General features: G+C 63.4%; 209 protein-coding genes, 1 other RNA gene and 8 pseudogenes (1 of these 218 running past the window's edge). 94 read left to right on the top strand and 124 right to left on the bottom strand.

From position 1 onward, the window contains the following. Positions 1-377 carry the 5' portion of a PilN domain-containing protein gene (locus DN387_RS15130; protein ID WP_054915547.1) on the bottom strand. 154 nt of this gene lie to the left of the window's left edge, so 377 of the gene's 531 nt are visible here — the first part of the coding sequence; its start codon is at positions 375-377; its stop codon lies beyond the left edge, outside the window. Next, the gene (gene pilM, locus DN387_RS15125) at positions 374-1,225 is read right to left on the bottom strand and encodes a type IV pilus biogenesis protein PilM (RefSeq protein WP_054915546.1); all 852 of its coding nucleotides are present in this window, start codon (positions 1,223-1,225) and stop codon (positions 374-376) included. The genes DN387_RS15130 and pilM overlap by 4 nt, the downstream gene beginning before the upstream one ends. Positions 1,226-1,399: 174 nt before the next feature. Here pilM and DN387_RS15120 point away from each other — a divergent pair, with 174 nt between their 5' ends. Continuing rightward, entirely contained in the window at positions 1,400-3,832 is a 2,433-nt protein-coding gene (locus DN387_RS15120; RefSeq protein WP_173925097.1) for a penicillin-binding protein 1A, read from the top strand. Between the two features lie 112 nt (positions 3,833-3,944). On the opposite strand, the gene DN387_RS15115 is transcribed toward DN387_RS15120, so the two are convergent. The 3 genes from DN387_RS15115 to rpmE form a co-directional block, all read right to left on the bottom strand. Further along, positions 3,945-5,213 carry a malic enzyme-like NAD(P)-binding protein gene (locus tag DN387_RS15115; RefSeq protein WP_043860148.1) on the bottom strand — a complete coding sequence of 423 codons (1,269 nt, stop codon included), beginning with the start codon at positions 5,211-5,213 and terminating at the stop codon, positions 3,945-3,947. A 183-nt stretch (positions 5,214-5,396) separates the two neighbouring features. Beyond that, the gene (locus DN387_RS15110; RefSeq protein WP_236171997.1) at positions 5,397-6,194 is read right to left on the bottom strand and encodes a thermonuclease family protein; all 798 of its coding nucleotides are present in this window, start codon (positions 6,192-6,194) and stop codon (positions 5,397-5,399) included. Between the two features lie 32 nt (positions 6,195-6,226). After that, positions 6,227-6,442, bottom strand: coding sequence for a 50S ribosomal protein L31 (gene rpmE / locus DN387_RS15105; RefSeq protein ID WP_043860144.1), 216 nt, complete (start codon positions 6,440-6,442; stop codon positions 6,227-6,229). 166 nt (positions 6,443-6,608) lie between these two features. On the opposite strand from rpmE, the gene DN387_RS15100 reads away from it, so the two are divergent. The 3 genes from DN387_RS15100 to DN387_RS15090 all read left to right on the top strand — a co-directional run bounded on the left by DN387_RS15100 (position 6,609) and on the right by DN387_RS15090 (position 11,436). Next, complete coding sequence (locus DN387_RS15100; protein WP_043860143.1) at positions 6,609-8,828, top strand: primosomal protein N'; 2,220 nt, start codon at positions 6,609-6,611, stop codon at positions 8,826-8,828. 177 nt (positions 8,829-9,005) lie between these two features. Continuing rightward, positions 9,006-10,742: an arginine--tRNA ligase gene (gene argS / locus DN387_RS15095; protein ID WP_054915544.1), complete on the top strand. Its 1,737-nt coding sequence runs from the start codon at positions 9,006-9,008 to the stop codon at positions 10,740-10,742. Position 10,743: 1 nt separating this feature from the next. After that, a complete protein-coding gene (locus DN387_RS15090; RefSeq protein WP_043860141.1) occupies positions 10,744-11,436 on the top strand; it encodes an SPOR domain-containing protein in 693 nt (230 codons plus the stop codon). 40 nt (positions 11,437-11,476) lie between these two features. Here the strand turns inward: DN387_RS15090 and DN387_RS15085 are convergent, their stop codons facing one another. After that, the gene (locus DN387_RS15085) at positions 11,477-11,899 is read right to left on the bottom strand and encodes a TM2 domain-containing protein (protein WP_043860140.1); all 423 of its coding nucleotides are present in this window, start codon (positions 11,897-11,899) and stop codon (positions 11,477-11,479) included. Between the two features lie 156 nt (positions 11,900-12,055). Between DN387_RS15085 and DN387_RS15080 the strand changes: the two genes are divergently transcribed. Further along, positions 12,056-12,694 carry a C40 family peptidase gene (locus tag DN387_RS15080; protein WP_043860139.1) on the top strand — a complete coding sequence of 213 codons (639 nt, stop codon included), beginning with the start codon at positions 12,056-12,058 and terminating at the stop codon, positions 12,692-12,694. Here DN387_RS15080 and DN387_RS15075 read toward each other — a convergent pair. Further along, the gene (locus DN387_RS15075) at positions 12,691-13,725 is read right to left on the bottom strand and encodes a type IV pilus twitching motility protein PilT (protein ID WP_043860138.1); all 1,035 of its coding nucleotides are present in this window, start codon (positions 13,723-13,725) and stop codon (positions 12,691-12,693) included. The genes DN387_RS15080 and DN387_RS15075 overlap by 4 nt on opposite strands. A gap of 66 nt (positions 13,726-13,791) precedes the next feature. Between DN387_RS15075 and DN387_RS15070 the strand changes: the two genes are divergently transcribed. From DN387_RS15070 to DN387_RS15030, 9 genes are all read left to right on the top strand, one after another. Then, positions 13,792-14,478, top strand: coding sequence for a YggS family pyridoxal phosphate-dependent enzyme (locus DN387_RS15070; protein WP_054915543.1), 687 nt, complete (start codon positions 13,792-13,794; stop codon positions 14,476-14,478). A 38-nt stretch (positions 14,479-14,516) separates the two neighbouring features. Beyond that, entirely contained in the window at positions 14,517-15,335 is an 819-nt protein-coding gene (gene proC / locus DN387_RS15065; RefSeq protein WP_043860136.1) for a pyrroline-5-carboxylate reductase, read from the top strand. A 10-nt stretch (positions 15,336-15,345) separates the two neighbouring features. Then, positions 15,346-15,936: a YggT family protein gene (locus tag DN387_RS15060; RefSeq protein WP_054915542.1), complete on the top strand. Its 591-nt coding sequence runs from the start codon at positions 15,346-15,348 to the stop codon at positions 15,934-15,936. A 95-nt stretch (positions 15,937-16,031) separates the two neighbouring features. Further along, positions 16,032-17,171, top strand: coding sequence for a homoserine O-acetyltransferase (locus DN387_RS15055; protein ID WP_043860134.1), 1,140 nt, complete (start codon positions 16,032-16,034; stop codon positions 17,169-17,171). A 7-nt stretch (positions 17,172-17,178) separates the two neighbouring features. Further along, on the top strand, positions 17,179-17,799 hold the full coding sequence (gene metW / locus DN387_RS15050) for a methionine biosynthesis protein MetW (RefSeq protein ID WP_043860133.1): 621 nt from the start codon (positions 17,179-17,181) through the stop codon (positions 17,797-17,799). 26 nt (positions 17,800-17,825) lie between these two features. Beyond that, positions 17,826-18,260 (top strand): DUF4426 domain-containing protein, encoded by a 435-nt coding sequence (locus DN387_RS15045; protein WP_054915541.1) that lies wholly within the window; start codon positions 17,826-17,828, stop codon positions 18,258-18,260. After that, positions 18,257-18,853, top strand: coding sequence for an RdgB/HAM1 family non-canonical purine NTP pyrophosphatase (rdgB, locus tag DN387_RS15040; protein WP_043860131.1), 597 nt, complete (start codon positions 18,257-18,259; stop codon positions 18,851-18,853). The genes DN387_RS15045 and rdgB overlap by 4 nt, the downstream gene beginning before the upstream one ends. Continuing rightward, positions 18,850-20,064, top strand: a complete 1,215-nt coding sequence (gene hemW, locus DN387_RS15035) for a radical SAM family heme chaperone HemW (RefSeq protein WP_043860130.1) — start codon at positions 18,850-18,852, stop codon at positions 20,062-20,064. The genes rdgB and hemW overlap by 4 nt, the downstream gene beginning before the upstream one ends. A 9-nt stretch (positions 20,065-20,073) precedes the next feature. Continuing rightward, entirely contained in the window at positions 20,074-20,397 is a 324-nt protein-coding gene (locus DN387_RS15030) for a DUF3392 family protein (RefSeq protein WP_043860129.1), read from the top strand. A 113-nt stretch (positions 20,398-20,510) separates the two neighbouring features. Here DN387_RS15030 and trmB read toward each other — a convergent pair whose 3' ends face one another. From trmB to DN387_RS15010, 4 genes are all read right to left on the bottom strand, one after another. Beyond that, positions 20,511-21,233, bottom strand: coding sequence for a tRNA (guanosine(46)-N7)-methyltransferase TrmB (gene trmB / locus DN387_RS15025; protein WP_043860128.1), 723 nt, complete (start codon positions 21,231-21,233; stop codon positions 20,511-20,513). 9 nt (positions 21,234-21,242) lie between these two features. Then, complete coding sequence (locus tag DN387_RS15020; RefSeq protein ID WP_043860127.1) at positions 21,243-22,037, bottom strand: thiazole synthase; 795 nt, start codon at positions 22,035-22,037, stop codon at positions 21,243-21,245. Positions 22,038-22,085: 48 nt separating this feature from the next. Further along, on the bottom strand, positions 22,086-22,286 hold the full coding sequence (gene thiS, locus DN387_RS15015) for a sulfur carrier protein ThiS (protein WP_043860147.1): 201 nt from the start codon (positions 22,284-22,286) through the stop codon (positions 22,086-22,088). A 101-nt stretch (positions 22,287-22,387) separates the two neighbouring features. Next, entirely contained in the window at positions 22,388-22,759 is a 372-nt protein-coding gene (locus tag DN387_RS15010; protein WP_043860126.1) for a DUF423 domain-containing protein, read from the bottom strand. A 34-nt stretch (positions 22,760-22,793) separates the two neighbouring features. Here DN387_RS15010 and mtgA point away from each other — a divergent pair. Next, positions 22,794-23,551: pseudogene (mtgA, locus tag DN387_RS15005) on the top strand (monofunctional biosynthetic peptidoglycan transglycosylase). 95 nt (positions 23,552-23,646) lie between these two features. Here the strand turns inward: mtgA and rpoH are convergent. From rpoH to ftsY, 4 genes are all read right to left on the bottom strand, one after another. Next, positions 23,647-24,501: an RNA polymerase sigma factor RpoH gene (rpoH, locus tag DN387_RS15000; protein WP_043860124.1), complete on the bottom strand. Its 855-nt coding sequence runs from the start codon at positions 24,499-24,501 to the stop codon at positions 23,647-23,649. Between the two features lie 111 nt (positions 24,502-24,612). Then, positions 24,613-25,644, bottom strand: a complete 1,032-nt coding sequence (ftsX, locus tag DN387_RS14995; protein ID WP_043860123.1) for a permease-like cell division protein FtsX — start codon at positions 25,642-25,644, stop codon at positions 24,613-24,615. Further along, complete coding sequence (ftsE, locus tag DN387_RS14990) at positions 25,641-26,312, bottom strand: cell division ATP-binding protein FtsE (protein ID WP_043860122.1); 672 nt, start codon at positions 26,310-26,312, stop codon at positions 25,641-25,643. Before ftsE ends, ftsX begins: the two co-directional genes overlap by 4 nt. Continuing rightward, positions 26,309-27,808 carry a signal recognition particle-docking protein FtsY gene (gene ftsY, locus DN387_RS14985; protein ID WP_054915539.1) on the bottom strand — a complete coding sequence of 500 codons (1,500 nt, stop codon included), beginning with the start codon at positions 27,806-27,808 and terminating at the stop codon, positions 26,309-26,311. The genes ftsE and ftsY overlap by 4 nt, the downstream gene beginning before the upstream one ends. A gap of 229 nt (positions 27,809-28,037) precedes the next feature. Between ftsY and DN387_RS14980 the strand changes: the two genes are divergently transcribed. The 4 genes from DN387_RS14980 (at position 28,038) to DN387_RS14965 (ending at position 32,748) form a co-directional block, all read left to right on the top strand. Beyond that, the gene (locus tag DN387_RS14980; RefSeq protein WP_254506106.1) at positions 28,038-29,393 is read left to right on the top strand and encodes a pitrilysin family protein; all 1,356 of its coding nucleotides are present in this window, start codon (positions 28,038-28,040) and stop codon (positions 29,391-29,393) included. A gap of 64 nt (positions 29,394-29,457) precedes the next feature. Beyond that, positions 29,458-30,864, top strand: coding sequence for a pitrilysin family protein (locus tag DN387_RS14975; RefSeq protein ID WP_306303111.1), 1,407 nt, complete (start codon positions 29,458-29,460; stop codon positions 30,862-30,864). Beyond that, positions 30,864-31,460, top strand: a complete 597-nt coding sequence (gene rsmD / locus DN387_RS14970) for a 16S rRNA (guanine(966)-N(2))-methyltransferase RsmD (protein WP_054915536.1) — start codon at positions 30,864-30,866, stop codon at positions 31,458-31,460. Before DN387_RS14975 ends, rsmD begins: the two co-directional genes overlap by 1 nt. A 292-nt stretch (positions 31,461-31,752) precedes the next feature. Further along, entirely contained in the window at positions 31,753-32,748 is a 996-nt protein-coding gene (locus DN387_RS14965; protein ID WP_054915535.1) for a hydrolase, read from the top strand. Here the strand turns inward: DN387_RS14965 and DN387_RS14960 are convergent, their stop codons facing one another. Next, positions 32,749-33,603: a sulfurtransferase gene (locus tag DN387_RS14960; protein WP_054915562.1), complete on the bottom strand. Its 855-nt coding sequence runs from the start codon at positions 33,601-33,603 to the stop codon at positions 32,749-32,751. Between the two features lie 36 nt (positions 33,604-33,639). Further along, positions 33,640-34,305, bottom strand: a complete 666-nt coding sequence (locus tag DN387_RS14955; RefSeq protein WP_043859994.1) for a TetR/AcrR family transcriptional regulator — start codon at positions 34,303-34,305, stop codon at positions 33,640-33,642. Positions 34,306-34,429: 124 nt separating this feature from the next. Between DN387_RS14955 and DN387_RS14950 the strand changes: the two genes are divergently transcribed. The 3 genes from DN387_RS14950 to DN387_RS14940 all read left to right on the top strand — a co-directional run bounded on the left by DN387_RS14950 (position 34,430) and on the right by DN387_RS14940 (position 36,901). Further along, the gene (locus DN387_RS14950; protein WP_054915534.1) at positions 34,430-35,821 is read left to right on the top strand and encodes a coniferyl aldehyde dehydrogenase; all 1,392 of its coding nucleotides are present in this window, start codon (positions 34,430-34,432) and stop codon (positions 35,819-35,821) included. Between the two features lie 239 nt (positions 35,822-36,060). Next, positions 36,061-36,540, top strand: coding sequence for a pantetheine-phosphate adenylyltransferase (gene coaD, locus DN387_RS14945; RefSeq protein ID WP_043859996.1), 480 nt, complete (start codon positions 36,061-36,063; stop codon positions 36,538-36,540). A 109-nt stretch (positions 36,541-36,649) separates the two neighbouring features. After that, the gene (locus DN387_RS14940; RefSeq protein WP_011531711.1) at positions 36,650-36,901 is read left to right on the top strand and encodes a YfhL family 4Fe-4S dicluster ferredoxin; all 252 of its coding nucleotides are present in this window, start codon (positions 36,650-36,652) and stop codon (positions 36,899-36,901) included. A gap of 9 nt (positions 36,902-36,910) precedes the next feature. On the opposite strand, the gene mutM is transcribed toward DN387_RS14940, so the two are convergent. Together mutM and DN387_RS14930 are read right to left on the bottom strand one after the other, a co-directional pair. Further along, the gene (gene mutM, locus DN387_RS14935) at positions 36,911-37,723 is read right to left on the bottom strand and encodes a bifunctional DNA-formamidopyrimidine glycosylase/DNA-(apurinic or apyrimidinic site) lyase (protein WP_043859997.1); all 813 of its coding nucleotides are present in this window, start codon (positions 37,721-37,723) and stop codon (positions 36,911-36,913) included. Between the two features lie 3 nt (positions 37,724-37,726). Next, positions 37,727-38,593, bottom strand: coding sequence for an HDOD domain-containing protein (locus DN387_RS14930; RefSeq protein ID WP_043859998.1), 867 nt, complete (start codon positions 38,591-38,593; stop codon positions 37,727-37,729). 137 nt (positions 38,594-38,730) lie between these two features. Here DN387_RS14930 and DN387_RS14925 point away from each other — a divergent pair, with 137 nt between their 5' ends. Beyond that, complete coding sequence (locus tag DN387_RS14925; RefSeq protein ID WP_043859999.1) at positions 38,731-39,270, top strand: type 1 glutamine amidotransferase domain-containing protein; 540 nt, start codon at positions 38,731-38,733, stop codon at positions 39,268-39,270. 76 nt (positions 39,271-39,346) lie between these two features. Continuing rightward, positions 39,347-40,543, top strand: a complete 1,197-nt coding sequence (locus DN387_RS14920; protein ID WP_043860000.1) for a class I SAM-dependent rRNA methyltransferase — start codon at positions 39,347-39,349, stop codon at positions 40,541-40,543. Positions 40,544-40,637: 94 nt separating this feature from the next. Here the strand turns inward: DN387_RS14920 and DN387_RS14915 are convergent, their stop codons facing one another. Continuing rightward, positions 40,638-42,311: a DUF4153 domain-containing protein gene (locus DN387_RS14915; protein WP_054915533.1), complete on the bottom strand. Its 1,674-nt coding sequence runs from the start codon at positions 42,309-42,311 to the stop codon at positions 40,638-40,640. A 235-nt stretch (positions 42,312-42,546) separates the two neighbouring features. Here DN387_RS14915 and DN387_RS14910 point away from each other — a divergent pair, with 235 nt between their 5' ends. From DN387_RS14910 to DN387_RS14900, 3 genes are all read left to right on the top strand, one after another. Continuing rightward, complete coding sequence (locus tag DN387_RS14910; RefSeq protein WP_043860002.1) at positions 42,547-43,911, top strand: APC family permease; 1,365 nt, start codon at positions 42,547-42,549, stop codon at positions 43,909-43,911. 259 nt (positions 43,912-44,170) lie between these two features. Next, positions 44,171-46,012: a dihydroxy-acid dehydratase gene (ilvD, locus tag DN387_RS14905; RefSeq protein WP_043860003.1), complete on the top strand. Its 1,842-nt coding sequence runs from the start codon at positions 44,171-44,173 to the stop codon at positions 46,010-46,012. A 333-nt stretch (positions 46,013-46,345) separates the two neighbouring features. After that, entirely contained in the window at positions 46,346-47,737 is a 1,392-nt protein-coding gene (locus tag DN387_RS14900) for an L-cystine transporter (RefSeq protein WP_054915531.1), read from the top strand. Positions 47,738-47,805: 68 nt separating this feature from the next. Here the strand turns inward: DN387_RS14900 and DN387_RS14895 are convergent, their stop codons facing one another. Then, entirely contained in the window at positions 47,806-48,324 is a 519-nt protein-coding gene (locus DN387_RS14895) for a dihydrofolate reductase (protein WP_054915530.1), read from the bottom strand. 75 nt (positions 48,325-48,399) lie between these two features. On the opposite strand from DN387_RS14895, the gene DN387_RS14890 reads away from it, so the two are divergent. After that, on the top strand, positions 48,400-49,779 hold the full coding sequence (locus tag DN387_RS14890; protein ID WP_054915529.1) for a DUF2868 domain-containing protein: 1,380 nt from the start codon (positions 48,400-48,402) through the stop codon (positions 49,777-49,779). Then, positions 49,772-51,136 (top strand): DUF3482 domain-containing protein, encoded by a 1,365-nt coding sequence (locus DN387_RS14885; RefSeq protein WP_054915528.1) that lies wholly within the window; start codon positions 49,772-49,774, stop codon positions 51,134-51,136. The genes DN387_RS14890 and DN387_RS14885 overlap by 8 nt, the downstream gene beginning before the upstream one ends. Before the next feature lie 78 nt (positions 51,137-51,214). Here the strand turns inward: DN387_RS14885 and DN387_RS14880 are convergent, their stop codons facing one another. From DN387_RS14880 to DN387_RS14855, 6 genes are all read right to left on the bottom strand, one after another. Further along, complete coding sequence (locus DN387_RS14880) at positions 51,215-52,330, bottom strand: TIGR03364 family FAD-dependent oxidoreductase (protein ID WP_054915527.1); 1,116 nt, start codon at positions 52,328-52,330, stop codon at positions 51,215-51,217. 112 nt (positions 52,331-52,442) lie between these two features. Beyond that, positions 52,443-53,468, bottom strand: coding sequence for a putative 2-aminoethylphosphonate ABC transporter substrate-binding protein (locus tag DN387_RS14875; protein ID WP_054915526.1), 1,026 nt, complete (start codon positions 53,466-53,468; stop codon positions 52,443-52,445). Between the two features lie 39 nt (positions 53,469-53,507). Beyond that, the gene (locus DN387_RS14870; RefSeq protein WP_054915525.1) at positions 53,508-55,226 is read right to left on the bottom strand and encodes a putative 2-aminoethylphosphonate ABC transporter permease subunit; all 1,719 of its coding nucleotides are present in this window, start codon (positions 55,224-55,226) and stop codon (positions 53,508-53,510) included. A 1-nt stretch (position 55,227) separates the two neighbouring features. Then, a complete protein-coding gene (locus tag DN387_RS14865) occupies positions 55,228-56,292 on the bottom strand; it encodes a putative 2-aminoethylphosphonate ABC transporter ATP-binding protein (RefSeq protein ID WP_054915524.1) in 1,065 nt (354 codons plus the stop codon). Positions 56,293-56,472: 180 nt separating this feature from the next. Continuing rightward, positions 56,473-57,342 carry a LysR family transcriptional regulator gene (locus tag DN387_RS14860; RefSeq protein WP_043863456.1) on the bottom strand — a complete coding sequence of 290 codons (870 nt, stop codon included), beginning with the start codon at positions 57,340-57,342 and terminating at the stop codon, positions 56,473-56,475. A gap of 8 nt (positions 57,343-57,350) precedes the next feature. Next, positions 57,351-59,642 (bottom strand): heavy metal translocating P-type ATPase, encoded by a 2,292-nt coding sequence (locus tag DN387_RS14855; RefSeq protein ID WP_054915561.1) that lies wholly within the window; start codon positions 59,640-59,642, stop codon positions 57,351-57,353. Between the two features lie 84 nt (positions 59,643-59,726). Between DN387_RS14855 and cadR the strand changes: the two genes are divergently transcribed. Beyond that, positions 59,727-60,170: a Cd(II)/Pb(II)-responsive transcriptional regulator gene (gene cadR / locus DN387_RS14850; protein ID WP_043863455.1), complete on the top strand. Its 444-nt coding sequence runs from the start codon at positions 59,727-59,729 to the stop codon at positions 60,168-60,170. A 93-nt stretch (positions 60,171-60,263) separates the two neighbouring features. Here the strand turns inward: cadR and DN387_RS14845 are convergent, their stop codons facing one another. The 3 genes from DN387_RS14845 to DN387_RS14835 are packed head-to-tail and all read right to left on the bottom strand — an operon-like array spanning position 60,264 to position 62,893. After that, positions 60,264-61,235, bottom strand: a complete 972-nt coding sequence (locus tag DN387_RS14845) for a thymidylate synthase (protein ID WP_054915523.1) — start codon at positions 61,233-61,235, stop codon at positions 60,264-60,266. Positions 61,236-61,283: 48 nt separating this feature from the next. Continuing rightward, complete coding sequence (gene lgt / locus DN387_RS14840; protein ID WP_054915522.1) at positions 61,284-62,096, bottom strand: prolipoprotein diacylglyceryl transferase; 813 nt, start codon at positions 62,094-62,096, stop codon at positions 61,284-61,286. 14 nt (positions 62,097-62,110) lie between these two features. Then, positions 62,111-62,893 carry a sulfite exporter TauE/SafE family protein gene (locus tag DN387_RS14835; protein ID WP_043863452.1) on the bottom strand — a complete coding sequence of 261 codons (783 nt, stop codon included), beginning with the start codon at positions 62,891-62,893 and terminating at the stop codon, positions 62,111-62,113. Between the two features lie 129 nt (positions 62,894-63,022). Here DN387_RS14835 and DN387_RS14830 point away from each other — a divergent pair, with 129 nt between their 5' ends. Beyond that, positions 63,023-63,769 (top strand): NRDE family protein, encoded by a 747-nt coding sequence (locus DN387_RS14830; RefSeq protein WP_054915521.1) that lies wholly within the window; start codon positions 63,023-63,025, stop codon positions 63,767-63,769. A 110-nt stretch (positions 63,770-63,879) separates the two neighbouring features. On the opposite strand, the gene ptsP is transcribed toward DN387_RS14830, so the two are convergent. Together ptsP and DN387_RS14820 are read right to left on the bottom strand one after the other, a co-directional pair. After that, positions 63,880-66,159 carry a phosphoenolpyruvate--protein phosphotransferase gene (gene ptsP / locus DN387_RS14825; protein ID WP_043863450.1) on the bottom strand — a complete coding sequence of 760 codons (2,280 nt, stop codon included), beginning with the start codon at positions 66,157-66,159 and terminating at the stop codon, positions 63,880-63,882. 22 nt (positions 66,160-66,181) lie between these two features. After that, positions 66,182-66,661, bottom strand: coding sequence for an RNA pyrophosphohydrolase (locus DN387_RS14820; RefSeq protein ID WP_043863449.1), 480 nt, complete (start codon positions 66,659-66,661; stop codon positions 66,182-66,184). Between the two features lie 140 nt (positions 66,662-66,801). Here DN387_RS14820 and DN387_RS14815 point away from each other — a divergent pair, with 140 nt between their 5' ends. Continuing rightward, positions 66,802-67,458 (top strand): HAD family phosphatase, encoded by a 657-nt coding sequence (locus DN387_RS14815; protein ID WP_043863448.1) that lies wholly within the window; start codon positions 66,802-66,804, stop codon positions 67,456-67,458. 74 nt (positions 67,459-67,532) lie between these two features. Here the strand turns inward: DN387_RS14815 and DN387_RS14810 are convergent, their stop codons facing one another. Both DN387_RS14810 and ilvA read right to left on the bottom strand, forming a co-directional pair. Further along, complete coding sequence (locus DN387_RS14810; RefSeq protein WP_043863447.1) at positions 67,533-67,961, bottom strand: DUF2269 family protein; 429 nt, start codon at positions 67,959-67,961, stop codon at positions 67,533-67,535. 40 nt (positions 67,962-68,001) lie between these two features. Then, entirely contained in the window at positions 68,002-69,516 is a 1,515-nt protein-coding gene (ilvA, locus tag DN387_RS14805) for a threonine ammonia-lyase, biosynthetic (RefSeq protein WP_054915520.1), read from the bottom strand. 136 nt (positions 69,517-69,652) lie between these two features. Here ilvA and rpiA point away from each other — a divergent pair, with 136 nt between their 5' ends. Next, complete coding sequence (gene rpiA, locus DN387_RS14800; protein WP_043863445.1) at positions 69,653-70,324, top strand: ribose-5-phosphate isomerase RpiA; 672 nt, start codon at positions 69,653-69,655, stop codon at positions 70,322-70,324. 87 nt (positions 70,325-70,411) lie between these two features. Here rpiA and DN387_RS14795 read toward each other — a convergent pair whose 3' ends face one another. From DN387_RS14795 to DN387_RS14780, 4 genes are all read right to left on the bottom strand, one after another. Then, a complete protein-coding gene (locus DN387_RS14795) occupies positions 70,412-71,314 on the bottom strand; it encodes an SdiA-regulated domain-containing protein (protein ID WP_043863444.1) in 903 nt (300 codons plus the stop codon). A 77-nt stretch (positions 71,315-71,391) separates the two neighbouring features. Next, positions 71,392-72,324, bottom strand: coding sequence for an SdiA-regulated domain-containing protein (locus DN387_RS14790; RefSeq protein ID WP_054915519.1), 933 nt, complete (start codon positions 72,322-72,324; stop codon positions 71,392-71,394). A 162-nt stretch (positions 72,325-72,486) separates the two neighbouring features. After that, positions 72,487-73,152 carry a fumarylacetoacetate hydrolase family protein gene (locus tag DN387_RS14785; RefSeq protein WP_054915518.1) on the bottom strand — a complete coding sequence of 222 codons (666 nt, stop codon included), beginning with the start codon at positions 73,150-73,152 and terminating at the stop codon, positions 72,487-72,489. Between the two features lie 38 nt (positions 73,153-73,190). Further along, positions 73,191-74,588, bottom strand: coding sequence for an FAD-binding oxidoreductase (locus DN387_RS14780; RefSeq protein WP_043863441.1), 1,398 nt, complete (start codon positions 74,586-74,588; stop codon positions 73,191-73,193). 172 nt (positions 74,589-74,760) lie between these two features. Here DN387_RS14780 and serA point away from each other — a divergent pair, with 172 nt between their 5' ends. Further along, a complete protein-coding gene (serA, locus tag DN387_RS14775; protein WP_043863440.1) occupies positions 74,761-75,990 on the top strand; it encodes a phosphoglycerate dehydrogenase in 1,230 nt (409 codons plus the stop codon). Between the two features lie 70 nt (positions 75,991-76,060). Here the strand turns inward: serA and DN387_RS14770 are convergent, their stop codons facing one another. Next, positions 76,061-76,534: a DUF4399 domain-containing protein gene (locus tag DN387_RS14770; protein WP_043863439.1), complete on the bottom strand. Its 474-nt coding sequence runs from the start codon at positions 76,532-76,534 to the stop codon at positions 76,061-76,063. 228 nt (positions 76,535-76,762) lie between these two features. Between DN387_RS14770 and DN387_RS14765 the strand changes: the two genes are divergently transcribed. Then, entirely contained in the window at positions 76,763-77,302 is a 540-nt protein-coding gene (locus DN387_RS14765) for a transporter substrate-binding domain-containing protein (RefSeq protein WP_043863438.1), read from the top strand. Here the strand turns inward: DN387_RS14765 and DN387_RS14760 are convergent. Further along, on the bottom strand, positions 77,299-77,787 hold the full coding sequence (locus tag DN387_RS14760; RefSeq protein ID WP_054915517.1) for a DUF523 domain-containing protein: 489 nt from the start codon (positions 77,785-77,787) through the stop codon (positions 77,299-77,301). The genes DN387_RS14765 and DN387_RS14760 overlap by 4 nt on opposite strands. Position 77,788: 1 nt before the next feature. Next, positions 77,789-78,421: a 2OG-Fe(II) oxygenase gene (locus DN387_RS14755; protein WP_043863436.1), complete on the bottom strand. Its 633-nt coding sequence runs from the start codon at positions 78,419-78,421 to the stop codon at positions 77,789-77,791. Between the two features lie 114 nt (positions 78,422-78,535). On the opposite strand from DN387_RS14755, the gene DN387_RS14750 reads away from it, so the two are divergent. Beyond that, positions 78,536-79,285: a DUF2059 domain-containing protein gene (locus DN387_RS14750; protein ID WP_054915516.1), complete on the top strand. Its 750-nt coding sequence runs from the start codon at positions 78,536-78,538 to the stop codon at positions 79,283-79,285. Here the strand turns inward: DN387_RS14750 and DN387_RS14745 are convergent, their stop codons facing one another. Next, entirely contained in the window at positions 79,286-80,215 is a 930-nt protein-coding gene (locus tag DN387_RS14745) for an alpha/beta hydrolase (protein WP_054915515.1), read from the bottom strand. Between the two features lie 163 nt (positions 80,216-80,378). On the opposite strand from DN387_RS14745, the gene DN387_RS14740 reads away from it, so the two are divergent. Continuing rightward, the gene (locus DN387_RS14740) at positions 80,379-80,936 is read left to right on the top strand and encodes a DUF6436 domain-containing protein (RefSeq protein ID WP_043863433.1); all 558 of its coding nucleotides are present in this window, start codon (positions 80,379-80,381) and stop codon (positions 80,934-80,936) included. Here DN387_RS14740 and DN387_RS14735 read toward each other — a convergent pair. Next, the gene (locus DN387_RS14735) at positions 80,933-81,481 is read right to left on the bottom strand and encodes a sugar O-acetyltransferase (RefSeq protein ID WP_054915514.1); all 549 of its coding nucleotides are present in this window, start codon (positions 81,479-81,481) and stop codon (positions 80,933-80,935) included. The genes DN387_RS14740 and DN387_RS14735 overlap by 4 nt on opposite strands. Before the next feature lie 100 nt (positions 81,482-81,581). Between DN387_RS14735 and DN387_RS14730 the strand changes: the two genes are divergently transcribed. Then, positions 81,582-83,954 (top strand): penicillin acylase family protein, encoded by a 2,373-nt coding sequence (locus tag DN387_RS14730; protein ID WP_254506104.1) that lies wholly within the window; start codon positions 81,582-81,584, stop codon positions 83,952-83,954. Between the two features lie 102 nt (positions 83,955-84,056). Here DN387_RS14730 and DN387_RS14725 read toward each other — a convergent pair whose 3' ends face one another. The 7 genes from DN387_RS14725 to DN387_RS14695 all read right to left on the bottom strand — a co-directional run bounded on the left by DN387_RS14725 (position 84,057) and on the right by DN387_RS14695 (position 92,356). Beyond that, positions 84,057-84,950 (bottom strand): ABC transporter permease subunit, encoded by an 894-nt coding sequence (locus tag DN387_RS14725; RefSeq protein WP_043863430.1) that lies wholly within the window; start codon positions 84,948-84,950, stop codon positions 84,057-84,059. Continuing rightward, positions 84,947-85,828 (bottom strand): ABC transporter permease subunit, encoded by an 882-nt coding sequence (locus DN387_RS14720; RefSeq protein ID WP_173925095.1) that lies wholly within the window; start codon positions 85,826-85,828, stop codon positions 84,947-84,949. Before DN387_RS14720 ends, DN387_RS14725 begins: the two co-directional genes overlap by 4 nt. A gap of 35 nt (positions 85,829-85,863) precedes the next feature. Then, positions 85,864-87,006 (bottom strand): ABC transporter ATP-binding protein, encoded by a 1,143-nt coding sequence (potA, locus tag DN387_RS14715; protein WP_043863428.1) that lies wholly within the window; start codon positions 87,004-87,006, stop codon positions 85,864-85,866. A gap of 58 nt (positions 87,007-87,064) precedes the next feature. Next, positions 87,065-88,159 (bottom strand): polyamine ABC transporter substrate-binding protein, encoded by a 1,095-nt coding sequence (locus DN387_RS14710; RefSeq protein ID WP_054915512.1) that lies wholly within the window; start codon positions 88,157-88,159, stop codon positions 87,065-87,067. Between the two features lie 164 nt (positions 88,160-88,323). Beyond that, complete coding sequence (locus tag DN387_RS14705) at positions 88,324-89,421, bottom strand: polyamine ABC transporter substrate-binding protein (RefSeq protein WP_054915511.1); 1,098 nt, start codon at positions 89,419-89,421, stop codon at positions 88,324-88,326. 169 nt (positions 89,422-89,590) lie between these two features. Further along, a complete protein-coding gene (locus DN387_RS14700; RefSeq protein WP_043863425.1) occupies positions 89,591-90,949 on the bottom strand; it encodes an aspartate aminotransferase family protein in 1,359 nt (452 codons plus the stop codon). Positions 90,950-90,997: 48 nt separating this feature from the next. Next, entirely contained in the window at positions 90,998-92,356 is a 1,359-nt protein-coding gene (locus DN387_RS14695; RefSeq protein ID WP_043863424.1) for a glutamine synthetase family protein, read from the bottom strand. Positions 92,357-92,959: 603 nt separating this feature from the next. Here DN387_RS14695 and DN387_RS14690 point away from each other — a divergent pair. Beyond that, positions 92,960-94,336, top strand: coding sequence for a glutamine synthetase family protein (locus DN387_RS14690; protein ID WP_043863423.1), 1,377 nt, complete (start codon positions 92,960-92,962; stop codon positions 94,334-94,336). A gap of 75 nt (positions 94,337-94,411) precedes the next feature. On the opposite strand, the gene argA is transcribed toward DN387_RS14690, so the two are convergent. Next, complete coding sequence (gene argA, locus DN387_RS14685; RefSeq protein WP_043863422.1) at positions 94,412-95,710, bottom strand: amino-acid N-acetyltransferase; 1,299 nt, start codon at positions 95,708-95,710, stop codon at positions 94,412-94,414. A gap of 123 nt (positions 95,711-95,833) precedes the next feature. Beyond that, positions 95,834-96,991, bottom strand: coding sequence for an acetylornithine deacetylase (argE, locus tag DN387_RS14680; protein ID WP_043863421.1), 1,158 nt, complete (start codon positions 96,989-96,991; stop codon positions 95,834-95,836). Positions 96,992-97,111: 120 nt separating this feature from the next. Here argE and DN387_RS14675 point away from each other — a divergent pair, with 120 nt between their 5' ends. Further along, entirely contained in the window at positions 97,112-98,479 is a 1,368-nt protein-coding gene (locus tag DN387_RS14675; protein WP_054915510.1) for an inorganic triphosphatase, read from the top strand. A 3-nt stretch (positions 98,480-98,482) separates the two neighbouring features. On the opposite strand, the gene DN387_RS14670 is transcribed toward DN387_RS14675, so the two are convergent. After that, positions 98,483-98,947 (bottom strand): Lrp/AsnC family transcriptional regulator, encoded by a 465-nt coding sequence (locus DN387_RS14670; RefSeq protein WP_043863419.1) that lies wholly within the window; start codon positions 98,945-98,947, stop codon positions 98,483-98,485. A 126-nt stretch (positions 98,948-99,073) separates the two neighbouring features. Here DN387_RS14670 and DN387_RS14665 point away from each other — a divergent pair, with 126 nt between their 5' ends. From DN387_RS14665 to DN387_RS14645, 5 genes are all read left to right on the top strand, one after another. Then, on the top strand, positions 99,074-99,415 hold the full coding sequence (locus DN387_RS14665; protein ID WP_054915509.1) for a hypothetical protein: 342 nt from the start codon (positions 99,074-99,076) through the stop codon (positions 99,413-99,415). An 89-nt stretch (positions 99,416-99,504) separates the two neighbouring features. Further along, entirely contained in the window at positions 99,505-101,247 is a 1,743-nt protein-coding gene (locus DN387_RS14660) for a GspE/PulE family protein (protein ID WP_054915508.1), read from the top strand. 83 nt (positions 101,248-101,330) lie between these two features. After that, entirely contained in the window at positions 101,331-102,251 is a 921-nt protein-coding gene (locus DN387_RS14655) for an SPFH domain-containing protein (RefSeq protein ID WP_043863416.1), read from the top strand. Positions 102,252-102,253: 2 nt separating this feature from the next. Then, entirely contained in the window at positions 102,254-102,703 is a 450-nt protein-coding gene (locus tag DN387_RS14650) for an NfeD family protein (protein ID WP_054915507.1), read from the top strand. Positions 102,704-102,774: 71 nt separating this feature from the next. After that, entirely contained in the window at positions 102,775-103,089 is a 315-nt protein-coding gene (locus DN387_RS14645; RefSeq protein WP_043863414.1) for a DUF2388 domain-containing protein, read from the top strand. Between the two features lie 62 nt (positions 103,090-103,151). On the opposite strand, the gene gcvP is transcribed toward DN387_RS14645, so the two are convergent. From gcvP to DN387_RS14600, 9 genes are all read right to left on the bottom strand, one after another. After that, positions 103,152-106,025 (bottom strand): aminomethyl-transferring glycine dehydrogenase, encoded by a 2,874-nt coding sequence (gene gcvP, locus DN387_RS14640; protein ID WP_054915506.1) that lies wholly within the window; start codon positions 106,023-106,025, stop codon positions 103,152-103,154. Between the two features lie 83 nt (positions 106,026-106,108). Then, complete coding sequence (gcvH, locus tag DN387_RS14635; RefSeq protein ID WP_043863412.1) at positions 106,109-106,492, bottom strand: glycine cleavage system protein GcvH; 384 nt, start codon at positions 106,490-106,492, stop codon at positions 106,109-106,111. Positions 106,493-106,537: 45 nt separating this feature from the next. Continuing rightward, on the bottom strand, positions 106,538-107,620 hold the full coding sequence (gcvT, locus tag DN387_RS14630) for a glycine cleavage system aminomethyltransferase GcvT (RefSeq protein WP_043863411.1): 1,083 nt from the start codon (positions 107,618-107,620) through the stop codon (positions 106,538-106,540). Positions 107,621-107,738: 118 nt separating this feature from the next. Beyond that, positions 107,739-109,361: an iron ABC transporter permease gene (locus DN387_RS14625; protein WP_054915505.1), complete on the bottom strand. Its 1,623-nt coding sequence runs from the start codon at positions 109,359-109,361 to the stop codon at positions 107,739-107,741. Positions 109,362-109,512: 151 nt separating this feature from the next. After that, positions 109,513-110,514 (bottom strand): extracellular solute-binding protein, encoded by a 1,002-nt coding sequence (locus DN387_RS14620; RefSeq protein WP_043863409.1) that lies wholly within the window; start codon positions 110,512-110,514, stop codon positions 109,513-109,515. A gap of 105 nt (positions 110,515-110,619) precedes the next feature. Next, a complete protein-coding gene (locus DN387_RS14615; RefSeq protein WP_236171758.1) occupies positions 110,620-111,837 on the bottom strand; it encodes a 2-octaprenyl-3-methyl-6-methoxy-1,4-benzoquinol hydroxylase in 1,218 nt (405 codons plus the stop codon). Positions 111,838-111,873: 36 nt separating this feature from the next. Next, positions 111,874-113,070, bottom strand: a complete 1,197-nt coding sequence (gene ubiH, locus DN387_RS14610; protein WP_043863407.1) for a 2-octaprenyl-6-methoxyphenyl hydroxylase — start codon at positions 113,068-113,070, stop codon at positions 111,874-111,876. Next, positions 113,067-114,401: a Xaa-Pro aminopeptidase gene (gene pepP / locus DN387_RS14605; protein ID WP_043863469.1), complete on the bottom strand. Its 1,335-nt coding sequence runs from the start codon at positions 114,399-114,401 to the stop codon at positions 113,067-113,069. Before pepP ends, ubiH begins: the two co-directional genes overlap by 4 nt. A gap of 26 nt (positions 114,402-114,427) precedes the next feature. Then, positions 114,428-114,982 carry a YecA family protein gene (locus DN387_RS14600; protein ID WP_043863406.1) on the bottom strand — a complete coding sequence of 185 codons (555 nt, stop codon included), beginning with the start codon at positions 114,980-114,982 and terminating at the stop codon, positions 114,428-114,430. 153 nt (positions 114,983-115,135) lie between these two features. On the opposite strand from DN387_RS14600, the gene DN387_RS14595 reads away from it, so the two are divergent. The 4 genes from DN387_RS14595 to DN387_RS14580 all read left to right on the top strand — a co-directional run bounded on the left by DN387_RS14595 (position 115,136) and on the right by DN387_RS14580 (position 116,548). Further along, a complete protein-coding gene (locus DN387_RS14595) occupies positions 115,136-115,345 on the top strand; it encodes a TIGR02449 family protein (RefSeq protein ID WP_043863405.1) in 210 nt (69 codons plus the stop codon). Continuing rightward, positions 115,342-115,659 (top strand): cell division protein ZapA, encoded by a 318-nt coding sequence (locus DN387_RS14590; RefSeq protein WP_043863404.1) that lies wholly within the window; start codon positions 115,342-115,344, stop codon positions 115,657-115,659. The genes DN387_RS14595 and DN387_RS14590 overlap by 4 nt, the downstream gene beginning before the upstream one ends. Positions 115,660-115,678: 19 nt before the next feature. Continuing rightward, a non-coding RNA gene (gene ssrS / locus DN387_RS14585) (6S RNA) lies at positions 115,679-115,856 on the top strand. Between the two features lie 86 nt (positions 115,857-115,942). Beyond that, complete coding sequence (locus DN387_RS14580) at positions 115,943-116,548, top strand: 5-formyltetrahydrofolate cyclo-ligase (protein ID WP_054915503.1); 606 nt, start codon at positions 115,943-115,945, stop codon at positions 116,546-116,548. A 16-nt stretch (positions 116,549-116,564) separates the two neighbouring features. Here the strand turns inward: DN387_RS14580 and DN387_RS26070 are convergent, their stop codons facing one another. Beyond that, positions 116,565-116,687, bottom strand: a complete 123-nt coding sequence (locus DN387_RS26070) for a hypothetical protein (protein WP_255001640.1) — start codon at positions 116,685-116,687, stop codon at positions 116,565-116,567. Positions 116,688-116,897: 210 nt separating this feature from the next. Between DN387_RS26070 and DN387_RS14575 the strand changes: the two genes are divergently transcribed. The 4 genes from DN387_RS14575 (at position 116,898) to DN387_RS14560 (ending at position 122,249) form a co-directional block, all read left to right on the top strand. Further along, entirely contained in the window at positions 116,898-117,347 is a 450-nt protein-coding gene (locus DN387_RS14575; RefSeq protein ID WP_054915502.1) for an EVE domain-containing protein, read from the top strand. Between the two features lie 101 nt (positions 117,348-117,448). Continuing rightward, on the top strand, positions 117,449-118,408 hold the full coding sequence (locus DN387_RS14570; RefSeq protein WP_080922916.1) for an HlyD family secretion protein: 960 nt from the start codon (positions 117,449-117,451) through the stop codon (positions 118,406-118,408). Beyond that, positions 118,405-121,140 carry a ribosome-associated ATPase/putative transporter RbbA gene (gene rbbA / locus DN387_RS14565; protein ID WP_054915501.1) on the top strand — a complete coding sequence of 912 codons (2,736 nt, stop codon included), beginning with the start codon at positions 118,405-118,407 and terminating at the stop codon, positions 121,138-121,140. The genes DN387_RS14570 and rbbA overlap by 4 nt, the downstream gene beginning before the upstream one ends. Further along, positions 121,140-122,249 carry an ABC transporter permease gene (locus DN387_RS14560; protein WP_043863399.1) on the top strand — a complete coding sequence of 370 codons (1,110 nt, stop codon included), beginning with the start codon at positions 121,140-121,142 and terminating at the stop codon, positions 122,247-122,249. Before rbbA ends, DN387_RS14560 begins: the two co-directional genes overlap by 1 nt. Here DN387_RS14560 and DN387_RS14555 read toward each other — a convergent pair whose 3' ends face one another. Then, positions 122,250-122,660 (bottom strand): flagellar basal body-associated protein FliL, encoded by a 411-nt coding sequence (locus DN387_RS14555; RefSeq protein WP_054915500.1) that lies wholly within the window; start codon positions 122,658-122,660, stop codon positions 122,250-122,252. 156 nt (positions 122,661-122,816) lie between these two features. On the opposite strand from DN387_RS14555, the gene DN387_RS14550 reads away from it, so the two are divergent. Beyond that, complete coding sequence (locus DN387_RS14550) at positions 122,817-123,794, top strand: NADPH:quinone oxidoreductase family protein (RefSeq protein WP_054915499.1); 978 nt, start codon at positions 122,817-122,819, stop codon at positions 123,792-123,794. Between the two features lie 61 nt (positions 123,795-123,855). Here DN387_RS14550 and DN387_RS14545 read toward each other — a convergent pair whose 3' ends face one another. The 7 genes from DN387_RS14545 to trxA all read right to left on the bottom strand — a co-directional run bounded on the left by DN387_RS14545 (position 123,856) and on the right by trxA (position 130,397). Then, entirely contained in the window at positions 123,856-124,386 is a 531-nt protein-coding gene (locus DN387_RS14545; protein WP_054915498.1) for a CbrC family protein, read from the bottom strand. Between the two features lie 11 nt (positions 124,387-124,397). Next, the gene (locus DN387_RS14540) at positions 124,398-125,039 is read right to left on the bottom strand and encodes an energy transducer TonB (RefSeq protein ID WP_082405753.1); all 642 of its coding nucleotides are present in this window, start codon (positions 125,037-125,039) and stop codon (positions 124,398-124,400) included. A gap of 51 nt (positions 125,040-125,090) precedes the next feature. After that, on the bottom strand, positions 125,091-125,741 hold the full coding sequence (locus DN387_RS14535) for a gamma-glutamylcyclotransferase (protein ID WP_043863394.1): 651 nt from the start codon (positions 125,739-125,741) through the stop codon (positions 125,091-125,093). A gap of 276 nt (positions 125,742-126,017) precedes the next feature. Next, the gene (locus tag DN387_RS14530) at positions 126,018-126,986 is read right to left on the bottom strand and encodes a CDP-6-deoxy-delta-3,4-glucoseen reductase (protein ID WP_043863393.1); all 969 of its coding nucleotides are present in this window, start codon (positions 126,984-126,986) and stop codon (positions 126,018-126,020) included. Beyond that, on the bottom strand, positions 126,986-128,452 hold the full coding sequence (gene ubiD, locus DN387_RS14525) for a 4-hydroxy-3-polyprenylbenzoate decarboxylase (RefSeq protein WP_054915496.1): 1,467 nt from the start codon (positions 128,450-128,452) through the stop codon (positions 126,986-126,988). The genes DN387_RS14530 and ubiD overlap by 1 nt, the downstream gene beginning before the upstream one ends. 125 nt (positions 128,453-128,577) lie before the next feature. Then, on the bottom strand, positions 128,578-129,837 hold the full coding sequence (rho, locus tag DN387_RS14520) for a transcription termination factor Rho (protein WP_043863391.1): 1,260 nt from the start codon (positions 129,835-129,837) through the stop codon (positions 128,578-128,580). Between the two features lie 230 nt (positions 129,838-130,067). Beyond that, a complete protein-coding gene (gene trxA / locus DN387_RS14515) occupies positions 130,068-130,397 on the bottom strand; it encodes a thioredoxin TrxA (protein WP_043863390.1) in 330 nt (109 codons plus the stop codon). A gap of 240 nt (positions 130,398-130,637) precedes the next feature. Between trxA and ppx the strand changes: the two genes are divergently transcribed. Further along, positions 130,638-132,140 (top strand): exopolyphosphatase, encoded by a 1,503-nt coding sequence (gene ppx, locus DN387_RS14510; RefSeq protein WP_043863389.1) that lies wholly within the window; start codon positions 130,638-130,640, stop codon positions 132,138-132,140. Here the strand turns inward: ppx and ppk1 are convergent. Together ppk1 and hemB are read right to left on the bottom strand one after the other, a co-directional pair. Beyond that, complete coding sequence (ppk1, locus tag DN387_RS14505; protein WP_043863388.1) at positions 132,127-134,361, bottom strand: polyphosphate kinase 1; 2,235 nt, start codon at positions 134,359-134,361, stop codon at positions 132,127-132,129. The two genes, ppx and ppk1, sit on opposite strands and share 14 nt — an antisense overlap. 19 nt (positions 134,362-134,380) lie before the next feature. Next, on the bottom strand, positions 134,381-135,391 hold the full coding sequence (hemB, locus tag DN387_RS14500) for a porphobilinogen synthase (protein WP_043863387.1): 1,011 nt from the start codon (positions 135,389-135,391) through the stop codon (positions 134,381-134,383). 207 nt (positions 135,392-135,598) lie between these two features. On the opposite strand from hemB, the gene DN387_RS14495 reads away from it, so the two are divergent. Then, positions 135,599-136,234 (top strand): DedA family protein, encoded by a 636-nt coding sequence (locus DN387_RS14495; protein ID WP_054915495.1) that lies wholly within the window; start codon positions 135,599-135,601, stop codon positions 136,232-136,234. Between the two features lie 116 nt (positions 136,235-136,350). Further along, a pseudogene (gene elbB, locus DN387_RS14490) lies at positions 136,351-137,015 on the top strand (isoprenoid biosynthesis glyoxalase ElbB). A gap of 4 nt (positions 137,016-137,019) precedes the next feature. Here the strand turns inward: elbB and DN387_RS14485 are convergent. After that, a complete protein-coding gene (locus DN387_RS14485) occupies positions 137,020-137,481 on the bottom strand; it encodes a YaiI/YqxD family protein (protein WP_043863384.1) in 462 nt (153 codons plus the stop codon). 98 nt (positions 137,482-137,579) lie between these two features. Beyond that, positions 137,580-139,103, bottom strand: a pseudogene (locus DN387_RS14480) (FTR1 family protein); the annotation flags it as partial. Between the two features lie 428 nt (positions 139,104-139,531). On the opposite strand from DN387_RS14480, the gene DN387_RS14475 reads away from it, so the two are divergent. The 4 genes from DN387_RS14475 to DN387_RS14460 are packed head-to-tail and all read left to right on the top strand — an operon-like array spanning position 139,532 to position 142,673. After that, complete coding sequence (locus DN387_RS14475) at positions 139,532-140,923, top strand: COG3014 family protein (RefSeq protein ID WP_054915494.1); 1,392 nt, start codon at positions 139,532-139,534, stop codon at positions 140,921-140,923. Between the two features lie 14 nt (positions 140,924-140,937). Beyond that, positions 140,938-141,312, top strand: a complete 375-nt coding sequence (locus tag DN387_RS14470; protein WP_043863382.1) for a YcfL family protein — start codon at positions 140,938-140,940, stop codon at positions 141,310-141,312. 29 nt (positions 141,313-141,341) lie between these two features. Continuing rightward, positions 141,342-141,929, top strand: a complete 588-nt coding sequence (gene lpoB, locus DN387_RS14465; protein ID WP_043863467.1) for a penicillin-binding protein activator LpoB — start codon at positions 141,342-141,344, stop codon at positions 141,927-141,929. Positions 141,930-141,932: 3 nt separating this feature from the next. Next, complete coding sequence (locus DN387_RS14460) at positions 141,933-142,673, top strand: hypothetical protein (RefSeq protein ID WP_054915493.1); 741 nt, start codon at positions 141,933-141,935, stop codon at positions 142,671-142,673. A 123-nt stretch (positions 142,674-142,796) separates the two neighbouring features. On the opposite strand, the gene DN387_RS14455 is transcribed toward DN387_RS14460, so the two are convergent. From DN387_RS14455 to DN387_RS14445, 3 genes are all read right to left on the bottom strand, one after another. Further along, a complete protein-coding gene (locus tag DN387_RS14455) occupies positions 142,797-143,429 on the bottom strand; it encodes a LysE family transporter (protein WP_043863380.1) in 633 nt (210 codons plus the stop codon). 85 nt (positions 143,430-143,514) lie between these two features. Then, positions 143,515-144,102 carry a mechanosensitive ion channel family protein gene (locus DN387_RS14450; RefSeq protein ID WP_043863379.1) on the bottom strand — a complete coding sequence of 196 codons (588 nt, stop codon included), beginning with the start codon at positions 144,100-144,102 and terminating at the stop codon, positions 143,515-143,517. Continuing rightward, entirely contained in the window at positions 144,102-146,012 is a 1,911-nt protein-coding gene (locus DN387_RS14445; protein ID WP_043863378.1) for an ATP-binding cassette domain-containing protein, read from the bottom strand. The genes DN387_RS14450 and DN387_RS14445 overlap by 1 nt, the downstream gene beginning before the upstream one ends. 50 nt (positions 146,013-146,062) lie before the next feature. Between DN387_RS14445 and DN387_RS14440 the strand changes: the two genes are divergently transcribed. Continuing rightward, complete coding sequence (locus tag DN387_RS14440; RefSeq protein ID WP_054915492.1) at positions 146,063-146,539, top strand: TIGR02444 family protein; 477 nt, start codon at positions 146,063-146,065, stop codon at positions 146,537-146,539. Here the strand turns inward: DN387_RS14440 and DN387_RS14435 are convergent. Next, complete coding sequence (locus DN387_RS14435) at positions 146,515-147,474, bottom strand: AlgP family protein (protein WP_054915491.1); 960 nt, start codon at positions 147,472-147,474, stop codon at positions 146,515-146,517. The genes DN387_RS14440 and DN387_RS14435 overlap by 25 nt on opposite strands. A gap of 227 nt (positions 147,475-147,701) precedes the next feature. On the opposite strand from DN387_RS14435, the gene DN387_RS14430 reads away from it, so the two are divergent. After that, positions 147,702-148,367 (top strand): FKBP-type peptidyl-prolyl cis-trans isomerase, encoded by a 666-nt coding sequence (locus DN387_RS14430; protein WP_054915490.1) that lies wholly within the window; start codon positions 147,702-147,704, stop codon positions 148,365-148,367. A gap of 25 nt (positions 148,368-148,392) precedes the next feature. On the opposite strand, the gene DN387_RS14425 is transcribed toward DN387_RS14430, so the two are convergent. The 8 genes and pseudogenes from DN387_RS14425 to DN387_RS14390 all read right to left on the bottom strand — a co-directional run. Next, positions 148,393-148,863, bottom strand: coding sequence for an Rsd/AlgQ family anti-sigma factor (locus DN387_RS14425; RefSeq protein ID WP_043863375.1), 471 nt, complete (start codon positions 148,861-148,863; stop codon positions 148,393-148,395). 232 nt (positions 148,864-149,095) lie between these two features. Beyond that, positions 149,096-149,617, bottom strand: a complete 522-nt coding sequence (locus DN387_RS14420) for a disulfide bond formation protein B (protein WP_043863374.1) — start codon at positions 149,615-149,617, stop codon at positions 149,096-149,098. A gap of 210 nt (positions 149,618-149,827) precedes the next feature. Further along, the gene (locus tag DN387_RS14415) at positions 149,828-151,066 is read right to left on the bottom strand and encodes a heme biosynthesis HemY N-terminal domain-containing protein (protein ID WP_054915489.1); all 1,239 of its coding nucleotides are present in this window, start codon (positions 151,064-151,066) and stop codon (positions 149,828-149,830) included. Continuing rightward, on the bottom strand, positions 151,063-152,196 hold the full coding sequence (locus DN387_RS14410) for a uroporphyrinogen-III C-methyltransferase (RefSeq protein ID WP_043863372.1): 1,134 nt from the start codon (positions 152,194-152,196) through the stop codon (positions 151,063-151,065). The genes DN387_RS14415 and DN387_RS14410 overlap by 4 nt, the downstream gene beginning before the upstream one ends. Before the next feature lie 46 nt (positions 152,197-152,242). Continuing rightward, a complete protein-coding gene (locus DN387_RS14405; protein WP_054915488.1) occupies positions 152,243-153,010 on the bottom strand; it encodes a uroporphyrinogen-III synthase in 768 nt (255 codons plus the stop codon). Beyond that, positions 153,007-153,948, bottom strand: a complete 942-nt coding sequence (gene hemC / locus DN387_RS14400; RefSeq protein WP_043863370.1) for a hydroxymethylbilane synthase — start codon at positions 153,946-153,948, stop codon at positions 153,007-153,009. Before hemC ends, DN387_RS14405 begins: the two co-directional genes overlap by 4 nt. A 117-nt stretch (positions 153,949-154,065) precedes the next feature. Then, a complete protein-coding gene (locus DN387_RS14395; protein WP_043863369.1) occupies positions 154,066-154,812 on the bottom strand; it encodes a LytTR family DNA-binding domain-containing protein in 747 nt (248 codons plus the stop codon). After that, positions 154,809-154,916: pseudogene (locus DN387_RS14390) on the bottom strand (sensor histidine kinase); the annotation flags it as partial. The pseudogene DN387_RS14390 and the gene DN387_RS14395, both read right to left, overlap by 4 nt. Before the next feature lie 218 nt (positions 154,917-155,134). Here DN387_RS14390 and argH point away from each other — a divergent pair. After that, positions 155,135-156,529 carry an argininosuccinate lyase gene (gene argH, locus DN387_RS14385; RefSeq protein ID WP_054915487.1) on the top strand — a complete coding sequence of 465 codons (1,395 nt, stop codon included), beginning with the start codon at positions 155,135-155,137 and terminating at the stop codon, positions 156,527-156,529. Positions 156,530-156,571: 42 nt separating this feature from the next. Here the strand turns inward: argH and DN387_RS14380 are convergent, their stop codons facing one another. Continuing rightward, positions 156,572-157,234 (bottom strand): glutathione S-transferase, encoded by a 663-nt coding sequence (locus DN387_RS14380; RefSeq protein WP_043863367.1) that lies wholly within the window; start codon positions 157,232-157,234, stop codon positions 156,572-156,574. A gap of 145 nt (positions 157,235-157,379) precedes the next feature. On the opposite strand from DN387_RS14380, the gene DN387_RS14375 reads away from it, so the two are divergent. The 3 genes from DN387_RS14375 to DN387_RS14365 all read left to right on the top strand — a co-directional run bounded on the left by DN387_RS14375 (position 157,380) and on the right by DN387_RS14365 (position 161,048). Next, positions 157,380-157,664 (top strand): hypothetical protein, encoded by a 285-nt coding sequence (locus tag DN387_RS14375; protein ID WP_043863366.1) that lies wholly within the window; start codon positions 157,380-157,382, stop codon positions 157,662-157,664. An 88-nt stretch (positions 157,665-157,752) separates the two neighbouring features. Continuing rightward, the gene (locus DN387_RS14370; RefSeq protein WP_043863365.1) at positions 157,753-158,001 is read left to right on the top strand and encodes a TIGR02647 family protein; all 249 of its coding nucleotides are present in this window, start codon (positions 157,753-157,755) and stop codon (positions 157,999-158,001) included. A gap of 197 nt (positions 158,002-158,198) precedes the next feature. Beyond that, positions 158,199-161,048 carry a class I adenylate cyclase gene (locus DN387_RS14365; protein WP_054915486.1) on the top strand — a complete coding sequence of 950 codons (2,850 nt, stop codon included), beginning with the start codon at positions 158,199-158,201 and terminating at the stop codon, positions 161,046-161,048. Here DN387_RS14365 and rnk read toward each other — a convergent pair whose 3' ends face one another. The 3 genes from rnk to cyaY form a co-directional block, all read right to left on the bottom strand. Next, complete coding sequence (gene rnk, locus DN387_RS14360) at positions 161,049-161,468, bottom strand: nucleoside diphosphate kinase regulator (RefSeq protein ID WP_043863363.1); 420 nt, start codon at positions 161,466-161,468, stop codon at positions 161,049-161,051. A gap of 153 nt (positions 161,469-161,621) precedes the next feature. Then, positions 161,622-161,837, bottom strand: a complete 216-nt coding sequence (locus DN387_RS14355; protein WP_054915485.1) for a DUF1289 domain-containing protein — start codon at positions 161,835-161,837, stop codon at positions 161,622-161,624. 1 nt (position 161,838) lies between these two features. Then, positions 161,839-162,171 carry an iron donor protein CyaY gene (cyaY, locus tag DN387_RS14350; RefSeq protein ID WP_043863361.1) on the bottom strand — a complete coding sequence of 111 codons (333 nt, stop codon included), beginning with the start codon at positions 162,169-162,171 and terminating at the stop codon, positions 161,839-161,841. Between the two features lie 195 nt (positions 162,172-162,366). Here cyaY and DN387_RS14345 point away from each other — a divergent pair. The 6 genes and pseudogenes from DN387_RS14345 to DN387_RS14320 form a co-directional block, all read left to right on the top strand. After that, a pseudogene (locus tag DN387_RS14345) lies at positions 162,367-162,498 on the top strand (lipoprotein); the annotation flags it as partial. Between the two features lie 16 nt (positions 162,499-162,514). Beyond that, entirely contained in the window at positions 162,515-163,762 is a 1,248-nt protein-coding gene (gene lysA / locus DN387_RS14340) for a diaminopimelate decarboxylase (protein ID WP_054915484.1), read from the top strand. 4 nt (positions 163,763-163,766) lie between these two features. Beyond that, positions 163,767-164,597 (top strand): diaminopimelate epimerase, encoded by an 831-nt coding sequence (gene dapF / locus DN387_RS14335; RefSeq protein WP_054915483.1) that lies wholly within the window; start codon positions 163,767-163,769, stop codon positions 164,595-164,597. Between the two features lie 13 nt (positions 164,598-164,610). After that, positions 164,611-165,348, top strand: coding sequence for a DUF484 family protein (locus DN387_RS14330; protein WP_043863357.1), 738 nt, complete (start codon positions 164,611-164,613; stop codon positions 165,346-165,348). Continuing rightward, positions 165,348-166,247, top strand: coding sequence for a tyrosine recombinase XerC (gene xerC / locus DN387_RS14325; protein WP_054915482.1), 900 nt, complete (start codon positions 165,348-165,350; stop codon positions 166,245-166,247). Before DN387_RS14330 ends, xerC begins: the two co-directional genes overlap by 1 nt. Beyond that, complete coding sequence (locus DN387_RS14320) at positions 166,244-166,939, top strand: HAD family hydrolase (RefSeq protein WP_043863355.1); 696 nt, start codon at positions 166,244-166,246, stop codon at positions 166,937-166,939. The genes xerC and DN387_RS14320 overlap by 4 nt, the downstream gene beginning before the upstream one ends. A 160-nt stretch (positions 166,940-167,099) precedes the next feature. Here DN387_RS14320 and sutA read toward each other — a convergent pair whose 3' ends face one another. From sutA to glnK, 3 genes are all read right to left on the bottom strand, one after another. Continuing rightward, positions 167,100-167,423 carry a transcriptional regulator SutA gene (gene sutA, locus DN387_RS14315; protein ID WP_043863351.1) on the bottom strand — a complete coding sequence of 108 codons (324 nt, stop codon included), beginning with the start codon at positions 167,421-167,423 and terminating at the stop codon, positions 167,100-167,102. A 465-nt stretch (positions 167,424-167,888) separates the two neighbouring features. Continuing rightward, entirely contained in the window at positions 167,889-169,214 is a 1,326-nt protein-coding gene (locus DN387_RS14310; protein WP_043863350.1) for an ammonium transporter, read from the bottom strand. Between the two features lie 41 nt (positions 169,215-169,255). After that, a complete protein-coding gene (gene glnK, locus DN387_RS14305) occupies positions 169,256-169,594 on the bottom strand; it encodes a P-II family nitrogen regulator (RefSeq protein ID WP_002555808.1) in 339 nt (112 codons plus the stop codon). Between the two features lie 341 nt (positions 169,595-169,935). Between glnK and DN387_RS14300 the strand changes: the two genes are divergently transcribed. From DN387_RS14300 to DN387_RS14275, 6 genes and pseudogenes are all read left to right on the top strand, one after another. Beyond that, the gene (locus DN387_RS14300; RefSeq protein ID WP_043863349.1) at positions 169,936-170,199 is read left to right on the top strand and encodes an accessory factor UbiK family protein; all 264 of its coding nucleotides are present in this window, start codon (positions 169,936-169,938) and stop codon (positions 170,197-170,199) included. A gap of 313 nt (positions 170,200-170,512) precedes the next feature. Further along, positions 170,513-171,418 (top strand): annotated as a pseudogene (locus DN387_RS14295) (YifB family Mg chelatase-like AAA ATPase); the annotation flags it as partial. Between the two features lie 91 nt (positions 171,419-171,509). Continuing rightward, positions 171,510-173,768 carry a hypothetical protein gene (locus DN387_RS14290; RefSeq protein ID WP_254506103.1) on the top strand — a complete coding sequence of 753 codons (2,259 nt, stop codon included), beginning with the start codon at positions 171,510-171,512 and terminating at the stop codon, positions 173,766-173,768. Further along, positions 173,761-175,869, top strand: a complete 2,109-nt coding sequence (locus DN387_RS14285; protein ID WP_236171725.1) for a hypothetical protein — start codon at positions 173,761-173,763, stop codon at positions 175,867-175,869. Before DN387_RS14290 ends, DN387_RS14285 begins: the two co-directional genes overlap by 8 nt. Positions 175,870-175,898: 29 nt before the next feature. After that, positions 175,899-176,408, top strand: a complete 510-nt coding sequence (locus tag DN387_RS14280) for a hypothetical protein (RefSeq protein WP_236171727.1) — start codon at positions 175,899-175,901, stop codon at positions 176,406-176,408. Then, complete coding sequence (locus DN387_RS14275) at positions 176,392-177,753, top strand: tyrosine-type recombinase/integrase (RefSeq protein WP_254506101.1); 1,362 nt, start codon at positions 176,392-176,394, stop codon at positions 177,751-177,753. Before DN387_RS14280 ends, DN387_RS14275 begins: the two co-directional genes overlap by 17 nt. A 30-nt stretch (positions 177,754-177,783) precedes the next feature. On the opposite strand, the gene DN387_RS14270 is transcribed toward DN387_RS14275, so the two are convergent. The 6 genes from DN387_RS14270 to DN387_RS14245 all read right to left on the bottom strand — a co-directional run bounded on the left by DN387_RS14270 (position 177,784) and on the right by DN387_RS14245 (position 188,137). Then, complete coding sequence (locus tag DN387_RS14270; RefSeq protein WP_236171731.1) at positions 177,784-179,778, bottom strand: hypothetical protein; 1,995 nt, start codon at positions 179,776-179,778, stop codon at positions 177,784-177,786. 3 nt (positions 179,779-179,781) lie between these two features. After that, positions 179,782-182,121 (bottom strand): ATP-binding protein, encoded by a 2,340-nt coding sequence (locus DN387_RS14265; protein WP_236171734.1) that lies wholly within the window; start codon positions 182,119-182,121, stop codon positions 179,782-179,784. Positions 182,122-182,515: 394 nt separating this feature from the next. Then, the gene (locus DN387_RS14260) at positions 182,516-183,355 is read right to left on the bottom strand and encodes a hypothetical protein (RefSeq protein ID WP_236171736.1); all 840 of its coding nucleotides are present in this window, start codon (positions 183,353-183,355) and stop codon (positions 182,516-182,518) included. After that, positions 183,348-186,656, bottom strand: coding sequence for an ATP-binding protein (locus tag DN387_RS14255; RefSeq protein ID WP_236171738.1), 3,309 nt, complete (start codon positions 186,654-186,656; stop codon positions 183,348-183,350). The genes DN387_RS14260 and DN387_RS14255 overlap by 8 nt, the downstream gene beginning before the upstream one ends. After that, entirely contained in the window at positions 186,646-187,572 is a 927-nt protein-coding gene (locus DN387_RS14250) for a DUF4007 family protein (protein WP_236171740.1), read from the bottom strand. The genes DN387_RS14255 and DN387_RS14250 overlap by 11 nt, the downstream gene beginning before the upstream one ends. 316 nt (positions 187,573-187,888) lie before the next feature. Next, a complete protein-coding gene (locus DN387_RS14245) occupies positions 187,889-188,137 on the bottom strand; it encodes a helix-turn-helix domain-containing protein (protein WP_236171741.1) in 249 nt (82 codons plus the stop codon). Between the two features lie 96 nt (positions 188,138-188,233). Here DN387_RS14245 and DN387_RS14240 point away from each other — a divergent pair, with 96 nt between their 5' ends. Beyond that, entirely contained in the window at positions 188,234-188,710 is a 477-nt protein-coding gene (locus tag DN387_RS14240) for a hypothetical protein (protein ID WP_236171743.1), read from the top strand. A 32-nt stretch (positions 188,711-188,742) separates the two neighbouring features. On the opposite strand, the gene DN387_RS14235 is transcribed toward DN387_RS14240, so the two are convergent. After that, positions 188,743-189,333, bottom strand: a complete 591-nt coding sequence (locus DN387_RS14235) for a hypothetical protein (RefSeq protein ID WP_236171745.1) — start codon at positions 189,331-189,333, stop codon at positions 188,743-188,745. A 302-nt stretch (positions 189,334-189,635) separates the two neighbouring features. Next, complete coding sequence (locus tag DN387_RS14230) at positions 189,636-189,872, bottom strand: hypothetical protein (protein WP_236171746.1); 237 nt, start codon at positions 189,870-189,872, stop codon at positions 189,636-189,638. 182 nt (positions 189,873-190,054) lie between these two features. Between DN387_RS14230 and DN387_RS14225 the strand changes: the two genes are divergently transcribed. From DN387_RS14225 to DN387_RS14210, 4 genes and pseudogenes are all read left to right on the top strand, one after another. Then, positions 190,055-191,122: a hypothetical protein gene (locus tag DN387_RS14225; protein WP_236171748.1), complete on the top strand. Its 1,068-nt coding sequence runs from the start codon at positions 190,055-190,057 to the stop codon at positions 191,120-191,122. Positions 191,123-191,426: 304 nt separating this feature from the next. Beyond that, positions 191,427-191,615, top strand: a complete 189-nt coding sequence (locus DN387_RS14220; RefSeq protein WP_236171750.1) for an antitoxin Xre/MbcA/ParS toxin-binding domain-containing protein — start codon at positions 191,427-191,429, stop codon at positions 191,613-191,615. A gap of 290 nt (positions 191,616-191,905) precedes the next feature. Continuing rightward, positions 191,906-192,493 (top strand): annotated as a pseudogene (locus DN387_RS14215) (ATP-binding protein); the annotation flags it as partial. Positions 192,494-192,660: 167 nt separating this feature from the next. After that, positions 192,661-193,446 carry a hypothetical protein gene (locus DN387_RS14210; RefSeq protein WP_156326230.1) on the top strand — a complete coding sequence of 262 codons (786 nt, stop codon included), beginning with the start codon at positions 192,661-192,663 and terminating at the stop codon, positions 193,444-193,446. Between the two features lie 484 nt (positions 193,447-193,930). On the opposite strand, the gene DN387_RS14205 is transcribed toward DN387_RS14210, so the two are convergent. From DN387_RS14205 to DN387_RS14190, 4 genes are all read right to left on the bottom strand, one after another. Next, positions 193,931-195,745 (bottom strand): M48 family metalloprotease, encoded by a 1,815-nt coding sequence (locus DN387_RS14205; protein ID WP_054915478.1) that lies wholly within the window; start codon positions 195,743-195,745, stop codon positions 193,931-193,933. A 5-nt stretch (positions 195,746-195,750) separates the two neighbouring features. Then, entirely contained in the window at positions 195,751-197,751 is a 2,001-nt protein-coding gene (locus tag DN387_RS14200; RefSeq protein WP_043863345.1) for a DUF4034 domain-containing protein, read from the bottom strand. A gap of 245 nt (positions 197,752-197,996) precedes the next feature. Next, positions 197,997-199,283 carry an FAD-binding oxidoreductase gene (locus tag DN387_RS14195; protein ID WP_043863344.1) on the bottom strand — a complete coding sequence of 429 codons (1,287 nt, stop codon included), beginning with the start codon at positions 199,281-199,283 and terminating at the stop codon, positions 197,997-197,999. A gap of 112 nt (positions 199,284-199,395) precedes the next feature. Next, positions 199,396-200,886: an aldehyde dehydrogenase family protein gene (locus DN387_RS14190; RefSeq protein WP_054915477.1), complete on the bottom strand. Its 1,491-nt coding sequence runs from the start codon at positions 200,884-200,886 to the stop codon at positions 199,396-199,398. Between the two features lie 139 nt (positions 200,887-201,025). Here DN387_RS14190 and DN387_RS14185 point away from each other — a divergent pair, with 139 nt between their 5' ends. Next, entirely contained in the window at positions 201,026-201,925 is a 900-nt protein-coding gene (locus DN387_RS14185) for a LysR family transcriptional regulator (RefSeq protein ID WP_043863342.1), read from the top strand. Positions 201,926-202,020: 95 nt separating this feature from the next. Continuing rightward, a complete protein-coding gene (locus DN387_RS14180) occupies positions 202,021-203,421 on the top strand; it encodes a VOC family protein (RefSeq protein WP_054915476.1) in 1,401 nt (466 codons plus the stop codon). Between the two features lie 62 nt (positions 203,422-203,483). On the opposite strand, the gene DN387_RS14175 is transcribed toward DN387_RS14180, so the two are convergent. Both DN387_RS14175 and DN387_RS14170 read right to left on the bottom strand, forming a co-directional pair. Beyond that, on the bottom strand, positions 203,484-205,469 hold the full coding sequence (locus DN387_RS14175; RefSeq protein WP_054915475.1) for a methyl-accepting chemotaxis protein: 1,986 nt from the start codon (positions 205,467-205,469) through the stop codon (positions 203,484-203,486). Positions 205,470-205,622: 153 nt separating this feature from the next. Next, entirely contained in the window at positions 205,623-206,567 is a 945-nt protein-coding gene (locus DN387_RS14170) for a LysR substrate-binding domain-containing protein (RefSeq protein ID WP_043863339.1), read from the bottom strand. Positions 206,568-206,717: 150 nt separating this feature from the next. Between DN387_RS14170 and DN387_RS14165 the strand changes: the two genes are divergently transcribed. Then, positions 206,718-208,103, top strand: a complete 1,386-nt coding sequence (locus tag DN387_RS14165) for a NorM family multidrug efflux MATE transporter (RefSeq protein WP_054915474.1) — start codon at positions 206,718-206,720, stop codon at positions 208,101-208,103. Between the two features lie 59 nt (positions 208,104-208,162). Here DN387_RS14165 and DN387_RS14160 read toward each other — a convergent pair whose 3' ends face one another. Next, the gene (locus tag DN387_RS14160) at positions 208,163-209,827 is read right to left on the bottom strand and encodes a bifunctional diguanylate cyclase/phosphodiesterase (protein ID WP_043863337.1); all 1,665 of its coding nucleotides are present in this window, start codon (positions 209,825-209,827) and stop codon (positions 208,163-208,165) included. A 265-nt stretch (positions 209,828-210,092) separates the two neighbouring features. Here DN387_RS14160 and rep point away from each other — a divergent pair, with 265 nt between their 5' ends. Further along, positions 210,093-212,102: a DNA helicase Rep gene (gene rep / locus DN387_RS14155; protein WP_043863336.1), complete on the top strand. Its 2,010-nt coding sequence runs from the start codon at positions 210,093-210,095 to the stop codon at positions 212,100-212,102. Positions 212,103-212,164: 62 nt separating this feature from the next. After that, a complete protein-coding gene (locus DN387_RS14150) occupies positions 212,165-212,737 on the top strand; it encodes a xanthine phosphoribosyltransferase (protein ID WP_043863335.1) in 573 nt (190 codons plus the stop codon). Positions 212,738-212,821: 84 nt separating this feature from the next. Here DN387_RS14150 and DN387_RS14145 read toward each other — a convergent pair whose 3' ends face one another. From DN387_RS14145 to dadA, 6 genes are all read right to left on the bottom strand, one after another. Next, complete coding sequence (locus tag DN387_RS14145; protein WP_054915473.1) at positions 212,822-214,681, bottom strand: acetyl-CoA hydrolase/transferase C-terminal domain-containing protein; 1,860 nt, start codon at positions 214,679-214,681, stop codon at positions 212,822-212,824. A 123-nt stretch (positions 214,682-214,804) separates the two neighbouring features. Continuing rightward, positions 214,805-215,212, bottom strand: a complete 408-nt coding sequence (locus tag DN387_RS14140) for a cytochrome c5 family protein (protein ID WP_043863333.1) — start codon at positions 215,210-215,212, stop codon at positions 214,805-214,807. Positions 215,213-215,380: 168 nt separating this feature from the next. Next, positions 215,381-215,929 (bottom strand): cupin domain-containing protein, encoded by a 549-nt coding sequence (locus DN387_RS14135; protein ID WP_043863332.1) that lies wholly within the window; start codon positions 215,927-215,929, stop codon positions 215,381-215,383. A 108-nt stretch (positions 215,930-216,037) separates the two neighbouring features. Beyond that, complete coding sequence (alr, locus tag DN387_RS14130) at positions 216,038-217,111, bottom strand: alanine racemase (protein WP_054915472.1); 1,074 nt, start codon at positions 217,109-217,111, stop codon at positions 216,038-216,040. 40 nt (positions 217,112-217,151) lie between these two features. Continuing rightward, positions 217,152-217,505 carry a RidA family protein gene (locus DN387_RS14125; RefSeq protein WP_043863330.1) on the bottom strand — a complete coding sequence of 118 codons (354 nt, stop codon included), beginning with the start codon at positions 217,503-217,505 and terminating at the stop codon, positions 217,152-217,154. Next, positions 217,477-218,778 carry a D-amino acid dehydrogenase gene (dadA, locus tag DN387_RS14120; protein WP_043863329.1) on the bottom strand — a complete coding sequence of 434 codons (1,302 nt, stop codon included), beginning with the start codon at positions 218,776-218,778 and terminating at the stop codon, positions 217,477-217,479. Before dadA ends, DN387_RS14125 begins: the two co-directional genes overlap by 29 nt. 156 nt (positions 218,779-218,934) lie before the next feature. Between dadA and dadR the strand changes: the two genes are divergently transcribed. Next, the gene (dadR, locus tag DN387_RS14115) at positions 218,935-219,423 is read left to right on the top strand and encodes a transcriptional regulator DadR (protein WP_042121505.1); all 489 of its coding nucleotides are present in this window, start codon (positions 218,935-218,937) and stop codon (positions 219,421-219,423) included. Positions 219,424-219,426: 3 nt separating this feature from the next. Here the strand turns inward: dadR and DN387_RS14110 are convergent, their stop codons facing one another. Continuing rightward, entirely contained in the window at positions 219,427-219,780 is a 354-nt protein-coding gene (locus DN387_RS14110; protein WP_043863328.1) for a YkgJ family cysteine cluster protein, read from the bottom strand. Positions 219,781-219,898: 118 nt separating this feature from the next. Between DN387_RS14110 and DN387_RS14105 the strand changes: the two genes are divergently transcribed. Then, positions 219,899-221,176 (top strand): FAD-binding oxidoreductase, encoded by a 1,278-nt coding sequence (locus tag DN387_RS14105; protein ID WP_043863327.1) that lies wholly within the window; start codon positions 219,899-219,901, stop codon positions 221,174-221,176. Here the strand turns inward: DN387_RS14105 and DN387_RS14100 are convergent. Beyond that, positions 221,173-221,388 carry a DUF1127 domain-containing protein gene (locus tag DN387_RS14100; protein ID WP_043863326.1) on the bottom strand — a complete coding sequence of 72 codons (216 nt, stop codon included), beginning with the start codon at positions 221,386-221,388 and terminating at the stop codon, positions 221,173-221,175. The two genes, DN387_RS14105 and DN387_RS14100, sit on opposite strands and share 4 nt — an antisense overlap. A 177-nt stretch (positions 221,389-221,565) precedes the next feature. Here DN387_RS14100 and DN387_RS14095 point away from each other — a divergent pair, with 177 nt between their 5' ends. Further along, positions 221,566-222,996, top strand: coding sequence for a PLP-dependent aminotransferase family protein (locus DN387_RS14095; protein WP_054915471.1), 1,431 nt, complete (start codon positions 221,566-221,568; stop codon positions 222,994-222,996). A gap of 93 nt (positions 222,997-223,089) precedes the next feature. Next, positions 223,090-224,613, top strand: a complete 1,524-nt coding sequence (locus DN387_RS14090) for a phospholipase D family protein (protein WP_054915560.1) — start codon at positions 223,090-223,092, stop codon at positions 224,611-224,613. A 67-nt stretch (positions 224,614-224,680) separates the two neighbouring features. On the opposite strand, the gene DN387_RS14085 is transcribed toward DN387_RS14090, so the two are convergent. After that, the gene (locus DN387_RS14085) at positions 224,681-225,073 is read right to left on the bottom strand and encodes an immunity 50 family protein (RefSeq protein WP_078480634.1); all 393 of its coding nucleotides are present in this window, start codon (positions 225,071-225,073) and stop codon (positions 224,681-224,683) included. 116 nt (positions 225,074-225,189) lie between these two features. Further along, positions 225,190-225,591 carry a hypothetical protein gene (locus tag DN387_RS14080; protein WP_156326229.1) on the bottom strand — a complete coding sequence of 134 codons (402 nt, stop codon included), beginning with the start codon at positions 225,589-225,591 and terminating at the stop codon, positions 225,190-225,192. Positions 225,592-225,692: 101 nt separating this feature from the next. On the opposite strand from DN387_RS14080, the gene DN387_RS26155 reads away from it, so the two are divergent. Continuing rightward, on the top strand, positions 225,693-225,992 hold the full coding sequence (locus DN387_RS26155) for an RHS domain-containing protein (protein WP_054915470.1): 300 nt from the start codon (positions 225,693-225,695) through the stop codon (positions 225,990-225,992). An 18-nt stretch (positions 225,993-226,010) separates the two neighbouring features. Here the strand turns inward: DN387_RS26155 and DN387_RS14075 are convergent, their stop codons facing one another. The 5 genes and pseudogenes from DN387_RS14075 to DN387_RS26145 all read right to left on the bottom strand — a co-directional run bounded on the left by DN387_RS14075 (position 226,011) and on the right by DN387_RS26145 (position 228,589). Then, positions 226,011-226,232 (bottom strand): hypothetical protein, encoded by a 222-nt coding sequence (locus tag DN387_RS14075; RefSeq protein ID WP_043863462.1) that lies wholly within the window; start codon positions 226,230-226,232, stop codon positions 226,011-226,013. A 96-nt stretch (positions 226,233-226,328) separates the two neighbouring features. After that, positions 226,329-226,805, bottom strand: a complete 477-nt coding sequence (locus tag DN387_RS14070; protein ID WP_218186782.1) for a hypothetical protein — start codon at positions 226,803-226,805, stop codon at positions 226,329-226,331. A 283-nt stretch (positions 226,806-227,088) separates the two neighbouring features. Beyond that, positions 227,089-227,286: pseudogene (locus tag DN387_RS26150) on the bottom strand (RHS repeat-associated core domain-containing protein); the annotation flags it as partial. A gap of 167 nt (positions 227,287-227,453) precedes the next feature. Continuing rightward, the gene (locus DN387_RS14055) at positions 227,454-228,071 is read right to left on the bottom strand and encodes a hypothetical protein (protein ID WP_156326228.1); all 618 of its coding nucleotides are present in this window, start codon (positions 228,069-228,071) and stop codon (positions 227,454-227,456) included. A 5-nt stretch (positions 228,072-228,076) separates the two neighbouring features. Continuing rightward, entirely contained in the window at positions 228,077-228,589 is a 513-nt protein-coding gene (locus tag DN387_RS26145; RefSeq protein ID WP_082405754.1) for an RHS repeat-associated core domain-containing protein, read from the bottom strand. Between the last annotated feature and the right edge of the window lie 5 nt (positions 228,590-228,594).

Raw genomic sequence — 228,594 nt, 5'->3', positions numbered from 1 at the left:
AGCGCGCTGCCCTCGAGCGCCAGTGCAGTCAGTTGCAGCCCTTGCGGTACCCGCGTGGCCAGCGGTGCAAGTACCTGCCCACCTGGGGACGCGGCGCGCAGCACGGCATCCAGCCCCTGGATGCGCTCCTGCAGCGCATCGCCCCGGGCGGTCAGGTCGGCCAGTTCTGCCAGCGGGCCCTCAAGCCGGGCGATGGCATCGCGCAGGGCCGCATTGGCCTGCCCCTGGTGCGCCAGGCGATAGGCGCCATGCCGGTCCAGCAGCACCACGATGGCGAGCCCCAGCAGCAGAGCCACCAGCATCAACCCCTGCAACTGCCGCACACTGCGCTGGCGTTGCCAGGCCCGCCACGGCAGCAGGTTGATATCGCGCCTCACGGGGCACGCCTCATCGCCAGCCCATAGGCCAGCGCCAGGGCGGGTTCGGCGGCATCGAACACCGTGGTTTCGATACCCAGCCGACGCTGCACTTCCAGCGCCCGGGCCGAATCGGCAGCCGCCCCGGTCACCACCAGCCGCGCCGGTGCAGGGCCCTCCAGGGCCTGCAACCAGCGTTCGATGCAGGCAGCCAACGCCTGCGGCACATCGGCCGCTGCACCCGCGTCGGCACGCCATGCCTGGTGCTGTGCATGCAGCGCCCAGTGCCCTGGCTCGACCCGCACCACGGCGACCGCGTCATCGTCCGCCCCGACCGCGCGCAACAACGCCAGGCTGTCGGTCTCGACCACCCGCGCACGCAGGCCTGCCAGCTCCAGTGCCGCCTCCAGCCCGTCGAGCCAGCCCTGATGACAGGCATACACCCCCACCGCCTCGTAGCACGGGTCGTGCGCCACCGAGCCGCGGCACTCGAAATCGAAGGCCGCCTCGTCCAGGGCAAAGGGTATGAAAGGTTCGGCCTCATGGCACAGGCGGGCAAACAGGGCATCCTCTGCCAGCCCCGCCGGCACCTGCACGGTCTTGCTCAGCACGGCCGCGGCCGGAATCGCCAGCGCCGCCTCGCGCAAGGTGGCACCGCTGCGGGCCAGGGCATCGCCCAGCACCTGCGCCAGCTGTGCCGGGTCGGCCACCCGGCCGTCCTGCAGCACGCCCGCCGCCAGCGTCTGCACGGCCTGCGCACGCACCTCGAAGGCCCCTGCCACCTGCCGCAGCTGCAGCAATCGCACCGCGCAACATGAAATATCGATACCCAGCAGTGAACCGGCATCCTTGCCGAAACGTCCAAACATTGGCTTTCCCTGGCATCCGCCTGCTTCGACCGGCCCCCAGACAGGGCACCGGTCAGCCCGTGCACCGCGCAACCCACGCGGCACAGTGAAAATTGCTTATAATGCCCAGCGTTTTTTCTCGTCGATCAGCCCTGCGCTCAATCCATATTTCAAACTGGACACCCCAAAGCCTTGATACGCCTGCTGAAGTTCTTCTGGTGGTCTTTCGTCGCAGTCATCTGTGCCGTCGTGCTCGGTCTGAGCGGCGCGTTTCTGTATCTTAGCCCCAGCCTGCCCTCGGTAGAGGCCCTGAGAAGCATCCAGTTGCAGATCCCTTTGCGGGTATACAGCAGCGATGGAAAGCTGATTGCCGAGTTCGGCGAGATGCGGCGTTCTCCCATCCGTTTCGCCGACATTCCCCCGCATTTCATCCAGGCTTTGCTATCCGCCGAAGACGACAACTTCGCCAATCACTATGGGGTCGACCCCAGCAGCCTGATGCGCGCTGCAACACAATTGCTCAAGTCCGGACACATCCAGACCGGCGGCAGCACCATCACCATGCAGGTGGCGAAGAACTTCTTCCTCAGCAGCGAACGCAGCTTCTCGCGCAAGACCAACGAGATCCTGCTGGCCCTGCAGATCGAGCGCGAGCTGACCAAGGACGAGATCCTCGAGCTGTACGTGAACAAGATCTACCTGGGCAACCGTGCCTACGGCATCGAAGCCGCAGCGCAGGTGTACTACGGCAAGTCGATCCGTGACGTGAGCCTGGCGCAGATGGCGATGATCGCCGGCCTGCCCAAGGCACCGTCGCGCTTCAACCCGCTGGCCAACCCGACGCGCGCCAAGGAACGCCGCGACTGGATCCTGGGGCGCATGTACAAGCTGGGCAAGATCGACGAAGCCAGCTACCAGGCTGCCCTGGCCGAACCGATCAACGCCAGCTACCACGTGCCGACGCCCGAGGTGAATGCCCCGTACATCGCCGAGATGGCCCGCGCCGAGATGGTCGGCCGCTACGGCAGCGACGCCTACACCGAAGGTTTCCGCGTGACCACCACGGTGCCGAGCGACCTGCAGGAAATGGCCAACAGCGCCGTGCTCGATGGCCTCAGTGCCTACGACCACCGCCACGGCTACCGCGGCCCCGAGTCGCGCCTGCCGGGCAAGACCCAGGCCGCCTGGCTGCAGGAACTGACCAAGCTGCGCCCACTGGGCGGGCTGGAACCGGCCATCGTCACCCAGGTCGACAAGACCGGCCTGCAGGTGCTGACCAAGTCGGGCCAGACCGAGACCGTGGCCTGGGACACCATGAAATGGGCCCGCCCATTCCTCAACACCAACAGCCAGGGCCGCGCCCCGCAGCAGCCGGGCGATGTGGCCCAGGTCGGCGACGTGATCCGCGTGCAACGCACCGGCGAAGGCGAACTGAAGTTCAGCCAGGTGCCGGGCGCCCAGAGCGCACTGGTGACCCTGGACCCGAACAACGGCGCCATCCGCGCTCTGGTGGGCGGCTTCTCGTTCGAGCAGAGCAACTACAACCGCGCCATGCAGGCCAAGCGCCAGCCGGGCTCGAGCTTCAAGCCGTTCGTCTACAGCGCAGCGCTGGACAACGGCTACACCGCCGCCAGCCTGGTCAACGACGCCCCTATCGTGTTCGTCGACGAGTACCTGGACAAGGTGTGGCGACCCAAGAACGACACCAACACCTTCCTTGGCCCGATCCGCATGCGCGAGGCGCTGTACAAGTCGCGCAACCTGGTATCGATCCGCCTGCTGCAGGCCATGGGCGTGGACAAGACCATCGACTACATCGCCCGTTTCGGCTTCAACAAGCAGGACCTGCCGCGCAACCTGTCGCTGGCGCTGGGCACCGCGACCCTCACGCCGATGGAGATCGCCACCGGCTGGAGCGCGTTTGCCAACGGCGGCTACAAGATCACCCCGTACCTGATCGACCGCATCGAAAGCCGCAATGGCGAGACGCTGTTCACCGCCAACCCGCCCAGCGTGCCCCGGGGGCATCAGGACGAGGCCGGGATTGGCGCCGCCGAAACGCCGATCGTCACCGATGCGGCACTGGGCGCCGACGTGAGTGCGGTGGCGCCGCAGGTGCCGGCGGTGGCCGAGCAGATCATCGACGGACGTACCAGCTACATCCTCACCAGCATGCTGCAGGACGTGATCAAGCGTGGCACCGGGCGACGTGCCCTGGCGCTGGGGCGCACCGACCTGGCGGGCAAGACCGGTACCACCAACGAGTCCAAGGATGCGTGGTTCTCCGGCTACAACGCCGACTACGTGACCACCGTATGGAGCGGCTTCGACCAGCCCGAGACCCTGGGCCGTCGCGAGTATGGCGGTACCGTGGCGCTGCCGATCTGGATGAGCTTCATGGGCGCCGCGCTCAAGGACAAGCCGATGCACACGCTGCCGCAGCCTGAAGGCATCCTCAGCCTGCGGGTGGACCCGGTGAGCGGCCGTGCGGCCACGCCGAGCACGCCTGATGCGTACTTCGAGCTGTTCAAGGCCGAAGACACCCCGCCGTCGGTCAACGAGCTGGGTGGCAGTGCGCCAGGCAGCCCGCTGCCGGCGGACGAGTCGGCGCCGATCGATCTGTTCTGATGGGGTAACCCGGGGGCTGCCCTGCAGCCCATTGGCCAGCACAATTACCAGCCCCAAACAAAAAGCCCCGACTCTCGCGAGCCGGGGCTTTTTGCTGCAACGCTACAACGGCTCAGCCGTTGAACACGTCATCCACGCTCTTGAGCGGGTAGTTCTTCGGATACGGCAGGGTCGCCACACCGCTTTCGATCGCAGCCTTGGCCACGGCATCGGAAACCACGGTGATCAGGCGTGCGTCCATCGGCTTCGGAATGATGTACTCACGACCGAATTCCAGCGCGTCGACGCCGTAGGCAGCGCAGACTTCCTTGGGCACCGGCAGCTTGGCCAGGTCTTTCAGGGCGTTGGCGGCAGCGATCTTCATCTCTTCGTTGATGCGCTTGGCGCGAACGTCCAGGGCACCACGGAAGATGAACGGGAAGCCCAGTACGTTGTTGACCTGGTTCGGGTAGTCGGAACGACCGGTGGCCATGATCACGTCGCTGCGGGTGGCGTGGGCCAGCTCCGGCGAGATTTCCGGGTCCGGGTTCGAGCAGGCGAACACGATCGGGTTCGGTGCCATCGACTTGAGGCCTTCAGGGCTCAGCAGGTTCGGACCGGACAGGCCGACGAACACGTCAGCGCCTTCCAGGGCATCGGCCAGGCTGCGCTTGTCGGTAGCGTGGGCGAACACCGCCTTGTACTGGTTCAGGTCGTCACGGCCAGCGTGGATCACGCCGGTACGGTCGACCATGAAGATGTTTTCGATCTTCGCGCCCATGCTCACCAGCAGCTTCATGCAGGAGATGGCCGCAGCACCGGCGCCCAGGCAGACGATCTTGGCATCGGCGAGGGTCTTGCCCGCGATTTCCAGGGCGTTGATCATGCCGGCCGCGGTCACGATCGCGGTGCCGTGCTGGTCATCGTGGAACACCGGGATGTCGCACTGCTCGATCAGCGCGCGCTCGATCTCGAAGCACTCGGGTGCCTTGATGTCTTCCAGGTTGATGCCACCGAAGGTGATCGAGATGCGCTTGACGGTGTCGATGAAGGCCTGCGGGCTTTCGGCATCGACTTCGATGTCGAACACGTCGATACCGGCGAAACGCTTGAACAGAACACCCTTGCCTTCCATCACCGGCTTGGACGCCAGTGGGCCCAGGTTGCCCAGGCCGAGGATGGCGGTGCCGTCGGAAATGACTGCTACCAGGTTGCCCTTGCCGGTGTACTGGTAGGCCAGCTCCGGGTCACGGGCGATTTCACGTACTGGCTCGGCAACACCCGGGCTGTAGGCCAGCGCCAGGTCGCGAGCAGTCGCGGTCGGTTTGGTGAGCTCTACGCTCAGTTTCCCCGGACGAGGCTGAGCATGGTATTCGAGAGCGGCAGTTTTCAAATCTGACATGATGGGCATTCCGCTTTTACTGTTCTGACGGACCGCCGAGGATACGCAAAGAGCAATGGGCCGACAAGACTGCCCGGTCACTTGTGTCAAGGCCTTTAGCCTACGACTTTAAGCCAAGAGCCGCAGCCCGCAAGGCTTTCAGTGTGTACAATCCATTTTTAAAATGTTCACAATTTATTATCTTTATTGTCTTTCCAGCATCGTCGGGTCGGTGAGTGGCAGCATCCAGCGCGCCTGACCCGGCTTGAGCCCGCCCTTGCGGGAACGATCCAGCACCCAACCGCGGGCTTCGACGTGTCGGCCTTCGAGGCCGTCGGTGAAATCAGGCGCAAAGTTGCGCGACAACCTGGCTGGCACCTGAAGCACCAGCGAATGGCCCAACTCGATCCAGATGGCGCCACCGCTGTGCTCGACCGACTGAACCTGGCCAGCGACCAGCGCAAAGCCGGCCTGGCGCAGGTGCCCCGGCGCGATCACCGGCGGCTGGCCCCACAGCCCCGCGCGGGCGCTGCGGGCGGCCTGTTCAGCCTGTTGATGGCAGTCGCGCAGGGCGATGTTGGGCGCTACCGCGATGCGATAACCCAGACCCTCGCCCAGCAGTTGTTCTTCCAGATTGTGACCAGAGCGGTCGAACACATGGGCCAGGGTGCGCTTGTATTTGTCGCGCGGCTCTTTACCCGGCAGCAGCTCGACCCGCCCGCCACTGGCCTTGACCAGGGCCTGCAAACGCTGGCGCGCGGCCACCGCATAGGGCTCGCTGGGCCGCCCCTTGCGCCCGATCTCGGGAGCATTGATGCCGATCAGGCGCACATTGCGCCCATCATTCAGACGCAAGGTATCGCCGTCGATCACCTGGCGTACCGCAACGCTCTGCACCTCGCGCTGCGCGTCGGCCGGCAGCGTACACAGCGCCTGCGCCGGCAACTGCCAGATCGCGGCCACAAAAAAGGCGCCCACCAGGGACGCCTTCTTCAACAGCATTGCCAAGCCCATGGGGCCAGCTTCGCGCCGTCTTACTTCTTGGCACCGAACATGCCGAAACGGTCGGCGAACTTCTGTACGCGGCCGCCGGTGTCCAGCACTTTCTGCTTACCGGTGTAGAACGGGTGGCACTCGTTGCAGACGTCGGTGGCCAGTGGGGCGCACAGGGTCGAACGGGTCTGGAACACATTGCCGCAGCTGCAGGTGACTGCGACTGCTTCATAATTCGGATGAATTTCTGGTTTCATGGTCACTTCCTCGACTGCGTGCCGCCACCCAACACCATTGTTGAATACCGCACGTAATTAGGCGGCGAATAATACCAGAGCATGCCATCAGCGCAAGTTGTCGCTTGTACCGACTGTCGTCTGCTAGGCTCGGCGGCTACCGAATTGCCCTTCAGAGACCCTGCGCGTGTCCGACGTCATCCTTCGCCTTGCCTTGCCCTCGCCCCTGCGGCGGTTGTTCGACTACAGGGCCCCGGCAAGCATGGCGCACACCGCATTCACCCCCGGCATGCGCCTGCGCGTGCCGTTCGGGCGCCGCGAGATGATCGGCATCCTGGTGGAGGTGTGCGAGCACAGCGAGGTGCCCGCAGACAAACTCAAGCCCGCCATCGCCCTGCTTGACCCGGTATCGCCGATACCGCCAGCCCTGTTCAAGCTGTGCGTGTGGACCGCGCAGTACTATCAGCACAGCCTGGGTGACACCCTGAGCTGGGCGCTGCCGGTGCTGCTGCGCCAGGGCGAGCCGGCCGAAGCGCACCAGGAACGCTTCTGGCAGGTGGCCCCGGGGGCGCGCCACGACGACCCGCGCATCGCCCGCGCACCGCGCCAGCGCGATGCCCTGGCCACCCTGGCGCAGCATCCGCACGGCGTGGCCCACGGCCTGCTGAGCAAGCTCAAACTGAGCAAGGACAGCCTCGACCTGCTGCTGGCCAAGGAGCTGGTGCAGGTGGAGGTACGCCGGCATGCCCCGCCGGCGCGCCACGAACACTGGCTGGCACAGCCCGAACTGCCGCTCAACGATGAACAGAAGTCGGCGTTTCATGCGGTGCAGGCCGGGTTCGGCAGCTTCCATGCCTTTCTGTTGGCCGGGGTCACCGGCAGCGGCAAGACCGAGGTCTACCTGCAACTGATCCGCGAGACCCTGGAGGCCGGCAAGCAGGCGCTGATCCTGATTCCGGAGATCAACCTCGGGCCGCAGACCCTGGCGCGCTTCGAGCAGCGCTTCAATGCGCGCATTGCCCTGCTGCATTCGGCAGTCAACGACCGCGAACGCCTCAAAGCCTGGCTGGCGGCCCGTGATGGCGAGGCCGACATCATCATCGGTACCCGCTCGGCGCTGTTCACGCCCATGAAGAACCCGGGCCTGATCATCATCGACGAGGAGCACGACGGCTCCTACAAGCAGCAGGAAGGCCTGCGCTATCACGCCCGCGACCTGGCCCTGGTGCGCGCGCACCAGGAGCACATCCCGATCCTGCTAGGCTCGGCCACGCCATCGCTGGAAAGCCTGCACAACGCCTACTCCGGTCGTTACGGCCTGCTGCGCATGAACCACCGCGCCGGTGGCGCCAAGGCGCCGCGCTTCCTGCGCCTGGACGTCAAGAGCCGGCCGCTGGACAGCGGCATCAGCGGGCCGATGCAACAGGCCATCGGCCAGACCCTGGCCGCCGGCCAGCAGGTGCTGGTGTTCCTCAACCGTCGCGGCTTTGCCCCCACGCTGCTGTGCCACGACTGCGGCTGGCTGTCGGAATGCCCGCGCTGCGATGCGCGCATGACCGTGCATCAGCGCTCCGGCGAACTGCGCTGCCACCACTGCGGCTATGACGAGCGCGTACCGCGCCAGTGCCCGCAGTGCAACCATGTGGACCTGCGCCCGGTAGGTGCAGGCACCGAGCGCGCCGAAGAGCGCCTGAGCATCCTGTTTCCGGATGTACCGGTACTGCGCGTGGACCGCGACAGCACCTCGCGCAAGGACGCGATGAACCAGCTGTTCGCCACAGTGCAGCGCGGCGAGCCGTGCATCCTGGTCGGCACCCAGATGCTGGCCAAGGGGCACCACTTTCCGCGGGTCACCCTGGTGGCGATCCTGGATGCCGACGGCGGGCTGTTCTCCGGGGATTTTCGCGCCAGCGAGCGCATGGCCCAACTGATCGTGCAGGTGGCAGGGCGTGCCGGGCGTGCAGAGGAGCCGGGCAAGGTGATCATCCAGACGCACCTGGCCGACCATCCTCTACTGGTACAGCTTACCGAGCAGGGCTATTTCGCGTTTGCCGAACAGGCCCTGAGCGAGCGCCGCGCCGCCGGCCTGCCGCCCTTCGCGCACCTGGCGCTGCTGCGCGCCGAGGCGCACAAGCCGGGGCAGGCCGAGAGCTTTCTCGACGAGGCCTGCAGCGCCGCCGAGCAGTTGCTGGCAGAGCACGACCTGCACGGCATCGAGCTGCTGGGCCCGGTGCCGGCGCCGATGGAGCGACGGGCGGGACGTTTTCGTGCGCAATTGTTGTTGCAGGCCAATGCAAGGGCATCCTTGCATCGTCTGATGAGCGCCTGGCTGTTAGTGTTGGAGCAGATGCCGAGCGGGCGACAGGTGCGCTGGTCGCTGGATGTGGACCCGGTCGACCTGTACTGACCGCTTCGCCGGCAACGCCGGCTCCTACAGGTTTGATGAGCCCTGGCCCTCTGCAGAGCCTGCATTGTCGGCCAAAGGGCCCTAAAGGTTGGCAACCTCGCCCCGGCAACGGATAATACCCAGTTTTTCCACCTGCGCATCCAGGCGCCGCCGCGCTTGCGGTCGAAAGAGAAGCCCATGAAAGACACCATTCGCCAGCTGATCCAGCAAGCCCTCACCCAACTCGTCAACGACGGTGTGCTGCCTGACGGGCTGACGCCGGCGATCCAGGTGGAAAACGCCCGGGACAAGACCCACGGCGATTTCGCCAGCAACATCGCGATGATGCTGGCCAAGCCCGCCGGCCTCAAGCCGCGCGACCTGGCCGAGAAACTCATCGCCGCCCTGCCCGCCGACCCGCAGGTCAGCAAGGTGGAGATCGCAGGCCCGGGCTTCCTCAACTTCTTCCAGAACACCCAGGCCCTGGCCTCGCGCCTGGATGCCGCACTGGCCGACGCCAGGCTCGGCGTGCACAAGGCCGGCGCCACGCAGAAGGTCGTGATCGACATGTCGGCGCCCAACCTGGCCAAGGAAATGCACGTCGGCCACCTGCGCTCGACCATCATCGGCGACGCCGTGGCCCGTGTGCTGGAGTTTCTCGGTGACGATGTGGTACGCCAGAACCACGTGGGCGACTGGGGCACCCAGTTCGGCATGCTGATGGCGTACCTGGAAGAGAACCCGATCACCAGCGAAGAGCTGTCGGACCTGGAGAACTTCTACCGCGCCGCCAAGAAGCGGTTCGACGAGTCCAGCGAGTTCGCCGACCGCGCCCGTGGCCTGGTGGTCAAGCTGCAGGCCGGCGACCCCGAGTGCCTGAAGCTGTGGACCCGCTTCAAGGACATCTCGCTGTCGCACTGCCAGAAGACCTACGAGCTGCTCAACGTCAAGCTGACCATGGCCGACGTGATGGGCGAAAGCGCCTACAACGACGACCTGACCAATGTGGTCGAGGACCTCAAGGCCAAGGGCATGCTGGTGGAAAGCAACGGCGCCCAGTGCGTGTTCCTCGACGAGTTCAAGAACGCCGAGGGCGAGCCGCTGCCGGTGATCATCGTCAAGGCCGACGGCGGCTACCTGTACGCCACCACCGACCTGGCCGCCGTGCGCTACCGCAGCGGCGTGCTCAAGGCCGACCGCGCCCTGTACTTCGTCGATCAGCGCCAGGCCCTGCACTTCCAGCAGGTGTTCGCGGTGGCCCGCAAGGCCGGCTTCGTGACCCACCCGATGGACATGGAGCACATGGGCTTCGGCACCATGAACGGCGCCGACGGCCGCCCGTTCAAGACCCGCGACGGCGGCACCGTGAAGCTGATCGACCTGCTCAACGAAGCCAAGGAGCGTGCCTACGCCCTGGTCAAGGAGAAAAACCCGCAGTTGCCAGAAGAAGAACTTCGCGCCATCGCCAAGGTGGTGGGCATCGGCGCGGTCAAGTACGCCGACCTGTCCAAGCACCGTACCAGCGACTACAGCTTCAACTTCGAGCTGATGCTCAACTTCGAAGGCAACACCGCGCCGTACCTGCTGTACGCCTACACCCGCGTGGCCGGCGTGTTCCGCAAGCTGGGCAAGGGCTTCGACCAGGTCGAAGGCGAGATCCGCTTGCAGGCACCGCAGGAACAGGACCTGGCCGCGCGCCTGGCGCAGTTCGGCGAAATCCTGAACAACGTCGCCGAAAAAGGTACCCCGCACGTACTGTGCAGCTACCTCTACGACGTGGCCGGCCTGTTCTCCAGCTTCTACGAGAACTGCCCGATCCTCGCCGCAGAAACACCCGAACAGCAGCAGAGCCGCCTGCGCCTGGCCGCCCTGACCGGTCGCACCCTCAAGCAGGGCCTGGAACTGCTTGGCCTGGAAACCCTGGAGCGCATGTAAGTTGGCTGCCAAGAAAAAACCTGCTCCCAAGCGCGGCGCAAGCCGCTACCAGGCACCGGCCAAGCAACCGATACCGGGCTGGATGTGGCTGGCCATCGGCCTCACGGTCGGTGCGTTCATCGTGTTCCTGATGAAACTCGAGCCCAGCCGCGACGAGGTCAAGCGCACCAAGCCTGAAGCCCAGCAGAAGGCCGAGAAGATCGCCGAGGCGAACAAGACCGCGCCGAGCCCGCAGCAGCCGGTCAAGCCCAAGTACGACTTCTACACACTGCTGCCCGAGTCGGAAGTGATCGTGCCGCCCGAAGCCGTGCCGGAGAAAACCCCGCCGGTTCCGGCGCAGCCACCGGTGACCCCGGCCGAGGCGGCCAAGATCGACACCGCCCGCGCCCAGGCCGCGCTGCTGGGGCAGACCCCGCCACCGGCACCGCCGGTGATCAAGCCGGCCGCCACCACGCAGTTCTACCTGCAGGCGGGCTCGTTCCGCAAAGAGGCCGATGCCGACAAGGTGCGTGCGCAGATCATCCTGCTCGGCCAGGCGGTGAAGGTGGAGTCCGGTACGGTGAAGGAAGAGACCTGGTACCGCGTGCTGGTCGGCCCGTTCAGCAATCGCGAACAGCTGACCGTGGCGCAGAAGCAACTGGCCGGCAGCGGCTTCAACAACCTGCTGCTGCAACAGCGCCAGATACGCCAGTAACCCCGATGTTCGGCGGCCCGCAGCAGCGGGCCGCCTGCTTTCAGGCCCGCGCCTGCACGTTCTTGAGCGATACCTGGGTGTTCAGCGTCCAGAAGTCGTACAGCACCCCCAGCAGAAACAGCCCGCCGGTAAAGGCATAGATCACGCCGCTGATCCACTTGCCCTGGTACATGCGGTGCACGCCGAATATCCCCAGGAAGGTCAGCAGGATCCAGGCCAGGCTGTAGTCCAGCGGGCCGGCGTGAAAGCGCAGGTCGGCCTCGCTGTCCATCTTCGGGATCAGGAACAGGTCGATCAGCCAGCCGATACCGAGCAGGCCCAGGGTGCAGAACCAGATGGTGCCGGTCACCGGCCTGCCGTAGTAGAAACGGTGCGACCCGGTAAAACCGAAGATCCACAGCAGGTAGCCGAGGACCTTGCTGTGGGTGTCCTGGGGCTGCGCCTGTTGCTGATAACTGTTCATTCATAGCCTCCACGGTTTAGAGAGAAATTTTCTAAGAAAAAATGTGACTTTTACGTGCTCAGCCGACGTATGGCGCCTCTGCAATCGACCAACGGACCAGAATTCGATCAAAAAGCTGTTATAAAGTTGCGCGCTTAACCAACAAGAGCCCTGCCCATGCGACCTTTTTTCAAGACATGGCTGACTGTTTGCCTTTTATTGCCACTGGCCGCCCACGCCACCAACCGTGAGCAACGTCTTCCCAACGGCTTCAACGTGCACACCACCAGCACCGCAGCCGTACGCTCGACCAAGGGCGCCCACGCCAAGGTCACCTCGTCCGCCGCCTCTTCCAAGGTCGCCAAGACCACCCGCCAGGTCGCCTCGATGCCGGCCAAGCAGAGCAGCGATGTGCTCAGCCGCGCGGTGAACGTGCTGGGCACTCCGTACCGCTGGGGCGGCAGCAGCCCGAGCAAGGGCTTCGACTGCAGCGGGCTGGTCAAGTACGCCTTCAACGACATCGACGAGGTCGACCTGCCGCGTACCTCCAACGCCATGGCCAGCGGCCACGGCGTGAAAGTCGACCGCAAGGATCTCAAGCCCGGCGACCTGCTGTTCTTCAACATCAAGAGTCGCCGCGTCAACCACGTGGCCATCTACCTGGGCAACGACCGCTTCATCCACGCGCCACGGCGCGGCAAGCGGGTCAGCATCGATACCCTGAACAAGCCCTACTGGCAGAGCCACTACGTGGTCGCCAAGCGCGTACTGCCCAAGGAGCAGCCGCAAACCCAGCTGCGCCTGGCCAAACGCTAGACCTGATCGGGCGAACGCGCGTTCGCCCTGGCCGTTTCCAGGCTGACGACTCCCCGCCTCACCAGGCCCTGCAGGCTGCTGTCCAGGGTCTGCATGCCTAACGCCGCGCCGGTCTGCATGGCCGAATACAGCTGCGCCACCTTCCCCTCGCGAATCAGGTTGCGCACCGCCGGCGTGGCCAGCAGGACCTCGTGCGCGGCCACTCGCCCGCCTTGCACCCTGGGCACCAGCACCTGGGCCACCACCGCCTGCAAGGCGTCGGCGAGCATCGTGCGCACCAGGGCCTTCTCCTGCGCGGCAAACACGTCCACCAGCCGGTCGATGGCCTTGGCCGCCGAGGCGGTGTGCAGGGTCGCCAGCACCAGGTGGCCGGTTTCGGCGGCGGTCAGGGCCAGGCGGATCGTCTCCAGGTCGCGCAGCTCGCCAAGCATGATCACGTCCGGGTCCTGGCGCAGCGCAGCCCGCAGCGCCTGGGCGAACCCCTGGCTGTGACGCCCCATCTCACGCTGGCTGAGCTGGCTGCGCAGCGGGCTGTGGATAAATTCGAGCGGGTCTTCCAGGGTCAGAATGTGCACGGCGCGCTCGCGGTTGAGGTGATCGACCAGCGCCGCCAGGGTGGACGACTTGCCTGAGCCGGTAGGGCCGGTCACCAGCACCAGCCCGGCCGGCGACTCGGCAATGCGACGAAACACCTCCGGCAGCTGCAGGCTCGCCAGCGTCGGCACCTGGTCGGGTATCAGGCGCAGCACCGCCGCCGGCCCGCGCACCTGCACGAAGGCGTTGACCCGAAAGCGCCCCAGCCCGGGCACGGCCACGGCAAAGTCCAGGTCCTGCAGCCTGGCGAAGTCCTCCTGCTGCTGTGGGCTCATGAGCTGCGCCAGCAGGGCATGCAGGTTGTCGCTGCTCAACGCCGCCGGCCCCAGCGGCTGCATCTGCCCGTCACGGCGGATCATCGGCGCACTGCCGGCCGCCAGGTGCAGATCGGAGGCGCCTTCCCTGAGCGCCAGGGCCATCAGCCCGGTCATGTCCATAACACTCCCCAAACATCGCCAAGCAGGTAGAATGCCGCAGACCCGAACAGCCGCTGGCGTTGATCCATGTCCACCATAGCAGACAACCTTTCCACGCTTGCCGACCGCATCCGCAGCGCTGCACAGGCCGCCGGGCGTGACCCCGGGCAGGTCCGCCTGCTGGCCGTGAGCAAGACCAAGCCGGCTGCCGCGATACGCGAAGTGTATGCGGCCGGCGTGCGCGACGTGGGCGAAAACTACTTGCAGGAAGCCCTGGCCAAGCAGCTCGAATTGACCGACCTGCCCTTGACCTGGCACTTCATCGGCCCCATTCAATCGAACAAGACGCGAGCAATCGCCGAGCACTTCGACTGGGTACATTCGGTGGACCGACTGAAAATCGCACAACGCCTCAGCGAACAACGCCCTGCCGGGCTGCCCGCACTGAATGTGTGCGTGCAGGTCAACGTCAGCGGCGAGGCCAGCAAATCGGGCTGCAACCCCGACGAGCTGCCGGCGCTGGCCCAGGCCATCGCGGCGCTGCCGCACCTGAAGCTGCGCGGCCTGATGGCGATTCCCGAACCCACCGACGACCCGGCCGCCCAGGCGGCGGCATTCGCCCGTGTACGCCAATTGCAGGACAGCCTGAACCTGGGCCTGGACACCCTGTCGATGGGCATGAGCCACGACCTGGAAGCAGCGATTGCCCAGGGCGCGACCTGGGTGCGCATCGGCACCGCCCTGTTCGGTGCCCGCGACTACGGCCAGGCCTGACCCATGCATCGTTCACCTTCTTCAACCAAGGACCTGACATGAGCAAGACCCGAATTGCCTTCATCGGCGCCGGCAACATGGCCGCCAGCCTGATCGGCGGCTTGCGCGCCCAGGGTGTGGACGCCGCGCAGATCCGCGCCAGCGACCCGGGTGCCGAGACGCGCGCCAGGGTGCACGCCGAACACGGCATCCAGCTGTTCGAAGACAACGCCCAGGCCGTCGATGGCGCCGACGTGGTGCTGATCGCGGTCAAGCCGCAAGCCATGAAGGCGGTGTGCCAGGCGCTCAAGCCAAGCCTCAAGCCCAACCAGCTGGTGGTGTCGATTGCTGCCGGCATCACCTGCGCCAGCCTGCGCAACTGGCTGGGCGAGCAACCGCTGGTACGCTGCATGCCCAACACCCCGGCGCTGCTGCGCCAGGGCGTCAGCGGTCTGTACGCCACCGAGCAGGTATCGGCCGAACAACGCGCCGAAGCCGAGCAACTGCTCTCGGCAGTGGGCGTGGCCCTGTGGGTCGACAGCGAACAGCAACTGGATGCAGTGACCGCGGTCTCCGGTAGCGGCCCGGCGTATTTCTTCCTGCTGATCGAGGCGATGACCGCAGCCGGCGAAAAACTCGGCCTGCCCCGCGACGTCGCCTCCCGGCTGACCCTGCAAACCGCCCTGGGCGCGGCGCACATGGCCGTGGCCAGCGATGTCGAGGCCAGCGAACTGCGCCGGCGCGTCACCTCCCCCAATGGCACCACCGAGGCGGCGATCAAGTCGTTCCAGGCCAACGGGTTCGAGGCGCTGGTAGAAAAAGCACTGGGCGCCGCGGCGCACCGCTCGGCCGAAATGGCCGAACAACTGGGCAACTAAGGAGCTCTGCATGAATGCACTTTCGGGCGCCGCGATCTTCGTGGTGCAAACACTGGTCAGCCTGTACCTGGTCATCGTGCTGCTGCGCTTCGTGCTGCAGCTGGTCAAGGCCAACTTCTACAACCCGCTCAGCCAGTTCGCGGTGCGCGCCACCCAGCCGCTGCTCAAGCCGATCCGGCGCGTCATCCCCAGCGTGTTCGGGCTGGACACCTCATCGCTGATCCTGTCGATCGTGATCCAGGCGCTGCTGATGGCGTTCGTGCTGATGGTCACCTACGGCACCTTCGGCGACATCCCGCACCTGCTGATGTGGGCCGTCATCGGCGTCACCTCGCTGTTCCTGAAGATCTTCTGGGTCGCGATGATCGTGATGGTGATCGTGTCGTGGATCGCCCCCGGCAGCCACAACCCCGCCGCCGAGCTGGCCTACCAGATCAGCGAGCCGGTGCTGGCACCGTTTCGCAAGCTGGTGCCCAACCTCGGAGGCCTGGATATTTCGCCGATCTTCGCCTTCCTGGCGATCCAGGTGATCCAGTCGTTCGTGATGCCGCCGCTGGCCGCCTACGCCGGAATGCCGCAGGAACTGTTCCGCATGATCTGACCCGCACCACCCCCGGCCGCAAGCCGCGCCATGTTGCTTGCCGCTGGGGGTGGCGGTCTTTAGACTTACGCCTCATTCAAGCGTGAGCAGGGTCGATGTCCACTGTCTTTCCCGAAGATTCGGTCGGTCTGGTAGTACCGCAACTGGCGCGATTCGATGAGCCCCTGGCCCTGGCCTGCGGTCGCTCGCTGGCCAGCTACGAGCTGGTCTTTGAAACCTACGGTACCCTCAACAGCGCGGCCAGCAATGCCGTGCTGATCTGCCATGCCCTGTCCGGGCATCACCATGCCGCCGGCTACCACAGCCCCGACGACCGCAAGCCGGGCTGGTGGGACAGCTGCATCGGGCCGGGCAAGCCGATCGATACCAACCGCTTCTTCGTGGTCAGCCTGAACAATCTCGGCGGCTGCAACGGCAGCACCGGCCCCAGCAGCGTCAACCCGGCCACCGGCCAGCCCTACGGCGCCGACTTCCCGGTACTCACCGTGGAAGACTGGGTGCACAGCCAGGCGCGCCTGGCCGATCGCCTGGGCATCGGCCAGTGGGCCGCCGTGGTGGGCGGCAGCCTGGGCGGCATGCAGGCGCTGCAATGGACCATCACCTACCCCGACCGCGTGCGCCACTGCCTGGACATCGCCTCGGCACCCAAGCTGTCGGCGCAGAACATCGCCTTCAACGAAGTGGCGCGCCAGGCCATCCTCACCGACCCCGAGTTCCACGGCGGCTCGTTCCAGGCCGAAGGCGTGATCCCCAAGCGCGGGCTGATGCTGGCGCGCATGGTCGGGCACATCACCTACCTGTCGGATGACTCGATGGGCGAGAAATTCGGCCGCGAGCTCAAGAGCGACAAGCTCAACTACGACTTTCACAGCGTCGAGTTCCAGGTCGAAAGCTACCTGCGCTACCAGGGCGAGGAGTTCTCCGGGCGTTTCGATGCCAACACCTACCTGCTGATGACCAAGGCGCTGGACTACTTCGACCCCGCCGCCAGCCACGGCGGCGACCTGGCCGCGACCCTGGCCCACGTCACCGCCGACTACTGCGTGATGTCGTTCACCACCGACTGGCGTTTCTCGCCGGCGCGCTCGCGGGAGATCGTCGATGCGCTGATCGCCGCGCGCAAGAACGTGTGCTACCTGGATATCGACTCGCCGTATGGCCACGATGCCTTCCTGATCCCGACCCCGCGCTACATCACGGGATTCACGAACTACATGAACCGCATCGTCTGCTGAGGACCCCATGAGAGCCGACCTGGAAATCATCCAAGACTGGATCCCCGCCGGCAGCCGGGTACTCGACCTCGGTTGCGGTACTGGCGAGCTGCTCGCCTCGCTGCGTGACACCAAGCAGGTGGCTGGCTACGGCCTGGAAATCGACCCCGACAACATCGCCCAGTGCGTGGCCAAGGGCGTCAACGTCATCGAGCAGGACCTGGACAAGGGCCTGGGCAACTTCGCCAGCAACAGCTTCGACGTGGTGGTCATGACCCAGGCCCTGCAGGCCGTGGAGTACCCCGACCGGATCCTCGACGAAATGCTGCGCGTGGGCCGCCAGTGCATCATCACCTTCCCCAACTTCGGCCACTGGCGCTGCCGCTGGTACCTGGCGACCAAGGGTCGCATGCCAGTGTCGGACTTCATGCCGTATACCTGGTACAACACGCCGAACATCCACTTCTGCACCTTCGAGGATTTCGAGGCGCTGTGCAGCGAACGTCGCGCCCAGGTGCTCGACCGCTTGGCGGTCGACCATATGCACCGGCATGGGTGGGCGAGCAAGCTATGGCCTAATCTTCTAGGGGAGATCGGCATTTACCGTGTCAGCAGCCCGGGCCTGCAGGAACACAAGGTCGCGGTTTGAACAACCCACACTGGAGGAGACAGATCATGGGTCGCTTGTCGAGCTTTTTACTGGTTGCCTGCCTGAGCACCACGGCGCTTGCTGCCGATGCGATCAAGGGCGAGCGCAAGGAAGTCTTCGGTGACACCACGGTGCACTACAGCACCTTCATCTCCACCTTCCTGCAGCCGGACATCGCCAAGGCGGCGCAACTGGTGCGCAGCAAGAACCAGGGCGTGATCAACGTGTCGGTGATCAAGGCCGGCAAGCCGCAGGTGACCCAGGTCAGCGGCAGCGTCAAGGACCTGAGCAGCCGCACGGTGCCGCTCAGCTTCAAGCAGATCACCGAACAGGGCGCGATCTACTACATCGCCCAGTTCCCGGTGGAGCAGCAGGAAACCCGCACCTTCACGATCAATGTTGCAATTGGTGGCAAGACCGAGACCATCAGTTTCAACCAAGAGCTCTTCCCAGGCGAATGATGAACATCCAGCAACTCGTATTGGCCAGCCACAACGCCGGCAAACTCAAGGAACTGCAGGCCATGCTCGGTGACACCGTGCAACTGCGTTCGATTGGCGAATTCAGCAGCGTCGAGCCGGAGGAAACCGGCCTGTCGTTCGTCGAGAACGCCATCCTCAAGGCGCGCAATGCCGCACGTATCTCCGGGCTGCCGGCCCTGGCCGACGACTCGGGCCTGGCGGTGGACTTTCTCGGTGGTGCGCCGGGCATCTACTCGGCGCGCTACGCCGATGGCCAGGGCGACGCGGCGAACAACGCCAAGTTGCTCGAGGTACTCAAGGACGTGCCGGACGCCGAGCGCGGCGCGCAGTTCGTGTGCGTGCTGGCGCTGGTACGCCATGCCGACGACCCGCTGCCGATCCTGTGCGAGGGCCTGTGGCATGGACGCATCCTGCACCAGGCCAGCGGTGCCCACGGCTTTGGCTACGACCCGCTGTTCTGGGTACCGGAGCGCGACTGCTCCAGCGCCGAGCTGAGCCCCGCCGACAAGAACCAGATCAGCCACCGCGCCCGCGCCATGAGCCTGCTGCGTCAGCGCCTGGGCCTGCAATGACCGACCGCACGCCGGCACAGCCACTGCATCTGGGCGAGGCTGGCTTCAGCTCCAACGCACCACGGGCGGCACTCGCGCAGCTGCCGCCGCTGTCGCTGTACATCCATATCCCGTGGTGCGTGCGCAAATGCCCGTACTGCGACTTCAACTCCCATGCCGCCACCCCGCAGCTGCCGGAAGAGGCCTACGTCGACGCCCTGCTCGCCGACCTCGACCAGGAGCTGGGCGCGGTGTACGGGCGACCGATCAGCTCGATCTTCTTTGGCGGCGGTACCCCGAGCCTGTTCAGTGCCCGTGCGCTGGGCCGCCTGCTGGCGGGCGTGGAGCAACGCATCCCGTTCGCCGCCGACATCGAGATCACCCTGGAGGCCAACCCCGGGACCTTCGAGCAGGAGAAGTTCAAGGCCTACCGGCAACTGGGCATCAATCGCCTGTCGATCGGCGTGCAGAGCTTCCAGCAGGCCAAGCTCCAGGCGCTGGGGCGCATCCACAACGGTGACGAGGCGGTTCGTGCGGCCGGCATGGCGCGTGCGGCGGGGTTCGACAACTTCAACCTGGACCTGATGCACGGCCTGCCCGACCAGTCGCTGGACGATGCGCTGGGCGACCTGCGCCAGGCCATCGCGCTCAACCCTACCCACCTGTCGTGGTACCAGTTGACCCTGGAGCCGAACACGGTGTTCTGGAACCAGCCGCCGCTGCTGCCCGAGGACGACATCCTGTGGGATATCCAGGAGGCCGGGCAGGCGCTGATGGCCGAGCACGGCTACCGCCAGTACGAAGTGTCGGCCTACGCCCAGCCAGGGCGCCCGGCGCGGCACAACCTCAACTACTGGAGCTTTGGCGACTTCATCGGCATCGGCGCCGGTGCCCACGGCAAGCTCAGCCACCCGGACGGGCGCATCGTGCGCACCTGGAAGACCCGGCTGCCCAAGGACTACCTGAACCCGGCCAAGGCGTTCAAGGCGGGCGACAAGCTGCTGGCGGTGGACGAACTGCCGTTCGAGTTCCTGATGAACGCCCTGCGCCTGACCGAGGGCGTGGAGGCTGCGCTGTTCGCGCAGCGTACCGGCCTGCCGCTGGAACAACTGGCGGCGGCGCGCCGTGAAGCCGAACAAAAGGGCCTTTTGCAGGTCGAACCGACGCGGCTGGTGGCGACACCGCGGGGCCAGCTGTTTCTCAACGACCTGCTGCAGTATTTCTTGACCTAAGGATAGCGAATGGACCTGGTACTCGACCTGCTCTCGACCGTCTCCCGCTGGAGCCGCAGTAACCTGTCGGAGATCTCTCTGGCGCTTGTAGGCTGTCTGCTGGTGTTGTTCGGCACCGACATCAAGGGCTGGGTCGAACAGCGCCTGGGCGGGCTGGCAGGTGCGTTGCGCGTGCCGTTCATGGCCCTGCTGGTGCTGATCGGCAGTGGTGCGGCGTTGATCTATGCCACGCCGTGGGTGGTACGCGGGCTGAGCCAGTTCAACAACTATGCACTGGCGCCGGTGCTGCTGGTGGTGCTGGTGTTGCTTGGCGTGGTCGCAGACCGCCGCTAGAAGCATCGCGGGTCAAGCCCGCTCCCACAGGTACTACGCTGATTTCGAGGTCAGCGCTGTACCTGTGGGAGCGGGCTTGACCCGCGATTCGAGCGCGCAGCGCTCACCGGCAATCAGGCCAGTTTTTCGAACTTCAGATCCCACACCCCATGCCCCAGGCGCTCGCCACGGCGTTCGAACTTGGTGATCGGACGCTCGGCAGGGCGAGGTACGCACTTGCCGTCTTCGGCCAGGTTCCTGTACCCCGGCGCGACATTCATCACTTCCAGCATGTACTCGGCGTACGGTTCCCAGTCGGTCGCCATGTGGAACACGCCGCCCACCTTCAGCTTGCTGCGCACCAGCTCGGCAAATTCCGGCTGTACGATGCGACGCTTGTGGTGACGGCTCTTGTGCCACGGGTCCGGGAAGAACAGCATCAGGCGGTCCAGGCTGTTGTCGGCCACGCACTTGTTCAGCACTTCGATGGCATCGCAGTCATACACCCGCAGGTTCTGCAGGCCCTGGGTCAGCACGCCATTGAGCAGCGCGCCCACGCCCGGGCGGTGCACTTCGACACCGATGAAGTCCTGCTCGGGCGCGGCGGCAGCCATCTCCAGCAGGGAATGGCCCATGCCGAAGCCGATCTCCAGGGTGCGCGGCGCCGAACGGCCGAACACCTGGTCGTAATCCACCGGGCTGTCGGCCAGTGGCAGCACGAACAGCGGCGCGCCCTGGTCCAGGCCGCGCTGCTGGCCTTCGGTCATGCGCCCGGCACGCATCACGAAACTCTTGATGCGGCGGTGTTGGCGTTCTTCGCCTTCGGCGGTGATCGGCGATTCTTGCGATTCAGTCATCAGGGGCTCTTACTTGATCAGACCATCCAGCGGCGACGAGGCGCTGGCATAGAGTTTTTTCGGCATGCGGCCGGCCAGGTAGGCCAGGCGGCCTGCCACGATGGCGTGCTTCATGGCTTCGGCCATCATCACCGGTTGTTCGGCATGGGCGATGGCTGAATTCATCAGCACTGCCTCGCAGCCCATTTCCATGGCAATGGTGGCGTCCGACGCGGTACCCACACCGGCATCGACCAGCACCGGCACTTTCGATTCCTCGAGAATGATGCGCAGGTTGTACGGGTTGCAGATGCCCAGGCCCGTACCGATCAGGCCTGCCAGCGGCATGACCGCGATGCAGCCGATTTCGGCCAGCTGACGCGCGATGATCGGGTCGTCGCTGGTGTAGACCATCACGTCGAAACCGTCCTTGACCAGCACTTCGGCGGCCTTGATGGTTTCGATCACGTTGGGGAACAGCGTCTTCTGGTCGGCCAGCACTTCGAGCTTGACCAGGTTGTGCCCGTCGAGCAGTTCGCGGGCCAGGCGGCAGGTGCGCACGGCCTCGACCGCGTCGTAGCAGCCGGCGGTGTTCGGCAAGATGGTGTAGCGGTCCGGTGGCAGCACGTCGAGCAGGTTCGGCTCGCCCGGGTTCTGGCCCAGGTTGGTACGGCGCACGGCGACGGTGACGATCTCGGCACCCGAGGCCTCGATGGCCAGGCGGGTTTCTTCCATGTCGCGGTACTTGCCGGTACCGACCAGCAGGCGCGACTGGAAGGTACGACCGGCCAGCGTGAAGGGCTTGTCGCTACGAACATTGCTCATCGGTAATCCTCTTGAAGGTTGAGGGACTTGCAGGTGAAGCGCGTGGGCCTAGCCGCCGCCGATGGCGTGAACCACCTCGACCTGGTCGCCTTCGCGCAGGGCGGTGGCGTCGTGCTGGCTGCGCGGCACGATGTCCAGGTTCAGCTCCACCGCCACCCGGCGACCTGCGAGGTCGAGCCGGGTCAGCAGGGCCGCGACGCTTTCGCCGTCGGGCAATTCGAAAGGTTCACCGTTCAGTTGAATGCGCATGCGCACGGCCGCCATTGTTTTTAGGGGCCCGCATTCTAGCCCCTATCCGGGGCTGAACCCAAGGCCAAGCGGCGCCATTCGTCTCGATCCGGACCCGCGGGTCAACCCAGGCGCCAGGCCGCCAGGCCCAGGCACAGCCAGCCGCCGAGGAAGGCCAGGCCGCCAAAAGGGGTGATGATGCCGAGCTTGCCGATGCCACTCAGGGTCAACAGGTACAGGCTACCGGAAAACAGCACGATGCCCAGGCAGAACAGACCACCGGCCCAGGCCGTGAGTCGCCCAGGCAGGTGCGCCCAGAGCACTGCCACGCCCAGCAGGGCCAGGGCGTGCACCAGCTGGTAGGTGACGCCGGTATGGAAGATCGCCAGGTACTCCTGGCTCAGGCGGCCCTTGAGGCCATGGGCGGCGAAGGCACCGAGGGCCACGCCGGTAAAGCCGAAAAAGGCGGCGAGCAACAGAAAGCTGCGAAGCATGCGCAAGACTCCTTGGGGGCACAGGGTCTGTATAATGGCCCGCTCATTCGGTTCGGCCAAGCCATCTCTATGCTTTCATCCCTGATCCGCCGCCTCACCCGCGCCCTGCTCTGGTTCGCCGTTGCCAGCGTGTTGCTGGTGCTGCTGTTTCGCTGGGTACCGCCGCCGGGCACCATGCTGATGGTCGAGCGCAAGGTGGAATCGTGGGTCGACGGCCAGCCCATCGACCTGCAACGCGACTGGCGCCCATGGGGCGAGATTTCCGATGAACTGAAGGTGGCGGTGATTGCCGGCGAGGACCAGAAGTTCGCCGGGCACTGGGGTTTCGACTTCAATGCCATCCAGGCCGCACTGGCACACAACGAGCGTGGCGGCACGCTTCGCGGCGCCAGCACGCTGAGTCAGCAGGTGGCCAAGAACCAGTTCCTGTGGGCCGGCCGCAGTTGGCTGCGCAAAGGGCTGGAGGCATGGTTTACCGCACTGATCGAGCTGCTGTGGTCCAAGGAGCGCATTCTGGAGGTGTACCTCAACAGCGCCGAGTGGGATGACGGCGTGTTCGGCGCCCAGGCCGCGGCGCGCCATCACTTCGGTACCGATGCGAGCAAGCTGACGCGCCAGCAGGCCAGCCTGCTGGCGGCGGTGCTGCCCAGCCCGCGCAACTGGAGCGCAAGCCGGCCCAGCAGCTATGTGGCGCGACGGGCGGCGTGGATTCGTCAGCAGATGAGCCAGCTGGGCGGCAGCGGCTACCTGGTGCAACTGGATGAGCCGCGCAAGGCGCCCTGGGCCAACTGAAACAAAGAGGGCCCCTTCGCCGGCAAGGCCGGCTCCTACAGGGATTGTTGTAGGAGCCGGCCTTGCCGGTGAAGGGGCCCTCAGGGTCCCGCAGATCAGGCAGCGATCAGGGCTTTCACCTTGTTCATCGCATTCTTCTCCAACTGCCGGATACGCTCGGCCGACACGCTGTACTTGGCCGCCAGGTCATGCAGCGTGGCCTTCTCTTCGGCCAGCCAGCGCTGGTACAGGATGTCGCGGCTACGGTCGTCCAGGCCTTGCAGCGCCTCGTGCAGGTTGTTCGAGGAGCTGTCGCTCCAGTCCGCATCCTCCAGCTGACGCGCCGGGTCGTAACGGTGGTCTTCGAGGTAGTTGGCCGGCGACTGGAACGCGCTGTCGTCGTCCGCCTCGCTGGCCGGGTCGAAGGCCATGTCCTGACCGGTCAGGCGGCTTTCCATCTCGCGCACTTCACGCGGCTCCACACCCAGGCTTTCGGCCACACGATGCACTTCATCGTTGTTCAGCCAGGCCAGGCGCTTCTTCTGGCTGCGCAGGTTGAAGAACAGCTTGCGCTGCGCCTTGGTGGTCGCGACCTTGACGATGCGCCAGTTGCGCAGGATGAATTCGTGAATTTCGGCCTTGATCCAGTGCACGGCAAAGGACACCAGGCGCACACCCATCTCGGGGTTGAAACGCTTGACCGCTTTCATCAGGCCAACGTTGCCTTCCTGAATCAGGTCGGCCTGGGCCAGCCCGTAGCCCGAATAGCTACGCGCGATATGTACGACAAAACGCAGGTGGGCGAGCACCATCTGCCGAGCCGCCCCCAGATCCTGCTCATAGTAGAGACTCTCGGCCAGTTCACGCTCCTGCTCGGGCGTCAGCAATGGAATGCTGTTGACCGTGTGCACATAGGCCTCCAGGTTCGCACCCGGGACCAAGGCATAGGCAGGTTGCAACGAAGTGGTCATACGAAAAAACCTCCGACTCACTGAATTGTGCCATCAGGCACTGCCATCATTGACCGGGAACCGCGAAACAAGTTCCCGAAATACACGATAGTCAATGACGGCTGGAAGACACTATCGCGGTGCAAGCTCACGCAGATGCCGAGCGACCGCAATCCAAGCACCGATATACCCTAACAGCACCGCCCCAAGCAAGAGCGACAGACCATCGGCAGGCGGCACCCCGGCCAGCGAGAAATCGCTGCCGTATAGACCCGACAGGCCGACGACCGCGTCATCCAGCCAGTTGAGGCCGAACGCCAGTACCCCCCAGGACAGTACGCCTGCCCCCAGGCCATACAGCGCGCCCATGTACAGGAACGGCCGGCGCACGTAGGCATCGGTACCGCCCACCAGCTTGATGACCTCGATTTCGGTACGGCGGTTCTCGATATGCAGGCGAATGGTGTTGCCAATGACCAGCAGCAGCGCCGACACCAGCAGCACGGTCAGGCCGAAGACAAAGCGATCACCCAGCTTGAGGATCGCCGCCAGCCGCTCCACCCACACCAGGTCGAGCTGGGCCAGTTCCACCTTGGGCAGTTCGGCCAGGCGTTGGCGCAGGGCCTCCAGCGCTGGCTTGTCGACTTCGGCCGGGGTCACCACGACCACGCCAGGCAAGGGGTTCTCCGGCAGCTCGCGCAAGGCCTCGCCCAGCCCGGACTGCTGCTGGAACTCGTCGAGGGCCTGTTCACGGCTGACATACTCGGCATCGGCCACCCCCGGCATGCCCTTGATCTGGGTACGCAGGGCTTCGCCTTCGCTCACGCTGGCGTCAAGTTTGAGGTACAGCGAAATCTGCGCTGCACGCTGCCACGAGCCGCCCAGGCGCTCGACATTGCTCAGCAGCAGCGACAACCCCATCGGCAGGCTCAGGGCCACGGCCATCACCAGGCAGGTGAAGAAACTGCCGATCGGCTGCTTGCCCAGGCGACGCAGGCTGTCGAGCAGGCTGGAGCGATGGCTTTCCAGCCAGGCGTGCAGCAGCGTGCTGAAATCCGGGCCGTCATCGTCATCATCACGGCGCTTTTTCTGTTTCTGAGGGCTTGGCTCGGCTGCCGCAGGGGCCACCCGCTCGGACACCTTGGGACTACGTGTTGCACTCATTGCCCGGCCTCCCCATCGCCGATCAAGCGGCCGCGCTGCAGGGTCAGCATGCGATGGCGCATGCGCGCGATCAGCGCCAGGTCGTGGCTGGCGATCAGCACGCTGGTGCCCAGGCGGTTGATATCTTCGAAAACACCCATGATCTCGGCCGCCAGGCGCGGGTCGAGGTTGCCGGTGGGTTCATCCGCCAGCAACAGGGCCGGACGGTGCACGATGGCTCGCGCAATGCCCACCCGTTGCTGCTGGCCGGTGGACAGGTCGCCGGGGAACAGTTGGGCCTTGTCCGACAGGGCCACACGCTCCAGCGCCGCGTCCACACGCTTGGCCACCTCGACCTTGGACAGGCCCAGGATCTGCAGCGGCAGGGCGACGTTGTTGAACACGGTACGGTCGAACAGCAGCTGGTGGTTCTGGAACACCACGCCGATCTGGCGACGCAGGAACGGGATCTGCGCGTTGCTGATCTGACCAAGGTCCTGGCCGGCCAGCAGCAGCTTGCCGCTGGTCGGGCGCTCCATGGCCAGCAGCAGGCGCAGCAAGGTGCTCTTGCCCGCGCCGGAATGGCCGGTGACGAACAGGAACTCGCCCCGACGCACCCGAAAACTCAATTCATGCAGGCCAACGTGACCGTTAGGGTAACGCTTGGCGACCTGTTCGAATCGGATCATGAAGGCTCCCGCTCGGCAAACAAGGCTTGTACGAAGGGCTCGGCTTCGAAGGTGCGCAGGTCATCGATGCCTTCGCCCACACCAATGTAGCGGATCGGCAGGCCGAACTGCTTGGCCAGGGCGAAGATCACCCCGCCCTTGGCGGTGCCGTCGAGCTTGGTCAGCGCCAGGCCGGTGAGCTCCACGCTCTGGTTGAAGTGCTTGGCCTGGTTGATGGCGTTCTGCCCGGTGCCGGCGTCCAGCACCAGCAGCACCTCGTGCGGCGCGTCGGCGTCCAGCTTGCCGATCACGCGGCGAACCTTCTTCAGCTCTTCCATCAGGTTGTCTTTGGTGTGCAGGCGACCGGCGGTGTCGGCGATCAGCACGTCGATGTTGCGCGCCTTGGCCGCCTGCACCGCGTCGAAGATCACCGAAGCGGAGTCGGCGCCGGTGTGCTGGGCGATGACCGGGATCTGGTTGCGCTCGCCCCATACCTGCAGCTGCTCCACCGCGGCAGCACGGAAGGTGTCGCCGGCGGCCAGCATGACCTTCTTGCCTTCGAGCTGGAGCTTTTTCGCCAGCTTGCCGATGGTGGTGGTCTTGCCGGCGCCGTTGACGCCGACCACCAGGATCACGAACGGCTTGTTCGCGGCATGCACCTTCAGCGGCTGTTCGACCGGCTTGAGCAGGTCGGTCAGCTCGCCCTGCAGCGACTTGTACAGGGCATCGGCATCGGCCAGCTGCTTGCGTGCGACCTTCTGGGTGAGGCTCTGCACGATCACCGAGGTGGCCTCGACGCCGACGTCGGCGGTCAGCAGGCGGGTCTCGATCTCTTCGAGCAGGTCGTCGTCGATGACCTTCTTGCCCAGGAACAGGCTGGCCATGCCCTCGCCGATACTGGCGCTGGTCTTGGACAGGCCCTGCTTGAGGCGGGCGAAGAAGCCGGCCTTGGTGGTGGTTTCAGGCGCCGACGGGGCGGCCTCGGGAACAGGCAGGGCGACCTCGGTGGCCGCAACAGGTGCGGGCGGCACCACTGCAGGCGGCTCGACCACCGGCTCGGGTGCGCTGTACTGCGGGGCAGGCTCGATCACCGGCTCGGGTGCGCTGTACTGCGGTACAGGCTCGATCACCGGCTCGGGCGCGGCGTACTGCGGCGCAGGCACTTCCATAGGCTCGGGCGCAGCGTACTGCGGGGCAGGCTCGGGGGCTGGGCGCTCGGGAATCGGCGGGGGGACGTGGGGCTCGAGGTCGGCCACCAGCGCCACCGGCTCTTCGGGCACCGGCAGCACCAGGCTGCTGGGGTGATCCTCGACGGCGACGGGCGCGCTCGCGACCGGGGCGGGCTCGACGGCTACCGGCTCAGGCAAAGTCGGGGCGATAGGCTCCAGCGCCTCTGGCACTGGGGTTTCGGGCTGTTCGACAACAGGTTGCTGGGGCTTTTTGCGCAGCCAGCCGAACAGGCCTTTCTTTTCACCGGCCGCGGCCGGGGTCTTTTTGTCGTCGTTGGAACCAAACATGGAAGACGGCTATCTCAGGGTAGCGATGCGCCAGTGTGGCGCCTCAAAATTCTTCTAACGCAGAACAGACTATGGTCAAGCCGACTGGTTCATGCGCAACATTTTGTCGGGACGCCTGCAACGCTTGATCTCGACAGGCATGGTCGTCAGGCAACCGGATCAGTATCCTAGCACCTCCTAGCCCGCCGACGCTAAGGCCATGCGGGCAGCCCTACAGGTTGAATCATCAATGAATGCTCTAGCCCGCCGCGCCGCCGGCCTGCTGCTCAGCACAATTGTCATGTCCCTGGTGGCGGTTGCCGCCGACGTCCAGCCCACCCATGAATTCACCCTCGACAACGGCCTCAAGGTCATCGTGCGTGAAGACCATCGCGCCCCGGTGGTGGTATCGCAGGTCTGGTACAAGGTCGGCTCCAGCTACGAGACCCCGGGTCAGACCGGCTTATCCCATGCCCTGGAACACATGATGTTCAAGGGCAGCAACAAGCTGGGGCCTGGCGAAGCCTCACGCATCCTGCGTGACCTGGGCGCCGAAGAGAACGCCTTCACCAGCGACGACTACACCGCCTACTACCAGGTGCTGGCCCGCGACCGCCTGGGCGTGGCCCTGGAACTGGAGGCCGATCGCATGGGCAGCCTGCGCCTGCCGCCCGAAGAGTTCAGCCGCGAAATCGAGGTCATCAAGGAAGAGCGCCGCCTGCGCGTCGACGATCAGCCCAATTCCAAGGCCATGGAGCTGTTCAGCGCCATGGCCCACCCGGCCAGCGGCTACCACACCCCGACCATCGGCTGGATGGCCGACCTCGAACGCATGAAGGTCGAAGAGCTGCGCCACTGGTACGAAGCCTGGTACGTGCCCAACAACGCCACCCTGGTAGTGGTCGGCGACGTCACCGCCGACGAGGTCAAGGGCCTGGCCCAGCGTTACTTCGGTGCCATCCCCAAGCGCGCCACACCCCCTGCCAAACTGCCGCTGGAACTGGCCGAGCCGGGCCTGCGCCAGCTCACCGTGCATGTGCGCACCCAACTGCCGAGCCTGATCTACGGCTTCAACGTGCCGGGCCTGGCCACCGCCAAGGACCCGCGCAGCGTGCACGCCCTGCGCCTGATCGCGGCCCTGCTCGACGGCGGCTACAGCGCGCGCATGGCCACCCGCCTGGAACGCGGTCAGGAACTGGTGGCCGGCGCGTCGGCCAGTTACAACCCGTTCACCCGTGGCGACAGCCTGTTCGTGCTCTCCGCGGTGCCCAACACGCAGAAGAAAAAGACCCTGGCCGAGGTCGAAAGCGGCGTCTGGAAGCTGCTCGACGAGCTGAAAACCACCCCGCCAACCGCTGAAGAGCTGGAGCGCGTGCGCGCCCAGGTGATCGCCGGGCTGGTCTACGACCGCGACTCGATCAGCAGCCAGGCCACCACCATCGGCCAACTGGAGACCGTCGGGTTGTCGTGGAAGCTCATCGACAAGGAGCTGGACGAGCTCAAGAGCGTGACCCCGGCCGACATCCAGAATGCCGCCCGCACCTATTTCACCCGCGAACGCCTGAGCGTTGCGCATGTATTGCCCGAGGAGCAGGCGCATGACTGAGCACACCACCCCACGCCACACCCCGAAGGGCCGCGGCGTATTCGGCGCGTTGCTGCTGAGCGCCGTGTGCCTGGCTGGCCCCGCCCATGCCGACACCGCGGCCGCCAAGCCCGGCGCCAACCTGCAATCGCTGGCCGAGCTGGATGGCAAGGCACCGAGCCGACGCAACCTCGACATCAAGACCTGGAACACCGCCGAAGGCGCCAAGGTGCTGTTCGTCGAAGCCCACGAACTGCCGATGTTCGACCTGCGCCTGACCTTCGCCGCCGGCAGCAGCCAGGACGGTAACCTGCCGGGCCTGGCCACCCTGACCAACGCCATGCTCAACGAAGGCGTGGCGGGCAAGGACGTCGGCGCCATCGCCGCCGGCTTCGAAGGCCTGGGCGCGGACTTCGGCAACGGTGCCTACCGCGACATGGCGGTGGCCTCGCTGCGCAGCCTGAGCGCCATGGACAAGCGCGAGCCGGCCCTGAAGCTGTTCGCCGAAGTGGTGGGCAAGCCGACCTTCCCTGAAGACGCGCTCAAGCGCATCAAGAACCAGATGCTCGCCGGCTTCGAGTACCAGAAGCAGAACCCCGGCAAGCTGGCCAGCATCGAGCTGTTCGAGAAGCTCTACGGCAAGCATCCCTACGGGCACCCCAGCGATGGCGACGCCAGGAGCATCCCGCCGATCACCCTGGACCAGCTGCGCGCTTTCCATGCCAAGGCCTATGCCGCCGGCAACGTGGTGATCGCACTGGTCGGCGACCTCAGCCGCACTGAAGCCGAGGCGATTGCCGCGCAGGTCTCCGCCACGCTGCCCAAGGGCCCGGCGTTGCCCAAGCTGGCACAACCGAGCGAGCCCAAGCCCGGCGTCAACCACATCGACTTCCCGTCCAAGCAGACCCACCTGATGCTGGCCCAGCTGGGCATCGACCGCGCCGACCCGGACTACGCGGCCCTGTCGCTGGGCAACTCGATCCTCGGCGGCGGCGCCTTCGGCACCCGCCTGATGAGCGAAGTGCGCGAAAAGCGCGGCCTGACCTACGGCGTGTACTCGGTATTCAGCCCGATGCAGGTGCGTGGCCCGTTCATGATCAACCTGCAGACCCGTGCCGAACTCAGCGAAGGCACGCTCAAGCTGGTACAGGACATCCTGCGCGACTACCTCAAGACCGGCCCCACCCAGCAGGAGCTGGACGATGCCAAGCGCGAACTGGCCGGCAGCTTCCCGCTGTCCACCGCCAGCAATGCGAGCATCGTCGGCCAACTGGGGGCCATCGGCTTCTATGACCTGCCGCTGAATTTCCTCGAGGACTTCATGCAGAAGTCCCAGAGCCTCACCGTCGAGCAGGTGCGTGCTGCCCTCAACAAGCACCTGGCCGCCGACAAGATGGTCATCGTGACCGCCGGGCCGAAGGTGGCGCAACAGCCGCTGCCACCGCCCACTGACAAACCCGCCGAGCAGCCGCTTGGCGTACCGGAGCATTAATGGCCAGTCCATCCGCCAAATCCAAGGCCGCCGCCCACGGCGGCCAGGGCCAGTTGCGCATCATCGCCGGCGAGTGGCGCAGCCGCCGCCTGAGCTTTCCTGACGCACCGGGCCTGCGCCCTACCCCCGACCGGGTGCGCGAAACCCTGTTCAACTGGCTGACCGCGCACATCGAGGGCGCCCTCGTGCTGGATGCCTTTGCCGGCAGCGGCGCGCTGTTTCTCGAAGCGCTGTCGCGCGGCGCGGCCTCGGCCGTGGCGCTGGACAGCAACCGCGCCGCCATCGAGAACCTCAAGGACAACCTGGAGCTGCTGCGCTGCCCCACCGGGCAGGTGATCCAGACCGACGTGGTGCGCTACCTGCAAGGCGAGCCCAAGGCCCCGTTCGACGTGGTGTTCCTCGACCCGCCCTTCCACCAGGACCTGCTGCCGGCCACCTGTGCACTGCTCGAAGAGCGCCACTGGCTGGCCGAGCACGCGTGGATCTACACCGAAAGCGAAACCGCGCCGTCGACCCTGCAACTGCCGGGCAACTGGCGCCTGCACCGGGAAAAGAAGGCCGGTCAGGTGCACTATGCCTTGTGGGAGCGCGGCTGAACGTCGCCCGCCTCCAGCAAACTGCAGCCGCCGCCTGAGGTGCTTTGCCTGATCGTGCTCCGGCGCTCCCCAGGCACGGCGCCGATCACCAACCGGCTTGTGCGTGCCGCCTGCACCACCACAGGGCTGCTGACCCTCAGCAGCCCAGCACACCCTTCCACGACCTCAGCCTCGCCAACCGACAGCCCTTGCCCGAAGTGACACCTGCTGAATATGCTTTGGCGGCAGCAGACCTGCGCTTGCGCACATACACTGATCACAGGGTCTGCCGCCCGCTCAAGAGACCTCGACGATGTCCAGCGCCACCCCACCCCCGTTCAAGCCAGCAACCGGCCTGCGCAACCCCCATGTGCAGACGCTCTGGGGCCCGCTCTGGCGCAAGTCGCCACCGCTGGCACATCGGCGCGAGCGCCTGTGGCTGGCCGACGGCGATTTCCTCGACCTGGACTGGCACGGCCCGCTTGCCACCACCACGCCACTGGTGGTGGTACTGCACGGCCTGACCGGCTCGTCGACCTCCCATTACGTCATCGGCCTGCAGCGCGCCCTGGCGGTGCAGGGCTGGGCCAGCGTGGCGGTCAACTGGCGCGGATGCTCGGGCGAGCCGAACCTGTTGCCGCGCAGCTACCACTCCGGCGCCAGCGAAGACCTGGCCGAAGTCATCGCCCACCTGCGCACCCAGCGCCCGCAGGCACCGCTGTACGCGGTGGGTTATTCGCTGGGTGGCAACGTGCTGCTCAAGCACCTGGGGGAAGCGGGTACGGCCAGCCAGCTGCAGGCGGCCGTGGCGGTGTCGGTGCCGTTTCGCCTGGACCAGTGCGCCGATCGCATCGGCCTGGGGTTTTCACGGGTGTACCAGGCGCACTTCATGCGCGCCATGCTGGGCTACGTGAAGGACAAGCAGCGCCACTTCCAGCACCACGGTCACCATGAGGGCCTGGCAACCCTGGACCGCCTCGGCCCGCTGGAAAACCTGCGCACCTTCTGGGATTTCGACGGCCGCGTGACCGCGCCGCTGAACGGCTTCAGCGACGCCCACGACTACTACCAGCGCTCGTCGAGCCGCTACTACCTGGGTGAAAACCGTACGCCCACGCTGATCATCCATGCCCAGGACGATCCGTTCGTGTTCAGCCACAGCCTGCCAGGGGCCGCCGAACTGGCCAGCCAGACCACCCTGGAGCTACACCGACATGGCGGTCACGTGGGCTTTGTCGACGGCAGCCTGCGCCAACCCGGCTACTACCTGGAGCGGCGCATTCCACAGTGGCTGGCCAGCGGGGCCTGATCAGTCGCCCTTGGCCACCGGACGCTGCGGGTCGGTGATCCACTCGCTCCACGAACCGGCGTACAGCCGTGCCAGCGGATAACCGGCCAAGGCCAGGGCGAACAGGTTATGGCAGGCCGTCACCCCCGAGCCGCAATAGGCCACCAGCGCCTGCGGCTGGCGCGTACCGAGCAAGGCGGCAAAGCGCTGCTTGAGCTGCTGGGGCGACAGAAAACGACCATCGGGCCCCAGGTTGTCGGTGAAGGCCGCGCAATGCGCACCGGGGATATGCCCGGCCACCGGGTCGATGGGCTCCACCTCGCCGCGAAAACGCGGCAGCGCACGGGCGTCGAGCAGGGTCAGGTCGGGCGTGCCCAGGCCATTGGCCAACTCGGCGGCGTCCAGCACCAGGCTCGCATCGGGCTGCCCGCTGAAGTTGCCTTCACGCTTGTCACAGGCATCCAGGCTCAGCGGCAACCCGGCCGCGTGCCAGGCCTTGAGCCCGCCATCGAGGATCGCCACCCCGTCGCGCTTGCCCAGCCATGCCAGCAACCACCAGGCCCGCGCGGCAAAGGCTCCGGGGCCATCGTCGTAGAGCACCACGTCGCTATCGTTGTCGATGCCCCAGCTGCGCAGCCGTTGGATCAGTTGCTGCGGGTCGGGCAAGGGGTGGCGACCGGTCACGCCCTTGACCACCGGCCCGCTCAGGTCACGCTCCAGGTCGGCGAAGTGCGCGCCGGCGATATGCCCTTCGGCATAGCTGCGCTGGCCATAGTCGACGTCTTCCAGGGCAAAGCGACAATCGAGAATCACCAGCTTCGGAGCGCCCAGGCGCTCTGCCAGTTGCTGGGGTGCGATCAGTTGCGCGAGTGGCATGTCGGTCTCCATATCGATTCAAAGGGGGTGGGCGGCCTACTGTTCCAGTGCCTGGTCCAGCGGCACGTAGAATTCCTTGCACAGCGCATCCACTGCAGGGCGCGCGCTGGCGGTGACGAAACCGAGCTCCAGCACCAGCACCTGGTACACGCCGCGCTTGATCGCCTCTTCGCTCAGGTGCGCGGAGTGCTCGCGGGTGGTGCACAGAAAGCGCACCCAGGAGGTCAGCACGATCCAGGCATTGAGGGTCAGCGATTCGATCTGCACGGTGTCCATGGCCACGATGTCGGCCTCGACGAAACCTCGGTAGATGGCCTGGCCCTGCAGCAGGCAGCGCTGCGAAAAACGTCGGTAGCGCGCAGCCAGGGTCGGGTCGTGGCCGAGCAGGTGTTCGAGGTCGCGGTGCAGGAAGCGGTAGTTCCACATCGCCGACAGCAGCGCCTCGAGGTAGAAGCGCTTGTCCTCGACGGTGGCGGCGCGCCCCTGGGGCGGGCGCAGAAAGCCTTCCACCAGCGCCTCGTACTGGGTGAACAGCACGGCGATGATCGCCTGCTTGTTGGCGAAGTGGTAATAGAGGTTGCCCGGCGAGATTTCCATGTGCGCAGCAATGTGGTTGGTGCTGACACTGCGTTCACCCTGCTGGTTGAACAGCTCGAGGCTGTTCTGCACGATGAGCTCGCGGGTCTTGATGCGCGGTGCCATGGTCAGCTCCAAAGGCATGAGCTTGAAGGAATAGGCTTATCTTACGGCGTATCCGCCACGGGATGTACCACCTGCACAACCGGCGTATATGCTCCAGGCACACTTGCCCTGCCACGGAGCCCGCATGCCCCTCCAGACCCTGTTCGAACAGCAGCGCCGGGCCTTTGCCGGGCTGCCCATGGCGCCGGCGGCGCAGCGCCTGCAGTGGCTTGCCAGCCTGCGCCGGCTGCTGCTGGCGAACCAGTCGGCCCTGGTCGCGGCGATCGACCGCGACTTTGCCGGGCGCAGCGCCGACGAGACCCTGCTGGCCGAACTGATGCCCAGCGTGCAGGGCATTCGCCACGCCGAGCGCCACCTCAAGGGCTGGATGAAGCCGGTGCGGCGCACGGTGGGCCTGGCGTTCCAGCCGGCCAGCGCGCGGGTGCTGTACCAGCCGCTGGGCGTGGTGGGCATCATCGTGCCATGGAACTACCCGCTGTTTCTGGCCATCGGCCCGCTCACCGCGGCGCTGGCAGCGGGCAACCGGGTGATGCTCAAGCTCAGCGAAGCCACCCCGGCCACCGCGGCGCTGCTTCAGCGCCTGCTGGGCGAAGTGTTTCCCGACGACCTGGTCAGCGTGGTGCTGGGCGATGCTGGCGTGGGCGAGGCCTTCTCGCGCCTGCCGTTCGATCACCTGCTGTTCACCGGCGCCACCAGCATCGGCCGCCAGGTGATGGCGGCGGCAGCCACCAACCTGACCCCGGTGACCCTGGAGCTGGGCGGCAAGTCGCCGGCCATCGTGTCGGCCAGTGTACCGCTGGCCCAGGCGGCCGAGCGCATCGCCTTCGGCAAGACCCTCAACGCCGGGCAGACCTGCGTTGCCCCGGACTACGCGCTGGTCCCGCGCGAGCGCCTGCAGGGCTTCGTGCAGGCCTATCGCGAGGCAGTGCTGCGGTTTTATCCACAGGTGCGAAACAACCCGGACTACAGCGCGATCATCAATGTGCGTCACCTGGCGCGCCTGGAAGGCTATTTGCGCGATGCCCGCGACAAGGGCGCCAGCGTGCTCGACCTGTACCCCGGCGAAGCCCGCGAAGGTCGGCGCCTGCCGCCGCAGGTGCTGCTGCAGGTCGATGACAGCATGCAGGTGATGCAGGACGAGATCTTCGGCCCGCTGCTGCCGGTGGTGCCCTATGACAGCCTGGCCGAGGCGCTGGCCTATGTGAACCAGCGCCCGCGCCCGCTGGCGCTGTACTACTTCGGCCACGACCGTGCCGAGCAGCGGCGGGTGCTGGAGCAGACCCATTCCGGCGGCGTGTGCCTGAACGACACCCTGCTGCACGTGGCCCAGGACGACCTGCCGTTTGGCGGGGTCGGGCCGTCGGGGATGGGCAACTACCACGGGCACGAGGGCTTCAAGACCTTCAGTCATGCCCGGGCGGTGTTCGCCAAGTCGCGGGTGAATGCGGCGCGGCTGATCTATCCGCCGTATGGGAAGGCGCTGCAGCGGTGGGTCTATCGTCTGTTCATTCGCTGACGTTGCAGCGACCCCATCGCGGGTCAGGGCCGCTCCCACAAAAAGGTGCATTACCTGTGGCAGCGGGCCTGACCCGCGATGGGGTCGATACTTTCAAGGCACCAGACACTCGGCCTGCAGCGGGTGACAAGCATTATCACGCCTGTCTATAGTGCCTTGAGCCGGCGATGGCGACTTGGCCGACCGCAGCTGCTGCGATACCATCCGACTCCCAAACGCACTCCTGCCAGGACGACGCGATGAACCGAGTGTTGTACCCAGGTACATTCGACCCTATTACCAAAGGCCATGGCGATCTGGTCGAGCGGGCCTCCCGGCTGTTCGACGAGGTGATCATCGCGGTCGCCGCCAGCCCCAAGAAGAACCCGCTGTTCCCCCTGGAACAACGGGTAGAGCTGGCGCGTGAGGTCACCAAGCACCTGCCCAACGTGCAGGTCATCGGCTTCTCCACGCTGCTGGCGCATTTCGCCAAAGAGCAGCAGGCCAATGTATTCCTTCGCGGCCTACGCGCGGTTTCGGACTTCGAGTACGAGTTCCAGCTGGCGAACATGAACCGGCAACTGGCGCCCGACGTCGAAAGCCTGTTCCTGACGCCGTCCGAGCGCTATTCGTTCATATCCTCGACCCTGGTGCGCGAAATCGCGGCGCTGGGCGGCGATATCACCAAGTTCGTGCACCCGGTAGTGGCTGACGCACTCACCGAGCGCTTCAAGAAGTAACCGCGCCCGCATCGAAAACCGCGCCCGCGTGCACTGCGGGCGTTAATGCGGCACAATTGTGCCCATTGGTTTTCATATGCCCGGGCCTGACGCCCCGGCCGGAGTCCCCATGTCCCTGATCATCACCGACGATTGCATCAATTGCGACGTCTGCGAACCCGAGTGCCCGAACGCCGCCATCTCCCAGGGCGAAGAGATCTACGTGATCGACCCCAACCTGTGCACCCAGTGCGTTGGCCATTACGACGAACCGCAGTGCCAGCAGGTCTGCCCGGTCGACTGCATCCCGCTGGATGAAGCGCACCCGGAAACCGAAGACGAGCTGATGGCCAAGTACCGCAGGATCACCGGCAAGGCCTGATACAGGCCGCTACGTCTGGCAGCGCGGGCAGAACACGCTGGCGCGCTGGCCCAGGGTCACGTTGCGCAGCACCGTGCCACACACCTTGCACGGTTCTTCCCCGCGCCCGTACACGAACAGTTCCTGCTGGAAGTAGCCCGGCTGGCCGTCGCCGCCGATGAAGTCGCGCAAGGTGGTGCCGCCACGCTCGATGGCGGCGGCCAGGATGCGCTTGATCTCGATGGCCAGGCGCAGGTAGCGCGCCCGCGAAATGCCCCCGGCCGGGCGCCGCGGGTCGATGCCCGCCGCGAACAGCGCCTCGGTCGCATAGATGTTGCCCACCCCCACCACCACCGCGTTGTCCATGATGAACGGCTTGACCGCCATCGAGCGCCCGCGCGACAGCTGGAACAGCCGCTCGCCATCGAACAGGTCGGTCAGCGGTTCCGGGCCCAGGCGCAGCAGCAGCTCGTGCTGCAACGGGTCGGGGGTCCAGAGCATCGCGCCAAACCGGCGCGGGTCGGTGTAGCGCAGCGCCAGCCCCGACTCCAGCTCGATGTCCACATGCTCGTGCTTGGCCGCCGGCAGGCCGATCTCCACCAGCCGCAGGTTGCCCGACATGCCCAGGTGGCTGATCAGCGTGCCCACCTCGGCGTTGAGCAGCAGGTACTTGGCACGCCGTTCCACCGACACGAAGCGCTGCCCCGACAAGCGTACGTCGAGGTCTTCGGGTATCGGCCAGCGCAGGCGCCGTTCACGCACCACCACACGGCTGACACGCTGCCCTTCAAGGTACGGCGCAATGCCGCGGCGGGTGGTCTCGACTTCAGGTAGCTCGGGCATGGGTCAGTGCGCACCCATTTCGCGGATGGTCTGCTTGAGGTTCTCGAAGTCGTACTCCGACAGGCCCACGTAGTCGAGCACCAGGTGCCCGACGGTGTTCCATTCGTGGTCCACGCTCTGGTTGCCCAGCACCCGGTACGAGCTGCAGATGTGCTCGGCCATCTTCAGGATGGCCAGCAGGTTCTTGAGCTGGGTGTTGCGCGCCGAGTCGTCGCTGAACACCGCCAGGGCATTGTGGTGGTTGGCGATGGCGGCACTCACGTGCTCGGGCAGGCGCCACGACTTGGCCGTGTAGTAGCCGACCACGGCGTGGTTGGTGTTGAACGTGCGGTTCTCGGTGTCGACCACGCGCTTGTCGGGGCCGGCCTCGGCGTAGGCCTGCTCCAGGGTATGCATGTAGTCGGGGAAGCGCTTGTGCATCAGCGGCACGCCGCAATCGTGGAACAGCCCCAGGGCATAGGCTTCGTCCACCGCCTGCGAGCCGATGCGCTTGGCCAGGGTCAGGCAGGTCATGGCCACGTCCTGGGCGGTGTCCCAGAAGCGGTTGAGGGTGACGATGGTGTCGTCGCTCATCTCGCCCTTGATCGACTGCGCGTTGATCAGGTTGATGATCGAGCGGCTGCCCAGCAGGTTCACCGCGCGCTGGATCGAGGCGATCTTGTTGGTCAGCCCGTAATACGGCGAATTGACCAGCTTGAGCAGTGCGCCGGAAAGGCCCGGGTCCTGGGAGATCAGCTTGGCGATGGTCTCCAGGTCCGGGTCGGGCATGTACTGCTCGAACTGCAGGTCGACCATGATCTGCGGCTGGGGCGGTACGCTGATGCCCTGCAGGGCTTGCTGGATCTGTTCGGCGGTAAGTTCCTGGGACATAGATACACACTCGGGGCTGAAGGGCGATTCTAACCCTGCAGGCGGGCCGGGAAACACCCGTTGATGGATTCAGAAGGAACTTTGCCTGCCCCAGGGCTGCCTGCTTACTACAGGTTCAACTCAACAGGAGCACGCAGATGACGACCCAACTGAACGGCAAGCGCGTGGCCATGCTGGTCACCGACGGCTTCGAGCAGGTAGAACTCACCGGGCCCAAGCAGGCCCTCGAGCAAAGCGGCGTGCGCGTCGACATCCTCTCGGCCAAACCGGGCACGGTCAAGGGCTGGAACCATGACAAGCCCGCCGACGACTTCACTGTGGACAACACCTTCGACAAGGCCGACGTCGCGGTCTACGACGCCATCGTGCTGCCCGGCGGCGTGCAGAACTCCGACACCATACGCATCGACCCCGGCGCCCAGAAGCTGGTCAAGGCCCACGACGCCAGCGGCAAACCCCTGGCGGTGATCTGCCATGGCGCCTGGCTGCTGGTGTCGAGCCAGTTGGTCAAGGGCCGCAAGATGACCAGCTACAAGACCGTGCGCGACGACATCACCAATGCCGGCGGGCAGTGGCAGGATCAGGCCGTGGTCATCGACCGCAACCTGATCAGCAGCCGCCAGCCCGACGATATTCCCGCCTTCAACACCCAGCTGCTGCGCGCTTTGGGCGCCTGATCGGCTATTTGTCGCCGGCCGAGCCGCGTGCCCGGCCGACGCGCTATACTCCCGCTCTTTTTTCCGGAGCGACGTCATGTCCCTGCCCAGCCTTCGCCTCAAAGCCAACGCCGACCGCCGCCTGCGCGCCGGCCATCTGTGGGTGTACAGCAACGAAATCGACGTCGCCGCGACCCCGCTGCATGGCTTCAAGGCCGGCGACCAGGCGGTGCTCGAAGGTGCCGGCGGCAAGCCGCTGGGCATCGTCGCCATGAGCCCCAACAACCTGATCTGCGCGCGCCTGCTGTCGCGCGACGCCAAGCTGGCCCTGGACAAGTCGCTGCTGGTGCACCGCATCAACGTGGCCCTGTCGCTGCGCGAGCGCCTGTTCGACAAGCCGTTCTACCGCCTGGTGTACGGCGACTCGGACCTGCTGCCGGGCCTTGTGGTCGACCGTTTCGGCGACATCCTGGTGGTACAGCTGGCCTCGGCCACCATGGAACAGCACAAGGACGACGTGATCGCCGCCCTGGTGCAGGTGCTCAAACCCACCGGCATCCTGTTCAAGAACGACTCGGCGGCGCGTGATGCCGAAGGCCTGAACCGCTACGTCGAAACCGTGTTCGGCCTGGTGCCGGAGTGGGTGGCGCTGGAAGAGAACGGCGTCAAATTCGAAGCGCCGGTGATGGAAGGCCAGAAGACCGGCTGGTTCTACGACCACCGCATGAACCGCGCACGCCTGGCACCCTACGTCAAAGGCAAGCGCGTGCTCGACCTGTTCAGCTACATCGGTGGCTGGGGCGTGCAGGCCGGTGCGTTCGGCGCCAGCGAGGTGTTCTGTGTGGATGCCTCGGGCTTTGCCCTGGATGGCGTGGAGCGCAATGCGGCGCTCAACGGCATTGCCGAGAAGGTCACCTGCGTGGAAGGCGATGTGTTCGAGGCGCTGCGCGAGCTCAAGGCCGCTGAAGAGCGTTTCGACGTGATCGTGGCCGACCCGCCCGCGTTCATCAAGCGCAAGAAGGACCTGAAGAACGGCGAAGGCGCCTACCGCCGCCTGAACGAGCAGGCCATGCGCCTGCTGAGCAAGGACGGCATTCTGGTCAGCGCCTCGTGCTCGATGCACCTGCCCGAAGACGACCTGCAGAACATCCTGCTGACCAGCGCCCGCCACCTGGATCGCAACATGCAGCTGCTCGAACGCGGCGGCCAGGGCCCGGACCACCCGGTGCACCCGGCGATCCCGGAAACGCGCTACATCAAGAGCATCACCTGCCGGCTGCTGCCCAACAGCTGATCGCGCTGAATGAAAATCCCGGCCAGGTGCCGGGATTTTTTTTGCCTGTAACGGCCTTTTCGCAGGCAAGGCCGGCTCCTGCAGGCAGGTGCACTCAATCGCGCTGCGGGTAAGGCATCATTCCCAGTTCTCGCCCGTCGATCACCAGGGTCTTGTAGCGCGGTTTCGCCAGCTTGAGCGTGCCCGCCCGAATCTGCTCGATCAGTGCGCGCCCCGTGCCGATCCCGTCCACCCGCGCATAATCACGCCAGAAGCCCTCGTGACGCGCATATACGAACGCCGACGTCGAGTACTCGTGCTTGGGAACCACCAGCACTTCGTTGACCCCATCGTCATCCAGGTCCACCTGCCAGGCAGCACACCCCGAACTGCCGCATTGGCTCTCGATCAGGGTCAGGTTGAGCATCTGCGCACTGTCCTCCGGCGCAGGCCCGATCCATTCCAGCTTGGGTCCGTACTCACGCGGCGACATGCTCACCGGTTCGGCCTCCAGCAGTCGATCGGCCAGCAGCTCGCGGCTTGGCGCATCCAGGATCTGCCCCTCCTTGACCAGGCGCGACAACCGCTCGAACTGCTCGATCCCCGGCTTGCCGAGCCGGTGGCGCAATGCGCGCGCATCGAACGCATCCGCCGAGGTGCGCCCGCTCAACAGCCGCTCCATCTGGTTGGCGGCGCTGTAGGTCAACGGGTTGAGCACCGGCGTGAACACCAGCATCAGCACCACGAAACTCAGCAGCGCGATCAACGGGTTGCTGCGCCGCAAGCTGCCCAGCCACACCGCCTGGCGCGGGCGAATGGCCCACAGCGCGGCCAGGCTGTGCACCAGCGCGATGCCGATCAGCAGCATCGCCAGAAAGCGCTGCGGGGTCAGGCCGTACTGGTCGATGCGCAGCCAGCTCGAGTAACACGCCAGCGCCATCAGCAGCGGCAGGCACACAAGGCTGGCGTTCACCAGCAGCTTCAGGGGCCTGGCATAACCGGCATCGTGCTCGCCGTCCTGGAACACGCCGTTGAGCAGAAACAGCGTACTGCCCACCAGGCACAGCAGGATGCTGGTGGAGTAACCGGTGTTGAAGATCGGCGCGACCCCGGTCACCGCCAGCGCCAGGGTGAACACCACCGCAATCAGCGAACACAGCGGCAGCAGGTAGCGACACACGGTGAGCAGCACATTGCGCAGCAGGCCGATGGCCTTGTCGTTCTGGCGCCCCATGCGGATGCCCAGCGAGAAGAAGATCGGCAGGCACACGCAGATGAATTCGAGCGAGGCGAAGATATCGCTGAGCACCGGCGCGCCCAGAATCGTGAACAGCCGCCCGCACAGCCACAGCAGCAACCAGAACGCCAGGGTCACCAGCAGCGCCAGCAGCACGATGAAGGCATTGTTCCAGGCGTGCTGGTACAGGTCCTGATAGCGCAGGCGATTGCCGTCGCGGGTCGGCCAACTGAGGATGAACGCCGCGCCGATATAGGCCAGCACCAGCGAGGCCGGTATCCAGCGCATCCATAGCCAGCCGTCGGCCGATTGCGCATACAGCCAGGCGGACACGCTGGCCATCAGCAACGCCAGGCCGGCCACCAGCAGCCAGGTGCCGCGCTGACGCACCGCGCCGCCCAGCAGTTGCAGATTGATGCCGCCCACCAGGGCCAGCGTGGCGCAGAACACCGCGAGCACAGGGTTGCGGTAATGGATGAAGGTGAGCAGCAGCGCCCCCTGTACCAGGGCGATGGCGAGGTAATACAGCACGGAGCGGTTGAGCACGGGCATTCCAAGTCCTTTTGCGAGGGGTGATGCACAAGGCGCGCAGTCTAGGGCCAGGCGACCCTGCACGGCTAGAGCATGTCGACTTCATTGCAGCGCCGCACAGACCTCATGCAGCCATGCACATATACCGATAAAAATCCAGGCCAATAATCCATAAGGGCAAATTTTTCATTGATCCAGGCGACATAAGCAGATAAAAATCGACTCAATCAAAATAAAAACAATGCAGGTTCGACCCATGTCCTCTATCGACCGCTCTCATCCTGGCACTTCAGATACCGCTCGACTGCGCCGCGTGCTGGGGCTGCCCGCCCTGGTGTTCTTCGGCCTGGTGTACATGGTGCCGCTGACCATCTTCACCACCTACGGCATCGTCACCGAGCTCACCGGTGGCCGCACCGCAGGCGCCTACCTGGTGACCCTGCTGGCCATGCTGTTCACCGCGACGTCCTACAGCTTCATGGTCAAACGCTTCCCGGTGGCGGGCTCGGCCTACTCCTATACCCACCTGGCGTTCGGCCCCAACATCGGCTTTCTGGCCGGTTGGTCGCTGCTGCTCGACTACCTGTTCATCCCGATGATCAACTACCTGCTGATCGGGCTGTTCCTCAACATCGCCTTCCCGGCCCTGCCGGTGTGGGGCATCATCGTCGCCGCCATCGCCCTGGTGACCGTGCTCAACGTGATCGGCATCCATTCGGTGGCCAAGGCCAGCAACCTGATCGTGGGCGCGCAGATCATCTTCATCGGCGTGTTCGCCGCGCTGTCGATCAAGAGCCTGCACGGCGCGCCCATCGACCTGCTGTCGCCCCTGCTCGGTGACGGCACCCGGCCCGGGTTCAGCCACCTGATGACCGGGGCAGCGGTACTGTGCCTGTCCTTCCTGGGCTTCGACGCGGTATCGACCCTTGCCGAGGAAACCCGCGACCCGCAACGCGATGTGCCGCGCGCCATCCTGCTCACCACCCTGGGCGCCGGGCTGCTGTTCACCGTGCTGGCCTACATCAGCCAGCTGGTACTGCCGGGCAGCCACTTCGCCAACGTCGATGCGGCAGCCAATGAAGTGATGTTCAAGGCCGGCGGGCAGTTCCTCGCCAACTTCTTCACCGCGGCCTTCGTGGCCGGCAGCCTGGGTTCGGCACTGGCCTCGCAGGCTGCGGTGTCGCGCATCCTGTACACCATGGGCCGCGACCAGGTGCTGCCACGGCGCTGGTTCGGGCGCCTTTCGCCACGCTTCGGCACCCCGGTGTTCGCCACCCTGGTGGTATCGGTGTTCTCCCTGCTGGCACTGGTGATCGACCTGACCACCCTGGCCTCGCTGATCAGCTTTGGCGCGCTGGTGGCGTTCTCGGCGGTGAACCTGGCGGTGGTGCGCACGCACCTGGTCGATCAAGCCTGCCACCGCAACCTCTCGGGGCTGCTGCGTTACGGCGTGGTGCCGCTGGTGGGCATGAGCCTCACACTGTGGCTGTGGACCAGCCTGTCGGCACTGACCCTGACCATCGGCATGACCTGGTTCACCCTCGGCCTGGTGTACCTGGGCGTGCTGACCGGCGGCTTTCGCAAGCGCGTGAAGCTGGTGCACTTCTCCGAGGCCGGCTGAACGCCATGGCGGTTGGGCGGCCCGCGCGCAGCGAAAACGCCCAACCGCCCAATGCGCCATTCCTTCCCGCCGCCAGCGGTGTAGAATCGGCCTATTCATCGCCAGTCATCCCCGGCGGGTTTATGAGCTCTGGTCGAGCCCTCGGCGATCCCGTGGTGTTTTCGGCCTCATCCGTACCAGCGGCCACCTGCCTTCGGTGCAAAGGACAAGAGAAGCTCACTCCCCTTTTTGTTACCTGATTAGCCGCCAGGAGTGCTTCATGCCTGATTACCGCTCGAAAACGTCCACCCACGGTCGCAACATGGCCGGCGCACGCGCCCTGTGGCGCGCCACCGGCATGAAAGATGCCGACTTCAAGAAGCCGATCATCGCCATCGCCAACTCCTTCACCCAGTTCGTCCCGGGCCACGTGCACCTGAAGGACCTGGGCCAGCTGGTGGCCCGCGAGATCGAGCGCGCCGGTGGCGTGGCCAAGGAATTCAACACCATCGCCGTGGATGACGGCATCGCCATGGGCCACGACGGCATGCTGTACTCGCTGCCCAGTCGCGAGATCATCGCCGACTCGGTCGAGTACATGGTCAACGCCCACTGCGCCGACGCCATCGTGTGCATCTCCAACTGCGACAAGATCACCCCCGGCATGCTGATGGCCGCCCTGCGCCTGAACATCCCGGTGATCTTCGTGTCCGGCGGCCCGATGGAAGCCGGCAAGACCAAGCTGGCCAGCCACGGCCTGGACCTGGTCGACGCCATGGTGATCGCCGCCGACAGCTCGGCCAGTGACGAAAAGGTCGCCGAATACGAGCGCAGCGCCTGCCCTACCTGCGGTTCGTGCTCCGGCATGTTCACCGCCAACTCCATGAACTGCCTGACCGAAGCCCTGGGCCTGGCCCTGCCGGGCAACGGTTCGACCCTGGCCACCCACAGCGACCGCGAAGAGCTGTTCCTCAAGGCCGGCCGCACCATCGTCGAACTGTGCCAGCGCTACTACGGCGAGAACGACGAGTCGGTACTGCCGCGCAACATCGCCAACTTCAAGGCGTTCGAGAACGCCATGATGCTCGACATCGCCATGGGCGGCTCGACCAACACCATCCTGCACCTGCTGGCCGCCGCCCAGGAAGCCGAGATCGACTTCGACCTGCGCGACATCGACCGGTTGTCGCGCAGCGTGCCGCAGCTGTGCAAGGTGGCGCCGAACATCCAGAAGTACCACATGGAAGACGTGCACCGCGCCGGCGGCATCTTCAGCATCCTCGGTTCGCTGGCCCGTGGCGGCCTGCTGCACACCGACCTGCCGACCGTGCACAGCCGCAGCATGGAAGAAGCCATCGCCAAGTGGGACATCACCCAGACCGACGACGAAGCGGTGCACCACTTCTTCAAGGCCGGCCCGGCCGGCATCCCGACCCAGACCGCGTTCAGCCAGTCGACCCGTTGGGAAACCCTGGATGACGACCGCGAGAACGGCTGCATCCGCAGCTTCGAGCACGCCTACTCCAAGGAAGGCGGCCTGGCCGTGCTGTACGGCAACATCGCGCTGGATGGCTGCGTGGTGAAGACCGCAGGCGTCGACGAGTCGATCCACGTGTTCGAAGGCAACGCCAAGATCTTCGAAAGCCAGGACAGCGCGGTACGCGGCATTCTGGCCGACGAAGTGCAGGCCGGCGACATCGTGATCATCCGCTACGAGGGGCCAAAAGGCGGCCCGGGCATGCAGGAGATGCTGTACCCGACCTCTTACCTGAAGTCCAAGGGCCTGGGCAAAGCCTGTGCGCTGCTGACCGATGGGCGCTTCTCGGGCGGCACCTCGGGCCTGTCCATCGGCCATGCTTCGCCGGAAGCGGCAGCAGGCGGCGCGATTGGCCTGGTGCGCGACGGCGACAAGGTGCTGATCGACATTCCCAACCGTTCGATCAACCTGCTGGTCAGCGATGAAGAGCTGGCGGCGCGGCGTGTCGAGCAGGACAAGAAGGGCTGGAAGCCGGTCGAGCAGCGTCCACGCAAGGTGACCACCGCGCTCAAGGCCTACGCCCTGCTCGCCACCAGTGCCGACAAAGGCGCGGTGCGCAACAAGGCCATGCTGGACGGGCTGTAAGGTCTGGCGACAATAAAGAACCGGCGCCCAGGCGCCGGTTTTTTTTGCCTGCGGTGCGGTGTTCGCCGGCAACGCCGGCTCCTACAGACGCCGTGGCCCCGTAGGAGCCGGCGTTGCCGGCGAAGAGGCCGGTACAGAGGGCGGCAACATCTGCCCCTTACACCCCAGCCCCGCATCTGTTTTCGTCCGTCTTTGCTTGCCGAGGAATATGGTTATTCCAAAACCATCTATCTAAATTCCATTTAGATCTAATTTCGTTGTTTTTCAGGCTGTTAGCATTTCTGTTCGCAATCGCGCACAGACGCGACGCCCCGCCCTTTGTCTGGAGCTTCAATGAACCTGCCGCTGTTTCTCAACCTGCTGGTGTTCGCAGCCTTGCTGCTGGGCCTGGCGCAAACCAGCAAGACCTCCTGGAGCCTGGCCAAGAAAGTGCTGGTCGGCCTGATCGTCGGCGTGCTGTTCGGCAGTGCCCTGCATGCCATCTACGGTGCCGGCAGCCCGGTCCTGAAAAGCACCATCAGTTGGCTCGACCTGGTCGGCAACGGCTATGTGGGCCTGCTGCAGATGATCGTCATACCGCTGATCTTCGTCTCGATCCTCAGCGCCGTGGCACGCCTGCACAACGCCTCGTCGCTGGGCAAGATCAGTTTCCTGACCATCGGCACCCTGCTGTTCACCACGGCCATCGCCGCGTTGATCGGCATCGGCCTGACCAACCTGTTCGGCCTCAGCGCCGAAGGCCTGGTGGCCGGCGTGCAGGAAACCGCGCGCATGCAGACCATCCAGAGTGACTACGCGGGCAAGGTCGCCGACCTCAACATCCCGCAACTGCTGCTGTCGTTCATCCCCACCAACCCGGTGGGCGACCTGGCCCGGGCCAAGCCGACCTCGATCATCAGCGTGGTGATCTTCGCCGCGTTCCTCGGTGTGGCCGCCTTGCAACTGCTCAAGGACGACGCCGACAAGGGCAACCGTGCGCTGGTGGCCATCGACACCCTGCAGGCCTGGGTGATGCGCCTGGTACGCCTGGTGATGAAGCTCACCCCGTATGGCGTGCTGGCGCTGATGACCAAGGTGGTGGCCAGCTCCAACCTGGACGACATTCTCAAGCTGGGCAGTTTCGTGGTGGTGTCGTACATCGGCCTGGGCCTGATGTTCGTGGTGCACGGTGTGTTGCTGGGCCTGGGCGGGGTCAACCCGCTGCGGTTTTTCCGCAAGGTATGGCCGGTGCTGACCTTTGCCTTCACCAGCCGCTCCAGTGCGGCGAGCATTCCGCTGAGCATCGAGGCGCAGACCCGTCGCCTGGGCATCCCTCAGGCGATTGCCAGCTTTGCCGCCTCGTTCGGCGCGACCATCGGCCAGAACGGTTGCGCAGGCCTGTACCCGGCGATGCTGGCGGTGATGGTGGCCCCGGCGGTGGGCATCGACCCGCTCGACCCGCTGTGGATCGCCACGCTGGTGGCCATCGTGACCCTGAGTTCGGCCGGGGTGGCCGGGGTGGGTGGCGGTGCGACCTTCGCCGCGCTGATCGTGCTGCCGGCGATGGGCCTGCCGGTGGAGCTGGTGGCGCTGCTGATCTCGGTCGAGCCGCTGATCGACATGGGCCGCACGGCACTGAACGTGAGTGGTGCGATGGTGGCCGGTACCCTGACCAGCCAGGCCATGGGGCAGACCGACAAGGTGCTGCTGGAGGCCGATGAGCATGCGCAGTTGACGCATAGCTGAAGGCCCCTTCGCCGGCAAGACCGGCTCCTACAGCAATCGTGTAGGAGCCGGCCTTGCCGGCGAATGCATCAACGCCGCTCCCACACCTCGAAGTGATAAGCCGGCTTGTCCCCTTCAGCCGCGTTCGCCTGGGTCGAGGTCATCGCCCACTGCTGTGCATCCACTTCAGGGAACCACGCATCCCCCACCGGGCTGAGCTCGACCCGCGTCAGGTACAGGCGATCCGCCAGCCCGCGTTCCAACGCCTGACCGTACAGCTGCGCACCGCCGATCAGCATCAGCTCGTTCACACCGTGCTCCAGCGCCCACTGCTCGGCCCGCACGATGGCCTCATCCAGCGAGCCGAACACCTCGGCGCCCTCCAGCACCAGGCCCGGCTGACGGCTGACCACCAGGTTCAGACGCCCCGGCAACGGGCGCCCCAGCGAATCCCAGGTCTTGCGACCCATGATGATCGGCTTGCCCAGGGTAGTGGACTTGAAGAATTTGAAATCACCTGGCAGATGCCAAGGCATACGGTTGTGGATGCCAATGACGTTGTTCTCGGCGACGGCCGCTATCAGGCATAGAGGTAGTGATGTTTTCATGCGCGGGAGGATAGCAAAGCTCGCCAACCGATGCGTGAGTTATGCTTCGAATCATCTGACCAATGGAAGCTGGGTGTGACTGGACTGACTGACCTGGACAAACGCTGGCTCACCGAAGCCGTGCGCCTGCGTGAAGAACATGCCGGCGCGCTGGAAGACCAGGAAGCCAACCGCCGTGCGCGCCAGCAAGGTGGCGACCTGGCTGCACGCATCGAACACCGCGCCCTGTGGCTGGCCGAACGCGACGGCCTGCGCGCCGCGCTGGGGCGCTGGAAAGCCGGGGCGCGCCTGGCGCTGCTGGCCCTGCTGCTGCTCGCCGTGCTCAGCGGCGCCGGCCTGGCCTTCGCCGGGCTGGGCGACGGCCAGCGCCCGGTCAACGTGTTCTGGGCGCTGGGCAGCCTGCTGGGGCTTAACCTGCTGATGCTGCTGAGCTGGACTCTGGGCTTTGCCCTGGCCGGCGACCATGGCGCCAGCCTGGGGCGGCTGTGGCTATGGCTGAGCGAAAAGTTCGCCCGCGATGCCAAGGCCGCGCACCTGGCCCCTGCCCTGCTGGTGCTGCTGCAACGCCAGCGCCTCAACCGCTGGCTGCTCGGCCTGCTGGTGCACGGCCTGTGGCTGCTGGCGCTGGCCAGCGCCCTGGTGGTGATGCTGATGCTGCTGGCCACCCGGCGTTATGGCTTTGTGTGGGAAACCACCATCCTCGACCCCGACACCTTTGTCGGCCTGACCCAGGCCCTCGGCGCCCTGCCCGCGCTGCTGGGCTTCAGCGTGCCGGACGCGGCCATGATCCGCGCCAGTGGCGCCAGCCAACCGGCGCTGGAGCTGGCACGCCAGTCGTGGGCCGGCTGGATGCTCGGCGTGCTGGTGGTGTACGGCCTGCTGCCGCGGCTGGTGCTCGCGGCCCTGTGCCTGTGGCGCTGGCACAGCGGGCGCCGGCGCCTGGGCCTGGACCTCAACCTGCCCGGCTACAGCGCCCTGCGCGACGTGCTGATGCCCAGCAGCGAACGCCTGGGGGTCAACGACCCTGCCCCGCAGGCCTTGCCCGAAATCACCCGCAGCGAAGGCGACGCACCGGCCGAGGGCGCCTTGCTGGTGGGCCTGGAGCTCGACGACCAGCGCCCCTGGCCGCCCGCTCTGCCAGCCTCGGTGACCAACGCCGGTATCCTCGACAGCCGCGAATCACGCAACAGGCTGCTCGAACAGCTGAGCCGCTTCCCGCCCGCGCGCCTGGCCATCGCCTGCGACCCGCGCCGCTCGCCCGACCGGGGCAGCCTGGCGCTGCTGGCCGAGCTTGCGCGCAGCGCCGGGGCCACGCGCATCTGGCTGTTGCAGGCGCCACCCGGCCAGGCACTGGACGCCGACCGCCTGGGCGACTGGTACCAGGCGCTGGAGCAACTGGGCCTGGCCTACGCCGACAGTGCCCCCCTCAACTGGCTGGAGCATGGCCATGACTAAGCCGTTGAAACTGGCCGTGGTCGGCCACACCAACGTCGGCAAGACCTCGCTGCTGCGCACGCTCACCCGCGACGTGGGTTTCGGCGAAGTCTCGCACCGCCCCAGCACCACCCGGCATGTGGAAGGCGCACGGCTGTCGGTGGAGGGCGAGCCGCTGCTGGAGCTGTACGACACCCCGGGCCTGGAGGATGCCATCGCGCTGCTCGATTACCTGGAGCGTCTCGATCGGCCCGGTGAGCGGCTGGACGGCCCGGCGCGGGTCGAGCGTTTTCTGCAAGGCAACGAGGCGCGCCAGCGCTTCGAGCAGGAGGCCAAGGTGCTGCGCCAGCTGCTGGCCAGTGATGCCGGGCTGTACGTGATCGACGCCCGCGAGCCGGTGCTGGCCAAGTACCGCGATGAACTGGAAGTGCTGGCCGGTTGCGGCAAACCGCTGCTGCCGGTGCTCAACTTCGTGGCCAGCAACGAGCATCGCGAGCCGGACTGGCGCGAGGCCCTGGCACGCCTGGGGCTGCACGCACTGGTGCGCTTCGACAGCGTGGCCCCGCCGCAGGATGGCGAGCAGCGCCTGTACGAAAGCCTGGCCTTGCTGCTGGAGAATGCGCGCCCGGCCTTGCAGCGCCTTATCGATGACCAGCAGGCCCAGCGTGTGGCACGCCAGCACAGCGCCAAGCGCCTGATTGCCGAACTGCTGCTCGATTGCGCGGCGTGCCGGCGTAGCGTGATCGCCAGGCCGGAGGCCGAGGCAGCGGCGATCAGCGAGCTGCATCAGGTGATTCGCCAGCGTGAACAACGCTGCGTCGAGACGCTGCTCAAGCTGTATGCGTTTCGCAAGGACGACGCCAACACCGGCGAGCTACCGCTGCTGGACGGGCGCTGGGGCGATGACCTGTTCAACCCCGAGACCCTGAAATTGCTGGGCGTGCGCCTGGGCAGCGGGGTTGCCGCGGGCGCGGCGGCCGGTGCCGGGGTCGACCTGCTGGTCGGCGGCATCACCCTGGGGGCGGCCGCACTGGCCGGGGCGATTGCCGGGGGGGCGCTGCAGACGGCACGCAGTTACGGTTCGCGGCTGATGGGCAAGCTGAAGGGCCAGCATGAACTGACGGTGGACGACGGGGTGCTGCGCTTGCTGGCGTTGCGTCAGCGTCAGTTGCTGGCGGCGCTGGAGGGGCGCGGGCATGCGGCGACAGCTCGCATCAAGCTGACGTTGCCCAGCGACAAGGGCTGGCGCGAGGGCAAGTTGCCGGAAGCGCTGAGCAAGGCGCGGGCGCACCCGCAGTGGTCGTCGATGAACCCAGGGGCCAAACTCGGGCAGGCGGAGCGGCAGGAGCAGATCGACAGTCTTGTGCAGGAGCTTTAAGGCCAATCGCGGGTCAAGCCCGCTCCCACAGAGAGTGTGCGATCCCTGTGGGAGCGGGCTTGACCCGCGATGGCGGTCTCAGATCAGACGTGCAATATGCCCCTCCGCCAACGCCGGCCCCACGCTCATCCCCACCCCGCTGTGCATCAGCGCCGCACTCACCCCCGGCGCTACCGCCAGCAGCGAAAACGGCCCCGGCCCACCCGAGCCGTACACCCCCTGCCAGCGCTCCAGCACCTCGATGCGCCCACCCAGCGTCTGCTCGGCCAGCTCGATCATCCAGTTGTCCACCTGCTCGGCATTGAACGGCGACGCATCGCTGCCGTAGGCATGCGAATCGCCGATGATCAGCTCGCCATGGGGCGTCGGGCTGATCAACAGGTGAATGCCGTTTTCCAGCAGGTGCGGGCTGCCGGCCTGTACCTCGGCGCGCAGGGCCTGCGCCTGCGGCAGGTCGGCATACGCCCCGTAATGCAGGCAGCTCAACCCGGTCAGCAGCGAATGCTGCAGGTCCAGGCCGAAGCATGGCCGGGCGCGCAGCATCTGCAGGCGACATACCTGCGGCTGCAACTGCGCCATCGGCTCGGCGAGCAGCGTCTGGTAGTCGTGCCCGCTGCACACCACGATATGCTCGCCGCTGAAGCGACCGGCGGTGGTGGTCAGAAACCCCGGCTCCACCTCGCGCACCAGCGTGGAAAAGTGGAACTCGACGCCCAGTTGCTCGCGCAGGTAGTTGACCAGCGCAGGGATGGCCTCGCGCGAGTACACCTGCTGATCGTCCAGCCCACGCAGGGCGGCGCGATGATGGCGGAACTGGCCGTCGTACAGCGCATCGAGCGCGGCGCCCTGCAGCAGTTCGACCGGGTAGCCGTGCTCGAGTGCACGCCCGTTGCAGAAGGCTTCGAGCAGGTCTTGCTCCAGCGCGGTGCGGGCCAGCAGCAGCGAGCCGTTGCGCTTGAGCGCAAAGCCGGCGTGCTCGGCCCAGTGGGCCCAGATGCCGCGGCTGGCCTTGGCCAGTTCGAGCATCTGGCCGGGCGGCTGGCCGCTGACCAGGGCCTGGCCGAAGTTGCGAATGGAGGCGCCCAGCGGGGTGGCGCTGCGTTCGAACACCTTGACCCGCAGGCCGCGCCGGGCTGCGGCGTAGGCGTGGGACAGACCGAGGATGCCGGCGCCGACGATGAGAAAATCTGACATGGGGGTTCCCTTCAGGATTGTGGTGCGGCCATCGCGGGTCAAGCCCGCTCCCACAAGGACGGCGATGATCCCTGTGGGAGCGGGCTTGACCCGCGATGATTGCGAAGCGGATTTACTGCTGCGCCACCTTCTCCGACTTGCCGTCATAGCGCTTGCGCCACTCGGCCAGAATGCTGTCGCGGTTCTTCGATGCCCAGCCGAAGTCGTTCTTGATCAGACGCTGCTCGTAATCGGCCGGCAACTCGGTCTGCGGCTTGGCAATGCCCGGCTGCGCCAGCACCGCGAAGTTCTCCTTGTACAGCTCCATCGCCGCCGGGCTCGCCGAGAAGTCGGCCAGGCGCTTGGCCGCGGCTTCATGCTGACTGCCCTTGATCAGCGCAGTGGCCTCGATCTCCCAGCCCAGGCCTTCCTTGGGCAGCACGATATCCAGCGGCGCGCCCTGGCGCTTGAGCTGCACCGCCGGGTACTCGAACGAGATGCCGATCGGGAACTCTCCCGCCGCCGCCAGCTTGCACGGCTTGGAACCGGAGTGAACGTACTGGCCGATGTTCTGGTGCAGCTCGTCCATGTACTGCCAGCCCTGCTTCTCGCCGAAGGTCTGCAGCCATGCGCTCACATCCAGAAAACCGGTGCCGGACGAGGCCGGGTTGGGCATCACGATCTTGCCCTTGTACTCGGGCTTGGTCAGGTCCTGCCAGCTCACCGGCTTGCTCAGCCCCTGCTTCTCGGCCTCGATGGTGTTGAAGCAGATGGTCGCCGCCCACACGTCCATGCCCACCCACGCCGGCGGGTTGGCCGCATCGCGGTAGTTGGCGCCGATCTTGTCCAGGTCCTTGGGGGCATAGGTCTGCAGCATGCCCTGCTGGTCGAGGATCGCCAGGCTCGACGCCGCCAGGCCCCACACCGCGTCGGCCTGCGGGCGATCCTTCTCGGCCAGCAGCTTGGCGGTGATGATGCCGGTGGAGTCACGCACCCACTTGATCTCGATATCCGGGTTGGCCTTCTCGAAGGCCTGCTTGTAGGTCTTGAGCTGTTCGGCCTCCAGCGCGGTGTACACGGTGAGCTGGGTGTCGGCGGCCTGGGCCTGCACGGTCACGGCAGCGAGCACGGCAGCGGCAAGAGCAAGTGGCTTGAACATGGTGCGGTTCCTTTGAGCAGTACAGGGTTGGAAGAGCAATCAGTGGCCCGGCGCGCGCTGGCGCCAGGCCTGGGAGCGTTTGAGCAGGCCACGCGAGGCCCACGCCAGCAGCAGTGACACGCCGGCGCTGGTCAGCAGGATCAGGGTGGACATGGCGGCGGCACCGCCGACGTTGCCGGCATCGTCCATGTTCAGTACCGCCACCGCGGCCAGGATGGTGTCGGGGCTGTAGAGGAAGATGGCCGCCGACACGGTGGTCATCGCCGAGACGAACAGGTAGCGGATGATGTCCAGCAGCGCTGGCAGGCAGATCGGCACGGTAACCCGCGCAAAGTGGCGGTACAGCGGGGCCTTGAGCGACAGCGCGGCGGCCTCGAACTCGCTGTCGAGCTGGCGCAGTGCAGTGGTGGCGGTCATCTGCGCGGTGGTCAGGTAGTGCGCGATGGTGCACACCACCAGCAGCGTCATGCTGCCGTAGAACACATGCAGCGGGTTGCCCGGCAGGTTGAAGAAGAACACGTAGCCCAACCCCAGCACCAACCCGGGCACGGCCATCGGCACGAAGCTGAGCAGGCGCAGCAGCAGGTTGAGACGGCCTCTGGTCTTCTCCATCAGGTAGGCGCCGCTGAAGATCACCGCGCTGCCGATCAGGGCGGTGCCCAGCGCCATGGTGATGCTGTTGCGGTAGGCCAGCCAGCCGCCGCCGGCGGTGTCGTCGAACTGGTAGTGCTTGAGCGACAGCGACAGGTTGTAGGGCCAGAACTTGACCAACGAGGAGTACACCGCCATGCCCACCACCAGCAGCAGAATGGCGCACACCAGCAGCACGATGGCCAGGAAGCACGCATCACGCCGGCGGCTGGGGGCCGGCTCGAACACCTGGGCGCGACCGCTCATGGCATCGCCCTGGCGCCGGCGCAGCCAGGCATCCACCGCAAAGCTGAGCAGCGCCGGCACCAGCAGCACCATGCCGATCAGTGCACCACGGCCGAACTGCTGCTGGCCCACCACCGCCTTGTAGGCTTCCAGCGCCAGCACCTGGTAGTCGCCACCCACCACCACCGGCACGCCGAAGTCGGTGATGGTGAGGGTGAACACCAGGCAGAACGCGGCGAACACGGCCTGGCGCGTGGCCGGCCAGGTGATGCTGGTGAACGCCCGGCGTGGCCCGGCGCCCATGCTGGAGGCCGCATCGAACAACCGTGCATCGGCCAGCGACAGTGCCGAGAGCAGGATCATCAGCGCATGCGGGAAGGTGTAGATGGCCTCGCCCAGCACGATGCCCCAGAAGCCATAGATATTGTCGCTGAGCAGCCCGCGCAGCAGGCCCTGGTTACCGAACAGGTACACCAGCGCGATGGCCGGCAGCATCGAAGGCGCCAGCAGCGGCAGCAGCGAGATCCCGCGCCAGATACGCTTGCCCGGAATCAGCGTGCGTTGCAGCGCATAGGCGAACAGGTAGGCGGTGGGCACCACGATGGCCGCCACGCTCAGCGCGACGGTGAGGCTGTTGCCCAGCAGCCAGTGGAAGTTGGCGCTGGCGAACAGTTCGCGGGCCGCGACCAGCCCGCCGCCCTGCCCGGCATCGCTGCTGAAGCCGCGCCAGAAGATCGCCAGCAACGGCAGCAGCACCGCGACGGTCAGCAGCACCAGCAACAGCCATTTGCTGCCGGTCACGAACAGGCGATCACCCAGCGCGACGCCGCCGGTGGTCTTGGCCTTCGCAGGTGCGATCGGCAGGCTCATCGGCGCGCCCATGTCAGGCAAACACCTGCAGGCTGCGCGGCGGCAAGGCCACCCAGATATCCTGCGAGCCCAGGCGCGGCATCGACTCGGGCGCCACCTCGGCGGTGAGTGCGTGGCCGGGCAGTTGGTTGAACTCGAAACTCATGCGGCAGCGATTGCCAAGGAAGGTGATTTCCCGCACGCGGGCCGGGAACAGGTTTTCTTCATGCACCGGCGGGTTGACGCTGATCGCCTCGGGGCGGCAGAACAACCGGCCACTGTTGGCCGCGCCCGCACCGGGGGCCAGGCGCAGGTTCATGTCACCTACCTGGGCATGGCTGTCGCTGCGCTGCTGGAATGGCAGCCAGTTGCCCTGGCCGACGAACTCGGCCACGAACGGCGTGGCCGGCTTGTCGTAGATGGCCTGCGGGGTGTCGTACTGTTCGACCTGGCCGTTGTTCATCACCGCGATGCGGTCGGCCATGAGCATGGCCTCGTCCTGGTTGTGGGTGACCATCAGGGTGGTGATGCCAAGTTGGCGTTGCAGCTGACGCAGCTCGCTGCACAGGTGGTCGCGCACGCGGGCATCGAGGGCCGACATGGGTTCGTCGAGCAGCAGCAAGGAGGGTGCCGGGGCGAGTGCGCGGGCCAGGGCCACACGTTGTTGCTGACCGCCGGAGAGCTGGCCGGGGTACTTCTTCTCGCTGCCGCGCAGGCCGACCAGGTCGAGCATGTCGGCCACGCGCTGACGGGATTCGTCGCGGCTGCTGGCGGTCAGGCCGTAGGCGATGTTGGCTTCGACGGTGAGGTTGGGGAACAGCGCGTAGGACTGGAACAGAATGCCGTAGTCGCGGGCCTGGGGCGGCAGCTCGGAAATGTCGCGGTCACCGATGTAGAGGGTGCCGCGGTCCTGGCGTTCGAGCCCGGCGATGCAGCGCAGCAGGGTGGTCTTGCCGCAGCCGGAGGGGCCGAGCAGGCACACCAGTTCGCCGGCGACGATGTCCAGGGACACGTCGTGCAGCGCGGTGAAGGCGCCGAAGCGTTTGTGGATGCCGCGCACTTTCATCTGTGCGCCGGGGGTTGCGAGTGCGTTGTTCATGCCGGGACCTCACTGAACGAGTGAGGGCCATGCTAGGCGGGCAATGCGAAGGTTCTGTGGCGGTGGGGCAAAAGCGGGTGATAGTGGTATAGGCAGATTTTGTAGGGCTGCTGCGCAGCCCATCGCGGGTCAAGCCCGCTCCCACAACGATCTTGTGGGAGCGGGCTTGACCCGCGATGGCTATGGACCAGACGCCGATACTTCCTGGGCCAGGCCGAGAAAGGCAGCAGGCAACCGCGCCTGGCGCCGTTCCTTGAGGCAGTACAGGTACTCATGCATCACCGGCGCACCCTCCAGCGCCAGCACCTTCAGCTCCGGGTTATGCGGCACCTCGTGGCGGGCGATGATGCTGATGCCGATGTTGCGCAGCACCGCCTCGCGGATCGATTCGCGGCTACCGATCTCCAGCAGCGAGCCCACCTTCACCCCCGCCTCGTCGAGCATCTGCTCGGTGAGCCGGCGCGTGGTCGAGCCCTGTTCGCGCATCAGCAGGCAATGCCCGCCCAGCGCACTCAGCGGCACCGCCTCACGCGAGGCCAGGGGGTGGTTGCGGTGCACTGCCACCACCAGCGGGTCGACGCCCAGTACCCGCCGCACCAGCCGCGCATCCTCCACCAGCTGTGACGAGGCGGCCATGTCCACGCGGTAATCCTCCAGCCACTCCAGCACCTGCTGCGAGTTGCCGATCTCCACCGACAGCTCCACCTGCGGCAGGCGCTCGCGGAAGATCTTCACCAGGTCGAGAATGTAGTACGGCGCGGTGGCCGCAATGCGCAGGCCGCCCTGCCCCTGGCCGCTGTTGCGCAGGAAGAACTCGATATCCGACTCCTGCTGCATCAGCGCCTTGACCATCGGCATCAGCCGCGTGCCGTCGTCGCTCAGGGTCAGGCGGCGACCGCCGCGAAAGAACAGCTCGACCCCGTACTGGGCCTCCAGGTTGCGGATCTGCGTGGTCACCGTCGGCTGGCTGAGCCCGAGTTTCTTCGCCGCCAGGGTAATGCTGCCCAGGCGGGCCACCATGTAGAACGCCTTCAACTCGGAACTCAACATACCGCCTCTTACTTTCTGAGCAGGCGCAAGCCGTTGAATACCACCAGCAAGCTCACGCCCATGTCGGCGAACACCGCCATCCACAAGGTCGCCATGCCGGTGAAGGTGATCGCCAGGAAGATCGCCTTGATGCCCAGGGCCAGAACGATGTTCTGCACCAGGATCGCCGCGCTTTGCCGCGAGAGCCTGACGAACGCCGGGATTTTGCGCAAGTCGTCATCCATCAGTGCCACGTCTGCGGTTTCGATGGCGGTGTCGGTACCGGCCGCCGCCATGGCAAACCCGATCTCGGCGCGCGCCAGCGCCGGGGCATCGTTGATGCCGTCGCCGACCATGCCGACCCGATGGCCCTGGGCGTACAGGTCTTCGATGGCCTTGAGCTTGTCGGCCGGCAGCAGGTTGCCGCGAGCCTCATCGATGCCCACCTGCGCGGCGATGGCCTCGGCGGTGTGCGGATTGTCGCCGGTGAGCATGACGGTCTTGATACCCAGTGCATGCAACTGCGCAATCGCCTCGCGGCTGCTTTCCTTGACCGTATCGGCCACGGCGAACAGCGCCAGCGGGCCGGAGGCGTCGAGCAGCAGCACCACGGTCTTGCCCTGGCGCTCCAGCTCATCGAGCTGGGCTTCCAGTTCGGGCGAGCACAGGCCCAGTTCCTCGACCAGGCGATGGTTGCCCAGGTGGTACAGCACGCCGTCGATCTTGCCGCCCACGCCACGGCCCATCAGGGCTTGAAACTCGCTGACCTCGGCCAGCGGCTTATCGGCGTACTGCTGTGCGATGGCCATCGACACCGGGTGATCGGAACGAGCGCCCAGGCTCGCGGCGATGTGCTGGGCGCGGTCTTCGAAGCGCGCATCGAGCACGCGGTAGTCGGTTTGCACCGGTTTGCCGTGGGTGATGGTGCCGGTCTTGTCCAGCGCCAGGAAGCTGAGCTTGCGCCCGCCCTCCAGGTACACGCCGCCCTTGATCAGGATGCCCTTGCGCGCTGCGGCGGCCAGGCCGCTGACGATGGTCACCGGGGTCGAGATCACCAGCGCGCACGGGCACGCCACCACCAGCAGCACCAGCGCACGGTAGATCCAGTCGAACCACAGGCCGCCGAAGAACAGCGGTGCCACCACGGCCACCGCCAGTGCCAGCACGAACACCACCGGGGTGTAGATGCGCGAGAACTGGTCGACGAAGCGCTGGGTCGGGGCGCGGGCGCCCTGGGCTTGCTCCACGGCCTTGATGATGCGGGCCAGGGTCGACTGGCCGGCGGCGGCGGTCACGCGGTACTCCAGCGCACCGGACTGGTTGATGGTGCCGGCGAACACCTTGTCGCCGGGGCCCTTCTCCACCGGCAGGCTTTCGCCGGTGATCGGCGCCTGGTCGATGCTGGACTGGCCTTGCAGCACTTCGCCGTCCAGGCCGATACGTTCGCCTGGGCGCACGCGCACGGTGGCGCCAAGGGCCACCTGGCGCACGTCGACCTCCTGCCATTGGCCGTTGGCTTGGCGCACGGTGGCCAGGTCCGGGGCCAGTTGCATCAGGCCGCCGATGGCGTTGCGTGCACGGTCCAGCGAGCGCGCCTCGATCAGTTCGGCCAGGGTGAACAGCACCATCACCATGGCCGCTTCCGGCCACTGGCCGATCAGCACGGCGCCGGTCACGGCGATGCTCATCAGTGCGTTGATGTTCAGGTTGCGGTTCTTCAGGGCAATCCAGCCCTTCTTGTAGGTGCCCAGGCCGCAGCCGAGGATGGCCGCCAGCGCCAGCAGGGCCACGGCCCATTCCGGGGCGGCATTGGTGAAGTGGACGATCTCGGCGGCGAGTGCAGCGACACCGGACAGCGCCAGCGGCCACCAGGCTTTCTTCGGCGCAGCCCCTGCGTCGCTGCCGGCCTCGCCCGCATCGTCGAGCGGTTCGGCGTGCATGCCCAGCGAGGTGATCGCCTGCTCGATGCCGAGGGTGTCGGGGTGGGTATGCGTGACGCCGAGGATACGGTTGATCAGGTTGAATTCCAGCTGCTCGACGCCGTCGAGCTTGCCCAGCTTGTTCTGGATCAGGGTCTGCTCGGTCGGGCAGTCCATGGCCTCGATCCGGAAGCGGCTCAGCCGCGCATCGCTGCTGGTGGTTTCACGCAGCTGCACCAGGGCCGGTGCGGCTGCGCCGGAGCAGCAGCTGCCGTGGGCAGGCGCGGCAGGCGCGGGGCTGGCGTGGTCGTGGTCCGCGTGGTCGTGGGCATGATCGTGGCTATGTTCATGCTTGTGATCGTGCGCGTGGCCGACGTGGTCGGGGCTGACAGGCTGGTTCATGTGGTTCATCCCTAAAGGTCCTGTTGCCAAGTGAACACCCTGTAGCCACTATAGGGTCAAGCAACCAACCGAGGTATTTTGCAGATGAAGATCGGAGAGCTGGCCAGGGCCACCGACTGCCCGGTGGAAACCATTCGCTACTACGAGCGTGAAAGCCTCTTGCCAGAGCCTGCGCGCAGCGAGGGCAACTACCGGCTGTATACCCAGGCGCACGTGGAGCGGCTGACCTTCATCCGCAACTGCCGCACGTTGGACATGACCCTGGAAGAGATCCGCAGCCTGCTGCGCCTGCGCGACAGCCCGGAGGACCAGTGCGAAAGCGTGAATGCGCTGATCGACGAGCATATCCAGCACGTGAAGGCGCGCATCGACGGGTTGGTGGCGTTGCAGGGGCAGTTGCTGGAGTTGCGCCAGCATTGCCGGGCGCAGGAAACGCAGTGCTCGATCCTGCAGCATCTGGAGGTGAACGGTGCGGTGACAGCCCCGGAGGCGGAGCATTCGCATGTGGGGCGCAGCCATGGGCACTGACTGAGGGCCCTTTCGCCGGCAAGGCTGGCTCCTACAGGGGATTGCGGTGATCCTTGTAGGAGCCAGCCTTGCTGGCGAAGCGGTATGGCGCGCTTAAACCGCCATCGGCGCCGTCATCGGCGCATGGTGCTCGTAGCCTTCCAGGCTGAAGTCGCTCGGCTCGATCTTCTCCAGCCACTCAGGCTCGTACACACCCGTTTTGGCATACTCCGGCACGCGGTCGGAGATCACCAGCCTGGGCGCCGCCAGCGGCTCGCGCTTGAGCTGTTCGGTGAGCATGTCCAGGTGGTTCTCGTACACGTGCGCATCACCGATGAAGTAGGTGAACCAGCGCGGCGTGTAGCCGGTCAGGCGGCCCACCAGCGACAGCAGCGCGGCGCCTTCGGTGAGGTTGAACGGTGTGCCCAGGCCCAGGTCGTTGGAGCGGATGTAGAGGGTCAGGGAAATCTCCTTGGTCTCCACGTTCGGGTGAAACTGATACAGCAGATGGCACGGCGGCAACGCCATCTCGTCCAGCTGCGCACAGTTCCAGCCATGGAACAGGATGCGGCGGCTGCCCGGGTCGTTGTGGATGGTGTCGATGCACTGGCGAATCTGGTCGATGGCCTTGTACAGCACCACGAACGCCTCGCCCTCTTCTTCTGCCTCGGCAATCTTCACGAAGCCATTGCTCTGCGCCAGCTCGATGGCCGCGGGGTTGCTCAGCGGGATGCGCTTGTAGGCCGGCCACTGACGCCATTGCACGCCGTAGATCTCGCCCAGGTCGTCATGCCCCTGGCGGAACGGGTTGGCCAGCCACTGGGCGTTCTCGTTGGCGTTCTGGTCCCAGACCTTGCAGCCCAGTTCACGGAATTCGCCGGCGTTCTTCACGCCACGCAGAAAGCCCACCATTTCGCCGATCGCCGACTTGAACGCCAGACGGCGGGTGGTGATGGCCGGGAAACCATTCTGCAGGTCGAAACGCAGCATGGCGCCCGGCAGGCTGATGGTGCGCACGCCGGTACGGTTGCCCTGCAGGGTGCCGTTCTCGATCACATCACGCACCAGCTCTAGATATTGCTTCATGTCTTACCTGTCTCGATACCGGAAGGGGCCAGGCCCCTGCCGGGAAAATTAAAGCGCGGCGCCCTTGGCACTCGGCGCGCGGCGGTAGGCCAGCCAGATCAGCGCGATACCGGCGAAGATCATCGGCACGCACAGCACCTGACCCATGGTCAGCCAGCCGAAGGCCAGGTAACCCAGCTGCGCATCCGGCACCCGCACGAACTCGACGATGAAGCGGAAGATGCCGTAGAACAGCGCGAACATCCCGGAAACCGCCATGGTCGGGCGCGGTTTACGCGAGTACAGCCACAGAATCAGGAATAGTGCCACACCTTCCAAGGCGAACTGGTACAGCTGCGACGGGTGACGCGGCAATTGCGCCGGGTCGCTGAACGGCGGGAACACCATGGCCCACGGCACGTCGGTGGCCTTGCCCCACAGCTCGGCGTTGATGAAGTTGCCAATGCGCCCGGCACCCAGGCCGATCGGCACCAGCGGCGCAACGAAGTCCATCAGCTCGAAGAACGACTTGTTGTTGCGCTTGCCGAACCACAGCGCCGCCAGCATCACGCCGATGAAGCCGCCATGGAACGACATGCCGCCCTTCCACACCTCGAAGATCAGCGTCGGGTTGGCCAGGTACGCGCTCAGGTCATAGAACAGCACGTAGCCCAGGCGCCCGCCGACAATCACGCCCATGGACAGCCAGAACACCAGGTCGGAGAGTTTCTCGCGGCTCCAGGTGGGGTCGAAGCGGTGCAGCCGGCGCGACGCCAGCAGCCACGCGCCGCCGATGCCGATCAGGTACATCAGGCCGTACCAGTGGATTTTCAGCGGCCCGATGGCCAGTGCCACGGGATCGATCTGCGGGTAAGGCAGCATGGTGACTCCTCTCGTTAAAGCAAAAAGCTCAGGCCTACACAGAACAGCAGTGCGGCGAACAGCCGCTTGAGCAGGCGTGGCGACAGTTTATGCGCTAGGCGCGCACCGAAACGGGCAAAGAACATGCTGGTCAGGGCAATCCCGAGCAGCGCCGGCAAATACACGAAGCCCAGGCTGTTGGGCGGCAGGTGCGCCTCGTCCCAGCCCAGCACGATGAAACTCAGGGCACTGGCCACCGCAATCGGAAAACCACAGGCCGAGGACGTGGCCACCGCCTGCTGCATGGGCAGGCTGCGCCAGGTCAGGAAGGGCACGGTGAGCGAGCCGCCGCCGATGCCAAAGATCGCCGAGGCCCAGCCCACCACGCCGCCGGCGGCGGTCAGGCCAAGCTTGCCGGGTACGCCGCGGCTGGCCTTGGGCTTGAGGTCCAGGGCCATCTGCACGGCCACCAGCAGGGCGAACACGCCGATGATCTTCTGCAGGTGAGGGCCCTGGATCAGCGAGGCGGTCTTGGCCCCGACCCCGGCGCCGAGCAGGATGCCCACGGTCATCCACACGAAGATCGGCCACTGCACCGCGCCACGGCGGTGGTGCTCGAGGATGGCGTTGACCGAGGTGAAGACAATGGTCGCCAGCGACGTGCCGACTGCCAGGTGGGTCAGCACCGAGGCGTCGAAGCCCTGCAGGGTGAAGCTCAGTACCAGCACCGGCACGATGATGATGCCGCCGCCCACGCCGAACAGCCCGGCCAGTACACCTGCACAGGCGCCCAGCACCAGATAGATCACAAATTCCATTGTCGACCCCCAAAATCAGTTCGGCATGGTAACGGAAGGTGGGCCTGTGGCTCTAGTGAAGACACGTTTAGTCGATGGATAGCGAACGCCAGTGTGGGTAGAGTGGCTGAAAACACTGGGAGCGAACCTATGTGTCTGATTGCTTTTGCATGGCGCCCGGGGCATGCCCGGCCGCTGATCGTCGCGGCCAACCGTGACGAGTTCTATGCCCGCCCCAGCCAGGCGCTGGGGGCGTGGGAGGATGCGCCGGGGGTGTATGCCGGACGTGACCTGGAGGCTGGCGGCAGCTGGCTGGGGGTCGGACCGGGCGGGCGCTTTGCGGCGCTGACCAATATTCGGGACCCGCAGCAGGCGCAGGGTGCGCGCTCGCGCGGCGAGCTGGTGGCGGGATTTCTGCGCGGCGAGCTGGGGGTGGAGGCTTACCTGGACCATGTGGCCAGCCGCAGCAGCCAGTATTCGGGATTCAACCTGCTGGTAGGGGACGCCGGGCAGCTGGGGTACCTGAATGCGCAGGAGGCGGCGCCGGTGCTGCTGGGCGAGGGGGTGTACGGCTTGTCGAATGCCGGGCTGGATACGCCGTGGCCGAAACTGCTGAAGATGCGGGCTGCGCTCGAAGACCAGCTGCAGGACCCGCGACCACAGCGGCTGCTGGCGTTGCTTGGGGATGAGCAGCAGGCCGAAGAGGCCGAGCTGCCGCAGACCGGTGTGGGGCTGGCGACCGAGCGGTTGCTGTCGAGCGTGTTCATTGCCAGCCAGAACTACGGGACGCGGGCGAGTACGGTGTTGATTGTCGAGGCGGATGGCAGCAGGTTGATGGTGGAGCGCAGCTTCGGGCCGTTTGGAGGGCAGTTGGGCGAGGTCACCTTGCAGGTTTGACGCTTTCGCGGGTCAAGCCCGCTCCCACAGATACAGCACAAGCATCAAGACCGGTGAGATCCCTGTGGGAGCGGGCTTGACCCGCGAAGGGCCGTGAAGCCGCCCCGGCTTCACAGGGTCTTGGAAGCCCCAGGATTGATCATCCGCGACAACCCCAGGTTCTTCAGGGCCAGTTGCAGCGAGCTGTGGATAACCTGCGGGTTATCGATACCCATAGCTTGCTCCAGCAATTCCCTGGATTTGCTCATGCTGATCTGACGCAGCATCCATTTCACTTTCGGCAGGTTGGTGGCGTTCATCGACAGGCTGTCGAAGCCCATGGCCATCAGCAGCACCGCCGCTGCCGGGTCGCCAGCCATCTCGCCACAGATGCTCACCGGCTTGCCCTCGGCATGCGCCGCGGTCACCACGTGCTGCAAGGCCTGCAGCACCGCAGGGTGCAGGTAGTCGTAGAGGTCGGCCACCCGCGGGTTGTTGCGGTCGACCGCCAGCAGGTACTGGGTCAGGTCGTTGGACCCCACCGACAGGAAGTCGACCATGCGCGCCAGCTCGCGGGTCTGGTAGACCGCCGCCGGAATCTCGATCATGACCCCCACCGGCGGCATCGGCACGTCGGTGCCTTCGTCGCGCACCTCGCCCCAGGCGCGGTGGATCAGGTGCAATGCCTCTTCCAGTTCGTGTATCCCGGAGATCATCGGCAGCAGGATGCGCAGGTTGTTCAGGCCTTCGCTGGCCTTGAGCATGGCGCGGGTCTGCACCAGGAAGATCTCCGGGTGGTCCAGCGTCACGCGGATACCGCGCCAACCCAGGAACGGGTTGTCCTCCTTGATCGGGAAGTACGACAGCGCCTTGTCACCCCCGATGTCCAGGCTGCGCATGGTCACCGGCAACGGGTGGAAGGCCGCCAGTTGCTCGCGATAGATCGCCAGCTGCTCCTTTTCGCTGGGGAAGCGCTGGTTGATCATGAACGGCACTTCGGTACGGTACAGCCCCACCCCTTCGGCGCCGCGCTGCTGCGCCCGCGCCACGTCGGCCAGCAGCCCGGTGTTGACCCACAGCGGCATGCGATAGCCATCGAGCGTCTCGCACGGCAGTTCGCGCAGGGCGTCCAGGCCCTGGGCCAGCTGGCGCTCCTCCTCGACCACTTCGGTGTAGTGCTTGCGCAGCACTTCGCTGGGGTTGGTGTAGACGTCGCCCTTGTAGCCGTCGACGATCATCTGGATGCCGTCGACCTTCGAATACGGCAGGTCGACCAGGCCCATCACCGTGGGGATGCCCATGGCACGCGCCAGGATCGCGACGTGGGAGTTGCCCGAGCCGAGAACCGACACCAGCCCCACCAGCTTGCCTTCGGGTACTTCGCCGAGCATGGCCGGGGTCAGCTCTTCGCTGATCAGGATGGTGTTGTCGGGGTACACCAGGGTCAGCTGGCGGGCTTCCTGCAGGTAGGCCAGCAGGCGCCGGCCCAGGTCTTTGACATCGGAGGCGCGCTCGCGCAGGTAGGCGTCGTCCATCAGCTCGAAGCGGTTGACGTGCTCGCCCACCACCTGGCGCAAGGCGCCCTGGGCCCACTGGCCGGTCTTGATGACCTCCACCACCTCGCCGCCCAGGGCGACGTCTTCGAGCATCATCAGGTACACGTCGAACAGCGCACGCTCTTCGGGGCGCAGCTGGGTGGCGAGCTTGGCCGAGAGGTTGCGCATGTCGCTGCGCACGCCTTCGAGGGCGTTGTTGAACAGTTTGAGTTCGGCGTCGATGTCGGTGACGGTCTTGTCCGGCACCACGTCCAGGTCGGCCGGCGGCAGCATCACCACCGCCGTACCCACCGCCGCGCCAGGCGAGCCCGGCACGCCGACGAACTTGGCTTCCTGGATACCCTTGCCCTGGCGCCCCAGGCCGCGAATCGAGCCGGTGGCCTCGGCATGGGCGATAACCCCGGCCAGTTGCGCACTCATGGTGACCAGAAAGGCTTCTTCGCCCTCGTCGAACTGGCGACGTTCCTTCTGCTGGATGACCAGCACGCCCACCACGCGGCGGTGGTGGATGATGGGTGCACCGAGGAAGGAGGCAAAGCGCTCTTCGCCGGTTTCGGCAAAGTAGCGATAACGCGGGTGATCGGCGGCGTTTTCCAGGTTCAGCGGTTCTTCGCGGGTACCCACCAGGCCCACCAGGCCTTCGTTGGGGGCCATGCTGACCTTGCCGATGGAGCGCTTGTTCAGGCCCTCGGTGGCCATCAGCACGAAGCGGTTGCTCTCCGGGTCGAGCAGGTAGACGGAACACACCTGGCTGCCCATGGCTTCTTTGACGCGTAACACAATGATCCCCAACGCCGTCTTGAGATCCTTGGCGGAGTTAACTTCCTGGACGATCTTGCGCAGCGTATTGAGCATGGCTCGGGGTCGAACTCCGTCGTCAGTCGCGCGCCAGCAGGCGCGGGGCAAGCTCTTTGAGAGCGCGGCGGTAAACCTCGCGCTTGAATGTCACCACCTGGCCCAACGGATACCAATAGCTGACCCAGCGCCACCCATCGAATTCCGGTTTACCGGTCAAATCCATCCGCACCCGCTGCTCGTTGGACACCAGGCGCAGGAGGAACCATTTCTGTTTCTGGCCGATGCACAGCGGTTGGCTGTGGGTACGCACCAGACGTTGGGGTAAACGATAACGCAACCAGCCACGGGTGCAGGCAAGAATTTCAACATCCTGCCGCTCCAGGCCCACTTCTTCATTCAGCTCGCGGTACAGGGCGTCTTCCGGCGTTTCCTCGGGGTTGATCCCGCCTTGTGGAAACTGCCAGGCATCCTGGTTGATCCGTCGAGCCCATAGCACCTGCCCGAGATCATTGGTCAGAATGATCCCGACATTGGGGCGAAAACCATCGGGGTCGATCACGGCAGCAACCTCGCAAACGCATGTCGCCGCATTGTTCCACAAAGCTTGCAACGCCAGCAACGCGCCGCTCCACCTTATGTGCATAGCAGATAAAAGTCCGTATTCTGTGGGCCTTTTCAGATGTTATGCGAGTGACTTCGATGCGCCTGGCTTTATTCGATCTGGACAACACGCTTCTGGGTGGCGACAGCGACCACGCCTGGGGCGATTACCTGTGCGAACGCGGGATTCTCGACCCCATCGCCTACAAGAACCGCAACGATGCGTTCTACCAGGACTACCTGGCCGGCAAGCTGGACCAGGGCGCCTACCTTGAATTCACCCTGGAGATCCTGGCCCGGACCGAAATGGCGCAACTCGACGAATGGCACCGCGACTTCATGCGCGACTGCGTCGAGCCGATCATCCTGCCCCAGGCCCTGGCGCTGCTGCAAAAGCACCGTGACGCAGGCGACAAGCTGGTGATCATCACCGCCACCAACCGCTTCATCACCGGCCCGATTGCCCAGCGCCTGGGCGTTGAGACCTTGCTGGCCACCGAGTGCGAGATGGTCGACGGTCGCTACAGCGGGCGCAGCATCGACGTGCCGTGCTTCCGTGAAGGCAAGGTGACGCGCCTGAACCGCTGGCTCGAAGAGAATGGCTTGAACCTGGACGACAGCTACTTCTATAGCGACTCGATCAACGACCTGCCGCTGCTGGAGCAGGTGGCCAACCCGGTGGCGGTGAACCCGGACCCTACCCTGCGTGCCGAAGCCGAGAAACGCGGCTGGCCGGTGATCAGCCTGCGCGATTGAGGTGTGACCATTCGCCGGCAACGCCGGCTCCTACAGCGCAACGGGTGTAGGAGCCGGCCTGGCCGGCGAAGGCGTCAGACGGGTTTTGCACCCATCAGCCCGGCAATCGCGATGAAGCACACGGCGCAGAACACCGCCAGGCCCAGCGTCACCTTCGGGTTGCCTGCGCCCGGCGCCGTGCGCAGCCGGTTAAGGCGCACACTCAGCCAGAACCAGCAGAACGCCCCCACCGTATAGATCAGGCTGGAGCCCAGCACCCAGGTCTGCCCCAATGGCCAGCCGATCAGGTGCACCAGCCACCAGCCACTGAACGGCATGCTCACCAGGCATACGCCCATCAGCAACCATACGAACAGCAAAGGCCGCTGCAACAGGCGCGTGTGCGCAGTCACGTCACCCTTGCGTCGTGCCAGCCAGACCCACAGCGCCAGGCCCAGGGCACTGCCCAGCAGCACGACCGTGGCCAGTACGTGGGCGATTTTCAGGCTTGTCAGCAATTCCATGTCTTCTTATTCCTCAGGCGTTGCCCAACAGCGTAGCCGTTCAGCCCAGAAACAGCCGGTACGCCGGGTTGTCGGTTTCATCCCAGTACGGGTAGCCGATCTTGGCCAGTGCCGCCGGCACCAGGTGGCGCTCATCATCCGGCACCTGCAGCCCGGCGACCACGCGACCATCGGCCGCGCCATGGTTGCGGTAGTGGAACATCGAGATGTTCCAGCGCCCACCCAGCTTGTTGAGGAAGTTGAACAGCGCCCCCGGCCGCTCCGGGAACTCGAAGCGCAGCACCAGCTCGTCGCTGACCCGCGCAGCGTGCCCGCCCACCATGTGGCGGATGTGCAGCTTGGCCAGCTCGTTGTCGGTCAGGTCCAGCACCGGGAAACCCTGCGCGGTCAGGCTGTGCAGCAGGGCACTGCGCGGGTCGGTGTCGGGGTGGGTCTGCACCCCGACAAAGATGTGCGCCTCGCCGTCGGCGTGGTAGCGGTAGTTGAATTCGGTGATCTGGCGCTTGCCGATGGCCTCGCAGAACGCCTTGAAGCTGCCCGGCTGTTCGGGGATGGTCACTGCGATGATCGCCTCGCGGCCCTCGCCCAGTTCGGCGCGCTCGGCCACATGGCGCAGGCGGTCGAAGTTCACGTTGGCACCGGAGTCGATGGCCACCAGGGTCTGCCCGGTCACACCTCGCAGCTCAACGTACTTCTTGATGCCGGCAACGCCCAGCGCGCCGGCAGGTTCGGTGATCGAGCGGGTATCGTCGTAGATGTCCTTGATGGCCGCGCAGATCTCGTCGGTGCTGACGGTGATCACCTCGTCCACATGATCCTTGCAGATGTCGAAGGTGTGCTGGCCGATCTGCGCCACCGCCACGCCATCGGCGAACAGGCCCACCTGCGGCAGCACCACGCGCTCGCCGGCGGCCATGGCGGCCTGCAGGCAGTTGGAGTCGTCCGGCTCGACACCGATCACCTTGATCTCGGGGCGCAGGTATTTGACGTAGGCGGCAATGCCGGCGATCAGGCCGCCGCCGCCCACCGGCACGAAGATCGCGTCCAGCGGCCCGGGGTGCTGGCGCAGGATCTCCATGGCCACGGTGCCCTGCCCGGCGATGGTGTGCGGGTCGTCATAGGGGTGGATATAGACGAAGCCCTTTTCGTCCACCAGCTTGAGCGAGTAGGCCAGCGCCTCGGGGAACGAATCGCCATGCAGCACCACCTTGGCGCCCCGCGAGCGCACGCCTTCGACCTTGATCTCGGGGGTGGTCTTGGGCATCACGATGGTGGCCTTGATCCCCAGTTCACGGGCGGCCAGCGCCAGGCCCTGGGCATGGTTGCCGGCCGAGGCGGTGACCACGCCCCGCGCCAGTTCCTCGGCGCTCAACTGCGCCAGCTTGTTGTAGGCGCCGCGGATCTTGAACGAGAACACCGGCTGCAGGTCTTCGCGCTTGAGCAGCACGTGGTTGCCCAGGCGCTTGCTGAGCTGGCCGGCCGGTTGCAGCGGGGTTTCGACGGCGACGTCATAGACGCGCGAGGTGAGGATCTTCTTGACGTACTGTTCGAGCATCGGGAACGCATCACTGGGCAGCTGGGCGGGGCCTCGGAGTCTACCGCAGCGCCCGGTCGGGCGACCACAGCCAGTCTGTGGTTTTAGCCGCTATACTACGCGCCCTCACGATACCCCTGCCCGCTCCGGAGCCCGCATGACCCAGGACCAACTCAAACAGGCTGTCGCCCAGGCCGCTGTCGATTTCATTCTGCCCAAGCTCGATGACAAGAGCATCGTCGGCGTCGGCACCGGTTCGACCGCCAACTGCTTCATCGACGCCCTGGCGCTGCACAAGGGTGCGTTCGATGGTGCGGTCGCCAGCTCCGAGGCCACGGCTGCACGCCTGAAGGGCCACGGCATTCCGGTGTACGAGCTGAACACGGTCAGCGACCTGGAGTTCTATGTGGACGGTGCCGACGAGAGCGACGAGCGCCTGAACCTGATCAAGGGCGGTGGCGCAGCCCTGACCCGCGAGAAGATCGTCGCGGCCGTGGCCAAGACCTTCATCTGCATTGCCGACGCGAGCAAGCTGGTGCCGGTACTGGGCGCCTTCCCGCTGCCGGTCGAGGTGATCCCGATGGCGCGCAGCCATGTGGCACGTCAGCTGGTGAAACTGGGCGGCGACCCGGTGTACCGCGAAGGCGTGGTGACCGACAACGGCAACATCATCCTGGACGTGTTCAACCTGCAGATCACCAACCCGGTGGAGCTGGAAACCCAGATCAACGCGATCGTGGGCGTGGTGACCAACGGCCTGTTCGCGGCGCGCCCGGCGGACCTGCTGCTGCTGGGGACCGCGGACGGCGTGAAGACCCTGACCAGGTAAGCTTGCGGGGCGGCCTCATCGCGGGCCAAGCCCGCTCCCACAGGTTCGGTGTGATCTTGTGGGAGCGGGCTTGACCCGCGATACAGCCTACTCGGTCTTCCTGAATACGTAGAACAGGTTCGGCTCGCTCACCACATACAGCGTCCCGGCATCGTCCAGCGCAATCCCCTCGGCCTGCGGCACGCTCGCCTTCAACCCGGCAGACCCCTTGCGCAGCGACAGGCTGCTGATCGGCTTGCCCTTCACGTCCAGCTCCAGCACCAGTTGCGATTCGTCCGACAGGGCCAGCAGATGCCCGCTGCGCTCGTCGAACTGCAAGCTCGACAGGTCTCTCACGAACAACCGCGAATCACGCTTGCGGTCCTGCACCACGTGCACCGCATAGGGCTGCTCCGGATTGTCATGGGGAAACCCGTGCACCTCGTAGATCAGCATCGGGTCGCGCTCCTTGGCCACGAACAGGCGCTTGCCGCCCGAGTCGTAGGCCAGCCCCTCGAAACCCTTGTTGCCGTTCAGGCCGATGCCCAGGGTAAGCTGCTCGGCATCCTTGGCATCCAGGAACGCGGTATCGGGCGCCACATGCACCCGGATCAGGCGCTGCTCGCGCTCGTCCGTGATCACGAAACTGCCCGGCCCCACATACTCCACCGCCTCGGGGTCGCCGAAACCGGTCAGGGGGATGCGCCGCACGATGCGCCCCTCCAGCGACAGCTCGATCAGCTCGGGGTTCTTGTTGGTGACCGTGTACAGGCTGTTGCGGTCCGGGTCGAAGGTCAGCGCCGAAATATCCGCCTGCAGCCCCTCGACCGGACGTGCCTCGACCACCACCTGGTAGCGGCTCAGCCCCATGCCCTGCTCGGCCGGCTGCCACCAGGCCTTGAGGTCGAACCAGGCACGCTCGAACACGCGGTGCTGCTGCCCCGCCACGCCCAGGGCGGCAAGGGCCAGCAGACTGAAAACAAGAAAGACCAGGGGCAGGTAACGACGCATTCGGGAAGACTCGGCAGGGTTCGGGCGTCATCTAACCATAGCCAACTGAATCGAAGCTTAATGCCACTATGCGGGAGTCACTGCTTGCGAAAGCGGTAGAACAGGTTCGGCTCACTGACGATGTACAGGGTGCCCTGGTCGTCCATGGCCACGCCCTCGGCGCGAGGGATGCGCTTTTTCAGGCCGTTGAAACCGCCGAGCAGGGTCATGAAGCTGACCTGCTCGCCCCGCTCGTCCAGCTCCAGCAGCATGTTCGAGTCGGCCGACAGCACCAGCATGTGCCCGGTACGCGGGTCGACCCCCAGCGCCGAGAGGTTGCGCAGGTCCAGCTCGTCACTGGGCAGCGGCTGCTTGTCGCCGGTCAGCGGCGAACGGCCGTCGGTGCGCCAGGTGAACAGCCGCGGTGGACGCTCCTCGCCCAGCACGAGGCGCTGGTTGCGCGGGTCCCAGGCAATCGCCTCGAAGGCCTTGTTCTGATTGGCCGAAGGGCCCAGGTCGTACTGCGTGAAATCCTTGATGTTCAGTGCCTGGGTGCTGTCGTCCAGGCTGACGATGGTCATGGTGTGATCACGCTCGTCGACAATGGCCAACCGCCCGTCCGCCAGCACCGCAACCCCCTCGGGGTTGCTCCAGCCGTTAAGTGGCAGCTTGCGCAGCACATCGCCGTCCAGGGTCAGCTCGACCAGGAACGGGTTCTTGCCCATGACGGCGAACAGGGTCTTGCGCTGGGGGTCGTAGGCCAGGTCGGAGGCCTCATCGTCCTCCATGCCCGGCAGCACCTTGGCGTCGATATCGACCGTATAGCCCGGCAGCCAGATACTGGCCTGCTGTTCGCTCACCGACTCGAAACGCTCCTGCAGCCACAGCAGGCCACGGTCGTCCCAGTGCATGGCGATGGCCACGCCATAGCCGATCACCGCAGCCGTCACCAGCCAGGTAGACCAGCGCAACAGGAGACGACGCTTGCGCACAGGAGGGAGCGAACCGCTGGAAGGATAAGGTGTGGCCATCAGGTATTCCCGTTGTTTTTTTAGCCTGGCACGCAACACGCAGGCACGTTCACAAGGTTGATTCGCGGGGATTATCCGGATCATTTGTGAAAAAAACGGCAACGCCCGATCAAAGGCCGGGGAAAAGGTGGCAGTCGGCTATCGACTGCCACCCGGGACAGGTCAGCGAACGCTGCCCTCGAAACGGCTCACACCGGGCAGTTCCAGCACCAGCTCATCGCCAGCGCTCAGCGGCCCGACGCCGGCCGGCGTACCGGTGAGGACCACGTCACCCGCCTGCAGCGCGAACTGCGAGGCCATGTGCTGGATCATCGGCACGATCGGGTTGAGCATCAGCGCGCTGTTGCCGTCCTGGCGCACCTCGCCGTTGATGCTCAGGCGAATGCCGATATCGGCCAGGTCCTCGAATGTGCTGCCAACCACGAAGGGCGTCAGCACGCAGGCGCCGTCGAAGCACTTGGCGCGCTCCCAGGGCAGGCCCTTTTCCTTGAGCTGCGCCTGCAGGTCACGCAGGGTCAGGTCCAGTGCCGGGGCGAAGCCGGAGATGGCGTCGAGCACTTCTTCTTCGGTAGGCGCCGGCGACAGCGACTTGCCCAGCAGCACCGCGATTTCCGCCTCGTAGTGCACCGAGCCACGCTCGGCCGGGATCTTGAACCCGCCTTCCAGCGATACCACGCAACTGCCCGGCTTGATGAACAGCAGCGGCTCGGTCGGAATCGGGTTGTCCAGCTCTTTGGCGTGCTCGGCGTAGTTGCGACCGATGCACACCACCTTGCCCACCGGCAGATGAGTACGCGTGCCGTCTACATACTGGTGCTGATAGTTCATTGCCGACTCCTGGAACGATGTTATTGGCGCTGCTGGGTTCACTCGACGGCGAAGATCTTGCCCGGGTTCATGATCCCGTTGGGGTCGAACACCGCCTTCACTGCCTTCATGTACTCGATCTCGACCGGCGAACGGCTGTAGGTCAGGTAGTCACGCTTGGTCATGCCCACGCCGTGTTCGGCCGAAATCGAGCCGTTGTACTTCTCTACCGTCTCGAACACCTGCTTGTTGACCACCGCGCAACGGGAGAAGAACTCGTCCTTGCTCATGTCGTCGGGCTTGAGGATGTTCAGGTGCAGGTTGCCGTCGCCGATGTGGCCGTACCACACCACCTCGAAGTCGGGGTAGCGTTCGGCGACGATCGCGTCGATATCCTTGAGGAACGCCGGCACCTTCGACACGGTTACCGAAATGTCGTTCTTGTACGGGGTCCAGTGCGAGATGGTCTCGGAGATGTACTCGCGCAGCTTCCACAGGTTCTGCAGTTGCTGCTGGCTCTGGCTCATCACGCCGTCCAGTACCCAGCCCTGCTCGACGCAGTGCTCGAAGGTGGCCAGGGCTTCGTTGGCCACTTCCTCGGTGCTGGCTTCGAATTCCAGCAGCGCGTAGAACGGGCAATCGGTCTCGAACGGCGCAGGCACGTCACCGCGGCCCAGCACCTTGGCCAGGGCCTTGTCGGAAAGAAATTCGAAGGCGGTCAGGTCGAGCTTGCCACGGAAGGCGTGCAGCACCGGCATGATGGAGTCGAAATCAGGCGTGCCCAGCACCATCGCGGTGAGGTTGTTGGGTGCCCGGTCCAGGCGCATGGTGGCCTCGACCACGAAGCCCAGGGTACCTTCGGCGCCGATGAACAGCTGGCGCAGGTCGTAGCCGGTGGCGTTCTTGATCAGGTCCTTGTTCAGCTCGAGCAGGTCGCCCTTGCCGGTCACGACCTTGAGGCCAGCTACCCAGTTGCGGGTCATGCCGTAGCGAATCACCTTGATACCGCCGGCATTGGTGCCGATATTGCCGCCAATCTGGCTGGAACCTGCCGACGCGAAGTCGACCGGGTAGTACAGGCCCTTGTCCTCGGCAAAATTCTGCAGCTGCTCGGTGATCACGCCAGGCTGGCACACCACGCTGCGGTCGAATTCGTTGAAGTCGAGAATCTGGTTCATGTAGTCGAACGCCACCACCACTTCGCCATTGGCGGCTACTGCGGCAGCCGACAGGCCGGTGCGCCCGCCCGACGGCACCAGGGCGACCTGGCGCTGGTTGGCCCAGCGCACGATGGCCTGAACCTGTTCGGTGCTCTTGGGGAACACGATGGCCAGGGGGGCTGGAGCAAAATGCTTGGTCCAGTCCTTGCCGTACGCATCAAGTGAAGCAGCGTCGGTCAGGACCTTTCCAGGCTCAACCAGGGTCATCAGCTCATCCAACAGCGCACGATCGGTCATCTACAGAACTCTCGAACAATTCATGGTCACCCTGAGCACGTTTCACGTGCCAGGGATGGGCGTAAACAGGGGTGCCTATGCTAGCATACGCACCCCCGCAGATCGTGCCGAAAGCCGATGCTGCGAGCGCTTCTTTCCCTGCCATTTTTCTCCGGGACACAGGTTTACGCAGATGAGCAAGACTTCTCTCGATAAGAGCAAGATCAAGTTCCTTCTCCTCGAAGGCGTCCACCAATCCGCCGTGGACGTCCTCAAGGCCGCCGGGTACAGCAACATCGAATACCTCACCGGCTCCCTGCCGGACGCGCAACTGAAGGAAAAGATCGCCGATGCCCACTTCATCGGCATTCGCTCTCGCACCCAGCTGACCGAAGAGGTCTTCGACTGCGCCAAGAAACTGGTCGCTGTCGGCTGTTTCTGCATCGGCACCAACCAGGTCGACCTGGACGCCGCTCGCGAGCGCGGCATCGCCGTGTTCAACGCGCCTTACTCCAACACCCGTTCGGTTGCCGAGCTGGTACTGGCCGAAGCGATCCTGCTGCTGCGCGGCATCCCCGAGAAGAACGCTTCCTGCCACCGTGGCGGCTGGATCAAGAGCGCGGCCAACTCCTTCGAGATCCGTGGCAAGAAGCTGGGCATCGTCGGCTACGGCTCGATCGGCACCCAGCTGTCGGTACTGGCCGAAAGCCTGGGCATGCAGGTGTTCTTCTTCGACCCGCTGACCAAGCTGCCGCTGGGCAACGCGACCCAGGTCGCCAGCCTGCACGAGCTGCTGGGCCTGGCCGACATCGTCTCGCTGCACGTTCCTGAGCTGCCATCCACCCAGTGGATGATCGGCGAGAAGGAAATCCGCGCGATGAAAAAGGGCGCGATCCTGATCAACGCCGCCCGTGGCACCGTGGTCGAACTGGACCACCTGGCCGCTGCGATCAAGGACAAGCACCTGATCGGCGCCGCCATCGACGTGTTCCCGGTAGAGCCGCGCTCCAACGACGAGCAGTTCGAAAGCCCGCTGCGTGGCCTGGACAACGTGATCCTGACCCCGCACATCGGTGGTTCCACCGCCGAGGCCCAGGCCAACATCGGCCTGGAAGTGGCCGAGAAGCTGGTCAAGTACAGCGACAACGGTACCTCCGTGTCGTCGGTCAACTTCCCTGAAGTGGCCCTGCCGGCGCACCCGGGCAAGCACCGCCTGCTGCACATCCACCAGAACATTCCGGGCGTGCTCAGCGAGATCAACAAGGTGTTCGCGGAAAACTCGATCAACATCTCCGGTCAGTTCCTGCAGACCAACGAGAAGGTCGGCTACGTGGTGATCGACGTCGATGCCGAGTACTCGGACCTGGCGCAAGAGAAGCTGCAGCACATCAACGGCACCATCCGTTCGCGCGTGCTGTTCTAAACGCTTCGCCGGCAACGCCGATCCAAATGAAAAAGGCGACCCTCGGGTCGCCTTTTTTCATGCCCGCGATTTACTTCACGGTCACGGTGATCTTCTTCGATTCCACGCTTGGCTTGAACGGCACGTGGAACTTGTCGCCCAGCACCAGTTGCAGGGTGTGCTTGCCAGGGGCCAGGGTCAGCTGGGTTTCGGTCTGCGCCTTGCCAAAGTGCAGTACCTGCGGGCCGGCGGGCAGCGGCTGGCCGTTTTCCGGCATCAGGCTGGTGGGCAGCACCTGGTCGGCAGCCGGCGCCTTGTCGACGTCCACCAGCAGGTGATGATGGCCGCTATGCGGGGTGGCGTCGCCGGCCGGCTTGAGTTCCATGCCTTCGATGCCAAACTTGACGGTGAAGGTCTTGTCGACGGTGGCGCCATCGGCCGGGGAAACGATGAATACCTTGGCATCCTTGGGTGGTGCCTGGCTCACCAGGCCTTCGGCGGCGGCCAGCGCGGACACGCCCATCAACAAACCAGCGACGGCAGCACGCGAAAATAGGCTTTTCATTCACTTCTCCTGTGATTTACTTCGGTAACCCTTACCCCTGAATACCAGGGCAACGGTTCATTACGATAGATCAATTGCGCCAAGGCAAGCTTTAAAAACGCCACGGAAAAATCTTCCCTGGCATCTAACATCCTCGGCCAAGTGCGGTCCTAGACACTGTTCGACCGCGACACACACAAAAAGTCGCGGCGACCGGACTCACTGCCAAAGACCAGGAAAGGGGCTTAGATGCGTTTGACTATTGGGGTACTGCTCACGGCCCTGCTGACCCCGTTGGCCCATGCCGAGCTGATCGACGAGGTCAACGATCGAAATGAACTGCGTATCGCGATCAGCGCCGATTCCTCGACCAATATCCGCAAGCAAGGCCAGTGGACCGGCTTCGAGATCGGGTTGGGCCAGGCGTTGGCCAAGGAGTTGGATGTAGGGGTGGAGTTCGTGCCCGTCGACCATGACGAGTTGCTGGACGGTGTGGAAAGCGGCCGTTACGACATCGCCCTGGACCAGATCACCGCCAGCCCCGAGCTCAAGCAGCGCCTGGGTGTCAGCGAACCCTATACCGACGGTGACGACGACAAACGCTATGTGATGCCCTTCCAGAAGGACAACCCGGCCTTCGAGAAAGCCTTGAACGCCGCCCTGCAGCGCATCAAGGACAACGGGCGCATGACCGAGCTGGCGCAGCAGGCGGCGCGGCCCGCTGTCGAGCCCCAGGCCCAGACCCACACCGAAGCGGCGGATGCTGCCGTGGACACCGACGCACCTTAAGCGTCGAGGGCCCCCAGGGCCTGCACGGCCGCGTCCAGCTCCAGTTCGCTGAACACCTGCACCCCGGCCCGGCGCAACAGCGCCGTGGTCACGCCCTCACCTTCCACCCTGGTGCCGCTGAACGTACCGTCATAGGTCAGCCGGTTGCCACAGGACGGGCTGCCCGACTTGAGCACGGCCACCCTTATGGCGTGGCGCTGCACCAGTGCCAGCGCCAGGTGCGCGCCCTGCACGAACGGCGCGGTCACGTCCTCGCCGGCTACCGTCACCACCCGGGCCTGGCCTTCCAGCACCGCACTGCCCTGCCCACCGGGAATTTCCGCAGGTGGCCGCGGGGTCGGCAGACCGCCGGCGACCTCGGGGCACAACGGCACCACGCGACCCTCCCGCTGCCAGCCCTGGAGCACATCCGGATGCCCGCTGGCGCGACCGTCATAGCGCACCAGCTGCCCCAGCAGGCAGGCGCTGACCAGAACCTTGTGCATGCTAGAAGGGCTCGTTGCCGCGCCGACGGAACCAGCCGGTGAGCGACAACCGCTCGCGGTTGGCCGGCAGCACTTCGTGGGGGATCTCGCCGGAGAGGAACACCACCAGGCAACCGCCGGTCGGCTGCACATCGTGTTCCACATTGTCCTTGAGGGTCATGCGCAACTGCCCGCCATGTTCGGGCAGCCAGTCTTCGTTGAGGTAGATCACCGCCGAGACCATGCGCCGGTCGTCGTCGCGAAAGCGGTCCAGGTGCTTGCGGTAGAAGCCGCCGGGCGGGTACAGGGCGAAGTGGCACTCGAAGTCTTCCAGGCCCAGGAACAGGCCGCGGTTCATCGCTTCGCGCAGGCCGTCCATCAACCCCAGGTACTGGTCGCAGGCGTCCGAGTCACCGGGTTCGAGCCACTGGATATGGTCGTTGCGAATACCTTCGCGTACTTCCTGCGCGGGCCCTCGCCCGACCCCCGCAGGGGCCAGTTCACCTTCGGCGGCGCGGCGGCGGCACTCGGCCGCCAGTGCCCGCGTCAGCGGGGCCGGCAGGAACAGGTCGTGCTGCGACCAGCCACGGGTGGCCAGGTCGTCGACGATGCGCGACAGCAAGGGGTGATCAAGGGATATCTGCATGCCGCGCATAGTATCGAGCCGCCAGCAAAACCGACAGCGCCACTTGGCCGAGAGTGTGCATTGGCGTCTCGACAAAGCCCCGCCGGGCCACGGACAATAGCGGCCTGCCGACAGGAGTCCTGAATGCGCCGTTTGTTTTTTCTGCTGTTGATGATCTGCACCACGCCTGTCCTGGCAGATACCCACGACCAACTGTACAAGGTTGCCGGGTGGCCGGAGCAGCGCGCCCACTTCACCGATGCCCTCGATGCCGCCCAGCAGCGCTATCGCAACAGCCTGCCGCCTGCAGTCTTCCAGGCCCTGGTGAACAACAGCAACCAGCGTTTCGAACCCACCGCCGTCGACCGCCGCGCCGAAGCCCAGTTGCGCGCCAACCTCAGCGACCCCAAGCCTGCGCTGGCGTTTTTTCAATCCCCCCTGGGGCGCAAGATCGTGGCGGCCGAGCTGCTGGCCACCCGCCGTGACCAGTTGGCCAAGAATGCCAAGGGCCTGCCCAAGATCGAGGCCAGCGACAGCCGCCTGCTGATCATCGGCCACCTGGCCCAGGCCCTGCCGGCCCGCGAGGCCGGTGCCGAGGTCAGCCTGGCGATTGCCGGGGTGGCGGCCGACAGCCTGAGCCAGATGATCCCCGGCCTGCTCGGTGGCAGCCAGGCCCAGGGCCTGCTCGACGGGCAGCGCCAGCGCCTGATGCAGCAGATCGAGGCCGACCTGAACAACACCCTGCTGTATGTGTATCGCGGGCTGTCGGATGCCGAACTCGATGCCTTTGCAAGCTTTGCCGAATCGCCCGAAGGCAAGGCGTACTATGCCGCCGCCCTGGCCGCAATCCGGGCTGGCCTGGCGGTCGGTCAGAGCACCTCGGACCTGCAGTGATCAGCCCAGGCGCTGGCCGATGAAGGCAAAGTAGTCTCGGCGTATTGCCGGCAGTTCGTTGACCAGGTGGTGGCGGGCTTCGGGCATCAGCAGAATCTGCGGTTCGGCGAACTTGGCCTTGAGCACCTCAAGGTTGTACGGCCAGTCCACGGTCATGTCGGCCTGCCCCTGCACGATCAGCGGCTGGCGCGGGCTGCATGGCGCCAACTCGATACGTTTGACCCACGCCATCAGCGCCCCGACCCAGGCGGTGGGCAGGCGCCGCGGCTGCAGCGGGTCGGCCTGCAGGAACGGCAAAAAGGTCGGGTCGTTGCTGTTCTCGCTGAAGCGCCGCTCGATGCCGGTGACGAAGTGGCGCAGCACCTGATAGCTGAATTTCGACCAGCGCCACGCACGCGGGCGTACCAGCGGCGCCAGCAGGATCACCTGGCCCTGGGCCGGGCTGTGCGCGCCGTGGTGCAGCAGGTGGTCGACCAGGATGGCGCCGCCGGTGCTCTGCCCACACAGGTGCCAGGGTTGCGGCAGGTTCAGCGCCTGGCCCTGCTCGAACAGCGCCTGCAGCACGTCCTGATACACCGCAAAGTCATCGATGCTGGCGCGCTCGCCACTGGACAGCCCATGACCCGGCAGGTCGCAGGCGATGACCGCGAACTGCCGGGCCAGGGCCCATTCGATGGCGTGGCGGTAGAGGCCCATGTGGTCGTAGAAACCGTGCAGCAATACCAGCGTCGCCACAGGCGCGGCGGGCAGCCAGACCTGGGCGACCAGCTCGAAGCCTGCGGTGTCGAAACGCCCCAGCCAGCTGTCGACGCCGGGAATGTCCAGGCTGTAGAAATGCCGGTACGCCTGCGCCTGGGTCGACAACGGCTGACGCGCGGCCAGCGGTTGCAGGCTGGCACGCAGGGAGTCGGGCTGGAATGACGCGGGCATGGAAGTTACCAACAACGGGGCAAAGGATTGACCTGTGATATTCATCTGTTGCGAACGGCGTGGCAAGCTGGGGGACTTTTTTGTTGCCTGTGCCGCCCCCTCGCCCGTAGGCGCCGGCCTTGCCGGCGAAAAGATACACCCCTTTCCAGAATTGGTACCCCCGATGCCCCGCCACCTGCTCACCGGCCTCACCCTGCTCCTCTGCGCCGCCGGCCTGTGGTGGGCCTACGACAGCTTCCAGGGCCGCTACCTGCGCCCCTTCGACAACCACACCGCACTGTTCGCCGGCGACACTCTGCGCCTGCCAGAAGACATCGCCGGCCCCGGCCCCGTCCGCCTGGTGCACTTCTGGGACCCGGCCTGCCCCTGCAACGTCGGCAACCAGCAGCACCTGGCCGAGCTGACCGAGCACTTCGCCGCCCAGGGCGTGGAGTTCTACGTGGTGCAAAAGCCCGGTACCCACGGCCAACTGCCCGCCACCCTCGGCGCGCTCAAGCCACTGGCCGATCTGCCCGGCGCCGAGCACCTGCCGGCAAGCCCTGCGGTTGCGATCTGGGACCGCAACGGCCAGCTCGCCTACTTCGGCCCCTACAGCGAGGGTGCCACGTGCAATTCGAGCAACAGCTTCATCGAGCCCATTCTGCTGGCCCTCACCCAGGGCCGCAGCGTGAACGCCACCCACACCCTGGCGGTGGGCTGCTATTGCCCCTGGGCCGGCTAGCGTACCCGTGCCGGGTTGCCCATCGCTGTCGCCCCCGCCGGCAAATCGCGGGTCACCACTGCGCCCGCGCCGATGATCGCATCATCACCAATGCTCACCCCTGGCAGAATCAGCGCACCGGCACCGATCCACACGTTGCTGCCGATGTTCACCGGGCGCCCGCTCTCCAGCCCCGAACGGCGGATGGCCGGATCGCGCGGATGGTCGGCGGTGAGGATCTGCACACCGGGGCCGATCTGGCAGTCATCGCCGATGTGCACCTGCACCACGTCGAGGATCACGCAGTTGAAGTTGACGAACACGTTGGCGCCCAGCGTGATGTTGTAGCCGTAGTCGCAATGAAACGGCGGCCGGATCACCGCGCCTGCCCCCACCTTGGCGAAGTGCTCGACCAGCAGGGCATGACGCTGCTCGTTGAGCAGTTCGGGGGAATGGTTGTAGCGGTACATCCAGTGCTTGTTGGCGATCTGCTCGGCCTGCAGCTCGGGACAGCCGGCATGATAGAGCTGGCCGGCGAGCATTTTCTGCTTTTCACTGAGGTTCATCGGACCGTGGCTTCCTGGGATGGGTTAAGTTGCAGGGTCTATCCTGTGCCGAACATCTGACCGGCCAGGGCAAGGAACGATCCTCGCACAAGGAGCCCCGATGAAACGCAGCCTTACCCTTCTTGCGGTGCTCATCGCCGCCGTCGCCGGCGGTGGCTACTGGTATGCCCACAGCAAGTTGCCGCAACGCACCGGCGAAGTCACCGTGGCCGGCCTGCAGGCGCCGGTAAGCGTGCGCTACGACCAGCGCGGCGTACCGCACATCCAGGCGCAGAACGAAACCGACCTGTACCGCGCACTGGGCTACGTGCACGCCCAGGACCGCCTGTTCCAGATGGAAATCACCCGGCGCCTGGCCAATGGCGAACTGGCCGAGGTACTGGGCCCCAAGCTGGTGGAGACCGACACCCTGTTCCGCAGCCTGCGCATTGCCGAGCAGGCGCGCAGCATGGTCGCCCGCCAGGACAGGCAATCCCCGGCCTGGCTGGCCCTGCAAGCCTACCTGGAGGGCGTGAACGCCTGGCAGGACTCGCACCCCAGGCCCGTGGAGTTCGATGTGCTGGGCATCACACCGCGCCCGTTCACCGCCGAGGACACCCTGAGCATCGCAGGGTTCATGGCCTACAGCTTCGCCGCCGCGTTTCGTACCGAGCCGCTGCTGACCTACGTGCGCGATCACCTGGGCAAGTACTACCTCAGCGACTTCGACCTGGGTTGGGACCCCGAAGGCGCGGTGCAGACCCCGCCACACCTGGCCGCCGCCGACTGGCGCAGCCTGGGCCGCATCGCCCAGGTCAGCCACCAGGCGCTGGGCGATGCGGGCCTGCCGCAATTCGAGGGCAGCAACGCCTGGGCCGTCAGCGGCAGGCTCACCGCCAGTGGCAAGCCGCTGCTGGCGGGCGACCCGCATATTCGCTTCTCGGTGCCGTCGGTGTGGTACGAGGCCGAACTGTCGGCGCCGGGCTTTCACCTGTACGGCTACCACCAGGCGCTGAACCCGTTCGCCTCGCTGGGACACAACCGCGAGTTCGGCTGGAGCCTGACCATGTTCCAGAACGACGACCTCGACCTGATCGCCGAGCAGGTCAACCCGGACAACCCCGAACAGGTGAAGATCCACGGCCAGTGGCACGACCTCACCTCCACCCAGCAGCAGGTCCGGATCAAGGGGGAAGACCCGCTCACCCTCACCCTGCGCCGCTCGCCGCACGGGCCGATCATCAACCCCGCCGTCAGTGGGCATGAAAACGGCACGCCGATCGCGATGTGGTGGGCATTCCTGGAAACCGAGAACCCGATCCTGGAAGCCTTCTACGACATCAACCGCGCCAACACCCTGGACAGGATGCGTGCGGCCGCCGCCAAGATCCACGCCCCCGGCCTCAACCTGATATGGGCCAACGCACAGGGCGATATCGGCTGGTGGGCGGCAGCGCAGTTGCCGATCCGCCCGGACGGGGTGAACCCGGCGTTCATTCTCGACGGCAGCACGGCCCAGGCCGACAAGCTCGGCTTCTACCCGTTCAGCGCCAACCCGCAGCAGGAGAACCCCGCCGCGGGCTACATCGTCTCGGCCAACTTCCAGCCGGTGTCGCCCACCGGCATGGTCATCCCCGGCTACTACAACCCGCCGGACCGCGGCCGCCAGCTCAACAACAACCTGGCCTCGCCCGGCGTGAAGTGGGACCTGCACAACAGCCAGGCATTGCAGCTGGACACGGCCACCGCCTATGGCCCGCACCTGCTCACACCGCTGCTGTCGGTACTGCGCCAGGTGGTCACCGACGTACACGAGCGCGAGCTGGTCGAGCAACTGGCCGCGTGGCACGGCGACTACCCGGTGGAATCGACCAGCGCCACGCTGTTCAACCAGCTGCTGTACGAATTCGCCCGCGCCGCCACCCATGACGAGCTCGGTGACGAATGGTTCGAGACGCTGCTGTCGACGCGCATGGTGGATACCTTGCTGCCGCGCCTGGCCGCAGACGTGGATTCGCAGTGGTGGGCGCGCAAGGGCAGCAACGCGCACAGTGACCGCGAAACGGTGGTCAAGCTGGCCTGGGACAACACCCTGGAGCACCTGCGCACCACCCTGGGCAAGGACCCGGCGAACTGGCAGTGGGGCAAGGCGCACACGTTGACCCACGGGCACCCGCTGGGTGCGCAGAAGCCGCTGAACCTGCTGTTCAACGTGGGGCCATTCGCGGCGCCGGGCGCGCATGAGGTACCGAACAACCTGTCATCCAGAATCGGCCCGGCACCGTGGCCGGTGACCTACGGGCCATCGACGCGGCGCGTGATCGATTTCGCCGATGCGGGGGCGGCGCTGAGCATCAACCCGCTCGGGCAGAGCGGCGTGGTGTTCGACAGGCACTATGCCGATCAGGCGCAGGACTATATCGACGGCAGGTATCAGCGGGCGCTGATGGGGTTGGCGGGGGAGACCGAGGGGACGTTGCGGCTGGTGCCCTAGGGCTGCTGTGCAGCCCATCGCGGGTCACGCCCGCTCCCACAGGGGTCTGCGGTGTTCGCAAAACCTGTGGGAGCGGGCGTGACCCGTGATGGCTTTTTCAGATCAGGCCGAGACCTGCGCCGCAGTGGCGCGGCGCACGTCCGGCTGCTTCCACGAATCCGCGGCGCTTTCTTCGATGGCTTGCTGGATCGCGCGCTTGCGGCGCTCTTCGGCACGGCGGCTGAAGTACCAGACCATGAAGGTCACCAGCGACACGCTGAGCAGGATCAGGCTGGCCACCGCGTTGATCTCCGGCTTCACGCCCAAGCGCACCGCCGAGAACACTTCCATCGGCAAGGTGGTCGAACCCGGCCCGGACACGAAGCTGGCCAGCACCAGGTCGTCCAGCGACAGTGCGAACGACATCATGCCGCCCGCCGCCAGCGACGGCGCGATCATCGGGATGGTGATCAGGAAGAACACCTTCCACGGCCGCGCGCCCAGGTCCATGGCCGCCTCTTCGATGGACAGGTCCAGCTCGCGCAGGCGGGCCGACACCACCACCGCCACATAGGCGGCGCAGAACGTGGTGTGAGCGATCCAGATGGTGACGATGCCGCGCTCCTGCGGCCAGCCGATCATCTGCGCCATGGCCACGAACAGCAGCAACAGCGACAGACCGGTGATCACCTCAGGCATTACCAGCGGTGCGGTGACCAGGCCACCGAACAGCGTGCGCCCCTTGAAGCGGGTCACGCGGGTCAGTACGAACGCCGCCAGGGTACCCAGCGCCACCGCGGCCACCGCGGTGTAGCAGGCGATCTCCAGCGAGCGCATCACCGAGCCCATCAGCTGGGTGTTGTCGAGCAGGCCCACGTACCACTTCACCGACCAGCCCCCCCACACCGTCACCAGCTTGGAGGCGTTGAACGAGTAGATCACCAGGATCAGCATGGGCAGGTAGATGAACAGCAGGCCTACCACCAACATCAGTTTGGAGAAACTGAAACGCTTCATGCCCTGCCCTCCATCTCTTTGGCCTGGCTGCGGTTGAACAGCAGGATGGGCACGATCAGGATTGCCAGCATCACCACCGCCAGGGCGGAAGCCACCGGCCAGTCACGGTTGTTGAAGAATTCCTGCCACAGCACCTTGCCGATCATCAGGGTTTCCGGGCCGCCCAGCAGCTCGGGGATCACGAACTCGCCCACCACCGGGATGAACACCAGCATGCAGCCGGCCACGATGCCGTTCTTGGACAGCGGCACGGTGATTTTCCAGAAGCTGTTGAAGGTGCTCGAACCCAGGTCGGACGCCGCTTCCAGCAGGCTCTGGTCGTGTTTGACCAGGTTGGCGTAGAGCGGCAGGATCATGAACGGCAGGTACGAATAGACCACGCCGATATACACCGCCAGGTTGGTGTTGAGGATCTGCAGCGGCTGATCGATCAGCCCCAGCCACATCAGGAAGGCATTGAGCAGCCCGTTGTTGCTGAGGATGCCCATCCACGCATACACGCGGATCAGGATCGCCGTCCAGGTCGGCATCATGATCAGCAGCAGCAACACGGTCTGCATTTCCTTGCGCGCGTTGGCGATGGCGTAGGCCATCGGGTAGCCGATCGCCAGGCACAGGATCGTGCTGATCAGGGCCATCTTCAACGAGCCCAGGTAGGCCGCGATGTACAGTTCGTCCTCGGTCAACAGGCCATAGTTGGCCAGGTTGAGTACCAGCTGAACCTTGTCTTCGAGGTAGGTGAAGATCTCGGTGTACGGCGGGATCGCCACGTCGGCTTCGGCAAAGCTGATCTTCAGCACGATGAAGAACGGCAGCATGAAGAACAGGAACAGCCACAGGAACGGCACCCCGATCACCAGGTGACGCCCTTCGGGTATCAATCGCTGAAACGCTCGCTTGAGCTTGCGCGCTGTCATGACCGCAGGACCACGCCGCTGTCGTCTTCCCACCACACGTAGACCTGGTCATCCCAGGTCGGCCGGGTGCCCTGGCGCTCGGCGTTGGCGACGAACGACTGCACGATCTTGCCGCCTGGCAGCTCCACGTAGAACACCGAATGGCCACCCAGGTAGGCGATGTCGTGCACCTTGCCGTGGGACCAGTTGAACTCGAAGCTCGGCTGCTCGGTGGTCACCAGCAGTTTTTCCGGACGCAGCGCATAGGTGATGCGCTTGTCTTCGACCGAGGTGGTCACACCGTGGCCCACGTAGATCTTGCGCTCGAGCTCGGGGCTGGCGATCAGCGCGTGGCCCTCGGCGTCCTCGACCACTTCGCCTTCGAACAGGTTGACGTTGCCGATGAACTCGCACACCAGGCGGCTGGTGGGGGTTTCGTAGATATCGATGGGGCTGCCGATCTGGGCAATCCAGCCCAGGTGCATGATCGCGATGCGCTGGGCCATGGTCATGGCCTCTTCCTGGTCGTGGGTCACCATCACGCAGGTCACGCCCACGCGCTCGATGATCTCCACCAGTTCCAGCTGCATCTGCGAACGCAGTTTCTTGTCCAGCGCGCCCATCGGCTCGTCGAGCAGCAGCAGCTTGGGCCGCTTGGCCAGCGAACGGGCCAGGGCCACACGCTGACGCTGGCCACCGGAGAGCTGGTGCGGCTTGCGCTTGGCGTACTGGGTCATGTGCACCAGCTTGAGCATCTCGGCCACCCGCGCCTCGATCTCGTCCTTGCTCATGCGGTCCTGCTTGAGGCCGAAGGCGATGTTGTCGGCCACGCTCATGTGCGGGAACAGCGCGTAGGACTGGAACATCATGTTGATCGGCCGCTCGTAGGGCGGCATATCGGTGATGTCCACGCCATCGAGGAAGATCCGCCCTTCGGTCGGGCGCTCGAACCCTGCCAGCATGCGCAGCAAGGTGGACTTGCCCGAGCCGGAGCCACCGAGCAGCGCGAAGATCTCGCCCTTCTTGATCTCCAGGGACACATCGTCCACCGCTACGGTTTCGTCGAACTTCTTTGTAACCCGGTCGATCTTGACCAGCACCTGTTTAGGTTGCTGATCGCCTTCTAGGGCTTTCTTATAGGCACCGGAGGCAACTGCCATGTGTGAAACTCCCAACAAGATTTTGGTGCCCGCCCCTGCCGTGACGGGCCCTGGATAGTTACTTGCCCGACTTGATCTTGGTCCAGCTTCGGGTCATCAAACGTTGCACTTTGGGGGGTAACTCTGAGTTGACGTACAGCTTGTCCAGCACCTCTTGCGGTGGGTAAACCGCTGCGTCGGTTCGCACGCTCTGGTCCATGAGTTCGCCAGCCTTGGGGTTCGGGTTGGCGTAACCGACGTAATCGCTGACCTGGGCGATGACCTCAGGCTTGAGCAGATAGTTGATGAAGGCGTGGGCCTCTTTGACGTTCTTGGCGTCCTTGGGAATCGCCAGCATGTCGAACCAGAGGTTGCCGCCTTCCTTGGGGATCGCGTAGGCGATTTCCACGCCCTTGCCCGCCTCTTCGGCGCGGGACTTGGCCTGGAACACGTCGCCGGAGAAGCCGGCGGCCACGCAGATGTCGCCGTTGGCCAGGTCCGAGATGTACTTGGAGGAGTGGAAGTAGGTCACGTAGGGCCGTATGGCCAGCAGCTTCTTCTCGGCGTCGGCGTAGTCCTTGGGGTTGGTGCTGTTGGGGTCGCGGCCCATGTAGTTGAGCACCGCCGGCAGCATCTCGTCGGCCGAGTCGAGGAACGCCACGCCGCACTTGGAGAGTTTCTTGATGTTTTCCGGCTCGAACAGCACGGCCCATGAATCGATGGTGTCGATTCCCAGCGCGGCCTTGACCTTCTCGACGTTGTAGCCGATGCCATTGGTGCCCCACAGGTAGGGGACCGCGTACTGGTTGCCCGGGTCGTTCTTCTCCAGGCGCTTCATCAGGGCCGGGTCGAGATTGGAATAGTTGGGCAGCAGCGTCTTGTCGAGCTTCTGGAACGCGCCCGCCTTGATCTGCTTGCCGAGGAAATGGTTGGACGGCACCACCACGTCATAGCCGGTGCGACCGGCCAGCAGCTTGCCTTCCAGGGTTTCGTTGGAATCGAAGACGTCCTGCACCGGCTTGATGCCGGTCTCCTTTTCGAAGTCCGCAAGGGTGGTCTGGCCGATGTAGTCCGACCAGTTGTAGATATGCACCGTGGGCGCCGCCTGGACACTGATCGCCAGCGTCAGGCTCGCTGTGGCCAGGACGGCCTTGCGAAAATGTGAAGTAGACAAGTGGGAGGTCCTCTACAAAAGTGCCCGAGTCGTTTGGCAGATACGCCTGCGGTACCGGCAAACCGGCGCGCAACTTACCTTCGATACACCCATCGAGCAAAAAGAATTTGCCCTCGAGCCCCGTTCAGGCACTGTTTTTCAGTGCCTGACGGGAAAAACCGGATTTATTTGCCCGATTTGATCTTGGTCCAGCTGCGGGTGATCAGGCGCAGGGTGCCTGCATCCAGGTCGCTGATCGCGTACAGGTGCTTCTTCACTTCATCCGACGGGTAGATGCTCGGGTCGCCGGAGATGTCCTTGTCCACCAGAGCGGTGGCTGCCTTGTTGCCGTTCGGGAAGCGCACGGCGTTGGTGATCTCGGCCATGACTTCCGGCTGCATCAGGAAGTCCATGAACTTGTAGGCTGCTTCGACATTGGTGGCGTCCTTGGGAATCGCGACCATGTCATAGAAGGTGCCGGCGCCTTCTTTCGGAATGCTGTAGGCCAGCTTGACCTTGTCGCCCGCTTCGTAGGCACGGGCCTTGGACTGCTCCAGGTCACCCGAGTAACCCACGGCCACGCAGATGTTGCCGTTGGCCAGGTCCGAGATGTACTTGGAGGAATGGAAGTACGCCACCGATGGGCGAATGCTCAGGAACAGGTCTTCGGCGGCCTTCAGGTCTGCCTTGTCCTTGCTGTTGGTCGGCTTGCCCAGGTAATGCAGGGCCGCCGGGATCATTTCGGTCGGTGCGTCGAGGAAACTCACGCCGCAGCTCTTGAGCTTGGCGATGTTTTCCGGCTTGAACACCACGTCCCACGAGTCGATCTTGTCGACGCCCAGTGCGGCCTTGACCTTCTCGGGGTTGTAGCCGATGCCGATGCTGCCCCACATGTACGGGAAGGCATGCTTGTTGCCCTGGTCGCTGGCATCGCCCACGGCCTTGAGCAGGTCTTCGTCGAGGTTCTTCCAGTTCGGCAGCTTGGACTTGTCCAGCTCCTGGTACACACCGGCCTTGATCTGCTTGGCCAGGAAGTTGTTGGACGGTACCACCACGTCGTAGCCCGACTTGCCGGCCAGCAGCTTGGCTTCCAGGGTTTCGTTGCTGTCGAACACATCGTAGACCACCTTGATGCCCGACTGTTTCTCGAACTTGGCGATGGTGTCCGGCGCAATGTAGTCGGACCAGTTGTAGACGTGCAGCACCTTGTCGTCCGCCTGAACAGCACCGGCCATCAACCCCGCGAGGGTAGCGGCCAACAGCGTCTTGCCCATTTTCTTCATGCGTAATGCTCCAGAATTTTTTATAGAAACCATCTGTTCAGCGACCGACTCGTTCGGCGCAAGCGCTGGGCGACTGAAACAGTCGCTAGTCTGGCAAGATCCACGGCGCGGTTTCAACCAGAGTGCGCCGCAGATCGCCATTCAACCCAAGGCTGAGCCTAGCACCTGCTCACTTCAACGCTTCGAGCGTCAGGTCCAGGCATTTGCGTGCCTTTTCCACCAGCTCGTCGATCTCCTCGCAGGTGATGACCAGCGGCGGCGCGATGATCATGGTGTCGCCCACGGCGCGCATGATCAGCCCGTTGTCGAAGCAGAACTGGCGGCAGATCATGCCCACGCCCTTGCCCTCGTAACGGGTGCGGGTCGCCTTGTCCTTGACCAGCTCGATCGCGCCGAGCATGCCCAGGCCACGGACCTCGCCCACCAGCGGATGATCGTTCAGCTCACGCAGACGTTTCTGCAAATACGGTGCCGTTTCTGCCTGAACGCGCTCGATGATTTTCTCGTCGCGCAGGATCCGCAGGTTTTCCAGGGCCACCGCTGCCGCCACCGGGTGGCCGCTATAGGTGAAGCCGTGGTTGAAGTCGCCGCCTTCGCTGAGCACGGCCGCCACTTCGTCACGCACGATCACGCCGCCCATGGGGATGTAGCCCGAAGTCAGGCCCTTGGCGATGGTCATCAGGTCGGGCTTGAGGCCGTAGTAGTCGGTACCGAACCACTGGCCGGTACGACCGAAACCGCAGATCACCTCATCGGCAATGAACAGGATTTCGTACTTGGCGAGGATTTCCTTGATCTTCGGCCAGTAGGTTTCTGGTGGGATGATCACCCCGCCAGCACCTTGGATCGGCTCGGCGATAAAGGCGGCCACGTTGTCTTCGCCGACTTCGAGGATCTTCTTCTCCAGTTGCTCGGCGGCCCATACGCCGAACGCGTCCGGGGTCATGTCGCCGCCTTCGCCGAACCAGTACGGCTGCGCAATATGCACGATGCCCGGCAGCGTACCGCCCTGCTCGTGCATGCCGCTCATGCCGCCCAGGGCAGCGCCGGCCACGGTGGAGCCGTGATAGCCGTTGACCCGACCGATGATCACCTGCTTCTGCGGCTTGCCCTTGAGCGCCCAGTAATGGCGGACCATGCGCAGGTTGGTGTCATTGCCTTCGGAGCCGGAGCCGGTGAAGAACACATGGCTCATGCCCGCAGGGGCCACCTCGGTGATCGCCCGGGCCAGCTCCAGCGCCGGCGGGTGGGCGGTCTGGAAGAACAGGTTGTAGTACGGCAGCTCGCGCATCTGGCTGGCTGCCGCCTCGGCCAGTTCTTCACGGCCGTAGCCGACGGCCACGCACCACAGCCCGGCCATGCCGTCGAGGATCTTGTTGCCCTCGCTGTCCCACAGGTGCACGCCCTTGGCCTTGGTGATGATCCGCGGGCCTTTTTCCTTCAGCTGCTTGTAGTCGCTGAACGGCGCCAGGTGATGATCACGACTCAGGTCTTGCCACTCGCGGGTTTGCGGGTTCTTGACGCTCATGTGCTTCTCCGATGACTGACGGCCGCGCTCCTGCGGCCCCGGGGTTTATCAGACCGCGAACAGCAGGAACTCGCGTTCCCAGGAGCTGATCACGCGTTTGAAATTTTCATGCTCGGCGCGTTTGGTGGCGACGTAGCCTGCGATGAATTTCTTGCCCAGGTACGGCTCCAGCGCGCTGCAGTTCTCCATGCGTTCAAGGGCGTCCTCGATGGTCAGCGGCAGGCGCAGGTTGCGCCGCTCGTAACCGCGACCCTTGACCGGCGCGCTGGGGTTGATGCCTTCGACCATGCCGATGTAGCCGCACAACAGGCTGGCGGCAATCGCCAGGTAAGGGTTGGCGTCGGCGCCGGGCAGGCGGTTTTCCACACGCCGGTTCTGCGGGCCGGCATCCGGCACGCGCAGGCCCACGGTGCGGTTCTCCTCGCCCCACTCCACGTTCACCGGCGCCGAGGTGTCGGGCAGGAAGCGGCGGAACGAGTTGACGTTGGGGGCAAACAGCGGCAGCACCGACGGGATGAACTTCTGCAGGCCACCGACGTGGTGCAGGAACAGCTGGCTCATGCTGCCGTCTTCGTTGGAGAAGATGTTCTTGCCGGTGTTCACGTCGATGATGCTCTGGTGCAGGTGCATCGCGCTGCCCGGCTCGCCGGTCATGGGCTTGGCCATGAAGGTGGCGGCGACGTTGTGCTTGAGCGCGGCCTCGCGCATGGTGCGCTTGAACACCAGGATCTGGTCGGCCAGTGACAGCGCGTTGCCGTGACGGAAGTTGATTTCCATCTGCGCGGTGCCGTCCTCGTGGATCAGCGTGTCCAGGTCCAGGTGCTGCAGTTCGCACCAGTCGTAGACGTCCTCGAACAGCGGGTCGAATTCGTTGGCGGCCTCGATGGAGAACGACTGGCGACCGGTTTCGGGGCGACCGGAGCGACCGATGGGCGGCTGCAGCGGGAAGTCCGGGTCCTCGCAGCGCTTGGTCAGGTAGAACTCCATCTCCGGCGCCACGATCGGCTGCCAGCCTTTGTCGGCGTAGAGCTTCAAGACCTTCTTGAGCACGTTGCGCGGCGACAGCTCGACCGGGTTTCCCTGCTTGTCGTAGGTGTCGTGGATCACCTGCGCGGTGGGCTCGATGGCCCATGGCACCAGGAATACCGCGTTCTCGTCGGGGCGACAGATCATGTCGATGTCGGCCGGATCGAGCAGCTCGTAATAGATGTCATCGTCGACGTAGTCGCCGGTCACCGTCTGCAACAGCACACTTTCGGGCAGGCGCATGCCCTTTTCGGCAATGAACTTGTTGGTGGGGGAGATCTTGCCGCGCGTGATACCGGTGAGGTCGCTGATCAGACACTCGACTTCGGTGATCTTGTGCTCTTTCAACCAATCGGTGAGCTGGTCGAGGTTGTTACTCATAAATACCTCAGGAGGTAAATGTCTGGACTGACGTCAGGACGCCCAGGCTGGGCCGTCCTGCTCATTCTGGATGCCGCACGACGCTAAAGCAAAGCACCTGCCACGGGGCGAACGCGCAGGGCAATACCCGCTGGGCCGCCTGGCCGGCTATAGTGGTGGCAGTCGATTACAGAAGAGGGTGCGATACCGGGCATGCAGCCCAGGCCGTCAATTATTGCGGCCAGGTGGCGGCGCACGGCCACGCGGTATCTGCCGTGGGTGCGGCGGGCGTGCAGACCGATCCGCGCGGTGCGGCCGGTGACGCCGATTGTCGGCTGGCGAGACATGTAACCCCCGGTATTATTGCTGTTATGGGTTGCAACCGAGCTTAGCCTTGTTCATTTTTTTACACAACACCCCTGTAAAAAATAGAATACGGCCCGCTCAAAGTCGCTGTCTCGCTACCAAAGCAGGCCTTGTCGACGCCCTCATTTGCAGCAAAAATGCCGCTTCAGCGCCGTTTTAGGGCATGATGGGGCTGGCTTGACTTCAGCAGGGCTTTCGCGTTGACTGAACCTGCAAGCCCCCATTGATTGATATTTTTAACAACAAAGGTGTTGCATCATGTCGGTACCCCCGCGTGCCGTTCAGCTTAACGAAGCGAACGCGTTCCTTAAGGAACATCCTGAGGTTCTCTACGTTGACCTTCTGATTGCAGATATGAATGGTGTGGTGCGTGGCAAGCGCATCGAACGCACGAGCCTGCACAAGGTTTACGAGAAAGGCATCAACCTGCCGGCCTCCCTCTTCGCCCTGGACATCAACGGTTCCACCGTCGAAAGCACCGGCCTGGGCCTGGACATCGGCGATGCCGACCGTATCTGCTATCCCATCCCCGGCACCCTCTCCAACGAGCCCTGGCAGAAGCGCCCTACCGCGCAGCTGCTGATGACCATGCACGAGCTCGAGGGCGAGCCGTTCTTCGCCGACCCGCGTGAAGTGCTGCGCCAGGTGGTGAGCAAGTTCGACGACCTGGGCCTGACCATCTGCGCCGCGTTCGAGCTGGAGTTCTACCTGATCGACCAGGAGAACGTGAACGGCCGTCCACAGCCGCCGCGCTCGCCGATCTCGGGCAAGCGTCCGATCTCCACCCAGGTGTACCTGATCGACGACCTCGACGAGTACGTCGACTGTCTGCAGGACATTCTGGAAGGTGCCAAGGAACAAGGCATCCCGGCTGATGCCATCGTCAAGGAAAGTGCCCCGGCGCAGTTCGAAGTGAACCTGCACCACGTGGCCGACCCGATCAAGGCCTGCGACTACGCGGTACTGCTCAAGCGTCTGATCAAGAACATCGCCTACGACCATGAGATGGACACCACCTTCATGGCCAAGCCGTACCCTGGCCAGGCGGGCAATGGTCTGCACGTGCATATCTCGGTGCTGGACAAGGATGGCAAGAACATCTTTACCAGCGAGGATCCCGAGCAGAACGCCGCATTGCGTCACGCGATCGGCGGTGTGCTCGAGACCCTGCCGGCGTCGATGGCGTTCCTGTGCCCGAACGTCAACTCGTACCGCCGTTTTGGTGCCCAGTTCTACGTGCCCAACTCCCCGACCTGGGGCCTGGACAACCGTACCGTGGCCTTGCGCGTACCGACCGGCACGCCGGACGCCGTGCGCCTGGAGCACCGTGTGGCCGGTGCCGACGCCAACCCGTACCTGCTAATGGCAGCCGTACTGGCGGGCGTGCACCACGGTCTGACCAACAAGGTCGAACCGGGCCCGGCGATGGTGGGCAACTCCTACGAGCAGAACGAGCAGAGCCTGCCGAACAACCTGCGTGATGCACTGCGCGAGCTGGACGACAGCGAGATCATGGCCAAGTACATCGATCCGAAGTACATCGATATCTTCGTGGCCTGCAAAGAAAGCGAGCTGGAGGAGTTCGAACACTCCATCTCCGACCTTGAGTACAACTGGTACCTGCACACCGTGTAAGGTCCATTCGCCGGCAAGGCCGGCTCCTACAGGGTCGATGTGACCGTGTAGGAGCCGGCCTTGCCGGCGAAGCCCTTAAAGCGCCTTCTCGAAGATCTTCGAATTGCGCTGGTAGTTGTACAGCGAAGCCCGCGCCGCAGGCAGCCGCTCCACCTCGCTGGGCACGAAGCCGCGTTCGCGGAACCAGTGCGCCGTGCGCGTCGTCAGCACGAACAAGGTCTTCAAGCCCATCTCCCGCGCCCGTGTCTCGATGCGCTCCAGCAACTCGTCGCCACGCCCGCCATGCCGGTATTCCGGGTTCACCGCCAGGCACGCCAACTCGCCCGCCTCCGAATCGGCGATCGGGTACAGCGCCGCGCAGGCAATGATCATCCCCTCGCGCTCCACCACACTGAACTGCTCGATCTCGCGCTCCAGCACCTCGCGCGAACGCCGCACCAGGATGCCCTGCTCTTCCAGCGGGCTGATCAGGTCCAGCAGGCCGCCGACATCCTCGATGGCCGCCTCGCGCACCTTCTCGAACTGTTCCTGGGCCACCAGCGTGCCGCCACCGTCACGGGTGAACAGCTCGGTGAGCAGCGCACCGTCCTCGGCATAGCTGACGATGTGGCTGCGCGCCACACCGCCACGGCAGGCTTCGGCGGCCGCGTCCAGCAACTCGCCCTGATAGTCCGACCCCAGGCGCTGCAGATGCGCCGGCACCTGCTGCGGGCGCAGCTCACGCACCAGCCTGCCGCTCTCATCCATCAGCCCGCGCTCGGCGCCGAACAGCAGCAGCTTGTCGGCCCCCAGCTCGATGGCCGCACGGGTGGCGACGTCTTCGCAGGCCAGGTTGAAGATCTCGCCGGTGGGCGAATAGCCCAGCGGCGACAGCAGCACGATGGAGCGCTCGTCGAGCAGGCGATTGATGCCCTTGCGATCGACCCGGCGCACTTCGCCGGTGTGGTGATAATCGACGCCTTCGAGCACGCCGATGGGGCGCGCCGTGACCAGGTTGCCGGCGGCCACGCGCAGGCGCGAACCCTGCATCGGCGACGCGGCCATGTCCATCGACAGGCGCGCCTCGATGGCGATGCGCAGGTGGCCGACCGCGTCGATCACGCATTCCAGGGTGGCCGCATCGGTGATGCGCAGGCCGTGATGGTAGTGCGCGCTAAGGCCGCGGGCGGCCAGGCGGCTTTCGATCTGCGGGCGCGAACCGTGCACCAGCACCAGGCGCACGCCCAGGCTGTGCAGCAGCACCAGGTCGTGGACGATATTGCCGAAGTTGGGGTGCTCGACCCCGTCACCGGGCAGCATGACCACGAAGGTGCAGTCGCGGTGGGCATTGATGTAAGGCGAAGCATGACGCAGCCAATTGACGTATTCGGGCATAACCAGAGCCTGTAGAAACCTGTGGAAAAAGGACAAGAACGGAAAAGCACACAGCGCTCGAAGGGTTATCGTCGCAACAGGTCTGGCGTCACGCGCATTCTCCTTGGGTAAAAACGGTTGAAATCAGCGGGCAATTACCGGGTTGAGGCAATAATGCCCGATCAACTCACGCAATAGACGCACGGTAGGCTCCAGGCGTGACATTTCGAGGTACTCGCCCGGCTGGTGGGCACAGCTGATGTCGCCGGGGCCCAGCACCAGGGTTTCGCAGCCCAGACGTTGAAGATAAGGCGCCTCGGTACCAAAGGCCACCGCCTCGGCCGTATGCCCGGTAAGACGCTCGGCCACGCGCACCAGTTCGGCGTCGGCGGCCTGCTCGAACGGCGGCACCTCGGGAAACAGCGGCGCGTAGTCGATCTTCACCTGGTGCTGTTCGGCCAGCGGCGCCAGCTTGCTGCGGATCGCCGCACGCAGCACTTCCGGGTCCATCCCCGGCAACGGACGCAGGTCGAATTCCAGGGCGCACTGCCCGCAGATACGGTTGGGGTTGTCGCCACCGTGGATGCAGCCGAAGTTCATGGTCGGCTGCGGCACGCTGAACTGGGCGTTGCTGTACTGCTGCTGCCATTGCCGGCGCAGGCCCATCAGCTCGCCCATCACCGCATGCATCGCCTCCGAGGCGCTGTGGCCCAGGCTCGGGTCGGACGAATGACCGCTGCGCCCGAGGATATCGATGCGCTCCATCATCACCCCCTTGTGCAGGCGGATCGGGCGCAGCCCGGTCGGCTCGCCGATCACCGCTGCACGGCCCAGCGGGCGGCCGGCGTCGGCCAGGGCGCGGGCGCCGGACATCGAACTTTCCTCGTCGCAGGTAGCCAGGATCAGCAGCGGCTGCCTGAACGGCTGCTCGAGCAGCGGGCGTACCGCCTCGATCACCAGGGCGAAGAAGCCCTTCATGTCGCAACTGCCAAGGCCCACCCAGCGCCCGTCAACCTCGGTCAGCTTGAGCGGATCGGTCTGCCACAGCTGCGGGTCATAGGGCACCGTGTCGCTGTGCCCGGCCAGCACCAGGCCGCCGGGGCCGCTGCCGTAGCTGGCCAGCAGGTTGAACTTGCCCGGCGTCACCTCCTGCAGCTCGCAGGCAAAACCCAGGTCACCCAGCCAGGTGGCCAGCAGGTCGATCACCGCGCGGTTGGACTGGTCCAGGCTCGGCTGGGTGCAACTGACCGACGGCGTGGCGATCAGGGCGGCGAACTGGTCTTTGAGCGGCGGCAAAGGCATGCGCATTCTCCTCGGTACGAGGCCCATCATAGGGCTATCGGGCACCTGGAATAAACCGTCAGCGGCCGACTCCTGTACACTGCACGGCCAAGACGCACCCAGTCATCGAGCCTGCCAGCAATGAACAAAGAAACCGAACTCAAACTGCGGGTCAGCCGCGAGACCCTCGCTGCCCTGCGCGAACACCCGTTGCTGAAGAAGCGCAACAAGTCCGGCTGGCAGCAGCGCGAGCTGCTCAATCAATATTTCGATACCCCAGAACGCGACCTGGCCGCAGCCAAGGTGGCCCTGCGCCTGCGCCGTGACGGCGACGTGGTGATCCAGACCCTCAAGGCCCGTGGCCACAGCACCGCCGGGCTGTCGGTACGCAACGAGCACGAATGGCAGCTGCCCAAGGCCAAGCTCGACCTCAAGAAGCTCGACGAGCAGGTATGGCCGGCCGAGCTGGCCGACCTGGACAAGAAAACCATCAAGCCGCTGTTCAGCACCGACTTCACCCGCGAATACGCCGAAATCGCCTGGGGCCGTGGCAAGGCCAAGGTGGTCATCGAGGCTGCGCTGGACCTGGGCCATGTAGTGGCCGGCAAGCAGAAGGAAGCCATCTGCGAGCTGGAGCTGGAACTGCGTGAAGGCGATCCGGCCGCACTGCTGGAGCTGGCCGCCGAGCTGGCCGCCAGCCTGCCGCTGATGCCGTGCGACATCAGCAAGGCCGAACGCGGCTACCGCCTGCTCGACCCCTCGAGCTTCGCCGTGAGCCTGCCGCCTGCTGAACTGAACGCCGAGATGCCGCTGGACGATGCCTTCGCGGCACTGGCCTGGCATCTGCTGGGCAGCAGCCAGCGCCTGGCCGAGCAGTACCTGTTCAACGGACACTGGCGCCTGCTGCAGGACTGGGTCCAGAGCCTGGCCGAACTGCGCGCCCTGCTCGGCAGCCTGGGCCAGGCCGCGCCGCGCCCGACCACCAGCGCCCTGCGTGCCAGCCTCGACGCCCTGCTCGAGGACTGGCGCCCGCTGGTGCTGGCCGGCAACGACGACGAAGACGTGCGCCGCGCGGCGCCCGAGCAGTTCGCCGAAGAACTGCTCGACACCCGCTGGGGCCAGTTCTCGCTGGACACCTCGCGCTGGCTGCTGGCCCGTGGCTGGACCGTCGAGCGCAACAAGCGTGGTGACCGCCAGGGCGCTGCGCAACTGGGCAACTGGCTCAAGGTGCTGCTGTCGGACGAAGCCAACGCGCTGCAACTGCCGCTGTACCACCGCCAGCCTGAAGACCTGGCCGAACAGCTGCCGCGCATCGAGCGCCTGCTGGCCTGGCTGCACCATGCCCGCCAGGTGCTGGAAAGCCCCGACCTGGACCGCCTGTTCGGCGAGCTGAACAAGCTGCACGAACTGGCCAGCCTGCCAATCAGCGACGACGTGCTCGAAGCCCGTGTGCATCAGGCCATGGCGGTGTTCCAGAGCCGCGGCTGGAAGCACCTGCTGCGCAAGTGACGGCTACACCGGCAAGCTGGTCGTGGACTTGATTTCGGACAAGGCCACGATCGAGTTGACCTCCTGGATCCCCGGCACCATCGACAGCTTTTCGAAGAAGAACCGTTCGTAGGCTTCGATGTCCGGGGTGACGATGCGCAGCAGGAAGTCCACTGCGCCCATCAGCACATAGCATTCCAGCACCTCGGGAAACTCGCGGATCGCCTCGGTGAATTCGGCGAAGTTGGTCCGCCCGTGGGCGTTGAGTTTGACCTCGGCGAAAATCTGCGTGTTCAGGCCGATCTTCTTGCGATCGAGCAGGGTCACCTGCCCGCGAATCACCCCTTCTTCCTTGAGCCGCTGGATCCGCCGCCAGCACGGCGACTGCGACAGGCCGACCCGTTCGGCAATCTGTGCGCTGGACAGCGACGCATCCTCCTGCAGCAGAGCCAGGATACGTCGGTCGTAGGCGTCCAGTTGGCTTTGCATGTTTTATCCCCTCAAGGCGCCATTAATGAATCAAACAATGCGCAGATTGCGCAGATCGCTCGATCATAGAGAAAAAATACCCGGTTGAAGATGTAAAAATTCCTCCATCGAAACCGGAGATTTCCCATGAGCGCCCACGAACGGCTGGACAGCCCCGTCACCCCGCTGCGCAGCGATGTCTGGGCCGCCAATGCTGCGCACAGCAGCGTGCGCTACAGCCTGCAGGTGGAAGCCGAGCCGGACAGCCTGTGCCGCGTGCTCAACCTGTTCGCCCTGCAGTTCCTCACCCCGCACCAGGTACAGATGCGGCAGCAGGACGACCTGTTGAACCTGGAGATCGGCGTAGCCGGCCTGAGCTGGCACCGCGCCGAACTGATTGCACAGAAAATGCGCAACCTGATCTGTGTCGCCCAGGTCAGCGTCGAACCCCTGGCGGCCTCGCGCATGCCGTTGCAGCACGTACGCTGAACAGAAAAATCCGGCAACCCTTGCGACAGGCCCTGTGGGCCGCTGGCAGCTAGCCTTGGCTGGCCGCCCGACCTTCGCAAGGAAGCCCCATGCCTGCCACGCCGCCCGATCGCTGGCTCGACCTCGACACCCTGCTCGCCGAACTGCTCGCCCAGCAACGCATCAGCCCCGCCTGTGCCCGCCCCTGGCCGCAGGCTGCCAATGAACCCACACATCCGCTGGAGCGCATCGCCCGACGCGGCCTGAACGACCTGCAACGCCCCGGCCATACCCTGGACCTCGATGCCCTGGGCGAATGGCTGGGCCGCCAGGCCGGCCAGCGCCATGTGCGCATCGACCCCCTGGCACTGCAGGCAGCCAGCCTCGGCGGGCTGATGTCGGCCGCATTCGCGCGGCGTCACCAGATTCTGGCCATCGCGGTGGATGCCCACACGGTGACCGTCGCCAGCGCCCAGCCCTACGTACGCAGCTGGGAGCGCGACCTTGGGCAGGTGCTGCAACGCAGGGTGCAGCGGGTGCTGGCCAGCCCGGTGCAGATCCGTGAGCTGAGCCAGGCGGTGTTTCGCCTGGCCCACTCGGTCAGTGGTGCCAGCCAGCAGGCCGTGCCCGGGCCCGAAGGCGCCAGCCTCGAGGCACTGCTCGACCTGGGCAACAGCGCAGGCGACGTCGATGCCAACGAGACGCACATCGTCGGCATCGTCGACTGGCTGTTGCAGTACGCCTTCGAGCAGCGCGCCAGCGATATCCACATCGAGCCGCGCCGCGACCAGGGCCACCTGCGCCTGCGCATCGACGGCCTGCTGCACCCGGCCTACCAGTTCCCGCCGGCAGTGACCCTGGCGGTGGTCAGCCGGCTCAAGAGCCTGGGGCGCATGAACGTCGCGGAAAAGCGCCGCCCGCAGGATGGCCGCATCAAGGCCCGCTCGGCCGCCGGCGCCGAGGTCGAGCTGCGCCTGGCCACCCTGCCCACCGCGTTCGGCGAGAAACTGGTACTGCGTATCTTCGACCCGCACCTGCTGCACCAGGACTTCACCCAGCTGGGCCTGGACGGCGAGGCGCTGCAGCACTGGCAGGCGATGCTGCGCCAGCCCCACGGCATCATCCTGGTGACCGGGCCGACCGGCTCGGGCAAGACCAGCACCCTGTACGCCACCCTCAAGCAACTGGCCACGCCACAGGTCAACCTGTGCACCCTCGAAGACCCGATCGAACAGCTCGAGCCGGCCTTCAACCAGATGCAGGTGCAGCCCGGCATCGACCTGGGCTTTGCCAACGGTGTGCGTGCGCTGCTGCGCCAGGACCCGGACATCATCATGATCGGCGAGATCCGCGATGCCGACACCGCGCAGGTGGCGATCCAGGCCGCGCTCACCGGCCACCTGGTGCTCTCGACCCTGCACACCAACGATGCCTGCGGCGCCGTCGGGCGCCTGCTGGAACTGGGCATCGCGCCGTACCTGATCCGTGCCACGCTGGTCGGCGTGCTGGCCCAGCGCCTGGTGCGCACGCTGTGCCCGGCGTGCAAGGTGGCGCAGCCGCTCGACATGGCGCACTGGCGCGAACTCGACCCGCAGGCGCCGCTGCCCACCGCTACCTGCCAGGCTGAAGGCTGCCGCGATTGCCGGTACACCGGCTACCGGGGCCGCACCGGCCTGTTCGAGCTGCTGCCTGTGAGCCCACGCCTGCGCGAGCAGCTGTCGGGCGACGTCGACCTGGCAAACCTGCGCCGCCAGGCCCGGGCCGAGGGGCTGGGCAGCCTGCGCACCAGCGGCGCGCAAAAAGTCGCCGCAGGGCTGACTACACTGACAGAAGTGATTCGCGTTACTGCATGAAATGAAATGATCCGGCGCTGGCCTGCACAGCTGACCACATGCCAAGCTTGCGCACTTTCAGTCCTGCTGACCAAGGAAACGTCATGCAAATCGGAATGGTAATGCTGTTGTTCGTGGGCCTGGCCCTGGCGCTGGTGTTCATGGGGTTCAAGGTGGTGCCGCAGGGTTTCCAGTGGACCGTGGAACGCTTTGGCCGCTACACCACCACCCTCAAGCCGGGCCTCAACATCATCGTGCCGGTGATGGACCGCATCGGGCGCAAGATCAACATGATGGAAAGCGTGCTGGACATCCCGCCGCAGGAAGTCATCACCGCCGACAACGCCACCGTGCAGATCGATGCGGTGTGCTTCTTCCAGGTGGTCAACACGGCGCAGGCCGCCTACGAGGTCAACAACCTCGAGCACGCCACCCGCAACCTGCTGCAGACCAACATCCGTACCGTGCTCGGCTCCATGGAACTGGACGCCATGCTCAGCCAGCGCGACGCCATCAACGAGCGCCTGCTGCGCACCGTGGATGAAGCCACCGCACCGTGGGGCATCAAGATCACCCGTATCGAGATCAAGGACATCAGCCCGCCGGCCGACCTGATGGCCGCCATGTCCGGGCAGATGAAGGCCGAGCGGGTCAAGCGTGCGCAGATCCTCGAAGCCGAGGGCCTGAGGGCGGCTGCCATCCTCACCGCCGAAGGCAAGAAACAGGCGCAGATCCTCGAGGCCGAGGGTGAGCGTCAGGCGGCCTTCCTGGAATCGGAGGCCCGCGAGCGCCAGGCCGAAGCCGAAGCCCGCGCCACCCAGGTGGTGTCCGAGGCCATCGCCAACGGCAACGTGCAGGCCATCAACTACTTCGTGGCGCAGAAATACGTCGACGCGCTGGGCAAGCTGGCCTCGGCCAACAACAGCAAGGTGGTGCTGATGCCACTGGAAGCCAGCCAGGTGATCGGCGCCGTCGGCGGCATCGGCGAGATCGTGCGGGCCACCTTCGACGGCAAGAAGGGCTGAGCATGTGGGACTACCTGCAACACCTGTCGTTCTGGGACTGGCTGGCGCTCGGTACGCTGCTGCTGATCCTGGAGGTGTTCGGCGCCGGCGGCTACCTGCTGTGGATCGGGGTGGCGGCGGCGGGCGTGGGCGTGATTACCTTCGTCGTCCCGCAGCTGCCGTGGACCTTGCAGTTCCTGCTGTTCGGCCTGCTGTCGGTATTCACCGCAGTGTTCTGGTGGCACCGTCAGCGCAGCAATGCCAGCCCCAGCGATGCGCCGGGGCTGAACATGCGCGGCCAGGAACTGATCGGCCGGACCTTCGTGGTGCAGGAGGCCATCGTGGGCGGTCGCGGCAAGATCAAGGTCGGCGACGGGGTGTGGATGGTCCGCGGGCCGGACCTGCCGGTGGGCACCCCGGTGCAAGTGCTGTCGCAGGACGGCGCGATACTGCAGGTTGGCCCCGCACCGTAGGCCCTGGGGAACTTGCCTGGGGAAATCACGATCCAACGCACCATAATAGCCCCCACACTGGAGTAAGCCCCATGCGCGTCAAACTTGCGGTTGCCACCCTTGCCTTGTTGTCGCTGCCGGTTGGCTCGGCGATGGCTGATGGCTTCTGGCGTGATGTGATTTCGTCCGGTGCCACCACCGGCTCCACCTACCTGACCTTCAAGGACCACAAGCTGGTGGTGGCGGCGCAGGAAGATGCCAGCAGCTATGTGGCCAGCAACGGCCAGATCAGCGGGCCGTATCTTGAGGCTGCCATGCAGCGTGTGCGTGCCGAGCAGCCAGGGCTGCAGGTCAGCGACATGGAGCTGGCCAATGCGATCCTGGCGCAGAATGCCGTGACCGAGTAATCACCTCGCCGGCAATGCCGGCTCCTACAGGAGCCAGCCTTGTCGGCCACGAGGCCCTGGCCTCAGCGATAATCCTCCACCGGCACACACGCACAGAACAGGTTGCGGTCCCCGTACACGTTGTCCACCCGGTTCACCGCCGGCCAGTACTTGTGCAGCCGCGCATGGTGGCTCGGCGCAACACCCTGCTCGATCGAGTAAGGTCGTTCCCACACCCCCAGCACATCCGCCAAGGTATGCGGCGCCCGCTTGAGCGGGTTGTCCTCGGCTGGCCAGTTGCCGTTCTGCACCTCTGCAATCTCGGCCCGAATCTTCAGCATCGCCTCCACGAAGCGGTCCAGCTCGGCCTTGGACTCGCTCTCGGTCGGCTCCACCATCAAGGTGCCCGGCACCGGGAACGACATGGTCGGCGCATGGAACCCGTAGTCCATCAGGCGCTTGGCTACATCCTCTTCGGTGATGGCGGTCAGCGCCTTCAAGGGCCGCAGGTCGAGGATGCACTCATGCGCCACCCGCCCATTGCGCCCGCGGTACAGCACCGGGAACGCCCCGCCCAACTGCTGGGCCAGATAGTTGGCCGACAGGATCGCCACCTCGCTGGCATCGGCCAGTTGCGGCCCCATCATGGCGATGTACATCCAGCTGATCGGCAGGATGCTCGCACTGCCCCAGGGCGCCGCACTGACCGCAGTGTTCTGCGGGTCGGGCCCGGGCACCGGCACCACCGGATGGCTGGCCACGAACGGTGCCAGGTGTGCACGCACGCCGATCGGACCCATGCCCGGCCCGCCACCGCCATGGGGAATGCAGAAGGTCTTGTGCAGGTTCATGTGCGATACATCGGCACCGATGTCCGCCGGCCGCGCCAACCCGACCTGGGCATTGAGGTTGGCGCCATCCATGTACACCTGGCCACCGTGGCTGTGGATAACTTCGCAGATCTCACTGATGCCTTCCTCGTACACGCCGTGGGTCGACGGGTAGGTGGCCATCAGGCAGGCCAGGCGCTCACCTGCCGCCTGGGCCTTGGCCTTGAGGTCGGCCAGGTCGACGTTGCCCGCCACATCGCATTCCACGATCACCACCTGCATCCCGGCCATCTGCGCAGACGCCGGGTTGGTGCCGTGCGCCGAGGCCGGGATCAGGCAGATGTCGCGCTGACCTTGCTGGCGGCTGCGGTGGTACTTGCTGATCGCCAGCAGCCCCGCGTATTCACCCTGGGCACCGGAGTTGGGTTGCATGCAGATGGCATCGAAACCGGTGATCGCGCACAGCCAGCGCTCCAGCTCGTCGATCATCGCGGTATAGCCCTGGGCCTGGGTGAGCGGCGCGAACGGGTGCAGGTTGGCGAAGGCCGGCCAGGTGATGGGGATCATCTCGCTGCTGGCGTTGAGCTTCATGGTGCACGAGCCCAGCGGGATCATCGACTGGTTGAGGGCCAGGTCCTTGTTCTCCAGCTGCTTGAGGTAACGCAGCATCTCGGTTTCGCTGTGGTGCAGGTTGAACACCGGGTGCGTCAGAAACGCCGACTGGCGCTGCAAGGCGTCGGGGATGCCGCTGTGCTGCGCCTGGGCATCCAGCTCGGCCACGCTCAGCCCATGGTCGGCGCCCAGAAAGATGCCGAACAGGCGCAGCACCGTGGCCTCGTCGCAGGTTTCATCCAGGCTTACGCCCAGGTGCCCGCGGCCCAGGATGCGCAGGTTGATCTGCGCGGCCTCGGCGCTCTGGATGATCGCGGTCTGGCTGCCGCCGACGTCCAGGGTCAGGGTGTCGAAGAAGTGCTCGTTCAAGCGCTTGAGCCCCTTGGCTTGCAGGCCGGCAGCCAGGATCACCGTGAGCCGGTGCACCCGCTGGGCGATGCGCCTGAGCCCTTCGGGCCCGTGGTACACGGCATAGAACCCGGCGATGTTGGCCAGCAGCACCTGCGCGGTGCAGATGTTGGAGTTGGCCTTCTCGCGGCGGATGTGCTGTTCGCGGGTCTGCAGGGCCATGCGCAGCGCCAGGTTGCCGCGCGCGTCCTTGGAAACGCCGATGATGCGCCCTGGCATGGCGCGCTTGAAGTCGTCGCGGCAGGCAAAGTAGGCCGCGTGCGGGCCCCCGTAGCCCATGGGCACGCCAAAGCGCTGGGTCGAGCCGAGCACCACGTCGGCGCCCTGCTCGCCCGGCGGGGTCAACAGCACCAGGCTCAGCAGGTCGGCGGCGACGCAGGCCAGCGCCTGCTGGGCATGCAGCTGCTCGATGGCCGGGCGCAGGTCGTGCACCCCGCCGTGGGTGTTGGGGTATTGCAGCAGCGCGCCGAACACCCGGTGCTTGTCCAGGTTGTCCAGCCCATCGACGATCAGCTCGAAGCCGAAGCCCTCGGCGCGGGTCTGCAATACGGACAGGGTCTGCGGGTGGCAATGTTCATCGACGAAGAACGCATTGCTGCGCGACTTGGCCATGCGCCGTGCCAGAGCCATGGCTTCGGCAGCGGCCGTCGCTTCGTCGAGCAGCGAGGCATTGGCCAGGTCCAGCCCGGTCAGGTCGATGACCATCTGCTGGTAATTGAGCAGCGCCTCCAGGCGACCCTGGGCGATCTCCGGCTGATACGGCGTATAGGCGGTGTACCAGCCGGGGTTCTCCAGCACGTTGCGCAGGATCACCGTGGGCGTCAGGGTAGCGTGGTACCCCATGCCGATCAGGCTGGTCCACACCTGGTTCTGCTCGGCGTAACCGCGCAGTTTTGCCAGGGCGGCCTGTTCATCAAGCGCCGGGGGCAGTTCCAGCGGGCGGTTCAGGCGAATGCCCGGCGGGACGGTCTGCTCGATCAGTTCACTGCGACTGCTCAGGCCCAGGGCCTGCAACATTGCCTGCTGCTCGGCCGCATCCGGGCCAAGATGACGACGCAGGAACGGGTTGGGATCGTGCAGTTGGCTCAGGGACGGCGACTGGGACATAGCGGCTCTCTCTTCCAAGACCAAGCCTCGAGGGGTCGAGGCTTATTGAGTCTAGGAAGGGATTGCCGTTCGTGCGGGAAAAACTACTCGCCGATGGCGGCCTTGTAGCCGGCGGCGTCCAGCAACTGCTCCAGCTCTGCCGGGTTGGACGGCTTGAGCTTGAAGATCCAGCTGGCGTAAGGATCGTTGTTCAGGTTCTCAGGGCTGTCGCTGAGGTCTTCGTTGACCGCGATCACTTCGCCGCTGACCGGCGCGTAGATATCCGAAGCGGCTTTCACCGACTCCACCACCCCGGCGGCGTCCTTGGCCGCGAACACCTTGCCGACCTCGGCCAGTTCGACGAATACCACGTCGCCCAGAGCCTCCTGGGCGTGGTCGCTGATGCCCACGGTGACGGTACCGTCGGCTTCCAGCCTGGCCCACTCGTGGCTCTCGGCAAAACGCAGGTCGGCGGGGATATTGCTCATAGTGTCTTTCCTCAACAGGTCAGCGGTCGGCCCGCCGGAATGAATTCAGATCAGGATCTTGCCCTGGCGCACGAAGGTCGGCTTGACCACCCGTACCGGGTACCACTTGCCGCGAATTTCCACCTCGGCGCGGTCGGCGGTAGCCACCGGCACGCGGGCCAGGGCAATCGCCTTGCTCAGCGTAGGAGAGAAACTACCACTGGTGATCTCCCCTTCGCCAATCTGTGCGATTCGCACCACCTGATGCGCACGCAGCACACCGCGTTCCTCGAGCACCAGGCCGACCAGCTTCAGCTGCACGCCTGCGGCCTGTTCTGCCTCCAGCGCACGGCGTCCGATGAAGTCGCGGTCGGCCGGTTCCAGGGCGATGTTGTGGGCCAGGTTGGAGGTCAGTGGCGAGTGTGCCTCGTCGATGTCCTGTCCGTACAGCGTCATGCCCGCTTCCAGGCGCAAGGTATCGCGCGCGCCCAGCCCGCTGGGGGCAATACCGGCGCCGACCAGGTCGTTGAAGAACGCCGGGGCCTGCTCTGCCGGCAGGGTGATCTCCAGGCCGTCTTCGCCGGTGTAGCCGGTACGCGAGATGAACCAGTCGCCACTGCTGCGGCCTTCGAAGGGGGCCAGTTCACGAATCAGCGCCGCACGGTCGCTGCTCACCAGTTCGGCCAGCTTGTCCCGCGCATGCGGGCCCTGCACAGCGAAGATCGACAGTTCGGGACGCTCGCGCACCTGCACGTCGTAGTCGCCGATATGGGCCTGCAGCCAGGCCAGGTCCTTGTCGCGGGTGGCGGCGTTGGCCACCAGGCGGTAGCCGTCGTCGGTGCGGTAGACCAGCAGGTCGTCGATCACCCCGCCCTGTTCGTTGAGCAGGGTGCTGTACAGGGCCTTGCCGTGGGCATTCGGGCTGGCTACATCGTTGGCCAGCAACCAGCGCAGCCAGGGCGTGGCCTGGGCGCCGTGCACATCGATCACGGTGAGGTGCGAGACATCGAAGACCCCGCAGTCGCGGCGCACCTGATGGTGCTCCTCGACTTGCGAGCCGTAATGCAGGGGCATGTCCCAACCGCCAAAATCGACCATCTTGGCGCCAAGCGCCAGGTGCAGGTCATAAAGAGGCGTACGCTGTCCCATGGGTTTCTCCTTCCGGGCGTGGCGAGGCTGCGGCTGAGGGCAGCGTTTCAGCTACCCGGTGCTGATCGGCCGCAGCGAATGCCGCGCATTGTAGCCGCAAGGGCGCAGCCTTACACCCTCAGTGACTCTGACCCGGGTGACGCGCCGAACGCCTTATCAACCCGATGACCGGCAGCAGCCCCACCAGCACCAGCGTCAACGCCGGCAGCGAGGCACGCGACCACTCGCCCTCGCTGGTCATCTCGAATACCCGCACCGCCAGGGTGTCCCAACCGAACGGGCGCATCAGCAGGGTGGCGGGCATCTCCTTGAGCACATCGACGAACACCAGCAGCGCTGCGCTCAGCGCACCCGGCACCAGCAGCGGGAGATACACCTTGAAAAACAATCGCGGGCCGCTGACCCCGAGGCTGCGCGAGGCCTCCGGCAGCGAGGGCCGAATGCGCCCCAGGCTGTTTTCCAAGGGGCCGTAGGCCACGGCGATGAAGCGCACCAGATAGGCCAGCAGCAGTGCCGCCAGGCTGCCCATCAGCAGCGGGCGGCCGGCACCGCCAAGCCAGCTCGAAAGCGGCACCACCAGCTGGTTGTCGAGGTAACTGAAGGCCAGCATGATCGACACCGCCAATACCGAGCCGGGCAAGGCGTAGCCCAGGTTGGCCAGGCTGACCCCGGCGCGCACCACGCGGGTGGGGGCCTGGCGTCGGGCAAACGCCAGCAGCAGTGCCACCGCCACGGTGATCAGCGCAGCCATGGCGCCCAGGTACAGGGTATGCAGGATGAGCGCGCCATAGCGCTCGTCGAGGTCGAAACGCCCGCGCTGCCAGAACCACACCAGCAACTGCAGCACCGGGATAACGAACGCGCAGGCGAACACCAGCAGGCACCAGCTGCTGGCAGCCAGCGCCTTGACCCCGCGCAGGTGGTACAGCGCCGCCACGCGGGGCCGCTCGTTGCTGCTGCGTACCGCACCGCGGGCCCGGCGCTCGCCGTACAGCACCAGCATGACGGCCAGCAGCAACAGGCTGGCGAGCTGGGCGGCGCTGGAGAGGCTGAAGAAGCCGTACCAGGTCTTGTAGATGGCGGTGGTGAAGGTGTCGAAGTTGAACACGGCCACCGCGCCGAAGTCGGCCAGGGTTTCCATCAGCGCCAGCGCCACGCCCGCGCCGATCGCCGGCCGCGCCATGGGCAGGGCCACGCGCCAGAAGGCTTGCAGCGGCGATTGCCCGAGCACCCGCGCCGCTTCCATCAGGCCCTTGCCCTGAGCCAGGAAGGCGGTACGTGCCAGCAGGTAGACATAGGGGTAGAACACCAGCACCAGCACGATGATCACCCCGCCGGTGGAGCGCACGCGCGGCAGGCGCATGGGGCCGAACCATTCGCGCAGCAGGGTTTGCACCGGGCCGGAGAAGTCCAGCAAACCGACGAAGACGAACGCCAGCACATAGGCGGGGATGGCGAAAGGCAGCATCAATGCCCAGTCGAGCCAGCGTCGGCCGGGGAATTCGCACAGGCTGGTGAGCCAGGCCAGGCTCACGCCCAGCACGGTGACGCCGACGCCCACGCCGAGGATCAAGGTCAGGGTGTTGCCCAACAGGCGGCTCATCTGGGTGTCGAGCAGGTGCGACCAGATCTGCAGGTCGATGCTCTGCCACGACAGCACCAGCACGCTCTGCGGCAGCAGCACCAACGCGCAGACGGTGAAGACCAGGGGGTACCAGCGGCGTTGGGCGGGGTGTGACACGGGGGGAGATCTCTGGCGAAGGTGAGAGCGACCGCGTTGCGGTCTATCGCGGGTCAAGCCCGCTCCCACAAGGGCCACGGTGATCCCTGTAGGAGCGGGCTTGACCCGCGATGGGCCCCGACAGGGGCCCCGCAAGAATAAAGCCTTGCGCTCAGTTCCAGCCAGCCCGATCCATCAGGCGAATCGCTTCAGCCTGACGCTTGCCCGCCACTTCCACCGGCAGGCTGTCGGCCTTGAACTTGCCCCACGCCGCCACTTCTGCCGAAGGTTCCACCTTGGGGTTGGCCGGGAACTCCTGGTTCACATCGGCGAAGATCTTCTGCGCCTGCGGCCCGGTCATCCACTCCACCAGCTTGATCGCGGCCTCCTTGTGCGGCGCGTGCCGGGTCAAGCCGATGCCCGACAGGTTGACGTGCACGCCACGGTCGGCCTGGTTGGGCCAGAACAGCTTGATCGGCAGCTGCGGCTGCTCCTTGTGCAGGCGGCCATAGTAGTAGGTATTGACGATGCCCACGTCGCACTGCCCGGCCTCGATGGCCTTGAGCACTGCCACGTCATCCGAGAACACGTCGGTGGACAGGTTGTTCACCCAGCCCTTGAGGATCTCTTCGGTCTTCTCGGCGCCGTGGGTTTCGATCAGGGTCGCGGTCAGCGACTGGTTGTAGACCTTCTTGGCGGTACGCAGGCACAAGCGCCCTTCCCATTCCTTGCCGGCCAGCGCCTCGTAGGTGCTCAGCTCCTCGGGCTTGACCCGGTCGGTGGCGTAGGCAATGGTCCGTGCGCGCAGGCTCAGGCCCGTCCAGTCATGGGACGAAGCGCGATACTGCGGGGGAATGTTGGCGTCGATCACGGCCGACTTGATCGGCTGCAGGATACCCATCTGCTCGGCCTGCCAGAGGTTGCCGGCATCCACGGTCAGCAGCAGGTCGGCGGTGGCGTTGCTGCCCTCGGCCTTGATGCGCTGCATCAACGGCGCTTCCTTGTCGGTGATGAACTTGACCTTGACCCCGGTTTCCTTGGTGTAGGCATCGAATACCGGCTTGATCAGCTCGTCGATACGCGAGGAATACACCACCACCTCGTCCGCCGCCTGTGCGGTACCGCCCAGCAGGGTGAGCGCCAGGGCGGCGAGTAGATGCTTGCGTGGCAACATGAAGGCGGTCCTCGGAATGCGGGAGAGGCGCAAATGGTAGTGAATGCCATTTGCCTTCTCAACCGAACTGCCAAGGGAGGAGTTACCAGATGTTGCGGTGCCGCCTCAGGCCCGTGCCAGCTCCGGCAGGTCGCCGCTCAGCCCCAGCGCCTGGCGCACGAACAGCGCCTTGGCCTCCGGCAGTTGCTCCACCCACTTCAGGCCACTGTTGCGCAGCCAGCGCAGCGGCAGCGGGTCGGCCTGGAACAGGCGCTCGAAGCCCTCCATTGCGGCCATCAAGGCCAGGTTGTGCGGCATGCGCCGTCGTTCGTAGCGGCTCAGCACGCGCACGTCGGCCAGGCGCTCGCCGCGCTCATGGGCATGCTGCAGCACTTCGGCCAGCACCACCGCATCCAGAAAGCCAAGGTTCACGCCCTGCCCGGCCAGCGGGTGAATGGTGTGGGCCGCATCGCCGATCAACGCCAGGCCCTCGGCCACGTAGCGCTTGGCATGGCGCTGGCGCAGCGGTACGCATAACCGTGGGTCGGCAGCCAGCACCGTGCCCAGGCGGCCCTCGAAGGCCCGCTCCAGCTCGGCGCAGAAGGCTTCGTCCGGCAGGGCCATGAGGCGCTCGGCCTGCGCAGGCGTGGTCGACCACACGATGGAGCACCAGTGCTGCTGGCCGTCGCGCAGCAGTGGCAGAAACGCCAGCGGGCCGTCATCGGTGAAGCGCTGCCAGGCTGTGGCCTGGTGCGGCTCGGCACAGTGCACGCTGGTCACGATGGCGTGGTGCAGGTAGTCCCACTCACGGGTTTGGCAGCCGGTCAGGCGGCGCACCGCCGAGTTGGCGCCGTCAGCCGCAATTACCAGCGGCGCGCGCAGGGTGCGGCCATCGGCCAGGGTCAGCAGCCAGTCGTCGCCACTGCGGCGCATCTGCTCCAGGCGGGCGTTGGCCAGCAGGCCGATCTCGCTGTCGTGCAGGCGCTGCAGCAGACCGTCCTGCACCACGCGGTTCTCGACGATGTGGCCGAGCACCTCGGCGTGCACGCTGGCGGCCGAAAAGTGGATCTGCCCGGTGCCGCTGCCGTCCCACACGTGCATGTCCGAATACGGGCTCAGGCGCCGCTCGCGGATGTGCTGCCAGGCGCCCACGCGCTCGAGGATGCGCTGGCTGGCCATCGACAGCGCGCTGACTCGCGGCTCGAAGGGTGCCTGTGCATCGAACGGCTTGACCGTCAGGGGGCTGCCGTCGAGCAGCAGGATGTCCAGGCCACTGTGCTGCAAGGCCAGGGCCAGGGCGCTACCGACCATTCCGGCACCGACAATCAACAGATCTGCGCGCATTTCCATGCTTTCAAGCCCGATAAAGAGAAGAAGGGGTCATTGGCCAGGCTGGTCCGGGCGTGTACCCAGGCCCATGGCCTGGCGGGCGAACCAGCGCTTGGCCGGGGGCAGCAGGTCCAGGCCCAGCAGGCCCAGGTTGCGCCCGGTGGCGAGCAACGGCTGGCCGCTGCCGAACAACCGCGTGACCTTGTCGGAGAAGCCCACGGTCATGTCCTGGTCCAGGCGCTGGCGCTCGCGGTAGGCCTGCAGGGTCGCCAGGTCGCCCGGTACTTCAGGCCCGGCCAGCAGACCGTCGGCCAGCGACTGCACGTCGCGCAGCGACAGGTTGAAACCCTGCCCGGCAATCGGATGCAGGCTGTGCGCGGCGTTGCCCAGCACCACCAGGTGCGAGCGCACCTGCTCCTGGGCCTCTACCAGCGACAGCGGGTAGAGGTGACGCGCGCCCACCTGGCGCAAGGTGCCCAGACGGTAGCCGAACACGCCTTGCAGCTCGGCCAGGAAGGCTCGCTCGTCGATCTCGGCCAGCCGTCTGGCATCCATTCCGGCACGGGTCCAGACCAGCGCGCAGCGGTTTTCCGGCAGCGGCAGCAAGGCCATCGGGCCGTCATCGGTGAAGCGTTCGAACGCCTGCCCGCAATGGGCCTCGCTCGGGGTGATGTTGGCGATCAGCGCACTCTGGTTGTACGGACGCTGGCTGACGTGGATGCCCAACTGCTCGCGCAGCCCGGAACGCCCGCCGTCGGCCAGTACCGCCAGGTCGCAGTCCACCGTGGTGTCGTCATCCAGTGTCAGGCGGTAGCCGTCGGCCAGCGGCTGCATCGCGCTGACCTGCGCCGGGCAGCGCCAAGTCACCACCTCGGCATCCAGCCCCTGCCACAGGCACTGGCCGAGCCAGGCGTTCTCGACCACGTAGCCGAGTGCCGGCACGCCTTCTTCCAGGGCGTCCAGGCGGGTGGCGCCAAAGCGGCCACGGTCGGACACCTGGATCTGGCGGATCGGTTCGGCGCGGCGGCTGATCGGCTGCCACAGGCCCAGACGCTCGTAGATCTGCCGGGTGCCGTAGGAAAGCGCCGAGGAACGTGCGTCGTAACTGGGCTGGAAGCTGTCGCCGGGGGCGAACGGCTCGATCAGCAGGATCTTCCAGCCACGCGCCCTGGCCCCGGCCTGCAGGGCCAGCGCCAGGCTGGCACCGACCAGGCCGCCACCGATGATGGCAAGGTTGACCCGGCTCATGCGGCGTGGCTGCGTGCAGCCGCCATCAATGCTTCGATTTCGGCCACCGTGCGCGGTACGCCGGAGGTCAGGATTTCACAGCCCTGCTTGGTCACCACTACGTCGTCCTCGATTCGTACGCCGATACCGCGCCACTTCTTCGCGACGCTCTGGTTGTCGGCAGCAATGTAGATGCCCGGCTCCACCGTCAGGGCCATGCCCGGCTCCAGCACGCGCCACTGGTCGGCGACCTTGTACTCGCCGACGTCGTGCACATCCAGCCCCAGCCAGTGACCGGCGCGGTGCATGTAGAAGGCCCGATGGGCCTCGGCCTCGATCAGCGCCGGCACGTCGCCCTTGAGCAGCCCCAGCTCCACCAGCCCTTCGGTGATCACCTGCACGGTGGCCTCGTGGGCATGGTTCCAGTGCTTGCCCGGTGCAATCGCGGCAAAGGCTGCAGCCTGGGCCTTGAGCACAAGCTCGTAGATCGCTTTCTGCTCCGGCGAAAAGCGCCCGCTGACCGGGAAGGTGCGGGTGATGTCGCTGGCGTAGCAGTCGATCTCGCACCCGGCGTCGATCAGTACCAGGTCGCCGTCCTTGAGCAGGGCGTCGTTCTGCTGGTAATGCAGGATGCAGGCGTTGCGACCCGATGCCACGATCGAGCCGTAGGCCGGCATCTTCGCCCCGCCCTTGCGGAACTCGTAGTCCAGCTCGGCCTCCAGGCTGTATTCGTGCAACCCGGCGCGGCAGGCCTGCATGGCCCGCACATGGGCGCGTGCCGAAATCGCCGCGGCCTCGCGCATCACCTTCACTTCCGTGGCCGATTTATACAGGCGCATGTCGTGCAGCAGATGATCCAGCGCAACGAACTCGTTCGGTGGCTGGGCGCCGAGGTTGGCCTTGGAGCGGATCACGTTGATCCACTCCATCAGGTGGCGGTCGAATTCGGGGTGGCTGCCCATGGCCGAGTACACCCGGTCGCGGCCTTCGATCAGGCCCGGCAGGATGTCGTCGATGTCGGTGATGGGGAACGCATCGTCCGCGCCGTATTCGCGTATCGCGCCTTCCTGGCCGGCGCGCAGGCCGTCCCACAGCTCGCGCTCGGGGTTGCGCTCGCGGCAGAACAGCACGTACTCACCGTGCTCGCGGCCGGGGATCAGCGCAATCACCGCCTCGGGCTCCGGGAAGCCGCTGAGGTACTGGAAGTCGCTGTCCTGGCGGTACACATGCTCCACGTCGCGGTTGCGAATGGCCACCGCGGCCGCGGGCAGGATGGCGATGCTGTTGGGTTCCATCTGCGCCATCAGCGCCTTGCGACGACGGGCATACTCCGCTTTGGGGATATGGGCTATTGGCACGAGGAACCCCTGTTCGGCATTTAGTGCAAGGAAGGCTTGGGCGCAGGCGCCTGTGGCTTGGCCAGCTCGGAGAACAGCAGCATCGGCGCGACGCGCAGGTACTCCATCACTTCCATATAGTCGCTTTCGCCGTCTTCGGATTCTTCCAGTGCATCCTGGACCTGGGAAATGGCGTCCAGGTCACCCAGCACTTCCTTGGCTTCGGCACTCAGGCTCAGGCCTGCCGAGTTGAGGCCGAAGCCGTACAGGAAGCCTTTGCACCACTCGCCCAGGGCGATGGCACGCTCGGTCAGCGGGGCATCGTCGGTGGGCAGCAACAGCACGACGGTGACTTCTTCACCGGTGAGTTCGCCCTTGACCATCTCCTGCAGGCCGATCAAAGCGTTACGAACATTGTCTACAGGATCGACTTCCAGCAGGTGGGCCGCATCGGCCAACCAGCCGTCGGCATCGAAGCCGGCGCCGGCGCAGCTGCGCCCGAGCAACAAGCCGTGAAGCTCGGCAGGCGAAACAGGGTGACCGTTGCTGGTGAGCAAGGTGGCAAAAGCGGTGTATGGCGAATTCGTAATGGGCATGGGCAGCTAGGCGCCAGACGGCGCAATGACTAGAATGAAGGCCTTGTATCCTAGCACCGGCAGGCGCGCCAAGACCATCGACGCCGCCAATTCGGGGCATGCCGGAACTTAATGAGCGGGTAAGACCCGTCTGACAAAAGCGAGTGGCACGTCATGCCAGAGAACGACCTGCAAGCGCTGATGGGCCGATTCGAGCTGTTGATCGAACGTGTCGAGCAACTAAAGCGGCAAAATGCACTCCTATTAGCTCAGGAAAAATCCTGGCGCGAGGAGCGCGCCCACCTCATCGAAAAAAACGAGATCGCCCGGCGTAAGGTCGAATCGATGATTTCGCGGCTCAAGGCCCTGGAGCAAGACTCATGAGTTCAAGCAATAGCGTCACCGTTCAGATCCTCGACAAGGAGTATTCGATCATCTGCCCGCCGGAAGAGCGCAGCAACCTGGTCAGCGCAGCGCGCTACCTGGACAGCAAGATGCGCGAGATCCGCAGCAGCGGCAAGGTGATCGGCGCCGACCGTATCGCGGTGATGGCGGCGCTGAACATCACCCACGACCTGCTGCACAATCAGGAGCGCCCGCAGGCGCCCACCGGCGGTGCCACCCGTGAACAGGTGCGCGACCTGCTCGAACGTGTCGATCAGGCATTGGCCGACGACGCGGGTTCAAAACCGGCCTGAGTTTCGGGTATACTCCGACCACTCCCTGGAGTGCTTGCCAGTCGGTCATGTCCCTGAGCCGATACGCACAACCACGGGGGTTGCACGTGGGGCCGGTGTGCATGTCCGCTTGACGGAAAGCCTTAACGCCTCCTGTAATCTCCACCTTGAACTTTCGGGTTCAAGGGCTACACCGACAGCGGTTCGTCGGGGAGCCTGAATTCTCCAGCCTGCGCCCACCCAGCGGCGCACGCACATGCACTGCCACCCCTGCGTGGCAGTCGCCCCAGGGACCGCCCGTGCCATGACCGACATCGCGCCGCTTACCCGCCCCCAACTTCGTCGTCTGCTCCGTGATGCCCGCCGTGCCCTCAGCCCGGCCGAACAGCGCCGTGCCGCGCGCGGTCTGTACCGGCAACTGGCGCAGCACCCGCTGTTTCGTCGTGCCCGGCACATTGCCCTGTACCTGCCCAACGACAGCGAGATCGACCCGCGCCTGCTGCTGCGCGAAGCTCAACGTCGAGGCAAGCATACCTACCTGCCGGTGCTGCACGCCTGGCCCAGAACCCGCATGGCCTTCCAGCGCTTCGAGCACGGTGAAAAACTGCGCCCCAACCGCTTCCGCATCCCCGAACCACGCATCAATCTCACACGCCAGCGACCCACCTGGGCACTGGACCTGATCCTGCTGCCGCTGGTGGGTTTCGACGAGACGGGTGGGCGACTGGGCATGGGCGGCGGGTTCTATGACCGCAGCCTGGCGTATCAGGGGCGGCGCAAGGCTTGGAAGAAACCCCTGCTGCTGGGGCTGGCGCACGAATGCCAGAAAGTGCAACGACTGGCCCAGGCCAGTTGGGACGTGCCGCTGCAGGGCACGGTATCGGACAGGGGGTGGTACCTGGCACCCTGAACGGGCGCCGCAAGGTTCAACGCTTGACGGGGGTCGGGGCGGCCGGCATCTCGTAGGCGGCTGTTTCGAGTTTCTGTTCCCACAGGCTTTGTGCATAGCCGGTGGTGACCACACCCAGGCCAAACAGAAAAACGAGCACCCAGAGCAAATCCGGTTTGCGATTCATCGATTGCCCCCCTCAGGCAAACTCATCACGATGACAGCAACGGTTTTTATTATGCCGTGCAGCAGCGTCAAGCTTAAAATGCGCGCATTCTCCGACAACCTGGTGCCACACGCAAACGTTGACGCCAACCGGCTGTCGGTTTCATGCAACAGGTTATTTCAAACTTTGTCTGGAGCGTCAACGATGGCCTACTGGCTGATGAAATCCGAGCCCGACGAGCTCTCGATCGAAGACCTCGCCCGCCTCGGCCAGGCGCGCTGGGACGGGGTGCGCAACTACCAGGCGCGCAACTTCATGCGCGCCATGGCGGTGGGCGACCTGTTCTTCTTCTACCACTCCAGCTGCCCCGAGCCCGGCATCGCCGGTATTGCCCGCATCACCACCGCCGCCTACCCCGACCCCACCGCGCTGGACCCCGAGAGCCACTACTTCGACGCCAAGGCCAGCGCCGAGAAGAACCCGTGGAGCGCAGTGGACGTGGAGCATGTGGAAACCATGCGCAAGGTGCTGGGCCTTGGCTACCTCAAGCAACAGGCGGCACTGGCCGAACTGCCACTGGTACAGAAGGGCAGCCGCCTGTCGGTGATGCCGGTGACGGACGAACAATGGGGCGCGGTGCTCGCACTACGTTAATTTCGCGTAAGATGCCCACTCGTTTGATACGTATCAACCCGCCACGGTAGGCAAAACGTCAGACTCTGACGTCAAACGCAGCAGGATGCAGGTGCATGTCGATGAGCCAACACACCCCCAAACTCTTTGCCGGCGCGCTGATTGCGCTGCTGGTGGCAGCCGGCGGCCTGGGCTACTGGAAGTCCATGCACGACCGTCTGCCCGAAGGCCTGAGCATGGGCAACGGTCGCCTTGAGGCCACCGAGGTGCAGATCGCCACCAAAGTGCCGGGGCGCCTGGCCGAAGTGCTGGCCGACGAGGGCGACGTGGTGCACAAGGGCCAACTGCTGGCGCGCATCGACACCCGCACCATGGAGGCCCAGCGCAACCAGGCCGAAGCCGAAGTACTGCGTGCCCGCGAGAACTACGCGGCCGCCCAGGCCACCGTGCAGCTGCGCCAGAGCGAACAGCTGCTGGCCAGCCAGGAACTCAAGCGCGTGCGCGAACTGTTCCAGCGCAAGTACTCCAGCCAGCAATTGCTCGACCAGCAGCAGGCCCGCTACGACACCAGCAATTCAGCCGTGGTGGCAGCGCGAGCGCAACTCGCGGCAATCAAGGCCGCCATCGGTGCCGCCGAGGCCCAGGTGGCCCAGCTCACCAGCGAAATCGACGACAGCAGCCTGCGCGCGCCCATCGATGGCGTGATCCAGCTGCGCCTGGCCGAACCGGGCGAAGTGCTCGGGGCCGGCGGGCGCGTACTGCTGCTGATCGACCCCAGCGACCAGTACATGAACCTCTATCTGCCCGCCTCCACCACCGGCAAGCTGACCGTGGGCGACCAGGCGCGCATCGTGCTCGATGCCCTGCCCGACCGCGCGCTGCCGGCCAAGATCAGCTTCGTGGCAGCCAAGGCGCAGTTCACCCCCAAGCAGGTGGAAACCCGTGACGAGCGCCAGAAGCTGGTGTTTCGCGTCAAGCTGCGCCTGACCGAGCCCAGCGCGGTGCCCCAGGCCAAGCCGGGCATGCCCGGCGCCGGCTATGTGCGTAGCGCCCCCGTGGACTGGCCGGCCAACCTGCAATGACGGCCCTGGCGCTGCAGGCGCGTGGCATCAGCCACCGCTACGGCTCCCTCGAGGCCCTGCAAAACATCTGCTTTGAACTGCCGGCAGGCACCCGCTGCGGCCTGATCGGCCCGGACGGTGCGGGCAAGTCGAGCCTGCTGGGGCTGATTGCCGGGGTCAAGAAGCTGCAACAGGGCGAGTTGCAGGTGCTGGACGGCTCGATCCGCCAGCGCCGCCACCGCAACAGCCTGTACCCGCGCATCGCCTTCATGCCCCAGGGCCTGGGCGGCAACCTGTACCCCGAGCTGTCGATCAGCGAGAACATCCGCTTCTTCGCCACGCTGTTCGGCCTGAGCCGCACCGAGTGCGACACGCGCATGCACGCGCTGCTGCTGGCCACCGACCTGGAACGCTTTGCCGAGCGCCCGGCAGGCAAGCTCTCCGGGGGCATGAAGCAGAAACTCGGGCTGTGCTGCGCACTGATCCACGAGCCCGACCTGCTGATTCTCGACGAGCCCACCACCGGCGTCGACCCGCTGTCGCGCCGGCGCTTCTGGGAGCTGGTGGAGCAGGTGCGCGGCGAGCGTCCGCAACTGACCCTGCTGGTGGCCACCGCCTACATGGAAGAGGCCGAACAGTTCGAGCACTGTCTGATGCTCGACCGTGGTCGCCTGATCGCCCAGGGGCTGAGCCGCGAGCTGGCCGGCGCCACCGCCAGCGGCAAGCTGGACGACGCCTTCACCTGCTACCAGAGCCAGCAGCAGGATGACCGCAGCCGCACCCAGGCGCCGCTGGTGATCCCGCCACGCCCGGCCGACGACGGCGACATCGCCATCGAGGCCCATGAACTGACCCTGCGCTTCGGCGACTTCACCGCAGTGAACAAGGTCAGCTTCGCCATCGGCCGTGGCGAGATCTTCGGTTTCCTGGGCTCCAACGGCTGCGGCAAGACCACCACCATGAAGGTGCTCACCGGCCTGATGCCGGCCAGCGAAGGCAGCGCCACCCTGCTCGGCCGCCCGGTCGACGCCAAGGACCTGGCCACGCGCAAGCGCGTCGGCTTCATGTCCCAGAGCTTTTCGCTGTATGGCGAACTGAGCGTGCGTCAGAACCTCGAGCTGCACGCGCGCCTGTTCGACCTGAACAAGGCCGACAGCACCCCGCGCATCGCCGAACTGATCGAGCGCTTCGACCTGGGCGACATTGCCGACCAGCAGTCCGGCGCCCTGCCGCTGGGCCTGCGCCAGCGCCTTTCGCTGGCCGTGGCGGTGCTGCACCGGCCTGAAGTGCTGATCCTCGACGAACCCACCTCCGGCGTCGACCCGGCCGCACGCGACGACTTCTGGCGCCTGCTGATCGAGCTGTCCCGCGAGCAGGGCGTGACCATTTTCCTGTCCACCCACTTCATGAACGAGGCGCTGCGCTGCGATCGCATCTCGCTGATGCACGCCGGCCGTGTGCTGGCCTGCGATACCCCAGCCGCGCTGCAACAGCAGTTCGGTGGCCAGACCCTGGAAGACGCCTTCGTCACCTGCCTGGAACAGGCGCAGAACAGCAGCCCGGCGCCGACCGAGGCCCAACCGGTGAGCACCACCGCCGAGGCCACCAGCCCGCCACCCCGTAGCGGCTTCAGCTTCGTGCGGCTGTTCGCGGTAGCCACCCGCGAAGGCAAGGAGCTGCTGCGCGACAAGGTGCGCCTGGCCTTCGCCCTGCTCGGTGCGCTGTTCATGATGGTGATCTTCGGCTACGGCATTTCGCTGGACGTGGAGAACCTGGCATTCGCGGTCTACGACCAGGACCAGAGCCCGCAAAGCCGTCTGTACCTGGAAGCGTTTCGCGGCTCGCGCTACTTCGCCGAACAGGCGCCGATCCGCGACGCCGCGCAACTGCACAAGCGCCTGCAACGCTCGGAAATCAAGCTGGCGCTGGAGATTCCCCCCGGCTTTGGCCGCGACCTGAATGCCGGGCGCCAGCCGGTGGTGGCGGCCTGGCTCGATGGCGGCATGCCGTTTCGCGCCGAAACCAGCCGCAACTATGTGGAGGCCGTGCACCAGGCCAACCTCGAACAGCTCGCCGCGCTGAGCAGCCGCGCACAGCCAGGCCAGGCAGCGGTAAAGCTTGAAACCCGCTTTCGCTACAACCAGGACGTGATCAGCGTGAACGCCATCGGCCCCGGAGTGATGGCGCTGATCCTGGCGTTCATTCCCGCGATGCTCACGGCGCTGGGCATCGTGCGTGAAAAAGAGCTGGGCTCGATCACCAACTTCTACGCCACGCCGCTCACGCGCCTGGAGTTCCTGCTCGGCAAGCAGGCCCCGTACCTGCTGGTGAGCTTGGTCAACCTGGCGTTGCTGGTGGCGATGAACCGCTGGCTGTTCGACGTGCCGTTCAAGGGCAGCGCGCTGGCCCTGGCCTGCGGCGGGGTGCTGTACCTGCTGGCCACCACCAGCCTGGGGCTGCTAATCTCGGCGTTCACCCGCACCCAGATCGCGGCGATCCTGGGCACCATGATCATCACCAGCCTGCCGACCATCCAGTTCTCCGGGCTGATCGTGCCGCGCTCTTCTCTCGATGGCGCGGCAGCACTGATGGGTCAGCTGTTCCCGGCCGGCTACTTCCTCGACATTGCCGTCGGCACCTTCACCAAGGCCCTGGACCTGCGCGAACTATGGCCACAGTGCCTGGCCCTGTTCGGGTTCTTCGCCGGCTTCACCGGGCTGAGCCTGATCATGCTGAAAAAGCAGGAGGTCTGATGCAGCGCCTGGCCCATATCTACCGCCTCGGTCTCAAGGAGCTGACCAGCCTGCGCCACGACAGCGTGCTGCTGCTGTTTCTGCTGTATGCCTTCAGCGTGGCCATCTACATGCCCGCCGCCGGCTCGGTGATCGGCGTGCACAACGCCAGCGTGGCCATCGTCGACGAAGACCACAGCCTGGTCTCGCGCAAGCTGGGCGAGGCGCTGCAACCGCCGGAGTTCCAGCCGGCGGTGACGCTGCCCTACGACCAGCTCGACCAGGCCATGGACAGCGGCCAGTACACCTTCGTGATCAATATCCCGGTGAACTTCCAGAGCGACCTGCTGGCCGGGCGCACCCCGGAACTGCAGGTGAACGTCGACGCCACCGCCATGAGCCAGGCGTTCATGGGCGCCGGCTACATCGGGCGGATCTTCGAACGCGAGCTGCTCGACTACGCCAAGCAGGCCGTGCAGAGCCCGGCGCTGCTGAGCCCACGGGCGCTGTTCAACCCCAACCTGGAGGGCGGCTGGTTTCTGGCGGTGATCCAGATCGTCAACAACATCACCATCCTGGCCATCGTGCTGACCGGCACTGCGCTGCTGCGCGAACGCGAGCACGGCACCCTCGACCACCTGCTGGTACTGCCACTGACGGCACTGGAAATCATGCTGGCCAAGATCGGCAGCAACGCACTGGTGGTGGTGCTGTGCACCTGGGTGTCGCTGGAGGTGGTGGTCAAGGGGGCATTGGGAGTGCCACTGGCCGGCTCCATGGGGTTGTTCCTGGGCGTGACCGCGCTGTACCTGTTCGCCAGTACCGCGCTGGGGATCTTCCTCGCCACACTGGCGCGCTCGACCCCGCAGTTCGGCTTGCTGGCGATCCCGGTGATCATCCCGATGCTGTTGCTGTCGGGCGGCAGCACGCCGCTGGACAGCATGCCGCAATGGCTGCAGTGGGTGATGCAACTGTCACCCTCCACCCACTTCGTCAGCCTGGGTGCCGCGATCCTGTTCCGCGACGCCGACGCATCGGTGGTGTGGCCGGACCTGCTGGCGCTGGCGGCGATCGGCCTGGCGTTCTTTGCGATCGCCCTGGCACGCTTTCGCCGCAGCCTGGCTTCGTGACTACTGCACGATCAGGTTGTTGAACAGCAGGTCGGCCACCACCGGCCGGCCTTCTTCGCCGTTGAGCACCTGCTGCACCTGCTTGAGGGCTTCCTGGCGAAGGTGTTCCTTGGCCTCGACGTTGCTCATGCCGTCCAGGCTCTGCTGGGTGAACAGGGCCACCAGCTGGTTGCGGATCAGCGGTTCGTGGTGCTTGACCGCGGCCGCATCCACATCGTTGTCCACGCGCAACGCCACATCGGCCTTGTACACGCGCAGCTTGGGGCCGCCATCAAGGGCATAGTTGCCCACCAGTGGCGGGGTCAGGGAGATGTACGACACCTTCGGCGCGCCCTCTCCGTCCTTGGCTTCTTCGGCCATGGCCGCCGCTGGCAGCATCAGGGCCAGTACCATCAAGATCCACGCTTTCACCAATTCGCTCCTCAAACAGTTGGCGCCAGCATACCCAGCGCCTTCGCCAAACCCAAGCCCGGGCTTATGCCGGCTTATCAGGCCGGGGCATGCTCGTTGACCCGACACCCTGCCCACCTACACTTATCGGCCACCACCCGCAAAGGAATAGCCCTGATGAAAGCCGTGTTGTGCAAAGCCCATGGTCCGGCCAGCGACCTGGTCCTCGAAGAGGTCGCCAGCCCCGTGCCCAAACGCAATGAAGTGCTGGTGCAGGTGCATGCGGCGGGGGTCAACTTTCCCGACACCCTGATCATCCAGGGCAAGTACCAATTCCAGCCGCCACTGCCGTTCTCGCCGGGTGGCGAAGCAGCAGGGGTAGTGCTGGAGGTGGGCGAAAAGGCCGGGCCGTTGAAGGTGGGCGACCGGGTGATGGCGCTGACCGGCTGGGGCAGCTTTGCCGAGCAGATTGCGGTGCCGGGCTACAACGTGATGCCGATCCCGGCGCACATGGACTTCGCCACGGCTGCCGCATTCGGCATGACCTACGGCACCTCGATGTACGCGCTCACCCAGCGCGGGCAGCTGCAAGCAGGGGAAACCCTGCTGGTGCTGGGCGCGTCGGGCGGGGTCGGGCTGGCGGCGGTGGAGATCGGCAAGGCCCTGGGCGCGCGGGTGATCGCAGCGGCCAGCAGCGCCGACAAGCTGGCCGTGGCCAAGGCTGCCGGTGCCGACGAGCTGATCAACTACAGCGAAAGCGGCCTCAAGGACGAGATCAAGCGCCTGACCGGTGGCCAGGGCGTGGACGTGGTTTTCGACCCGGTGGGCGGCGAGCTGTTCGAGCAGGCGGTGCGCGGGCTGGCGTGGAACGGACGGATGCTGGTGGTGGGGTTCGCCAGCGGGCAGATCCCGCAGTTGGCGGTGAACCTGACGCTGCTCAAGGGCGCGGCGGTGCTGGGGGTGTTCTGGGGTGCGTTCGCGCAGCGCCAGCCGGCGGATAACGCCGCGAACTTCAAGCAGCTGTTTGCGTGGCATGCCGAGGGCAAGCTGAAACCACTGGTGTCGCAGACCTACCCACTGGCCGATGCCGGGGCTGCAATCGAGCAATTGGCGGGGCGCAAGGCGGTGGGCAAGCTGGTGGTGTCTGTGCGATAGCCAAGCCCGCTCCCGCACTGCCCTGTGGGAGCGGACTTGACCCGCGATAGAGGCGTGAACGTCAGCTCATGTCCCAGGCCAGCAGCACCTGCTTGCACCCACGGCACACGAACTTGTAGAACCCGGTATCCCCGCCCGGCGCATACCCCACCGCGGCCCACGACCAGTCCTCCACGGTCATGCCGTTGTACTCGGCCCAGTGCTCCCGGGTCGCCGGCGTGGCCTCACTGATGTCCTCGGCGCTGGCGTCCCCGTGGAACTCGCAGGCGTCACCGCAATGGTGCATCCACTGGCTGTCCTGCCATGTGGGATAGCCCGGCGTGCGGTAGGCGATCTCGTCGAGCACCTCAGGCTTTATGCCCGCCTCCCCCATCGCATACACATCATGGAAACTGCCGTCGTAGCGCCTGGCCGCCGAACCATCGGCGATGCACCACGGGCAGATATCGCCCTCGAGTGTCTGCGCGGTGTACAGCGTGCCGTCATACAGGTAACCACGCGCCTGCCCGCAGCACACGCAAGCCTCGCTGCTGGCCACGATGTAATGAACCTTGCCGGGGTAATAGGTAAAGACCGGAAGTGGTGTTGTCATGGCATTCCTTCTCACAGCTGCTTGAGCGCAAGGTCACGCAGTTGCTGCGGCCAGGCGTCGATGAACATCAGGTCGGGCTGCCCGGCGCAGCGCCGCTCGATAGACGGCAGCGCTGCCTCGAACGCCTGATGCGCCTGCTTGAACTGCAGCAGGGTGGGCGATGCGGGTGACGTCCTGGCCAGCAAGCCGATGGACGTGGCCACGCTGTCCATCTGCCACAGCGGCTGATGCGAGCGGATCTGACGGTAGGTGGTCAGGTAATAGTTGAACAGCTTGCACTGCAGCTGCGGCAACGCGGCCTGGGCATCCAGGGTCATCGCCATGGACTGCTCATCCATGCGAAAGAGCAGGCTCTGCACCACATCGGTTTTCACCGGCTCGCCCGCGGCCACCGTCCAGGGTTCGAACCGCACCTTTGCGATGGCCGCTTCTGCAGACGCACTGAACAACGCATGATCACTGTGCTTGACGGTTACATGGCTGACCGAGCCATCGCGCGAATCGACCTGGTAGCCGATGCGCACAGCGCCCTCCAGGCCCACCAGCCTCATGGCCCTCGGGTATACCGGGGCCGGGGGCTGCGCGAACGTGGGCACATGCTCGGCCTGCACGGCGCAGCACCAGCACAACAGTATTCCAAGCCAGCGTTTCATCCCTGATTCCCAACACGTCCATTGATAAGGGGCGCGATGGTACCGCAGGCTTCACGCCTTGTCCGCCGAATGACAACGCTTGAAGCGTGCCTCCAGGTTGCGGTCGGGCATGGCATGGGTGCGCAGCGCCGAAAGGGTCTGCTCGACATAGTCGCGGGTGGTGCCGTAGCGACCCTTGGCGCTGGCCAGGATATGGCTGAGCAAGGTGTCGGGCAGGTTGCCGGCATAGCACGGCAAGTGCCGCTCCAGCACGAAGCCCAGTGCCTGCACCTTGCTGCCGTCCTCGAGGCGGCAGTTGAGCCAGTGCGGACGGTACGCCGGGTACGGCATCTCGCGCTGCCACAGCGCCAGCAATGAATCCTCCAGGCGCTCTTCGGGCAGCCGATAGGCAAAGCCGCTGCACGAGCCACCACGGTCCAGGCCGAACACCAGCCCCGGGCACTCCGGAGTGCCGCGGTGCTCGTGGGACCACAGGTACAGGCCGCGATGATAGCCATGCACGCGTGCGCGCCGGCGCTCGGCCGCGCTGCATTCCGGTCGCCAGATCAGCGAGCCATAGGCAAACAGCCAGACCGGGCCGCCCTGATGGCGGGACATGGTGTGATCAACCGATTGTCGAAGTTGCTCGTGGGTCAGTTGCTGACCGAAGTCGAGCACCGGAGGGTACGCCAAACTCGAGGGTGCAGTTTCAATTGCCGACATGATCGCCGCCAGAATTCCTCGTGAACTACTGAAGTGGCCCACTGTAAAGTCATTGCACTAACAATACATCGACCGTACGGCAGATGGCCGCTCGAATACAAGCCCCCGTTGCAAACAAAGCCCCCGGCACCGGGGCTTTCAGGCCTGCTGTTTCAAGTGTAGTAATAGTTTTTGGCGGTGCTTGCAATAATTAACGCGGCCAACACTTATAACCAACGAGGCACAATCGGGTTATTTGAATCGGCGCGTTATTGCAACGCGCCGTTATTACCTAAGTTAGCCGCGCGGGGCATAAGCGAATACATCGGCGCGCATCTGGTGTGCGTCCATGCCAGCGTCCACCAGGGCATCGAGGGTGGCGTAGATCATGGTGGGCGAGCCACTAGCATACACGTGCACGCCCGCAAGGTCGGCAATGTCTTCGCACACGGCCTCGTGCAGCAGTCCGCAGCGCCCCTCCCAGCCGCACAGGTCGCTCACCACTTTGTGCAGGAACAGGTTGGGCAGCGTTGCCCACTCGTCCCAGTGCTCGATCTGATAGAAGTCTTCCGGGCGGCGCACTCCCCAGTACAGGTGCACCGGGTGCTTGAAGCCGCTGGCCCGGCAATGTTCGATCAGGCTGTGCATCTGCGCCATGCCGGTACCGGCAGCAATCAGTACCAGCGGCCCGTCCGGCAGTTCGGCCAGGTGCGTGTCGCCAAACGGCAGCTCCACCCGCGCCATGCGGTTGCGCTGCAACTGTGCGATCAGTTCCAGTGCACTGCTCTCGCGGGCCAGCACGTGCAGCTCCAGGTCACGCCCGCTGTGTGGCGCCGAGGCCAGCGAGAACGCGGCCTTGTCGCCAGCTTCGCGCTCGATCATCAGGTACTGCCCGGCGTGGTAGCGCGGCGGCTTGCCGGCCGGCGCGCGCAGACGCACGCGCCACACGTCGCCGCCCACCTCGACACATTCGCTCAACTGGCAGGCCAGCTTGCGCACCGGCAGCTCGCCCAGGGCCAACACGCCATCCCACAGCAACACGCAATCCTCCAGCGGCTCGGCGATGCAGGTGTACAGCTCGCCATGGTCCTTCACCTCGCCATCCTGGCGCACACGGCCTTCCACCAGCAGTGCCGCGCACACATGGCAATTGCCATTGCGGCAGCTCTGCGGGCAGTCATAGCCCAGACGTCGGGCCCCATCCAGTATGCGCTCACCAGGGTTCAGTGCCAGCACCGCCCCGGAGGGCTGCAAGGTAACCTGCATCAGTCTATTCCCAACTGTGTCCACAGCTCATCGATGCGTCGGGTGACGGCCTCGTCCTTGACGATGACACGCCCCCACTCGCGGGTGGTTTCGCCCGGCCACTTGTGGGTGGCATCCAGGCCCATCTTCGAGCCCAGGCCGGAAACCGGCGAGGCGAAGTCCAGGTAGTCGATCGGTGTGTTGTCGATCATCACGGTATCGCGCTTGGGGTCCATGCGCGTGGTGATGGCCCAGATCACGTCGTTCCAGTCCCGCGCGTTGATGTCGTCGTCGGTGACGATCACGAACTTGGTGTACATGAACTGGCGCAGGAACGACCACACCCCCAGCATCACGCGCTTGGCGTGCCCTGGGTACTGTTTTTTCATGGTGACCACCGCCATGCGGTACGAGCAGCCTTCAGGCGGCAGGTAGAAGTCGGTGATCTCGGGGAACTGCTTCTGCAGGATCGGCACGAACACTTCGTTCAGCGCCACGCCCAGAATCGCCGGCTCGTCAGGCGGACGCCCGGTGTAGGTGCTGTGATAGATCGGCTTGGTGCGGTGGGTGATGCGCTCCACGGTGAACACCGGGAAGCTGTCGACTTCGTTGTAGTAGCCGGTGTGATCGCCATACGGGCCTTCGGGCGCCATCTCGCCGGGGTGGATCACGCCTTCGAGGATGATCTCGGCGGTGGCGGGCACCTGCAGGTCATTGCCGCGGCACTTGACCAGCTCGGTACGGTTGCCGCGCAGCAGGCCGGCGAAGGCGTACTCGGACAGGCTGTCGGGCACCGGGGTCACCGCGCCGAGGATGGTCGCCGGGTCGGCGCCCAGTGCCACGGCCACCGGGAACGGCTGGCCAGGGTGCTTCTCGCACCACTCGCGGTAGTCCAGCGCGCCGCCACGGTGGCTCAGCCAGCGCATGATGACCTTGTTGCGGGCGATGACCTGCTGGCGATAGATACCCAGGTTCTGGCGGTCCTTGTTCGGACCTCGGGTCACGGTCAGGCCCCAGGTGATCAGCGGCGCCACGTCGCCCGGCCAGCAGTGCTGGATCGGCAGCGCGCCAAGATCGACGTCGTCCCCCTCGATCACCACGTCGTGGCAGGGCGCATCCTTGACCACCTTGGGCGCCATCGAGATGACCTTCTTGAAGATCGGCAGCTTCGACCAGGCGTCCTTCAGCCCCTTGGGCGGCTCGGGCTCCTTGAGGAAGGCCAGCAGCTTGCCGATCTCGCGCAGTTCGCTGACCGACTCGGCGCCCATGCCCATGGCCACGCGCTCCGGGGTGCCGAACAGGTTGCCCAGCACCGGAATGTCGTAACCGGTAGGGTTCTCGAACAGCAACGCCGGGCCCTTGGCACGCAGGGTGCGGTCGCAGACCTCGGTCATTTCCAGGATCGGGGAGATGGGGACCTGAATGCGCTTGAGTTCGCCGCGCTGTTCCAGGCCGCGGATAAAGTCGCGCAAATCGCGATACTGCATGCGGGAGCCTCGTGTTCGCCGTAGCGGTCGGGGTGCAAAGTGTAGCGCCGAACCCCGCCCGCCAGAATAGACAATGTACAGATAGCAAAAAGCCGGGTTTCCCCGGCTCTTGCGTACCGCCCGTGTTACTTGCGCTTCATCGACAGGAAGAACTCGTCGTTGGTCTTGGTCTGCTTGAGCTTGTCGACCAGGAACTCGATGGCAGCGATCTCGTCCATCGGGTGCAGCAGCTTGCGCAGGATCCACATGCGCTGCAGCTCGTCGTCGGCGGTCAGCAGCTCTTCGCGACGGGTACCCGAACGGTTGATGTTGATGGCCGGGAACACGCGCTTCTCGGCAATGCGACGGTCCAGGGGCAGTTCCATGTTGCCGGTACCCTTGAACTCTTCGTAGATCACTTCGTCCATCTTCGAGCCGGTCTCGACCAGCGCGGTGGCGATGATGGTCAGCGAACCGCCTTCCTCGATGTTACGTGCAGCACCGAAGAAACGCTTCGGCTTCTCCAGGGCGTGGGCGTCGACACCACCGGTCAGCACCTTGCCGGAGCTCGGGATCACGGTGTTGTAGGCACGGGCCAGACGAGTGATCGAGTCGAGCAGGATGACCACGTCCTTCTTGTGCTCGACCAGGCGCTTGGCCTTCTCGATGACCATCTCGGCCACTTGCACGTGACGGGTTGGCGGCTCGTCGAAGGTGGAGGCGACCACTTCGCCGCGCACGGTGCGCTGCATCTCGGTCACTTCTTCCGGGCGCTCGTCGATCAGCAGCACGATCAGGTGGCACTCGGGGTTGTTGCGGGTGATGTTGGCCGCGATGTTCTGCAGCATGATGGTCTTGCCCGCTTTCGGCGGGGCGACGATCAGGCCGCGCTGGCCCTTGCCGATCGGCGCGCACAGGTCGATGACGCGACCGGTGAGGTCCTCGGTGGAACCGTTGCCGGCTTCCATCTTCAGGCGCTTGTTCGGGAACAACGGCGTCAGGTTTTCGAAGAGGATCTTGTTCTTCGCGTTTTCCGGACGGTCGTAGTTGATGGTGTCGACCTTGAGCAGCGCGAAGTAGCGCTCGCCTTCTTTGGGCGGGCGGATCTTGCCGACGATGGTGTCACCGGTACGCAGGTTGAAGCGACGAATCTGGCTGGGCGAGACATAGATGTCGTCCGGGCCGGCCAGGTACGAAGCGTCAGCCGAACGCAGGAAGCCGAAACCGTCCTGGAGAATCTCCAGCACGCCGTCACCGGAGATTTCCTCGCCGCTTTTCGCGTGCTTTTTCAACAGGGAGAAAATCACGTCCTGCTTGCGCGAACGGGCCATATTTTCTATGCCCATCTGTTCGGCCAATTCGAGCAGATCGGTAATCGGCTTTTGCTTGAGTTCAGTCAGATTCATAAGGGGAATGACGTAATCATGTAAGAAGGGGGAATTAAGCTTCTGGCTTAATGAAGCCGCGCCGCAGAGAAGGCGACAGGATCGCGTACTAATTCGAATTGAGGTGCGTCGGCGACGGCGTGCAGGGGGCACTGAAAGAAACAGTGCGAGGCCGAATGTATCACTTGCATTTTCTGGCGTCTAGTCACCAGACAGAGAAAAGCCCCGACGAATGCGGGGCTTTTTTCGACTCAGATATTGGCGTCGAGGAACGCCTGCAGCTGAGACTTGGACAATGCGCCGACCTTGGTCGCCTCGACATTGCCGTTCTTGAACAGCATCAGCGTCGGGATGCCACGCACGCCGTGCTTGGCCGGGGTTTCCTGGTTTTCGTCGATGTTCAGCTTGGCGACGGTCAGTTTGCCCTCGTAGGTAGCGGCGATGTCGTCCAGAACCGGAGCGATCATTTTGCATGGGCCGCACCATTCAGCCCAGTAGTCGACCAGCACCGGACCTTCAGCCTTGAGCACGTCGGCTTCGAAGGTGGCGTCGGTGACGTGTTTGATAAGATCGCTGCTCATGGAAGTCTCCAAGGTCGTAAGCAAAAAAACGTGGCCCATCATAGCCGCCATCGCCGTAGACAGGAAGCCACGCGCGATTGACTGTAACTATAGTTGTGCGAGACGTTGCATATCGACTGTCACACAAAAGTCATAAAAAAGACTCGCAACTGCGTCAGGTCAAGCCTTGCCACACTGCGCGTTGGCGTCGGCGGCGGATCGTGGCACGATTGCCGGGTTATCGACCGAGAACCCATCACCATGCCGCAAAACCCAGCCAAGAATCTGTCCCTGATAGCCGCCATCGACCTGGGCTCCAACAGTTTTCACATGGTCGTGGCCAAGGCCCACCACAACGACATTCGCATCCTGGAGCGGTTGGGGGAAAAGGTTCAGCTGGCCGCCGGCATCGACGAAGAGCGCCAGCTCAGCGAAGAGTCCATGCAACGCGGGCTCGACTGCCTCAAGCGCTTCGCCCAACTGATCAACGGCATGCCTGACGGCGCGGTGCGCATCGTCGGCACCAACGCCTTGCGCGAAGCGCGCAACCGCGGCGAATTCATCCGCCGCGCCGAAGCCATTCTCGGACACCCGGTGGAGGTGATTTCCGGCCGTGAAGAAGCACGCCTGATCTACCTGGGCGTCTCCCATACCCTGGCCGACACCCCCGGCAAGCGCCTGGTGGCCGACATCGGCGGCGGCAGTACCGAATTCATCATCGGCCAGCGCTTCGAGCCCCTGCTGCGCGAAAGCCTGCAGATGGGCTGCGTGAGCTTCACCCAGCGTTACTTTCGCGACGGCAAGATCACCCCGGCGCGCTATGCCCAGGCCTACACCGCCGCGCGCCTGGAGCTGATGAGCATCGAGAATGCCCTGCACCGCCTGACCTGGGATGAAGCCATCGGCTCCTCGGGCACCATCCGCGCCATCGGCCTGGCCCTGAAGGCCGGCGGCATGGGCAACGGCGAGGTCAACGCCGAAGGTCTGGCCTGGCTCAAGCGCAAACTGTTCAAGCTGGGCGATACCGACAAGATCGACTTCGAAGGGGTCAAGCCCGACCGGCGCACCATCTTCCCGGCGGGCCTGGCGATCCTGGAGGCGATCTTCGACGCGCTGGAACTGCAACGCATGGACCACTGCGAAGGTGCCCTGCGCGAAGGCGTGCTGTACGACCTGCTGGGCCGCCACCACCACGAAGACGTGCGCGAACGCACCCTGACCTCGCTGATGGAGCGCTACCACGTCGACCAGGGGCAGGCGGCACGGGTCGAGCGCAAGGCGCTGCATGCCTTCGACCAGGTGGCCAAGGCGTGGGATCTTGAAGACGGGATCTGGCGCGAACTGCTGGGCTGGGCGGCCAAGGTGCACGAAGTGGGGCTGGACATCGCCCACTATCATTACCACAAGCACGGCGCCTACCTGATCGAGCACTCCGACCTGGCCGGCTTCTCCCGTGAAGACCAGCAGATGCTGGCACTGCTGGTGCGCGGGCACCGGCGCAACATCCCCAAGGACAAGTTCGCCGAATTCGGCGACGACGGCGTGAAGCTGATTCGTCTGTGCGTGCTGCTGCGCTTCGCGATCCTGTTCCACCACATCCGCGGCACCCAGCAGATGCCGACGGTCAAGCTGCATGCCGCCGGCCAGAGCCTGGATGTGGAGTTCCCGGCCGGCTGGCTGGAACAGAACCAGCTGACCCAGGCCGATTTCGGCCTGGAAGCCGAATGGCTGGCCCGGGTCGGCTTTACCCTCAGCGTACGATAAGCACCGGGTTGCTCAGGCGCTCGAGCAGAGTGGCCTGGGCACTGCGCGGGTTCTGGTTGCCGGTCGGCGTGCTGCGCACATAGCGGCCGTCCGACTGCAGCAGCCACGCGTGGGTGTTGTCGGTCAGGTACCCCTCCAGCTCCTTCTTCACCCGCAGGATCAGCTTCTTGCCCTCCACCGGGAAGCAGGTCTCGACACGCTTGTCGAGGTTGCGCTCCATCCAGTCGGCACTGGAAAGGAACATCTGCTCTTCCCCGCCATTGAGGAAGTAGAACGCCCGGGTGTGTTCCAGGAAACGCCCAATGATCGAGCGCACGTGGATGTTGTGCGAAACGCCCGGAATGCCCGGACGCAGGCAGCACATGCCACGCACCACCAGGTCGATGCGCACGCCCGACTGGCTGGCCTTGTACAACGCCTTGATGATCTTGGGGTCGGTCAGCGAGTTGAACTTGGCGATGATGTGCGCCGGCTTGCCTTCCAGGGCGAACTGGGTCTCGCGCGCGATCATGTCGAGCATGCCCTTCTTGAGGGTGAACGGCGCGTGCAGCAGCTTCTTCATGCGCAGGGTCTTGCCCATGCCGATCAGCTGGCTGAACAGCTTGCCGACGTCCTCGCACAAGGCGTCGTCGGAGGTCAGCAGGCTGTAGTCGGTGTACAGGCGGGCGTTGCCGGCGTGGTAGTTGCCGGTACCCAGGTGCGCATAACGCACGATCTCGCCGGCCTCGCGCCGCAGAATCAGCATCATCTTGGCGTGGGTCTTGAACCCGACCACGCCATAGATCACCACCGCACCCGCCGCTTGCAGGCGGCTGGCCATCTGCAGGTTGGACTCTTCGTCGAAACGCGCGCGCAGTTCGATCACCGCGGTGACCTCCTTGCCGTTACGCGCCGCGTCCACCAGCGCGTCGACGATCTCGGAGTTGGCGCCGCTGCGGTACAGGGTCTGGCGCACGGCCAGCACGTGCGGGTCTTTCGCCGCCTGACGCAGCAGGTCGACCACCGGGGTGAACGACTCGAAGGGGTGCATCAGCAGGATGTCCTGCTTGCTGATGACACTGAAAATGTTCTCGCTGTTCTGCAACAGCTTGGGAATTGCCGGGGTGAACGGGGTGTACTGCAGCTCCGGGTGGCTGTCCAGGCTGGTGATGCTGAACAGGCGCGTGAGGTTGACCGGGCCATTGACCTGGTACACCTCGTGCTCGCTCAGGCTGAACTGCTTGAGCAGGTAGTCGGACAGGTGCTTGGGACAGGTATCGGCCACTTCCAGGCGCACCGCATCGCCATAGCGACGCGAGAACAGCTCGCCACGCAGGGCGCGGGCCAGGTCTTCGACGTCCTCGGAGTCCAGCGCCAGGTCGGCGTTGCGGGTCAGACGGAACTGGTAGCAGCCCTTGACCTTCATGCCCTGGAACAGGTCGTCGGCGTGCGCATGGATCATCGACGACAGGAACACGTAGTTGTCGCCGGGGCCACCGACGTCTTCCGGCACCTTGATCACCCGCGGCAGCAGACGCGGCGCCGGAATGATCGCCAGGCCCGAATCACGGCCGAACGCATCGATGCCTTCGAGCTCGACGATGAAGTTCAGGCTCTTGTTCACCAGCAGCGGGAACGGGTGGGTCGGGTCCAGGCCGATCGGGGTAATGATCGGCGCGATCTCGTCGCGGAAGTAGCGGCGCACCCAGGTCTTGAGCTTGGTGGTCCAGTGTCGCCGGCGGATGAAGCGAATCTGGTGCTTTTCCAGCTCCGGCAGCAGCACGTCGTTGAGGATCGCGTACTGGCGGTCCACTTCGCTGTGCACCAGCTCGCTGATGCGCGCCAGCGCCTGGTGCGGCTGCAGGCCATCGGCGCCGGCCTGCTCGCGAGCGAAGGTGATCTGCTTCTTCAGGCCCGCCACACGAATTTCGAAGAACTCATCCAGGTTGCTGGAAAAGATCAGCAGGAACTTCAGTCGCTCCAGCAGCGGGTAGGACTCGTCCAGCGCCTGCTCCAGCACGCGGATGTTGAACTGCAGCTGGGACAATTCGCGATGGATGTACAGGCTGCTGTCGTCCAGGCCCGGCACGGCAATCGCCGGCACCGCCGGGGCCGGAGCCACCACGGGCGCCTCGGCTTCGACCACCGGCGCGGGCTCGAGGTCCGGCGGGGTTTCGACCAGTTGCTCGGGCACCGGCTGGGCATCCTTCACTTCGACTTCGGTAAGTGCTTCGTTATTCATCTAGCGTTCCTGAAGGGCGTTACTGCCCTCTCATCAATTGTGCGGCGCGAACAGCGAAATAGGTCAGGATGCCGTCGGCGCCCGCCCGTTTGAAAGCGGTGAGGGATTCGAGGATAACCCCTTCCGAGAGCCAGCCGTTCTGGATCGCGGCCATGTGCATCGCGTACTCGCCACTGACCTGGTAGACGAAGGTCGGCACCTTGAACTCGTCCTTGACCCGCGCAAGGATATCCAGATACGGCATGCCTGGCTTGACCATTACCATGTCGGCGCCTTCGGACAGGTCGGCGGCCACTTCATGCAGGGCCTCGTTGGTGTTGGCCGGGTCCATCTGGTACGAGGCCTTGTTGGCCTTGCCCAGGTTCAGCGCCGAGCCGACCGCGTCGCGGAACGGGCCGTAGTAGGCGCTGGCATACTTGGCCGAGTAGGCCATGATGCGCACGTTGACATGACCGGCCAGCTCCAGGGCTTCACGGATCGCCTGGATCCGCCCGTCCATCATGTCCGACGGGGCCACCACCTGGGCGCCGGCCTCGGCATGCGACAGCGCCTGGCGCACCAGGGCGTCGACGGTGATGTCGTTCTGGACGTAGCCTTCCTCGTCGAGGATACCGTCCTGGCCGTGGGTGGTGAACGGGTCCAGTGCCACGTCGGTGATCACCCCCAGCTCCGGGAAGCGGTCGCGCAGGGCGCGGGTGGCGCGCTGGGCAATACCGTCCGGGTTGTAGGCTTCGGCGCCATCCAGCGACTTCCTGTCCAGCGGGGTCACCGGGAACAGGGCCAGCGCCGGAATACCCAGCTTCACCCACTCCTCGGCGGCCTGCAGCAGCAGGTCGATGCTCAGGCGCTCCACGCCGGGCATCGAGGCGACTTCCTCGCGACGGTTTTCGCCGTCCAGCACGAACACCGGCAGGATCAGGTCGTCAACAGTCAGTGTGGTTTCGCGCACCAGGCGACGGGAAAAGTCGTCACGGCGGTTGCGACGCAGGCGAGTGGCAGGAAACAAACGGTTAGCGGGGGTAAAGCTCACGGCAGACTCCTGAGCCCGCGCAGGCGGGCGAGCGCGACAGTTATAAGCAGCCATTATGACGCCCGTATGACGACCTGAGGCAACCCTGCGACTTATGGACGCATTCATTCTCCTTGTAGGAAATGTTCACGTCGAGACACATTTGGACACTTTCCCTAAAGCCTCCCAGGGGGTAGGCTGCGCGTTCATTTCGCCAGCACCCAGAAAATGCTTGAACAATTCCTGCAGGATTTCGGCTATTTTGCCCTTTTTCTAGGCACCTTTTTTGAAGGTGAGACCATACTGGTTCTCGCCGGATTTCTTGCGTTCCGTGGCTACATGGATATCAACATGGTGGTGCTGGTTGCCTTCTTCGGCAGCTATGCCGGCGACCAGCTGTGGTACTTCATGGGGCGTCGTCACGGGCGCAAGCTGCTGGCGCGCAAGCCGCGCTGGCAGATGATGGGGGACCGTGCGCTGGAGCACATCCGCCGCCACCCCGACATCTGGGTGCTGAGTTTCCGTTTCGTCTACGGCCTGCGCACGGTGATGCCCGTGGCCATCGGCCTGTCCGGTTACCCGCCGCGCCGCTACCTGCTGCTCAACGGCATCGGTGCCGCGGTATGGGCACTGGCCCTGGGCGCGGCCGCCTACCACTTCGGCGCCATCCTCGAAGGGCTGCTGGGCAACGTGAAGAAGTACGAGCTGTGGGTACTCGGTGCCCTGGTGCTACTGGGCGCCCTGCTGTGGCTGCGCCGGCGCTTCAAGGCCGCGCGCATTGCCCGCCAGGAAGCCGCCGAGGCCCAGGCCGAACTGGCACGGGCCCGGGAGCAGCACACTGGCGAAGGTGGCGACCGGCCATAGGCCTGGCTGCTCGCTCTCACGACTGAACACTCCCCCTGCATTGCGATCTATGTAGAGAGCCTGGCGAGAATGGCCAAATCAGGGGACATTTAGCGCCTTGAACGGGAGTAGTGAGCATGACCAAGAAAAAAGTTGCGGTGATCCTTTCCGGTTGCGGTGTGTACGACGGTGCCGAAATTCACGAGAGCGTCATCACCCTGCTGCGCCTTGACCAGCGTGGCGCCCAGGTGCAGTGCTTTGCACCGAACATCGCGCAGATGCATGTGATCAACCACCTTACCGGCGAAGAGATGCCCGAAACGCGCAACGTGCTGGTGGAGTCGGCGCGCATTGCGCGCGGCGAGGTCAAGGACCTGCGTGAAGCGAATGCGGACGACTTCGACGCACTGATCGTGCCCGGTGGCTTCGGCGCTGCGAAAAACCTCTCCAACTTCGCCGTGGAAGGCGACAAATGCTCGGTCAACCCCGATGTGCTCGCACTGGCCGAAGCCTTCGCCGAAGCGGGCAAGCCGGTGGGCCTGATCTGCATTTCGCCGGCCCTGGCGGCCAAGATCTACGGGCCAGGCGTGGTCTGCACCATCGGCAACGATGCCGACACCAGCGCGGCCGTGGTCAAGATGGGCGGCACCCATGAAGAATGCGATGTGCACGACATCGTCGAAGACACTCAGCGCAAGCTGGTCAGCACGCCTACATGCTGGCGCAGAGCATCGGCGAGGCGGCGGGCGGGATCTACAAGCTGGTCGACCGGGTGCTGGAACTGACCCACGAGGCCGACTGAGGCATCACTGCGGGTAGGCGCGTGCCAACCGCGTGAGAATGCGGTCCAGCGCATTGGCGAAGGCCTGTTTCTCACGCTCGCCGTAGGGCGCCTGCCCACCACCGACCTGGCCCTGCTCGCGCAGGTCTGTGAACAGGTTGCGCACCGCCAGCCGCTCGCCCATGTTGCGCTCGTCGAATTCGCGGCCACGCGGATCGAGCGCGGCCACCCCCTTCTTGACCAGCCGATCGGCCAGCGGCACATCGCTGCAGATCACCAACTCGCCGGGCACGGCGTGTTCCACCAGGTAGTCGTCGGCAGCATCCGGCCCACTGGGCACCACGATGAGCCTGACGCAGGCAAAGGCCGGCTTGATCTGGCCCTGACCGGCGACCAGCACCACCTCGAACTGGCGCTTGAGGGCAAATTTGACCAGTTGGTCCTTGGCCGCCTTGGGGCAGGCATCGGCGTCGATCCAGACACGCATGGTTGGGTTATCCACCGCAAAAAGAACAAGGGGCACAGTATCCCTGCATTGGCGCGGCGTTGCAGCATTCGCCGACAAGCCAGCGCAGGGGCCCTCGATCAGTGCACCGAAACCCGCCGCCCTGCCAGCCAGCTGCGCCCGTACAACACTGCAATGGCCACCAGCGCCAACGCCTGCGCGGCCAGCGAATACGCATCGGCATGAATCCCGAGCCAGTCGAAGTCGAAGAACGGCACTGGCCGCGTACCGAACACCCCCGCCTCCTGCAACGCCTTCACCCCATGCCCGGCGAACACCACCGACAACGCGCACAGCAGCGCCGCGTTGATGCTGAAGAACAACGACAGCGGCAATTTCGCCGACCCGCGCAGAATCACCCACGCCAGCCCCACCAGCAGCACCAGCGCCGCCGCCCCGCCGGCCAGCACCGCATCGTGCGCCGCAGGCCCGGCCTGAAGCCACAGGGTTTCGTAGAACAGGATCACCTCGAACAGTTCGCGGTAAACCGAAAAGAACGCCAGCACGGCAAAGCCGAAGCGGCCGCCGCCCCCCACCAGGCTGCTCTTGATGTAGTCCTGCCAGGCCGCCGCATGGCGCCGGTCGTGCATCCACACCCCCAGCCACAGCACCATCACGCAGGCGAACAGGGCGGTGCAGCCCTCCAGCAGTTCACGCTGTGCGCCCCCCACGTCGATCACGTAGGCAGCCAATGCCCAGGTGGCAAAGCCCGCCACCAGGGCCAGCGCCCACCCCACGTTGACGCTGCGCACCGCCGACTGCTGCCCGGTATTGCGCAGGAAGGCCAGAATCGCCGCCAGCACCAGGATTGCCTCCAGCCCCTCGCGCAGCAGAATCAGCAGGCCGGAGATGAAGCTCAGCGACCAACTCAGGCCATCGCCACCCAGCAGCTTGGCCGATGCTTCGAGCTTGGCCTTGGCCGCCGCCAGGCGTTGCGTCACCTGCTCCACCGGCAAGCCGTCCTGCAACCCCTGGCGGTAGGCCATCAGGGCCTTTTCGGTGTTCTTGCGCAGGTTGGCATCGACGTTGTCCAAAGCGCTTTCCACCAGCTCGAAGCCCTCCAGGTACGCCGCCACCGACAGGTCGTAGGCCTGCTCGTGGTCGCCGGCACGATAGGCGGCCAGGCTCTGTTCGAGGGTGGTGGCGGTGTAGTCGATCAGTTGGCCAGGGCCGCGTTGCGCCGCTGGCGGCTTGGCGCGCTGGGCGCGAAAGGCGGCCGCCGCCTCACCACCCTGGGTGTCACGCACCTGCGCCGGGGTGAGCTGCGCCAGGTCGGCCAGGCTGAAGCGCCGGTCGGCCTGCCCAGCACCAGGCTCGGCGCTGAAGCCGGCAATGTAGCTGGCCACATCCCAGCGCTGGCGCTCGTCGAGCTGGTCGGCGAACGCCGGCATGTCGCTGCCCTCGATGCCCTGCTCCATCACCCGGTACAGCTCGGCCAGGCTCAGGGTGTCGAGCCGCGCCGCCTGGCGCAGATCGCCCGGCGATGGTTCCAGACCCAACCCCGCCGGCCCATCGCCGGCGCCGCCGTCACCGTGGCACACCGAACAGTGCTGGGCGTACAGCGGTGCACCGCGGGCCGGGTCCGGGGTAATCAGCGGCGCTTGCGGCGCGGCACTGCTCAAGGCACTGCCCAGGGCCAGCAGCGGCCCTAGCAGCCAGGCGAACACACGGGGGCGGGGCATCATGGGAGCCAATCTCGAACAGGAATGAGGAGGATTGCATTGTTCACTTCCACTTGCGCCGGCTCAAGCACCACCCGGAAGTTTCATGAAAAATTTTGAAACAAGTTTATCTCCTACCCCAGGAATCGACTTATTCCTACACCACACGGGAAATGTGACTACTGGCACATCCAAGAAAAAATGCAGCACAAGGCCATTAATTAGCCAGTCATTGCGTCTATAATGCCGCGCCTTTCGTTATAGCGAATGGAAATACAGGCTCCTCTGCTAAGAGGATTTGGAACTAGCGTCCAAAGGGATCACCGCCACTCGCCGGCGCCTAACGTCACTTTTCAGGGAAGAGATTCAAGATGGCCTCCCGTGTCCTCACCGTCGCCACGCTGTGCGCGATCGTCCAACTGACGGGCTGCGCAGCGTTTCGCAGCTACGACAGCGAACTCCAGGAAACCAACCAGCAGCTGGCCAGCGGCAACGTCGACGCGGCCCTGGCCCTGCTGGAAAAGAACAACAAGGGTGAGGACAAGGACCTTCTCTACTACTTCGAGAAAGGCGAACTGCTGCGCTCCAAGGGCGATCTGAGCGGTAGCCAGGATGCCTGGCGCGAAGCCGATAGCGTGGTGTTCAAGTGGGAAGAGTCGGTGAAGCTGGACACCGCCAAGTACCTGAGCCAGTTCGGCAGCTACCTGGTCAACGACAAGGTGCGCCGCTACGAAGGCTACGACTACGAAAAAGTCATGCTGACCACCCAGATGGCCCTGAACCTGCTGGCGCAGAATGATTTCGACGGTGCCCGCACCGAAATCAAGAAAACCCACGAACGTGAGGCCGTGATCGCCGAGCTGCGCGACAAGGAATACCTCAAGCGCGAAGAAGAGGCCGAGAAGGAAGGCGTCAAGACCGAGTACAAGGACCTGCAGGGCTACCCGGTGGCCGCCCTGGACGCGCCTGAAGTGGTCGGCCTGAAGAACAGCTACCAGAGTGCGTTCAGCCACTACCTGTCCGGCTACGTATACGAAGCACTGGGCGAAAAAGGCCTGGCTGCACCGGGCTACCGCAAGGCGGCCGAACTGCGCCCGAACACCGCGCTGCTCGAGCGTGCGCTGCTCGACCTCGACAAGCCTGCCGCCAAGGGCGCCGACAGCGACGTGCTGATCGTGGTGCAGAGCGGCCTGGCGCCGGCCCGCGACTCGGTGCGCATCCCCCTGCCCCTGCCAATCAGCGGCAATCTGGTGATCACCCCGCTGTCGTTCCCGATCATCAAGGAAGACACCTCCACCGCGCACTTCAGCGAGATCTACCTGAACGACAAGACCCTCTCGCTGACCGCGCTCAACAGCACCACCGCAATGTCGCGCCGCGCGCTGCGTGACGACATGCCAGGCATCATCCTGCGCACCAGCGTGCGCGCCATCACCCGTGGCGTGGCGCAAAAGCAGCTCAACGACGTCAACCCGCTGGCTGGTCTGGCCGTAGGCATCGCCTCGGCCGTCACCGAAGGCGCCGACACCCGCACCTGGCGCACCCTGCCGGACGACACCCTGGTTGCCCGCGTGCGCCTGGCCCAGGGCGAGCACCAGCTGAGCCTGCCGTCGAACCTGGGCGGCAGCAAGATCGCCGTGAAGATCGATCGCCCCTATCAGGTCGTGGCCCTGCGCGTCGTGGGCAACCGCGTCTACGCCGGTGGCCCGGCCCTGCAAGTCACCCAGCCTGCGCCGGCCGCCGCCGTCGCCAGCCTCAAGTAAGCCAAGGAATCGCCATGCGCCTCAAGCTTCTCGCCGCGCTCGCCACCGCCACCCTGCTGGCCGGCTGCGCCACCCCACCACCGCCCGCACCGGGCAGCGCCGCCAGCAAGGTGGTCGTGATGGGCAAACTGAGCAACATCGATATCGGCCCGATGCGGGTTGCCCGCGAAAACGGCTTCATGACCGTCAAGGTCTCGCTGACCAACACCAGCCGCAGCAACAAGACGATGTTCTATCGCTTTGCCTGGCTGGGCAACGACGGCTTCCCGGTCGCCAGCGAAGAAAGCTGGAAGACCCTGAGCCTGTACGGCTCGCAGTCCACCGTACTGCCAGCGATTGCCCCGGTCCCCCAGGCCACTGACTTCCGCATTGAAGTCCAGGCCCAGTAATTTTCAATTTTCAGGAGATGCTCAACATGATGTTCGCTCGTTTTTCCCTGCTGGCCGTAGTGGTCGCGCTGGCCAGCGGCTGCGCCAACAACTCCCCTGTACTGGGCGGCAAGAACATTGGCTACGGCGACAGCAAGGCCGTTGAACTGGTCACCAACGAGTTCGGTTCCACCGACCTGCAGATGATCGCCGAAAGCATGACCCGCTCGCTGGCCCAGTCCGGCATCCTGCAGGGCCGTCCGGTGGTTCAGGTCTACGACGTGAAGAACAAGACCAGCGAGTACATCGATACCCGCGAGATCACCACCTCGATCAAGACCCAGCTGATGAAGACCGGCACCGCCCGCTTCGCCAGCGACAACAACCAGATGCAGAGCCAGGTCGACCAGCTCAAGCTGCAGAACCAGAGCGGCCTGTACAAGAAGAACACCGTTGCCAAGACCGGCAACATGATCGCTGCCAAGTACCGCCTGGAAGGGTCGATCAGCTCGATCGTCAAGCGCAGCAGCGACTACAAGGACGTGTTCTACAAGTTCAGCCTGCAGCTGATCGACGTGGAAAGCGGCCTGGCCGAGTGGATGGACGAAAAAGAAATCCGCAAGACCACGGAGCGCTAAGCAATGCGTGCATGGATGGGCATCATCGGCCTGGCTTGCGCGTTCGGCGTGCAAGCGGCCCCCAAGGTAGCGGTCACCGACCTGGCTTATCAGGAGCGCGTGGAGCAGTACATCCACATGGTCTCGGCGAGCAGCAACTCGAATGCGAGCATGTACCACGCCAACGCGTCGTCCAGCTACAGCGAGTTCGAAAGCAGCCAGAGCTACATCGAGCAGACCGAGCTGCGCAAGTTCAGCGGTGACATCAAGGGCGAGATCCTCAAGTCCGGCATGTTCCAGCTGGTGCAGGGCACGCCGTACACGGCCAAGGCCAAGCAGGACGTGTATGACGTGATCGCGCGGATCAAGGCGGGCAACTACAAGGGCGCCGACTACGTACTGTTCGGCACCCTGTCGGATATCGACTTCCAGCGCGATATCACCTCGATCGACAACACCAACAGCTACTCGGCGATCCTGGGCCTGACCCTGGTGGCCGATTTCAGCCTGATCAACACCCGTACCTACGAGATCACCTCGGCGTTCACCGCCATGGGTGAAGGCCAGGACACCAAGCTGGTGAACAGCCAGGACGTGCGGGTCAGCCTGAACCGTCCGCGGGTGGTGCGTGAAGTGTCCAAGGAACTGGGCATGGATGTGGCCAGGCAGCTCAAGGAGCAGCTGGTGGGTGTGATGCCGGATCAGGAACATGCGCCGATGCGCAACAACCTGCCGCCGGATGAGCCGGCGCAGATCTTGCGCTGAGCATGCAAAAGGCGACCTTCGGGTCGCCTTTTTTATTGGGTGTCTGTGCTGGCCTCTTCGCCGGCAACGCCGGCTCCCACAAGAACAGTGGTGACCCGCGATGGAAGGCGCAGCCTTCCGGTCTTAGACCGGCGCCCGGCGAATGGTCGCCAGCAATGTCGCCGCACCCAGGAACAACCCGGCAAACGTGCGGTTCATTCGCCGCTGCTGCCGGGGCGTGCGCAACAGGCGCAGCACCCGCGCCGCCAACCCGGTATAACCCGCCATCACCAGCAGGTCCACCGCCACCATGGTGCCGGCGATCGTCAGGTACTGCGGCAGCAGCTCGGCATGCGGATTGATGAACTGCGGCAGCACCGCAAGCATGAAGATCAGCGCCTTGGGGTTGCTGACGTTGACCAGAAAACCACGGAACACCAGGCTCAGCGGCTTGCCGATGGGGCGTACCGTCGAGTCGTCGGCCAGGTCTGCCGGCAGCGCTCGCCACTGTTTCACGGCCAGGTAGATCAGGTAGGCAACGCCAAACCATTTGATGACCTGGAACGCGGTAGCCGAGGCAGCGAGTACCGCGCCCACGCCGGCGGCAATGATCGCGATCTGCATCACCAGCCCCAACTGCAGGCCCAGCGCGTTCCAGTAGCCGCGCCAGAAGCCGTACTGCAGGCCGCAGGACATGGACGCAATGGCCCCCGCCCCCGGCGAAAGACTGATTACCCAACAGGCAGCAAAAAAAGCCAACCACGTTTCCAGCGACATCACACACCTCGGCCCGGACCCTTGTTCAAGGGTTCCACGCTAATGCGCCGCTGAAAAAATCACCACATTTTTTTGCAGCCGGTGTTCAGGCCCCGGGTTTCGGGCTTTCGCTTACCACGGCCAGGCCGTCCGAACCGCGCCAGCGGCGCACGCTCTTCTGGAAGAACTGGCTGTTGGGCACCTGCACCAGTGCGCCGCCCGCCTCGGGCAGTTCGACCAAGGTGGTGAACAGCAGGTTGATCGCGGTCACGCGGCCCTTGACCCCCGGCTTGTCGAGTGTCTCGACCAGCTCGACAACGTCGCCGATGCGAAACGGCCCCACGGTGAAGATCAGCACCGCGCAGAGCAGGTTGGACAGTACGCTCCACATCGCGAAGAAGGCCACCGCCGCCACCGCGACAAAGCCCGACAGGGCCGTCCACAGCACCGTGGCCGAAACACCCAGGCGCTCCAGCACGAAGATCAGCGCGCTGCCCATGATCAGCCAGCGCAAGCCGCCGCGCAGCGGCACCATCAGCTCCGGCGGCAACGGATAACGCTCGCTCAGGCGAGTCAGGCAGCGCGCCACCAGGCGTTGCAGCAGGTACGCCGCGACCAGGATCAGCAGTATCTGCAGGCCCATCCAGAAGGGGCCGATCCACTCGACCGGCAGCAATCCCTGCATCGACTCCATCAGGACAACGCCTCCAGCTCGGCCTGCATGCTTTCAAGCACTTCGAGCGCTTGCATCCAGGCTTCTTCCAGCTCGCCTTCGCGCACCTTCAGCTTGGCCTGGCGGGCCAGCAGCTCGCGCAGCTCGTCCTTGCGCGCCGCTTCATACAGCGCGCTGTCGCTCAGGCTGGCATCGACCCCGGCCAGCTCTTCATGCAACTTGGCCAGCTCGGCTTCGAGCTTGTCGGCCTGGCGCTTGTGCGGGGCCAGTTGCTGGCGCAACGCCGCCGCAGCCTGGCGCTGGGCCTTCTTGTCGGTCTTGTCGGGGTTGACCGGTGTGGTGCTGACCGGGGCATTGCGCTGACGATACTCGACCAGCCAGCGGGTGTAGTCGTCGAGGTCGCCATCGAAGGTCTCGACCTTGCCGTCTGCCACCAGCAGGAAGTCGTCGGTGGTGCTCTTGAGCAGGTGACGGTCGTGGGACACCACCAGTACCGCGCCACTGAACTCCTGCAGGGCCATGGTCAGTGCCAGGCGCATCTCCAGGTCCAGGTGGTTGGTCGGTTCGTCGAGCAGCAGCAGGTTGGGCCGCTCCCAGGCAATCAGCGCCAGGGCCAGGCGGGCCTTTTCGCCGCCGGAGAAGTTCAGCACCGGCTCGTCGATGCGCGCACCGCGAAAATCGAAACCGCCGAGGAAGTCGCGCAGGGTCTGCTCGCGCTCGGTGGGGGCCAGGCGCTGCAGGTGCAGCAGGGGGCTGGCCTTGCTGTCCAGCGAATCGAGCTGGTGCTGGGCAAAGTAGCCCACCACCAGGTTCTCGCCGCGCACCAGGCGTCCGGCCAGCGGCTCCAGCTCGCCGGCCAGGTTCTTGATCAGGGTCGACTTGCCGGCGCCGTTGGGGCCCAGCAGGCCGATGCGCGCACCCGGGGTGAGCTGCAGCTTGACCTTCTCCAGCACGGTCTTTTCGCCATAGCCCAGGCGGGCTTCGGCAAGGTCGAGCAGCGGGCTGGAGATCTTCTCGGACTCGCGGAAGGTGAAGTCGAACGGCGAGTCGACATGCGCCGCCGAAAGCTCCTCCATGCGCTCCAGTGCCTTGATGCGGCTTTGTGCCTGGCGCGCCTTGGTGGCCTGGGCCTTGAACCGGGCGATGTACTTTTCCATGTGGGCGCGTTGCGCCTGCTGCTTCTCGTACGCCTGCTGCTGTTGCGCCAGGCGTTCGGCACGGGCGCGCTCGAAGGCGCTGTAGCCGCCGCGGTAGAGGGTCAGCTTGCACTGTTCCACGTGTGCCACGTGGTCGACCACCGCATCCAGGAAATCGCGGTCGTGGGAAATCAGCAGCAGCGTGCCGGGGTAGCTCTTGAGCCAGTCTTCAAGCCACAGGATCGCATCCAGGTCCAGGTGGTTGGTGGGCTCGTCGAGCAGCAGCAGGTCGCTGGGGCACATCAGTGCCTGGGCCAGGTTCAGGCGCATGCGCCAGCCGCCGGAGAAATCGCCGACGCGCCGGTCCATCTGTTCGTTGCTGAAGCCCAGGCCGGCCAGCAGCTTGCGGGCGCGGGCATCGGCGGTATAACCGTCGGCGCTGTCGAGCTCCACATGCAGGCGGGCCAATGCATTGTTGTCGTGCGCGGCCTCGGCGGCTGCGAGCGCAGCCTGTACCTCGCGCAGGCGCACGTCGCCATCGAGCACATAGTCCACCGCCAGGCGATCGAGGGTATCGACCTCCTGGCGCATGTGCGCGATGCGCCAGTCGCCGGGCAGCTGGCATTCGCCCGAATCGGGCGTGAGCTCACCGCGCAGCAAGGCGAACAGGCTGGATTTGCCGGCGCCGTTGGCACCGATCAGGCCGGCTTTCTGGCCGGCGTGCAGGGTCAACTCGGCGCCTTCTAGCAGGCGCTGGGGACCACGCTGTAAAGTGAGGTTCGAAAGTCTGATCATAATGGCCGCGGAGTCTACCAGCTTCGATGGCAACTGGCGCGAGTAGGACCATGCACACCGACCTGTGGAATTTCGCTCTGCACCTGTACGCCCGGCCGGGCGTGGAGGCTGCCTGCCTGGCCTTGCAGGACGAAGGGGCCGATGTGTGCCTTCTGCTGTGCGGGGCGTGGCTTGAAGCCGGCAGGGCCGGGGTGACCCCCGAGCGCGTACAGCACCTGCAACAGCTGGCCGCTGCCTGGCAGCAGCATGTGGTGACACCGCTGCGTCAACTGCGCCGGCAATGGCGTGCAGACGCGCAGCACGACCCGCAGCTGACGCACTTGCGCGAGCAGGTCAAGGCACTGGAACTGGAGGCGGAGCGAACATTGCTGGCGCGTCTGCAACAGGCTAGCGAAGGCTGGATGAATCAGGGTGTGGCAGGTGACTGGCTGGCCGTGCTGGCCCCCCAGGGCACCCGGCACCACGACACGCTGCAGGTGCTGCGCGTCGTGGCGGTGGCGGATCAGGAAGCAGTCGAGGGCGACTGAGTCACTGGGGTCGTCACGGGTGCAGCGGCAGGCGAAGCAGCAGGTGCGGCTGTGGTGGCCGCAGCAGGTGCCGAAGTCGCCGGTTTGGCAGCAGCGGGTTTGGCGGCCGGCTTGGCGGGTGCGCGGGTAGCGGCGGGCTTGGCAGGGGCCTTGGCAGCAGCAGGCTTGGCAGCTGGCTTGGCCGGAGCCTTGGCAGCGGCGGGTTTGGCAGCTGGCTTGGCGGCTGCAGGTTTGGCAGGCGCCTTGGCCGCAGCAGGTTTGGCAGCTGGCTTGGCGGGCGCCTTGGCAGCGGCAGGTTTGGCAGCTGGCTTGGCGGGGGCCTTGGCGGCTGCGGGTTTGGCAGCAGACCTTGCCGGAGCCTTGGCGGCTGCAGGTTTGGCAGCTGGCTTGGCCGGAGCCTTGGCAGCGGCTGGCTTGGCCGCGGCAGTTTTGGCCGCTGGCTTGGCGGCGGCTTTGGTAGCGGCTGGCTTGGCTGCAGCCTTGCGGGCCGGGGCCTTGGCGGCCGACTTGGCCGCTACCGGAGCAGCCTTGGCCGAACGCGAGGTCAGGGCCTTGGACGCTGCTTCCTGCACCTTGCCGACGCCTTGGGCGAGCTTCAGGCTTTCCTGCGCATCACGCTTGAGCTGCACGATGTACAGGCGGGTTTGCGACTGGCGATCCTTGAGCGAATCGAGCAGGGTTTCCAGTTCGCCTACGGCGCCCTTGGCCTTGTTCTGCGCCTTGTTCTTGCCGGCGACCGCAGCGTCCTGAAGTTTGAGACGCGACTTGTGAAGTTTTTCCTGCGCCTTGCCCCGTTGTTTTTCCAACTTGGCCAACAGTTTTTCAGCATCAGCCAGTGCTTGCGAGCAGGCACTTTCCAGATGCTCGAGCAAACTGCCCGAGAGTTGATGTAGCAGGTGTAATGGCGTACTGACTGGCTTCTTACTGGCCGACATGGCTTACCTCCTGGCTGACGAGAATGCGGCTCATACTAGACCTTCTGCTGCTACCGCCGCTAGGGCATGTTGACAGTAAGTAGGACGCCGCGTTGCATGCCTGGGCAAAGTTGTTATGGCTGCAGCTGCGCACAAGTGTAGATGCTGTTAAAAAGGCTGTCGGAATTTGCTCTATGCAAAGATTCATCCGGCCCTCACCATGCACTCAAACCACCTGGAGTGAGCCTGTGCCACGCTACCTGTTACTGCCCTTGCTGCTCGCCCTGCCCTGCGCATTCGCAGACACCACCGAGCCACCGGCAAGTGCTCACGACCTGTCCTATAGCGTCGGCGCCAGCCTGGGTGAACGGTTGCGCAACGAGATGCCCGAGCTGCAGCTCGATGCCTTGATCCAGGGGTTGCAACAGGCCTACGCGAACAAGCCCCTGGCAATCAGCCAGGCACGGCGCGAAGCGATTCTCAGCCAGCACGAGGCCCAGGCCAGCGAGGCCGCCGAGCAGTCGCAGGTGGAAATGCTGATGGCGGTGGAAACCCGTTTCATGGCCACCGAACGCGCCCGTGCCGGAGTACGAGAACTACCCGAAGGCGTACTGGTGACCGAACTGGTCAAGGGCAATGGTGCCTCACCCAGGGCCGATGGCCGGGTGCAGGTACGCTACGTCGGCAAGCTGCCCGATGGCAGCGTGTTCGACCAGAGCGAACAACCGCAGTGGTTCAGCCTCAAGAGTGTGATCGAGGGCTGGCAGGTGGCGTTGCCACAGATGGCTGTCGGGGCGAAATGGCGTGTGGTGATTCCGTCGGCCAAGTCCTACGGAGCCGATGGCGCAGGCGATCTGATTCCGCCGTTCACGCCACTGATCTTCGAGATCGAACTACTGGGGGTTGCCGACTGAATGTCGGCAACGGAGGAGACAGGGATCAGGCCTGGACGGCCTCTTCTTCCTTGTGCGCGTTGTGCAGCACTTCGATCAGGCAATCCTCAAGCTCGAAGCGCTCGTGGAGCAGGCTGCCCAGCTCGCTGAGCTTCTTGGCGAAGCGCTCCTGGTCGGTACAGTTGCCCTTGTCGCAGTGATCGTTGAAAGCCGACGCGATATCGGTAATGGCACTGATACGAGGGCTGATCTGCTTCGCCAGTTCCAGGCCCTTGTCATCTCCGAACGCCTTGGCTTCAGCCACCAACTGCTCACTGACCTCGAAGTGCCAGGCGGAGACGTAATCGACCAGTATCGCGCAGAAGCCGAGGTTCTTGTCCTTGTCCGCAAAAGCCGGTTTGGCATCGCGCAATGCGCGAAAGGCCGTGACCAGTTCGGCCCGCTCGTCCAGCCAGCGGTCAATCAGCTTGTGAACCCCACCCCAGCGTTCCTGAGCATTCTGACAACTATCTAACATGGCGGTGTCTTCCCTTCTGGGTCATGCCGCTGCGCCCCGTCGTGCGAGGTATGCACAACAAAGGGAGAAAGCAGCAGAACGGCATCGAGCAGCAGTGTTTTGGGTATGCGTGCAAGGGAGATTATTCCCGCGCGCCCTTGCCTTCAAGGTACGCAGGCGACAAGTTTCATACAAGTGTTTAATCGCCGCACCCGCGGCCATCGGTCGATTGCCTGGCCCCCGCCGGCAAGCGTCAGGGTTTCAATGACTTGCCCGTGGCCGCTGGCTGCACGTACAGCAGCCGCGCCAACGCCAGCGCCGCCAGCAGCAGGAAGGCCAGGAGGCTCCACTCCGGCAGGCTCAGGTCCAGAAAGCTCCAGGTGATCGAAGCGCAATCGGCCGAACCGAGCAGCATGGCGTGCAGCACGTCGGCAAGGCTGCCTTGCTCGATGAGCGCACCGAGGGGCATCGAGCAGGCCTCACCCGCCGCCACCCCGCTGCCCTGCAACCAGATCTGGCGCACCGCCAGCAAGCCGCCCCCCAGCGCCAGGCCCAACGCCGCAGCCGCATAGCGACGCGCACCCGGCTGACCCGGTGCATGCAGGCGCGCGGCCAGGCAGACACCGGCAAACACAACCAGCAATACACGCTGGCTCTGGCACAGCGGGCAAGGCACCAGCCCTTTGGTGAATTCGAGGTAAAACGCACCGGCGAGAATCAGTAACGACGCGACGAAAGCCAGGGAGAACAATGAGCGCAAACAGGCCAATGGCATGGCAAGTCCAGGTGCGGGAAAGACATGTAACAACGGTAGAGGAAAATCGAGCCTTGTTTCAAGGCACGACAGGCGCGATAAATCGCTGAAACATAAGGGAAGTGTCGAAGAGTTGAGGTGGATATTTCCTCTGTAACTCAGCGAAAAGTTACCCACCCCCGCAACCAGCCAAACAGTACGGGTTTAACCTGGGGCTAAACCCGTACGACGTCAGGCCCGGACGGCTTCAGGCAGGGGCAAGGCCAGCAGGCGCTCATCCAACAGGCCCAGGCCCTCCTGAAACAGCTGGTTGCTGCGCTCGGTGTCGCCCAGGCCGGCCAGCAGACGGGCCAGCTCGGCGCAGGCCTCAGGGTTGCGCTGCCGGCGCAGGCTGTCTTCGAAGTAGTCGCGCGCCTTGCCCCACAGACGATTCTGCAGGCTCAGACGACCCAGGGTCAGCAACAGGCTGGGATCGTCCGGGTGCTGCTTGAGCCAGCCCTCGGCCGTCTGCAACTGACGCGCCGGGTCGCCGCCTCGCACCAGCCCGTACAGCCGGGCCAGGTGGCTTTCGTATTCGCGCTGCAGGGCCGTACGCAGGACCTTCTCGGCGTCGCTTTCGGCGCCCAGCTGGCGCAGTTGCTCGGCATACGCCAGCACCAGTTGCGGCTCCTGGCGTTGTGCCGAGGTCAGTTGCTGCCAGGCACGTTCAAGGGACTGCTGTGCGGTCTGGTCGTCCTGCTCGCGGCGTGCGGCCAGGCTCAGGTTTTCGCCCCAGGCCCGCCGCTCCAACTCGCCCAGTTCCGCGGCAGACAACACCTTGTCCTTGCGCAGCTCCGGCAGCAGGCGGATCACCGCGCTCCAGTCGCCACGCTGCTGGTACAGACGCTGCAACTGGCGCAGCACCTGCACGTTGTGCGGGTGGCGCTCGTGCATCGCCTGCAGGGTCACCAACGCTGCCTCGGTGTCACCGCGGTCGACCTGCAACTGCGCGTGGGTCAGGGCGATGGCCAGCTCGGCTTGCGGCTGGCGTTCCAGGGCACGTTCCAGCAGGTTGTCGCTGTCCTCGGTGCGCCCCAGTTCGTTGGCAGCGCGGGCCGCCCCGAGGTAATAGAGCAGCGGCTGGCGTTCGGCCTCGGCAGCGCGATGCAGATGGCGCTGGGCACTGGCCCAGCGGCCCTCGGCCAGGTCCAGTTGCCCCTGCTCGATGGCCAGGCGTGTACGCCGGCTGCGGTTGCGCCGCGACCATGGGTTGACCACCCCGCCCGAGGTGAACACCAGGCCCAGCACGAAGCGCACCATCAGCACCACGAGCACCACGGCCAGCAGCAGGGCCAGGGTCGCCCACAGGCTCGACTCGTAGCGGAAGCTGTCGTAGGCGATCAGCACGTATCCGCTATGCCGGGCCACGGCGATACCCAGCAGGGTCGCGGCGACGATCGCCACCACCACCCACAGGTAGGCACGTTTCATGGGGTGCCCTCCTCATGACCTTGTGCCGCCGGCTGGCGCGTGATCGATTCTTCGGCGGGCAGGTGGCGACGCTCGAGGTAGGCCTGGACCGCACCGAGGCTGTCGGCCAGGTCCGGCGTCACTACCGACACCGGCTCGTTCGCCACCGCGTTGAGCTGTTCGAGCATCGACTGGCTCTGCTCGTTGTCGTGGTTGAAGTTGGCCAGCAGCACGCTGCGCGCTTCATCCAGCGCCTGGGCATAGACCTTCGGCTCGCCGTTGAGCGCGGCCCACTGCGCCTGCTCCAGGGTCAGGCTCAGGGCCAGGCGCACCTGGTTCAGGGCCTGGCCGGCCAGCAACGGCTTGACGTTCTTGTCGGCATTGAAATCGATACGGAAGTAGCGCGACAGCTGCGCCCACCACTGTGACCAGCGGCTGGCACCGTCGCCGTCGGCAGCCAGGCCGAACAGCGGTTCGCCGCCTTCTTCGAATTCGGGGGCCATGGCGGTGAGCTGCACTACCTGCTCGCGCAGCGCGGCCAGCTTGAGGAACAGCCCGGTGCGGTCCGGTTGCTTGACGCTGTTCAGGGTGGCCAGGCTGCGTGCCAGCTGTTCGCGGGCAGCGAACGAGGCCGGGTCGCTCTGCTCGCGCAGGATCTGGTCGGCGCCTTCGACCAGCGCCCGAGCGCTGGTGATGTCCTGCAATGCCGACAGGCGCAGGCTGGCCAGGCGCAGCAGGTGCTCGGCCTCGGCCAGGCGCCAGTCCTTGCGGCTGGCACCGAGCACGGTCTCCAGGCGCTGGCTCAGACGTTGCTGGTCGCCCTGCAATTGCGCCACCAGGCGCCGGCGCTCTTCGAGCTCGGCGGCCGGTGGCAGGTCGGCCAGGCGTGACGACAGTCGCTGCTCGCCCTGCTGCAAGGCCTGGGCCTGGGCATTCAAGGCCTGCAATTGTTCGCTCTGGAGCTGGTTGGCGCCCTGCAGGTGGCGCACCTGCCAGACACCCCAGCCACCGATTGCGACACCTGCCGCACCCAGCAGCAGGGCGAACAGTGCCAGACCGGTGCCGGCCCGCTTGGCAGGGGCGGCGGGCGTTTGCGCGGGCGCTTCTGGCGCCGGCTGCAGATCATCGTTGGGCAAGGCAGTTTCGCTCACGTATCCATCCTTTGCATTGGGGCACCTCGCCAGACAGCTTAGCGCCTTAGGAGGCGGGCGCAGGGGTTTCCTGCAACGCCGCCAGCAAAGCCGTGGCACTGGCACCACGGCAATCCACTACATTCTGTGCGCCAGCGGCGCGGGCCTGCTCGGCAACACGCGGGCTCGGCACGAACAGCGGCCACGCGGCCAGTCGCGACCAGTCGCTGCCAGCCAGCTGGCGCAGGTGTTCAAGACCCTGCCCACTGCTGACCACCACGCCGTTCAGGCGTTCCGCATCGATGCGTCGCATCAGCGTGCCGACCGGGTACTCGGGCAGGCAGCGGCGGTACAGGGGCAGATAATCGACACTAGCACCCTGCGCGGTCAATCGCTCGGCCAACAGCTCGCGACCGTCTTCGCCACGCATGATCAGAAAGCGCGGCTGGGGCTGTGCGAAAACTTCCTTCAGCCGGGTCAGTTGCAGCAGGGCTTCGCTGTCGTCCCCCTGTGGCGGGAAGTGCACTTCGCAGCCATGGGCCTGCAGGATCGCGGCGGTAGCCGCCCCCACCGTGAACCACGGCAGGGCCGGCGTGCGGGGCCAGCACTGGTCGAGCAGGGCCAGGCCGAGCCGGGCTGCCGGCTTGCTGACCACGATGACCGCAGCATAGTCGGCCAGGCCGAGCACGGTGCTGCGCTGCGCATCGGTCACCGGCAGCGCTTCGATCTCGAGCAGCGGCAGGCTGCTGCCGAACACCCCGGCCTGGGCCAGGGTCGCGGCCAGTGCCGCGCAGTCGTCGGCCGGCCGGGTCAGCAGCAGGCGCCAGCCGTTCACGGGTGGCCGGCCTCGCCATACACCGCCTTGAGAATGTCTTCGGCGCCCTGGTTCAGCAGGTCTTCGGCGACGCGTACACCCAGTGCATCCGCGTCTGCGCGCGGTGCACGTGCCTCGGCGCTGAGCAACAGGCCACCGGCCGGCTCGCCCACCAGGCCGCGCAACCACAGCTGCTCGCCCTCGAGCACGGCGTAACAGGCGATCGGTACCTGGCAGCCGCCGTTGAGGTGCTTGTTCATGGCCCGTTCGGCCACCACGCGGTCAGCCGTATCGGCGTGGTGCAGCGGCGCAAGCAAGGCATGGATTTCGGCGTCGGTGGTGCGGCACTCGATGCCTACCGCGCCCTGGCCACCGGCTGGCAGGCTGTCGTCGACGCTGATGCTGGCGGTGATGCGGTCTTCGAAACCGAGGCGGATCAAACCGGCAGCCGCCAGGATGATCGCGTCGTACTCGCCGGCATCGAGCTTGGCCAGGCGGGTGTTGACGTTGCCGCGCAGGAAGCGGATCTCGAGATCGGGGCGGCGGGTCAGCAACTGCGCCTGGCGACGCAGGCTGGAGGTGCCGACAATGGCGCCTGCCGGCAGTGCATCGAGGCTGGCATAGGTGTTGGAGACAAAGGCATCGCGCGGGTCTTCGCGCTCGCAGATGCAGAACAGGCCCAGGCCTTCGGGGAAGTCCATCGGCACGTCTTTCATCGAGTGCACGGCGATGTCGGCTTCCTGCTCCAGCAGCGCGGTTTCCAGCTCCTTGACGAACAAGCCCTTGCCGCCGATCTTCGACAGCGGCGAGTCGAGCAGCTTGTCGCCGCGGCTGACCATCGGCACCAGGGTCACCACCAGGCCGGGGTGTGCCTGTTCGAGGCGGGCTTTTACATAGTCGGCCTGCCACAGGGCAAGGGCACTTTTGCGCGTGGCAATGCGGATTTCACGAGTGGACATGGATCGATCCGTACGAGATAGATGCGCGGGATGATAACAGCTCAATCCGGGCTGCTAGCAGATCTATGTCAGTGGAGGGGTCGACCGTCCCTGGTCAAGCAGTGCTCCCGCCCCGCCCTAAAGCTGCTGCATCATCTTGCGTACGCCGGCCACATGGCGGCGGCTGACAATCAGGGCATCGCCATTGAGGCCCTTGAGAAAAAGCTGGAAATGCCCCAGCGGCGTGCGCTGCAGGCGTTCGATACGGTCGCGGGCCACCAGCGCGTTGCGGTGGATACGCACGAAGCGCTCGCCGAACTCGTCTTCCAGAGCCTTGAGCGGTTCGTCCAGCAGCACCTCGCCGCCCTCATGACGCAAGGTCACGTACTTGTGATCGGCGATGAAGTAGATCACCTGGTCGATGGGAATCAGCTCGATGCCCTTGCGGGTCCTGGCGCTGATGTGGCTGCGCGGCCCGTTGCCGCTTTCGGCGCCGGGGCGGGTCAGCGCCGCCAGCTGCACGCGGTTCGGGCGCTCGGCCTTGCGCAGCGCGTCGCGCAGGGCATCGGCCTGAACCGGCTTGAGCAGATGGCCCAGGGTGCTGTCCTTGAACGCCTGCACGGTGAATTCGTCATCCCCCGTACAGAACACCACGGCCGGTGGCGCTTCGCGCTCGCACAACCGGGCCGCCACCTGCAGCCCGTCCATGCCGGGCATGCGGATGTCGAGCAGGACCACCTCGGGCTTGAGGCTGTCGATCAATGCCAGGGCCTCTTCGCCATTGGTGGCGCTGGGCTCCAGCACGGTATAGCCCTCCAGCTCGCCGAGCATTCGGCTCAGGCGTTCCCGGGCTTGGGGTTCGTCATCAACGATCAGGACATTCATATAGCGCTGGATTCCTGCGTGAGTCTCGCACAAGGATAGCGTAGACAGGTGAAGTGACGACCGTCACGGCGATCCACGCTCAGACTCGCACGAGGGCTAAAGATTCACTGGGAGGGCGAAACCTGCCAATCCTCTGTCCAACTGTAGACGGTTGCAGGCACGCTGCCGTTCAATCGATAAATATCCTTTTGCATCGCCCCTGTCGTGGCCCCCGGCTGCGACACAAACCCGCAGTTGCGCCGACCGCCGAGCCCCGTGAGCCCCGGCAACCCTGCTATCATCTGCGCCACTTTTTCCGTTCACGCCTTACACGAGTGAATCCATGAGCACCGACAAGACCAACCAGTCCTGGGGCGGCCGTTTCAGCGAGCCGGTCGACGCCTTCGTCGCCCGCTTCACCGCCTCCGTCACCTTCGACCAGCGCCTGTACCGCCACGACATCATGGGTTCGATCGCCCACGCCACCATGCTGGCCAAGGTCGGCGTGCTCACCGATGCCGAGCGCGACAGCATCATCGACGGCCTGACCACCATCCAGGGCGAAATCGAAGCCGGCAACTTCGACTGGCGCATCGACCTCGAAGACGTGCACATGAACATCGAGGCACGCCTGACCGACCGCATCGGCATCACCGGCAAGAAGCTGCACACCGGGCGCAGCCGCAACGACCAGGTGGCCACCGACATCCGCCTGTGGCTGCGCGACGAGATCGACCTGATCCTGGCCGAGATCACCCGCCTGCAAAAAGGCCTGCTGGAGCAGGCCGAGCGCGAAGCCGACACCATCATGCCGGGCTTCACCCACCTGCAGACCGCCCAGCCGGTGACCTTCGGGCATCATCTGCTGGCCTGGTTCGAAATGCTCAGCCGCGACTACGAGCGGCTGGTGGACTGCCGCAAGCGCACCAACCGCATGCCGTTGGGCAGCGCCGCACTGGCCGGTACCACCTACCCGATCGACCGTGAACTGACCTGCTCGCTGCTGGGCTTCGAAGCGGTGGGCGGCAACTCGCTGGACGGCGTGTCCGACCGTGACTTCGCCATCGAATTCTGCGCGGCGGCCAGCATCGCGATGATGCACCTGTCGCGCTTTTCCGAAGAGCTGGTGCTGTGGACCAGCGCGCAGTTCCAGTTCATCGACCTGCCGGACCGCTTCTGCACCGGCAGCTCGATCATGCCGCAGAAAAAGAACCCCGACGTCCCCGAGCTGGTACGCGGCAAGACCGGCCGCGTGTTCGGCGCCCTGACCGGCCTGCTGACCCTGATGAAGGGCCAGCCGCTGGCCTACAACAAGGACAACCAGGAAGACAAGGAACCGCTGTTCGATGCCGCCGATACCCTGCGCGATTCGCTGCGGGCTTTTGCCGACATGATCCCGGCGATCAAGCCAAAGCACGCGATCATGCGCGAAGCCGCGCTGCGCGGGTTCTCCACCGCCACCGACCTGGCTGATTACCTGGTACGCCGCGGCCTGCCGTTCCGTGATTGCCACGAGATCGTCGGCCACGCGGTGAAGTACGGCGTGGACACCGGCAAGGACCTGGCCGAGATGAGCCTGGTTGAACTGCGCCAGTTCAGCGACCAGATCGAGCAGGACGTGTTTGCCGTGCTGACCCTGGAAGGCTCGGTGAACGCGCGCAACCACATCGGCGGCACCGCACCGGCCCAGGTACGTGCAGCCGTGGCCCGCGGCCAGGCACTCCTGGCCAGCCGCTGAGGCATTCGCCAGGCCCGCCTGGCGGGCCTGGCTGCGCTGAAGTCAGCGCTTGCCGGTACGCACCATCTCGAGGAAGGCCGGCATCTGGGCTTCCTTGTCTGCGGCGTTTCTCTGCACGTTGGGGTTCTGCTTGAAGTGTTCGAGCAGGGCCTTGGCCTGCGGGAAGTCCGCCAGCACATCCATGTCGAACACCTTCTTGCCCACCGCATACGCCAGGTCGACGCTGTAGCAGAACAGGATGTCCGCCAGGGTCATCTGCTCGCCCGCCACATAGGGAGCGAAGGCACCGTTGCGCTTGAGGGCGGCAAGACCCGCCAGCAGCTCGGCCTTGGCCTTTTGCTTGATGGCCGGGTCCACCTGGGCACCGAAGAACGCCTCGGGGTAGCAGGCTCGGGCCGGCAGCTCGATGTACAGCTCGATCTCCTTGGCCAGTTCGCGCACCTTGGCCTGGGCGAACACGCCCTCGGGCAGCAGCGCCTTGCCGGGCTGGGTCTGCTCGATATAGTCAAGGATCAGGTTGGTCTCACTGAGAAAGCCGTGCTCGGTCTCCAGCACCGGCACCTTGCCGCAGGGGCTGATCTTCAGTGATGCGGGGCCGGGGCCGCCGAAAAACAGCACCTCTTCGAAGGGCACGCCCTTTTCCAGCAGCGCCAGTTTGACCATGTTGTAGTAGTTGCTGACTGCAAAACCGTGAAGCTTGAGCATGAAACATGCCTCCAGGCCGAAAGGGGTTGGCCTGGCCTTTATAGACGCTACCGCAGGCACTGACCAGCATCATGCAGTTGCTCGATAGCCAGGCATTGGCGTGCACTGCATGGCAAACTGGATGCCCATTCCGAGGAGAGCGCCCATGAGCGAGCCCACCGATATCGACAATGACGAAGAAGCGTTCGCCGAATCGACCCTGATCCAGGCCATCGAGAACCAGATCGAGAACGACAACCCGCCAGCGGCCAAGGCCACGTTCAACAAGCTGACGCTGGTGGGCTACGAGCGTGAGGACATCCTCAACCTGATGGCCCACGTGCTGGCCTGCGAGATCGACGCCATGCTCGAGGACGACCGGGCGTTCGATACGCAGTGGTACGAAACCGCCCTGCGTGCGCTGCCTGAGTTGCCACCCGAAAAGGACTGAAGCAATTACCGGCTGGCGTGGCTACACTGCAACTTCATGTACCCCTGCAAGGGTGCTGCCCTCCACTTCAGGAAAGTCCGGAGTATCTATGTCGTTTACCCCCGAGCTGATTGCCGAACTGGAAATACTCGCGCTGTTCAACCTGGACAGCACGCAGGAAGGACTGAAAGTCCATGCCACCGCAGCACCCCAGGCGATTGCCGCCGCCAAGCGCCTGTTCTCCAAGGAACTGATCACCCAGGAAGACGGCGGCTACCTGACCCCGCTGGGCCGCGATGCGGCGCAGAACGTACAGCAGTTGCTGATCATCCTGAACACGGTCGCCGAGCCGGCTTGAGAGCTTCGCTGAAGCCTTCGCCGGCAAGGCCGGATCCTGCAGATCGATACAGGAGCCGGCCTTGCCGGCGAAGGCCACACCCGGTCAATACGTCAGGCGCTGACAAAATGGCGCCAGAAATCAAATAGATTTCAGCCCCTCGCCCCGTAGCGGCTAAACTCGCCATTGCTCCCGTGATGGCCAGTTAGAGCCCTGCAATGAACCACCCCCACGAAATTCGACCCGACCTCGACGAAGGCATCGATCGCAAGGTGCTCAGCCAGTTGCGCAAGCGCTTCCTGGCCATCAACCAGGGTCGACTGGCACGCGCCATGGAAGGGTTGTCGAGCCGCCAGCAGCAGGTGCTCAACCTGCTGGCGCTGTTCTTCCACGTCAATCACCCGCTGCTGCCCGGCTACGTATCGGGCACCACTCCGGCGGGCATCTCGTGCTACGAGCCCGACGACGAGGCGCTGGCCGAGGCCCAGCGCCTGACCCGCTCGTTCACCTACCGCAAGCGCCACGGCCAGCCACCGCGCCCGCTGCTGGGGCTGTACCTGATGGGCAGCCTGGGCACCCTGGCCCAGGCCGATGAAAGCGACATGGACGTGTGGCTGTGCCACGCCCCCGGGCTCAGCGAGGCCGAGCTGAGCGAGCTGCGCAGAAAGTGCGTGTTGCTGGAGGTCTGGGCCGCGTCCCAGGGCGCCGAACTGCACCTGTTCCTGATCGAGCCGGAGCGCTTCGTCACCGGCGAGCGCAATACCGCACTGAGTTCGGACGACTGCGGCACCACCCAGCACTACCTGCTGCTGGACGAGTTCTACCGCACCGCGCTGTGGCTGGCCGGGCGCACGCCGCTGTGGTGGCTGGTGCCGGTCTACGAGGAAGGCAGCTACGCGCATTACACCCAGACCCTGCTGTCCAAGCGCTTCATCCGCGCCGACGAGAACCTGGACCTCGGCCACCTGGCCCACATCCCGCCCGGCGAGTTCGTGGGCGCCGGGTTGTGGCAGCTGTTCAAGGGCATCGAGTCACCCTACAAGTCGCTGCTCAAGCTGCTGCTGACCGAGGTGTATGCCAGCGAACATCCGCACGTGCAGTGCCTGAGCCTGCAGTTCAAGCAGGCAGTGTTCGCCAACCGCCTCGACCTCGACGAGCTGGACCCGTACATGATGGTGTACCGGCGTATCGAGCAGTACCTGCAGCACCGCGGCGAGGCCCAGCGCCTGGAGCTGGTGCGACGCAGCCTGTACCTGAAGGTGAACAAGAAGATCAGCCTGCTGGCGCGCCAGCGCAGCGGCGGCTGGCAGCGCGACCTGCTCGAGCGCCTGACCCGCGAGTGGGGCTGGGACGAGCGCCAGCTGATGCTGCTGGACAGCCGCAGCCAGTGGAAGGTGCGCCAGGTGGAAGCCGAACGGCGCATCCTGGTGGCCGAACTCAACCACAGCTACCGTTTTCTCGGCCAGTTCGCACGCAACCCGCAAGCTGCCACGCGCCTCGACCAGCGCGACCTCAACGTGCTGGGCCGACGCCTCTACGCCGCCTTCGAGCGGCGCGCCGGCAAGGTCGAGTTCATCAACCCGGGCATCGCCCCGGACCTGGCCGAAGACACCCTGACCCTGGTCCAGGCACCCAATCGCCAGGAGCCTGGGCAAACCCACTGGAGCCTGTACAGCGGCAACCTGAACGCCCATGAGTGGGAGCAGTTCGTGCCGTTCAAACGCTGCCGCGAACTGCTCGAACTGCTGGCCTGGGCGCACCGCAACGGGGTGATCGACAGCACCACGCGCCTGGCGCTCAACCCCGGCAGCAGCGACCTGAGCGAGTACGAGCTGTTCAACCTGCTGGGCAGCCTGCAGCAGAGCGTGGCCCTGCCGTTCAAGGAAGTCAGCGAGGCGCGCCTGCTGCAACCGAGCGTGGCGGACGAGATCCTGCTGCTGGTCAACGTCGGCATCGACCCGCTGCAGCATCACCGCGACCTCAACATCCTGATGACCACCGAGCGCACCGACTCGCTGAGCTACGCCGGGGTGCGCGAGAACCTGGTGCTGACCCTGGACCAGGTGACCCTCAACAGCTGGAACGAAGTGCTGGTGCAGCGGTATGACGGCGAGCACGCCCTGATGCGCAACCTGCGCGACTACCTCAACAGCCTGGGCAGCAAGGGCCACCTGCCTACGCTGAACGTGCGCTGCTTCTGCCACAACCGCGCCCAGGCCATCGCCCAGCGGGTCGAAGAGGTGTTCGCCACCGCTCAGGCGCTGCTTGCCGAAGGCCTGGGGCATCGCTACCTGATACAGGTGCAGCAGCACACCCATGTACTGGAATTGCACCACGGGGCGGTCAACCTGGTCAGCCTGGACAGTCAGGATGCACTGTTGGCATACCTGGGCGAGGAACGTGCCGAGTACACCCCGCTGCACCTGGACGCCAACGTGCTGGAAGACCACGACCTGGCGCTGGTGCTGCCCCAGGGCCAGCCGCAGTGCCTGCAGGTTTTCTACCGGGTGCAGGAGAACTGGGCCGACGTCTACGTGCTGGATGAATTCAATGCGCTGTGGCAGCAACGCCTGCCCTACCACGACGACAGCAGCCTGTTGCTGCCGCTGCAGCGCTTTCTGCAATCGGTGGTGTTCCGGCACAACGCACGGCTGCCGCTGGAAGAGCTGCCGGCACAGGGCGCGCTGGACATCCTCTACTATCAGCTGTCGCCCCCCGGTATCGGCCGGGCACGCCAGCTGGAGCCGCGCCAGGCACCGCCCACCACGCTGGGCAGCACCGCCTACGAAGTGCAGGCGATCATCCAGGCAGGCGTCGAAGACGCCTTGCAGGTGACGTTGTACTGCAACCAGAAGGAGTTTTCGGAGCTCGAGTATGGCGACCAGCTGTATGCGGTGGTCGCCCGCGAGATCGTCGGCCAGCGCCGTGACGCCCAGCGCTACCGCTGCTACATCACCGACCTGGACCTGTCCGACCTGCTTGCCGAAGGCCAGGGCTCGAGCATCCTGTACCTGCGCTACAAGCAGGAACTGGAGCGGGTGCTGAACCAGGCGCTGGAAGCGGCCTGATCAGAGGTCGAAGTCGCCTGCGGCTTCGGGCTGGTACTCGACTTCGAGCAGCTTGAGCTTGAGGGTCTTGCCGCCGGGCACTGGCCAGTCGATCTGCTCGCCCACCGACAGGCCGAGCAATGCGCTGCCCATCGGCGCCAGGATCGAGACCGTGCCTTCGGCGCCGGCATCCTTCGGGTACACCAGGGTCAGGTGGTAGTCCTTGCCGCTGACTTCATCGCGGCAATGCACGCGCGAGTTCATGGTCACGACACCGGCCGGAACCTCCTCGTGGCTCACTACCTGCTCGGCGCGGTCCAGCTCGTCCTGCAGGGCGAGCACACCCGGCGAGTCCTGCGTCTTTTCATCGAGGCCATCGATCAGACGCTCGAGACGCTGTACGTCCAATCGGGTGAGGATAAGGGAAGGCTTGGTGCTCATGATCCAGTCAGACTCCTTGTTCATGGGTAAAAGTGCTGGGCGTTATAAAGCAAAACCCCGCCCAAGGGCGGGGTTTGCATGTTTTTCGGCCAGGCCGATCAACCTCGACACTACCACAGCACAATAAATACACAAGAGGCTCGCCGTCGCAGCCTAGCCGGCCGCCTGGCGTCGTGCCTGTGCCTGGGCGCAGATCTCGCGGCGGCGCTGGTCGTCGGCGCTGCGCCACTGGCGAATGTCCTCGACATGGCGAAAGCAGCCCAGGCACACCTTGGCCTCGTCCAGCCGGCACAGGCTGATGCAGGGCGACGGCACCGCCGGGCTGACATTGCTGTACAGCGGCTTGGCCGGTTTGGCAGCAGTGCTCATCTCAGATCTCGTCGAAGTCGAGCTTTTCGCCGACCCGCTCCCAGACGATGCGCTCGAGCATCTCGCCGAGCAGTTCCTCGGTCTTCTCACAGGTCCATTTGCCGCTGGCTTCGTCATAGTCGAAATGGAAACCACCCGACTTGTCGGCCAGCCACAGCTGGCGCAGCGGCTCCTGGCGGCTGAAGATCAACTGGCTGCCGTTGTCGAACTTGATGGTAAGAACGCCCGCCGAGTTCTCCATGTCCAGGTCCAGGTCGGTTTCATCGAACAGGTCTTCCAGGGCCTGTTGGGTCGCGTCGACCAGGTCGTGAAAACGCGCTTCGCTCAAACTCATTGCAAGAACCTCGAAAATGTCTGCACACACGCAAGCCGGGCAAGATACGAGCGCCGCGCCACGAATGCAAAGGTTAACGCCCGCAGCCGACACCCTGCACGGGCGCCTGTCCGACGGCGCAGCGGCTACATAGGCAAGGCGCCGGGCGCTCGGTATACTCGGGCGCAATACTGCTTAAATTCAAAGGATTTCGCCATGAAGCGCCTGATTTCCTCCCTCGCGGCGCTAGTCGCGATTGCCTGCCTCGTCTCCGCTTGCGGTCAGAAAGGCCCACTGTACCTGCCTGAAGACGGCAAAGACGGCAAAAAGTCGCAATCGCACCAGCACTGATTAAGGGATCCCCATGGACGCTTTCAACTACCGCGACGGCGAGCTGTTCGCGGAAGGCGTGGCGCTGTCGGCGATTGCCGAACGCTTCGGCACGCCTACCTACGTGTACTCGCGGGCGCATATCGAAGCCCAGTACCGTAGCTACGCCGATGCATTGCAGGGTGTTTCGCACCTGGTGTGCTTCGCCGTAAAAGCCAACTCCAACCTCGGCGTGCTGAACGTGCTGGCACGACTGGGCGCAGGCTTCGACATCGTCTCGGGCGGTGAACTGGAGCGTGTGCTGGCCGCCGGCGGGCGCGCCGACCGTGTGGTGTTCTCCGGCGTGGGCAAGACCCGCGACGACATGCGCCGCGCCCTCGAAGTGGGCGTGCACTGCTTCAACGTCGAGTCCACCGACGAGCTGGAGCGCCTGCAGGTGGTTGCCGCCGAAATGGGCGTACGCGCGCCGATCTCGCTGCGGGTCAACCCGGATGTCGATGCCGGCACCCACCCGTACATTTCCACCGGCCTCAAAGAGAACAAGTTCGGTATCGCCATTGCCGATGCCGAAGAAGTCTACGTGCGCGCCGCGCAGCTGCCGAACCTGGAAATCGTCGGCGTCGACTGCCACATCGGTTCGCAGCTGACGACGCTGGAGCCCTTCCTCGATGCCCTCGACCGCCTGCTGGCGCTGATCGACCGCCTCGGCGAGTGCGGCATCTACCTGCGCCACCTGGACCTGGGCGGCGGCGTGGGCGTGCGCTATCGCGACGAAGAGCCGCCACTGGCCGGCGACTACATCAAGGCCATCCGCGAGCGCGTGGGCGACCGCGACCTGGCGCTGGTATTCGAACCGGGCCGCTACATCGTGGCCAATGCCGGCGTGCTGCTGACCCGCGTCGAGTACCTCAAGCACACCGAGCACAAGGACTTCGCCATCGTCGACGCGGCGATGAACGACCTGATCCGCCCGGCGCTGTACCAGGCCTGGATGGACGTGACCGCCGTGCAGCCCCGTGATGGCGAGCCGCGCAGCTATGACGTGGTCGGCCCGATCTGCGAGACCGGCGACTTCCTGGCCAAGGACCGTGCGCTGAACCTGGCCGAAGGCGACCTGCTGGCCGTGCATTCGGCCGGTGCCTACGGTTTCGTCATGAGTTCGAACTACAACACCCGTGGTCGCTGCGCCGAAGTAATGGTGGATGCCGATCAGGCCTTCGAAGTGCGCCGTCGCGAAACCGTGGCCGAGCTGTTTGCCGGCGAAAGCCTGCTGCCGGAGTGACCCCATGCTGCTGCGTTTTACCAAGATGCACGGCCTGGGCAACGACTTCATGGTCCTCGACCTGGTCAGCCAGCACGCGCACATCCTGCCCAAGCACGCCAAGCAATGGGGTGACCGGCACACCGGCATCGGTTTCGACCAACTGCTGATCGTCGAGGCGCCGAGCAATCCGGACGTGGACTTTCGCTACCGGATCTTCAACGCCGACGGGTCCGAGGTCGAGCAGTGCGGCAACGGTGCACGCTGCTTCGCGCGCTTCGTGCTGGACAAGCGCCTGACGGCGAAAAAGCGTATCCGCGTCGAGACCAAGAGCGGCATCATCGAACTCGATGTGCGCGGCGACGGGCAGATCAGCGTCGACATGGGCCCACCGCGCCTGGTGCCGTCCGAGATCCCCTTCGACGCCCCTGCCCAGGCCCTGAACTACCCGCTGGAAGTGGCCGGTCGCACGGTCAACCTGGCTGCCGTGTCGATGGGCAACCCCCATGCGGTGCTGCGCGTCGACGACATCAACAGCGCCCCGGTGCACGACCTCGGCCCGCAGATCGAGAACCACCCGCGCTTCCCGCAGCGGGTCAACGTCGGCTTCCTCCAGGTCATCGACCGCCACCGCGCCCAGTTGCGCGTGTGGGAGCGCGGCGCCGGGGAAACCCAGGCCTGCGGCACCGGTGCCTGCGCCGCGGCGGTGGCTGCCATCAGCCAGGGCTGGATGGATTCGCCGCTGCTGATCGACCTGCCTGGAGGGCGCCTGTCCATCGAGTGGGGCGGCCCGGGCCGGCCTGTAGTGATGACAGGCCCTGCCGTACGCGTGTATGAAGGACAGGTTCGCCTATGAGTGAGTACCAGCCATGACCGACCAGCCCCACACGCCCACCGCAGAGCCCGACGCCTCCGACGCCCAGGGCTCGACGCCCAGCGTCGGGGCCCAGGACGTGGTGGCTTACCTGCGTGCCAACCCGGCGTTCTTCGCCGAGCATGACGACCTGCTGCTGGAGCTGCAGGTGCCTCACCAGCGCGGCGACAGCGTGTCGCTGGTGGAGCGCCAGCTCAAGCTGCTGCGCGACCGCAACATCGAGATGCGCCACCGCCTCTCGCACCTGATGGACGTGGCCCGCGACAACGACCGGCTGTTCGAGAAGACCCGCCGGCTGATCCTCGACCTGCTCGACGCCGACAGCCTCGAGGCCGTGGTGATGGCCGTCGAGGACAGCCTGCGCCAGGAGTTCAAGGTGCCGTTCGTGAGCCTGATCCTGTTCGGCGATACCGTGGCGCCCGTGGGCCGCTGGGTCAACCCGACCGAAGCGCAACAGGCCATCGGCGGCCTGCTGTGCGCGGGCAAGACGGTCAGCGGCACCCTGCGCGACCACGAGCTGGACTTCCTGTTCGGCGAGGCCCAGCGCCCCGAAGTCGGCTCCAGTGCCGTCGCCGCGCTCGACTATCAGGGCCTGCATGGCGTGCTCGCCATCGCCAGCCACGACCCGCAGCACTACAAAAGCAGCGTCGGCACCCTGTTCCTGAGCTACATCGCCGAAGTGCTCGGCCGCGTGCTACCGCGCTTTACCCAGACCCTGCGCCCGGTACGCTGATGGAGCGCCAGCTGGACGCGTTCATCGCGCACCTGCGCAACGAGCGCCAGGTGTCGGAGCATACCCAGCTGGCCTACCGGCGTGACCTGGCCAACGTGCTGGCCTACTGCGGGAAAACCGGCATCGCCAGCTGGAGCGCCCTGCAGATCCAGCACCTGCGCCAGTTCGTGGCGCGCCAGCACCATGCCGGGCAGTCGTCGCGCAGCCTGGCGCGCATGCTTTCGGCGGTGCGCGGCCTGTACCGCTACCTGAACCGCGAAGGCCTGTGCGACCACGACCCGGCCAACGGCCTGGCCGCGCCCAAGGGCGAGCGCCGGCTGCCCAAGACCCTCGATACCGACCGCGCGCTGCAATTGCTCGAAGGCGCGGTGGACGACGACTTTCTCGCCCGCCGCGACCAGGCCATGCTCGAGCTGTTCTACTCCTCGGGCCTGCGCCTGTCGGAGCTGACCAGCCTCGATCTCGATCAGCTCGACCTGCCAGCCGGCCTGGTGCAGGTGCATGGCAAGGGCAGCAAGACCCGCGTGCTGCCGGTAGGCCGCAAAGCCAGAGAGGCATTGGAAAAGTGGCTGGCGCTGCGCGGCATCAGCGCCCCGCAGGACAACGCGGTGTTCGTCAGCCAGCAAGGCCGGCGCCTGGGCCCGCGGGCGATCCAGCTGCGGGTCCAGGCGGCGGGCAGCCGCGAGCTGGGGCAGAACCTGCACCCGCACATGCTGCGCCACTCCTTCGCCAGCCACCTGCTCGAATCGTCCCAGGACCTGCGTGCGGTGCAGGAAATGCTCGGGCATGCCGACATCGCCACCACGCAGATCTACACTCACCTGGACTTCCAGCACCTGGCGAGCGTCTATGACAGCGCCCACCCAAGGGCCAAACGCAGCAAGGACAGTGACTCATGAGCATTCAGCTGATCACCTTCGACCTGGACGACACCCTGTGGGACACCGCCCCGGTCATTGTCAGTGCCGAGGCCGTGCTGCGCGACTGGCTGGCGGCGAATGCACCCGACCTGGGCGCGGTGCCGGTGGAGCACCTGTATGCCATTCGCGAGCGCCTGGTGCAGGCCGAGCCGGGCCTGCGGCATCGCATCAGCGCCTTGCGGCGCAAGGTGCTGTTCCATGCCATGAGCGACGTCGGCTACAGCGAAGCCAGGGCCCACGCCCTGGCCAACGAGGGCTTTGAAGTGTTCCTGCATGCGCGCCACCAGGTGGATATCTTCCCCGAGGTGCAGCCAGTGCTGGAGGTGCTGCGCCATCGCTACACCCTGGGCGTGGTCACCAATGGCAATGCCGACGTGAGGCGCCTGGGGCTGGCCGACTATTTCAGGTTCGCCCTGTGCGCCGAGGACTTGGGCATCGGCAAGCCCGACCCGCAACCGTTTCTCGAAGCATTGCGCCAGGGCCAGGCCGAGGCCGGCAATGCCGTGCATATCGGCGACCACCCGGGCGACGACATCGCCGGGGCCCAGCAGGCCGGCCTGCGCGCGATATGGTTCAACCCGCAGGGTAAGGCGTGGACGGCCGAGGGGCAGCCGGATGCCGAGATCCAGCGCCTGTCGCAGTTGCCTGAGCTGTTGCTCAGTTGGCGTTAGCCCCGCTGGCCCCATCGCGGGTCAAGCCCGCTCCCACAAGGGTTGCGGTGATCGTTGTAGGAGCGGGCCTGCCCCACCATAGCGTCAGCAGCGGCAACCGATAACGCCACCCACAAAAAAGCCCGCAGCGACGGCGGGCTCTTCTGTTCGACGGCACCCCTCAGATAGGACGGCTACCGTACTTGTTGTCTGGCTTCTTGGGCGGATCGGCGACCACGTTGGCCTCCACTTCCTGCACCTTGCCGCCACGCGACAGGAACTCTTCCATCGCCTTGGCGAGCGCGTCGCGCTCCTTCTGCTTGGCTTCCATGCTGGGCATTTCGTCGACCGAGACCGCAGCCTTGGACTTGCCCTTGGCTACCGGTGCGGGGCTGTCGTCACCGCTGTCATCGGCAACGTCGTCGGCAGCCGCTTCCAGGCCTTCATCGGTATCGTCTTCGTCGCCCACTTCGAGGTCGTCGTTTTCCAGATCATCGTCGCTCATGTTCTACCTCATGACTTGCGAAAAGCAGATAAGTTATAGACCAACAGCGCCAGGTGCGGCCACTGCCGGAAAAATCCAGGGCCACGGGTAGCCCGCGGCCAGCGGCGCCCGCCCTACCGCCTGGCGAGCACCGTGCGGGCCCGTGCAGGGCCCGACAAAAAGAAAGAGCTGCCGGCATTGCTTCACCAGCTGACCCCGCCGTGAGCGGCCTGTTCAATGCCAAGCCTAGCAAAGGGTATCGAAGTGCGCGGACAGGTCATCCGCACCCTACGGCGCGCATTCTAGCGTGATGTGTGAAAAAGCAAAGTGCCTAAATATCCTTGTTCGCTGTAAGTTTTATGCTTGATGGCCATTACAGCGTCAAGCGCCTGCAAATGCCCCCGTGGAAACCGTTTGCGTGCCCTTGGATGGACAAAATCCAGGCAAAAAAATGCCCGGCAAGCCGGGCATGTTTTTTCGAGCATGTTACAGGTTGTAGCCACGCTCGTTGTGCTGCGCGAGGTCGAGGCCGACCGCTTCTTCCTCTTCGTTGACCCGCAGGCCCATCACCAGGTCCAGCACCTTCAGAATCACGTAGGTGACGATAGCGGTGTAGATCACCGTGAAGCCCACGCCCTTGGCCTGCACCCAGACCTGTGCGCCGATATCTTCGACGGTACCGAAGCCGCCCAGTGCAGGGGCCGCGAACACGCCGGTGAGAATCGCGCCGACGATGCCGCCGATGCCATGCACGCCGAAGGCGTCCAGGGAGTCGTCATAGCCCATCTTGCGCTTGAGGCTGGTGGCGCAGAAGAAGCACACCACACCCGATACCAGGCCGATCACCAGCGCGCCCATCGGGCCTACGGTGCCCGCAGCCGGGGTGATCGCCACCAGGCCTGCCACCACACCGGAGGCGATGCCCAGGGCGCTGGGTTTGCCGTGGGTGATCCACTCGGCGAACATCCAGCCCAGCGCAGCGGCGGCCGTGGCGATCTGGGTCACCAGCATGGCCATGCCGGCGGTGCCGTTGGCAGCGGCTGCGGAGCCGGCGTTGAAGCCGAACCAGCCGATCCACAGCATGGCCGCGCCCATCAGGGTGTAGCCCAGGTTGTGCGGGGCCATCGGGGTGGTCGGGAAACCCTTGCGCTTGCCCAGCACCAGGCACGCCACCAGGCCCGCGATACCCGCATTGATATGCACCACGGTGCCACCGGCAAAGTCCAGTACGCCCCAGTCCCACATCAGGCCGCCGGCACCGGACCAGACCATGTGCGCGATCGGTGCGTAGACCAGGGTGAACCACACGGCCATGAAGATCAGCATGGCCGAGAACTTCATGCGCTCGGCAAAGGCACCGACGATCAGGGCCGGAGTGATGATGGCGAAGGTCATCTGGAAGGTGATGAACACCGCCTCGGGGAACAACGAGGTCAGGCTTGCGGGGGTGACGCCGGCCAGGAAGGCCTTGGAGAACCCGCCGACGAAGGAATTGAAGTTGACCACGCCCTCTTCCATACCCGTGGTATCGAACGCCAGGCTGTAGCCGTAGACCATCCACAGAATGCTGATCAGGCCGGTGATGGCGAAACACTGCATCATCACCGAAAGCACGTTCTTGGAACGCACCATGCCGCCGTAGAACAACGCCAGGCCCGGGATGGTCATGAACAGCACCAGCGCGGTGGCGGTCAACATCCAGGCGGTGTCGCCGGAGTTGAGCACGGGGGCGGCTGCCTCCTCTGCCATGGCCATGCCAGGCATTACGAGGGACAAAAGGGCTCCTAGCCCTGCGAACTGACGCAGAGTCATATTGTTATCTCCTGGGGCGTTGGGGTTTGGGGCGGCGTTACTTAGATCGCGTCGGTATCGGTTTCACCGGTACGGATGCGGATGGCCTGTTCCAGATTGACCACGAAAATCTTGCCGTCACCGATCTTGCCGGTGTTGGCCGCCTTGGTGATCGCCTCGATGACCCGGTCCAGGTCCTTGTCGTCGATGGCGACATCGATCTTCACCTTGGGCAGGAAATCGACTACGTATTCAGCACCGCGATACAGCTCGGTGTGGCCTTTCTGCCGTCCGAAGCCTTTGACTTCCGTGACGGTAATGCCCTGCACGCCGATTTCGGACAGCGACTCGCGCACGTCGTCCAACTTGAATGGCTTGATGATGGCAGTGACTAGCTTCATGAAACTCTCTCCCGAATTGGTGGACTTGCCCCAGGAAAACAAACCCGTCTCAAGTCTAAGCGCAGTGCCTGGCTTTGTAACGCTTCGTCGGCCTCAATCCCAAGGCCCGACACCAGTGCATGAGTCACTTGGCTCTAAGCAGAAACCTTGCCATGTCTGCCAAAGCCACCAATTACAAGGGCTTGCGTGCCTTGCTTGGAATTGGCCAGTCGCCAGCAGGGCAAACACGCACAAAAACGGTGCGCTACCGATCGGGGGAATGCGCGAAAAGCGTGCGGGGCGAGCGGGCGTGGGGTGCGTGTTACACTGGCCGCCTCTTTGCATTTACCGGACGGACCAACATGCTCGCGCCCAAAGCCTTTCTCGATGCCCTGAGCGACCAGGCCTCGCGCCTGTTCAGCGGTGACACCGCGCAGCCGCGCAGCGAACTGGAAAGCCAGTTCAAGGCGCTGCTGCAAAGTGGTTTCAGCAAGCTGGAACTGGTCAGCCGTGAGGAGTTCGACAGCCAGATGGTAGTGCTGGCCCGCACCCGCGCACGCCTGGAGGCGCTGGAGGCCAAGGTCGAAGAGATGGAAGCGCGGCTGAACCCGGCGGCTGCCGAGTAGAGCGCAGCGCAGCCTTCGTCGGCGGGGCCGGCGCCTGCAGGGTCATGCAGGGGCCTGCCTCACCTTCTCATACCGCACATCCCCCTCCTCCAACTGCGCCACCACCTCCCACCCCCAAGCGGCGATAGAAGCCATTGGCACGCACGCCGTCGCGGCCCGAAGGCTGCACCGGGGCGCCGTGATCTTGACCAGCGCTCCTGGCCCCGTCAACCGCTGCAAAACCTCGACTCACTCTCCCCCGCGCACCCTGCGCGCGCACCACTATCCTTGCCCCAGCCGCAGGACGCGGCATTGTCCCGATCATGGAGTGTGCATGTCCCTCGCCCTTGTCCACAGCCGCGCCCAGGTGGGCGTACTGGCCCCTGCGGTCACCATCGAAGCGCACCTGGCCAACGGCCTGCCCAACCTGACCCTGGTCGGCCTGCCCGAAGCCACGGTAAAGGAAAGCAAGGACCGTGTGCGCAGCGCCATCCTCAACTCCGGCCTGGAGTTCCCCGCGCGGCGCATCACCCTCAACCTCGCCCCCGCCGACCTGCCCAAGGATGGCGGACGCTTCGACCTGGCCATAGCCCTGGGCATCCTGGCCGCCAACGGGCAGATGCCGATCGCCTCGCTGCACGCAGTGGAATGCCTGGGCGAGCTGGCGCTGTCGGGGGCGGTGCGCTGCGTGCAGGGCGTGCTGCCGGCCGCCCTTGCCGCCCGCGAAGCCGGGCGCGCGCTGGTGGTGCCACGGGAGAATGCCGAGGAGTCCTGCCTGGCTTCGGGCCTGGTGGTGTACGCCGTAGACCACCTGCTGGAACTGGTCGCGCACCTCAACGGCCAGCAGCCCCTCGAACCCTACAAGGCCAACGGCCTAGTCCTGCACAGCCAGCCCTACCCCGACCTCAACGAGGTACAGGGCCAGCTCGCCGCCAAGCGTGCCCTGCTGGTCGCGGCGGCCGGGGCCCACAACCTGCTGTTCAGCGGGCCACCCGGCACCGGCAAGACCCTGCTCGCCAGCCGCCTGCCCGGCCTGCTGCCACCGCTGAACGAGCGCGAAGCGCTGGAGGTGGCGGCCATCCAGTCGGTCGCCAGCCCGCTGCCGCTCAACAGCTGGCCGCAGCGTCCGTTTCGCCACCCGCATCACTCGGCGTCGGGGGCCGCACTGGTCGGCGGTGGCAGCCGCCCGCAACCCGGCGAGATCACCCTGGCCCACCATGGCGTGCTGTTTCTGGATGAGTTTGGCTTTTTGCTTTCTGCTAAAAGTTGTCTATACCGATAAAAAGGCTCTGCGACGAGGGCTCTGGCTGACCGTCAGTGAGATCCCACCGATGACAATCATCAAAGATATCAGTACTTATCAGACCTACCCCTACGAAGCTATGAGTGCTGAGCTTGTGGCTTGCCTAGCGCAGGCCCTTGGCCACCCCAAAAAAAGATCAGTAAATTCTATTTTGAAATCTCTGGAATGTTTCCTGCAAATAACGGATCAGGCTTTATCGCTTGACGAACTAAAGTCTAATGTTTCGGATGAAAAGCTGAGCGACTTCATAGGAGCACTGCTTAGCCCGCAATTTAGAATCTTAAGCCATGATCGAAGGGTAGCTTTAGCTAACAACCTTCAAGACGCGATAAATACCATCAGACAAAAGCACAGCCAACTGGATTGGCGAGGAAAAGTTAAAAGCTACGATATTTATAGCTATTACAGGGGACGGTTCGAGGCGCTAACATTAAATAGCAACAAAGTCTATTATTGGACAGGCTGGCACTGCAAAAACATAAACGACAACATAATTTCTTTACCGCTTCGACCAGTTTACATTAACTACGGGAGAGCTGCAGCAGAGAAGCTCTATGAAATAGGGAAAAATTTTCACCAAAGCAGGAGAACTTGTTCGAATGTTAGTATAAATACAATAAGCAGATTCTTGGAAGACCAGTCACAACAATATACGGCTTATGCGCTAAAAGATCGCAGTGTCTCAACCGATTTTTTCACGGACCTGTGGATCCACTATTACAAACATCACATTGCCAAAAAAAGTGGCCACGCAAATGTAGTGTCAAGATGGAGAAACATTATACGCCCATTCATATTAGAACACATTGTACCATCTAATATATTCGGAAACCCGTATGATATCCCTGACCCTAAATCAACACCCCCCCAAGGGGCTGACTCAAACATAATCACTGAGCTAGATCGTGAGTACAAGAACAAACTCATAATTAGAATACCATTAGAAATCCCAGATGAAGAGGCGTTTGCTAGAATTAGAGCCGATATTTATAGCGCTCACAACCTTGTGATGACATGGTGCGAAAGCAAAATCAGCGCGGCAATGACAGCATACACAATTACTCGTGAAATGGCAGAAATTGGTAGCTCAGTAAAAGTTGGTAAGCCTGCCAGTGACTCACGAGGGAACGCTTGGTTATTATCTAAGGACAACCCCGAAGCGCTAGCCAATCTTGCCGCGACATTTAGTGAATATGGCTATGCAGGGTTAAAATCGGCCTATAAGAATTTTCATAGTTTATTCCCGAAGTTGCCGACCCAACTGGGACTACCAAATCGCCAAACGCTACTACCTTTCTGCATCAAGTTAATCACAAGCGACCCAAGGATCACGCCAGCGTTCCTGGCAAGCGTTGAACTCTATGACTCTCGAGGAATGTTGAAAGGCTTAGAAAATAGCGACACACCACAATACATTCACGGTTATAAAGACAGGAAGCATGCCGATAGCTCAGAAATGCGAATCAAGCTAACGTCTGAAACAGCAACGATTGTGGCAAGTATAATCGCGCTTACGAATCCACTGCGAGAGTTCTTAAGATCCAAAAATGATGACACATGGCGCAAACTTCTCATATCAACCCCGAAAGGATTAGGCAAGCCACTCCACTACACGTGCAAAACAAACAACACAGAATATCACCAGAAGACGGTGTGCGATGAGCTAACCGCATTGGCCCCGGATGCTGACACCTTTATTATCCAGCAGTTATCTAAGACGATTTTGCGCCCTGCAACAATGAGGTCCACGGCAGCAGTCATAACCTTTCTGGAAACTGGAAGTGTTTATTCAATGGCAGAAGCTCTGGGGCACAACAGATATGATCCAGACCTCTTAGAAAGATATCTCCCGCCAAGCATATTGTACTTCTTCCGGGACCGTTGGGTGCGTAAATTTCAGACTGGCATTATAGTGCAAGCTTTGAAAGGCAGTCCTTACCTATTAGACGCCAGCGGTTTCAACTCGATGGGGCAGCTAGAATCTTTTCTTGAACTTAACTGCCTTGCGATACCAGACCGGGATATTGAATCACGCGACCAGTCTACAACAGACAAAGTTCTTGTTAACATCGACCCAGTCATAGCCAGAGCAATTGTTACACTAACGTCAGCTTGCCCGCCTGGAAAGAAATTAAATTCCAAAGCACAACATTGGGCAGACTTTTCCCAGTGCCTGCTCAGCTACTTAAATTCCGATCCAGAAAACAACCTTGAAATACTGGAACTAATAGACTATGCAAAGGCACTCGGCCCTGACCCTTCAATAGAAGAATTCATATATGGCTAACACCTATAAAGGAGAGGCAGCTAACCACGAATTCCTTACAGACTTCGTATCAAAAGAATCCAACAAGTACAAATCGGCGTCCTTCTTAAGATCAGACTTTTATGAAAACATATGGCGACTTGAGTTTCAAAAAGAGTCGTTAACCGTCGACTTCAATATCCCGCTATCAGCCAACACTGTTCTGACCGACGACTCCAACAGCAACCTTCTCATGATCTTTAAAACCTGGATATGCTCGGCTGACCGATTCAGTAAAGATCGCGGAGTATATGCAGGGGAAACCACAAAACACAGGAAAGTTATACGAATTTTGTCAATTTTAGACTACATGCTTCTTCGAAATGAACAGTTATTATTAGAAGAGCATGCTCTAGCGCTTTTCAATCGCAATGAATACGCTCTTTTTCTCAAAAGCATTAGCCGGTCTTCAGAAAAATCATTAGCCTTCTATAATTGGGATATCAAGCTTTACGACTACCTCATTACATTGGCTAACTCAATTCCACCTGAAACCATTCAACAAGTAATCAATGAAACTCCGATTTTATCATTAAATCAAAGCCCTTTGACTGAGCAAGAGTGTGCAAACGAAATTGACAGTATATTTAATGACAAACTAGGTGGCAATGTTGAAACTTTGCTCATAATTCGCGCAGCGCTTTGGCACTCTGGCATGTACAAGCAGTGTAGTATGGCCGAATGGAAATATGTACCACATGTTAGGAAAATAACCGAAAAAATCTATCCTAATACGTTACGAGGTAAAACCCATCACAAAATACCAAGTGCGCTAAAGCTGCTACCGAAGTGGAGGCGTAACACAGAGTACCCTATCGTCCCCGTTCGACAAAAACATCGAAAGATGGACGAAAGGTCATTCTCATCTTATGTCTATGAGCTCAGAGACTTGAATAGGCTTGGCCGAGAGCTTCCAGGCATGCCGCTTGAAGCTATCCCGGAAGATAACGATGATGATGCTTATGCGCACTGTGATTTAACTTCCACAGGCCGCTACAAGACGGCTCCGGTTACAGTTGTACTCTCCGCACTTCGCTCGGCGATCGAATTTTACCTTGCATACGGTGATGCAATAACGGATACCTTTTTGGAATTCGCCAAGGCAGCTAAAGCGTCGGCGCTTACGTTTCAACAGTTTGGATCAACGAATGAAGCTAGTATTTTGTTAAAAAAATTGCCACCCGCATTAGGCATAACAAGATGGGCGACTTCACTTTCAGAAAGAAAGTCCAAACTCGTAACTTCCAAAGCGGACTTCTACTCAGCCTTCAGAGCTTCACCTGGACTATGGGATATACTGCGAATACTCTACGGCGCAATTCAGCTCACCATTGGCACGCTACAGGCACGTAGAGAATCTGAACTGAGAAAACTCATAGCTAATGATTGCTTAGTAGAAGCAGGAATGGCGCTCAGGACAGTTAACCGCAAGTCGGGATACATGGACATGAACGAATCGATCATCCGTCCAACTCCGGATATAGCCCGCCGCATGATAACAACGATAGAAAACATGCAATGCGGGCTTATTGAAGCGGGACTGTTAGATGATTGGCGAGCGCTTTTCAGCTACCCGAGCATTAACGGAAAACTTCAAAGTATTTCCCACACATCATACAACAATAGCCTTAACTTTTTCTGCGATTATACTGAAACGGATCTAGATATGCTGGGGCGGCGTTACTATCTACGCCAACATCAACTACGTCGATTCTTCGCTCAAATTTTCTTCTGGAGTCAGACTAACGACGAGTTAGACGTCTTGCGCTGGGTACTAGGGCATACTGACCCTGAAATGGTCTATCACTACATTACCGAAACAACTCCAGGCAGTATTTTACGAGAATTGAAGGCGGGGTGGGGTACTGATCGCATACGAGCAAGCGATGGTCAAACAGAGAACCTCGCTCTATATTTGCGCACCCACTACGGTGTCACCGACTTCTCATTGCTCAATGATGAGACCATAGATGGTTACATTGAATTTAGCCTGAAGCACGGCGACATCGATATTGAACCGCACTTTTTTACAAATGGCTCAACCGTTTCATATCGTATCATCGTGATAGTTAGGGAGAAATAATGTCTAATCATGATATCCCCGATAGTTGCATGTCAACCACCGAGAACATAAGACTTCTAAATGATGTCATATCAAATCCAGCATCTTTTAATAGTCAGGCAGGGTTGCCTGAAGCCCTCAGGTCTCAGTCCGCTCTTGTGAAATACACAAATCCACGTTACAAAATTATCGCATCATCACTCAACACATTTAAACGCAATTGTGCTCTTTACGCTCCCGGAGGGTTCGCCGATGTGGACAGGCTGAGAAAACAGGCAGCCATCGCACTATCCCGCGCATCTAATCCAGAAAAAGCACGGCGAAAAACTCAAAAAGAGCTCATTTCATTTTTACAGAAAGAAATCAGCTCGATGGGTGTCGACCTGCTAGTTTTAACTAACCTGCTGACCAGATCGATGAATCAAACTAGATACTATGCATGCCTATCTACGGATAATTCTGTTCTAGCATTATATGAAAAAGAAAGGCGAGAAATCATTGATATGCTGACCTGCGTTGATTCCGATCAGTGGCGTAGCCTACATGAAAAAGCTTTATAAGTTAACAAAGAGCGGCGCCACGCTACCTGCTGCGGTCGACAACCAGCATCAAGTAATATTGAAAGACGCAAGTAAAATACCGTGCCTTTGGTGGCCCGATGGGCGATGGTGTGTAGAAGCAAATTTATGGGTACTAGATCTCTATAATAAAGGTCGCTCTAGGACTGAACGAGGGGGAACTCTTCTATCCTACACAACAAATATTAGCCACCTTGTAAGATATGCGCACGCTCAGAAGACCCGGCTACTGGAGATAACTGACATACAGTTCGGATTTTTTATAATCAGTTTGCTTGGTGAGCGAAACTCGCAAGGTGCGAAGATCCGCAATCAAAACTCAGTGGCCAACATTTGTAGGAACTGTTTAACATTTATTGATTTCATTGGAAAGACTTTTGGGGTTGAACCCCGACTCACCATAAAAAGAAAACCTACCAAAATCAGGCTCCTTAATGGTCTTCAGGTATCACGCATGACATTATGGAACCCCGCAACTCCCCAAGAGGCACGGAGAACCACCCGTTTTCCGATCAATATAGATGCCATTAAAAAATTAAGACTTGCCGCAGCGAGCAACATAAACTCCTCTCGTTTTGTCCGTGAACGCAGACGCGTAATGATAAGACTACTAGAAATGACTGGAGGACGCAGACTGGAAATAAACTTAATTACGGTAAGCAGCGTGATTAAAGCTAATTCTACGGGCAGCATTACTCTAACTACAGCCAAGCAAGGCGGATCGACAAGCACTACAACCCAGGGTAGTTCTAAGACTAGAGAGTTACCTGTAAGCAGGTTGGATTTAAAAATGCTTATGGACTTTATACACTACTATAGAGCCCCAGTTATTGATTCCTTTTTAAAAATTCATGAAGACCATGACAGGTTGCTCATCAGCGAAAGAACTGGCCTACCGCTAACATCAAATCATATTACCGCTGAGCTCGCTGGGCTCCGAAGGCTTGCTGGTTTAAGTGAACCCATCAGCCCACACCTATTTCGCCACCGCTTTGTGACAAAAATTTTCGTTGCTGAATTATTGAACAAAAAAATCGAGTCGCTCGGCACGTTCAAATCCATGCTCTTAGACACCGAGAGTTTGAAAAGAAAGGTCATGGAATTAACAGGCCACCGAGATTCTCGATCTTTGGATATCTATATACACCTAGCTTGGGACGAAGCAAATTTAATCAGGAGTAGCCTACCCTCTCTTGAAAAACTACAACAGGTTGAAGCGATTCGTGAGAATCTAATGATGCTGCAAGCAGATTTGAAGCTAGATAGTCACTCTGAGGAGGTTAACACTATCCTAGACTTAATTAATAGATTCGAATCGCTTCTATAACAAGTAGGCCTGCCTAAGCAGGCCAACTAATTAGGCTGCCTCGTCACAAATCGCTAGCAGCCACACATTTTGTCGTATTTTCGCGTGGCCAGTATTATACTTACCATCGCGATCAGCATCAGTGAGGTTCTTCTCCTCTACCTTCATGGTCACGATACTTTCAATGCATGCATTATTTGCGACGCCAACGCTGAGTGAGTTAACAAGGTTGAGCGCATCGAGGGTTTTTTTGTAGGGTTGATCTACTTGATTTTTAATCCAGAGTGCTATATTCATACTGGAATCATCAGAAAAGTAGAAATTATTGCCTTTCTTACTTAGCCCAATGGATACATGATCCCCGCCGCCCGGGGCATACGGAATTAGCGGACCATTTTCTAGGCTGGTTCCAAACAAATAAAGTTTCACCATTAGCACCTGCGAGCGAGTAGCCTTTATCGCCGCCGGGCGTGTCATATGGTTAGCGGTGCCGACCAGGAACTGAGTAGCAACTTCATGACGTAATCGCCCTACGATGTCATAAGCATGATCGCGCAGGTAGGTAATTAGCATATCTGCCGGAAAAGCAAGGATACTCCCCTTTGTAAGCTTTAGATCAAACTCCTTATCATCGATCTTCAAGCCTTTCGCAACGATGTCCTGATTGTCATGGTCGGGAACATTTCCGTCGGTGACCTCAATTGCACGTGCTACGGCGAATTTTGCAGTGAAACCATCGGATGCTGATCGAACAACACTGAGAATGTCGCATTGTTGCGTAATATGCACTAAATATTCATTTTTACGGTTCTCTTCTGTAGAACCCAGAACAGCGCCGAACGGTAACAACCGGCTAAAATTCTCGAGAATCTCCTCATTTTCCTTGGTAAGGAAGCTTTTCTCAAAAGGGAAACCCAACCAGTTAAAATGCGAGACCAGGTCTCTAGCAACGCCAGGATTGACAAACGAGGCCAAAAATCTTGTAGAAATTGATGGATTGCTTTTAGCATCGCGACGGACCAGTTGCTGTTTAAAGCAAGCATCTAGCTGTCCAATGGCATCAGAGACCTCCGCTGAACGCTCCACGTGCCACAAATACTCTTTAGCCAAGTACTCGCTGAGATGTCCATCATAAGGATCACTGTCTAGGCTTGCGCTAAGGTGGATCTCCTGCATGGCTGCAGCATCCAAGTTCCACAGCGTAGTTTCAGCGCTGTTTTGTGCCTCACCTAGTGCACCTGTCCATACAGACATGAATTTACGCATGTGCTGCGCTACTTGCTTCTGGCGCTGGAGCTGTTGGTAGTTAAGACGAATACCTGCAGAGCCGAAGTTTTCTTTAAAAACCTCTTTTTTAGGTAATAAGACAAGGCCGGCTGCACTAATCTTGGACTGAGTGCTGAATACCTCTTTCTCAGAGATTAGCTCTTTACGGCTAGACATAACGATAATGCTAGGCAGCTGCTCAGGCTCAGAATCACTTAGTGCTTTCAGATACCTAATTAATTCCTCAACTGCACCTGCGCTGTTTTGCAATACAAGGTCAAAAATAATCAGATCGTATGCTAGTAAGTCTTCATGTCTAGTAGGCCGAGTCTTTACAAATTTCAGTTCAAATTCAGGCGAGGCAAAAGCCCCTTCTAGCGCATTTTTGAGTTGAGATACTTCTTTCGATCTTTCCAAAAATGGGTTTAGCCAGGTCTTATACTCCTGCTCAACCTTTGCCTCAAACTGAGCGTTCAGCAATACGCTTTGTACAAAATTGTCAGACTGTAGATAAGCCTGCTTTTCATCGTCGTTATATTTATCGGTATCGGGCAGGCCACCGATCTCCTCTGTTAGCCGCCAGAACTCTTCGAACTCTGGCGATGTAGTATCTCCCAACGTAGCTCTAAAGCCACTAACCACCTCGTTGAGATGGAATGAGGTTAGGCCTGCTAGTTCGTCGTCTATTACGATTACCTGAAAAATTTTTTCAGGCGTCGCTTCCTCGCTAGCCTCAACAAGCGCCGGCTCCACGGCGGGATCGTTGACCGCATCAGTCATGTATCAAACCTCATCCTTTGGTAGTTCAATAGTAAAAGTACGTTGACGACCATCATCATCGACACTTTCATCCATAAAAATTTTGCCACCATGGTATTGGACGAGCTCCGAGGCTATGTAGAGCCCTAAGCCCTTCCCTTTTCGCCGCATTGAGAAATAGGGCTTGAAAATCTCTTTAGCGTACCGAGGGTCAACTCCAGGACCATTATCAGTAATGCTCACGGTCAATGCACGCGAGTCGACATCAAATCGAATCTCACGCTCTTTTTCTCCCGGCTTCAGACCTTGCTGAACCCAATAGACCGAGTTAGTTATTAGATTTTCAAGAGTCTGTGCAATCAAACCTTTGACCATGAACACATTCAAAGGCTCATTAGATTCCATCCCATCAAGATAGACCGACGAGTTTATTTGATGACGTTTAAACCTATTTTTAAAGCCGCCAGCGATCCCTGCTACTTGCGCTACCAAATCGTACCGCTCCTTGCGATTACGTCCAGATGGGCTCATGGCGTCAACGGTACGGATTCGCTTATTAGTCGAGATGATTTGAGCTCTTAGGTTGTCGACGACTGTCACCACCTCTCGATCACCACTTTCTTTCAACTCCGTCAGGAGTTCACCGGTTCGCTCTGTTAATCGAGAGAGTTCATGAATGACAATTTCGACCACCAAGCCAATATTTGCCAACTCAAGGAGTTCCACCCGAGTTTCACGCGACAAGCTCAACGAGTTTTTTATAGTATTTACGTACTCGACTTGACTATGCAACGTCTCTCGAATTTCTAAGAGCTTACCTTTGTGTTCCTTTGGAAGATATTGTGCAATATCATTCACTATTTTTATAGTTTTCTTAAGCTTGTCTTCGGACTTCCTCAGAGACTCGTTCGTAGACTCCTCTGCGATTAGCATCTTCGCTTCGGCTTCTTTAATGGTGTTGATATGCATCCGAAGGTCTTGGACAACTACTCCGCCCAAAATTTTCCTTAGAACTTCTTGCTGCGGGCAGGCGATTAAGCGCTCTCGGTTTGCAGAGTCGATCAAACAGGGGTTCATTTCAGATGAGATACTAACACTACCAACTGTTTGGTATCTATTGAGAGCAAAGCCTTTAGATTTTAATGCCCCACTATCCCATTCGAGCCAATCGTCATCCATACCTCCTGTCTTACCGATACGGAAATTATCCCGGTATATTGCAAAGCCTCCACACCAGTGATTCAACTCATCAGCGATTTGATTTCGATTGTAATCAACCTCATTGGTAGTTAGCGACTTCCTATTAAACCACAAACATCTGGCCGTCCAACTCCCAAGTTGCTGGAATACCTCTACAGAAACATTAAGCTGGTTAGAAAGCTCTTTTCGCGACCAAGTTCTTATCTCCTCAGAGCTCGTTGCGCGCCACGACAAGGCTCTGCGCAGCACGACATCCGTCCCATCTAAACCTGCTGGGTCGAATTGAATAGTAGCGGTGAATTGTGCACAGTCTTTCAACCACTTCGGCAAAGAGCTAATTGGCTGTCTCTTACCGTTAAAATATATGTCTATTGGATATGGCTTTCGCACGGGAGCAAAAGGATCCTGCAAACGCCGCATGTAGCGATGGATGAAGGCATCTACCTTTTCCTGCGTCCAATTGGACGTCAGATCTGTTATAACGATCCTGGTGCCTTTTTCGCCAGGCTCTGAGGACCTAGACTTCTTGACCTCAACACTAATCTGGTCCAGGTACAGATCTGGGTCGTCGAAGTCAGACCATTTAAAATCAATCTTATGCCAAGCCTTGTCACTGTCCGTAGTTGATTCAACGCTCGCAGTTCCACCTAGTCGCATCATTGATAAACGACCGATGCCTTTTTCGCCCAACAAAGCAGGCTCGCCGGGTAGTGCGTTTTTCTTCTGCTTGAGCTTTCCAGGTGTACCAATGACCAAAAAGCGATCAGACAGATCATCCTTAGTCATACCATACCCCTTGTCCTCAACAGTTATATACTGTTGACTACGGAGTGACTTTAAAAAGTTGGCAAACTCATGACGATTAATGCATTTCTTCGCTTCAGCAATTATTAGCATCCGCTCTTCTGGAGGTAGTTCCTCTGAAATCGACTTACGAACTCGCTCAGTGGCTTCAATATTGTCGATTTCTTTACTTTGAACTTGCTCACCAATTAATTCCAGTGCCGCTAGATCTACAGCCGCATTGATCCGGACCTGCACGCGAGGCGATCTGGCGTCAAAAGCATTTTTAATTAACTCGTTGAGTGCCACGTCATCTGACGTGATGAGCTCACCACCGAGGTGCTTTAGAGTTCGTGCTGCAATTCTAAATCCGACAGCCATATTTACCCCTTAAACTCTTTTCGCCGTTATCTAATAGTCCATCTCAGATATGGGCCTGAGCAAATAGCAAAGTGCGGTTCAGAAACCGCAGAGCCAGCACTAAGGTTGACATCAGTCACGGTGGAAGCAAACGAAATTGACGATATTTCTTCACGATAGGCATGGGCAGCCATTGCGCTCGTCCGTGATCTAGACGACAAGGATAATGGTAAATCGCCATCGTCGGTAGGTGTGAAGGACAGTATGCAGGTGACGCAAACACGATGTGCTGACGTCCGGAGCCTCGGCGAGGTGCCACGGACGTCAGAGGGGAGGGATTCTGAGAAGAGGAAAGCTGGCCAATCGATGCACACTCTAGCCCAAGAGGCCGCGGTGTGGGGTTCGTGTGAAGGTTCTATTTATGACAGACGTTACATCCCCCGTCAGCCTCATCGACCCCGTAGATGTCATCGATATCCATATTGTCCTCCCATGGACGTAGAGGGTTTCTTGGCCGCCGTGCTTTGGTACGTAGTTTTCGCGCTTCATATTCCTTACGGATTGCAGCGACACGTGTTGGTTTTTCTAAATCAGAGAGCGGCTCACCTTTAGTCCAGGTAAAAGGTGACCCATGATCCAAAGCTGTCTTTTCCAGCGCCTTAGCCTCTTCGAATGCGTCAGGGTGACGTTCTCGCAGTCGAACCCATTCAATTTTTTGCTGGAAGAAACAAAATGTACATCCGCTGCGGCTTCGCCACTCGTAATACTCAGGCAGCCCGACACCAGAGGATTCCAGGATCTCGATGACTCCTGGCTTATCTACCCCCTCCTCACGGAAGGGAAGCACCACCTTAAGGCTCTCATGCTTAGAGGCGTACCCTTCGCGATAGTCCTCATCGGATCTGATGGCGACGTAAGAGAAAACCTTCTCACCTGCCGCTAGCATCGGTCGAGTCCACTCCTCGAAGGGTGCAAGCTTCAATTGCCGCGTGCACCAGCGCGTCTGAGGTGAAGGAAGAAAATTGTTGTACTCCCTTAGCCAGAACTCAAAATCTCTTCTGGGATTCAGCCTCAGGATCGGCTTACCCAGGAATCCTTCAAGCCGCCCGAGAAAATCCTGCACCTCTGGCAGTTCCTCTCCTGTGTCGGTGAAGAAATATTCGATATCCAATTCGGGCCTTGTCTGGCGGATGTATACCGCTAGAGCAGCGCTATCACGCCCCCCAGAAAGCCCCAAGAGATGCCGCTCACGCATGGCCTGGTCCTTCGTTCACGATTGTGGATCCAGCCCGGGCAAGAGCTGCGAGGAGCAGATCATCCTCAAGCCCGGAGCTACGCAGTAACTCCAGAACCTTTGTAGCTGCACCTGAAACTATCTCTCTATCTCTGCCGGCAACCTCAAAGGTTTTGTTGACAACATCTGAAGAACCGCCGGAACCAATCACAATAGAGAAGGCCTCACGCCCTGGTGCTCTGCCGTTAACCGCGATCAGCGCTTCGGCTTTCCTGAAAGCGAGCGATAGATCTGCTACGGCAATCAAGGCGGCGTCCACATCTAAATCAGTCCAATCGCGTGGGGGCTTTTTCGCTGCCAAACTCAGGATGTTATCCATCGCCAAAACCGTGCCATCCCGCTCTTGCAAACGCAGAGCAAAGCCCTCAAGGCGAAGATCTCCAGTAGCTTTGGACACGTAACCGGCACGCTCCCTGAGTTCGGGATCATCCCCTTCCTTAGCATCGATGGCTTCAGCTAGCCGGTTATCTACCTTACTCAGCATTGCTGGATAGGCTTCTGTTAGCTCCAATAGAGCGCTTTCTAGGAGAGCACCATCCCGCACCGAGCCATCCTCAAAAACGCTTGGCAGATCTACGAACAGCAACTTATGCGGATCAGATGCTTTCACCAAAAGATCGCGGACAGTACGCGCCAGCCCCGACAGCTGCTGGGTCCGCCTTGTCCACAACGGCTGACTGAAAACGACCTTTACGAGTGCTCTGGCAATATCTAGAGGAGATTCGGAAGTAGCTTCAAAGCCACACTTACTCAGTACAGCCGAGATAGTTTTAAGCTGCTGTGCTTTTTCAAGATCTTCATCAACCCACCGCAGCGCGAAGCGGCTAGGATCCTGCAGCATTTCGTCCACATCAACGTCTGTAAACCGTGGCTCAAAGATCCCGTCCCGATAGATAGCAACCTTGTCGGAGTGAGCGAGCATGAACGCCACAGCAAGCACCGGGAGCATCCCGCTTTTCACTCCATAGGGAGCACCGCTCCAAAGGGTGTAAAGGTCTCTCACCCCTACAGTGCCGACAATTTGGCTGGCGAATTTCTTGAGTGCTGCACTCCACAGAGGATGGAAATTTCTCTTGTTGCTTGCTTTAGGTGCCTGGAAACTCCAAATCCCTTGCTTATCCAAGCAATGGAGCTCAGTTGAGGAAAGCAGAGTTTCGTACAGCCCCCGCTCGGCAGGGTATCCCTTGATGCCTAAACATTCCTCATGTGTATTTTGAACCATACGATGGAGCAGATCACGGCGTGCTTTCACGCTATTGCTGGATAAGGCATCTCTGTTTACGAGCTCACTCCACACTCTTGGAGCAGAGCTGAATGTTCGCGCTGCCACGTCCGAGGCAAGTGATGACAGGCTAGTCGGTCTTACGAAGAGCCCCTCATACAGCCACTCGGCGCGTGCGACTGCCTCTCGCAACGCTTCCTCAATTGCTCCCTTTACAGAAGATAGCCGCGCAGCCACCTCGCGCCTAGCAACCGAGTCACCCTCCAATTCAGGGCTGCTCTCATACACCAGTCGCAGTGACATCAGCTCAGCACCAAGGTCAGCTATGAGCTCGTGGTTAGGCGGAATGCCGAAGAACAGCGTTTTCTTTGAGTTGCTCTGCAACTTGCTCAAAGTCCTGGCCACATCCTCGACCGTGGACGCACGTTCAGGGAGCACCAATGCCAGCCTGCCAAACTCTCCACTATCGGGCTCGTAGCTTTTCGACAATCGCTCTGCTTCTTGCACAGAATGCATAGTCACTCCCAGCCATCGGAACGTACCGGTGGAGTGGTAGTGACGCTTGGCGATGATCGGATTCAAACTCGCCATCGCCGTCAATGCTTTCGTGTCAGCCTCTACGAACGTAGCCCGAGCTTTCGCCACTTCTTGATCGATGTCGAAGTCGCTGCCTTCGAAAATGGTCCATGCCCCGAGATGAGTTCGATAAAGCGCTACGCGCCATGTCGCTAAACGCTCCATAGCCCGTGTTATGTCAGCTTTTGAGTAGCCAGGCAAAACGGTGTGCAGCACGGCCTCATCTGCCGCGAGTCCCGAAACACCGCGGAACATGTCGATTAACGCGAGCGCTTTAGCCAGCGAGATCTCTGTTTCTGTGGCGCCCTTGGATGCAGCGCGCTCTACCGCCTCAACAGCCTGTGCCCAGCGGTGCCCATCAGGAGAGGCCAGGATCGCCTGCTCAAGATTCGCTCTCAGGTAATCCCAAAAAAGGTCTGGTCCATAAAGCGACTGCTGATCCCAACTCGAAAGAAAATCTTGGAATCCGTGAGGCTCAAGCGATGTTAGGAAGCCAAATACGCTTCGCTCATTTTGACCAAACTGCCGCCGAGAAGCAGGTCCGAGCAGTGCTGCGGTTACTGGGTGAAGTGGCCAGCACTTATCAAGAAGAGATCCCATACCACGTCCTACTGCAGGACGTCGGCCAGAAATGGCAGCTCCAATCGTGTCGCTCATCTCGACTGTGTTTGGATGAGCAATTTCACAATGGATCGCCCTTCCTATCAGCTCGACTACTTCATCACCCGTGGCAACGAAAGAGACGTCTGTGAACCGGCCTTGGACTTTAGCCCACTCGTCTCTTGCCTCAATACCGAGGCGGGATGCGTATTGTCGGAACGCTTGGTGGAGAATGCCCAAAACGACCAGTTTTCCCCGGCATCGAGCCGCGACTTCCGCCAGATCTTGGAAGAAGTGAACATCGTCACCACCGGCGGCCGACGCCTCAAGCAGCTTCCCCATTTCGTCGACGATTAGAAGTACGCCGGCACGGCCATCTCCCTCTGCTTCACGAACCAAAGCATCTATCAAAGCATCTGAGTTACCAACTGATTCGGCTCGCCCGGTAGCTTTACTAAAAGACTTGGAAAGCTCTGCGAGGATACTGCTGCGACGTCCAACAACCGGGATTACAAGCCAATCGCCATCGTCAGTGTTAAACGCTTCTCTAAATGAGGGAACCTCACTAACGAAGCACTCCGACTTTTTACGCAATGATGCATCGTTGGCGATGGCAGCAGCTAGGACGAGAGCCAGAGACGACTTCCCTCCTCCGTATGGACCTGTCCAAGTGAACGCGCGCTGACTACTGCCAACGATCTGTCGCGTCATAATCGAAAGCGCCTCACGGGCCGTCTCGGTCAGCACATAGCCGTCCAAAGCATCATGCCGTCCAAGGTCTGCATCTATGCGGACTGAGCGCCGATAGTGTCTTTCGATTCTCACTGGCGCGGCCTCGAGCAAAACATCAGACTCAACGGACATAGGACTCTCTCAACAATTTGGCCATCATCAGCTCACATTCAAAATCACCGCGGTAAACCTGACGCAGGCCCGAGGTATCAGACCACCGCAGCTTCCCGTCAGTAAGCTCGCTCAAAGTGAAAAGGCGTTCCGCTACTGACTCCTCATCGAGCTTGAAAACTCGACCAGGAGAGCCTGGCGCGTAGGCTGCGGTTTCAAATGTGAGAGAAGATTCACCTGCGCGGTGCCGCTGCCAAAAATCTAGGAGTGCCCATGTGAAGAAAGCGTCGGTAAGTGTTGATTTAGGCCCGCGTCGGAAGGAGAAGACGCCCTTCCGCTCCTCTTGGAGTAAACCGAGCTCAGCAAGCATAGGCTCAGCGGCTTCTTCAACCGAGGACATTGCGGATCTAGGAGCATATCCGCGCAAGCAGGTGTCCAAATCGCGACTCAGGGTTGCGCTAGAGAGTTTCCTTCCGCCAGAAATGGCTTGAGCAAATTTGGTAAGCGTAGGAAGCGCTTCGTCTCGACTGAATGATTGCGAGGAGAAGACATTGAAAAGCCAATACCACGTAGTCGAACGGCTCCCGCGACCGGCCAAACACCAATGTGCATACCATGCGGTAGTAGGATTCTCAGAGAATGGATCCAAACCCTCATCAAGGAAGATTTCTTTACCTGCCGGGCTGAGCTGGAAATTTCGTCGTGACTCATCCTCCACCAAGACATCACACGCTAGTGCCCAATGCTTAATAGCCGCAACCATATTTCGGCCTACACCGAACTCTGCGATAGCCTTCTCGTCGGTGAAAGTGGTCTTGGGCACGAGCCCATCTGCATCTGCAGTTTCAACCGCTTTTTTTAGCCACATCTGACGAAGCGGGAACGTCTCATGCCCAGAAAAATGGGCGTCTATCTTGCCATCGTGCATCGAAGTCATTGGCCCCATCCCAAAATGCTTCCCCTTTCCAGTACCAGAGGTCCGGCCTGGAGGACCCATCCAGTCGTCCAAGGTGATTAGGGCGCATTGTATCCCCGGGATACTCCTCTGTCTCTTCTAAAGGGGGTGTCGAATTTCATCCTCAGCGTCTAGGAGCTGATGGTCGATTGGAAGCGAAGACCACGCATGGCAGCAGACACCCAATCTCAAGCGAGACACAGGTGTAGCTTGCCGTTGCGATGAATACGGAAGGGAAGTCCAGCGATGTGGGGATGGCTAAGCATGCACAGCGCAGCATCTGCACTGGAACACAAGCCTACTGACTGCAGCTTGAATTTTGGTTGGATAGCTCGCTCATCACCTCTGATACGAGGTGTACCGGAGAGCAGCCTAGCGCTTCAGATAGCGCAATGATCGTCGACAGAGTAGGTTCGTGTTTTCCCCTCTCCATCAGGCTCACGTAATTCCGCTGAAGCTCTGCGTTCAACGCAAGTGTTTCCTGGGTAAGGGCTAGGTGCAACCTCGTCCGGCGCAAAACCTTGCCAAAAGCTGTTGCTACGTCCACGCACCCTCCTGTCAGGAGGGAACTGTGCTGGACTACACAGCGGACGTCTTCACAGTATACTGGTAATCACATAGATACCGTTTAGGGATGTTTCTGTTGAGTGCCTTGTTTTTCGATCTCACCAATGATGATGGTGAGGATCTTCCTAACCCTTTGAGTGGTATGGATTGCCCTATCACGCTTGACCGATTTTCACATACAGGCCGCGCGCCTGTTTTTCTCATATGTCACTGGCGTCTCGAGAAAGGTGAAAAGTGCTATGAAATTTCTGTGATGGATAAAGCACTTGCTGCAAAAGGCTTTGTGAGCAGTTTGCACCATAATCCAACCGCAGGCGTGGACAAAGTTTACCTGCTTGCCTCACCTTCCCCCATGACAGACAAGAGATGGTTGTTAGAAAAATTTGTTGATGTGCAGATTTGCTCACCTAGCCCCGATCAGTCGCACTTGGTGAGCTACATCACTGATCAACGCCACCTGCTCTACCCAGCACAGGACATGATGTATAACCTTTCCTACAACATGACCGTCAGGAATGCCTGGCCGACCCGCCCATCCCACCAAACGCCCTGAGCGACCCCAACCTTTAAACTCCAGCCCATTAACTATCTAGTTGGCGCTGAGCTCAGACTCGAGCTTGGCGCTAGGAATGGCGTAGGACCTGGAAAAAGTTTAGGCTTGTATTCGTGCAAGGACATAACTTGGACAACCTTACCCGCTGCAGACACTCCGAGAACAGCCGACATGGCGCCTGATGTGACGTGCCCTCCCCCCTTACCTCGATCATCGGGCTTCTTAAAAGTAGCAAGCTTGGTTAAATATTCGTCAAATTTATCTTTCGAAACACCTGACTCAAGAATTTCGATAGCCGATTTAGTTGGCCTTTTCAAAAAGTAAGGACGCGACTTCAGAACCAAACCTATTTTCCTATCGCGCAAACCATATACGATGAAATGGTGCTGATAGCCTTTGAGCTCTGAAAGTGCTGCTTGATAATTCTCAAACAAAGTATCTTCAGTATGAGCATCGGAAAGCCTTCTCTTGAACTCTACTAAAACGAACAGCTCAGACTGAGCGAAAATTGCATCGCCAGCGGTCCTTTCATGGAGGCCCGATAACGGCGCAGCAAAATCGCACCGATCACTTGCCACTAGTTCCGCTACGAACATGTATTCAACTGTTTTCTCCCACCACATCAGAAGCTTCCCTCTACATCATTCAACAACAAGCCCCAAAATAGCAGGGCTCAAAACACGAGCAGAGCTTGACCGCACTGCACTCCTTCTCACAACCTCAAGTCCAAGCTTGCTTTGCTGTTAACTGGCAAAAAACTTGGCTTATAAATATATACTGGTCCACATCGGGGGGAATGGAAAGGGTTCGACTGAGCTAACTCACTTTATTGGAGGGACTAGGCACACCAGGTCGGGCTACCATAGCTCGCGAGGTTAGCCGTCGATCTAGGAGTCCAAGCTCCTGGATCGCCGTCCATCATGGGTCACGCAGTCTGCGGTACCAATAAGGCCTCCAGCTTAGTCTTGGTAATCAACATGCGCTTGGACGCATTCTGTTGGATCATCAGGTATCCGCGGACATCGGCTGAGCTGATCGGAAACTCATTGGAGGTCTCCTCACGGATGACCTTGGCGATTTCTCGCGGGCTCATGCCCGATTCGTCGAGCTCGGCGATGCGATCGTGGTTCTGTTCGCGAAACGGTTTTGCTAGTGCAGGCATAGGTATTCCTCTGTGCCGTTAATTGGAGTCAGGAAATTCGATAAACTGCCTGACGACTGAGAGATTAAGCCCCCATTCGAGTCACGGCGACTCCTCCAGGGGAGCCCCTGAAAAGGTTTTGACAAATGCCAAGAGCTGTGTATACGAGATCCGACCTGCGAGTGAAGGATGGACTCGAGTGCTTGTTCTGGATGGAGATCGCAAAGCGGAAAGCGCGGGTATGCCAGGGAGATGCATTTGCATCTCTTCTCGAGATTCGACAAGAGGTACAAAATTTCCTCTTAGAATCCTCATCCGAGATGGAAGACCTCTGTGATGACGGGGACTTTGTTTTTCTGGACTGCATACAGTTTGGAAACCATGTGCTTGATAGAGTCAAAGATCCCGATCACTTTTCGCTTATAAAAGCCACTTTAAAAAAGCATGGAAGATCAGCAAGAGAAGCATTCGGCACCCTCAGCTACCTTAAAGGTTTCTGGCTTTCAGACTTTATAACCGAAATAGACCTCCCACAGATACATGATTGGTGGTCATATATAATATCTGGCGAAGGGCGAAATGAATTAGGAACCAAAGGTAATTTCTCAACCCTAGGAGAGGCCCGTCCAGTTATCGCAAAGGAGGAGGTTTTATTCCATGGTGATGACCAGCCCACTATTCGCGAAGGAGATGCAGTTCAGACTGTAATTTCCCTTCAAGACCCTATGCATTTTCCTAGACGTATACGTGCACGACAAGTTCGTGCTTACACCACGGAGGACCACAATATAAAAATCGATGACCACAAGCTCGAAGACCATATAGTGCTCAGCTTTGACTTGTCAAAACCATTGCCGTCGATGAGGGAAGTTGAGCTCACTCTTCGCCTAAAGCATCGGGCAGTTAATGCGCACCGACAAATGCTTGAATTTAACAAGCTCATTGACGCTGGAATCCTGCCTGAGATCGAGGATGAGCCGAATGAGTTCAAACCTCAAGAGTTACTAGATCTCAACTTCGACTTACCCGAAAACCATAAACTAATGGTAGCCACCAAAAGCGCAAGACCCCTGATGGCAGGCCTTTATTGCTGGGATCTGACCATGAAAGGTTTCACCGATGCGAAAGCTGCGGCAAAAACCTCAACCGATTTACGCGGTTTAAGAGGGGTTGAAGTAATCCACCCAAAACAAGCCTTAACCGCATTGAAAACGAATGTCAGGCCTCTGATATTCAACTATGAAACGAACCTTCTGCCATGGAACTCTTAGCCGCTTCGATCCACCAAATGCGGCCCCCTCATCGCCAGCCGCACTGGTTTATCACCCGCGGGGCACAACGGCCTCATCTGACGCTGCCAGCCAAACCGGTCGGAGGCTGAGTAAAGAGTGCACATTTTTTCGCACAAATTTCTAGTCGCTCAACGTCAACAATTCCAAGCCTTCCGTAGCTTTTTCACAGGCGGTTTGTACCAGCTTTCTGCACATTTTATTGCGCAACATGACTGTATTTAGAATTCTAGTACTCAGCTCGTCATTCCCTGACAGGTGTTGGAGCCTGAAGCACCGATGCTTCATGAGACGTCGCGAAAAAATTTTGACGACGGCTGAGCAGGTGTTCGGCAATCGTGAACTGGCTGAAGCATGGTTCACCAAGCAGGCGATCGGACTCAGCCGGCGTCTGCCGTGCATGCTATTGGAAACCGATCAGGAGTACACGGAGGTCGCGGATTTCCTATTACGGCTCGACTACGGTGTCCATTGATCGCCACGCGTACTGTAAGTAGCAGGTGCTGCCTGCTCCGATGCTGACCCAGTCGAGTACGATGACCGTGACGCAGGGTTGCAAATTTTCTACAGGGGGATCATCGCTCAGTTTCAGTAGTGATGAGGCGTGACGCTCCAAACGACTACGGTCCGTTTGTCAGTAGCATTAGCAAACGCGCGTGGCTCTGGACACTTGAAGTGGAAGCCGGTTGGTGTTGAGCGTGATTAAGGAATTGATCCTGTCGATCGGTGTGTTGACAACCAAACGTCGGAAAATGCGTAGAAAGCAAAATGCCGGAGTTCGAGCGGCGCGTGCTGGAAGTGCTCCGCGAGCCCCTGGAATCGGGCGAAATCGTGATCGCCCGGGCCAAGGACAAGATCCGCTTCCCGGCCCGCTTCCAACTGGTGGCGGCGATGAACCCCTGCCCCTGCGGCTACCATGGCGACCCCACCGGTCGCTGCCGATGCAGCAGCGACCAGATCCAGCGCTACCGCAACAAGCTCTCCGGCCCGTTGCTTGATCGCATCGACCTGCACCTGACCGTCGCCCGTGAAGCCACGGCGCTCTCGCACTGCACCGACAACGGCCCCGCCAGTGCCCACATCGCAGGGCAGGTGGCTGCCGCACGCGAACGACAACAACAGCGCCAGGGCTGTGCCAACGCCTTTCTCGAGCTGCCCGGCCTGCGCCAGCACTGCGCGCTGTCCGCTGAAGATCAGCAATGGCTGGAAACCGCGTGCGAACGACTAACCTTGTCGCTACGGGCCGCGCACCGCCTGCTCAAGGTGGCGCGTACGCTGGCCGATCTGGAACAGGCCGCACACATTGCGCGCGTGCACCTGGCCGAGGCCCTGCAGTACCGCCCCGGGCCTTAGGTGCCTTGACGCCCATCGGTTTGTGCAATGCCGGGCGCAGCCTCATCATGCGCCCTCACTGTTCAACGCTGCCGCCGTAGCAGCCCCCTGGCTTCAAGGCAGGGGAAATCTTTGTCATCGGTGATCCAAGAAGTGCACAGATGTGTACGCGTGAGGAACTGCATCTGATGGAAGCGGCAGAACTGGCGCGAGATAGTCTTGCCGGTCTGAGCCCCGATGAGGCCGATTTCATGATGAGGCACCAGGCCGAAATCGCAGGATTACTAAGTGACGTGAGTCTGTCGATGGGGGTGGCCCAGGCCATGATGGCGAGGTCATTCGAAGACCTGAAGAATACACTGCATCAGGTCGAGCTCTTGCATCAGCAGCAATTCTCCAAGCATGGCCATTTGAAAAGCCCACAGTTCTTCGCTTCCCGTAAAGAACTTTTCAAGCGTATGGAAGCGCAGTTGCGGATAGCCTTCCTCAACAAACCGATGAACCTGGGCAGCCATGACACCTTGCGCAGAGGCCTTGGAATATCGAGCAGGAGTCTGGTGCATCATTGGAGCAAAGCGGGCGTCCCAGGACAAATTCCGGGATATGCAACGCATCTGGAGAAGGTGGCAAGGATGTCAACGTACCTGAAGACCGGCGGGCACATCGGCATAGTGATAGGTGCTGCTTCTTCGTACTTCAAGATTCGAGAGGCGTGCATGGCTGGAGAAACCAAGGCGTGTAAAAAGATACGCTTCACCGAGGCTGGCAGTTTCTTGGGAGGGCTTGGTTTTGGTTCACTGGGGGGCGCCGCTGCAAACAGGGTTTTCGCGGTAGGTTGCTTGAGTTTAGGACCGGTGAGTGCGACCGTTTGTAGTGTCGCCATCGTCGGTGCAGGGGCTTTAGCAGGGAGTCTGGGTGGTATGTCAGGTGGTGAATGGCTAGGGGAAGTTATCTATGAGCACGCCCAGCCATGATGGCCTTCTGGGAGTCCCACTGGGCGCTGGCGTTTATGTTAACCCCCTGCTTCTTGGGGATCGGGGGCCTCTTGTCAGAGGTACAACTTGCCCATTCTCGACATTTTTCAAGTTTGCTTCACGCCTTTCGGCGCAGTGACTGTCTGCCCAGATTCTTGCAGATATGGGGAACACACGGCTTCATTGCTCGATGCATGATCGTATCAGCACTCAGCGGGATCATGTTGTATGCAAGACGCTCCATCAAACGAGGGCAGCTGGATCCGAAGGACTTTCATGAATTCCCTCTTGCGCTCAAAAGGCGCCTGACTATTACCTCATGGCTGATCATCATTGGGTTTGCCTGGTTCATGTTTGGCGTAGGCCTGCTCAACTTGAGCAAGCCGTAACGGACGGTAAACCGCCGGCTCCCCAAGCCCCTGACGCAAAAACAGGCAAGTGTTGAAGAGCAGGCAATAAGGCATTTACCAATCGAATCTGAGCGCTACAGCAACGCGCTCAAGCGCAGCTGCGACGCCTGCGAGCAGAACACCAGCCGCGCATCCCCGGCCGACATCACCACGGGCACCAGGTCCAGGCGAATGCGCGGCAGCAGGCGGTTGAGCATCTGCTGGCAATCCCGGCGCAGGTAGCTGTCTTCGCCGGTCAGGCGACTGACCAGGCGGAAAGTCAGCGAGTCCCGCGCCAGTACCAGCAAAATGTAGCGCCGCGTGCCGGTCTCGCGCAGCAGCCACACGCCGGTCGCCAGTTTCAGCAGCGGCGTGAGCGTCTCGATCAGCTTGTTGCGCTCCACGGGCACCAGGTCGTGGGGCACCCACTCGCCGTCTTCACCGTCATCGTCGCTATCGGCACGCTGCAGGGCATCGGCCTCGCGCCGATAGTGCTCGGCCGCGCCGCGGTCATCGCTGCGCAGGGCCAGCACGCTGAGCTTGCGCAGGCTGTACAGCTGCAACGGCCCGCGCTGCTCGGCCACCTGCCGCCACAGTGCTGCGGCGGCGTCCGGGCGCCCGGCCTGGGCATGACACTCGGCCAGCTGATAGCGCACCGCCGCGTCCGGCGCCTGCTGCAGTGCATCTTCCAGCAAACGCAGCGCCTCATCGCCCGCCTCGCCAAGGGTGCGGTACAGCCAGGCCAGCCGGGCAATCTCGTGGCCCGACAGCGCACGGATACGCCGTTTGCGCTGCAGGTCGTGCTGCTCGGCCACCAATGCCTCGCGCTCGTCACGGGCGCGCTGGCAATGCCGGGCATTGTCATCGGCCTGCTGTTCGTCCAGGCGCTGCGCCAATGGCAGGTGCTGCTCACCCAGCCAGGCCTGCGCCGCGCTGGGCTGGCTGCGCTGCCACACCAGTGCCGCATCGGGCTGATCGGGTGCCCCCCCCAGCGCCGCCAGGCGGTCGGCCAGCGCCGGGTGGGTATCGCTGTCGTCGGTCTCGTTGCACAGTGCGCCATGCAGCCAGCTGCGGGCCTCGGCAATGTCCTGCGGCAGGCTCGGCGCACCGCTGCGGGCCAGGTCGGTCAATGGCGTGGCGCTGCCGGCAAGAAACACCTTGGGCCAGAACGCCTGCTCCAGTGCCCGCCCCTGCAAGGCCAGGCCGACCAGCGCCTCGCGCATCGCCTCGACCCCGCCTACCCGCGCCGCCTCGGCGTCGGCCTGGTACTCGCAGCGCCGCGCAAAATCCATGCTCACGGCCAGAAAACGCGGCACGTACCAGCCCACGAACAGACGCAGCGGCGCGCTCGACAACGAGCGATGGCGCTCCAGCCGCTCGCTCGCCGCCTGCCATTGCAGCCGTGCGAAATACACGCGGCTGGCATAGCGGCCATGACGCTGGGCGATGTGCGCGCACTCATGCGCCAGGATCGCCGCACAGGCCCGTGGCGACAGCGTGTCGAGCAAGGGCAGGCCCAGCCACATCACGTTGCGCGTCCTGCGAAACAGTACGTGGTGCTGGCGGATACTGGCGTTGAAGTCGTCGTTCAGGTACACCGCATCCAGCGCAGGCGCGCCGAGTGCCAGGCGCAACCGCTCGATTTCCTCGAACAGCTGCGGCGCGTCCACTACCTGCAGGGCGATGCCGTCCTCGCTGGAATCGGCACGCGTCGCAAAGGGCAACTTGAGCATGCTGTAGCCGAACATGCCCGCTGGCAGGGTCACGAACCCGGCCAGCAGCCCCGCAGCACCGGGCAGCCACATGCACATCGCCAGCGGCAGCGCGCACAGGGCCAGCCCGCCCACCAGCAGAAAGCCGTTGCCCAGCAGCAGCCAGGCACGAAGTCGCAACCGTTGCAGTGCGGCCATGGGCGTTACTGCGCCGGCTTGGGCGGCAGGTCGTCGGCGCCGACCTTGCCACGCCCCAGGAACGCACCGAACACGCTGGTGACACTCTTGAGCAGGCTGTGGGAGTTGAGCACCTCGTACTGGACTTCTTGGATGCCTTCGTTGTCGGGCAACTGGGTCACGGCATGCTGCGCCCACTCGATGGCAGCGAAGCGGCTTTGCTGAACGCCCTGCCCGCGCAGGTAGGCCAGTGCGATCTCGGCACTGGTACGCGCCGAGACCCAGTCATCGTCACAGTCGACCAGCGAACGCAGGTACTTCACGCCGGTTTCCTGCTCTTCGGCAGTGCCGAAGTCGCGCAGCAGGATGCCGATGCGGATGCGCGCGCGCTGTTCTGCCCGCGACGATTGGCGGGCGCCTTCGAACAGGCGCAGCACCTCGTCGAGGTTGGCACGCACACGCATGTCCAGCTCGTCGTCGAAAAGCTTTTTCCAGGCCAGGTTGAACATGCTCTGCGGGCAGCCGTCCTGGGCACCGCGCTCCAGCCAGCGCAGGCTTTCGCCCTCGTCCACATAGCGTTGCGGGGCCTCTTCACGGGCACCGGTGTGTACCTCGTGCAGGAAATAGGCCGCGCCCGGCAGGCCACGCTCGCCCCATTGCACCGCCAGGAAGTAACCCTCGTCGTGGCGCCCACCGTCCCACAGGAATGACGGCAGGCTGACGATGTCCAGGCCCGAGTCCCCCAGGTCGTGTTCGCCCAGCACCCGCGCGCGGTCCAGCAAGGCCGGCACACACTGCGGGTCCTTGTCGAAACCCCACAGGCCGAACTGGTGACCGACAGCCTTGATCGCCACCGGCACGCCCAACTCGTTCATCGCGCACATGCGCTCGACCGCCACCTTGAAGGCACCGGTTTCGTCGGCCATGTTGGCCACCATGGTGAGGTAGACGAAGCTGTGGAACGGCCCCTCGACATGGCGGAAGTACTCGCCTTCGGGGAAGGCCTGCACGCTCGCGACCTGCATCGCCATCGCACGTGGCTGGTTGTCCAGCGAGTAGCTGCAGAACTGGCCGAAGTAACCCAGCGCATAACCGCGGTAGGCTGGCAGCAGGTCGCGCTGCAGCCAGGCCTCGAAGTGCTCGAGGTACTCGCGTGCAGCGTTGAATTCCTCCTTGGCGGGGTAATCCTCGTGGATGTCGTAGAACGCCAGCCAGCGGATCGCATTGCGCTGCGCCTCGCTCAGCGCGGCGCACAGCGGCCCGCTGGCAAAGCCTTCGATGTCTTCGTAGCTGCCGCCCCAGCGCGGCAACAGGTAGTTGGCATAGTTGAGCAGCGCTTCCAGGCAGTCCGGGCGCCACTCCATCACGCGGTGCAGCCAGTAATCCTGCCCCTGGTCCATCTCGTGCGCCTGGCGTTGCGGCAGGCCGGCCGGCAGCGCCGTGGGGGCCTGTTGCAAGGGCGTCAGGCCGTAGTGGGCCAGGTGTTCGACCGCCATCTCCAGCAGTTCGGGGTCCTGGTTGTCGCTGGCCATGCCCTTGGCAGGCTCGCCACCGAACAGCGCGTTCAGCCACGCCGGCTCGTGGAAGTGCGCGCACAGCTCCATCAGGGTGACGCCTGCAGCCACCGGCTGCGGCGAACGTTCGAGCGCCGCCAGCAGGTGCACCGCCGACAGTTCACAAGCCAGCGCCGCGCCCAGCCAGCAGTCGTCGGTCACGCTGTTGGCCCAGCCGTTGCCGCGGATATTGCCGGCGCGGCCATAGCAGTAGTTGCCCAGGAACAGGCGCGGATGGAAGGCATCCGGGCAGGCGGCGACCCAGGCCTGCAGAAAGCGTGCGATCTCCGGCGCCGGGGTCACACTGAAGTCGAACAGCGTGCCGGTGCGGGCGGTGTCCAGATAATGGTGGGTGCCAGGCTCGGCGCTGCTCCACTCGGCCTGCAGGGCATCGAAGTAGCTGTTCAGCTCGGCGAAGGACTCGGTACGAACCAGGTCACGCAGGTGGAGGCGAATATGGGGAATGTTGTGCAAGTGGCACCCTTCAAGTCCGTTTTAGCGAGCGCGTTCAGCGCAAAGGCGCTCATGATGGCGGCGAAGGCTAAACGACACTACCGATTGGATCCAGTCCAATTGAAAAAATCGCGGGTGTTAATGATTCTCGACCGGGCGCGAGCGGTACGGGGCGTTGAAAATGCGGGCAGGGGGACGGCATGCGGGCAATGCCGAAGGCCATCGACCAGGGCATCCCTGTCGATGGCCGCGCACTGGAGCGGGGGTTACAGCAGCACGCGCAGGCACTGCCCGGCGTGGTACAGCGAAAAGCCGGTTTCGTAGAAGCCGGTGCGCAGCAACGGGGCCGATACCGGTTTCATCGGGGCGAACGGGATCGGCAGTGCATCCGGATCGTCCTGCAGCAGGTACTGTGCGAAGGCCCTGCCGATCACAGTACCGGTGGTGTTGCCACGGCCGTTGTAGCCGGTGACCGCAACGATGCCCGGGGCCGGTTCGAACAGGCGCATCAGGTGGTCCGGGGTGAAGTCGATACAGCCGGTCCAGTGCATTTCCCAGTCGACCTTGCCCAGTTGCGGGAAGTAGTGCCCCTGGATGCGGTCGGCCCAGCTGCGCACGAACCACGCCGGCTTGTTGTCGACCCGGCCCATGCTGCCCAGCAGCAGGCGGCCCTGGTCGTCGCGACGGATGCTGCTGAGCACCGTGCGCGTGTCCCACGAGCCCTGGCCGTGCTTGAGCACGTTGTCGGCCGCAGCGCCCTGCAGGGGCTTGGAAGCCACCTGGTAGTAGTAGCCGCGAAAGTACTGCTTCTGCAACGCGGTCCAGTCGCCCTCGGTGTAGGCACCGGTGGAGATCACCACCTTGTCGGCGCTGACCGCGCCATGGGCAGTCTTCACCAGCCAGGCGCTGCCTTCGCGGGTGAGCCCGGTGACAGCGGACTGTTCGAACACCTGCCCACCCAGACGGCGTACCGCAGCGGCCAGGCCACGGGTGTAGCCCATGGGGTTGATGGTGCCGGCGCGGCGGTCGAGCAACGCGGCGGAAATCTTGTCGGTACCGCAGTATTCCTGGCACTGCGCACCGGTCAGCAGCTCGACGTCGGCACCGCGTCGGCTCCATTGCTGGTGACGCGATTGCAGGTCGGCTACGCCGTTGGCGTTGTGCGCCATGTGCAGGGTGCCTTCGTTGCGTGCCTGGCAGTCGATGCCCAGGCGTTCGATCATGGCGAACACCTCGGCCGGGGCTTCACCCAGTACCTTGTTCAGGCGGCTGCCCTGTTGCTGGCCCAGGGTGGCCTCGACATCGTCGGGGCGGATCCAGGTGCCGGCATTGACCAGCCCGACGTTGCGCCCCGAGCCACCATGGCCGATGACACGGGCTTCGAGCAGCGCGACGGACTTGCCCTGCTCGAGCAGGTTGATGGCCGTGCACAGACCGGTGATACCCCCGCCGATCACGCACACATCGGCCTTGATCTGTGCCGTCAGTGCGGCGGCAGGCGCCGCAGGCGGAGTGACGAACTCCCACAGACATTCTTGACGCAGGTCGGTCATGGCCGCCTCCGTTGGTTGGCCTTGGAACGGGAAGTACCCTTCACCGGCAAGGCCGGCCCCTACATGGTTGCGGTAGGAGCCGGCCTTGCCGGTGAAGGGGCCGACGCGGTTATCAGTCGAACACGATGCCCTGCGCCAGCGGCAGCTCGCGCGAGTAGTTCACGGTGTTGGTCTGACGACGCATGTAGGCCTTCCACGAATCGGAACCCGACTCACGGCCACCGCCGGTCTCTTTCTCGCCACCGAACGCGCCACCGATCTCGGCACCGCTGGTGCCGATGTTGACGTTGGCGATGCCGCAGTCGCTGCCCGCCGCGCTCTGGAAGCGCTCGGCCTCACGCAGGTCGGTGGTGAAGATGCACGAGCTCAGGCCCTGTGGCACTTCGTTGTTCAGGCGCAGCGCTTCATCGAATTCGTCATAGGCCAGCACGTAGAGAATCGGCGCGAAGGTTTCATGGCGCACCACCTCGCTCTGACCAGGCATCTCGACGATCGCCGGGCTCACGTAGTAGGCATCCGGGTACTGCTGCTGCAACTGGCGCTCGCCGCCGAACACGCTGCCGCCGTCATCACGGGCACGGGCCAGGGAGTCCTGCATGGCGGTGAACGAACCCTTGTCGATCAGCGGGCCGACCAGGTTGTCCTGGCGCGGGTCGCCGATACGTACCTTGGCGTAGGCGGCTTTGACGCGGGCCACCACTTCGTCCTTGATGGAGCGGTGCACGATCAGGCGACGCAGGGTGGTGCAGCGCTGCCCGGCGGTACCCACGGCGCTGAACAGAATGCCGCGCACGGCCAGGTCCAGGTCGGCGCTCGGGGCCAGGATCATTGCGTTGTTGCCACCCAGCTCGAGGATGCTGCGACCGAAGCGTGCCGCCACGCGTGGGCCGACTTCGCGCCCCATGCGGGTGCTGCCGGTGGCGCTAACCAGCGGTACGCGCGGGTCGTCGACCAGTGCCTGGCCGGCGTCGCGGTCGCCGATGATCAGCTGCGCCAGGCCTTGCGGCGCTTCGCCAAAGGCTTTCAGGGCTTTTTCGAACAGCGCCTGGCAGGCCAGTGCGGTCAGCGGGGTCTTTTCCGATGGTTTCCAGATCACGGCGTTGCCGCATACCAGCGCCAGAGTGGTGTTCCACGCCCACACGGCCACCGGGAAGTTGAAGGCGCTGATCACGCCAACCACGCCCAGCGGGTGCCAGGTTTCACGCATGTGGTGGCCCGGGCGCTCGGAGGCGATGGTCAGCCCGTACAGCTGGCGCGACAGGCCGACGGCGAAGTCGCAGATGTCGATCATTTCCTGCACTTCGCCCAGGCCTTCCTGGGTGATCTTGCCGGCTTCGATGGATACCAGTTCGCCCAGTTGCGCCTTGTGCTCACGCAGCACTTCACCAAACAGGCGGATCAGCTCACCGCGACGCGGCGCCGGCACGTTGCGCCAGGCCAGGAAGGCCTGTTCGGCCTGTTCGATCTTGCCCAGTACCTGAGCCTTGGACTCCAGGTGCACCGAGGCAATCGCGCTGCCGTCGATCGGGGTGTGAACGGGATGGTTGCCATGGGTGTAGGCAGAGGCCGGTACACCCAGGCGGTCGAGCAATCCATCAACCATTATTCTTCTCCTGCAAGGCGGTGAGTGGTTGTAATTGGTGATGGGATCAGTATTAATCCGATCACTCTGGCGCTACAAACGACCTTTATTCTGCACATCATTCCGCCAGGTAATGATTCGACGGGTGAGTGATACCGCTATGTCCAAACGTCTGGTGCCGTCGATGGCCGCCCTGCAATGCTTCGAGGCGGCCGCCCGACACCTGAGCTTCACCCGCGCTGCGCAAGAGCTGCACCTGACCCAGAGCGCGGTGAGCAAGCAGGTGGCGCAGCTCGAAGACATGCTGCGCCATCACCTGTTCCTGCGGATCCGCCGACGCCTGCAGCTGACCCCGGCGGGCGCGCTGTACCTGGCCGAGGTGAACAAGATCCTCACCCAGGTCGACATGTCCAGCCGCTACATCCTGTCCTACGGTCAGCAGACCGAAGTGCTCAAGGTGGCCACCCAGCCGAGCTTCGGCGTGCGCTGGCTGATCCCGCACCTGAAGGGCTTCGGCAAGCGCTACCCGAATATACACCTGGATATCTGCAACGAGATGGAGCCTTTCGCACTGCTGCAGAACACCGCCGACGTGGTGTTCTTCTATGGCCAGGGCACCTGGCCGGGGGCCACGTGCATCGAGCTGTTCGGCGACGAGGTGGTGCCGGTGTGCGCCCCGGAACTGCTGCAGGGGCATACCCTGACCGAGGCCGGCGAGCTGGCCGAGCGCGTGTTGCTGCAAAGCACCTCGCGCCCGGAGGCCTGGCACGAGTGGTTTCTGGAACAGGGCCTGCACTCGGCCAACAGCTACCACGGCCCGCGCTTCGATACCTTCTATATGTGCGTGGGCGCCGCGTTGTCGGGCTGCGGCGTGGCGCTGGTGCCACGCTATCTGGTGGAGCAGGAACTGGCCGAGGGCAAGCTGGTGATACCGTGGCCCTACGCGATGCGCAGCAGCGGCGCGTACTTTGTGGCGTTCGCCGAACATGCCGCCGAGGTACCCAAGGTGCGCAGCCTGGTGGAATGGATCCGTGAACAGGCGACCGCGCCGAGGTCCTGAATTACAGGAATGATCCCTCGAATTTTTTTCGCTTGTGCCCGGCCTGCATTCCTCGCTTTCATGTAAGGGTGACTTTTACCACCAGGAAGCTTTCGATGCCCGCTCAAGATTTCGTCAGCCCGGACAGCATTCGCGCGCAGTTTTCCGCGGCCATGTCGCTCATGTACAAGCAGGAGGTGCCGCTCTACGGCACCCTGCTGGAACTGGTGAGCGAGATCAACCAACAGGTGATGACCCAGCAGCCCAAGGTGGCCGAGGCCCTACGCTGGACCGGCGAGATCGAACGCCTGGACCAGGAACGCCACGGCGCCATCCGCGTCGGCACCGCCCAGGAACTGGCGACCATCGGCCGCCTGTTCGCGGTGATGGGCATGTACCCGGTGGGCTACTACGACCTCAGCTCGGCCGGCGTACCGGTGCACTCCACCGCGTTTCGCGCGGTGCACGAGCAGTCGCTGCACATCAGCCCGTTCCGCGTGTTCACTTCGCTGCTGCGCCTGGAGCTGATCGACAACCCGGCCCTGCGCGAGCTGGCCGCATCGATCCTGGCCAAGCGGCAGATCTTCACCCCGCGTGCCTTGCAACTGATTGCCCAGTTCGAAGCCGACGCAGGCCTGAATGCCGCCGACGCCGAGGCGTTCGTCAATGAAGCACTGCACACCTTCCGCTGGCACCACGACGCCACGGTCACGGCCGAGCAGTACCAGCAACTGCACGACCAGCACCGCCTGATCGCCGATGTGGTGGCCTTCAAGGGCCCGCACATCAACCACCTGACACCGCGCACCCTGGACATCGATGCGATCCAGGTCGGCATGCCGGCCAAGGGCATTCCGCCCAAGGCCGTGATCGAGGGCCCGCCACCGCGTCATTGCCCGATCCTGTTGCGTCAGACCAGCTTCAAGGCCTTGCAGGAGCGCGTGGCATTCACCGACCAGCAGGGCAGCGAAGGGGGCAGCCATACCGCACGCTTCGGCGAGATCGAGCAACGCGGCGCGGCGCTGACCCCCAAGGGTCGCGTGCTGTATGACCAGTTGCTGGACGCAGCGCGGGCCGACCTGGGCGGCGTGCCGGCCGAGGCCAATGCCGAGCGCTACATGAGCCTGCTGGGCAAGCGTTTCGAAGCCTTCCCGGACGACCTGGCGCAGATGCGCGAGCAGGGGCTGGCGTACTTCCGCTACTTCCCGACCGAAGCCGGCCTGAGTGCCCGCGACCAGGCGCAGCGGCCGACCTCGCTGAGCGCGCTGATCGAAGCCGGGCATGTGCACTTCGAAGCCCTGGTCTACGAGGACTTCCTGCCGGTGAGTGCGGCGGGGATCTTCCAGTCCAACCTGGGCGAAGGCGCGCAGAGCGAGTACGGCAGCAATGCCAACCGCGACGCGTTCGAGCAGGCGCTGGGCAAGTCGGTGCAGGATGAGCTGGCGCTGTATGCCGAGAGCGAGCGGCGCTCGCTGGCAGCGTGTGCGCAGGCGTTGAACCTGCCTGGGCTGATTTAACAGCTTCGCCGGCAAGGTCGGCTCCTACACTGCAGGAGCCGGCCTTGCCGGCGAAGGGGCCCTTAATGCCCCACCTCAAACCGCCCCACTTCTGCCCGCAGCTGCCCCGCCAAGCCCTCCAGCTCCCGCGCCGTAGCCGCCAGGTTGGCTGCCACCTCGCGCTGCTCGCTGTTGGCCAGCGCAATACTCTGCAAGTTGCTGCTCAGCAACGTCGCCGTGCTGCTCTGCTCCTGAGTCGCGGTGGTGATCGCGGCAAACTGCTGCCCCGCCGCCCGGCTCTGCTCGTCGATGCGCGCCAAGGCCTCGGCGACCTTGGCATTGCGTTGCAAGCCCTCCTCCATCAAGCGGTTGCCCTGCTCCATGGTGCTGATGGCGTTGCCGGTCTCCTGCTGAATGCTGGCGATCATGCCGGAGATCTCGTCGGTGGCTTCGCGGGTGCGCGCCGCCAGGTTGCGCACCTCGTCCGCCACCACGGCGAACCCGCGCCCCTGCTCGCCCGCCCGTGCCGCCTCGATGGCCGCGTTCAGCGCCAGCAGGTTGGTCCGCTCGGCAATCGAGGTGATGGTGCCGACAATGCCGCCAATCTCCTTCGAGCGCACCCCAAGGGTATCGATCACTGTCGCGGTGCTGCCCAGCGCCTGCGCGATCTGCTGCAACGAGGTGGACGCTTCGTCCATCGACGCACGGCCAATGCGCGTCTGCTGCGCGTTGTCCTGGGCCATGCGTTCGGTGCTGCCCATGTTGTCAGCGATGTTCAGGGAGGTGGCGCTGAACTCCTCGACCGCACCGGCCATGCTGGTGATTTCGCCCGACTGCTGCTCCATGCCCTCGCAAGCACCCGACGACAGCCCCGCCAGCGCCTGAGCACGCTGGCTGACCTGCTGCGAGGCATCACGAATGTGCAGCACAGTGCTCGCCAGCGCTTCGCTCATCTGATTGAAACTGCGCGCCAGTTGGCCGATTTCGTCGTGGCTGGCCACCGCCAGGCGGGCACTCAGGTCGCCCGCGCCCAGGGCCTGGGCCTGACGCACCAGGTCGGCCAGCGGCCGCAGCTTGCGGCGCAGCAGCCACAGGGTGGCGCCCACCGCCAGCATCATGGCCAGCAGGCTGCCAATGGCCAACCTTGCGCCCACGCTCCAGGTCACGGCACGAATTTCGGCCTTGGGCATGCTTGCCAGTACTGTCCACGGGCCGTCGGCAAAGGGCATGGCCACGCTGTAGAGGGTTTCGACCCCATCGTTCCAGAAGCGCCCTTCCCCTGCATGCGCGGCAAACCCGCCCAGTTGGTGGGCAGCCAGTGCCGTGTCGCTGACACCTGCTGGCGCCACCAACCAGTGTTGCTGTTCGTCCAGCAGCGCCAGCGACCCCGTCTGGCCGATACGGAAGCGTCGGAGGTTGTCGAACTGGGCGTTCTGCGCGTCGGTATAGTCGAAGCCGACGAACAGGACCGCGATGACCCGTCCCGACACGTCACGCACCGGTGTGTACTGGGTCATGTACGAGCGCTCGAACAGCACGGCACGCCCCACGTAGGGCTGCCCGGCCATCAGCCGCGCGTAGGCCGGGTGCTGGTGATCGAGCTGAGTGCCGATGGCGCGGCTGCCGTCCTGCTTGGTCAGCGATGTGCTGATACGAATGAAGTCCTCACCGCTGCGCACGAACACGGTGGCAACACCCGCCGTCATCTGGCGAAAGTCGTCAACCTCGCGAAAATCGTTGTTCAGCGCATGGTCCGCCAGGTACAGCGCCGGCGTGGCCACTCCGGCCACGCTGAGTGACTGGTCGGAGGCAAGCCGCAGCCCGCCGGCAAAGCGTTTTTCGAACAGGCCACTGAGGCGCTGGGTACTCTCGCGCAAGGTGCTGTGGAACGTGTCGAGCTGGTCGGCGAGCAGCCGTGCCTCGCTGGCCAGGTGTTCCTGGCGGGTGATCAGGTTGGCGCTGTCGAGCGAGCGCAGGGCAAACAGCGTACTGCCGGTAATGACGACCGCCAGCACGGCGGCCAGGGCAATACCGAGTTGCGAGGCAATTCGGGCACGGGGTTGGGACATGGAAGCTCCTGGCAATGGGGGCCGGATCATCCTGATCACGCTGCACCGTCGGCATGGGGAAGTGGAGCCATTCTGGTTGCGGCTCTCGACCCCACTGATTCGGCGGCGTCATCGATTACTTGAGTGCATCACAGGGATATTCTGCGCAAACGTTCAATCGCCGATGTTGGGCTCATTTGCCCCCAGTATCTGCACCTTGGGCAGGTCCATCGCACGGGCCTCGCCCTGCAGGAAGTCGCTGAGCCGGCGCAGACGCTCGCCACCGGGACGCGTGCGTGGCCACACCAGGTAGTAATTCAGGCCGCTGGCCACCGCCGTCGGCCAGGGCAGGCTCAGGCGCCGCTGGGCGACATCCTCGGCCACCATCAGCAAGTCCCCCATCGACACACCATACCCTCGCGCGGCAGCGATCATGCCCAGCTCGAGGGTATCGAACACCTGGCCGCCCTTGAGCGAGACCTGTTCGGTCAGCCCCATCTGCGCCAGCCAGCTGCGCCAGTCGCGCTTGTCGGGCGTGGGATGCAGCAGTTCGCAGGCCTTCAACTGCTCCACGTCCCAGGGCGTCTGATCAAGCAGCGCGGGCGCACCCACCGGTATCAGCAGTTCAGGGAACAGCGGGCTGACTTCCCAGTCCGGCGGAAAATGCCCGTCGCCCAACAGCACTGCGCAATCGAAGGGTTCATGGTTGAAATCCACATGGTCGACGTCCATCCAGGCACTGGTGAGCTGCACCTCGTTGCCCGGCTGCAAGTGGCGAAAACGGCTCAGGCGCGCCAGCAGCCAGCGCATGGTCAGGGTCGAAGGGGCCTTCATGCGGATCACCCCATCTTCGCTGTGCAGGGTGTTGCAGGCACGCTCAAGTGCGGCGAAACCCTCGCGCACACCGGGCAACAGCAGGCGCGCCGCCTCGCTCAACTGCAGGGTGCGGCCATTGCGCAGAAACAGCCGGCAGGCGAAGTGCTCCTCCAGCGTGCGGATGTGCCGGCTGACCGCGCTCTGGGTTATCGATAACTCATCGGCGGCACGGGTGAACGAACTGTGCCTGGCAGCGGCCTCGAACGCCCGCAAGGCGTAGAGAGGCGGTAAACGGCGTGACATGCGGGCGTGCTCCAGCAATGAAATACGGGTTGGCACGGATCATACTCACATGAGTTTTAATCATGCCAATGATCGTTTTTATCCTTTTGTGCAATGGCCCGCAAAGGCCGAGAATCCACGGCTCACCCTTCCCTTTTCAGGAGCTGCATCATGCAGGCTGCGCCCGTTACCGAACTCAAGGCATTGCTACGGCTGGCCGGGCCGCTGATCGCCTCGCAGTTGGCGCACATGCTGATGCTGCTCACCGACACCCTGATGATGGCCAAAATCAGCCCCGAGGCCCTGGCTGGTGGCGGGCTGGGCGCGGCCAGCTATTCCTTCGTGTCGATCTTCTGCCTGGGAGTGATTGCCGCCGTCGGTACCCTGGTCGCGATTCGCCAGGGTGCGGGCGACAACCCCGGTGCCACGCGCCTGACCCAGGCCGGGCTGTGGCTGGCCTGGGGCATGGCCATCGTCGCCGCGCTGGTGCTTTGGAACCTGTCGCCGGTGCTGCTGATGCTGGGCCAGACACCTGGCAACGTGGCTTTTGCCAGCCAGTTCCTGCTGGTGCTGCCGCTGGCCCTGCCCGGCTACCTGAGCTTCATGGCGTTGCGCGGGTTCACCAGTGCACTGGGGCGTTCGACGCCGGTGATGGTGATCAGCCTGGTCGGCACCGTGGTCAATTTCCTGCTCAACTACGCCTTGATCGAAGGCATGTTCGGCCTGCCGAAGCTGGGCCTGATGGGCATCGGCCTGGTGACCGCGCTGGTGGCCAATGCCATGGCCATCGCACTGGCGCTGTACATCCGCCGCCACCCGGCCTACGCGGACTTCCCGATACGCCAGGGCCTGAGCCGCCCGCACCTGCCGGCGTTGCGCGAGCTGTGGCGCCTGGGCCTGCCGATTGGTGGCACCTACATCGTGGAGGTCGGGCTGTTTGCCTTCGCAGCGCTGTGCATCGGCACCATGGGCACCACCGACCTGGGCGCGCACCAGATCGCCCTGCAGATCGTCTCGACCGCGTTCATGATCCCGGCGGGCCTGTCATACGCGGTGACCATGCGTGTGGGCCTGCATTACGGCGCCGACCGCCTGCTGGCGGCGCGTCAGGCCGGGCGCGTGGGCATCGGTTTTGGCGCGGCGATGATGCTCGGTTTCTCGCTGCTGTTCTGGCTGATGCCCGAGGCGCTGGTGGGGCTGTTTCTGGACCGCCAGGACCCGGCCTTCGCCGATGTGATCCGGGTGGCGGTGAGCCTGTTGATGGTGGCGGCGTGGTTCGAGCTGTTCGACGGTATTCAGACCATCGCGATGGGCTCTATTCGCGGGCTCAAGGACGCCAAGACCACGTTCCTGGTGGGGTTGGCCGGGTACTGGCTGATCGGCGCACCGGCGGCGTGGGTGTTCGCGTTTCCCATGGGCGGCGGCGCGGTAGGCGTGTGGTGGGGGCTGGCGCTGGGGTTGGCGTGTGCGGCAATCGGGCTGACGGTGGCGTTCGAGTGGCGGATGCGGCGGTTGCTGGGCAGTTCGCAGATGGCACAGGTTTCTGTACAACCTTGAGGGCCTGTTCGCCGGCAAGGCCGGCTCCTACCCTGTTTCGCGCATGCCGGCGACGGGGCCTACAGCGCCACTGCGCCCTGCCCCGCCCCCTGCACCAGATACTCGACCAGTTGCTCGATCGGCAACGGCCGGCTGATCAGAAAGCCCTGCACCTGGTCGCAGCCAAAGCTGCGCAGCAACGCCAGCTGTTCCTCGGTCTCCACGCCCTCGGCCACCACCTCCAGGTTCAGGTTGTGCGCAAGGTTGATCATGGCGTGCACCAGCTTGCGGTTCTCTTCGCGCTGCTCCATGCCACCGACAAAGCTGCGGTCGACCTTGAGCAGGGCGATCGGCAGGCTGTTCAGGTGCACGAACGACGAAAAGCCGGTGCCGAAGTCATCCAGCGAAAACCGCACCCCCAAGCGTCCCAGCGCGTCCATGGTCTGCTTGACCAGGTCGTTGCGCCGCATCACTGCGGTCTCGGTCAGCTCGAACTCCAGCCAACCCGCATCCACACCGTGCTCGACGATCAGCCGCCCCAGCGTTGCCAGCAGTTGGCTGTCCTGAAACTGGCGAAATGACAGGTTGACCGCCATGTGCAATGGCGCCAGCCCCTGCTCGCGCAGTGCCTGCATGTCGCGCAGGGCACGCGAGATCACCCAGTAGCCCAGCGGCACGATCAGCCCGCTCTGCTCGGCCAGCGGCACGAACTCGCTCGGTGGCAGCAGGCCACGCTCGCTGTGGCGCCAGCGCACCAGTGCCTCCAGGCCGACGATGCGTCCGTCGCTCAGGTCCAGGCGTGGCTGGTAGTGCAGTTCCAGTTCGTCGCGGCGCAGGCCTCGGCGCAGCTCGCTTTCCAGGTCGGCCAGGCTGCGTGCGTTGCGGTTGATGCGCTCGTTGAAGATGTGAAAGGTGCAGCCCTGGGTGCTCTTGGCCTGCTGCATGGCGATGTGCGCGTGCCACATCAGCGGGTCGGCACCAGCCTGCGCACGGGCATGCGCCACGCCCAGGCTGCACCCCAGCAGCAGGCTTTCGCCGTCGATCCAGTAGGGTTCGGCCAGGGCCTCGGTGATGCGCTCGGCCATCCACTCGGCACGCTGCGGCTCGCGCCGGGTGTCGATCAGCAGGGCGAATTCGTCGCTGCCCAGGCGCGCCACCTGATCGCCTGCCTCGAGCTGGCGCTTGAGCCGGCTGACCACCTGCAGGATCAGGCGGTCACCGGCCTGGTGGCCGAGGGCATCGTTGGCGTGGCGGAAGTTGTCCAGGTCCAGGTGCCCGAGGGCCACACCGCGCCCGTCGTTTTCGGCCAGACGCGCGGCCAGCAGGGTCTGGAAGCCCTGGCGGTTGGCAATGCCGGTCAGCGGGTCCTGCTCGGCCAGGCGCTGCAGGGTGGCTTCGAGCACACCTCGCTCGCGCACATGGCGCAGGCAGCGGCGCAGCATGTCGCCGCTCAGCTGCTCGAACACCAGCCAGTCGCTCACACCCGGCGGCGCCTCGCTCGGCTCCTGCTCCAGCAGCAGCACCATGGGCAGGTCGCAACGCCCGGGCGCCGGCTGCAAGCCCGGGGTGGCCAGCACCAGCGCGTTGCGGTCGCGGGCGAACAGGCTGTCGACCGCGTCCCAGCCGGGTGCGGTCACCAGCACCGCGCCACCGCCCAGCGGCAGCAGGCATTCACCAAGGGCAACGGCCCAGTGCGGCCCGTCCGCCAGCAGAAGCAGACGCAACGGTTCGACAAGCGTAGACAAGCTGGCTCCTTAGCACGAGAACGCGGTCAATGACGATGTGGGCGGGATGCTCGATCCTGAACCATCAAATGTAAATGGTTTTCACTTTAACTCACGACATTCCTTCGTCCTGATCCCGCGGTATTTCGCCACGCATCCTGCGGGAAAGTATCAAAAGCGGCAAATTAAGATCGCGTGGTACGTCACACTGTCAGACGGTCGCGGCACAATTGCTCTGCGCCTGCTAAAATGCCCGGCTATTTTTCAGCGACCCCCGGTTAACGTCATGTCCCGACTCAACCCCCGGCAACAGGAAGCCGTGAGCTACGTCGGCGGCCCTCTTTTGGTGCTCGCCGGTGCTGGCTCCGGCAAGACCAGCGTGATCACGCGCAAGATCGCCCACCTGATCCAGAACTGCGGCATCCGTGCCCAGTACATCGTGGCCATGACCTTCACCAACAAGGCGGCGCGCGAGATGAAGGAGCGCGTGGGCACCCTGCTGCGCGGCGGCGAGGGGCGCGGCCTGACGGTATCGACCTTCCACAACCTTGGCCTGAACATCATTCGCAAGGAGCATGAACGGCTGGGCTTCAAGCCGGGTTTCTCGATTTTCGACGAAACCGACGTCAAGGCCCTGATGACCGACATCATGCAGAAGGAATACTCCGGGGACGATGGCGTCGACGAGATCAAGAACATGATCGGCGCCTGGAAGAACGACCTGATCCTGCCGCCCGAGGCCCTGGAGAACGCGCGCAACCCCAAGGAGCAGACCGCCGCCATCGTGTATGCGCACTATCAGCGCACGCTCAAGGCGTTCAACGCGGTCGACTTCGACGACTTGATCCTGCTGCCGGTCAAGCTGTTCCAGGACCACCCCGACATTCTGCAGAAGTGGCAGAACAAGGTGCGCTACCTGCTGGTGGACGAATACCAGGACACCAACGCCAGCCAGTACCTGCTGGTGAAGATGCTGATCGGTACGCGCAACCAGTTCACCGTGGTGGGTGACGACGACCAGTCGATCTATGCCTGGCGCGGCGCGCGCCCTGAAAACCTGATGCTGCTCAAGGACGACTACCCGTCCCTGAAGGTGGTGATGCTGGAGCAGAACTACCGCTCCACCAGCCGCATCCTGCGCTGCGCCAACGTGCTGATCTCCAACAACCCCCACGCCTTCGAGAAGCAGCTGTGGAGCGAGATGGGCCACGGCGACGAGATCCGCGTGATCCGCTGCAAGAACGAGGAAGCCGAGGCCGAGCGCGTGGCCATGGAGATCCTCAGCCTGCACCTGCGTACCGACCGCCCGTACAGCGACTTCGCCATCCTCTACCGCGGCAACTACCAGGCCAAGCTGATCGAGCTGAAGCTGCAACACCACCAGATCCCCTACCGCCTGTCGGGCGGCAACAGTTTCTTCGGCCGCCAGGAAGTAAAAGACCTGATGGCCTACTTCCGCCTGCTGGTGAACCCGGACGACGACAACGCCTACCTGCGCGTGATCAACGTGCCGCGCCGCGAAATCGGCTCCACCACCCTGGAAAAACTCGGCAACTACGCCACCGAGCGCAAGGTGTCGATGTATGCCGCCAGCGAGGAGCTGGGCCTGGGCGAGCATCTGGACAGCCGCTTCACCGATCGCCTGCAGCGCTTCAAGCGCTGGATGGACAAGGTGCGCGAGCAGGTCGCGCTGGAAGACCCGATCGCCGCGCTGCGCAGCATGGTGACCGACATCGACTACGAGAACTGGATCCGTACCAACAGTTCCAGTGACAAGGCCGCGGACTTTCGCATGGGCAACGTCTGGTTCCTGATCGAGGCGTTGAAAAACACCCTCGAGAAGGACGAGGAAGGCGGCATGACCATCGAGGAAGCCATCGGCAAGCTGGTGTTGCGCGACATGCTCGAACGCCAGCAGGAAGAGGAAGAAGGCGCCGAGGGCGTGCAGATGATGACGCTGCATGCCTCCAAGGGCCTGGAGTTTCCCTACGTGTTCATCATGGGCATGGAAGAGGAAATCCTCCCGCACCGCTCCAGCATCGAGGCCGACACCATCGAGGAGGAGCGGCGCCTGGCCTACGTGGGCATCACCCGCGCACGCCAGACCCTGGCCTTCACCTTTGCCGCCAAGCGCAAGCAGTACGGCGAGATCATCGATTGCGCGCCAAGCCGCTTCCTCGATGAATTGCCCGATGACGACCTGGCCTGGGAAGGCCTGGACGATACACCCACGGAAGTCAAAGCCGTGCGTGGCAATACGGCCCTGGCCGATATCCGCGCCATGCTCAAACGATAGATAATCCACCTTTGCCCTGGCTTGTTGCCGGGGCCTTTTGGCTACATCGAGGAATTTCACCAGTGGAAGCACTGCACCAGAAGATTCGCGAAGAAGGCATCGTGCTTTCCGATCAGGTTCTCAAAGTCGATGCGTTTCTCAACCATCAGATCGACCCTGCGCTGATGCAACTGATTGGCGACGAGTTCGCCCGTCTGTTCGCCGATGCGGGCGTGACCAAGATCGTCACCATCGAGGCCTCGGGGATTGCCCCGGCGGTGATGACCGGTTTGAAGCTGGGCGTGCCGGTGATCTTCGCCCGCAAGCACCAGTCGCTGACCCTGACCGAGAACCTGCTGGTGGCTTCGGTGTACTCGTTCACCAAGCAGACCGAGAACACCGTGGCGATTTCGCCGCGTCACCTCAACAGCAGCGACCGCGTGCTGGTGATCGACGACTTCCTGGCCAACGGCAAGGCGTCGCAGGCGCTGATCTCGATCATCAAGCAGGCCGGCGCAACCGTGGCCGGGCTGGGCATCGTGATCGAGAAGTCGTTCCAGGGCGGGCGTGCCGAGCTGGACAGCCAGGGCTATCGCGTCGAGTCGCTGGCCCGGGTTAAGTCGCTGGACGGTGGTGTGGTCAGCTTTATCGAGTAAGGCTTACCGACCGCTTCGCCAGCAAGGCTGGCTCCTACAGGTGCTCCACCGCCTGCAGGAGCCGGCCTTGCCGGCGAAAGCGTTCTACGCGGTAGTTTGCAAAGCCGCCAGCAGCAACCGCTGGTACAGGTCCTCCTTCAGCCCGTCCGGCTCGCTCAGGCCCATGCGCCGCAGATGCTCGGGATACCGCTCCGGCCCCGGCGCATCCAGTGCCGCCTTGCCCAGCTCCAGCGCCTCGCTCAACTTGAACTTGCTCTTGAGCCAGTTCAGCGCGCGCAGCAGGTCCTTCTCTTCAGCGGTGAAATCGCTGCCCAGCGGATACTCGGCAAACAACCGCGCATGCCGCCCACGCAATGTCTCCAGCCGCTGCGGCGTGTTCTGCGTGAAGCGCGCATCCAGCTCGAAATCCTGCGCCAGCTTGCCGGCCTTTTTCGCCTGCTCCATCAGCCCGGGCTGGAACCGCGAATCGCTGATCGCCAGCAACCGCGCAATCACCTCGGCGTCGGTCTGCCCGCGCAGGTCGGCAATGCCGTACTCGGTCACCACGATATCGCGCAGATGCCGCGGGATGGTGCAGTGCCCGTAGGTCCACAGCAGGTTGGAACTGACCTCCCCGCCGGCTTCGCGCCAGCTGCGCAGCAGCAGGATGGAACGCCCGCCTTCCAGCGCATGGGCCTGGGCGACGAAGTTGTACTGCCCGCCCACCCCGCTCAGTACGCGACCGTCCTCGAGCTGGTCGGCCACCCCCGCTCCCATCAGGGTCATGGTGAATACGGTGTTGATGAAGCGTGCATCGCGGCGCTGTTCGCGCTTGAGGGCCTCGTCGCCGTACAGCTCGTTGATGAAGCTGATCGCGTGCATGGCAAAGGATTTGCGCTGCGCCAGCGGCATCTCGCGCAGGCGCTGGTAGAACGCCTGCGGCCCGAGGAAGAAACCGCCATGCACCAGCACCCCGTCGGCCACCGGCCGGCGCACCACGCCCGCCTCCGCCAGCGCGAGCAATCCGTTCACGAACATCTCGCTGCAGCCATACAGGCCCTGGGCAAACGGCGCAGTGCCGCCTTCACGCTCGATCAGCACCTGCCAGGGCGCCAGGTCGAGGTCGGCGAGCAGCGCCTGGTACTCCGGCGCATCCCCCTGGCGCGCCAGCAACGCGGCGGCCAGCGCATCGCCCATGGCGCCGATGCCGATCTGCAGGGTGCCGCCGTCGCGCACCAGGGTGCTGGCGTGCACGCCGATGAAGTGGTCCTGGGTGGTGACGGGCATGTTCGGCGTGGAGAACAGCCGAGTGGTTTCCGGGGCGTCGATCAACAGGTCGAAATCGTCCTGCGCCAGTTCGCTGTCGCCCGGCATGTAGGGCAGCTCGTCGTGCACGTGCCCCAGCATCAGGATGGTTTCACCGGCTGCACGCCGGCGCGCGATCATCGGCAGCAGGTCGAGGGTGATGTCGGGGTTGCAGCTCAGGCTCAGGTGCCCGGGGCGCTCGGGGTGGGCGGCAACGATCTGCGCCACCAGGTTCAGGCCCTTGGCATTGATGTCGCGGGCCGCATGACTGTAGTTGCTGCTGACGTAGTCCTGCTGGGCCATGTGGCTGTGCAGCATGCTGCCCGGCTGCATGAAGAACTGCTCGACGCGGATGTTGGCCGGCAACCGGTCGCGGCGCAGGTCCTGCAGGTAGTCGAGTTCGGGGTAGTCGGCGAACACGCGCTCCACGAAGGGTTCGAGAAAGCGCCGCTGCAGGCCGTCACCCAGGTCCGGGCGGCCCAGGCTCAGTGCGGTATAGATGGTCAGTTGCCGCTCGGGCAGCTCACGCACCCGTGCATACAGCGCATTGACGAAGCGGTTGGGCTTGCCCAGGCCTAGTGGCAGGCCCATGTGGATGTGCGCCGGCAAACGCGCCAGCACTTCGTCCACGGCGATCTCGATCGAACAGCGGTGCGCCATCTCGGCCTCCTAGGCATCCGTGATTCCAGGGTTGGACCGAGCATGCCCCGCGTTTGCTGCAATGGCCAGCGTCAGAAACGACAAAGCCCGCACGTGGCGGGCCTTGTAGCTGCAGCGTCGGGCTTACTTGAGGCCGGACATCTTCTCGATGGCGGCCTTGAGGTCGTCATCCGAGCAGTCGGCACAGGTGCCTTTTGGCGGCATGGCGTTGATGCCGGTGATGGCCTTGGCCAGGATGCCGTCCAGGCCGCCCTGATGGTCGGCGCGCTCTTTCCAGGCGGCGGTATCGCCGATCTTCGGTGCGCCCAGCAGACCGCTGCCATGGCACGCGTTGCAGTGCTTGGCGATGACTTCATCCGGGGTCTTGGCACCGCCACCGCCGGCAGTGGCGGCCACTTCCATGCCCTTGCATTCCTGCCCTTGTACACACACCTGACCGACCGGCTCCAGCCGCTTGGCGATGTCGTCATTGGTCACAGCCTGGGCGTTGACGGCCCATAGGGCTACTACGGCTGCTGGTACGGCCAGCATTGTCTTGATTAGATTCACGCGTACACCCTCATGGTGGCTAGTCACGCCCGCGGCCACGGTTTCGCAGGCCGCGCAAGTATAGCGGGAACCCCGCCTCACCGAAACAACCCTAAAGACCAAAGGGGTTTAGCCGCGACAATCCGCCGCGCATTGGCGACACGCGTGGGCTCAGAAGTTGGCCGGGGTGGCGGCACTGATCAGCCGGGCCGGCTCATCGTAGGGATTGCGGAATCGATGCGGCTTGGTGCTCTCGAAATAGTAGCTGTCGCCCGCCTCGAGGATGAAGGTTTCAAGCCCCACCACCAGCTCCAGGCGCCCTTCGAGCAGGATGCCGGTCTCTTCGCCGTCGTGGGTGAGCATCTCTTCGCCGGTGTCGGCACCGGGCGGGTAGATCTCGTTTAGAAAGGCAATGGCGCGGCTGGCGTGGGCCTTGCCGACCAGCTTCATGGTGACTGCGCCGTCGGATATATCGATCAGTTCGTTGGCCTTGTACACGATCTGGGTCGGGTTCTCGGGCTGCAGCTCTTCGGAAAAGAACTCCACCATCGACATCGGAATACCGCCCAGCACCTTGCGCAGCGAGCTGATCGAAGGGCTCACGCTGTTCTTCTCGATCATCGAGATGGTGCTGTTGGTCACGCCCGCCCGCTTGGCCAGCTCGCGTTGAGACAGGCCTTTGAGCTTGCGAATGGCTTGCAGTCGTTCACCGACGTCCAAGGCCTGGGCCCTCCTAAACGAACACGTGGGGTCGAAATTGAACGGTATCATCGCAACAGCGTTCAGTATTTACAACACTTCGACCCGCAGCCCGTCCGCTTTGGCGCCTCAATTGCCGCTGTACACCATCGGCACCCGACGCAGGTTGCAGAAGATATGATACGGGATGGTGCCCGCCTGGATCGCCACGTCGCTGGCCAGCACGTGCTTGCCCCACAACTCCACCGGGCTGCCCAGCCCGGCCTCGGGCACATCGGTGAGGTCGATGCACAGCATGTCCATCGACACGCGGCCAATCAGCTGGCTGCGCTTGCCGGCCACCAGCACCGGGGTACCGGTGGGTGCCAGGCGCGGGTAGCCGTCGGCATAGCCCATGGCGACCACACCCACGCGGGTGGGGCGCGGGCTGATGAATTTCGCACCGTAGCCCACCGGCTCGCCGGCCGGCAGTTCGCGCACGCAGATCACTTTGGATTCCAGGGTCATCACCGGCTGCAGGCGCTGAGCCTGGGCCTGCGGCACCTCGAAGGGCGTGGCGCCATACAGCATGATGCCCGGACGCACCCAGTCGCTGGGCACCTGCGGCCAGCCCAGCACGGCCGGCGAGTTGCGCAGGCTGACCTCGGCACTCAGGCCCTGGCGCGCGGCTTCGAACACCGCCACCTGCTCGCTGCTGGCCGTGCTGTCGAGTTCGTCGGCACGGGCGAAGTGGCTCATCAGCACGATGCGCGCCACCTTGCCGCTGGCCAGCAGACGTTGGTAGGCGCCGTGGTAGTCCTTGGGGTGCAGCCCGACGCGGTGCATGCCGGTGTCGAGCTTGAGCCACACGGTGATCGGGCGGGTCAGGCCTGCCTGTTCGATGGCTTCGAGCTGCCACAGCGAATGCACCACGCACCACAGGTCCTGCTCGGCAATCAGGGGCAGCTCGCTGGCTTCGAAAATGCCCTCGAGCAGCAGCACCGGGGCCTTGATGCCGGCAGCACGCAGCTCCAGCGCCTCTTCGATGCAGGCCACGGCGAACCCGTCGGCCTCGCCCTCCAGCGCCTGGGCGCAGCGCACCGCGCCGTGCCCGTAGGCGTCGGCCTTGATCACGGCCAGCGCCTTGGCGCCGGTCAGTTCGCGGGCGAGTTGATAGTTGTGGCGCAGCGCTTGAAGATCGATCAGGGCACGGGCGGGACGCATGACGGCAGCCTTCTGGCAGTCGGGTGAGTTGGGAAACGGATTACGGCAGGGCGGCGACGATCGAGATCTCGACCAGCATCTGCGGATTGCACAGCCGGGCCTGAACGGTGGCGCGGGCCGGGGCATTGCCTTTGGCCAGCCACTGGTCCCACACCGTGTTCATGGCCTGGAACTGGGTGTCGATGTCGCTGAGGTAGATGGTCGCCGACAGCACGCGGCTCTTGTCGGTACCGGCCAGGTCCAGCAGCCGCTCGATGTTGGCCAGCACCTCGCGGGTCTGCTGGCCGACGTCGCCGTTCAGGTCATTACCCACCTGGCCCGACAGGTAGACGGTGCCGTTGTGGGTAACGATCTGGCTCATGCGCTCATTGGTGAGCTGGCGCTGGATTGACATGCTTTGCAGTCTCCTGACTGTTGCTGTAGCGGGAAATGTCGAGGCCTTCGGCGCTGATCTGCGGCTTCTTGCGCGCCATCAGGTCGGCCAGCAGGCGACCCGAACCGCACGCCATGGTCCAGCCGAGGGTGCCGTGGCCGGTGTTCAGGAACAGGTTGCGAAACGCCGTGGCGCCCACGATCGGCGTGCCGTCGGGGGTGGTCGGGCGCAGGCCGGTCCAGAAGCTGGCCTGGCTCAAGTCGCCGCCGCGAGGATAAAGGTCGTTGACGATCATCTCCAGCGTTTCGCGCCGACGCGGGTTGAGCGACAGGTCGAAACCGGCGATCTCGGCCATGCCGCCGACGCGGATGCGGTTGTCGAAGCGGGTGATCGCGACCTTGTAGGTCTCGTCGAGAATCGTCGAGGTCGGGGCCATGGCCGGGTCAGTGATCGGCACGGTCAGCGAGTAGCCCTTGAGCGGGTACACCGGGGCCTTGATGCCCAGCGGCTTGAGCAGTTGCGGCGAGTAGCTGCCCAGGGCCAGCACGTAGCGATCGGCGGTTTCCAGCTTGCCGTCGATCCATACGCCGTTGACCCGGTCGCCCGCGTGATCGAGGCGCTCGATGTTCTGCCCGAAGCGGAATTCCACGCCCAGGTCGCGCGCCATTTCGGCCAGGCGCGTGGTGAACAGCTGGCAGTCGCCGGTCTGGTCGTTGGGCAGGCGCAGGGCACCGGCGAGGATGTCGGTGACATTGGCCAGGGCAGGCTCCACGCGGGCAATGCCGTCGCGGTCGAGCAGCTCGTAGGGCACACCGGACTGTTCCAGCACGGCGATATCCTTGGCCGCGTTGTCCAGTTGCGCCTGGGTGCGGAACAACTGGGTGGTGCCCAGGGTGCGGCCTTCGTAGGCAATGCCGGTTTCGGCACGCAGCTCGTCGAGGCAGTCGCGGCTGTACTCGGACAGGCGCACCATGCGCTCCTTGTTCACCGCATAGCGGTTGGCCGTGCAGTTGCGCAGCATCTGCGCCATCCACAGGTACTGGTCGATGTCGGCGGTGGCCTTGATGGCCAGCGGGGCGTGGCGCTCGAGCAGCCACTTGATGGCCTTGAGCGGCACACCGGGTGCAGCCCAGGGCGAGGCATAACCCGGCGATACCTGGCCAGCGTTGGCGAAGCTGGTTTCCATGGCCACCGCCGGCTGGCGATCGACCACCACCACTTCAAACCCCTGACGAGCCAGATAGTAGGCACTGGCGGTCCCGATGACGCCGCTACCAAGTACCAGAACGCGCATGTTGTTATCCCTCGAGGCGGCGTACCGCACACATTTGTTGTTTAAGGCATGGATGGGCGCAGTATAGGAAGGTAGAGGCAGTGCTTTTCACTATATAAAAGCCTATATTTGGCGAGAATTCTCGGCAGGGTCGGCTTTTACGGAGGGGCATCCACTATGAGAACCCAGCATCAAAGCAAACGTGAACTGGACAAGATCGACCGCAACATCCTGCGCATCCTGCAGACCGACGGGCGCATCTCGTTCACCGAACTGGGCGAGAAGGTCGGCCTGTCGACCACCCCGTGCACCGAGCGGGTCCGGCGTCTGGAGCGCGAAGGCATCATCATGGGCTACAACGCCCGGCTCAACCCGCAGCACCTCAAGGGCAGCCTGCTGGTGTTCGTCGAGATCAGCCTGGACTACAAGTCGGGGGACACTTTCGAAGAGTTTCGCCGCGCGGTGCTCAAGCTGCCCCACGTATTGGAATGCCACCTGGTATCGGGAGATTTCGACTACCTGGTGAAGGCGCGCATCTCGGAGATGGCCTCGTACCGCAAGCTGCTGGGCGACATCCTGCTCAAGCTGCCACACGTGCGCGAATCCAAGAGCTACATCGTGATGGAAGAGGTGAAGGAAAGCCTCAACCTGCCGATCCCGGACTGAGCCTTACACCAGCACCTGGCGGGTGCTGGCGATGTACTGGTGCACCAGGCGCTCGGCCTGCGGGTCGATCATCTCGGCAGGGCCGCGACCATTGGGGCACGGCAGGCGCGGGGTGGTGCCGAACAGGCGGCAGATCAGCGGCCGCTCCTCGTACACGGTGCAGCCCTCGGGGCCCAGGTGCACACAGTTGAGCTCATCCAGCGCGGCCTGTTGCTCGGCCGCGCTCTTGCGTGGCAGGCGCGCCATTTCCTCGCTGGAGGTGGTCACCGGGCCGCAGCAATCGTGGCAGCCCGGCACGCAGGCGAACGACGGGATCTGCTCACGCAGGAAGCGGATCTTGTGACTGTTGCAACTCATGGCAGACTCGTGGCGGGAAAGGCTGAAGCGCCATTTTGCCCCACGGTTGCCTGCCGATCAAAGCACCGCCTATGCTGTGTCAAATTTTCCACACAGCCCCTACCAGGATCCTTCAAACGTGCATACCACTTCCTACTACGCTGCCCACAGCGCCGGGCAACCGGCGTACCCGCCCCTGCAAGGCGAGCTGAACTGTGATGTGTGCGTGGTGGGCGGCGGCTTTTCGGGCCTCAATACCGCCATCGAACTGGCCGAACGCGGCCTGAGCGTGGTGCTGCTCGAAGCGCACAAGATCGGTTGGGGCGCCAGTGGACGCAATGGCGGACAGCTGATTCGCGGGGTCGGACACGGCCTGGACCAATTCACCCCGGTGATCGGCAGCGAGGGAGTGCGCAGCCTCAAACTGATGGGCCTGGAGGCAGTGGACATCGTGCGCCAGCGCATCGAACGCCATGCCATCGACTGCGACCTGACCTGGGGCTACTGCGACCTGGCCAACAAGCCACGGGAATTCGAGGGCTTCAGCGAAGAGATCGACGAACTGCGCGGACTGGGCTACACCCATGAGCTGCGCCTGGTGCAGCCCGACCAGATGCACACGGTGGTCGGCTCGCGTCGCTACGCCGGCGGCCTGGTGGACATGGGCTCGGGGCACCTGCACCCGCTGAACCTGGCGCTGGGCGAGGCCGAGGCCGCGCGCCAGCTGGGCGTGCAGGTGTTCGAGCATTCCCGTGTCACCCGCATCGAGCACGGCCCGCAGGTGCATGTGCACACCGCCAAGGGCTCGGTGCGGGCGAACACGCTGGTGCTGTGCTGCAATGCCTACATCAACGACCTGGACCGCGAGCTCAGTGGCAAGGTGCTGCCGGCCGGCAGCTACATCATCGCCACCGAACCGCTGAGCGAAGCCCTGGCCAACGAGTTGCTGCCGCAGAACATGGCGGTGTGCGACCAGCAGGTGACCGTGGACTACTATCGCCTCTCGGCCGACCGGCGCCTGCTGTTCGGTGGCGCCTGCCACTACTCGGGGCGCGATCCGCAGGACATCGGCGCCTACATGCGGCCCAAGATGCTCAAGGTGTTCCCGCAACTGGCCGACACCCGCATCGAATACCAGTGGGGCGGCATGATCGGCATCGGCGCCAACCGCCTGCCGCAGATCGGCCGCCTGCGCGACCGGCCCAACGTTTACTACGCCCAGGCCTATGCCGGCCACGGGCTCAACGCCACGCACCTGGCCGGGCGGCTGCTGGGCGAGGCGATCAGCGGCCAGCAGAGCGGGCGCTTCGACCTGTTCGCCCAGGTGCCGCACATCACCTTCCCCGGTGGCAAGCACCTGCGCTCGCCGCTGTTGGCGCTGGGCATGCTGTGGCACCGCCTCAAGGCACTGGCCTAGGGTCTCCAGAATGGCCTGAGACCTTCCTTCACGGCCTGGTCTCGGGTCAGGCCGATATCGCGCAGCTGCTCGGCATCGAGCTGCAGCAGTGCATGGCGTGAACGCCACCGCCGCATCATCACAGCCCAGCGACTCGGGCTGGCGGGCGCCTCATGTCGCGCCACCTCGCCTTTGGTGCACAGTGGCAGGCCTGCATCGCTCGCGCCGTTCATCGCTTCATTCCTCCAGGGTGGGTAACCGTGCAGCCATGATGCGCGGGTGCTGCAAGGCATTACAGATTCAACCGCCAGGTATTATTTCCATACAGATGTGTCGATAACGGCGCTGAATGCTGTATTTTTGCCCAATCTGTACCGGTTGCCAGCCGCTTGCCCGCCCAGGAGTACGCCATGACCCTCTACGTCAACCTCGCCGAACTGATTGGCGCACGCATCGAGCAGGGCCTCTACCGCCCCGGCGACCGCCTGCCGTCGGTGCGGGCCCTGAGCGTCGAGCATGGCGTGAGCCTGAGTACCGTGCAGCAGGCGTATCGGGTGCTGGAAGACCACGGGCTGGCGGCGCCCAGGCCCAAGTCCGGCTATTTCGTGCCTGACCATCGCCCACTACCCGCCCTGCCCGACGTCAGCCGCCCGGCCCAGCGCCCTGTGGATATCTCGCAATGGGACCAGGTGTTCGAGCTGGTACGCAGCGTGCCGCGCAAGGACGTGGTGCAACTGGGCCGCGGCATGCCCGATGTCGGCAGCCCCACCCTCAAGCCGTTGCTGCGCAGCCTGGCGCAGCTGAGCCGGCGCCAGGACATGCCCGGCCTGTACTACGACACCGTCGCCGGCACCGAAGCCCTGCGCGAGCAGGTGGCGCGGCTGATGCTCGATTCGGGCTGCAGCCTGAGCACGGCAGACCTGGTGATCACCACCGGCTGCCAGGAAGCCCTGTCGATCAGCGTGCGCGCGGTGTGCCAGCCGGGCGACATCGTCGCGGTCGAATCACCGAGCTTTCACGGCGCCATGCAGACCCTCAAGGGCCTGGGCATGAAAGCGTTGGAGATCCCCACCGACCCGCTCACCGGCATCAGCCTCGAAGCCCTGGAGCTGGCCCTGGAACAGTGGCCGATCAAGCTGATCCAGCTGACCCCCAGCTGCAACAATCCATTGGGCTACATCATGCCCGAGGCGCGCAAACGCGCCCTGCTGACCCTGGCCCAGCGCTTCGACGTGGCGATCCTGGAGGACGACGTGTATGGCGACCTGGCCTACACCTACCCGCGCCCACGCACCATCAAGTCGTTCGACGACGACGGCCGCGTGCTGCTGTGCAGCTCGTTCTCCAAGACCCTTGCACCCGGCCTGCGGGTGGGCTGGGTGGCGCCGGGGCGCTACCTGGAGCGGGTGATTCACATGAAGTACATCAGCACCGGCTACACCGCTACCCAGCCGCAGCTGGCGATTGCCGACTTCATCGAGGGCGGCCACTACCAGCCGCACCTGCGCCGTGTGCGCGGCCAGTACCAGCGCGCCCGCGATCAGATGATCGACTGGGTGAGCCGCTACTTCCCCGCCGGCACCCGCGCCAGCCGGCCCCAGGGCGGCTTCGTGCTGTGGGTGGAACTGCCGGAAAGTTTCGACACCTTGCGCCTGAACCGGGCTTTACTTGAGCAAGGTGTGCAGATTGCGGTGGGCAGCATCTTTTCGGCGTCGGGCAAGTTCCGCAACTGCCTGCGCATGAACTTTGCCGCCCGCGCCACTGCCGAAATCGAAGCGGCCGTGCGCAAGGTCGGCGAAACCGCCATTCGTCTACTGGCCGAGGATGAGCGCGGCGGGTAACGTTGCGCCGCCCCGCGTGGTCCAACCCCCAACTGCCTTCCTGCTCAAGGACATGCCCCTTTGACCAAACCCAGGGCCTTCGCGCTGTTACTGATGCTGGCGCTCACCCTTGCCGGGTGCGCCACCTCCAGCACGCCCCGTACCGTGACCCAGGCCCTGCCCGCCAGCGACTCGGCCTTTGGCCGTTCGGTGCAGCGCCAGGCCAGCGCCCATGAGGGGCGGTCCGGCTTTCGCCTGCTGCCCAACAGCACCGAGGCGTTCCACGCCCGCGCCGAGCTGATCCGTAACGCCCAGAGCAGCATCGACCTGCAGTACTACATCGTGCATGACGGGCTCAGCACCCGCGCGCTGGTGCACGAACTGCTGCAGGCTGCCGACCGTGGCGTGCGCGTGCGCATCCTGCTCGACGACACCACCAGCGACGGCCTGGACGAGGTCATCGCCACCCTGGCGGCGCATCCGAAGGTGCAGATTCGCGTGTTCAACCCGCTGCACCTGGGGCGCAGCACCGGCGTGACCCGTGCCCTGGGCAGGCTGTTCAATCTGTCGCTGCAGCACCGGCGCATGCACAACAAGCTGTGGCTGGTGGACAACAGCATGGCCATCGTCGGCGGGCGCAACCTGGGTGACGAGTACTTCGACGCCGAGCCCAACCTGAACTTCACCGACATCGACATGCTGGGCGTGGGGCCGGTGGCCGAACAGCTGGGGCACAGCTTCGACCAGTACTGGAACAGCGCCCTGAGCCGACCGATTGGCGACTTCATGTTCAGCACCCCGAACGCCGACGACCTGCGTGTGAGCCGCGAGCGCCTGGAGGCTTCGCTGAGCGAGGCCAGGGTAAAGCGCAAGGCACTGTACGACCGCCTGATGGCCTACAAGACCCACCCGCGCCTGGATTCGTGGCGCAACGAGTTGATCTGGGCACACAACCAGGCGCTGTGGGATGCGCCAAGCAAGGTGCTGGCCCAGGCCGAGCCAGACCCGCGGTTGCTGCTGACCCAGCAGTTGGCGCCCGACCTGAACGACGTGCACCGTGAGCTGATCCTGGTATCGGCCTACTTCGTACCTGGCGAGACCGGCCTGCTGTACCTGACCAGCCATGCCGACGCCGGGGTGTCGGTGAGCCTGCTGACCAACTCGCTGGAGGCCACCGACGTGCCGGCGGTACACGGCGGCTATGCGCCGTACCGCAAGGCGCTGCTGGAACACGGGGTAAAACTGTACGAACTGCGCCGCCAGCCCGGCGACCCCAGCAGCGGGCGTATCCATCACTTCGGCAGTGCATCGGACTCGAGCCTGCACAGCAAGGCGATCGTGTTCGATCGGCAGAAGACCTTCATCGGCTCGTTCAACTTCGACCCGCGCTCGGTGCTGTGGAACACCGAGGTCGGCGTGCTGGTGGACAGCCCGCAACTGGCCGAGTACACCCGCGACCTGGCACTGCAGGGCATGGCCCCGGCGCTAAGCTACGAGCCGCGGCTGGTCGACGGCAAGCTGGTGTGGGTGACCGAGGACAATGGGCAGTTGCACACGTTGACGACAGAGCCAGGCGGACTGTGGCGACGATTCAATGCGTGGGTGAGCAAGGCGGTGGGGTTGGAGAGGATGTTGTAGGGTGAAATCTCCATGCTGTCGAACGCAGGTCGATGCTGCGCGAGCCGATCTGCGTGGAGTTAGCTCGTCAAGGGGTACCAGTGAGACCATGCCGCACGCTCTCGACACGAACCAAATCACAAGTAAATTTCAGTCGACTATTATCAACGCAGCGTATCTTTATAGCGACGGCCTCATCCACGACATCAAACGAAATTTCACAAATAACATTCTCATAGCCCCACTCGCTAAAATCGATACATTTACTCCCTATAAATGATAGTTCAATATAGACCGCATCATAATTTCTTGGCCACTTCACAGGGCTATTCTCAGGCTTTTCTCGAGTAACCAGCTTAATAGATAACCTTGGTTCATCCCGCCTGAAATTAACCTCTGTAATATCTGACCCTAGAAAATTTGGCATCCCTCCATATATCGTAGTCAATGCTTGCGGATTCATAACGTTAGGAAAATTCATTTACTTCTTATTCCGGCAAAAAAATAGTAGTGTTGTACCATCGCCTCAACAGATACCGGATTCGCTCTGGAGTCAGTGCAGCTTGCTTGCGGCATTGGATGCCTGGAACGGCTGCCTTACCCGATTATTCTTACATGCAAATTCTTGTAGAAGTCCCAATGAATCACTAATTTTTTGTCAACCGACAAAAATAATGTATCAACAAAATCTAGTTCATCCACAAAGTCTAGCCACTCGTAAATACCTGTTTTCAACAAGGGGATTGCATTATCCATATGCATAACAAAAAAATCATGGAATGACTGAAAACCTATAACTTTCAAAATTGAAATTAGTTCTCTTTTAAGATCACTTCGCGAAACACTTTCATATGTTGTTTTGTTTTCTACACGATTCCAGTCAATGGAGGAACAGCTAATGGGGAAGTTGTCATTTATAACTTTAAAAACATCTACCTCTTCGTGATCGCTACATGCATGCAACTCGATAAACTCTTGACATTTTTTTGAGAAACCCATGGATTAAATCTCTTTACTATTTTGGTCACGGTTTTTCCTGAAGCATCAAAGCAAATGGTTCGCACATTTTTCTTTCTATTGAACGCATTGATGTGAGATTTATGTCTTTCATCATATTCCACCCGAAAACCTCGATACTCTCCACGAACTACTCTTCCGTTAAACGGTTGCGATCCAAATTTTGCTGGGTTCGGAACGCTCAGTGCGATCACCTGGGCACGCCAATGGAGCTGACCGACCAAAATGGCGAAATGGCGTGGGCGGGACAGTACAAGGCGTGGGGGGAGGTGTATGAGGAGCGGTCGGCTTGGGCGAGGCAGATGCAAACCCTCAAACAACAATGTATTGCAGCGCATTCAAAACTCCAGAAGATGCATACATGCACTTTTAACCGAGTTTAGTCGCCCCCCAAAACTGCCTTAGCCCAACCAATCAATAACCCAATCCGACTCTGCAAAGTACTTTATCAAAATTTCTTTCGACTCAACCCAGTCATCAAACCCCACACTAAAATCATATTCATTTGAGGTTAATACATAATAACCGCCCGTATCACCCGAATCAAAAATCACCTTGACATACAACCCAGCATCGTGCCCACTGATAACTTTTCCGACTACGTCTAAAGGTGGCATCTTCATCATCACTCGCAAGCAACTAACTTGCCCCCATTTCCACGCACCGGGCGAGCAGGATTTCCCCTGCCTGCCTATTGCGTTTTTTAGACTGAAATCTACTTAAGGCTCGTTATTTTCTTCGAATGAAAGCCCTATGGTAACGAATATCTCCCCCGTATCTTCATCCAATACATGCCGTGCCAAGGCATGCTCCGCACCAAATTCTTTCAAGATCTTAGAGTTCCAGCTTTCAGAAACTATTACAGCAACCTCCATGGCCTGATCAAACGAAAGCTTGTCGAACACGCCCGTTATTTCTAGCAGGTTCATCCAGAACTGAGTTTGAGCAGGCGTACTTTTCGCATCTAAATGTTGTTGGAATAGCTCGGCATTAAACAATTCAACAACAAAAACTTTACCATCTAGCATTTTGAACGCCGGCCATATAAGCCTAGCGAACCAAAGAATAAAATCGCCTGCAAGCTCGTGCGACTTGTATATTGAACATAAATAATCAATGCCCGTTACAACATGATCATTATTCGCTAATGCAAATGACTTATAATCATATGACTTGAAATGGTTTGACTCACTCACCTGTTGGAGCCTCATGTGGGAGAGGTGTTCGGACACGCACCTTAGGGATAAAAACCCTACCATCTGGTGTGGGATTCTTTGTTGCTTCTTTAATATTCGGTCTAGGAATATTTCCGTGATCTTTGCCCGACCCACGGTACTCCTTCCACGTACCATCCCAATAGTGTGTCGTGTACTGGCCATCAACACCCGGACGCTCAAAAATTGAGTGCGGCCTTCCTTCTGATGCTTCCATTGGCGGCGGCGGTTTGTTTCGAGACTTACATGCCTTTTCACAACCTTCCAACCCCAATGGGTCTACCCAACCCACAGGTTTTGGCGCGTACTGGTGCAGATTCAGCCCACCCGCATAACTAATGGGGTCGTTGCTAACGAACCGCCTCACCCCAGGATCATAGTACCGATACCGGTTGTAATGCAGCCCGGTCTCCCGGTCGTGATACTGCCCCTGAAATCCAGTAATGCGCGGTGGATTGCCCACCTCGTCATGGAACCACTAAAGCTTGCTCGCCGCATTGAGCGTCTGGATCAGATTGCCATTGCCGGCATAGACAAAGCGCTCGGTCTGCGACTGGTTACCCTGGCTGGCGGTACGCTCGCCAGCCGCCCCATGGGGTCAAAACGCAGGTCATCACAACGCTGGCCACCCTACCAACAGGGCATCTCTCGCATCTTTTCGATGAACACTAGGCGTCCTTCATCGCCTACTAAGCTTTCTAACTTGGTCAAGAAACCATCCATGTCCCTGGAAATCAAATCAAATGCTCCCCAACCGTGTTCTTGAGCACGTTGAGAAATCCCAAAATACTCGCAAGAAGACAACAGACTTTCATACAATGGGCTTTCAATCCTGCTTTCATTTTTCAAGAAGTGAGATAGCTCAGAAGGTTCAGGTTTTTTAATGCGTCTATGCCGGGAAATAATACTATACTTTTTCATATCTAGAACATAACGCTCATGCATAGCAACTATCCTAGCAAATGCACCGCCTTTATCTTTAAAGAAAAAATTCGGCATGCGCCCCTTGGGGAATGCTCTTGGATGATTAATACTGCCAGAGCCGCGCAAGCAGTAGCATTCTCCTAGCAGATCATCCAAAATATTTTGTGAAATCGGGTTTGCATTGAACCCTAGCGTACCATTTAGATCGCGAACCATCACAGCAGAAAAATTATCTTCATCACTTGCTGGCAAAGACGAGATAAACCCATCAGCTCCTTTTTTGAAATATTCAAATTTCGACCTATGAATCAATACTTCAATCATTTCAGCTACCCAGGATAAGTAAATATTATGCCTTCACCCTTCTTGTTTTTCGCGTGCACATGCGACCCGTCATGATGAGCAGGGAATCCTTCACCTACCATATGAGGATGTCCGTCTGGATGATCAAAAACTTGCGCCTGACCGCCTATTTCCTCCCGCCCCAGCGTACTGTCTCTAGCGCACAGGCATGCATAATTCTTACCTCTGCTCTCAACTCTAAGTTGCTGAGTAGTAATGTCTTCGCCTCCTCGACCTACTATCGGAACTTGAGCATGCTGTTGTGCTAGCCTCAAGGCTTGCACACGACTCTTAGCTGCAACGACTTTCTCCGGCCCGAGTGGATCAACCCATTCGATAAGATTTGGTGCGTATAAGTGGAGATTCAACCCACCCGCATAACTAATCGGGTCCTTGCTAACGAACCGCCCCACCCCCGGATCATAGTACCGATACCGGTTGTAGTGCAGGCCAGTCTCACGGTCGTGATACTGCCCCTGAAACCGTAGCGGGTTACTCAGCCCTA

The organism is Pseudomonas sp. FBF18, from assembly GCF_024261405.1.
GTDB classification, from domain to species: Bacteria; Pseudomonadota; Gammaproteobacteria; order Pseudomonadales; family Pseudomonadaceae; genus Aquipseudomonas; species Aquipseudomonas palmensis.
This window is presented reverse-complemented; position numbering and strand designations above follow the sequence as displayed.

Coding starts and splice junctions, on each gene's coding strand:
- DN387_RS14700 (WP_043863425.1), bottom strand. CDS start 90,949: ATGAGCGTCAAGAACCCGCAAACCCGCGAGTGGCAAGACCTGAGTCGT.
- DN387_RS14910 (WP_043860002.1), top strand. CDS start 42,547: ATGTCCTCTATCGACCGCTCTCATCCTGGCACTTCAGATACCGCTCGA.
- DN387_RS14450 (WP_043863379.1), bottom strand. CDS start 144,102: ATGGAGTCGATGCAGGGATTGCTGCCGGTCGAGTGGATCGGCCCCTTC.
- DN387_RS14615 (WP_236171758.1), bottom strand. CDS start 111,837: ATGCGCGCAGATCTGTTGATTGTCGGTGCCGGAATGGTCGGTAGCGCC.
- DN387_RS15055 (WP_043860134.1), top strand. CDS start 16,032: ATGTCCACTGTCTTTCCCGAAGATTCGGTCGGTCTGGTAGTACCGCAA.
- rpoH (WP_043860124.1), bottom strand. CDS start 24,501: ATGACCACTTCGTTGCAACCTGCCTATGCCTTGGTCCCGGGTGCGAAC.
- DN387_RS14375 (WP_043863366.1), top strand. CDS start 157,380: ATGAGCGAGCCCACCGATATCGACAATGACGAAGAAGCGTTCGCCGAA.
- DN387_RS14395 (WP_043863369.1), bottom strand. CDS start 154,812: ATGAATGTCCTGATCGTTGATGACGAACCCCAAGCCCGGGAACGCCTG.
- DN387_RS14125 (WP_043863330.1), bottom strand. CDS start 217,505: ATGTCAATCCAGCGCCAGCTCACCAATGAGCGCATGAGCCAGATCGTT.
- DN387_RS14695 (WP_043863424.1), bottom strand. CDS start 92,356: ATGAGTAACAACCTCGACCAGCTCACCGATTGGTTGAAAGAGCACAAG.
- DN387_RS14590 (WP_043863404.1), top strand. CDS start 115,342: ATGAGTTCAAGCAATAGCGTCACCGTTCAGATCCTCGACAAGGAGTAT.
- alr (WP_054915472.1), bottom strand. CDS start 217,111: ATGCGTCCCGCCCGTGCCCTGATCGATCTTCAAGCGCTGCGCCACAAC.
- lpoB (WP_043863467.1), top strand. CDS start 141,342: ATGTTCGCTCGTTTTTCCCTGCTGGCCGTAGTGGTCGCGCTGGCCAGC.
- gcvH (WP_043863412.1), bottom strand. CDS start 106,492: ATGAGCAATATCCCCGCCGACCTGCGTTTTGCCGAGAGCCACGAGTGG.
- DN387_RS15070 (WP_054915543.1), top strand. CDS start 13,792: ATGTCCACCATAGCAGACAACCTTTCCACGCTTGCCGACCGCATCCGC.
- lysA (WP_054915484.1), top strand. CDS start 162,515: ATGGACGCTTTCAACTACCGCGACGGCGAGCTGTTCGCGGAAGGCGTG.
- DN387_RS14265 (WP_236171734.1), bottom strand. CDS start 182,121: ATGGCTGTCGGATTTAGAATTGCAGCACGAACTCTAAAGCACCTCGGT.
- dadR (WP_042121505.1), top strand. CDS start 218,935: ATGAGAACCCAGCATCAAAGCAAACGTGAACTGGACAAGATCGACCGC.
- ppx (WP_043863389.1), top strand. CDS start 130,638: ATGCCGCAAAACCCAGCCAAGAATCTGTCCCTGATAGCCGCCATCGAC.
- DN387_RS14365 (WP_054915486.1), top strand. CDS start 158,199: ATGAACCACCCCCACGAAATTCGACCCGACCTCGACGAAGGCATCGAT.
- DN387_RS14570 (WP_080922916.1), top strand. CDS start 117,449: ATGAGCCAACACACCCCCAAACTCTTTGCCGGCGCGCTGATTGCGCTG.
- DN387_RS14370 (WP_043863365.1), top strand. CDS start 157,753: ATGTCGTTTACCCCCGAGCTGATTGCCGAACTGGAAATACTCGCGCTG.
- DN387_RS14765 (WP_043863438.1), top strand. CDS start 76,763: ATGCGTTTGACTATTGGGGTACTGCTCACGGCCCTGCTGACCCCGTTG.
- DN387_RS15030 (WP_043860129.1), top strand. CDS start 20,074: ATGGACCTGGTACTCGACCTGCTCTCGACCGTCTCCCGCTGGAGCCGC.
- DN387_RS14620 (WP_043863409.1), bottom strand. CDS start 110,514: ATGTTGCCACGCAAGCATCTACTCGCCGCCCTGGCGCTCACCCTGCTG.
- DN387_RS14750 (WP_054915516.1), top strand. CDS start 78,536: ATGCGCCGTTTGTTTTTTCTGCTGTTGATGATCTGCACCACGCCTGTC.
- DN387_RS14075 (WP_043863462.1), bottom strand. CDS start 226,232: ATGAAGATGCCACCTTTAGACGTAGTCGGAAAAGTTATCAGTGGGCAC.
- DN387_RS14925 (WP_043859999.1), top strand. CDS start 38,731: ATGACGACCCAACTGAACGGCAAGCGCGTGGCCATGCTGGTCACCGAC.
- DN387_RS14055 (WP_156326228.1), bottom strand. CDS start 228,071: ATGATTGAAGTATTGATTCATAGGTCGAAATTTGAATATTTCAAAAAA.
- DN387_RS14460 (WP_054915493.1), top strand. CDS start 141,933: ATGCGTGCATGGATGGGCATCATCGGCCTGGCTTGCGCGTTCGGCGTG.
- DN387_RS14845 (WP_054915523.1), bottom strand. CDS start 61,235: ATGAAGCAATATCTAGAGCTGGTGCGTGATGTGATCGAGAACGGCACC.
- rpmE (WP_043860144.1), bottom strand. CDS start 6,442: ATGAAACCAGAAATTCATCCGAATTATGAAGCAGTCGCAGTCACCTGC.
- DN387_RS14580 (WP_054915503.1), top strand. CDS start 115,943: ATGACCGACATCGCGCCGCTTACCCGCCCCCAACTTCGTCGTCTGCTC.
- hemW (WP_043860130.1), top strand. CDS start 18,850: ATGACCGACCGCACGCCGGCACAGCCACTGCATCTGGGCGAGGCTGGC.
- DN387_RS14940 (WP_011531711.1), top strand. CDS start 36,650: ATGTCCCTGATCATCACCGACGATTGCATCAATTGCGACGTCTGCGAA.
- thiS (WP_043860147.1), bottom strand. CDS start 22,286: ATGCGCATTCAACTGAACGGTGAACCTTTCGAATTGCCCGACGGCGAA.
- DN387_RS14915 (WP_054915533.1), bottom strand. CDS start 42,311: ATGCCCGTGCTCAACCGCTCCGTGCTGTATTACCTCGCCATCGCCCTG.
- rpiA (WP_043863445.1), top strand. CDS start 69,653: ATGACCCAGGACCAACTCAAACAGGCTGTCGCCCAGGCCGCTGTCGAT.
- DN387_RS14875 (WP_054915526.1), bottom strand. CDS start 53,468: ATGTTCAAGCCACTTGCTCTTGCCGCTGCCGTGCTCGCTGCCGTGACC.
- metW (WP_043860133.1), top strand. CDS start 17,179: ATGAGAGCCGACCTGGAAATCATCCAAGACTGGATCCCCGCCGGCAGC.
- DN387_RS14170 (WP_043863339.1), bottom strand. CDS start 206,567: ATGTCACGCCGTTTACCGCCTCTCTACGCCTTGCGGGCGTTCGAGGCC.
- argA (WP_043863422.1), bottom strand. CDS start 95,710: ATGCCCGAATACGTCAATTGGCTGCGTCATGCTTCGCCTTACATCAAT.
- DN387_RS14760 (WP_054915517.1), bottom strand. CDS start 77,787: ATGCACAAGGTTCTGGTCAGCGCCTGCCTGCTGGGGCAGCTGGTGCGC.
- DN387_RS15010 (WP_043860126.1), bottom strand. CDS start 22,759: ATGCTTCGCAGCTTTCTGTTGCTCGCCGCCTTTTTCGGCTTTACCGGC.
- trxA (WP_043863390.1), bottom strand. CDS start 130,397: ATGAGCAGCGATCTTATCAAACACGTCACCGACGCCACCTTCGAAGCC.
- DN387_RS14860 (WP_043863456.1), bottom strand. CDS start 57,342: ATGTTGAGTTCCGAGTTGAAGGCGTTCTACATGGTGGCCCGCCTGGGC.
- DN387_RS14220 (WP_236171750.1), top strand. CDS start 191,427: ATGAGACGTCGCGAAAAAATTTTGACGACGGCTGAGCAGGTGTTCGGC.
- DN387_RS14455 (WP_043863380.1), bottom strand. CDS start 143,429: ATGTCGCTGGAAACGTGGTTGGCTTTTTTTGCTGCCTGTTGGGTAATC.
- DN387_RS15085 (WP_043860140.1), bottom strand. CDS start 11,899: ATGAACAGTTATCAGCAACAGGCGCAGCCCCAGGACACCCACAGCAAG.
- DN387_RS15115 (WP_043860148.1), bottom strand. CDS start 5,213: ATGTCAGATTTGAAAACTGCCGCTCTCGAATACCATGCTCAGCCTCGT.
- DN387_RS14380 (WP_043863367.1), bottom strand. CDS start 157,234: ATGCTCAAGCTTCACGGTTTTGCAGTCAGCAACTACTACAACATGGTC.
- DN387_RS14885 (WP_054915528.1), top strand. CDS start 49,772: ATGACTAAGCCGTTGAAACTGGCCGTGGTCGGCCACACCAACGTCGGC.
- hemC (WP_043863370.1), bottom strand. CDS start 153,948: ATGTCCACTCGTGAAATCCGCATTGCCACGCGCAAAAGTGCCCTTGCC.
- serA (WP_043863440.1), top strand. CDS start 74,761: ATGAGCAAGACTTCTCTCGATAAGAGCAAGATCAAGTTCCTTCTCCTC.
- DN387_RS14930 (WP_043859998.1), bottom strand. CDS start 38,593: ATGTCCCAGGAACTTACCGCCGAACAGATCCAGCAAGCCCTGCAGGGC.
- ppk1 (WP_043863388.1), bottom strand. CDS start 134,361: ATGAATAACGAAGCACTTACCGAAGTCGAAGTGAAGGATGCCCAGCCG.
- gcvT (WP_043863411.1), bottom strand. CDS start 107,620: ATGGGACAGCGTACGCCTCTTTATGACCTGCACCTGGCGCTTGGCGCC.
- DN387_RS14180 (WP_054915476.1), top strand. CDS start 202,021: ATGCCCGCTCAAGATTTCGTCAGCCCGGACAGCATTCGCGCGCAGTTT.
- cadR (WP_043863455.1), top strand. CDS start 59,727: ATGAAGATCGGAGAGCTGGCCAGGGCCACCGACTGCCCGGTGGAAACC.
- DN387_RS14965 (WP_054915535.1), top strand. CDS start 31,753: ATGTCCAGCGCCACCCCACCCCCGTTCAAGCCAGCAACCGGCCTGCGC.
- DN387_RS14745 (WP_054915515.1), bottom strand. CDS start 80,215: ATGCCCGCGTCATTCCAGCCCGACTCCCTGCGTGCCAGCCTGCAACCG.
- DN387_RS14475 (WP_054915494.1), top strand. CDS start 139,532: ATGGCCTCCCGTGTCCTCACCGTCGCCACGCTGTGCGCGATCGTCCAA.
- DN387_RS14440 (WP_054915492.1), top strand. CDS start 146,063: ATGCACACCGACCTGTGGAATTTCGCTCTGCACCTGTACGCCCGGCCG.
- DN387_RS14795 (WP_043863444.1), bottom strand. CDS start 71,314: ATGCGTCGTTACCTGCCCCTGGTCTTTCTTGTTTTCAGTCTGCTGGCC.
- DN387_RS14550 (WP_054915499.1), top strand. CDS start 122,817: ATGAAAGCCGTGTTGTGCAAAGCCCATGGTCCGGCCAGCGACCTGGTC.
- DN387_RS14725 (WP_043863430.1), bottom strand. CDS start 84,950: ATGAAGCGTTTCAGTTTCTCCAAACTGATGTTGGTGGTAGGCCTGCTG.
- DN387_RS14095 (WP_054915471.1), top strand. CDS start 221,566: ATGACCCTCTACGTCAACCTCGCCGAACTGATTGGCGCACGCATCGAG.
- argH (WP_054915487.1), top strand. CDS start 155,135: ATGAGCACCGACAAGACCAACCAGTCCTGGGGCGGCCGTTTCAGCGAG.
- rep (WP_043863336.1), top strand. CDS start 210,093: ATGTCCCGACTCAACCCCCGGCAACAGGAAGCCGTGAGCTACGTCGGC.
- DN387_RS14540 (WP_082405753.1), bottom strand. CDS start 125,039: ATGAAACGCTGGCTTGGAATACTGTTGTGCTGGTGCTGCGCCGTGCAG.
- DN387_RS14495 (WP_054915495.1), top strand. CDS start 135,599: ATGCTTGAACAATTCCTGCAGGATTTCGGCTATTTTGCCCTTTTTCTA.
- DN387_RS14090 (WP_054915560.1), top strand. CDS start 223,090: ATGCTGGCGCTCACCCTTGCCGGGTGCGCCACCTCCAGCACGCCCCGT.
- DN387_RS14310 (WP_043863350.1), bottom strand. CDS start 169,214: ATGACTCTGCGTCAGTTCGCAGGGCTAGGAGCCCTTTTGTCCCTCGTA.
- DN387_RS14190 (WP_054915477.1), bottom strand. CDS start 200,886: ATGGTTGATGGATTGCTCGACCGCCTGGGTGTACCGGCCTCTGCCTAC.
- ilvA (WP_054915520.1), bottom strand. CDS start 69,516: ATGCTCGAACAGTACGTCAAGAAGATCCTCACCTCGCGCGTCTATGAC.
- DN387_RS14735 (WP_054915514.1), bottom strand. CDS start 81,481: ATGAACCTCAGTGAAAAGCAGAAAATGCTCGCCGGCCAGCTCTATCAT.
- potA (WP_043863428.1), bottom strand. CDS start 87,006: ATGGCAGTTGCCTCCGGTGCCTATAAGAAAGCCCTAGAAGGCGATCAG.
- rnk (WP_043863363.1), bottom strand. CDS start 161,468: ATGAGCACCAAGCCTTCCCTTATCCTCACCCGATTGGACGTACAGCGT.
- DN387_RS14080 (WP_156326229.1), bottom strand. CDS start 225,591: ATGGGTTTCTCAAAAAAATGTCAAGAGTTTATCGAGTTGCATGCATGT.
- DN387_RS14770 (WP_043863439.1), bottom strand. CDS start 76,534: ATGAAAAGCCTATTTTCGCGTGCTGCCGTCGCTGGTTTGTTGATGGGC.
- DN387_RS15110 (WP_236171997.1), bottom strand. CDS start 6,194: ATGCTGTTGAAGAAGGCGTCCCTGGTGGGCGCCTTTTTTGTGGCCGCG.
- DN387_RS15020 (WP_043860127.1), bottom strand. CDS start 22,037: ATGAGCAATGTTCGTAGCGACAAGCCCTTCACGCTGGCCGGTCGTACC.
- DN387_RS14230 (WP_236171746.1), bottom strand. CDS start 189,872: ATGCCTGCACTAGCAAAACCGTTTCGCGAACAGAACCACGATCGCATC.
- DN387_RS14755 (WP_043863436.1), bottom strand. CDS start 78,421: ATGCGCGGCATGCAGATATCCCTTGATCACCCCTTGCTGTCGCGCATC.
- DN387_RS14780 (WP_043863441.1), bottom strand. CDS start 74,588: ATGACCGATCGTGCGCTGTTGGATGAGCTGATGACCCTGGTTGAGCCT.
- trmB (WP_043860128.1), bottom strand. CDS start 21,233: ATGACTGAATCGCAAGAATCGCCGATCACCGCCGAAGGCGAAGAACGC.
- DN387_RS14665 (WP_054915509.1), top strand. CDS start 99,074: ATGAGCGCCCACGAACGGCTGGACAGCCCCGTCACCCCGCTGCGCAGC.
- DN387_RS14110 (WP_043863328.1), bottom strand. CDS start 219,780: ATGAGTTGCAACAGTCACAAGATCCGCTTCCTGCGTGAGCAGATCCCG.
- DN387_RS14235 (WP_236171745.1), bottom strand. CDS start 189,333: ATGTGGTGGGAGAAAACAGTTGAATACATGTTCGTAGCGGAACTAGTG.
- DN387_RS14835 (WP_043863452.1), bottom strand. CDS start 62,893: ATGGAATTTGTGATCTATCTGGTGCTGGGCGCCTGTGCAGGTGTACTG.
- DN387_RS14660 (WP_054915508.1), top strand. CDS start 99,505: ATGCCTGCCACGCCGCCCGATCGCTGGCTCGACCTCGACACCCTGCTC.
- DN387_RS14955 (WP_043859994.1), bottom strand. CDS start 34,305: ATGGCACCGCGCATCAAGACCCGCGAGCTCATCGTGCAGAACAGCCTC.
- dapF (WP_054915483.1), top strand. CDS start 163,767: ATGCTGCTGCGTTTTACCAAGATGCACGGCCTGGGCAACGACTTCATG.
- rbbA (WP_054915501.1), top strand. CDS start 118,405: ATGACGGCCCTGGCGCTGCAGGCGCGTGGCATCAGCCACCGCTACGGC.
- DN387_RS14255 (WP_236171738.1), bottom strand. CDS start 186,656: ATGTCCGTTGAGTCTGATGTTTTGCTCGAGGCCGCGCCAGTGAGAATC.
- DN387_RS14730 (WP_254506104.1), top strand. CDS start 81,582: ATGAAACGCAGCCTTACCCTTCTTGCGGTGCTCATCGCCGCCGTCGCC.
- DN387_RS14575 (WP_054915502.1), top strand. CDS start 116,898: ATGGCCTACTGGCTGATGAAATCCGAGCCCGACGAGCTCTCGATCGAA.
- DN387_RS14445 (WP_043863378.1), bottom strand. CDS start 146,012: ATGATCAGACTTTCGAACCTCACTTTACAGCGTGGTCCCCAGCGCCTG.
- DN387_RS14530 (WP_043863393.1), bottom strand. CDS start 126,986: ATGCAGGTTACCTTGCAGCCCTCCGGGGCGGTGCTGGCACTGAACCCT.
- DN387_RS14195 (WP_043863344.1), bottom strand. CDS start 199,283: ATGACCGACCTGCGTCAAGAATGTCTGTGGGAGTTCGTCACTCCGCCT.
- pilM (WP_054915546.1), bottom strand. CDS start 1,225: ATGTTTGGACGTTTCGGCAAGGATGCCGGTTCACTGCTGGGTATCGAT.
- gcvP (WP_054915506.1), bottom strand. CDS start 106,025: ATGTCCCAGTCGCCGTCCCTGAGCCAACTGCACGATCCCAACCCGTTC.
- rho (WP_043863391.1), bottom strand. CDS start 129,837: ATGAATCTGACTGAACTCAAGCAAAAGCCGATTACCGATCTGCTCGAA.
- DN387_RS14280 (WP_236171727.1), top strand. CDS start 175,899: ATGTCAACCACCGAGAACATAAGACTTCTAAATGATGTCATATCAAAT.
- ubiH (WP_043863407.1), bottom strand. CDS start 113,070: ATGAGCCGGGTCAACCTTGCCATCATCGGTGGCGGCCTGGTCGGTGCC.
- DN387_RS14600 (WP_043863406.1), bottom strand. CDS start 114,982: ATGCCCATTACGAATTCGCCATACACCGCTTTTGCCACCTTGCTCACC.
- DN387_RS14950 (WP_054915534.1), top strand. CDS start 34,430: ATGCCCCTCCAGACCCTGTTCGAACAGCAGCGCCGGGCCTTTGCCGGG.
- DN387_RS14320 (WP_043863355.1), top strand. CDS start 166,244: ATGAGCATTCAGCTGATCACCTTCGACCTGGACGACACCCTGTGGGAC.
- xerC (WP_054915482.1), top strand. CDS start 165,348: ATGGAGCGCCAGCTGGACGCGTTCATCGCGCACCTGCGCAACGAGCGC.
- DN387_RS26155 (WP_054915470.1), top strand. CDS start 225,693: ATGTCTTTCATCATATTCCACCCGAAAACCTCGATACTCTCCACGAAC.
- DN387_RS14895 (WP_054915530.1), bottom strand. CDS start 48,324: ATGAAAACATCACTACCTCTATGCCTGATAGCGGCCGTCGCCGAGAAC.
- DN387_RS14175 (WP_054915475.1), bottom strand. CDS start 205,469: ATGTCCCAACCCCGTGCCCGAATTGCCTCGCAACTCGGTATTGCCCTG.
- DN387_RS14100 (WP_043863326.1), bottom strand. CDS start 221,388: ATGAACGGCGCGAGCGATGCAGGCCTGCCACTGTGCACCAAAGGCGAG.
- DN387_RS14920 (WP_043860000.1), top strand. CDS start 39,347: ATGTCCCTGCCCAGCCTTCGCCTCAAAGCCAACGCCGACCGCCGCCTG.
- argE (WP_043863421.1), bottom strand. CDS start 96,991: ATGCCTTTGCCGCCGCTCAAAGACCAGTTCGCCGCCCTGATCGCCACG.
- DN387_RS14855 (WP_054915561.1), bottom strand. CDS start 59,642: ATGAACCAGCCTGTCAGCCCCGACCACGTCGGCCACGCGCACGATCAC.
- DN387_RS14785 (WP_054915518.1), bottom strand. CDS start 73,152: ATGAACTATCAGCACCAGTATGTAGACGGCACGCGTACTCATCTGCCG.
- DN387_RS14085 (WP_078480634.1), bottom strand. CDS start 225,073: ATGAATTTTCCTAACGTTATGAATCCGCAAGCATTGACTACGATATAT.
- glnK (WP_002555808.1), bottom strand. CDS start 169,594: ATGAAGCTAGTCACTGCCATCATCAAGCCATTCAAGTTGGACGACGTG.
- sutA (WP_043863351.1), bottom strand. CDS start 167,423: ATGAGCGACGATGATCTGGAAAACGACGACCTCGAAGTGGGCGACGAA.
- DN387_RS14415 (WP_054915489.1), bottom strand. CDS start 151,066: ATGAAACGTGCCTACCTGTGGGTGGTGGTGGCGATCGTCGCCGCGACC.
- DN387_RS14790 (WP_054915519.1), bottom strand. CDS start 72,324: ATGGCCACACCTTATCCTTCCAGCGGTTCGCTCCCTCCTGTGCGCAAG.
- DN387_RS14815 (WP_043863448.1), top strand. CDS start 66,802: ATGCGCCTGGCTTTATTCGATCTGGACAACACGCTTCTGGGTGGCGAC.
- DN387_RS14270 (WP_236171731.1), bottom strand. CDS start 179,778: ATGACTGATGCGGTCAACGATCCCGCCGTGGAGCCGGCGCTTGTTGAG.
- DN387_RS14595 (WP_043863405.1), top strand. CDS start 115,136: ATGCCAGAGAACGACCTGCAAGCGCTGATGGGCCGATTCGAGCTGTTG.
- cyaY (WP_043863361.1), bottom strand. CDS start 162,171: ATGAGTTTGAGCGAAGCGCGTTTTCACGACCTGGTCGACGCGACCCAA.
- DN387_RS14330 (WP_043863357.1), top strand. CDS start 164,611: ATGACCGACCAGCCCCACACGCCCACCGCAGAGCCCGACGCCTCCGAC.
- DN387_RS14810 (WP_043863447.1), bottom strand. CDS start 67,961: ATGGAATTGCTGACAAGCCTGAAAATCGCCCACGTACTGGCCACGGTC.
- DN387_RS14645 (WP_043863414.1), top strand. CDS start 102,775: ATGCGCGTCAAACTTGCGGTTGCCACCCTTGCCTTGTTGTCGCTGCCG.
- DN387_RS14560 (WP_043863399.1), top strand. CDS start 121,140: ATGCAGCGCCTGGCCCATATCTACCGCCTCGGTCTCAAGGAGCTGACC.
- ubiD (WP_054915496.1), bottom strand. CDS start 128,452: ATGCAGTATCGCGATTTGCGCGACTTTATCCGCGGCCTGGAACAGCGC.
- DN387_RS14165 (WP_054915474.1), top strand. CDS start 206,718: ATGCAGGCTGCGCCCGTTACCGAACTCAAGGCATTGCTACGGCTGGCC.
- lgt (WP_054915522.1), bottom strand. CDS start 62,096: ATGCTGCCTTACCCGCAGATCGATCCCGTGGCACTGGCCATCGGGCCG.
- DN387_RS14545 (WP_054915498.1), bottom strand. CDS start 124,386: ATGACAACACCACTTCCGGTCTTTACCTATTACCCCGGCAAGGTTCAT.
- DN387_RS14485 (WP_043863384.1), bottom strand. CDS start 137,481: ATGCGTGTCTGGATCGACGCCGATGCCTGCCCCAAGGCGGCCAAGGAC.
- ftsE (WP_043860122.1), bottom strand. CDS start 26,312: ATGATCCGATTCGAACAGGTCGCCAAGCGTTACCCTAACGGTCACGTT.
- DN387_RS14145 (WP_054915473.1), bottom strand. CDS start 214,681: ATGGCGCACCGCTGTTCGATCGAGATCGCCGTGGACGAAGTGCTGGCG.
- DN387_RS14420 (WP_043863374.1), bottom strand. CDS start 149,617: ATGCCATTGGCCTGTTTGCGCTCATTGTTCTCCCTGGCTTTCGTCGCG.
- DN387_RS15075 (WP_043860138.1), bottom strand. CDS start 13,725: ATGGACATGACCGGGCTGATGGCCCTGGCGCTCAGGGAAGGCGCCTCC.
- DN387_RS14185 (WP_043863342.1), top strand. CDS start 201,026: ATGTCCAAACGTCTGGTGCCGTCGATGGCCGCCCTGCAATGCTTCGAG.
- DN387_RS14260 (WP_236171736.1), bottom strand. CDS start 183,355: ATGCGTGAGCGGCATCTCTTGGGGCTTTCTGGGGGGCGTGATAGCGCT.
- DN387_RS14980 (WP_254506106.1), top strand. CDS start 28,038: ATGAATGCTCTAGCCCGCCGCGCCGCCGGCCTGCTGCTCAGCACAATT.
- argS (WP_054915544.1), top strand. CDS start 9,006: ATGAAAGACACCATTCGCCAGCTGATCCAGCAAGCCCTCACCCAACTC.
- DN387_RS15060 (WP_054915542.1), top strand. CDS start 15,346: ATGAATGCACTTTCGGGCGCCGCGATCTTCGTGGTGCAAACACTGGTC.
- DN387_RS14880 (WP_054915527.1), bottom strand. CDS start 52,330: ATGTCAGATTTTCTCATCGTCGGCGCCGGCATCCTCGGTCTGTCCCAC.
- DN387_RS15045 (WP_054915541.1), top strand. CDS start 17,826: ATGGGTCGCTTGTCGAGCTTTTTACTGGTTGCCTGCCTGAGCACCACG.
- DN387_RS14900 (WP_054915531.1), top strand. CDS start 46,346: ATGAACCTGCCGCTGTTTCTCAACCTGCTGGTGTTCGCAGCCTTGCTG.
- rdgB (WP_043860131.1), top strand. CDS start 18,257: ATGATGAACATCCAGCAACTCGTATTGGCCAGCCACAACGCCGGCAAA.
- DN387_RS14470 (WP_043863382.1), top strand. CDS start 140,938: ATGCGCCTCAAGCTTCTCGCCGCGCTCGCCACCGCCACCCTGCTGGCC.
- DN387_RS14705 (WP_054915511.1), bottom strand. CDS start 89,421: ATGAAGAAAATGGGCAAGACGCTGTTGGCCGCTACCCTCGCGGGGTTG.
- DN387_RS14535 (WP_043863394.1), bottom strand. CDS start 125,741: ATGTCGGCAATTGAAACTGCACCCTCGAGTTTGGCGTACCCTCCGGTG.
- coaD (WP_043859996.1), top strand. CDS start 36,061: ATGAACCGAGTGTTGTACCCAGGTACATTCGACCCTATTACCAAAGGC.
- DN387_RS14670 (WP_043863419.1), bottom strand. CDS start 98,947: ATGCAAAGCCAACTGGACGCCTACGACCGACGTATCCTGGCTCTGCTG.
- DN387_RS14275 (WP_254506101.1), top strand. CDS start 176,392: ATGAAAAAGCTTTATAAGTTAACAAAGAGCGGCGCCACGCTACCTGCT.
- DN387_RS14285 (WP_236171725.1), top strand. CDS start 173,761: ATGGCTAACACCTATAAAGGAGAGGCAGCTAACCACGAATTCCTTACA.
- DN387_RS14250 (WP_236171740.1), bottom strand. CDS start 187,572: ATGACTTCGATGCACGATGGCAAGATAGACGCCCATTTTTCTGGGCAT.
- DN387_RS14960 (WP_054915562.1), bottom strand. CDS start 33,603: ATGCCACTCGCGCAACTGATCGCACCCCAGCAACTGGCAGAGCGCCTG.
- ilvD (WP_043860003.1), top strand. CDS start 44,171: ATGCCTGATTACCGCTCGAAAACGTCCACCCACGGTCGCAACATGGCC.
- DN387_RS14355 (WP_054915485.1), bottom strand. CDS start 161,837: ATGAGCACTGCTGCCAAACCGGCCAAGCCGCTGTACAGCAATGTCAGC.
- dadA (WP_043863329.1), bottom strand. CDS start 218,778: ATGCGCGTTCTGGTACTTGGTAGCGGCGTCATCGGGACCGCCAGTGCC.
- DN387_RS14830 (WP_054915521.1), top strand. CDS start 63,023: ATGTGTCTGATTGCTTTTGCATGGCGCCCGGGGCATGCCCGGCCGCTG.
- DN387_RS14300 (WP_043863349.1), top strand. CDS start 169,936: ATGCTCGCGCCCAAAGCCTTTCTCGATGCCCTGAGCGACCAGGCCTCG.
- DN387_RS14435 (WP_054915491.1), bottom strand. CDS start 147,474: ATGTCGGCCAGTAAGAAGCCAGTCAGTACGCCATTACACCTGCTACAT.
- DN387_RS14870 (WP_054915525.1), bottom strand. CDS start 55,226: ATGGGCGCGCCGATGAGCCTGCCGATCGCACCTGCGAAGGCCAAGACC.
- DN387_RS14210 (WP_156326230.1), top strand. CDS start 192,661: ATGGAAGCGGCAGAACTGGCGCGAGATAGTCTTGCCGGTCTGAGCCCC.
- DN387_RS14655 (WP_043863416.1), top strand. CDS start 101,331: ATGCAAATCGGAATGGTAATGCTGTTGTTCGTGGGCCTGGCCCTGGCG.
- DN387_RS14650 (WP_054915507.1), top strand. CDS start 102,254: ATGTGGGACTACCTGCAACACCTGTCGTTCTGGGACTGGCTGGCGCTC.
- ptsP (WP_043863450.1), bottom strand. CDS start 66,159: ATGCTCAATACGCTGCGCAAGATCGTCCAGGAAGTTAACTCCGCCAAG.
- proC (WP_043860136.1), top strand. CDS start 14,517: ATGAGCAAGACCCGAATTGCCTTCATCGGCGCCGGCAACATGGCCGCC.
- DN387_RS14865 (WP_054915524.1), bottom strand. CDS start 56,292: ATGAACAACGCACTCGCAACCCCCGGCGCACAGATGAAAGTGCGCGGC.
- mutM (WP_043859997.1), bottom strand. CDS start 37,723: ATGCCCGAGCTACCTGAAGTCGAGACCACCCGCCGCGGCATTGCGCCG.
- DN387_RS14140 (WP_043863333.1), bottom strand. CDS start 215,212: ATGCTGGCCGTACCAGCAGCCGTAGTAGCCCTATGGGCCGTCAACGCC.
- DN387_RS14205 (WP_054915478.1), bottom strand. CDS start 195,745: ATGGCCGCACTGCAACGGTTGCGACTTCGTGCCTGGCTGCTGCTGGGC.
- DN387_RS14740 (WP_043863433.1), top strand. CDS start 80,379: ATGCCCCGCCACCTGCTCACCGGCCTCACCCTGCTCCTCTGCGCCGCC.
- DN387_RS14690 (WP_043863423.1), top strand. CDS start 92,960: ATGTCGGTACCCCCGCGTGCCGTTCAGCTTAACGAAGCGAACGCGTTC.
- ftsX (WP_043860123.1), bottom strand. CDS start 25,644: ATGAGTGCAACACGTAGTCCCAAGGTGTCCGAGCGGGTGGCCCCTGCG.
- DN387_RS14425 (WP_043863375.1), bottom strand. CDS start 148,863: ATGTTAGATAGTTGTCAGAATGCTCAGGAACGCTGGGGTGGGGTTCAC.
- DN387_RS14290 (WP_254506103.1), top strand. CDS start 171,510: ATGACAATCATCAAAGATATCAGTACTTATCAGACCTACCCCTACGAA.
- DN387_RS14675 (WP_054915510.1), top strand. CDS start 97,112: ATGAACAAAGAAACCGAACTCAAACTGCGGGTCAGCCGCGAGACCCTC.
- ftsY (WP_054915539.1), bottom strand. CDS start 27,808: ATGTTTGGTTCCAACGACGACAAAAAGACCCCGGCCGCGGCCGGTGAA.
- DN387_RS15080 (WP_043860139.1), top strand. CDS start 12,056: ATGCGACCTTTTTTCAAGACATGGCTGACTGTTTGCCTTTTATTGCCA.
- rsmD (WP_054915536.1), top strand. CDS start 30,864: ATGGCCAGTCCATCCGCCAAATCCAAGGCCGCCGCCCACGGCGGCCAG.